Annotated in this window: 156 protein-coding genes, 10 tRNA genes, 1 other RNA gene and 1 pseudogene; 75 read left to right on the forward strand and 93 right to left on the reverse strand. The window is 37.0% G+C overall.

The features are described from left to right. Nucleotides 1-12: 12 nt before the first annotated feature. The 3 genes from yidC to OMO38_RS08735 all read right to left on the reverse strand — a co-directional run bounded on the left by yidC (nt 13) and on the right by OMO38_RS08735 (nt 4,373). Complete coding sequence (gene yidC, locus OMO38_RS08725) at nt 13-1,812, reverse strand: membrane protein insertase YidC (protein WP_264749812.1); 1,800 nt, start codon at nt 1,810-1,812, stop codon at nt 13-15. Between the two features lie 176 nt (nt 1,813-1,988). After that, nucleotides 1,989-3,602, reverse strand: coding sequence for a CTP synthase (locus OMO38_RS08730; protein ID WP_264749813.1), 1,614 nt, complete (start codon nt 3,600-3,602; stop codon nt 1,989-1,991). Between the two features lie 204 nt (nt 3,603-3,806). Then, the gene (locus tag OMO38_RS08735; protein WP_264749814.1) at nt 3,807-4,373 is read right to left on the reverse strand and encodes a YceI family protein; all 567 of its coding nucleotides are present in this window, start codon (nt 4,371-4,373) and stop codon (nt 3,807-3,809) included. A 103-nt stretch (nt 4,374-4,476) separates the two neighbouring features. Between OMO38_RS08735 and radA the strand changes: the two genes are divergently transcribed. The 3 genes from radA (at nt 4,477) to OMO38_RS08750 (ending at nt 8,118) form a co-directional block, all read left to right on the forward strand. Further along, nucleotides 4,477-5,826 (forward strand): DNA repair protein RadA, encoded by a 1,350-nt coding sequence (radA, locus tag OMO38_RS08740; RefSeq protein WP_264749815.1) that lies wholly within the window; start codon nt 4,477-4,479, stop codon nt 5,824-5,826. Between the two features lie 72 nt (nt 5,827-5,898). After that, nucleotides 5,899-7,437 (forward strand): M12 family metallo-peptidase, encoded by a 1,539-nt coding sequence (locus OMO38_RS08745; RefSeq protein WP_264749816.1) that lies wholly within the window; start codon nt 5,899-5,901, stop codon nt 7,435-7,437. Nucleotides 7,438-7,518: 81 nt separating this feature from the next. Then, nucleotides 7,519-8,118: an acyl carrier protein phosphodiesterase gene (locus OMO38_RS08750; RefSeq protein ID WP_264749817.1), complete on the forward strand. Its 600-nt coding sequence runs from the start codon at nt 7,519-7,521 to the stop codon at nt 8,116-8,118. Here OMO38_RS08750 and OMO38_RS08755 read toward each other — a convergent pair. From OMO38_RS08755 to OMO38_RS08765, 3 genes are read right to left on the reverse strand one after another with little or no spacing between them, the layout of a single operon-like run. Beyond that, nucleotides 8,115-8,615, reverse strand: a complete 501-nt coding sequence (locus tag OMO38_RS08755; protein ID WP_264749818.1) for a DUF6702 family protein — start codon at nt 8,613-8,615, stop codon at nt 8,115-8,117. The two genes, OMO38_RS08750 and OMO38_RS08755, sit on opposite strands and share 4 nt — an antisense overlap. Next, the gene (locus tag OMO38_RS08760; RefSeq protein ID WP_264749819.1) at nt 8,612-8,914 is read right to left on the reverse strand and encodes a hypothetical protein; all 303 of its coding nucleotides are present in this window, start codon (nt 8,912-8,914) and stop codon (nt 8,612-8,614) included. Before OMO38_RS08760 ends, OMO38_RS08755 begins: the two co-directional genes overlap by 4 nt. Continuing rightward, nucleotides 8,890-9,141 carry a hypothetical protein gene (locus OMO38_RS08765; RefSeq protein WP_264749820.1) on the reverse strand — a complete coding sequence of 84 codons (252 nt, stop codon included), beginning with the start codon at nt 9,139-9,141 and terminating at the stop codon, nt 8,890-8,892. The genes OMO38_RS08760 and OMO38_RS08765 overlap by 25 nt, the downstream gene beginning before the upstream one ends. Nucleotides 9,142-9,207: 66 nt before the next feature. Between OMO38_RS08765 and OMO38_RS08770 the strand changes: the two genes are divergently transcribed. From OMO38_RS08770 to OMO38_RS08810, 9 genes are all read left to right on the forward strand, one after another. Next, nucleotides 9,208-9,786 carry a HupE/UreJ family protein gene (locus OMO38_RS08770; protein ID WP_264749821.1) on the forward strand — a complete coding sequence of 193 codons (579 nt, stop codon included), beginning with the start codon at nt 9,208-9,210 and terminating at the stop codon, nt 9,784-9,786. Between the two features lie 352 nt (nt 9,787-10,138). Further along, entirely contained in the window at nt 10,139-12,517 is a 2,379-nt protein-coding gene (locus tag OMO38_RS08775; RefSeq protein ID WP_264749822.1) for a M1 family metallopeptidase, read from the forward strand. A gap of 53 nt (nt 12,518-12,570) precedes the next feature. Further along, the gene (locus OMO38_RS08780) at nt 12,571-13,461 is read left to right on the forward strand and encodes a hypothetical protein (protein WP_264749823.1); all 891 of its coding nucleotides are present in this window, start codon (nt 12,571-12,573) and stop codon (nt 13,459-13,461) included. A 145-nt stretch (nt 13,462-13,606) separates the two neighbouring features. Then, nucleotides 13,607-13,885, forward strand: a complete 279-nt coding sequence (locus tag OMO38_RS08785) for a co-chaperone GroES (RefSeq protein WP_034754036.1) — start codon at nt 13,607-13,609, stop codon at nt 13,883-13,885. Between the two features lie 113 nt (nt 13,886-13,998). Then, nucleotides 13,999-15,624 (forward strand): chaperonin GroEL, encoded by a 1,626-nt coding sequence (gene groL / locus OMO38_RS08790; protein ID WP_264749824.1) that lies wholly within the window; start codon nt 13,999-14,001, stop codon nt 15,622-15,624. 229 nt (nt 15,625-15,853) lie between these two features. Beyond that, nucleotides 15,854-18,763 carry an HD domain-containing protein gene (locus OMO38_RS08795; RefSeq protein WP_264749825.1) on the forward strand — a complete coding sequence of 970 codons (2,910 nt, stop codon included), beginning with the start codon at nt 15,854-15,856 and terminating at the stop codon, nt 18,761-18,763. 271 nt (nt 18,764-19,034) lie between these two features. Continuing rightward, complete coding sequence (locus OMO38_RS08800) at nt 19,035-19,808, forward strand: hypothetical protein (RefSeq protein ID WP_264749826.1); 774 nt, start codon at nt 19,035-19,037, stop codon at nt 19,806-19,808. Between the two features lie 221 nt (nt 19,809-20,029). Beyond that, a complete protein-coding gene (locus OMO38_RS08805; RefSeq protein ID WP_264749827.1) occupies nt 20,030-20,959 on the forward strand; it encodes a Kelch repeat-containing protein in 930 nt (309 codons plus the stop codon). Between the two features lie 158 nt (nt 20,960-21,117). Next, nucleotides 21,118-21,432 carry a hypothetical protein gene (locus tag OMO38_RS08810; protein ID WP_264749828.1) on the forward strand — a complete coding sequence of 105 codons (315 nt, stop codon included), beginning with the start codon at nt 21,118-21,120 and terminating at the stop codon, nt 21,430-21,432. A 38-nt stretch (nt 21,433-21,470) separates the two neighbouring features. Here the strand turns inward: OMO38_RS08810 and OMO38_RS08815 are convergent, their stop codons facing one another. Continuing rightward, the gene (locus tag OMO38_RS08815; protein WP_264749829.1) at nt 21,471-22,334 is read right to left on the reverse strand and encodes a winged helix-turn-helix domain-containing protein; all 864 of its coding nucleotides are present in this window, start codon (nt 22,332-22,334) and stop codon (nt 21,471-21,473) included. Nucleotides 22,335-22,559: 225 nt separating this feature from the next. On the opposite strand from OMO38_RS08815, the gene OMO38_RS08820 reads away from it, so the two are divergent. From OMO38_RS08820 to OMO38_RS08855, 9 genes are all read left to right on the forward strand, one after another. After that, complete coding sequence (locus OMO38_RS08820; protein ID WP_264749830.1) at nt 22,560-23,099, forward strand: hypothetical protein; 540 nt, start codon at nt 22,560-22,562, stop codon at nt 23,097-23,099. Between the two features lie 262 nt (nt 23,100-23,361). After that, nucleotides 23,362-24,663 (forward strand): Ig-like domain-containing domain, encoded by a 1,302-nt coding sequence (locus tag OMO38_RS08825; RefSeq protein ID WP_264749831.1) that lies wholly within the window; start codon nt 23,362-23,364, stop codon nt 24,661-24,663. 122 nt (nt 24,664-24,785) lie between these two features. Next, nucleotides 24,786-25,349 carry a hypothetical protein gene (locus OMO38_RS08830; RefSeq protein WP_264749832.1) on the forward strand — a complete coding sequence of 188 codons (564 nt, stop codon included), beginning with the start codon at nt 24,786-24,788 and terminating at the stop codon, nt 25,347-25,349. A gap of 108 nt (nt 25,350-25,457) precedes the next feature. Beyond that, on the forward strand, nt 25,458-27,515 hold the full coding sequence (locus tag OMO38_RS08835; RefSeq protein WP_264749833.1) for a M48 family metallopeptidase: 2,058 nt from the start codon (nt 25,458-25,460) through the stop codon (nt 27,513-27,515). Between the two features lie 202 nt (nt 27,516-27,717). Continuing rightward, a complete protein-coding gene (locus OMO38_RS08840) occupies nt 27,718-28,308 on the forward strand; it encodes a hypothetical protein (protein WP_264749834.1) in 591 nt (196 codons plus the stop codon). Nucleotides 28,309-28,316: 8 nt separating this feature from the next. Continuing rightward, the gene (gene arr, locus OMO38_RS08845; protein ID WP_264749835.1) at nt 28,317-28,733 is read left to right on the forward strand and encodes an NAD(+)--rifampin ADP-ribosyltransferase; all 417 of its coding nucleotides are present in this window, start codon (nt 28,317-28,319) and stop codon (nt 28,731-28,733) included. Between the two features lie 26 nt (nt 28,734-28,759). Continuing rightward, the gene (locus OMO38_RS08850) at nt 28,760-29,200 is read left to right on the forward strand and encodes a DUF1801 domain-containing protein (RefSeq protein WP_264749836.1); all 441 of its coding nucleotides are present in this window, start codon (nt 28,760-28,762) and stop codon (nt 29,198-29,200) included. Between the two features lie 126 nt (nt 29,201-29,326). After that, entirely contained in the window at nt 29,327-29,542 is a 216-nt protein-coding gene (locus OMO38_RS20310; protein ID WP_406567306.1) for a T9SS type A sorting domain-containing protein, read from the forward strand. A gap of 144 nt (nt 29,543-29,686) precedes the next feature. After that, nucleotides 29,687-30,451, forward strand: a complete 765-nt coding sequence (locus OMO38_RS08855) for a DUF3575 domain-containing protein (protein WP_264749837.1) — start codon at nt 29,687-29,689, stop codon at nt 30,449-30,451. 50 nt (nt 30,452-30,501) lie between these two features. On the opposite strand, the gene OMO38_RS08860 is transcribed toward OMO38_RS08855, so the two are convergent. Further along, the gene (locus OMO38_RS08860) at nt 30,502-30,714 is read right to left on the reverse strand and encodes a hypothetical protein (RefSeq protein ID WP_162088367.1); all 213 of its coding nucleotides are present in this window, start codon (nt 30,712-30,714) and stop codon (nt 30,502-30,504) included. A 359-nt stretch (nt 30,715-31,073) separates the two neighbouring features. Here OMO38_RS08860 and OMO38_RS08865 point away from each other — a divergent pair, with 359 nt between their 5' ends. Next, nucleotides 31,074-31,409: an FEKKY domain-containing protein gene (locus OMO38_RS08865; protein ID WP_264749838.1), complete on the forward strand. Its 336-nt coding sequence runs from the start codon at nt 31,074-31,076 to the stop codon at nt 31,407-31,409. On the opposite strand, the gene OMO38_RS08870 is transcribed toward OMO38_RS08865, so the two are convergent. The 4 genes from OMO38_RS08870 to truA all read right to left on the reverse strand — a co-directional run bounded on the left by OMO38_RS08870 (nt 31,404) and on the right by truA (nt 35,739). Further along, nucleotides 31,404-33,155 carry an ABC transporter ATP-binding protein gene (locus OMO38_RS08870; RefSeq protein ID WP_264749839.1) on the reverse strand — a complete coding sequence of 584 codons (1,752 nt, stop codon included), beginning with the start codon at nt 33,153-33,155 and terminating at the stop codon, nt 31,404-31,406. The genes OMO38_RS08865 and OMO38_RS08870 overlap by 6 nt on opposite strands. Before the next feature lie 129 nt (nt 33,156-33,284). Continuing rightward, nucleotides 33,285-34,055: an alpha/beta hydrolase gene (locus OMO38_RS08875; RefSeq protein WP_264749840.1), complete on the reverse strand. Its 771-nt coding sequence runs from the start codon at nt 34,053-34,055 to the stop codon at nt 33,285-33,287. Between the two features lie 228 nt (nt 34,056-34,283). Further along, entirely contained in the window at nt 34,284-34,871 is a 588-nt protein-coding gene (locus OMO38_RS08880; protein ID WP_264749841.1) for a Crp/Fnr family transcriptional regulator, read from the reverse strand. A 133-nt stretch (nt 34,872-35,004) separates the two neighbouring features. Next, the gene (truA, locus tag OMO38_RS08885; protein WP_264749842.1) at nt 35,005-35,739 is read right to left on the reverse strand and encodes a tRNA pseudouridine(38-40) synthase TruA; all 735 of its coding nucleotides are present in this window, start codon (nt 35,737-35,739) and stop codon (nt 35,005-35,007) included. Between the two features lie 201 nt (nt 35,740-35,940). On the opposite strand from truA, the gene lpxK reads away from it, so the two are divergent. The 4 genes from lpxK to OMO38_RS08905 all read left to right on the forward strand — a co-directional run bounded on the left by lpxK (nt 35,941) and on the right by OMO38_RS08905 (nt 40,307). Beyond that, nucleotides 35,941-36,966, forward strand: coding sequence for a tetraacyldisaccharide 4'-kinase (gene lpxK / locus OMO38_RS08890; protein WP_264749843.1), 1,026 nt, complete (start codon nt 35,941-35,943; stop codon nt 36,964-36,966). Nucleotides 36,967-37,101: 135 nt separating this feature from the next. After that, nucleotides 37,102-37,617: a TlpA family protein disulfide reductase gene (locus OMO38_RS08895; protein ID WP_264749844.1), complete on the forward strand. Its 516-nt coding sequence runs from the start codon at nt 37,102-37,104 to the stop codon at nt 37,615-37,617. Between the two features lie 79 nt (nt 37,618-37,696). Then, entirely contained in the window at nt 37,697-38,791 is a 1,095-nt protein-coding gene (gene dinB, locus OMO38_RS08900) for a DNA polymerase IV (RefSeq protein ID WP_264749845.1), read from the forward strand. Nucleotides 38,792-38,846: 55 nt separating this feature from the next. Further along, a complete protein-coding gene (locus OMO38_RS08905; RefSeq protein ID WP_264749846.1) occupies nt 38,847-40,307 on the forward strand; it encodes an alpha-amylase in 1,461 nt (486 codons plus the stop codon). Between the two features lie 98 nt (nt 40,308-40,405). Here the strand turns inward: OMO38_RS08905 and OMO38_RS08910 are convergent, their stop codons facing one another. Next, on the reverse strand, nt 40,406-41,734 hold the full coding sequence (locus OMO38_RS08910) for a carboxylesterase family protein (protein ID WP_264749847.1): 1,329 nt from the start codon (nt 41,732-41,734) through the stop codon (nt 40,406-40,408). Nucleotides 41,735-42,056: 322 nt separating this feature from the next. Here OMO38_RS08910 and OMO38_RS08915 point away from each other — a divergent pair, with 322 nt between their 5' ends. Then, nucleotides 42,057-43,109 carry an NAD(P)-dependent alcohol dehydrogenase gene (locus tag OMO38_RS08915; protein ID WP_264749848.1) on the forward strand — a complete coding sequence of 351 codons (1,053 nt, stop codon included), beginning with the start codon at nt 42,057-42,059 and terminating at the stop codon, nt 43,107-43,109. A 156-nt stretch (nt 43,110-43,265) separates the two neighbouring features. Here the strand turns inward: OMO38_RS08915 and OMO38_RS08920 are convergent, their stop codons facing one another. Beyond that, nucleotides 43,266-43,628 carry a winged helix-turn-helix transcriptional regulator gene (locus OMO38_RS08920; RefSeq protein ID WP_264749849.1) on the reverse strand — a complete coding sequence of 121 codons (363 nt, stop codon included), beginning with the start codon at nt 43,626-43,628 and terminating at the stop codon, nt 43,266-43,268. A 96-nt stretch (nt 43,629-43,724) separates the two neighbouring features. Here OMO38_RS08920 and OMO38_RS08925 point away from each other — a divergent pair, with 96 nt between their 5' ends. Beyond that, nucleotides 43,725-44,609: an NAD(P)H-binding protein gene (locus OMO38_RS08925; RefSeq protein WP_264749850.1), complete on the forward strand. Its 885-nt coding sequence runs from the start codon at nt 43,725-43,727 to the stop codon at nt 44,607-44,609. A 113-nt stretch (nt 44,610-44,722) separates the two neighbouring features. Here the strand turns inward: OMO38_RS08925 and OMO38_RS08930 are convergent, their stop codons facing one another. Then, entirely contained in the window at nt 44,723-45,997 is a 1,275-nt protein-coding gene (locus tag OMO38_RS08930) for an alkaline phosphatase family protein (protein ID WP_264749851.1), read from the reverse strand. 207 nt (nt 45,998-46,204) lie between these two features. Here OMO38_RS08930 and OMO38_RS08935 point away from each other — a divergent pair, with 207 nt between their 5' ends. The 9 genes from OMO38_RS08935 to OMO38_RS08975 all read left to right on the forward strand — a co-directional run bounded on the left by OMO38_RS08935 (nt 46,205) and on the right by OMO38_RS08975 (nt 56,348). After that, nucleotides 46,205-46,828, forward strand: coding sequence for a hypothetical protein (locus tag OMO38_RS08935; protein WP_264749852.1), 624 nt, complete (start codon nt 46,205-46,207; stop codon nt 46,826-46,828). A 92-nt stretch (nt 46,829-46,920) separates the two neighbouring features. After that, a complete protein-coding gene (locus OMO38_RS08940) occupies nt 46,921-47,421 on the forward strand; it encodes a hypothetical protein (protein ID WP_264749853.1) in 501 nt (166 codons plus the stop codon). Nucleotides 47,422-47,931: 510 nt separating this feature from the next. Continuing rightward, nucleotides 47,932-49,371: a hypothetical protein gene (locus OMO38_RS08945; protein WP_264749854.1), complete on the forward strand. Its 1,440-nt coding sequence runs from the start codon at nt 47,932-47,934 to the stop codon at nt 49,369-49,371. 15 nt (nt 49,372-49,386) lie between these two features. Then, nucleotides 49,387-52,314: a hypothetical protein gene (locus OMO38_RS08950; RefSeq protein WP_264749855.1), complete on the forward strand. Its 2,928-nt coding sequence runs from the start codon at nt 49,387-49,389 to the stop codon at nt 52,312-52,314. 72 nt (nt 52,315-52,386) lie between these two features. Continuing rightward, nucleotides 52,387-52,956, forward strand: coding sequence for a hypothetical protein (locus OMO38_RS08955; protein WP_264749856.1), 570 nt, complete (start codon nt 52,387-52,389; stop codon nt 52,954-52,956). 184 nt (nt 52,957-53,140) lie between these two features. Next, nucleotides 53,141-54,592 (forward strand): tetratricopeptide repeat protein, encoded by a 1,452-nt coding sequence (locus OMO38_RS08960; RefSeq protein ID WP_264749857.1) that lies wholly within the window; start codon nt 53,141-53,143, stop codon nt 54,590-54,592. A 234-nt stretch (nt 54,593-54,826) separates the two neighbouring features. After that, nucleotides 54,827-55,597 carry a hypothetical protein gene (locus OMO38_RS08965; RefSeq protein ID WP_264749858.1) on the forward strand — a complete coding sequence of 257 codons (771 nt, stop codon included), beginning with the start codon at nt 54,827-54,829 and terminating at the stop codon, nt 55,595-55,597. A 187-nt stretch (nt 55,598-55,784) separates the two neighbouring features. Then, entirely contained in the window at nt 55,785-56,006 is a 222-nt protein-coding gene (locus OMO38_RS08970; protein ID WP_264749859.1) for a hypothetical protein, read from the forward strand. A 63-nt stretch (nt 56,007-56,069) separates the two neighbouring features. Further along, the gene (locus OMO38_RS08975; protein WP_264749860.1) at nt 56,070-56,348 is read left to right on the forward strand and encodes a hypothetical protein; all 279 of its coding nucleotides are present in this window, start codon (nt 56,070-56,072) and stop codon (nt 56,346-56,348) included. 301 nt (nt 56,349-56,649) lie between these two features. On the opposite strand, the gene OMO38_RS08980 is transcribed toward OMO38_RS08975, so the two are convergent. From OMO38_RS08980 to OMO38_RS09015, 8 genes are all read right to left on the reverse strand, one after another. After that, nucleotides 56,650-56,958 (reverse strand): DUF3467 domain-containing protein, encoded by a 309-nt coding sequence (locus OMO38_RS08980; RefSeq protein WP_073291426.1) that lies wholly within the window; start codon nt 56,956-56,958, stop codon nt 56,650-56,652. Nucleotides 56,959-57,099: 141 nt separating this feature from the next. Continuing rightward, nucleotides 57,100-61,365, reverse strand: a complete 4,266-nt coding sequence (gene rpoC / locus OMO38_RS08985) for a DNA-directed RNA polymerase subunit beta' (RefSeq protein ID WP_264749861.1) — start codon at nt 61,363-61,365, stop codon at nt 57,100-57,102. A gap of 126 nt (nt 61,366-61,491) precedes the next feature. After that, on the reverse strand, nt 61,492-65,313 hold the full coding sequence (rpoB, locus tag OMO38_RS08990) for a DNA-directed RNA polymerase subunit beta (RefSeq protein WP_263003710.1): 3,822 nt from the start codon (nt 65,311-65,313) through the stop codon (nt 61,492-61,494). 412 nt (nt 65,314-65,725) lie between these two features. After that, a complete protein-coding gene (locus OMO38_RS08995) occupies nt 65,726-66,322 on the reverse strand; it encodes a hypothetical protein (protein WP_264749862.1) in 597 nt (198 codons plus the stop codon). An 18-nt stretch (nt 66,323-66,340) separates the two neighbouring features. Next, entirely contained in the window at nt 66,341-68,824 is a 2,484-nt protein-coding gene (locus OMO38_RS09000) for a hypothetical protein (protein WP_264749863.1), read from the reverse strand. A gap of 611 nt (nt 68,825-69,435) precedes the next feature. Continuing rightward, entirely contained in the window at nt 69,436-69,981 is a 546-nt protein-coding gene (locus OMO38_RS09005) for a hypothetical protein (protein ID WP_264749864.1), read from the reverse strand. A gap of 10 nt (nt 69,982-69,991) precedes the next feature. After that, nucleotides 69,992-72,958 carry a beta strand repeat-containing protein gene (locus OMO38_RS09010; RefSeq protein ID WP_264749865.1) on the reverse strand — a complete coding sequence of 989 codons (2,967 nt, stop codon included), beginning with the start codon at nt 72,956-72,958 and terminating at the stop codon, nt 69,992-69,994. A 118-nt stretch (nt 72,959-73,076) separates the two neighbouring features. Beyond that, nucleotides 73,077-73,757 carry a hypothetical protein gene (locus OMO38_RS09015; RefSeq protein ID WP_264749866.1) on the reverse strand — a complete coding sequence of 227 codons (681 nt, stop codon included), beginning with the start codon at nt 73,755-73,757 and terminating at the stop codon, nt 73,077-73,079. 369 nt (nt 73,758-74,126) lie between these two features. Between OMO38_RS09015 and OMO38_RS09020 the strand changes: the two genes are divergently transcribed. Next, the gene (locus OMO38_RS09020) at nt 74,127-74,690 is read left to right on the forward strand and encodes a hypothetical protein (RefSeq protein WP_264749867.1); all 564 of its coding nucleotides are present in this window, start codon (nt 74,127-74,129) and stop codon (nt 74,688-74,690) included. A 177-nt stretch (nt 74,691-74,867) separates the two neighbouring features. On the opposite strand, the gene OMO38_RS09025 is transcribed toward OMO38_RS09020, so the two are convergent. From OMO38_RS09025 to rplK, 18 genes are all read right to left on the reverse strand, one after another. Further along, nucleotides 74,868-75,437 carry a hypothetical protein gene (locus OMO38_RS09025; protein ID WP_056074801.1) on the reverse strand — a complete coding sequence of 190 codons (570 nt, stop codon included), beginning with the start codon at nt 75,435-75,437 and terminating at the stop codon, nt 74,868-74,870. Nucleotides 75,438-75,516: 79 nt separating this feature from the next. Continuing rightward, a complete protein-coding gene (locus OMO38_RS09030) occupies nt 75,517-80,709 on the reverse strand; it encodes a lectin-like domain-containing protein (protein WP_264749868.1) in 5,193 nt (1,730 codons plus the stop codon). Between the two features lie 136 nt (nt 80,710-80,845). After that, entirely contained in the window at nt 80,846-81,523 is a 678-nt protein-coding gene (locus OMO38_RS09035) for a hypothetical protein (RefSeq protein WP_264749869.1), read from the reverse strand. A 244-nt stretch (nt 81,524-81,767) separates the two neighbouring features. Then, entirely contained in the window at nt 81,768-82,301 is a 534-nt protein-coding gene (locus OMO38_RS09040) for a hypothetical protein (protein WP_264749870.1), read from the reverse strand. A 9-nt stretch (nt 82,302-82,310) separates the two neighbouring features. Continuing rightward, nucleotides 82,311-84,692, reverse strand: coding sequence for a thrombospondin type 3 repeat-containing protein (locus OMO38_RS09045; protein ID WP_264749871.1), 2,382 nt, complete (start codon nt 84,690-84,692; stop codon nt 82,311-82,313). 68 nt (nt 84,693-84,760) lie between these two features. Continuing rightward, nucleotides 84,761-85,363 carry a hypothetical protein gene (locus tag OMO38_RS09050; RefSeq protein WP_264749872.1) on the reverse strand — a complete coding sequence of 201 codons (603 nt, stop codon included), beginning with the start codon at nt 85,361-85,363 and terminating at the stop codon, nt 84,761-84,763. Between the two features lie 255 nt (nt 85,364-85,618). Further along, a complete protein-coding gene (locus OMO38_RS09055; protein WP_264749873.1) occupies nt 85,619-86,203 on the reverse strand; it encodes a hypothetical protein in 585 nt (194 codons plus the stop codon). 27 nt (nt 86,204-86,230) lie between these two features. Continuing rightward, nucleotides 86,231-90,355 carry a beta strand repeat-containing protein gene (locus OMO38_RS09060; protein WP_264749874.1) on the reverse strand — a complete coding sequence of 1,375 codons (4,125 nt, stop codon included), beginning with the start codon at nt 90,353-90,355 and terminating at the stop codon, nt 86,231-86,233. 201 nt (nt 90,356-90,556) lie between these two features. Continuing rightward, complete coding sequence (locus OMO38_RS09065) at nt 90,557-91,054, reverse strand: hypothetical protein (RefSeq protein WP_264749875.1); 498 nt, start codon at nt 91,052-91,054, stop codon at nt 90,557-90,559. Between the two features lie 596 nt (nt 91,055-91,650). Beyond that, nucleotides 91,651-92,184, reverse strand: a complete 534-nt coding sequence (locus tag OMO38_RS09070; protein WP_264749876.1) for a hypothetical protein — start codon at nt 92,182-92,184, stop codon at nt 91,651-91,653. 6 nt (nt 92,185-92,190) lie between these two features. After that, the gene (locus tag OMO38_RS09075; protein WP_264749877.1) at nt 92,191-94,167 is read right to left on the reverse strand and encodes a hypothetical protein; all 1,977 of its coding nucleotides are present in this window, start codon (nt 94,165-94,167) and stop codon (nt 92,191-92,193) included. Nucleotides 94,168-94,382: 215 nt separating this feature from the next. Then, nucleotides 94,383-94,922 (reverse strand): hypothetical protein, encoded by a 540-nt coding sequence (locus OMO38_RS09080; RefSeq protein WP_264749878.1) that lies wholly within the window; start codon nt 94,920-94,922, stop codon nt 94,383-94,385. Then, nucleotides 94,906-95,295, reverse strand: coding sequence for a hypothetical protein (locus OMO38_RS09085; RefSeq protein WP_264749879.1), 390 nt, complete (start codon nt 95,293-95,295; stop codon nt 94,906-94,908). Before OMO38_RS09085 ends, OMO38_RS09080 begins: the two co-directional genes overlap by 17 nt. An 80-nt stretch (nt 95,296-95,375) precedes the next feature. Then, nucleotides 95,376-96,035, reverse strand: coding sequence for a hypothetical protein (locus tag OMO38_RS09090; protein WP_264749880.1), 660 nt, complete (start codon nt 96,033-96,035; stop codon nt 95,376-95,378). Nucleotides 96,036-96,448: 413 nt separating this feature from the next. Continuing rightward, entirely contained in the window at nt 96,449-96,817 is a 369-nt protein-coding gene (gene rplL, locus OMO38_RS09095; protein ID WP_264749881.1) for a 50S ribosomal protein L7/L12, read from the reverse strand. A 46-nt stretch (nt 96,818-96,863) separates the two neighbouring features. Beyond that, nucleotides 96,864-97,457, reverse strand: a complete 594-nt coding sequence (gene rplJ / locus OMO38_RS09100) for a 50S ribosomal protein L10 (RefSeq protein ID WP_264749882.1) — start codon at nt 97,455-97,457, stop codon at nt 96,864-96,866. A gap of 17 nt (nt 97,458-97,474) precedes the next feature. Next, complete coding sequence (gene rplA, locus OMO38_RS09105) at nt 97,475-98,167, reverse strand: 50S ribosomal protein L1 (RefSeq protein ID WP_047444874.1); 693 nt, start codon at nt 98,165-98,167, stop codon at nt 97,475-97,477. An 11-nt stretch (nt 98,168-98,178) separates the two neighbouring features. Next, a complete protein-coding gene (rplK, locus tag OMO38_RS09110; protein ID WP_047444876.1) occupies nt 98,179-98,622 on the reverse strand; it encodes a 50S ribosomal protein L11 in 444 nt (147 codons plus the stop codon). 218 nt (nt 98,623-98,840) lie between these two features. Between rplK and OMO38_RS09115 the strand changes: the two genes are divergently transcribed. Then, a complete protein-coding gene (locus tag OMO38_RS09115; RefSeq protein WP_264749883.1) occupies nt 98,841-99,341 on the forward strand; it encodes a hypothetical protein in 501 nt (166 codons plus the stop codon). 4 nt (nt 99,342-99,345) lie between these two features. Then, on the forward strand, nt 99,346-99,921 hold the full coding sequence (locus OMO38_RS09120) for an LVIVD repeat-containing protein (protein WP_264749884.1): 576 nt from the start codon (nt 99,346-99,348) through the stop codon (nt 99,919-99,921). 235 nt (nt 99,922-100,156) lie between these two features. Here the strand turns inward: OMO38_RS09120 and nusG are convergent, their stop codons facing one another. From nusG to tuf, 4 genes are all read right to left on the reverse strand, one after another. Continuing rightward, complete coding sequence (gene nusG, locus OMO38_RS09125; RefSeq protein WP_047444878.1) at nt 100,157-100,699, reverse strand: transcription termination/antitermination protein NusG; 543 nt, start codon at nt 100,697-100,699, stop codon at nt 100,157-100,159. A gap of 17 nt (nt 100,700-100,716) precedes the next feature. Further along, nucleotides 100,717-100,920 (reverse strand): preprotein translocase subunit SecE, encoded by a 204-nt coding sequence (gene secE, locus OMO38_RS09130; RefSeq protein ID WP_052187936.1) that lies wholly within the window; start codon nt 100,918-100,920, stop codon nt 100,717-100,719. Between the two features lie 13 nt (nt 100,921-100,933). After that, a tRNA-Trp gene (locus OMO38_RS09135) sits at nt 100,934-101,004 on the reverse strand. A gap of 52 nt (nt 101,005-101,056) precedes the next feature. Further along, complete coding sequence (tuf, locus tag OMO38_RS09140) at nt 101,057-102,271, reverse strand: elongation factor Tu (RefSeq protein WP_047444879.1); 1,215 nt, start codon at nt 102,269-102,271, stop codon at nt 101,057-101,059. Nucleotides 102,272-102,521: 250 nt separating this feature from the next. Between tuf and OMO38_RS09145 the strand changes: the two genes are divergently transcribed. Beyond that, nucleotides 102,522-104,030, forward strand: a complete 1,509-nt coding sequence (locus OMO38_RS09145) for a DUF4394 domain-containing protein (protein ID WP_264749885.1) — start codon at nt 102,522-102,524, stop codon at nt 104,028-104,030. A 258-nt stretch (nt 104,031-104,288) separates the two neighbouring features. Here the strand turns inward: OMO38_RS09145 and OMO38_RS09150 are convergent, their stop codons facing one another. From OMO38_RS09150 to OMO38_RS09170, 5 genes are all read right to left on the reverse strand, one after another. Continuing rightward, nucleotides 104,289-107,390, reverse strand: a complete 3,102-nt coding sequence (locus tag OMO38_RS09150; RefSeq protein ID WP_264749886.1) for an efflux RND transporter permease subunit — start codon at nt 107,388-107,390, stop codon at nt 104,289-104,291. A 190-nt stretch (nt 107,391-107,580) separates the two neighbouring features. Further along, nucleotides 107,581-108,663 carry an efflux RND transporter periplasmic adaptor subunit gene (locus OMO38_RS09155; protein WP_264749887.1) on the reverse strand — a complete coding sequence of 361 codons (1,083 nt, stop codon included), beginning with the start codon at nt 108,661-108,663 and terminating at the stop codon, nt 107,581-107,583. Nucleotides 108,664-108,768: 105 nt separating this feature from the next. Then, nucleotides 108,769-110,010, reverse strand: coding sequence for a TolC family protein (locus OMO38_RS09160; protein WP_264749888.1), 1,242 nt, complete (start codon nt 110,008-110,010; stop codon nt 108,769-108,771). 358 nt (nt 110,011-110,368) lie between these two features. Beyond that, nucleotides 110,369-111,733, reverse strand: coding sequence for a HAMP domain-containing histidine kinase (locus OMO38_RS09165; RefSeq protein WP_264749889.1), 1,365 nt, complete (start codon nt 111,731-111,733; stop codon nt 110,369-110,371). Next, nucleotides 111,734-112,414, reverse strand: a complete 681-nt coding sequence (locus tag OMO38_RS09170; protein ID WP_264749890.1) for a response regulator transcription factor — start codon at nt 112,412-112,414, stop codon at nt 111,734-111,736. It lies immediately after the preceding gene. Nucleotides 112,415-112,633: 219 nt separating this feature from the next. On the opposite strand from OMO38_RS09170, the gene OMO38_RS09175 reads away from it, so the two are divergent. Next, nucleotides 112,634-112,987, forward strand: a complete 354-nt coding sequence (locus OMO38_RS09175; protein WP_264749891.1) for an ISAon1 family transposase N-terminal region protein — start codon at nt 112,634-112,636, stop codon at nt 112,985-112,987. A gap of 37 nt (nt 112,988-113,024) precedes the next feature. Then, entirely contained in the window at nt 113,025-113,960 is a 936-nt protein-coding gene (locus tag OMO38_RS09180; RefSeq protein ID WP_264749892.1) for an ISAon1 family transposase, read from the forward strand. Between the two features lie 121 nt (nt 113,961-114,081). Here OMO38_RS09180 and OMO38_RS09185 read toward each other — a convergent pair. The 11 genes from OMO38_RS09185 to rpsU form a co-directional block, all read right to left on the reverse strand. Then, a tRNA-Ser gene (locus tag OMO38_RS09185) sits at nt 114,082-114,166 on the reverse strand. Between the two features lie 178 nt (nt 114,167-114,344). After that, nucleotides 114,345-114,416: transfer RNA gene (locus tag OMO38_RS09190), tRNA-Thr, on the reverse strand. Nucleotides 114,417-114,459: 43 nt separating this feature from the next. Continuing rightward, a tRNA-Gly gene (locus OMO38_RS09195) sits at nt 114,460-114,532 on the reverse strand. A gap of 86 nt (nt 114,533-114,618) precedes the next feature. Continuing rightward, a tRNA-Tyr gene (locus OMO38_RS09200) sits at nt 114,619-114,699 on the reverse strand. A 20-nt stretch (nt 114,700-114,719) separates the two neighbouring features. Beyond that, nucleotides 114,720-114,793: transfer RNA gene (locus OMO38_RS09205), tRNA-Thr, on the reverse strand. 91 nt (nt 114,794-114,884) lie between these two features. After that, nucleotides 114,885-114,957, reverse strand: a tRNA-Gly gene (locus tag OMO38_RS09210). A gap of 86 nt (nt 114,958-115,043) precedes the next feature. Beyond that, nucleotides 115,044-115,124, reverse strand: a tRNA-Tyr gene (locus OMO38_RS09215). Between the two features lie 20 nt (nt 115,125-115,144). Continuing rightward, nucleotides 115,145-115,218, reverse strand: a tRNA-Thr gene (locus OMO38_RS09220). Nucleotides 115,219-115,326: 108 nt separating this feature from the next. After that, a complete protein-coding gene (locus OMO38_RS09225) occupies nt 115,327-115,617 on the reverse strand; it encodes an HPF/RaiA family ribosome-associated protein (protein ID WP_047444892.1) in 291 nt (96 codons plus the stop codon). After that, the gene (locus tag OMO38_RS09230; protein ID WP_264749893.1) at nt 115,614-116,501 is read right to left on the reverse strand and encodes a tyrosine-type recombinase/integrase; all 888 of its coding nucleotides are present in this window, start codon (nt 116,499-116,501) and stop codon (nt 115,614-115,616) included. Before OMO38_RS09230 ends, OMO38_RS09225 begins: the two co-directional genes overlap by 4 nt. Before the next feature lie 78 nt (nt 116,502-116,579). After that, nucleotides 116,580-116,777 (reverse strand): 30S ribosomal protein S21, encoded by a 198-nt coding sequence (rpsU, locus tag OMO38_RS09235; protein ID WP_034723363.1) that lies wholly within the window; start codon nt 116,775-116,777, stop codon nt 116,580-116,582. A 159-nt stretch (nt 116,778-116,936) separates the two neighbouring features. On the opposite strand from rpsU, the gene ssrA reads away from it, so the two are divergent. Beyond that, nucleotides 116,937-117,336, forward strand: a transfer-messenger RNA (tmRNA) gene (gene ssrA, locus OMO38_RS09240). Between the two features lie 127 nt (nt 117,337-117,463). Next, nucleotides 117,464-117,634 carry a lmo0937 family membrane protein gene (locus OMO38_RS09245; RefSeq protein WP_050377453.1) on the forward strand — a complete coding sequence of 57 codons (171 nt, stop codon included), beginning with the start codon at nt 117,464-117,466 and terminating at the stop codon, nt 117,632-117,634. Nucleotides 117,635-117,728: 94 nt separating this feature from the next. Here the strand turns inward: OMO38_RS09245 and OMO38_RS09250 are convergent, their stop codons facing one another. Then, complete coding sequence (locus OMO38_RS09250) at nt 117,729-119,465, reverse strand: RagB/SusD family nutrient uptake outer membrane protein (RefSeq protein WP_264749894.1); 1,737 nt, start codon at nt 119,463-119,465, stop codon at nt 117,729-117,731. Nucleotides 119,466-119,489: 24 nt separating this feature from the next. After that, nucleotides 119,490-122,255, reverse strand: coding sequence for a SusC/RagA family TonB-linked outer membrane protein (locus tag OMO38_RS09255; RefSeq protein ID WP_264749895.1), 2,766 nt, complete (start codon nt 122,253-122,255; stop codon nt 119,490-119,492). A gap of 277 nt (nt 122,256-122,532) precedes the next feature. Between OMO38_RS09255 and OMO38_RS09260 the strand changes: the two genes are divergently transcribed. The 7 genes from OMO38_RS09260 (at nt 122,533) to pyk (ending at nt 129,952) form a co-directional block, all read left to right on the forward strand. Beyond that, nucleotides 122,533-123,657: an alkaline phosphatase gene (locus OMO38_RS09260; RefSeq protein ID WP_264749896.1), complete on the forward strand. Its 1,125-nt coding sequence runs from the start codon at nt 122,533-122,535 to the stop codon at nt 123,655-123,657. Between the two features lie 22 nt (nt 123,658-123,679). Further along, entirely contained in the window at nt 123,680-125,461 is a 1,782-nt protein-coding gene (locus OMO38_RS09265) for an alkaline phosphatase (protein ID WP_264749897.1), read from the forward strand. A gap of 311 nt (nt 125,462-125,772) precedes the next feature. Then, complete coding sequence (locus tag OMO38_RS09270; protein WP_002976354.1) at nt 125,773-126,012, forward strand: acyl carrier protein; 240 nt, start codon at nt 125,773-125,775, stop codon at nt 126,010-126,012. 31 nt (nt 126,013-126,043) lie between these two features. After that, nucleotides 126,044-127,288, forward strand: coding sequence for a beta-ketoacyl-ACP synthase II (gene fabF / locus OMO38_RS09275; RefSeq protein WP_264749898.1), 1,245 nt, complete (start codon nt 126,044-126,046; stop codon nt 127,286-127,288). A 10-nt stretch (nt 127,289-127,298) separates the two neighbouring features. Then, nucleotides 127,299-128,063 (forward strand): ribonuclease III, encoded by a 765-nt coding sequence (rnc, locus tag OMO38_RS09280; RefSeq protein ID WP_264749899.1) that lies wholly within the window; start codon nt 127,299-127,301, stop codon nt 128,061-128,063. Continuing rightward, complete coding sequence (locus OMO38_RS09285; protein WP_264749900.1) at nt 128,041-128,514, forward strand: IPExxxVDY family protein; 474 nt, start codon at nt 128,041-128,043, stop codon at nt 128,512-128,514. The genes rnc and OMO38_RS09285 overlap by 23 nt, the downstream gene beginning before the upstream one ends. Next, nucleotides 128,507-129,952, forward strand: a complete 1,446-nt coding sequence (gene pyk, locus OMO38_RS09290; protein WP_264749901.1) for a pyruvate kinase — start codon at nt 128,507-128,509, stop codon at nt 129,950-129,952. Before OMO38_RS09285 ends, pyk begins: the two co-directional genes overlap by 8 nt. A gap of 64 nt (nt 129,953-130,016) precedes the next feature. On the opposite strand, the gene OMO38_RS09295 is transcribed toward pyk, so the two are convergent. From OMO38_RS09295 to hutI, 4 genes are all read right to left on the reverse strand, one after another. After that, nucleotides 130,017-131,309, reverse strand: coding sequence for an aldehyde dehydrogenase family protein (locus OMO38_RS09295; RefSeq protein ID WP_264749902.1), 1,293 nt, complete (start codon nt 131,307-131,309; stop codon nt 130,017-130,019). A gap of 128 nt (nt 131,310-131,437) precedes the next feature. Further along, nucleotides 131,438-132,352 (reverse strand): formimidoylglutamase, encoded by a 915-nt coding sequence (gene hutG, locus OMO38_RS09300; RefSeq protein ID WP_264749903.1) that lies wholly within the window; start codon nt 132,350-132,352, stop codon nt 131,438-131,440. A 15-nt stretch (nt 132,353-132,367) separates the two neighbouring features. Beyond that, nucleotides 132,368-133,468: a DUF695 domain-containing protein gene (locus OMO38_RS09305; RefSeq protein WP_264749904.1), complete on the reverse strand. Its 1,101-nt coding sequence runs from the start codon at nt 133,466-133,468 to the stop codon at nt 132,368-132,370. 1 nt (nt 133,469) lies between these two features. Beyond that, complete coding sequence (gene hutI, locus OMO38_RS09310; RefSeq protein ID WP_264749905.1) at nt 133,470-134,696, reverse strand: imidazolonepropionase; 1,227 nt, start codon at nt 134,694-134,696, stop codon at nt 133,470-133,472. Nucleotides 134,697-134,892: 196 nt separating this feature from the next. Between hutI and ruvB the strand changes: the two genes are divergently transcribed. From ruvB to coaE, 3 genes are all read left to right on the forward strand, one after another. After that, complete coding sequence (gene ruvB, locus OMO38_RS09315) at nt 134,893-135,915, forward strand: Holliday junction branch migration DNA helicase RuvB (protein WP_047444967.1); 1,023 nt, start codon at nt 134,893-134,895, stop codon at nt 135,913-135,915. 64 nt (nt 135,916-135,979) lie between these two features. Continuing rightward, complete coding sequence (locus OMO38_RS09320; RefSeq protein ID WP_264749906.1) at nt 135,980-136,846, forward strand: MBL fold metallo-hydrolase; 867 nt, start codon at nt 135,980-135,982, stop codon at nt 136,844-136,846. Between the two features lie 2 nt (nt 136,847-136,848). Then, complete coding sequence (gene coaE, locus OMO38_RS09325; protein ID WP_264749907.1) at nt 136,849-137,478, forward strand: dephospho-CoA kinase; 630 nt, start codon at nt 136,849-136,851, stop codon at nt 137,476-137,478. 129 nt (nt 137,479-137,607) lie between these two features. Here the strand turns inward: coaE and OMO38_RS09330 are convergent, their stop codons facing one another. From OMO38_RS09330 to OMO38_RS09340, 3 genes are all read right to left on the reverse strand, one after another. Next, complete coding sequence (locus OMO38_RS09330) at nt 137,608-141,249, reverse strand: fibronectin type III domain-containing protein (RefSeq protein ID WP_264749908.1); 3,642 nt, start codon at nt 141,247-141,249, stop codon at nt 137,608-137,610. A 376-nt stretch (nt 141,250-141,625) separates the two neighbouring features. Then, nucleotides 141,626-144,550: a reprolysin-like metallopeptidase gene (locus tag OMO38_RS09335; RefSeq protein ID WP_264749909.1), complete on the reverse strand. Its 2,925-nt coding sequence runs from the start codon at nt 144,548-144,550 to the stop codon at nt 141,626-141,628. 165 nt (nt 144,551-144,715) lie between these two features. After that, nucleotides 144,716-146,758, reverse strand: coding sequence for a M43 family zinc metalloprotease (locus tag OMO38_RS09340; RefSeq protein ID WP_264749910.1), 2,043 nt, complete (start codon nt 146,756-146,758; stop codon nt 144,716-144,718). 89 nt (nt 146,759-146,847) lie between these two features. On the opposite strand from OMO38_RS09340, the gene OMO38_RS09345 reads away from it, so the two are divergent. After that, nucleotides 146,848-147,339, forward strand: a complete 492-nt coding sequence (locus OMO38_RS09345) for a hypothetical protein (protein WP_264749911.1) — start codon at nt 146,848-146,850, stop codon at nt 147,337-147,339. Here the strand turns inward: OMO38_RS09345 and OMO38_RS09350 are convergent. The 10 genes from OMO38_RS09350 to lpxB all read right to left on the reverse strand — a co-directional run bounded on the left by OMO38_RS09350 (nt 147,336) and on the right by lpxB (nt 160,772). Further along, a complete protein-coding gene (locus OMO38_RS09350; protein WP_264749912.1) occupies nt 147,336-147,995 on the reverse strand; it encodes a DUF6048 family protein in 660 nt (219 codons plus the stop codon). The two genes, OMO38_RS09345 and OMO38_RS09350, sit on opposite strands and share 4 nt — an antisense overlap. Continuing rightward, nucleotides 147,961-148,425 carry a DUF6452 family protein gene (locus OMO38_RS09355; protein WP_264749913.1) on the reverse strand — a complete coding sequence of 155 codons (465 nt, stop codon included), beginning with the start codon at nt 148,423-148,425 and terminating at the stop codon, nt 147,961-147,963. The genes OMO38_RS09350 and OMO38_RS09355 overlap by 35 nt, the downstream gene beginning before the upstream one ends. Nucleotides 148,426-148,432: 7 nt before the next feature. Then, nucleotides 148,433-150,892 carry a zinc-dependent metalloprotease gene (locus OMO38_RS09360; protein WP_264749914.1) on the reverse strand — a complete coding sequence of 820 codons (2,460 nt, stop codon included), beginning with the start codon at nt 150,890-150,892 and terminating at the stop codon, nt 148,433-148,435. Nucleotides 150,893-150,932: 40 nt separating this feature from the next. Next, the gene (gene rlmD / locus OMO38_RS09365) at nt 150,933-152,339 is read right to left on the reverse strand and encodes a 23S rRNA (uracil(1939)-C(5))-methyltransferase RlmD (RefSeq protein WP_264749915.1); all 1,407 of its coding nucleotides are present in this window, start codon (nt 152,337-152,339) and stop codon (nt 150,933-150,935) included. 155 nt (nt 152,340-152,494) lie between these two features. After that, nucleotides 152,495-154,027 carry a TlpA family protein disulfide reductase gene (locus OMO38_RS09370; protein ID WP_264749916.1) on the reverse strand — a complete coding sequence of 511 codons (1,533 nt, stop codon included), beginning with the start codon at nt 154,025-154,027 and terminating at the stop codon, nt 152,495-152,497. Between the two features lie 185 nt (nt 154,028-154,212). After that, nucleotides 154,213-154,980, reverse strand: a complete 768-nt coding sequence (locus tag OMO38_RS09375; protein ID WP_264749917.1) for a succinate dehydrogenase/fumarate reductase iron-sulfur subunit — start codon at nt 154,978-154,980, stop codon at nt 154,213-154,215. Between the two features lie 24 nt (nt 154,981-155,004). Further along, nucleotides 155,005-157,017, reverse strand: coding sequence for a fumarate reductase/succinate dehydrogenase flavoprotein subunit (locus OMO38_RS09380; protein ID WP_264749918.1), 2,013 nt, complete (start codon nt 157,015-157,017; stop codon nt 155,005-155,007). A gap of 15 nt (nt 157,018-157,032) precedes the next feature. Further along, nucleotides 157,033-157,695 carry a succinate dehydrogenase cytochrome b subunit gene (locus OMO38_RS09385; protein WP_264749919.1) on the reverse strand — a complete coding sequence of 221 codons (663 nt, stop codon included), beginning with the start codon at nt 157,693-157,695 and terminating at the stop codon, nt 157,033-157,035. A 144-nt stretch (nt 157,696-157,839) separates the two neighbouring features. Beyond that, on the reverse strand, nt 157,840-159,609 hold the full coding sequence (locus OMO38_RS09390; RefSeq protein ID WP_264749920.1) for a ComEC/Rec2 family competence protein: 1,770 nt from the start codon (nt 159,607-159,609) through the stop codon (nt 157,840-157,842). A 56-nt stretch (nt 159,610-159,665) separates the two neighbouring features. Further along, complete coding sequence (gene lpxB, locus OMO38_RS09395; protein WP_264749921.1) at nt 159,666-160,772, reverse strand: lipid-A-disaccharide synthase; 1,107 nt, start codon at nt 160,770-160,772, stop codon at nt 159,666-159,668. Nucleotides 160,773-160,876: 104 nt separating this feature from the next. Here lpxB and OMO38_RS09400 point away from each other — a divergent pair, with 104 nt between their 5' ends. Next, nucleotides 160,877-161,386, forward strand: a complete 510-nt coding sequence (locus OMO38_RS09400; protein ID WP_264749922.1) for a DUF2480 family protein — start codon at nt 160,877-160,879, stop codon at nt 161,384-161,386. Nucleotides 161,387-161,488: 102 nt separating this feature from the next. After that, a complete protein-coding gene (locus OMO38_RS09405) occupies nt 161,489-162,142 on the forward strand; it encodes a DUF937 domain-containing protein (RefSeq protein ID WP_264749923.1) in 654 nt (217 codons plus the stop codon). 56 nt (nt 162,143-162,198) lie between these two features. Here OMO38_RS09405 and OMO38_RS09410 read toward each other — a convergent pair whose 3' ends face one another. Both OMO38_RS09410 and OMO38_RS09415 read right to left on the reverse strand, forming a co-directional pair. Then, nucleotides 162,199-162,312, reverse strand: a complete 114-nt coding sequence (locus tag OMO38_RS09410) for a 30S ribosomal protein THX (RefSeq protein ID WP_264749924.1) — start codon at nt 162,310-162,312, stop codon at nt 162,199-162,201. 87 nt (nt 162,313-162,399) lie between these two features. Continuing rightward, nucleotides 162,400-163,794 (reverse strand): MATE family efflux transporter, encoded by a 1,395-nt coding sequence (locus OMO38_RS09415; RefSeq protein ID WP_264749925.1) that lies wholly within the window; start codon nt 163,792-163,794, stop codon nt 162,400-162,402. Nucleotides 163,795-163,917: 123 nt separating this feature from the next. Here OMO38_RS09415 and OMO38_RS09420 point away from each other — a divergent pair, with 123 nt between their 5' ends. The 9 genes from OMO38_RS09420 (at nt 163,918) to OMO38_RS09455 (ending at nt 170,000) form a co-directional block, all read left to right on the forward strand. After that, complete coding sequence (locus tag OMO38_RS09420; RefSeq protein ID WP_264749926.1) at nt 163,918-164,481, forward strand: DUF2975 domain-containing protein; 564 nt, start codon at nt 163,918-163,920, stop codon at nt 164,479-164,481. Nucleotides 164,482-164,759: 278 nt separating this feature from the next. Next, nucleotides 164,760-165,101 carry a DUF2975 domain-containing protein gene (locus OMO38_RS20315; protein WP_406567307.1) on the forward strand — a complete coding sequence of 114 codons (342 nt, stop codon included), beginning with the start codon at nt 164,760-164,762 and terminating at the stop codon, nt 165,099-165,101. A gap of 3 nt (nt 165,102-165,104) precedes the next feature. Beyond that, on the forward strand, nt 165,105-165,308 hold the full coding sequence (locus tag OMO38_RS09425; RefSeq protein ID WP_264749927.1) for a helix-turn-helix domain-containing protein: 204 nt from the start codon (nt 165,105-165,107) through the stop codon (nt 165,306-165,308). A 15-nt stretch (nt 165,309-165,323) separates the two neighbouring features. Further along, the gene (locus OMO38_RS09430) at nt 165,324-165,749 is read left to right on the forward strand and encodes an ankyrin repeat domain-containing protein (protein WP_264749928.1); all 426 of its coding nucleotides are present in this window, start codon (nt 165,324-165,326) and stop codon (nt 165,747-165,749) included. A gap of 129 nt (nt 165,750-165,878) precedes the next feature. After that, entirely contained in the window at nt 165,879-166,301 is a 423-nt protein-coding gene (locus OMO38_RS09435; protein WP_264749929.1) for an ankyrin repeat domain-containing protein, read from the forward strand. A 167-nt stretch (nt 166,302-166,468) separates the two neighbouring features. Then, on the forward strand, nt 166,469-167,248 hold the full coding sequence (locus OMO38_RS09440; RefSeq protein WP_264749930.1) for a T9SS type A sorting domain-containing protein: 780 nt from the start codon (nt 166,469-166,471) through the stop codon (nt 167,246-167,248). Nucleotides 167,249-167,389: 141 nt separating this feature from the next. Continuing rightward, a complete protein-coding gene (gene aspS, locus OMO38_RS09445) occupies nt 167,390-169,138 on the forward strand; it encodes an aspartate--tRNA ligase (protein ID WP_264749931.1) in 1,749 nt (582 codons plus the stop codon). 287 nt (nt 169,139-169,425) lie between these two features. Continuing rightward, complete coding sequence (locus OMO38_RS09450) at nt 169,426-169,686, forward strand: PIN domain-containing protein (protein WP_264749932.1); 261 nt, start codon at nt 169,426-169,428, stop codon at nt 169,684-169,686. A gap of 5 nt (nt 169,687-169,691) precedes the next feature. Next, nucleotides 169,692-170,000 carry an NYN domain-containing protein gene (locus tag OMO38_RS09455; RefSeq protein WP_264749933.1) on the forward strand — a complete coding sequence of 103 codons (309 nt, stop codon included), beginning with the start codon at nt 169,692-169,694 and terminating at the stop codon, nt 169,998-170,000. Nucleotides 170,001-170,097: 97 nt separating this feature from the next. Here the strand turns inward: OMO38_RS09455 and OMO38_RS09460 are convergent, their stop codons facing one another. Genes OMO38_RS09460 through OMO38_RS09475 form a run of 4 tightly spaced genes read right to left on the reverse strand, consistent with a single transcriptional unit; the run spans nt 170,098 to nt 172,296 of the window. Beyond that, a complete protein-coding gene (locus OMO38_RS09460) occupies nt 170,098-170,331 on the reverse strand; it encodes a hypothetical protein (protein ID WP_264749934.1) in 234 nt (77 codons plus the stop codon). A gap of 18 nt (nt 170,332-170,349) precedes the next feature. Then, nucleotides 170,350-171,189, reverse strand: a complete 840-nt coding sequence (locus OMO38_RS09465) for a WG repeat-containing protein (RefSeq protein ID WP_264749935.1) — start codon at nt 171,187-171,189, stop codon at nt 170,350-170,352. After that, the gene (locus tag OMO38_RS09470) at nt 171,186-171,851 is read right to left on the reverse strand and encodes a hypothetical protein (protein WP_264749936.1); all 666 of its coding nucleotides are present in this window, start codon (nt 171,849-171,851) and stop codon (nt 171,186-171,188) included. The genes OMO38_RS09465 and OMO38_RS09470 overlap by 4 nt, the downstream gene beginning before the upstream one ends. Before the next feature lie 22 nt (nt 171,852-171,873). Next, the gene (locus OMO38_RS09475) at nt 171,874-172,296 is read right to left on the reverse strand and encodes a hypothetical protein (RefSeq protein WP_264749937.1); all 423 of its coding nucleotides are present in this window, start codon (nt 172,294-172,296) and stop codon (nt 171,874-171,876) included. 428 nt (nt 172,297-172,724) lie between these two features. Here OMO38_RS09475 and recQ point away from each other — a divergent pair, with 428 nt between their 5' ends. From recQ to OMO38_RS09505, 6 genes are all read left to right on the forward strand, one after another. After that, a complete protein-coding gene (recQ, locus tag OMO38_RS09480) occupies nt 172,725-174,917 on the forward strand; it encodes a DNA helicase RecQ (protein ID WP_264749938.1) in 2,193 nt (730 codons plus the stop codon). A gap of 88 nt (nt 174,918-175,005) precedes the next feature. Then, nucleotides 175,006-175,506 (forward strand): hypothetical protein, encoded by a 501-nt coding sequence (locus OMO38_RS09485; protein WP_264749939.1) that lies wholly within the window; start codon nt 175,006-175,008, stop codon nt 175,504-175,506. A gap of 117 nt (nt 175,507-175,623) precedes the next feature. Further along, nucleotides 175,624-176,409: a non-homologous end joining protein Ku gene (ku, locus tag OMO38_RS09490; RefSeq protein WP_264749940.1), complete on the forward strand. Its 786-nt coding sequence runs from the start codon at nt 175,624-175,626 to the stop codon at nt 176,407-176,409. A gap of 2 nt (nt 176,410-176,411) precedes the next feature. Next, complete coding sequence (locus OMO38_RS09495; RefSeq protein ID WP_264749941.1) at nt 176,412-177,014, forward strand: DNA polymerase ligase N-terminal domain-containing protein; 603 nt, start codon at nt 176,412-176,414, stop codon at nt 177,012-177,014. 41 nt (nt 177,015-177,055) lie between these two features. Next, entirely contained in the window at nt 177,056-178,981 is a 1,926-nt protein-coding gene (ligD, locus tag OMO38_RS09500) for a DNA ligase D (RefSeq protein ID WP_264749942.1), read from the forward strand. 32 nt (nt 178,982-179,013) lie between these two features. Next, nucleotides 179,014-179,559 (forward strand): hypothetical protein, encoded by a 546-nt coding sequence (locus OMO38_RS09505; RefSeq protein ID WP_264749943.1) that lies wholly within the window; start codon nt 179,014-179,016, stop codon nt 179,557-179,559. On the opposite strand, the gene OMO38_RS09510 is transcribed toward OMO38_RS09505, so the two are convergent. The 4 genes from OMO38_RS09510 to nusB all read right to left on the reverse strand — a co-directional run bounded on the left by OMO38_RS09510 (nt 179,551) and on the right by nusB (nt 182,530). Continuing rightward, a complete protein-coding gene (locus tag OMO38_RS09510; RefSeq protein WP_264749944.1) occupies nt 179,551-180,282 on the reverse strand; it encodes an SDR family NAD(P)-dependent oxidoreductase in 732 nt (243 codons plus the stop codon). The two genes, OMO38_RS09505 and OMO38_RS09510, sit on opposite strands and share 9 nt — an antisense overlap. 442 nt (nt 180,283-180,724) lie before the next feature. Next, a complete protein-coding gene (yajC, locus tag OMO38_RS09515; protein ID WP_264749945.1) occupies nt 180,725-181,084 on the reverse strand; it encodes a preprotein translocase subunit YajC in 360 nt (119 codons plus the stop codon). A 10-nt stretch (nt 181,085-181,094) separates the two neighbouring features. Continuing rightward, the gene (locus tag OMO38_RS09520; protein ID WP_264749946.1) at nt 181,095-181,613 is read right to left on the reverse strand and encodes a DUF1573 domain-containing protein; all 519 of its coding nucleotides are present in this window, start codon (nt 181,611-181,613) and stop codon (nt 181,095-181,097) included. 11 nt (nt 181,614-181,624) lie between these two features. Continuing rightward, nucleotides 181,625-182,530 carry a transcription antitermination factor NusB gene (gene nusB / locus OMO38_RS09525; protein WP_264749947.1) on the reverse strand — a complete coding sequence of 302 codons (906 nt, stop codon included), beginning with the start codon at nt 182,528-182,530 and terminating at the stop codon, nt 181,625-181,627. Between the two features lie 90 nt (nt 182,531-182,620). On the opposite strand from nusB, the gene OMO38_RS09530 reads away from it, so the two are divergent. Further along, on the forward strand, nt 182,621-184,282 hold the full coding sequence (locus OMO38_RS09530; RefSeq protein ID WP_264749948.1) for an ABC transporter ATP-binding protein: 1,662 nt from the start codon (nt 182,621-182,623) through the stop codon (nt 184,280-184,282). Between the two features lie 99 nt (nt 184,283-184,381). Then, nucleotides 184,382-184,717 carry a DUF3276 family protein gene (locus tag OMO38_RS09535; RefSeq protein WP_029295477.1) on the forward strand — a complete coding sequence of 112 codons (336 nt, stop codon included), beginning with the start codon at nt 184,382-184,384 and terminating at the stop codon, nt 184,715-184,717. A 101-nt stretch (nt 184,718-184,818) separates the two neighbouring features. Here the strand turns inward: OMO38_RS09535 and OMO38_RS09540 are convergent. The 3 genes and pseudogenes from OMO38_RS09540 to OMO38_RS09550 all read right to left on the reverse strand — a co-directional run. Then, nucleotides 184,819-184,895, reverse strand: a tRNA-His gene (locus tag OMO38_RS09540). A 37-nt stretch (nt 184,896-184,932) separates the two neighbouring features. Next, entirely contained in the window at nt 184,933-185,652 is a 720-nt protein-coding gene (gene bshB1 / locus OMO38_RS09545; protein ID WP_264749949.1) for a bacillithiol biosynthesis deacetylase BshB1, read from the reverse strand. 159 nt (nt 185,653-185,811) lie between these two features. Then, a pseudogene (locus tag OMO38_RS09550) lies at nt 185,812-186,553 on the reverse strand (tetratricopeptide repeat protein); the annotation flags it as partial.

Below are 186,553 nucleotides of genomic sequence, written 5' to 3' on the forward strand. Positions count from 1 at the left end.
TGATGTTAAGTTTTATTTCTTTTTACCCTTCGGTGGCTCCTGCGCTCTCTGCTGTTCCTGAGCTTTCTCCATCATCTCTCTCATTCTTTTCTGGAACTTCCCTTCTGCTTTTGGCTTCTCTTTGTTGGCCTGAATCTGTGCATGAATTTTCTTTTCATCCAAGATCACATATTTGATGACCAGAATGATCAAAATATTGATCGCATTCGAAACAAAATAATACCAAGATAAACCTGATGCTGAAGTGTTCAGGAAGAACAGGAATGTAATCGGGAAAATATACATTAGCACTTTCATATTCGGCATACCTTCTTGTTGTGGCTGCTGCATATTACCTGAAGTCATTACCGTATATATTAGGATAACAATGGTACATGCAATTGCGAACACACTTAAGTGATCTCCTAAGAATGGAATTTTAAATGGCAATTTAATTAAATCATCATATGCTGTTAAGTCTTTTGCGAACCAGAATCCCTGCCCTCTCAAATCGATAAAATTCGGGAAGAATCTGAACAGTGCATAGAAAATAGGTATCTGAACCAATGCCGGTAAACATCCCGCCATCTGATTGACTCCTGCCTTTCGGTAGATTTCCATTGTTGCCTGCTGCTTTTTCATCGGATCTGCATCCTTGAATTTTGCAGTAGCTTCGTCGATCTCCGGACGAATTACTTTCATCATCGCACTCAGTTTATGCTGCTTGTACATAATTGGCGACAAAATCAATTTTACAATAATCGTCATTAAGAAAATTACCCAACCTGCAGATATCCCCCAACTTGCGATAATACTGTATAGCCACATGAAGAAATAACGGTTCATTGCACCAATAAACGACCATCCTAATGGTAAAATTTCATCAAAGTTTTTATCGTAAGATTTCAGTAATGGTAAATCTAATGGCATGAAGTACCAGGTAAAATCCTGATTCAGTTCACTTCCTGTCATTTGAACAAAACCTTCGTAGTTCAGTTTTTTCAAATATTCTCCCTCTTCAAAAGCTTCCTGATTTCCTTTGCTTTGTGTGAAACCGGTTTTAGCTTCAATAACAGAAGTGAAAAACTGCTGTTTTACGCCGATCCAGTTAAGCGTTTCTTTTTCTTCCTCCATAGTGGTTCTTCCGTCATAATCATAATCTTCATAATTATTAAACGCATAAGAAAACTCTGAGTGAGACTGTTCCTGAGCTCTACCTTTTTCAAGGTTTCTCACACTGTAATCCCAGATAAAATCTGCTTTGGTATCTGATGTTATTTTTGCAAGACCCTGAGTTCTTACTTTAAAATCTACTCTGTATTTATCTAATAAAGTATAAATAAACTGAATAACAGCGCCATTATAATTGGCCGTTAATGTCACTGCATTTCCTGCAACAGTTGGCGAGAAAACTAAATCTTTAGTATTGATCGTTTTCCCTGTTTTATCTTTAAATTGAAAACCGTAGTTTGAATTATTTTTAGTGATCAGGTTAAGCGGAAGATCTGCTGTATCGGTTTTACGATCGTAAGCTTTGTATTCTAAAAGCTCAACTTTTGACACCTGACCTCCTAAACTTGAAAATTCAAGTTTCAATTCTTTATTTGCAAGATTTGCAGTTTGAATTGAATTTGGAGTTACATTGGGATTGATATTAGCTGCCGGAGTTGGTTTTACAGGATTTTTGGCCTGTTCAGTTTTCTGCTGTTGTGCTTTTACGGCTTCTTCTTCCTGCTGCTTATTCTGGAAATAAAACATAAATCCGAAGAGTACCAAACATAAAACTGCAAAACTAATAATCTGGCTTTTATCGAGTCCGTTGTTCTGTTGCATTTTATTTTAATTAAAATTTTCTAAATTTACCTGAGTAACACAATTGTTACTTTTTTCGAGTCGACAAAAATACTGTTTTTTTATCAAAACTCTATACTATAATATGTTACTATATAATAAACTCAGACTGACAAAAATCAACCTGAGTTTATTATAAAAACGTTTATAATTTACAATTACTTTATTTGCTTCTCACAAGCCTTTATGAAAGCTCTGAATAAAGGATGTGGCGTTGCAACCGTACTTTTGTACTCCGGGTGATACTGTACACCTACATAGAATGGGTGATCCGGCATTTCTAAAGCCTCAACCAAACCTGTTTCCGGATTTGTACCTGTTGCCAGGAAACCGTTTTTCTCAAATTCCTGAATGTATTCGCTGTTGAATTCGTAACGGTGACGGTGTCTCTCAGAAATATTTTTACTTCCGTAAATTTCATTAAGTTTCGAACCGTTCTTCAGAGCACATTTCCAAGCTCCAAGACGCATCGTACCACCTTTGTCAACTACATTTTTCTGTTCTTCCATCAGAGAAATTACAGGATGTTCTGTAGAAGTATCAAATTCCATAGAATTAGATTTTGTATAACCCAAGACATTTCTTGCGAACTCTATGGTCATGATCTGCATTCCCAGACAAATTCCCAACATCGGAACTTTATTTTCTCTTGCATACTGAGCAGTAAGAATTTTTCCTTCAATACCTCTGTCGCCAAAACCTGGGGCAACCAGAATACCGCAAACTCCTGCTAAGCTTTCTTTAATATTTTCTTTGGTTAAATCACCACTGTAAACCCATCTGATTTTCACTTCTGTCTCGATATCTGCACCTGCATGCTTGAAAGCTTCTGCTATTGAAATATAAGAATCCTGAAGTGAAATATATTTCCCAACCAAAGCGATCTCAACAGTTCTCTTAGGATTCTGGAATTTCTTAACGAAGGTTTTCCAGTCTTTTAAATCTGCTTCTTTATCACTTTTAAGATCCAGTCCTTTAAGAACTACATCATCAAAGTTTTGTTTCTGAAGATACATCGGCACTTCATAGATCGTTTCCAAATCTTTACATTCGATGACGTTGTCCAAAGAAACGTTACAGAACTGAGCCAGTTTTGCTCTCTGATCTTTTGGAATTTTATGTTCGGTTCTGCAAACTAAAACGTCTGCCATAATTCCGCTTTCCATCAACTGACGGACAGAATGCTGAGAAGGTTTTGTCTTCAGCTCTCCACTTGATGCCAGGTATGGCAGTAAAGTCAGGTGAATCACCATAGAATTTTTCTCACCCAGCTCCCATTTCAACTGACGTACAGTTTCAATGTAAGGTAAAGATTCAATATCTCCTACAGTTCCACCGATCTCTGTAATGATGATATCGTAGTTCTGTTTAGAAAGAATTTTAATTCTGCGTTTAATTTCGTTCGTAATGTGAGGAATTACCTGTACCGTTTTTCCAAGAAAGTCTCCTTTTCTTTCTTTTTCAATAACAGTCTGGTAGATTTTTCCTGTAGTAACGTTGTTGTTTTGAGAAGTCGGAGCATCAAGGTAACGCTCGTAGTGTCCTAAATCCAGATCCGTTTCAGCGCCATCTTCAGTTACATAGCATTCTCCGTGTTCATAAGGGTTCAGCGTTCCCGGGTCGATATTGATGTAAGGATCAAGTTTTTGGATCGTTACATTAAATCCGCGTGATTTTAACAATAGTCCCAGAGAAGCAGAAACGATTCCCTTTCCCAAAGATGAAGTTACACCTCCTGTCACAAAGATGTACTTTGTATTCTTTTTACTCATTAGATTAGGTTTGTGCAAAGTTAGGGGAAAAAGAAAAGCAAAGCAATTTTGTTGTGATTTTAAATTGTAAAATTTCGACATGAAATATAAAATTATCTTGTCAAAAGCCGGTGACTGAGCTTCTTAAAGTAACCACAATATATAAAAAAGGTTTCCCAAAACTGAGAAACCTTCACCTAAACCAAATTATATATATGAAAATTATTATTTCACTAATTCAAAAAACAGAACAACGTCAACATCTTTTGCAACACCTGCTCCAGTCGGATCATATTTAATGTTATAATCTAAACGGTTAACTGTAAATTTTGCCTGCAAACCTGCAACATCTTTACCCTGTTGGTTTTTTGTAACACCACCAAAAGTTACCGGAATGCTTACTTCTTTAGTAACGTCTTTTACAGTCAGTTTACCTTTCAAGGTATAATTATTATTTTTTCCTTTTACCAAAGAAGTACTTTCAAACTTCATCGCTGGGAATTTTTCAGCATCAAAGAAATCTGCACTTTTCAAATGCTTGTCTCTCGGCTCAACTCCTGTATTAATAGATTCCGTTTGAACCGAAAAGTTAAATTGAGCATTGTCTAAAGTTGCTCCCGGAGTAGAAACTTTTCCGTCAAATTTATCAAATCTTCCCTGCACAAAGCTGATTCCCATGTGCTTGATGTTGAAATTCACAGATGAATGCATAGGATCTACCGTCCATGTAGATTGTGCAAAAGTGATCATGCTTATCAAAGCGAATACAAAACCTAGTATTATTTTTTTCATTTTCTTAATTATTTATAGCAGCAAATTTAAATGCAGTTTCATTAATAAGCATTGACCTATGATAAGATATTATTTTTAGGACATATTTTTATAATTTTACAGCATGGCAAAACTGAGAACAGCATATTTCTGTCAAAACTGCGGATCGCAGTATTCACAATGGATGGGACAGTGTAAAAACTGTGGCGAATGGAATACTTTGGTAGAAGAAATTGTAGAAAAAACTCCACAAAAAAGTTTATCTCCTTCAAAAACCAAACAAAGCGTCATCAATATTATTGAAGTTGAAGCAATTGAAGAGCCTCGTATCAAAACTCCTTCCGATGAACTCAACCGAGTTTTGGGAGGCGGAATTGTTTTAGGTTCTGTCACATTAATTGGCGGCGAACCGGGAATCGGTAAGTCTACGCTACTTCTTCAGCTTGCCTTGAAGATGAAGAAAAAGATTTTCTATGTTTCAGGGGAAGAAAGCGCATCTCAGATCAAAATGAGAGCCGACCGATTGGCAGATATTAAAAACCCAAACTGTTTTCTGTACACCGAAACTTCATTAGAAAAAATTCTTCACGAAGCTAAAAAACTGGAACCTGATTTTGTTATTATCGATTCGATTCAGACGTTGCAGTCTCAACTGATTGAAAGTTCGCCCGGAACGGTTTCTCAAATTCGTGAATGCTCTAACGAGATTATCAAATACGCTAAAGAATATAATGTTCCAGTCTTTCTGGTAGGTCACATTACTAAAGACGGACAAATTGCCGGACCAAAAGTTTTGGAACATATGGTCGATGTGGTTCTTAATTTTGATGGCGACAGAAATCATCTTTTCAGATTGCTGAGAGCTAATAAAAACCGTTTTGGATCTACTGCAGAAATTGGGATTTACGAAATGGTTTCGCAAGGTTTAAAGGAAATAAAAAATCCTTCAGAGATTTTAATTACCAAAAAATTTGAAGAGCTTTCCGGAAATTCTGTTGCAGTAACTCTGGAAGGAAACAGACCGATGCTTCTGGAAATTCAGGCGCTGGTAAGTACTGCTGTATACGGAACTCCGCAGAGAAGCTGTACAGGTTTTGATTCTAAAAGACTGAATATGCTGTTGGCTGTTCTTGAAAAAAGAGCTGGTTTTCAACTCGGTGCGAAAGATGTTTTTTTAAATATTACAGGAGGAATTAAAACCGACGACCCGGCATTAGATTTGGCAGTTGTTGCGTCAATTCTTTCTTCCAATGAGGATATTGCCATTTCTGAGCACTACTGTTTTGCCGGAGAAATTGGCCTGAGTGGGGAAATCCGTCCGATTGCGCAGGCAGAACAGCGTATTACAGAGGCTGAAAAATTGGGTTACGAAAAGATTTTTATTTCAAATTTAAATAAACTTCCGAAGAAAAAATTCGGAATTAAAATTGAGGAAGTGAGCAAGGTAGAGGATTTTCACGAGCGTTTATTTTAGTCTTAAAAAAATCTTAAAATTGTAAAGGTTATTCTATATATTTGTTTTTCAATAACTTTTACCATACTGAATATGAAAACTCTAATTACCGGTCTTCTCATTTTTTGTGTTAACTTTTTTTCAGCTCAAAATAGGATTTTCCAAAACCAAATCAGTGAAAACAATCTTAACACCCAGCAGAAAATAAGTGCGGGCCTGGCTTCAACTTATATTTCTACAAAATATGTTCAGCAGTCTTCATTTGATATGAAATCTGACATTGAAGTGGTTTTGCCAACTGATAAGATAATTAAAGCACAATTCACAAGATCATTTTTTTATAGCAATAAAACTGAATCTTCTGTATATTCGGTTCACAACGAGCCCAAATCTGAACTGGTTTTTTCAAAATCAGGAAACATCATTACCGGAATGTACTCTTCAAAATCCGGAGAAAAAGTTATTTTCCATCAGACAGCGGCAAATGTTTTTGCAGTTTCTGTGGTAAGCGATGCAAAACTCATCAGTCAGGATTCTAAAAGTGACTTTATTCTGAATGAATCAGCTATCAATCAAAAGGTTAACACCAATGTCTGTTTAGATACTACGCCTGTTTGTCCTGCAACAACAATTGACGTTCTGGTAGTATATACTTCAGCAGCAAGAACAGCTTGGGGCGGAGTTGCACAGAGTAACTCTTTTATTGCAACAGCAATTACCAATTTCAACACTGCACTGATCAACTCGGGAGTTTCTAATGTAACAATCAATCTAGTCTATGCCGGTGAAATTTTGTATACAGAAACCGGAAACATCAATACCGATCTTGCAAGTTTCAGAAACAACGGTGATGGGATTATGGACGATGTACACACACTTCGTTCAACCTATGGTGCCGATCTGTGTGCGCTGCTTACTTCTACTCCAACCAACACCTGCGGATTGGGGTATCTGAATACCAATCCTTCAAATTATTCTGCGAATTCAGCGTTTACAGTTTCCATCTACAGTTGTGCAGTTTCCAATTATACTTTAGCACACGAAATGGGTCACAATATGGGACTGAACCACGATTGGTTTGTAAGCCAGACTACGACACCCTGCAGCAACCATCATGGATACAGCAATCAGACCGCTGTAAATTTGGGAACTTCAAGTACAAGTTCTCAACGCTGGAGAACCATTATGGCTTATAACGATGAATGTGTGGCTGCGGGAATCAGCTGTTCGAGAATCAACAGATGGGCAAATCCGAACGTTAATTACAACTCAGAACCAACCGGAATTGCGATAGGAAATCCCAACCCGTCCAATGAAGCATTTGGATTTACGCGTTTTGCATGTGTCGTATCTCAATTTATGCCAACTTCAAATCTGGGAACTTTTGAAATTAAAAATAATGAGGTAAAAGATTTTACGGTATATCCCAATCCGGCAAAGGATGAAATTAATATCTGGATCAAAAATGATGAGAAATATATATTCAAAATCACCAATCCTTTAGGTCAAATCGTTCAGACATCTGATAAAAAGACCATCAATCTTCGGGGTCTTCCTACGGGAGAATATTTCCTGAGTGTCTATACTGAGAAAAACACATTGGTAGGAAGTAAAAAGTTTATCGCTAAATAATTTCCCGAAAACAACATACAATTCCTCCGAATAGCTTAAATTTATTCGGAGGTTTTTAATTTTATAGTCTTAATTTGCAATATGAACTTTCTCGCCCACTCTTTTCTCACATTCAATGACGGACAAATTGTCGGGCAGTTTCTCGAAGATTTCATCCGAAACAAAGACCGATATTCTTTTCCACAGGATATTCAGGACGGAATTACCCTGCATCGTGCCATCGACACATTCACCGATTCTCATCCTGCAATTCATGAAGCAAAAAAGGTTTTCAGTCCGTTGGTAAGGCTGTACGCAGGAGCTTTTGTTGATGTTTCTCTGGATTATTTCGTTGCGAATGATTTGCAGTTAAATTCTTTACAGGGCTGGAAAAAACATTCACTAAAAGTGTACAGGGTTCTTCATGAGCACTACGAATATTTGCCCGATAACTTCAGATACATGCTCACCAGAATGGAACAGGATAACTGGCTGTACAACTACCGCCATGATCAGAATATTAAATTCAGCATGAGAAATGTTTTAAATAAAGCAAAATACTTAGATAAAGATATCCCTGTATTTGAGGCGTTTCTGGAGAATAAAGATATCCTACAAAAATGTTATGATGATTTTTTTCCGGATCTTATGGCTCATGCAAAGGCGGAGAATGCTTTGTTGCAACTTCGAAAAAAGTCTTAGAACTGTTGAAATAAATACCGATTCGGATAGGTTAACTTTTCACTTTTTCGGTTTCCATTGACGATGATATGCACTAAATTTATCTGATCATCAAATAAATTATACAGAAAACTCACTGCAGCCTCTACTTTTTTCGGACTGTCTACTTTTTCCGATTCCAGATATACATTGACTGATTCACTGTCTTCTTCATAACCGATATAGTTGACTCTTAAAAACTGATGATCTGATTTAAGCTTAAAATATTCTGAACTATAGTTTTTTAAAGCTTCGTTAATTTGAGCTTTGTATTTTGAATCATTAAAATGAAAGGGCTTTCCATACTTTTTGCTCAAACCGTTTTCTAAATCATCTAAAAAAAATCTTCCTGTAATTTCAAAAGTTTTTGATTTTGAACTGTAATTGATTTCTACCGAACCAACATGGTAAGGATGTATTTCTTTGGTGAAAGAAAAAAAGATCAAGAGAATGGAGAAAAAGAAAAGTATTTTTTTCATTTTAATATATCGAAAATTTTTCGTGGGTCTTGTCGCATATCAAAAAATAAGAGAACAATAATTTTATTTTCACTTTCCTTTTTGAAAAACATTCTGACATGTCTTTTACCTATCAAAGCGGAGCGAATATCTTTAGAGTACTTTTGATACATCTCAAGTTTATTAACACGTAGATTTTCAGAAACTTTCTTTATATCGCGTAAAAAATTGATTATTTCTTTTTTTGTCCAAGTTTTTTCCAAAACCTCAATTTGATCATGCAGCGTCTGCTTTGCTATTTTTGAGAATTCAATCTGCATATTTCACTATCAACGTATTTTAAAAACTCGTCCTCCGAAATCACATCTTTCTCTTCTATTTGTTCTGCATAATCCGCTAATTTATCAACGAACCATTTTGGCGTTCCATCATCATAAAATTCCTGATCATCTTTTAAAGAAACCGATTTTACCCCTTTTATTTTTTCTAAAAGTTGTTTTATAAACGCAAAGTCTTCCGCATTTTCCAATTCTATATTAACAATCATGACATTGAATTTTCTACAAAGTTAAAATAAATTTTGTATCATCGCATTTCAAAAAATAATTGAATAATGCAGGACTTTTTATTATATCTGAAACTTGGTTGGGAACATATTATTTCTTTGGATGCGCTTGATCATCAGCTATTTGTTTTGGCACTGATTGCTATGTATACATTCAAAGAGTGGAAAAAAATCCTGATTCTTGTTACTGCATTTACCATTGGACATTCTGTGACTTTGGCTTTGAGCATACTGGATATTGTAAGACTTCCTTCAGATTGGGTGGAATTTCTGATTCCTCTCACGATTGTTCTGACGGCTCTCGGAAATATTTTAATGAAAAATAAAAAACAGACTCAGGATAAAACCAATTACTATCTGGCTTTATTTTTCGGACTGATTCATGGATTAGGATTTGCCAATACCGCAAGAGTGATGATTGCAAAAAGTCAAAGTATTGCCATTCCGCTTTTGGGTTTTAATATTGGTTTGGAAGTCGGGCAGATTGTCATTGTTCTTGCTATTTTAATTTTGCTTTTTATTCTTTTAAGTATATTTAAAATCAATAAAAAAGACTGGATTCTCTTTGTATCATCGGGAGTATTTGCACTGGCTTTAAAAATGACTTTAGAGAGAATTCCTTTTTAAACTGAAGATTACACAGATTGTTTTTCCAATGTACAATATACTTTTAAAAATAGCAGTAGCACTGGGAAAATAAAAATTATATGAGAGGATATCAGTTAAAATTATAAGAATATTATATAACATGCGAGACTATTCTCCCACATCACAAGAATATTAAAACATCTCATCTCATTATTGCTTTTATCATTTAAAAGCGCAGCCATTCTTCATTTTTTTAAAATATTTCCCTTCTTTATATTTAGTAATAATCAGTCTCATTTCATTATTATTAATAATCATTGCTAAGCTCTGCAACATTTTCAAATTTTCAAATACTTATTATTATATTTGATCATTCTTAAATTTCAATCGTATGCAACTAAAAGTTACGGCACTTTCGGTATTTCTATATATGGGTTTGTCGGCTCAAAATATTCAAAACAATCCTGGCAGCAACCACGGAAACAGATTTGAACAGCTGGGAACTATCCTTCCGACTCCCAATGTTTACAGAACCGCTTCCGGAGCTCCGGGACAGGCCTATTGGCAAAACCGAGCTGATTACGACATTACTGCATATCTTGATGAAGATAAAAGAAACCTGAAAGGTGCAGAAACTGTTACCTACTATAATAATTCTCCTGACGAACTGGATTACATCTGGTTACAGTTGGATGAAAATCAGCAGTCAACCGTTAAAAAGGCTGATTATCAATCTTCTTCTACCCTTCCTAAATTACTGAACGACCAACAGTTGAAGACCTCGGATCTTCCTGCAAAAGATAATGGCTATGGAGTAAATCTTGACAAAGTAACCGATGCTTCAGGAAATCCTCTGAAATATACCGTCAACAAAACGATGATGCGTATTGATTTGCCTAAAGCTTTAAAAAAAGGTGAAAAATTTATTTTTAAAATCGATTGGAATTACAACATCCCGAACCGTATGAAAATGGGCGGCCGTGGTGGCTATGAAAATTTCGCAGAAGATGGAAACGATTTGTACACCATCACCCAATGGTTCCCAAGAATGTGTGTATACAGTGATTTCCACGGCTGGCAGAACCATCAGTTTACAGGAAGAGGTGAATTTGCTTTGGTTTTTGGAAATTATAAAGTTTCGATGAACGTTCCTGCAGATCATGTAATTGGTGGAACCGGGGAATGTAAAAACTACGAGCAGGTTTTAACTCCTGAACAGTTTTCAAGATATAAAAAAGCGCAGACTTCAAACGAGCCTGTAGAAATCGTGACTTTGGATGAAGCTAAAAAGGCAGAGAAAAATCATTCAAAACAAAGAAAAACCTGGATTTTTGAAGCGAAGGATGTTAGAGATTTCGCATGGACGGCTTCAAGAAAGTTCGTTTGGGACGGAATGGGCGTTACGATCCCTGAAAATAACAATAAAGTAATGGCGATGAGTTTCTACCCTAAAGAAGCTTACGGTCTGTACAGAAAATTCTCAACAAAAGCGGTTGCACATACGATAAAAACGTATTCAGAATTTACCATTCCATATCCTTACCCTGTTGCCCAGTCTGTAGAAGCGGCAAACGGCATGGAATATCCAATGATCTGTTTCAACTTCGGAAGAACAGAAAAAGACGGAACTTACTCTGAAGGAACTAAAAACGGAATGATCGGCGTAATTATTCACGAAGTGGGACACAACTTCTTCCCAATGATCATCAATTCAGACGAAAGACAGTGGAGCTGGATGGACGAAGGCTTAAACACATTCACAGAATATTTAACGGAAGAAAAGTGGGACAATAAATTCCCGTCAAAACGTGGTCCGGCTTGGACGATTACTGACTATATGAAGCTCCCGAAAGATCAGCTGGAGCCGATTATGAGTAATTCTGAAAACATCATTCAGTTTGGTCCGAATGCTTATTCCAAACCTGCAACCGGTTTGAATATTCTCCGTGAAACCATTATGGGAAGAGAGCTTTTCGACAAAGCTTTTAAAACTTATTCAAAAAGATGGGCGTTTAAACATCCTGAGCCTGCAGATTTCTTCAGAACTATGGAAGATGCGAGTGGTGAAGATTTAGACTGGTTTTGGAGAGGTTGGTTTTACGGAACCGATCCTGTAGATATTGCTATCGATAAAGTAACCGTAGCCGTTCCGGATTTCAATAGTATGAGAGAAGCTAACGAAACCAAATATAAAGTTGAAAAACCTCTGCAGAATGAGTTTGAAGATATTTCAAAAATCAGAAACAGAGAAGATAAAACCATTGCATTTGAAGTAGAAAAAGATAAAGATCTTCAGGATTTTTACTACCGTTATGACCGTGGTCAGGAAAAAGTAGATGCCAACAAAGAGTACAGTTTCAAAACGGATGGATCTGCTGCTGTAGATAAAAAAGATCAGGACAGACTGAAAAATATCACAGCGTATCAAATCGATTTTGTAAACAAAGGAGGTTTGACCATGCCTATCATTCTGGAGTTTACTTTCGAGGACGGTTCAAAATTAAGAGACAAATCTTCCGCTCAAATCTGGAGACTCAACGAACAGAAAGCTTCGAAAACATTTTATTTCGATAAAAAACTAAAGTCAGTTCAGCTTGATCCGATGAGAGAAACGGCAGACATTGACACTTCAAACAACTTCTGGAGCAATGACGGAAGTTCTCCGGAAACTTCAAAATTCCAGGTCTTTAAGCAAAAGCAGGATGGCGCAGTAAGAGGCGGTGCCAATGGAAGAGTAAACCCAATGCAGGCAGCAGGCAAGAAAAACTAAACAGACCATTTTTGAGAATTCAGACATTTAAAAACAAAAACTAATCACCTTACATGAAAAAACTCACCGTTTTACTGTTGCTTATAGCCTCAGCACAGTGCTATTTTGCCCAATCTCTACAGTTTTATACCGGAAAAAGAGATTTTTTACCGATCGAAATTCTAATGGAGGACGGAACCACCAAAACCGGATTTGCACAAGATTTTATGCTTCCCGATGTTGCAACCTTTACCTACCTCACTAAAAGCTCTGAAAAAAGCGCTAACCTGAGTAGAAAAGAGGTTAAATTTAAATCATCAAAAAGCGATGCAGCGGTGCAGATTATCCCGGTTTCTGATATTAAAAGTTTAGTGTACACCAACGAAGATACACAGGAAAAATTCCAGCTGGACAAACGTATTGTGAAAGAGATTGACAATAATTTAGAACTGGAATCTGAAGGCAGAGTTTTAATGTTGCCGTTAATGGAAAAAGGAGAAATCAATCTTTACGGTTACAGAAGTATGTTTTGCAAAGCTGATTTTGGAGATAATTTCGCATCAGGTTCCAATGGAAATAATGATGACTGCCAACTGCAGCATGTCATGATCTATCTCAGTAAACCGGGTGACACATTTGCCGTTGCACCGGTAGACTACAACAAGCTTACGCCACTGGATTTATTTAATATGAAATCTCTGTACAAGAAATTTTATAAAGCATACGAAATCGTAGGCGCCGACTGCCCCGAGTTTTTGGCAAAGGTAGATGAAGCAAGAAAAAATGAATACTTCTCAAACAAAACCTACAAAGAAAATAAAAAGGCTACCGACGCAGAAAGAAAGGAAGAGATGAAAGGAAAAAAAGGTGCCGCAGCTGCCAAAATAAATATGAGGTACAAAACTGAATTATACACCAATATGTATAAAAAATTACTGAAAGACTACGACAGCTCGTGCAAATAAATTCTGAGTTCACTTACAGCAAGTGAACTTTTTTTCTGCCAAAATTTCACATCTTTAAAAAAAATCTGCCAAAACTCTATTTATAGTCGCGTGGCACAGATTTAGAGATTTTCAACACAGAAATAATTAAAAAATCAAACATATTATGTCAGTAAACTTTAAACCCCTAGCAGACAGAGTGCTTATCGAGCCTATCGCTGCAGAAACTAAAACAGCTTCAGGTATTATTATCCCAGACACCGCAAAAGAAAAACCACAAGAAGGTACAGTAGTAGCAGTAGGTCCTGGTAAAGTAGACGAGCCTACCACTGTAAAAGTAGGTGACAAAGTTCTTTATGGAAAATATTCAGGTTCTGAATTAAAATTAGACGGAAAAGATTTCTTAATTGTAAAGGAGTCTGATCTACTAGGAGTAATCGGGTAAGATTTGTAAAAAGTACGATGTACAAAGTACAAAGTATTTTAGCAATCACTAATCAAATTTAAAAATCAAAAAGTACATTTTACATTGTACATAATACAATAATACATCAAGAAATGGCAAAAGAAATAAAATTCGATATCGAGTCAAGAGACGCTCTAAAAAGAGGAGTTGATGCATTGGCTAATGCAGTAAAAGTAACTTTAGGACCAAAAGGTAGAAACGTAGTAATCGAAAAATCTTTCGGTGCACCACACGTTACTAAAGACGGTGTTTCTGTAGCAAAAGAAATCGAACTTGAAGACAGAGTAGAAAACATGGGAGCGCAAATGGTAAAAGAAGTTGCTTCCAAAACTAATGATATCGCAGGAGACGGTACTACTACCGCTACTGTTCTGGCTCAGGCTATCGTAAGAGAAGGTCTTAAGAACGTAGCTGCCGGTGCTAACCCAATGGACTTGAAAAGAGGTATCGACAAAGCAGTAACTGCTGTTGTGGCTAATCTAAAAGAGCAGTCTAAGCAGGTTGGTGATTCTACAGAAATGGTGAAGCAGGTTGCTTCAGTTTCTGCAAACAACGACGAAACTATCGGATCTCTGATCGCTGAAGCTTTCGGAAAAGTAGGTAAAGAAGGTGTAATCACTGTAGAAGAAGCTAAAGGTATCGATACAACGGTAGATGTTGTAGAAGGTATGCAGTTTGACAGAGGTTACCAGTCTCCATACTTCGTAACGAACCCTGAGAAAATGACGGTTGAATTGGAAAACCCATACATTCTTTTAGTTGAGAAAAAAATCTCTTCAATGAAAGAATTGCTTCCTGTTCTTGAGCCAATCGCACAAAGCGGAAAATCTTTATTGATTATTTCTGAAGAAGTTGAAGGTGAAGCTTTGGCAACTTTAGTAGTAAACAAGTTAAGAGGTTCTCTTAAAATTGCTGCTGTAAAAGCTCCGGGATTTGGTGACAGAAGAAAAGCAATGTTGGAAGATATCGCGATCTTAACTGGTGGTCAGGTTATCTCTGAAGAGCAAGGTTTCACAATGGAAAACGTATCTCTTGATATGTTGGGAACTGCTGAAAAAGTATCTATCGACAAAGACAACACAACGGTTGTAAACGGTGGTGGTGAAGAAAGCAAGATCAAAGGCAGAGTAAGCCAGATCAAAGCTCAGATGGAAACAACTACTTCTGACTACGACAGAGAAAAACTACAGGAGAGATTGGCTAAATTAGCTGGTGGTGTGGCAGTACTATACGTAGGTGCAGCTTCTGAAGTTGAAATGAAAGAGAAAAAAGACAGAGTTGACGATGCATTAAACGCTACGAGAGCAGCGGTTGAAGAAGGTATCGTTGCAGGTGGTGGTGTTGCTTTTGTAAGAGCAATCTCTGCTTTAGCTAACCTTGAAGGAATCAACGCTGACGAAACTACAGGTATCAGAATTGTTAAAAGAGCGATCGAAGAGCCATTGAGACAAATCGTTGCCAATGCAGGAGGTGAAGGTTCTGTAATCGTTGCTAAAGTTGCAGAAGGAACTGCAGATTTCGGTTACAATGCTAAAACTGACGAGTATGTCAACATGCTTGAAGCAGGAATCATCGACCCTACGAAAGTAACAAGAGTTGCCCTTGAAAATGCAGCTTCAGTTTCTGGAATGCTATTAACAACCGAGTGTGTAATCACTGAAATTAAGAGCGCAGAACCTGCTATGCCAATGGGAGGTGGAATGCCAGGAATGATGTAACACGGCGTGTCGCCGAGACAATATTTTTTAAAACCGTTCAGATTTTTCTGAGCGGTTTTTTAATAAAAAAAATATTTATATTTATAAAAACTAATAAAATGTTGACAAGACTTAAACAAACAAAATATACTCTACTTTAACGAATAGAGATGACTCAACGAAAATTATTCCATCTATTGATCGAATTGTAGAATTTGTCTCCCCTTTATTGCAAAAAATTCCTGAGAACATGCCCGAATTTACATTGCATGACCCTAATCACAGTAATAAAATCATTGAGATTATGGATAAAATAATACCTCAAGCTGTAATAGAAAAATTTAATTCAATTGAGTTATCATTGCTAATTCTTTCGGCATACTTACATGATATCGGAATGACTTGTGACAAAGCTACAAAAGAAGATATTATCTCAAATAGTCAAGAATTTGATATTCTTTTCAAATCAAACATAGATAAGTATCAAAAGTTTGAACAATATAAGTCTGAGGAAAACCATCGTGCGGCAACATTCATTGAAGATCAAATTTTTACTGAATATTTACGTCGTAATCACGTAAAAAGATCTGCTAATTTCATAAGTGAAAATTTAGTTGAAGGAAAATATGAGTTAACTTATAATGAAATTCCTTTTTATAAATTACTGATCAAGATTTGCAATGCACATGGGGAACCAGTTAAAAATTTATATAATGATTCTATATTTCCACGAGAAACATTAATCGGAGATAATATTATTAATGTTCAATATTTATCATTAATTCTTCGTTTAGCAGATATTCTTGATTTAGATGCAGAACGGACGCCTAAAGTTATATACGAATTTGTAAATCCAGAAAATCCCGTAAGTATATTAGAATGGAAAAAGCATAGGTCAGTTATAGGATCTAGTATAAATGATAGGAAAATTCTTTTTGAGGCGGAATGTAGCTCCCCTGAAGTTGAAAGAGCATTAAAAGAATTTATTGATTGGATTGAATTGGAGAGAAAAGAAACAATGGAGCTTCTACATACATATTCTAAAGATGAAGCAAAAAAATATTTTCTATCATTAGAAGAACCAGTGACCCAAGACAGAATATATTCGGATGAAAGTTACATTTACAATGATTTAAAATTTAATTTAGATTATCAAAGAATAATGTCTCTCTTAATGGGTCAAAAGCTTTACAAAGATCCTACGACCGCATTAAGAGAATTATTACAAAATTCTATAGATGCGATTAAAGTTCGTCAAAAAATTTACGAAAATAAAACTGAGCAAATATTACCTTTTATAAAAATCCAACTATCTGAAAATAATTTATCTATTGAGGATAATGGTGTAGGAATGAATATCGATATTTTCAAAAATTATTTTCTCCAGATTGGCAAGAGTTATTATTCTAGCCAGAACTTTTATAGTCAGTTTAATGATTTAGATGTAACAAGTGAGTTTGGAATAGGTATATTATCCGCATTTATGATTGCAAATTCCATTATAATCGATAGTAGAAGAGAACCTGATGATCCACTTTCTCCTCATATGCCAATACATTTTGAAATTCCTGCAGCACAAAGTTATTTAATTCAGAGAAAAGGTGATAAGAGAGATGTCGGTACGAGGATACTTTTAAATCTTAAAGAAAATAATCCTTTTAAGAATGCATTACAGCTTATAGATATTATAAAGGCTATAATACCCAATCCTCTCTTTCCAATTGTAATAATTCATGAAAAAGAAGAATATCTTTATGAGAAAAAAAGTGTTCCTGAAATTACTAAGTTAAAGCATACTTCTAATTTTGAAGATTTTCTACGTCAGAATCAAGTATATGAATCTGAATGGATAAACAGCTTTACACATTCAGTATTTTCAATTGATTTTGAAAAAGATTCAGATTATCAACTTCGTGATATCCAAGGTAAACTGTTAATAGTCAATTCTAATCCTATAAACTACTACAGTCGATTTAATGGACAGTTATCACAGAGATCATTTACTATTGGATATCCGGAAACTATTGAAAATAAATTTATCATAAATGCGACAGCTTCAATTCGTACATTATTCCCCAAATGGTTAAGCTACTATTCAACTTTAAACTTAACTAAAAATGCATGTTTATCAATAACTCCTGATAGAACTGATATCACAATCGATGAAAAATTTAAAATCTTAAAGCATAAAATTGAAACAAAAATAATTACCGATATTGAAAATTATTTAAGAAAGTTAAAAGCAATTTTAGATGAAGAAGGATTTAATAAATTTATTGATTTCTTATATGTAGCTGGTTTTTTTGGTTTTGATTTAGATGATAGTAGAAAAAGTATCGATGTTTCGCCTCTCGCAAAAACATTTTTTTTGGAATGGCTAACTATTCCGACATTGGACAATCATGGAGTAATTGTTCGGACGCAATTTAAAAAGTTAATAAATTCTGAAAACATTGCAGTTATAAAGAAAGAAGTTTCACAAAATGATATTAATTCTTTACTTAAATTTAAATCAGATAATAATTTGGAGCTAGTTCTTTTAGATAATTTTGAATTTTCTTCGCATCGTTATGAAGAGTTATTTGTTACATTATTGGGTTCCACAAGACTTTTCATGCAACCAGTTAAGCTACTATTAAGACCTTTAGCATCCATACCAATCTATTTACATAGATATAAATCACAACAAAGAGAAGATACGGATTATCATTTTTTTCATTCTATTTCTAACAGCGATAATATTGACGACACAGGAGAAGTATTTTTTAGTACTCAGAATTTTGAGAATTATCCCCAATTTAATAAGTCTAGCATATTCATCAAATTTCTTTTTACAGATATAAATATCTTATTTGAAAATAAGAAAAATCTCCAGAAAAAATTAGCTAATGGAATACACGATGTAATTATAAACTCACTAAATATTTTCAAGAAATCTGAAAATAATAATGAAGTGATACTAGCACATTCAAAATATTCACACATTGCTCTAGATGGCATATTACATAAGGACCCCAATTTGCTTGATGGTATTAATAAATTTTATCAAAATTTCATTAATGAAGCTAAAAAACTAGGTGTATTAGCCATCGACGAAAAAATTCATAAAATTACTTCAGATAATCTTCCTTGGTTTTGGTCGAATAAAACTAATGATTAGATTAAGTAAGTAGAGCTTCCCCCTCCGCAAAGTCTCCTGACTTTGCGGCAGTGTTAAAAACAAATTCCATTTTATGATAAAACAAATCCCGATGTCGCGGACTTGCAATCCGTGACTTTGCATTAAATACTGATTTGTAATTCGTGCTATCTGAGGTAGACATATCAATTGTTCAGATTTTTCTGGACGGTTATTATAAATAAGGTTTTCCGCAATAAATTTCTATTTTTAAGATTTAATTTTGCTTGTTATTTTTTATTCTTGTTTTAAAATGTCAAAAAAAATAAATTCTTTATTCATTCCTCTTAGAGTAAATTTCAGGAAACATGGATCTGAAATTGCTGAAGATATTTTTTACAGGTTTCACCCAGCAACATTTAATGTGGGTCCCGAAATTTGTGTGTTTTGTAAAGAACAAAAAAATTTAACAAAAGAACATGTTCTTCCAAAATGGCTATTTCAAAATAAAAAAGACATTGGATTCGAAATAAGATCAAATCAGCAATCAATTTCTTATTTAAAAAGCGTTGTTCCAGCATGTAATAATTGTAATAATTCGATCTTAGCAGAAATTGAAAAAAAAGTAATATTTATTTTAAAAAATCTTGAAAAAAATAAATATTATGACGATAATGATTTAGAAAATATTGTGCGGTGGCTTGAAATTTTGGAATATAAACTTCAAGTGTTTTCCAATAGGTTAAAATACATAAAATACGCTAATGAAACTTTCTCTGATTTTGGTATGCTTCCCGTTTCTTGGATGAACCACCTTTGGGAAATGAATCCTTTTAAAGCTTTAAGTAATCTTAAGTTTGTTCAACGGAATATTTCTATTAAAAATAAATCCTCAAATCTAAACTCTTTAGTAATTTTTAAAACGAAAAAACCTCATTTTGAATTTTTCCATCAACCTTCTGAATATATTTTTATTAGTTTTCCGATGTATAATAACGCTATATTTTATTTTTTTCGGAGAAAATTTAAGAATCATAAGGATTCTCACCCGGAAGCGATTGAAATTATGAAAAAAATATTAGACTAAATTCAGATTTCGCAGATTTCCAGTCCGTGACTTTTCCCACGCTGGTGCGAGCGTCTCGCTCGTACCCACAAACATAAAAGCCGCTCCTATCCGAGCAGTTTTCATTTTTCAATATAATCTGCATATTAAAAACAACCCTTTATGCCTGGAATTCCACCCCGATGTCGCGGATTTGTAATCCGTGACTTTTTCCTATCTTTAAAACCAAATCCCACCCCCGATTGAAAACAAGACTATTCCTCCTTTCACTTTTCGGTTTATGTTTAGCCAATGCACAGACCCTAAATTTTAAACATCTCGCGGATATGTCTGGGAGAAGAGGAGCTGTAACCAGTGCCATAGCAGGAGACAATATCTATGTGAGCAATGGGTATAAAGATGTGGATGGCAATGCTACTATTATTGAGAAATACAGTATTAAAAATAACCGTTGGAGTGTCATCAACTCCAGCCTGGTTCCTAAAAGATTTGCCAATTCGGAGACGTACGGTAATAAAATTTATATTTTTAACGGTTGGGGAAACAGTCATCTTGAAATTATAGACCTTGAGACTCATCAAAAAACGAAAGGAGCTGTTAACCATGCCTACACCGGAAATGCAGGTTCTGCCATCTATAACGGAAAAATATACACATTCGGCGGAAGTGGGCTAAACAATGCCGCCACTACTGTATTTTCTGACAGATTCCAATATTATGACATCGCTTCCGATACCTGGCATCCACTCCCGGATATGCCGACAGCCAGAGAAGCAAGGGGCAAAATTGTGAATGATAAGCTTTATGTCATTGGTGGTTTTAACGGTACCTCATCCCGCCTGGTCAATGTGTATGATCTCAAAAAAAACCTTTGGACTGATCAATATACGATGCCTGCTGCGATATCGGGTCATTCATTAGCGGTATCCGGTAATAAGATTTTTATTGCCGGCGGTTATAATAATCAGAATTTCTTGGCTTATTTTGATACAGAAACCAATAAACTACATAGGTTATCATCCAATAATATGATTTCCAGACGGCATGCTGCTGCTGAAATATATAATGATAAATTATACATCATCGGCGGAAGTACAGCATCCTCAACCAAAACAGCTATTAAAAGTATTCAGGTTGCGGATATTAGTGAAGAAGCACTTTCTGCTAAATAAACCCCGATGCTGCAGACTTGTAATCCGTGACTTTAAAGCTGCAAAAGTCTTTTCCTAAATGTCATAAATAGTAAGAAACCAAGAAAAACCTTTTCGATAAGACCTACAATCATTTCAACATAAGTCTCAACTCATTCGTTTAAATTGTCAACTTCTTTGTGAAAGCAAACAAGCATTACGTTGAAGAGCTCAAGTGTTTCAAAGAAGCGTTCAACTACTTCGAAGAGGTTATCAAGCAGTTCGAAGAGCCGATCAACCAGTTCGAAGAGACAATCAACCACTCCGAAGAGACAATCAACCATTCCGAAGAGACAATCAACCACTCCGAAGAGACAATCAACCACTCCGAAGAGACAATCAACCATTCCGAAGAGACAATCAACCACTCCGAAGAGGCAATCAAGTACAATTTATTATATTCCAGTACTTTACAGCCCTTTTTCAAACTTGGTGAATATCCAGAATATTATTGATATTGAAATCTGAAAAAAAATTAAAGCCAAATGTTTTCTTAAGCACCAACTTCCAGCCTGTACCCTTTCCCACGAATCACCACAATCTTAATATTAGGATCGATTTCCAGTTTCTTTCTGAGTTTTGAGATAAACATATCGAGACTTCGTCCTACAATCACACCGTCATCTTCCCATATTTCCTTTTGCAGTCGGCTTCTCTCGATAATTTCGTTGGGAGATGAGGCGAAAATAAGCAACACCCGGCTTTCCGTTGCGGTAAGATCTGTCGTTATGGCGTTGGTTATAAGCTTGCGGTTTTTTGCATCAAACTGAACAGAGCCTAAGGTGAACAGATCAGCAGGCTGTTTTTCAGGTAAAACTTTTGATGACTTTTCAGATTTAGATTTAGCTTTAGATCTGAAAAATATAAAACCTATAAAGGCTAAAAAAGACAGTCCACCCAAAAGATATCCATTCTTTAAAGTGTTTAGTCCTGCAGGCTTGAATTTAATATCAATTACATAACATGCTCTTGGCTGCTGTCTACCCAGACAGGTTACAATATCATCTTTTTTATCCTTAGATACCGAATATCCATACGCAACAGTTGAGTTGCCGCAATTCATAACATTCACAATATAATCATCTGCGAGCGGATCTTTTGCCAGCACACGTTTTGTAAGATTCACCAGTGAGTCTGGCTGAAAACTAAGATCATTCTCAAAGCTGATTTGATATTCATTTTCGGAAATCTTTTTTACAGGCAGCACTCTTGATGTGCGGTCGCCGGATTGCAATAGCAGTTCATGTCCTATCTTACGCAGCAACACTTCCCTTTTTGCATATCTAAAGTCTTCATTTTCCTCTGTACTGAAAGCTGCACAGATGACAAAGAGGAATGAGAGAAATAGTATACCCAAGAGGTATTTTCGTATTCCAGATGGGTGATTTTGACTAAGATGCATAGTGTCAAGTTATTATTTACAAAGTTTACAATTTTATTTACAATTCAAATCCACAAAACCGAAAAATAACAAAGTATTTTCGCTGAGTCATCTTTAACAGAGTAAACATATTCTTTGCCTGTTCCAGCGTTGATTTAGCAAGATGACGATCTGAGTATAATTTTATAAAACCCCAACACTATGAAAAAAGTAATTTTTGCTTTAATGCTGCCATTGATTGTAGTAAGCGGACTTGTATTTGCGAATCGCGAAACCAAGAATGAATCAACTAAAAAACAGTTCCAAAAGCCATTATCTGCCGCTGAAAAGACAGCCGCAATGAAAAAGTGGGAAGCGACTCCTGACGGAATTAAGTTTAAACAGTGGGAAGTGTCTTCCCGAGGTAAAAAAGTGTATGCGGCTGAAGAAAAAATTTGGAAGCACCTTACCGATTACACCAATATGGAAGCTGTGGTCACCTCTCTTTCTCTTCCGCCAGGCTCAAGATTAGGTTTCGGAGTGATGGTGAGAATTAATGATGACGATTATATTGTAACATTTGATGCAACAGAATCTCAGCTTTCGCAATTGCAAAGCCTCAAGATAAATGACAAGATAATGATCAAAAGCCGCTACGTATCGCATGCGCCGAAGTACGCATATCCAATAATTTCCTGCGGATCTTTAGAAAAAGACGACAAAGTTATTTTTAAACGTGTTCCCCGTAAAGGTGGTTGCTGATGGACCGTTCAAACTCATTAATTTTTATTTAGTGCTTCATTTATATCTCTTTTCAAGGATTATTCACTTATTGTTTATGCTTTTAAATAATTTTAGCAGATTGTTTTTCAAACAGTTAAAAGAAATTTAAAGACAAAAAGCTTGGTTGTGCACCTATTTTAGTGAGGCAATGCGTAAATTCGGGTCTTAGTGGTAAGGTTTAAAATACCACCAAAAAATTTATGATAATATTCAAAGACCCTAAATGTTTAACAGAAGCAATATGAAAAAAATAATTTACCTCATCCTGTTTTTTGGATTGACGAATATTATTTTTGCACAGAAAAATGAGCAAGTCTTTGTATCAACTGATATAGAAAATTTTTGGCTCGCTCATGACAAAATTACGACCACACAAGATAGTGTTGAACAATACAGATTTCTAAGAAAACTTTATATTGATAAAGGAACTGATGGGTTAAAAGGTTTAATTGAAACTCGTCATTATTCAGAAAAAGAATTGATGAATTGGATAACACAAAATCCTAAATTCTGGAATTCTATAAGACCCAATACACTGAAAGTAAAAAGCAGTTATCTCAAGATAAAGGCGAATATCCGAAAACTTAAAAAAGCTTATCCCGATCTGAAACCATCAACGATCTACTTTGCAATCGGTGCTTTTAGAACAGGCGGAACTATTCAGGGAAACAAAATTTTAATTGGAAGTGAACTGTCCTTGGCAGATAAAACTACAATAGTAGATGAGCTTCCAAGTTGGCGGCAGCCTTTTTACAAGATGCAAAATCCGTTAGAGGAACTACCTCTTTTGTGTACACACGAGTATGTACATACACAACAAAAAGAGTTAGTCGAAAATTTACTGTCAATATGCTTATATGAAGGAGTTGCCGAATTTATCTCCTGCAAAGTGACGGGTACAAAATCTGCTGTTCCGGCAATACAATTCGGGAAAAACAATCAAAAAATTGTCGTTGAAAAATTTATTTCTGACATGTTCCTAATGACAAATAAATACGACTGGTTGTGGGGAGAAAACAGAAATGAGTTAAAAATCAGAGATCTGGGATATTATATCGGCTATGAAATTTGCGAACGATATTATAACATTTCAAAAGACAAATCAAAAGCGATCAAGGAACTTATCGAACTTGACTATACAAATGAGAAAGAAGTTGAGCGGATTGTTAACGCAACCAAACTTTTCCCGAAATCATTACAAGACTTAAATAGTGATTTTGAGAAACAACGGCCAAATGTAGTTTCAATCTCGCCATTTGAAAACGGCAGTCAGAAAGTAAAGTCAGGAATTATTCAGATTTCAATTCATTTTTCGGAGGAGATGGACACCAATCAAAGAGGATTTGATTATGGCCCATTCGGTGAAAACTATATTTATAAATTCAGGCAGCTGATAGGCTGGAGCAATAACAATAAGACGATCACTATCGAAGTAGAAGTTGTGCCAAATAAACAGTATCAGGTAATGATAACCAATAGATTCCGAAGCAAAAATGGCTTTGCCCTTCAACCTTACTTAATTGATTTCAAAACAGATCAATAGCAATACTATTACACTAGAAAGATCTAGCGATCATTTAAAATCCCTGATGTATAAATAAAATTTTTAACTTTACGTTACAAGGTAAAGACATCAAACACAAATAACTCCCAAATTATAAAAGTATGAGCACCAAATACAGTTTTATTTCGCTGGCGTTGATCGTATGTACTTTCGCAGGTTGCAACAATTCAAACAGCCAAAAGGAAAAAGAATTACAATTGAAGGAAAAAGAACTGATGCTGAAAGAAAAAGAATTGGATCTGAAAAAAGTTGAATCAAACGACAATCATCTTTCAACCATTGACGCTGTAAAAATAGCTCAAGAACAGTTCAGTAACTATTTACCAAACATTCTTAAATCTCATGATGCGATTTTAGATCTGCAGGAACCATATACCGGCGACTTCACCGGTGACGGCATTGAAGACGTAGCCATTTATTTTTCGCTGGCACCAGCGAATGGTGGAAATGCAATTGTGGGCCAGGGCTTGTCACTGTATCAAAATACGGGAAAAACAGTTAAAGTCATTGCCGGCTACGAACCTGATTATCTTTTTGGCTTTGATAAAATAAGCAACGGAAAAATCTATGTGGAAAAACTGGAATATGCCGACACTGACGGCAGATGCTGCCCTTCTATAAAGACCGCACACATACTTACCATATCCGGAGGAAAGGCTTATTAGAATTAATTATAATTCCCGGAATACTTTTCTTTATTTAATTTAAGTCCAACACTCAGGATTTTCTTGCCCGATTACCGTTATGTATGTATTATTGTAAAAAATCTAACCATGCACATTCAGATTTCACAGGATTTTAGAAAAAAGACCAAGGCAGCGGTCTCTTCTATCGTCATCTTTGTTATTGTTTACGTTCTTATATTTCTTTTTACCATCGCATTAGCGTTAGCATGTTTCGGTGGCGGAATCTGGCTTATTGCTGCAAAACCGATGTTTCTTACCTTAATGCTGGGAGCCGGTTTAGCAGGAACAGGTATTTTTGTTTTCTTTTTTGTTATAAAATTTTTATTTAAAAAACACCTCAACGACAGAAGTTATCTTACCGAAATCACAAGAGCAGACGAACCTGAACTTTTTAAAATGATTGATGAAATTGTAAGGGAAGCTGAGACCAATTTCCCGAAAAAAGTTTATTTATCTAATGACGTTAACGCAAGTGTATTTTATGATTCCAGTTTTTGGAGTATGTTTTTTCCCATTCAGAAAAACCTTACGATCGGAGTCGGTCTTATCAACACCACCACGAAGCAGGAACTGAAAGCTATACTGTCTCATGAATTCGGACATTTCTCACAGCGCTCAATGAAGGTTGGCAGCTATGTGTATAATGTCAATCAGATTATTTTTAATTTGGTGAATGACGATGAATCGTATCGTAATTCTGTTGAAAAGTTCGCTAGTTTCAGCGGTTATTTTTCAGTTTTTGCGTCACTTGCGATTTTTATTACTTCAAAGATACAATGGGTTCTTGCCAAGATGTATTCTTATGTCAACATCCGTCATATGGCACTTTCCCGGGAGATGGAATTTCATGCAGATGAAGTTGCAGCCAATATTGCAGGCTCCATTTCTTTGGAAGAATCACTTTTAAGATTGGAACTGGCTAATAATTCTTACAATAATGTTCTCAATTTCTATGAAGCACGAATTTCAAAAAACCAATCGAGCAGAAACATTTACAGAGAACAGTTTTTTGTTATGAATTTCCTTGCTGAACAGAGTGAGCTGGAGACCAAATATAATCTTCCGTATGTAAAACTTGCAGAGTCCGGTTTATTCAACAAATCAAAATTAAATATAGAAAACCAGTGGGCATCGCATCCTTCCACAGAAGACCGCGTGGCAAAACTGAGACAGCTTAATATCATCAAAGACGTTGACAGCCAGCCAGCCAAAAATTTATTTAAAGATTTCGAGAGAACAGAAGAAAAACTGACGGCCAAGCTTTTTGCCAACGTAAAATACGAACACGGAAGAACCGATTTAGAATTTGAAACGTTTAAAACTGAATTTGAAACACAGTATCAGAAAGATTCCTTTGATAAAATCTTCAACAACTATTACGATAACAAAAATCCTGATCCTGAAGCTCAGGAAAATTCCGCTGCAAAAGATATTCTGTTTGAAACGCTGTTTGATAATGAAAAAGTAGAGCTTGTTTACACGCTCATCGCTCTGGAAAGTGACAAAAAAACTATTGAGGCGATCGCCAGTAAAGAATTTGTATTAAAAACATTTGATTACGACGGACGAAAATACAAAGCAGCCGAGGCCAAAAAACTTATTCCTGAAATTGATCAGTCGATCATGGAAATCAAAAACCTGATCGTCAGAAATGATTCGGATATTTACAATTACTTCCTGAAAGTAGCGGAGACCCAAAACAGAAAACAGGAATTTGTGAATCTTTATCAGTCATTTTCAGATTACGATAAGGTGTACGAAGAAAAATATAAGCTGTATATTGACCTTGTGAACTCAACTGCTTTTATGAGTGCGCGAACTCCTTTTGAGCAGATCAGACATAATTTTGTCACGCTGAAATCTTTAGAAGACCAACTTAAACAGGAGATCAGATTTTACCTTCAGAATCCAAGCCTTATTTCTGAATTCAGCGATAAAGATCTGAAAGATCTGAAAGATTATATTGAGAAAGAGCATATCTATTTCCGCAACGAAGAATATTTCGAGGCCAATCTTCAACTGCTGATGAATGCAATAAATACCCTGCCTTATCTTCTTCACAGAAAATATTTTCTGCTAAAAAAAGATGTTCTTTCGCTGATGAAGGATCTGGAAGAGAATCGTGAGAGAGAGATGATTTCTTAAAATTACAGAACCTTGTATGATCTGAATTTTAGATACTGAAATTGCAGGTGAACGATTTTTAAACGATTTTTTTTTACTTAATGGAAATTAATTGAATGTCTCCTTTGCTTCAAGAAACAGTGTATGAGAAACGAATTTGAATGTTTTATATTGACGGTTAACCTTTATTCTTTTTTGTTAATTTTACAGACAAGTAGAAATTATGGGTTATATAGAAACGAAAATTGATGAAGCATTCACTAATACTTTCCTGCTTCCGAGAGAAAAGGCAGTAACAGATTTCTTGGTGGATGTTTTAAATTCGAAATACCAATTCAGAAACGACGATAGAAAGGTAGAGGTTATAAGTATATATTATTATGCTGCCAATCCTTTGGCTTTTATATTTGCGCTGCCAAATTATGAGTATTACGCTCCAGATAAAACTATTCAGATTGCAGAACTTCATCTGAAAGATCATTTGTTGGAAGACTACTCCTCTATTGATGTTGAGAATTTATGTAAAAAGATTCTGAATGAAAACAGCATTGATTATGCAGCCTATCTCGATCAGGAAAATCGTTTAGATTTTGTTAATTATTGGGAAAATCAACGCGGTTTGGAAATTGATTTTCTGAAAAACTGCTGGATCAAGGCAAAAGAAAATACCCGTTCAAAGGTGATAGGATTTTTAGAATCATCAGATAATTCTGCCGGAATACTTGATTTAGATAACGGTTTTGAACTTCCATTTGAAATAGAAATTGACGAATATTTAAAATCCAGAGGTTTTCTTATTGATAAAGAAATTTAAAATGAACAATGATGAACACAACAGCTAAAGAAGCTACAGTTTATTACCACGGTACGAAAGCAGATCTGAAAATCGGCGACCTCATCGAAGTCGGCTACGTTTCAAACTACGGAACAAAAAGAAAATCAAAATATATCTATCTTTCTGAAACTTTGGACGCCGCAACTTGGGGAGCTGAATTGGCTTTCGGAGATGGAAAAGAAAGAATTTACGTTGTGGAACCAACCGGAGCAATTGAAGATGATCCCAACGTCACCGATAAAAAGTTTCCGGGAAACCCAACAAAATCATACCGCTCTCAACATCCTTTTAAAGTCGTTGGAGAACTTACTGACTGGAAAGGACATTCACCGGAACAGCTCAAAATGATGAAAGATCATTTGGAAAAACTGAAGGAACAGGGCATTGAAGCAATTGAGGATTAATTAAAAAAGATTTAAAATTCTAAGTCATGGCTAAACCTAACAAAACCACCGAAACTCAAGTCAGCGTCACAGATTTTATTAATTCTTACGTTGAAAATGAACAGAAAAAAGCAGACAGTTTCGAACTCATTAAGCTGATGAGCGAATGGACAGGATTTGAACCTAAAATGTGGGGACCAACGATCATAGGATTTGGAAGTTACCATTACAAATACGCAAGCGGACATGAAGGAGACATGCCTGTCATCGGTTTTTCTCCCCGCAAAGCAGAGTTTTCGTTATACGTGTATTCGCCAACAGAAGAAAATGAACCTTTACTGGCTGATCTCGGGAAATTTAAAATGGGAAAAGCCTGCATCTATGTAAAAAAGCTGTCAGATATCAACATCGATACTTTGGAAAAACTCTGTAAGACGACTATTGCATACATTAATAAGCATCACGAATGTGCGTGCAGAGAGAAATAGGATGATGTACTATAACTTTCAGCAATGCAGAACACAGAAATTTTCAAGACTCCGTTTGCCGGCGTTTACCCTCACTAAATTTCTAAAGCAGAGTGGAACAATTACGATTTCCGAAGATGCATCCGGATTTATCCTAATCCCGCCACAGATTTTATTGAATTTAATGGAGATTTATCAACTAATTCCGGAGCAAACATTTACAGTTTAGATGGAAAACTCATCAGGAAATCAGATTTAAAATCAGGAAAAATTCATGTTACAGATCTATCTCCCTCAGCTTACTTCATTGAACTATCAGGAAACAAAACATACTCAAATAGCGTAAAATTCATCAAAAAGTAATTATCATTAATTATTTCAAAATATATTCAACCGTTTTAAGTTTTTAGAACGGTTTTTGATTTAACATCACTGTAATCAAATGTTCTCATAAATTTCATCTTATGAAGTATATTTTTTTCTAAATTAACTGTAAAATATAACGCCATGAAAAAACTATTAATTCTAATTCCCTGTTTTCTTATTTCCGGTTTAAACGCACAGGAAATCACTACGTCAGAAGTGAACACTGTTCCTGAAGATAAAATGAACATAATTAAAACCAATATTACAGGCTACGCTTTCCGAAACATCAATCTGTCTTATGAAAGATCTATCAATCGCTGGTTTGCCATTAATGTAGGGTTCGGAACTGTTGCAGAAGGAAAAGTTCCTTTTATGAATGCTTTTTTGAGTGAAGAAGATGAGAAAGACTTTGAGAATCTTAAAATCAAAGCTACGAACTTTACAATTGAGCCACGATTCTATATCGGTCAGGGTTATGGAAAAGGATTTTATTTCTCACCCTATTACCGGTATTCAAAAGTTTCTACCAATACATTTGATTATACATACGATTACAGCGCATTCGGAACTACCATTCCGATTCCTCTTAAAGGTTTAGGCGACGCAAGTGGAAACAGCGGCGGACTAATGGTTGGTGCACAGTTTTTCCTCAATAAACAGCATAGCTTTATCTTAGACTTTTGGATTGCAGGAGCTCATTATGGCTCGGGAAGAGGTGATTTCGATTTATCGAGCAACATTATTCTAACTCCGGAAATGCAGGCTGAGCTTAAAAGAGAAATTGAAAATTTAGATATTCCGTTTGTAGATTACACTGTAGAGACAAACTCCAATGGCGCCAGAATTAAAGTTGATGGGCCGTGGGCAGGTTTTCGAAGCGGATTTTCGTTGGGATATAGATTTTAGTTAATCTCCACAAAAAGAAAACCGTTCACAGTTTGTGAACGGTTTTCTTTTTATTTGTAGGCATCTTTAAATTTCTCAATAAGATGATCGAGCGTATGACGCTGTACATATACTGTCCTTATATCATCATATCGTGGGGATTTGTAAAAGACCTCATGGAAATCCATACTTCCATTTCCTACTTTTACCACTTTCTGAACATCAATGTTTAGTTTCTTTAATTCTTCTTTTAAGACTTGAAATTCGTCTTGGATATTATTCATCTTTATATTTTGGTTTAAGTTAAAAATTAGCAACAATTATCAAAACAACCCCTATTAATTTCAACAGATGGTTAAATTTTTACTAAATTTAGTAATTTCATTTGAATTAACCATAGGGTTTGTAATATTTTTACACTTATTCTAAATAACAAAAACTATACCTAAATATGTAGGTATTAATTAAAAGTGAATCTAATGTGAACGGAATGTTAACAAATGTAGATTTAATAGGGCTTCTATTAAATGATTCAAGATGAATCATTTACGTATTTTAATAAAATTGCAGAGGTATTTAAATAAAATTAAAATTTCGTTTAACCTTAAAATATTTTAATCATCAAATAAAGAAATATACAGATATGAAAAATTTAATGATTATTACGCTTCTACTTTCAGGTTTCTCACTTTTACCGGCACAGAAAAATGAGACCTCAGATATTAAAGTAAAAAGAACCGCGACCCGAACACTTGATGATGAAAGCTCTCCTCATTTCATGCAGTTCGGAATCATGTCAAGAAATCATGACGAATTTAAAAAGAAATACGGAATTGCCGTCATCTACCAAAACTGTGTTATCAGCCAGTTTCTTTCTAAAAAAGCAAAAGAAAACAATCTGCTCATAGCCAAACAACTGACAGAAAAACATGGCGAAGGCTGGAAAAAAGACCTTGGATTTATTCCTTACGGATTATAATTCTTCCTCAACTTCAATCTCATGACGCAGCTGCGCTTTATACAAAGTCGCATAGTAACCATTTTTATCAAGAAGTTCAAGATGTTTTCCTTCTTCGACGATTTTACCATGCTCCATTACAATAATCTTATCAGCTTTTTCGATGGTAGAAAGTCGGTGTGCGATAATAATTGATGTCCTGTTTTTAGTGATTTTTTCGGTGGCTCTCTGAATCAGTTTTTCACTTTCGTGATCAATCGATGAAGTGGCTTCGTCTAAAATTAAGATCTTAGGATCAGACAGATACGCTCTCAGAAATGACAACAACTGCCTCTGACCTAAGGATATAGATGAACCTCTCTCACTCACCACATATTCATAGCCACCGGGAAGACTTTCGATGAAATCATCCACTTCAATTTCTTTGGCGCCGGCCTTTATTTTCTCTAACGTCACACTGTCATCCCCGAAAGCAAGATTCTCAAAAATACTTCCATGAAAAAGGAAAACATCCTGTAAAACAACACCAATATGACTTCTCAGATTATACAGTTCATAGTCCTTCAGTTCGACATCATCAATGAAAATTTCCCCGGAATTGATATCGTAAAGTCTTGTTATCAAACTAATAATGGTAGATTTTCCTGCTCCGGTGGCACCGACAATCGCTACAGTTTCTCCCGGATTAACTATGAAATCAATTCCTTTTAAAACTTCCTGCTTTTCGTCATACGCAAAACGCACATTTTTAAACTCAATCTTACCGTCAAATTGGTCTTTGGCTACTTTCCCGTTATTCGGCATGGCATAATCTTCATCCATAATTCCCAAAACTCTCTCGGCACCCACAATTCCTCTCTGAATATTATTAAACCGGTCAGCAATTTGTCTCAAAGGACGGATCAACATTGAAATAAACTGAATAAACGCAATCACAACCCCCGCGCTGATGGTAATATAACCACCATAGAACAGTACGAAACCAATAAACAGTGAAGAAATCAATTCAACAACAGGGAAAAACAGGGAAAAGATAAAAACAGTTTTCAATAATGCACTTTTCAGGGTGATATTGATGTCATCAAATTTTTGAAATTCCGCTTTCTGTCTGTTAAAAACCTGAATAATAGGCATTCCGGCTAATCTTTCCTGAACAAATGAATTCTGATTGGAAGTCCATGTTCTTTCATCGCCAAAAGCTTTCTTTAATCTTTTCTGAAAGAATCTTGTGATCACGACCATTAAAGGTAGAATTGCAAGAGAGATATAACTCAGGTGTACATCAACCTGAAACATCATAAAGAGAACAAAAATAATCCTCAACACATCCCCAAAAACCATTAGAAAACCGTCTGTATACACCGTTGCGATAGTTTCAACATCTCCCACCGCACGCGTCACCAACTGACCGATCGGAGTTTTATCAAAGAAAGCCGTTCTGAAATAGATGAGTTTGTTGTACAGTCGCTCACGGATATCTCTGATGACATTCTGCGAAATATAATTGGAGAAATAAACCAGAAAGAAGTTTAATACTGTTTCGGCAAAAACCAATCCTACCAGACCATAGATATGCTTCATCATTAAGGCTTTATCTTTCAGCTTTGTGATGTCATTATCTACAATTTGCATCGTAAGATAAGGTCTGTACGTAGAAACGAGAGAAAGTATGATGGAAATAATCAGGGTAAAAATAAACCAGGAACGAAACTTCATACCGATGAAGAAAAGCCTTTTTACAATTGCCCAGGTATCTTGTTTTTTCATTATAGAAATTGACGTAAAGAATTAATTTGAAAAATTCTCTGCAAAAATACGGCTTTAAAATTTTACAGCGTTTAGAACTCCATTAAATAGTCATAGAAAGTTTCTGACTCCCGTTATTTAGAGAATAAATTACTGCAGCTTTTTCAACCAGTCTAAAACGTATCCTGCAACTTCTTCCCAACCCTTTTCACCGGCTATAAAATGACTTCTTCCCTCAAACACTTTAAAATCCACAACACTTTTTTGATCTCTATAAGCATTGGCAATTTTTCTTGAAAATTCGGCCGGGAAAATCTTATCGTTCGAACCTGCGATAAATAATAACGGTTCATGAGGTTTATTTAAATCTAATTTTGCAGAAGATTTGAAAAGTGGATCTCTTGCCAATTTTCTACTTTCAGGAGTGGCAACAGTCTCGTACAATTTATCACTTTCAGCTTTGGTATAATTGTTAAAAAACGCTTTGTGATACCATTCTTTTGTTCCTAAAAATGCAGAGTTTCCCTCGAAGAAATTCACGACAGGCCAAACTACTTTCACAGTGGAAAAAGGAGCCATAACATTTTTTGGAGGTGCACCGTCGATGCTTACTCCGGCAACCGCTTTTCCCATGTCAATCAGTTTCTGAACCATCAATCCACCAAATGAATGTCCGATAATAATGGGTTTTTCGGGAAGAGTGTCGATAAATCTATCCAAATTTTCTACGACGTCATCAAAGCCAACACTTTTCAGTTCAGAAGGAACGTTTCTTTTTAAATCAATTGGATTTCCCTCATGTCCGGGATTTGATGGAGTGTGAACGGTGTAACCTTGAGCTTCAAAATAAGTTTTCCAGTTTTTCCAGCTTGTATTGTTAACGAATAATCCGTGAATCAATACGATAGTTTTTGTTTTCATAATAAATATTGTTTTAAATTATGAGACAAAGTTGCGCAGATTAACTGAGGATAATTTTAACTTTGGTTAAAATCGTAAGACTGATTTAAATTTTATCTGATTAGTGTTCAAATATTATTTTGATGAAAAGTGCGAAGATTATTTTTAAAATTAATGCAAATATTTTTTAGTCCTCACAAGTGTAAACTCAGCAGAGATCACAAACTTAAGCACATAAAAAAATGTAGTTTAATTTCCTGAAATTCTTTTTCTTATTCTGCTCAGAGATGGTCCCTGAATGCCCAAATAAGATGAAATATGATACAACGGAACATTGTTAAAAATATCAGGATGCTGTTTAATTAAATCTAAATATCGCTCTTCTGGAGATTTTAAAATAAAGCCTTCAATTCTGCTCATCGATACATTAAACGCTTCCTGTGCCAGAAGTCTGCCGAATTTTTCCCATTGATGCGATTGTTGATACAAAGAATGTAAATCTGTATATCGAATATAGATTATTGAAGCATCCGTTAAAGCCTGAGTATAATAATCACAAGGAATCTGATTGATAAAACTTTTAAAAGAAACGACAAAACCATGCGCTGAATAAAGAAAAACATTCTTCTCCTCTCCTGTTTTTTCATCAATCGTGTAAGAGCGGAAAACTCCATCTACAATAAACCCGAAATAGGTACAGACTGTAGCTCGTAGATTGAAAAAATCTCCTTTACGGTAATCTTTGGGTAACCAAAAATCTGAAGATAATTTAAAATCTTCTTCGGTGAGACCAGCAAATTGATTGAGTGCAAAAGCCAATTTTTCGATTTCAGTCATGGTTTTTATTTTGAGTTTACATCAAGTTTGTCATTCTGCAAGAATCTAAGCTGATTATTCAAAATTTAAAAATAAACATTATTTAGATTCCTGCGGAAAAAGGCTCGTCTTTGTTAAAATTATGAAATAAATCTTATTCAAAATCATACCCCACATCCACCAGATATAATGCATGCGCCGGCGCGGAAACCCCTGCAGAGTTTCTATTTTTATTTTCTATTACCTCTCGCATATCTTCAGGTTTTATTTTTCCTGAACCAACTTCAATCATAGTTCCTACTATCGCCCTTACCATATTTCTGAGGAAGCGGTTTGCAGAAATTGTGAATTTTAATTCAGTTCCGTTTTGTTCCCATTCTGCTCTGTACATTTTGCAGAGATTGGTTTTGTTGTCGGTGTGCAGTTTCGCAAAACTTGTAAAATCTTCATATTCAAAAAGAATTTTGCAGGCTTCGTTCATTTTTTCGACATCTATATTTCTTCGCCAGAGCTGCCAGGCAGAATCTTGTGTAAATGGGTTCTTCTCTAAAGAAATATAATATTCATACGTCCTGAAAGTCGCATCAAATCTTGCATGAAAATCATCTCTTACGGGAAAAATTCTTTTAATGGAAATATCCGCCGGTAGAAAACTGTTCATTTTGTGATTTAACTGATTGCTTAAAACCTGCTCAGTTTCAAAATGCGCAAACATTTTTTTAGCGTGCACTCCCGTATCAGTTCTCCCCGCTCCAGTTGTTTTGATGGGTTCACGCAGAATGGTAGAAAGTGCTTTTTCCAGCTCTTCCTGCACAGAAACGTCATTGGGCTGAATCTGATAGCCAAAATAATTTTTACCGTTGTATGAAAATTCTATAAAATATCTCAATTCAAAATAGATGTTAGATTGTAGATTTATTTCAGAGTGTCGGTCATTTTAAATTTCTCTACGACTGTCAACTCTAAAACAATACTGCAAAAATAATTTAATTTAACAATAATAGAAAACTGATTAATTTTTAAATAAATGTTGATAAATCATAGGTACAACCTGTAAAAATCGTCTATAAATTCTTATTTTTGCCTGCGTATGAAAAGATGGTATCTCTATCCTTTTTCTTTAGGTTATCACATGGTTACGGGCATCCGAAACAATATGTATGATCTGGGGATGTTTAAATCTACGAAATTCAAAACTCCGATTATCAACGTCGGCAATCTTTCTGTGGGCGGAAGCGGAAAATCACCTATGGTAATGTATCTCGCCACATTTTTATCAAAATACTACAGAACCGGCGTCTTGTCGCGTGGTTATGGAAGATTGACAAAAGGTTATGATGTGACGAACTACGACAGTAATTACAAAACTGTTGGTGACGAAGCAATGCAGTTATTTGAGCGTTTCAAAAACCGTTTTGTTATAGCAGTTTCAGAAGAAAGAGTTCCAGGAGCAAAGAAAGTGATCGATGATATGGATCTTGATGTTTTGATTTTGGATGATGCAATGCAGCATAGAGCCATCAAAGCAGGATTCAATATTTTAATGACCGATTTTAACGATCCATACTTTAAAGATCATCTTTTACCGGCCGGAGATTTAAGAGAATCCAGAGCGGGAGCAAATCGTGCAGACATTATTATGGTCAGCAAATGTCCCGATGAACTTACGGAGGAAACCAAGCAGTATTATATCTCAAGGATAAAACCGTCATATAAGCAGAAAGTATTTTTCTCATCGATTGGTTATGATGAAAACGTTTATGCAAGAGACAAAGTACTTCCTGATAACAACCTGAATTATTACGATATTCTTCTCATCACGGGAATTGCCAATCCAAAACCTTTACAGGATCATTTGGCTAAATTTTCTCAGAAAGTGACGCATCTGAAATTCAGAGACCATCACAATTTCTCGGATGACGATATCAAAAAGATTTTCGCAGAATACAAAAAGCTTGGCGAATACAAACTGATTCTAACGACAGAAAAAGATTATGTTCGTCTGAAAACCTTTGATTATCTGCGTGATCTGGTCTACTACTGGCCAATTAATGTGATTATCGACAGAAAAGAGGAATTTAATCAGATGATTTTAGACTATACCAATAAAAAATAGATACAGAAATCCGCGGCAGATGTTGCGGATTTTTCTTTTGGAATATAGAAACTTTCAATCTCTTAAATTTTTATTAATACTGATAATTTCAGAGTGAATTTACGTTCCATTGTTTAGTTTTGTAAAAAAAATAGAATGAAGCAGTTGTTGACTTTTTTGATGTTGAGTATTTTTACTTTAGGATGTTCTCAGAAAACACCTGACGTGTTGAAAACTGAGTTTTCAAAAGAAGCACTTAATCAAAAATTACAAAATGAAGAGGGAAAAGACGTTACCGTTCAGGAAATTCTGAATCAGCACAAAGGAAAAGTGGTAGTCATAGATTTTTGGGCGGGATGGTGCAGAGATTGTTTAAAAGCATTTCCAAAAGCGATTGAGCTGGAAAAGAATAATCCAAATGTAGATTTTGTATTCTTCTCTCTTGACCGTTCAAAAGAAGGTTTCGACAGAAGTCTTGAGAAATTCAGTATGAAAGAAAAAGAAAACTATTGGTTTTCCACAGGCTGGAAGAATGACTTTAACAATTACATCGAACTCAACTGGATCCCAAGATATATGATCATAGATCAGAAATCAAAAATCGCAAAATACTATGCAATCACTCCTGAAGATCCGGAAATTCAGACTACGATTGATCAGCTTTTGAAGTAGGTCGCCGAAAAATGTAGTTTCGAATCTCATCCCTGATTTAATTTTAAAACAGAAATAACAGAATCCATATCTTTGTGATATGGATTCTTCTTTTCCGGTTCGCAAAATAATTCATGTTGATATGGATGCATTTTATGCTTCCGTGGAGCAGCATGACAATCCTGATTTAAAAGGAAAAGCGATTGCCGTTGGTGGTGGTCACCGTGGCGTTGTTTCGGCAGCAAGTTATGAAGCAAGAAAATTCGGAGTCCGATCTGCAATGCCGAGTAAAACTGCCAAAGAAAAGTGTCCGCATCTCATTTTTGTCCCTCCCCGATTTGCCCGTTACAAAGAAATTTCAAGAAAAATCAGAGAAATATTTTACGAGTACACAGATTTGGTTGAGCCACTTTCATTAGATGAAGCTTATCTTGATGTTACCGAAAACAAAAAAGGCATAGAATCTGCCAATCAGATTGCCAAAGAAATCCGCCAGAAAATATTTGAACAGACAGGATTAACGGCATCTGCAGGAATTGCAATCAATAAATTTTTGGCTAAAGTCGCTTCAGATATCAATAAACCCAACGGCCAGAAAACCATTCATCCTGATAAAATGGAAGCATTTTTAGAAGAGCTTCCTGTGGAAAAATTCTACGGTGTCGGAAAAGTCACCGCCAATAAAATGTTTACTTTCGGTATTTTTAAAGGGAAAGATTTAAAAAAGAGAACACTGGAAGACCTTACACGACTTTTCGGAAAATCCGGTGGATATTATTACAATGTCGTTCGCGGAATTCACAACTCTGAGGTCAAACCTCATCGTATTCAGAAAAGCGTTGCTGTAGAAAGAACGTTTTTTGAAGATCTTTCCGATGAACAGCAGATTGATGAAAAACTTACAAGTCTCAGTGAAGAACTTCATCAGCGTCTCCAGAAAAACAATATTATGGGACGTTCTTTAACTTTGAAAATCAAGTATAAAGACTTTTCATTATTTACCCGAAGCATTACCAAAGAAGAATATTTTAATTCGCCGGAGCAGTATTTTAACACTTCAAAAAAGCTGTGGGAACTCCGTCCCTATGATAAAGCGGTACGATTATTGGGTCTCTCGTTATCTCATCTCAATACGGAAGAAAAAAAGCAAATTTCTGTTCAGCTTAAAATTCCGTTTGAAGAATTCGAAAATTAGACAATAATTTTCATTAACTTGATAATACCAAATAACATAAAATATGAACCAGACAATGATTCAATTTTTCCACTGGTACACGGACGGAGACGGAGTGCTATGGAAACATGCCGAAAAAGAGGCAAAAAATTTATCAGAATTAGGAATCACATCAGTTTGGTTTCCGCCTGCATACAAAGGAACAAACGGAGGATTTTCTGTAGGATATGACGCCTATGATCTTTACGACTTAGGAGAGTTTGACCAAAAAAACAGTACACCTACAAAATACGGAACTAAACAGGATTATATTAATTCTATTCAGGCTTTAAAAAAAGAAAACATACAGGTCATCGTCGATATTGTTTTAGGACATAAAGCGGGTGGTGACGAGCTTGAAACTTTTAAAGCTGCAAAAGTAGATGAAAATAACCGAGAAAAAATTATTTCAGAGTTTTCAGATATTCAGTCCTACACCAAATTTACTTTCCCGGGAAGAGGAAAAAAATATTCAGATTTTGAATGGAATTTCACATGCTTCAGCGGTGTAGACTATGCTGAAGGAAAAGACTCTCACATCTATAAAATTCAGTCTGAGTATGGAAATGACTGGGAAGAAATGATTGACGACGAAAAAGGAAATTACGATTATCTGATGTTTAATGACATTGAGCACAGAAATCCCCACGTACGTGAAGAATTAAACAACTGGGCAAAATGGTACTTTGACGAAACAGATTTTGACGGGGTTCGACTGGATGCGTTAAAACATATCTCTTTCGACTTTTATAAAGAATGGCTGACGATGCTGCGCTCCAATTCAGGTAAAAACATTTTTGCAGTTGGTGAATACTGGGCTCCGGGCCAGCTGAATTTACTTCAGAAATACATTGAAGCTACAGAAGGCTGCATGAGTCTTTTTGACAGTTCACTTCATAATAATTTTCACACGGCATCCAATGAAGGAGGTGAGTATGATTTAAGAAGAATATTTGATCATACCCTGACTGATGTAGACCCGCTCCATTCCGTAAGTATCGTGGACAATCATGATACACAGCCGTTACAGGATTTGGAAGCACCTGTTGAAACATGGTTTAAACCTTTAGCGTATGCTTTGATTTTGCTTAGAGAAAAAGGTTATCCATGTGTTTTCTATCCGGATTTGTATGGAGCTACTTACAAAGACAATGACAAAGAAGGAAATGAGCAGGAAATATTTTTAGACAAAGTAGATGGAATCGAAGGGCTTTTAAAAGCAAGAAAAGAAAATGCCTATGGAGTTCAGAGAGATTATTTTGAAGACGCAAACTGTCTTGGCTGGATCCGTGAAGGTGATGACGAACACCAGGGTTGTGCTGTAGTATTAAGTAATAAAGATGCTTATGAAAAACCTATGGAAATGGGTGAAAGATATATAGGCAAAACGTTCTACGATCTTTTAGGAAGATCTGAAGAAAAAATAGAAATCAGAGAAGACGGCTGGGCAGATTTTCCGGTACCTGCAGGAAATGTAAGTGTCTGGATTCCGGAATAGATTTTTAATACAAATGACACAAACTTAACTACGAATTTTCACTGATTTTGTCTGGGATATTGGTAATCAAGTTTGTGTCATTTATCTATTTACCTAAACTAAATCTTTCGGAGATCTAAAATATCCGGTCTCTCAGAATGATCAGAAATTTTACCGCTTTGGGCAAAATCTGTCCAGATCTTTCTTAATTTTTTACCGTTTTCGTCAATATATTTCCAAGGAATATTGTTTAAAATTCCCGCATTTTTCCATGCAGATTCGTTTCCGAAAATGAATGGCAGATCGATCGCGTGAGCTCCCATAAAATAATTTTCTGTAAGCCGTGGATGAATTCTGAATAAATATACATTTCCACCAGCTTCCGCATAATTTTCAGCAAAATCTTTGGCAGGCTTTCCGTAAATAATTTCTGTCGTTGAACGCACCGCTTTATCAACTAAACGCTTCGGTAAATATGTATTCATCATTTCAGAAGTTCGGAGATAAAAAGCAGTTTCCTCATCATTCATCCCGATGAGAACATCAATCTTTCCTGCATTTTCTCTCCATTTTCCTTCCACTTCATTTTCATTACATAAAGGCGGAAGACCATATTGGGTACCGAATGGCATTGCTGCTTTTAAACCATATTTTATAAAAGACGGCGGATCCTTCTTATAGGTTTCAATAATTTCAAATGTATCAGTCTCACCGTTGAAATGACCTGTATTTTTCAAAAATTCAGCAGACATTTTCTGACGGTTCTGCCGTAATCCTAAAGGTGCGCTGTGAATAATAACCCGCTTAAATAAATTCTCAACTCCCTCAGAAATCATCAGATGAGCAATCGCATCTCCTCCGGACGACTGCCCAAACAATGTGATATTTTCAGCATCACCACCGAAATCTGAGATATAATTTTTAATCCATTTTAAAGCTTCAATTATATCAAACAGGCCAAGATTGGCAGGTCGCTCCTGTGTCCCTCCCAAAAATCCGAAAATTCCCAGACGGTAGGAAACGGTGACGATAATGACATTCTGCTCTTTCACCCAATCTGTGGGATCTGCAGTAGATAAATCTCCACATCCAATTTCATAAGAACCTCCGTGAATCCAGACGATGACCGGAATCTTTTCATTTTCACTAAATTTTTCAGGTCGGTAAACAGAAAGATATTGCACAGATTCCTCAACTTCAAAATCATCGAGATTGGTTTTGCCAATCATCTTTTCTAAAAGCGGACTGATATTCTGAGGGCACACCGGAGTTTTCTCAGAAAAGATAATTTCAGCAGCGGAAGGCTGTACCGGAATTGGTTTTTTAAATCTCTCAGATGAGGCATAGCGGATGCTTTTTGCTTTGATAATTCCGTTTTCTTTCAGAGCTAAAATCTTCCCGAAAGAAGTGTTAAAAATATGCGTTCCTGTACTTTCCTGAAATTTCATGTTTCAAAAATAAATTTGAGTTTTAAATTGATCTTTCACCTTTACACTGCCTCTTCGTTTTTCGGAATAGATTCAGGATAATACAAGCTGACCATCTGTTTGACTAATTCAAATAAAATTAATATTGTTTTAATTAATAAACAAAGTATTTGTGAAATTTTTCTTCTCCATTATACAGACAGCTGTAATTAACTTTTACTTTATCCACGCAAAAAAGGAAACATCTGTAAAACTGGTATATGTTTCTGTAATTTGTATAAGTGATATTTCTCAAAAAGTCCCGATTTTTGCATAGAACAGAATAATTTTAAACAATAAAAAAATGAACACATACTCAGTAAAAGCTTACGGTACGGAATCTAAGGAAGCCGACTTAAAAGAAATGAATATTGAAAGAAGAGAAGCAACACCTAAAGACGTAGAAATAGAAATCCTGTTTTGTGGAGTTTGTCACTCAGATCTTCACACTGCCAGAAACGATTGGGGCGGAACAAAATACCCAGCGGTTCCCGGACATGAGATTGTTGGGAGAATTACGAAAATCGGAAGCGAAGTTTCAAAATTTAAAGTTGGTGATTTAGCAGGAGTTGGCTGTATCGTAGATTCTTGCGGAACTTGTGAAAGCTGTAAACAAGACCTTGAACAATACTGTCAGACAGGATTTGTAGGAACTTACAACGGTAAGGATGAGCATTTGGGAGGTCACACTTTTGGTGGATATTCTCAGAAAGTCGTTGTAGACGCTGATCACGTGCTAAAAATTCCTGAAAACCTAGATTTGGCAGCCGTTGCACCCCTTCTTTGCGCGGGTATCACTACATGGTCACCATTAAGACACTGGAACGTTGGTCCTAATTCTAAAGTTGCAGTTGTTGGTTTAGGTGGTTTGGGACATATGGCGATTAAGCTTGCCAAAGGTCTTGGTGCCGAAGTGACTTTATTCTCAAGAACGCCTGGTAAAACTGAAGATGCAAAACAGCTGGGTGCAGATCACGTAGTTATTTCTACAGATGACTCACAGATGAAATCTGTTGCAGGAAAATTCGATGTCATTATTGATACAGTGCCTTATGATCATGATATCAATCCTTACATTTCAACATTAAATATTAACGGAACTCATGTTTTGGTTGGCTATTTAGGTGGTCTTGAGGATATCATCAATACCGTTCCTATGATTATGGGAAGAAAATCGGTGGCAGGATCTGTAATTGGTGGGATTGCTGAAACTCAGGAAATGCTTGATTTCTGTGGAGAACACAACATTGTTTCTGAAATCGAAATAATCAAAATGCAGGAGATTAACGAGGCTTACGAAAGAATGCTGAAAAGCGACGTGAGATATCGTTTTGTAATCGATATGCAGTCTCTGTAATTTTCAATTTCTTATTTAAAAATTAAGACTCTTCATTTTTTGGAGAGTCTTTTTTCTTGAAAATTTAATAAGTGTACAGATTTTTTCTGGATTAAAATTGCATTTAAATTCCGCGCTATCTTCGGTGAGAAAAGACTAAGCTGATTATCTTTAAAATCACTGACACTTCTGTTCCATATCCTGATATGCCCATTCTGCCATCGCATCAATAACCGGTGCAAGTTTATTGCCAGCGTCACTCAGTTTGTAGGTTACATGTGGAGGAACAACCGGTTTGGCAGTTCTGATAATCAAACCATCACTTTCTAACTGTTTTAAATGCTGAATCAGCATTTTCTCTGTGACGGTAGGGATTGCTCTTTTCAGTTCGCTGTATCGCTTTTCTCCTGTAGACAGCTGAAACAGAATAATAGGCTTCCAGAAACCTGCTATTTTTTCCATGACATACATCACCGGACACTGATCCAGCAGATGTTTTCTATTTTCCTGAATGGTTGAATTTTCTTTGATTGCCGTCATAGCGATACATACTTTAGGGTAAGTACTTGTATAAAAGTAAGTACAAATATACCTTTGTTCTCAGAAATTACAACATAAAAAAATAAATATTTACTTATGAAAATTATCATCACAGGTTCTCTTGGGAACGTCGCAAAACCATTAGCCCAACAACTGACCGCAGAAGGCCACGACATTACCGTGATCAGCAGCAACAACAATAAAATATCAGACATTGAATCTTTAGGAGCAAAAGCAGCCATCGGTTCAGTCACAGATTTAGAGTTTTTGAAAGCAACTTTTACCGGAGCTGATTCAGTTTTCCTGATGACTCCTCCTATGATCGATGCTACAGATATTATCGAAAAGACAGTGAATGTCGGCAAAAAATACGCAGAAGCCATGGCTGAAACCGGAGTCAGACGTTTGGTCATGCTCAGCAGTGTGGGTGCAGATTCTCCTGTAGACAATGGGCCCATTGCAGGTCTGCACCAAATCGAAAATTTATACCGTGACCTTGAAAATGTATCTTCTACTTTTCTTAGAGCCGGGAATTTTTATATCAACTTCTTCAATGATATTCCACTGATAAAAAATGCTGGAATTATTGGTGCCAATTATTCTGCGGAGGTTAAAGTTCCTTTGGTTCATCCTAAAGATATTGCAGAAGCTGCGGCTGAAGAATTGGTAAAGGTTACGTCTGCCCAAACAATCCGTTATGTGGTAAGTGACAACCGTGAAGCCGGCGATTTTGCGAAAGTATTTGGCTCAGCAATCGGAAAACCAGATGTACCGTGGGTTGAATTCAGTGATGAGCAGACTTTTCAAGGAATGTCCCAAGCCGGACTTCCTGAAGAAATGGCGAAACTGTATGAAGAGATGGGAAGAGGAATCAGGAATGGAGTTATACAGAAAGATTTTATCGAACATGGTTCACCGATTGGTGGTGAAACGAAATTAGAGGATTTTGCACACGAATTTGCTGAGCGATTTAATTCTTAAATGTTTGAAAACAGTTTCGGCGGGCCTTTGGCCCGCCGAAACTGTTTTTTTTGATGTAATAACTTTAATAGGATTTCATCCTAACCTTTGTTAGATCGTCCCGTTGGGACTTATTATTTCTTTAAAGTTTCTTTTAAAACTTTCAGTTTTCCGTCGATCTTATTTTCAGGTTTTAAACCTAAAATTTCAGCAGCCAACGGATAAACATTGACATTGGAAAATTCATCAATAATCAGATTATTTTTAAATGCAGAACCCCACGCAAAAAATGTGGCTTTCATTTCGGGAACCAGTTTAGGATCATAACCGTGTTTTCCTGACGAAGTCTTTTGATTTTTTTCTAAAAATACTTTCGGAGCTTTTGGAATGAGAAGAATTTGACCAATCCTGTGGTAGCGGTCATCTCTCGTTGCAAAGTGTAAATATTTCGGAAGCTTTTTATCTAAATATACTTCATAGTCATCGGTTTTACTGGCCTTCAGTTCTTTGAAAACCGATTTCACCTCATCCTGATTTTTAACGTAAACCCTCAACAAAGTCTGGGAATTGTAAAAATCAAATCTCGTTTTATCTAAAAGCACTGCAGGGATTTCCAGAGGATTTCCGCCATCTACCTGAATCATTCCGTGATCGGAAACGAAAATAAAATTGACATTTTTTAAACCTAATTGATTCACCTTTTCAACTAAATTACCAATTGCTGCATCCACTAACTGAACTGCTGTCTCCGTTTCCTTAGCTTCGGGCCCAAAATGATGTCCTGCCCCATCCACTTCGGGAAAATACATGGAAACAAAATGCGGTCTTTGATTTTCAGGCAATTTCAGCCAGTTGATGACCTTATCTACTTTTTCTGAAGGGGTAAACTTTTCATGGTAAGGATAATAATAAGTTGGTCTTTTTCCTCCCGCCTCACTGCCAGAACCAACCCACTGCATGGAAGCACTGATCATTCCCTGCTTTTCAGCCAATGCCCACAGTGGAACTCCGCCGTACCAGCTTCCGTCTTCCACGATATCTTTTTTATTCATGGCGTAGTTCTTTTTCAGTTGATAATCGTAAAAGAAATTATCTACCAAACCGTGATGGGCAGGATACAGTCCGGTAATCAAACTCCAGTGATTGGGAAAAGTAATACTGGGATAACTTGGGATCATCGCCTTGGCCTGAACACCCTGAACTGAATATTTCAGAAGATTCACTGCGTTATATTTTTTAGCATAATCATATCTGAAACCATCGGTCGAAATCATAATGACATAAGGTTTCGACTTCGCTTCTTCGCTGTTGATTCTGTTTGAAACTACAACCTGTGCCGTATCAATTTTATTTTGGGAAAATGAAAAAGTAAAGGTGAGCAAAAATAGAATTGCAAAATATATCCTCATGAGAACAAAAAATTTTCTGCAAAAATAATGGTTTCATTTTAACTGAACGTGACGTAAGCATCAAGTTTAGTGAAATTTATACCATAATTTTAAATTTCTGATTTTCAATTCATTAAAACCGATAGGTAGGTAATGGGTATGCTGAAAATCTTCTACTTATGTTAATCTCAGTTTCTTTGCCCCTACAAAAACACACCAGAAAAAACAATGAATTTCGGAAACACAAATGATGGCAAAAACCAGCAGAGACTTTTTTTTAAAGTCATTGTTGGTTTTGTTTTATTCTGGGTTCAAAGTTTTCATGGACAGCTTACAGTTTCTGGCGGTGCCGCCGTTTATTCAGAAAAAGAAAATATTTCAGAGCAGTCTGATAAAAGTTTTAAAGTTGAAGAACATCATGCAAAAATTTATATCTCATCTGATATTAAAATTCTTACTGCAGATACAGAAGCAAATTTTGAAATTATAAAAATCAGCGATACTAAAAAGCACCATGCTTCCAAAAGCAAAGCCGCTAAATATGCAAAACACAAAATCGTAGAAGCTAAACCTGCAGAACACGACAAGGCTCAGCGTCTTCCGGTAAAGGAAGAAACATTTGGTTCAGGATCAGAATCTGATTTTGTATTTTCTATTCAGCAAAATCACAGCACTGCGGTAGTTCACACACAGAATCAGGCTCTCAAACATTCTCTTAAAGCTGGTTTTTCCTATTTTCACGCTTCTGTTTTAAATGCTGTTAAAACAAAAACCCCAACCTATCCTGCGCATTTCAACGACAGGACATATTCTGAGTCTTATTCGGTAAGACCTCCTCCTGCATTTTCTTAGATCTTATATTTTAATATCAATCCTGCTGGAAACTTTCAGCGGAGGATAGACTGAATGCACCCAACTTTTTATCACCTAAAAAACAAATAAATATGCCTTTCACAAATTTTGAAAGCCGCCACTTTACTGCGGCAGAACAGGATGCTATTAACGCAGCAATGCTGGCTGTAGAAACTGCTCTATCACCAAAACTCGCTAACCTCAGCCCCGAAGAGCGCAGTCAGTATGGAATAATCAATGAGCAGAATAAGCTTTTGGTCAATAAAGTAAAAGACTACAGAAGCACCCAGCCCAATCTGAGCAGCCCTGATGTTGACTGGGAAGAGTTCAACAACGACTACAACAGCCGAGCGCTTATCGAGAGTCTTATACAGCGTCTGGAAAGTCTTACTGACGGTTTGAAAAGTTCTAAAATTCTGCATGACAGAGACAATTACAAAGCTTCGCTCGATGATTACGACTTTTCAAAATACAAGGCAGGAACCAATGCACCGGGATTTCAGACCAAGGTAAACGAAATGAAACAGTTTTTTAACCGCACGGGCACAGGCAAGTCTTCATCAGAAACAGAAAAAACAGATCCTGCTAAATAATTGAGGCTCAAGCGTGAGAACTTGGCAGGTAAGCATTCAAATTTGAGATTAGATTGTCTAAATTTTAAGTTACTTCATTAAAAATTGACTAAGCGAACCTCAAAAATGAGGGTACACCTGCCCAAATTTGAGGCCTACCTGTTCAAATTTGAGGTTATCATCCTCAAATTTAGAGTCCGACGGCTCATTGTTGAATACCTGATGCTCAAATTTAAGTCTTAAAGCTTCAAACATAAACTTGAAATCTTTAAAAATGAACGAAGGTACGTGCAAAATAGGAGTACTGATGTACAAACGATGTGCATGAAAGCTCAAAATTGAAGCTTTGAACTTTAAAAATGCATGACTTCAGTAATTGTTCTAAACGTATAATAACAACTAACTAATATTTAAATACATGAAAAAATTTAAACCCACTCTTGTGCGAGCCGGCTTAGCTGAATTCAAAGCCGGAGGCCAGCTTATCACTTTAAAATGCAGTACGTTATCTAACTAATCAAAACTAATTCAATGAAAAAAAATATAAAAAATAGCATAAATCATATTTTTGGATTTGCATTGCTGCTATTGTTTGGAACGATGGAACTTTCGGCGCAAAGAAGGAATCTGGAAATGGCTGCAGGTGCTGGGAATCCAACTGACAATGGCCCGGTAACTGTACCAACAGGCACTCTTTCAAGCAGGGTAATTACACTACAGGAGAATACGGATAATGCCGTTGCAGGAACTGCGTTTGCAGCTTATACCCCAGGTTTAACTGCAACTATATCCTTAAGAAACCAGTATGCAAACATAGGAACAGGAAGTACGACCTACCCTCCAATGCTATTTGGAGGATCAATGCTTGGTAATGAAAGTACACCTGTTGGAGCTGCAATATTTCCGACAATGAATCAAATTTTTTCAGCGCCAGTAAATACTAATTATACCAACACTTCTACTGCAACAAGTGGAACTGGAATTGAAGTGTCAGCAAACAAAGCACTGAATATTACAATTTATCCATATCCCTTATACGATAACAGTCTGAGTTTTAGCGGAAGACATTATATGGGTGATATTACCATTGCCTTTAACCGCCCTGTAAATAACCCTATTGTACATTTTGTAGATTTAGGAGCTTTTAGGACTACAACTTATAGATCGAGTTTTTCTACGGAATATGATTTTGATTTAGCAGGTTCTACACCAAGTACCGGTATTACCATGTCTAAACGCTCCGGAACGAACTATTTTTCGGTTACTAGCAATCAAATTAATCACAGCAACATTATAGATCCTAATGCAGGAACAAATGGTTCTGTACAGTTTACCGGTAATAATATTACAGTGATTAAGCTAAAGATACATCTCAGAGGTTCTTCCGATCCCGGAGGTTCTAACACTGGAAGTAACAGCTACAAGATTTGGTATAATAATGCTTCACCAGGTGGAAGATTTTACTTTGGTGAAACAGTGCATATTGGCGTTTCGCTATCTGAAATTAAGCCAAGCGGTACCATCTACAGAGATAATGATGGAAGCACTACCATAGACGGCGGAGGAACAGGCGGAGGAACTTGGAATACAGCCAATACGCTTTATGTTAACGCGATTTCAACTACAGGCAATGTACTTGCTACTGCAGCAGTAGATGCATCAGGTATTTTCACTTTTGATCCGGGAGGAAATTTAATTGCAGGTAATGTTGTGAAATTTCAATTGAGCAAAAATCAGGGAATCGTAGGGCAACCTGCACCAGCAAAAGAACTTCCACCCGGCTGGACAACGGTTGGAGAAAGCACTGTTGGCGGTACCAGCGATAGTACGCCAGATGGGGAATTCACAGTGACTTTGGGTTCTGCTGATATCAGTAATGATTCTACATATCGCTTTGGAATTGTTGCCACTGCCATATGCAACGCCGGAACCACCCAAGTTCCTTTGAACGGCAGTACTTTATCTAACTAATTAAAAACTAATTCAATGAAAAAATATATACATAAACCATCTATCTTGAGGCGAACCCGTCTTTGGATGATGACATTTTTACTTCTTGTGGTGAGTAATCTTGCTTCTGCGCAGGCGCTACAGGTTCTAAATATTCCGGATGGCAACAGGTCAAATGGAACTTCGGGTACCAAAGGTTACAACCTTGCAGGAAATACTTCTGGACAGGCTAACATGATAAGTGCGAGAGCAAAACTCACGAATTTGGCCAATTTTGGTCCATCTGGTACAGTGAACCGACAATTGGTGATAACGGATGCTTATGGAACAGTCGGTTCTCTCCCAAATGTTGCTACACTTAATGCTTATGATATCATTTATATCGGATCATATTATCGAAATTCAAGCTCAGCTGCTATTAGTCCTACTGAAGTCACCACTTTGCTCAATTGGAGTTTGCAACCTGGTAAAGTGTTGATGGTTCAAGAACAAGCAACTTTTAACTCTTACAATCATGCAAATCCAATTTCTACGGAAATGGGCTACGGCATAACAAGTAATTTATCTTATCCTGTCACTTCATCGCTTATTGCTGACAATGAACAAAATACCAAATTATTTTCAGGTATTTTTGGAAGTGTGACAGGAACTATTTCTCAAAGTGGAGATGCACAAGGTTATTTTAGTAGTGGTTGTGACGGTATTCCTATCGCTGGAAACGGTGGAGGTTTTGCAACCATGGTACTCAATCAGAAATATAGAGATATTTTGGTAGCCGATACTGGTTATTTTGCGTGTTTACTTGATGGCAGTACTTACATGAGTTCAGGTTCAGGTATTAGCACCAATGCAGATAAAGTTTGGGCAAATCTATGGGCTTGGGCTGTAAATGAAGTTGTAAACCAAGTTGCACCAAGCGCATTTATTACCAAAGCTGGAGAAGCCTATTCTGATAATTTGCCAATCTGTGCAGGAAGCAGCATTACCGTAAAATTAAGAAATAACAATGCCGCCATTAGAAATTGGGAGACAAGCACAAACAACGGAGCTTCTTGGACAAGTATCGCAAGTACTGCAAACAGCATTACTTATGCTAATCCTGTTGCCAATCAGCAGTTTCGTGCGGTGGTAGGAAATCCGGGGTGTACAGTATCTTCTTCTGCGGTAGTGGTTACTGTTTTTAATGCTTCTGCACCTACTGTGACGAATAGTTTAGCCAATGTTTGTCCTGCCACCACAGTCAATCTTGATTCTGCACACACCGGAACAAAACCTGCGGGAACCAATTTGGTTTGGTTTACGAATAATACCCATTCAGGAACAGCACTTACCGCAGCACAAGTTGCCAATGCTGGTGCAGGAACCTATTATGCTTTTTATCAAAGTACAAGTAACACCAATTGTTACAGCTCTGCTTCCAATGCGGTGACGGTGACGATTGATTCTTGTGTTGTTTGTAATGCGGGAAATAGTGCACCAGAATTTAACAATTATGTTGCAACGGACTATTATTACATCAAAAATAGCAGTGCTTATGGTATTTTGTGTGGCGGAGGTGCTACAGCAGACTTGACGGTTTTAGTTCCCTGGCCTGCTGCTCCAAGCGGAACTGTCTTAACATGGCATACAGGAACACCGGCAACTGACAGTAATAAGTTGACACCGGCTCAAGCTGCAGCACTTACAGGTGCAACCAGAAAAATTTATGCTGCATTTTGGGACAGTGCCAATGGTTGTTATTCTCCGACCAAATTAATTACAGTATATGCACCAATTTGTGCGACAGATGATGATTTTACTGCTACACCTATTATTTCTGGAGTGGGCGGCACATTGCCATCTCTCTTTGCAAATGATACGTTCAAAGGAATCACTTTATCTACATTACCACCAAACTCTGTTCATTGGATCGGCGAATTGTGGACGCATCCTGTTGCTCAGGTTGATTTGGTAAATGCGGCGACTTATGGTGCACTCACCATTTCTGCTTCTCTTGCGCCTGGTCCTTATGAATATATGTATAGCATTAATGATAATAGCCCAGATGCAACTCCTTTATTGAGTAAAAGTACTGCATACGTAAAATTCAAAGTAATCTGTAAAGCAGGTGAAACGGCACCAAGTGTCAATTCTTCACTTTCGAATATTTGTCCTGCCACAACGGCCAATCTCGATTCGGCACACACAGGAACAAAACCTGCAGGAACAGATTTGTTGTGGTTTACGAATAATACACATTCAGGAACAGCACTTACTGCATCGCAGGTTTCCAATGCAGGAGCCGGAACGTATTATGCGTTTTATTATTCGAGTGTAGGAAATTGTTACAGTCCTGCATCCAATCCAGTAACGGTAACAATCAATACCTGTTCGACACCTACCTGTACCAGTTCAGGAAATAATTTTGTCAACCTAAATTCGCTTTACACGGGAACTCATCCCGATGCAAATACAGTAATCGAATGGTGGACAACGCCGACAAGAGCAGCAGGGACTAAAGTGACAGACCCAACTCATGTAACGGTTTCAGGAACGTATTACGCATTTTTCTATGATACTGTCAACGACTGCTGGAATACGAATAATTCTACATCAGCAGTTACGGTAAACATTTTACCATCATGTGCTTGTTACGAAGATCCAGCTTTGGTTGCAGGACAAACTTATCCTGTAAAACATGGGATCACACTTCTTGGCAGATCAGGAAAAGTCAGTACAGGAACAGCCAACACAGAAAGTGATTGGCCGATGGTAAGAAATTCTGCCTACACTGCCTTGGAAAGCAAAACCAAAGGATTCGTAATTACGAGAAACAGCAGTCCTGAAACCACTATTGCAATTCCAGTTGTCGGAATGATGGTTTTCGATACCGATGAAAATGCGGGTGCAGGATGTATGAAAATCTATACCGGATCCGGAACCGGGGAAGGCTGGAAGTGTTTTACGACACAAACCTGTCCTTAATAAAAATCAGTTAAAGTTAAATCTAACCTTCAGGACATAAAAAATCCTGAGGGTTATCAAAAGAAAAATATTATGAACAAAATTGTAATTATATTGACTTTTTTTCTCTCTGCTTCTGCCATTTCGCAGGTAAGAATCGGGGCGACCAATTCTGTAACAGATGTTTCCAGCACTTCCGTTTTATTGGAATTTGGGACAGACGGCGATAAAGGAATTATTCTTCCTTACGTAGAAACTGTACCAACAGGAGCAAACAATGCAAAAGGCGGCACCATCATTTTTGATGTTTCTGCAAATACAGAATACAAAGTGAAAATTAAAAACGAAAATGCAGGCTGGACAGATCTTAGCCGTATTTCCGGCTATTCACAAGCTGTTGAAAGCGTAGTAAAAACACCTCAGGCCTTACCACTTGCAGACCAAACCAATGGAAAAGCGATTATAGGAGATTCCAACTCTACAACAGATGGCGTTTTGGTTCTTGACTCTCCTGATAAAGCAATGGTTTTACCAATCGTATCAAGTTACACAGCCATCATAAATCCTTCCCCGGGAATGATGGCGTTTTTGCAGGGACCAAACGCCGCCAGTCACCGATTGATTGTTTTCAACGGTACAAAATGGACATTCTGGAAACCTTAGAAAAATAAATAATTATTCTAAAGCGGATAGGTTGTAAATCTATCCGCTTTTTTGTTATACAAAATTTTTCCTGATTTAATATATTTGTGATGTGTTATTACATGACATCATTTTAAATAAACTAAACCTATCCAACTGAATGATTCTGAAAAAATATTTTCCCATAAAAATATTATTACTCTGCATGTTTCTGCTATGCATTTCGTGCAGTGATCCTCAGAAAGAGAGTGACAAAAAAATAGATTCGCTGATTCAAAAAGCACACAATGGTATGGTCACTTTAGAATATTTAAAGACGATAAAATACGCTAAAGAAGCAGAATCTTTTGCCTTAAAAACAAATAACAAAAAAAAACTGCCTTACATTTATTTAGAATTGGCTCATGGTTTTTCCTCTCTGGAGTTTCAAAAAGAGAGCATTACTTATCTCAACAAAATAATGACGTTTGATTTCGATAAAAAACCAAAAGAATTCAAAGCCAGAGTGAACCATATTTACTCCTGGAATTATATGGAACTTGGTCTAGGTAAACAGGCGTTGGAATATAACAGAAAAAATGTTCTTTTACTTAAAAACAGTAAAGATTCGGTAGAACTAAAACATTTGGCCCAAACCTATGAGGACATAGCATTTCACTATTATGCGGAAGAAATTACGGATTCTTCTTTCCACTATTTTAATAAACAGAAAAATATTCTCAGGAAATTTCCGGAAAAAGAAACGTTCTTAAGCAATGCCACCATTTACAGTATTAAAGGATATCTCTTTTTAGAACAGAAGAAACAGAAAGATTCTGCCAGGTTATATTTCCAAAAGGCTCTTGCACTAAGAAAAAAATACAATGACAATTATCTGGACCGTGAATATTTAGGTTTGGGTGAATGTAGTTTTTTGGAAGGTGACTATAATAAAGCATTAGAATATTATTTGAAAGCCGAAAAAAACATACAAGAAAAGAATGCTGAATTTAATAAAAACAATGACATTAACCAAGTATTGGCAAAGGTATATGAAGCACTGAACGATACAGAAAAGCAAACCTATTACTTAAAAAAAAATAAGCAGTTTAACGACAGCTTAAAAGTTGCCCACAAACAAAATACAGATGAAGCAGTAAGCTTAATGATGAACAAAAAAACGGAAGAAAACACTTCCGTTAAGAAGAATTATACAGCCTTATTAATTGTAATATTGATTGCCCTTTCAGTAACAGGAATTTTTATCTACAGATATCTTAAAAAAAGAAAAATAGATTCTGACAAAACAGAAGAACTCCTCGTAGAAAAAGAAATTCTGCTTTCTCAGAAAGAAGAAGAAACACAGGATCTCAGACAAAAAGTAAACGAATCTTTCGAAGAAGTAGTACAGTTGGCGAAAGACAACCACCCGGAATTCCTGACCCGTTTCAATGAAGTCTATCCTGAATTCAGTAAAAAATTATTGCTTATTAATCCTTCTTTAGTGGCGAGTGAACTGAAATTCTGCGCTATGATATTCCTAAATTTTGTGACCAAAGATATCGCCGAATATACTTTCACGTCACCGAAAACAGTTCAAAACCGAAAAAACAGTCTCCGTAAAAAACTGAATATTTCTTCTGATGAAGATCTCTATGTTTGGTTTAAAAATATTTAGTTCACTTTCGAATATTTTATTTCCTTAAACAAAGCGACACATTTTTTCGCAGCCTTTTATCAATCCGAGAGAAAATAACAATTTCTTGGAAGAAAAAGCGCGGAAGTACGTCATCACGTAACAACGGTGGCCTATCTTTTTTTAGTTTAGCAAAAATTAAAATACTTTTTACCTGGACGCGGTTTGTCTGGGTTGGGGAGTAGATTTGTGGAAAAAATAAAAAACTTAAATAACATGAAAAAGTACAAAGAAAAATCACTATTAATAATTGAACACGTAAATAATGAAATCGGTGTAGATGTATCAAAATATCAGAATAATGAAATTTTAGGAAAAATTTCCGACATTATTATGATTCAAAATTATTCAATAAAATCAATTTACAAACCTCTTACAGTTTGTTTCTTAATATATGTTACTGGATTTTTTATTTTCAGCTTTGGAAAAATAGGGATCTTTGTTTACTCAATTTTTGGGTTATTACTTTGCTTAATAAATGGTACAGTTTTCGGAGTTATTGGTTTGTTGTCGAATTTAAAAAACGATTTAAAACTCATCTTAAATTCTGCTGTGGAACTTACAAGAAACATCTGTTTAGATTTTAATCAACTGGGTACAAATCTTCAAACTTGTAAAAACCCCACAGGATTGATTTTAGAGGGAGTTGTTGCCGCAGTCATAATTCCAACTTTATCAAACAAATTTGAAAAAGTACCCTTCTCAGGAGTAGTACTAATGAGTGGAAGTGATAAAGTACTTTCGCTTGCGATAAATGAGTATAAGAAGCGCGAAGATAAAACTGGTATTCAAAAATTTGTTGGAAATAATTCTGAAAAAATGCTTTCTTTAGCAGAAAAAATGGACGCGTACATCCGTGATTACTCAAATAAAACTGATAAAATTATAAATCAAAGTTTTGGAACAATACTTCTTCCATTGAAGATTATGTTTGCTCTAGCAATTTTTTCAACATTTCTATTTTTATTAGGTTTTATAATATTTTAAAATTAATGTCGCTAATCTCTATACCGTTATAGCAAAAAAAATAATCCTGTAAACTTGGCAAAAGAATGTTTGTAGAAGTTTTTATTAACAATCCTAACCGAAGACCGAAACAGAAAGAATAATATTTTAAACCTCACAGGTTTTAAAAACCTGTGAGGTTTCTTTCTTTAAAACAAAAACAAAAAATATGTCCCACCTCACTTTCTACCCTTGGATTGGTAAAAACTACAGTCAGTCACGCTACGGAAAACTTTTAATCATCGGAGATTCTCATTATTTTAACAATGGGCTTCCGAATTATTTGGCAAGTTTTACAAAAGCTCAGATTACTGAATTGGATGATATTGCGGGAAGTTTTCATAAAACAATTCTGAAGATTTTCGGTTATGAAAAACATGCAGAATTTTAGGAAAATGTGGCTTTTGCCAATGCTGTTCGGAGTGCATTTACAAGTTCAAATCAAATTCCGACGGTGGCAGAAAAACATAAGGCTGAACTGGCTTTCAGAGAATATTTAAATCTATTAAAACCTGAAAAAGTGATTGTTTTTTCGAGTCGATTGTGGGAGCATTTTTTTAATAAAGTCGGTTGGGGAAATCATTTGGGAAAAATCAATAACCGATGGAATATTCGGGATTTAGATTATAATGGAGGAAGCTGTAAAGCAATTGGATTGCATCATCCCTCAACAAGAGGTTTCAATGTTCCTGAATTTCAAAATATTATTTCCAAATTTCTCAGTGATTATTAAAATGGAAAAATTGCAACAATAAAGGCGATGCTCCTACGGAGCTTCTTATGTCTGCTTTATAATTTTGTACAAAGGCTTGGCTTTTACAGAGCCATTGAGCAAAAAATGCCACGAATGCACGAATTTTATTTTTGCTTTGTGGTTTGATTCTAAAACTAAAAAAAGGGACTGGAAAGATGATAATAACTGTTTTAATTCGTTTTACTGCTGAATTAAAATCATTCGTTCATTCATCGTATACCAAAAAACAAAAAAATGCCCCAACTTTCGCTGGGGCATTCTTATATATTTTGAGAAAATCTTACGCTTGTACGTTGTTTCCACCTAATACGAAAGGCTCAACTTCTTTGATTTCTCCAAACTGCTGCTCGTAGTTTGTGATGTTTTGCTGAAGAGCTGTAAGAACTCTCTTAGCGTGAAGTGGAGCAAGAATTACTCTTGAACGCACGTTCGCCTGCTGTACACCTGGCATAAGCTGGATGAAATCTACTACAAACTCTGAAGGAGAGTGGTTTACTAAAGCAAGGTTACAATATACCCCTGAAGCTACCATTTCGTTCAATTGAATGTTGATGTTGTTTGGATCTTGGTTTTGATTTTGGTTGTCCATTATTTTGTTTAAGTTTTATGTTTAAAAAATTCAAGGCTCAAAAATATAAAAAACTTTCAACCTTAAATATTAAATTTTAATTTATTTTGAGATACGTGATCGGGATACGGTATTGGTACCCCGAAACACGATACTCATATATTAATTTAAGTCTTCGAATTCTTTCTTAGAACCTACAATTACATTTTGGTATTCTTTAAGTCCTGTACCTGCAGGAATTCTGTGTCCTACAATTACATTTTCTTTAAGACCGTTTAAGCTATCAACTTTACCAGCTACCGCTGCTTCATTTAGAACTTTAGTTGTTTCCTGGAATGATGCTGCAGACATGAAAGATTTCGTCTGTAGAGCTGCTCTTGTAATCCCTTGCAATACTGGTGTAGCCGTTGCAGGAAGTGCATCTCTCACTTCAACTAATTTCTGATCTTCACGCTTCAGTTTAGAGTTTTCGTCTCTCAGTTCTCTTGCAGTAATCATCTGACCTGGTTTGAATTCTTTAGAATCACCAGCTTCAGTAACTACTTTAAGACCAAATACTCTGTTATTTTCTTCCAAGAAATCCATCTTGTGCTCTAAAGCTGCCTCAAGGAACTGAGTATCACCTCCATCAACGATAGATACTTTCGTCATCATCTGTCTTACGATAATTTCGAAGTGCTTATCATCAATTTTCACACCTTGCAGACGGTAAACTTCCTGAATTTCATTTACTAAATATTCCTGTACCGCAGTTGGTCCTTTGATTTTCAGGATATCGTCCGGAGTAACTGAACCGTCAGAAAGTGGCGAACCAGCTCTTACGAAGTCATTCTCCTGTACCAGGATCTGGTTTGATAATTTAACTAAATAAATTTTTCTTTCACCAGTTTTAGCCTCAACGATCAATTCACGGTTACCTCTTTTGATTTTACCGTAAGAAACTACCCCATCGATTTCTGTAACAACCGCCGGGTTTGAAGGGTTTCTTGCTTCAAATAATTCGGTAACTCTCGGAAGACCTCCAGTAATATCCCCTGACTTAGCAGATTTTCTTGGAATCTTAATCAAGACTTTACCAGCCTTAATTTTTTCACCGTCGTTAACCATTAAGTGGGCTCCTACCGGTAAGTTGTAACCTTTCTGTTCAACACCTTTAGAATCTACTACCTTCAATGTAGGTACAGCTTTCTTATTTCTGGATTCAGAGATTACTTTCTCCTCAAATCCTGTCTGTTCGTCAATTTCCAACTGGAATGAAATACCCTGGATAATATCTTCATACTCAACCTTACCGGCGTTTTCTGCAATAATTACCGCGTTATACGGATCCCACTTAGCAATGATATCACCTTTTTTCACTTTATCACCAGATTTAACCAGCAATTGAGATCCATAAGGTACGTTAGCAATCATCAATGGAGTTCTGGATTCGTTATCAGCAACCAATCTAAATTCTGTTGTACGAGATACTACCACTTCCGCAGTATTACCGTTTTCGTCTTCAGAAGTAATTGTTCTTACCTCATCCAATTCTACGATACCGTCTCTTCTTGCAGCAATTGAAGGATTTTCTGATACGTTGGTAGATACACCCCCTTGGTGGAAAGTTCTCAACGTAAGCTGAGTTCCCGGTTCACCAATAGACTGTGCAGCAATTACACCTACTGCTTCACCCATATGGATTTTCTTACCGGTTGCCAGGTTTCTACCATAACATTTAGCACAGATTCCTTTTTTGGTTTCACAAGTAAGTGGTGAACGTACTTCTAAAGATTCAAGACCCATTTCTTCAACTCTCTTAGCCAAAGCCTCATCAATAATCTGATCAGCGATAGCAACCAATTCGTCGGTTTCAGGATCATAAATATTATGCAGAGAAACTCTACCTAAGATTCTTTCAGAAATTCTTTCAACGATCTCGTCATTTTTCTTAAGTGCAGTAACTTCTGTACCTCTTAAAGTTCCACAATCTGCTTCTGTTACGATAACATCCTGTGCAACGTCTACCAATCTTCTAGTCAAGTAACCTGCATCGGCAGTCTTAAGAGCGGTATCCGCAAGACCCTTACGAGCACCGTGAGTAGAGATAAAGTATTCTAAGATCGAAAGACCTTCCTTAAAGTTTGCAAGAATCGGGTTTTCAATAATTTCCGCACCGGTAGAACCAGCTTTTTGCGGTTTTGCCATCAAACCTCTCATCCCAGATAACTGACGGATCTGTTCCTTAGAACCCCTCGCACCAGAATCAAGCATCATGTATACAGAATTGAATCCACCTTGGTCAACTTTCATTCTGCTCATGATCATTTCAGTTAATCCGGCGTTGGTGTTTGTCCAAACGTCAATTACCTGATTATATCTTTCTGTATCTGTAATAAGACCCATGTTATAGTTGGCTCTAATTTCGTCAACAGTTTCAATAGATGTAGCAATCATTTTCTTTTTCTCAACAGGTACAACGATGTCACCTAGTGAGAACGAAAGACCTCCTTTAAATGCGTTTGCATATCCTAAGTCTTTCATTGCATCCAAGAACTTCACAGTTGTCGGGAAATCTGTATCAGCAAGTACTTTACCAATAACATTTCTCAATGATTTCTTAGTAAGAAGTTCATTAATATATCCTGACTGTTTAGGTACGATCTGGTTGAATAAGATTCTACCAACAGAAGTTTCAATCAGTTTAGTAGTGATTTCACCTTCTTCTTTTACCGGTAGTCTACATCTTACTTTAGCGTTCAATGAAACTCTACCTTCAGCATAAGCGATTTCCGCTTCTTCCGGAGAATAGAATGCAAGACCTTCTCCCAATACTTTTCTCTCATCTGTAGAGCTTAATTCTTTGGTCATGAAATATAGACCAAGAACCATGTCCTGAGATGGTACTGTAATTGGAGACCCGTTTGCAGGGTTCAAGATATTCTGAGAACCTAACATCAATAACTGAGCTTCCAAAATTGCCTCAGGGCCTAACGGTAAGTGTACCGCCATCTGGTCACCATCAAAATCGGCGTTGAATGCTGTTGTTACCAATGGGTGTAGCTGGATTGCCTTACCTTCGATCATCTTAGGTTGGAAAGCCTGAATACCCAGTCTGTGCAAAGTAGGTGCTCTGTTCAGTAAAACAGGGTGACCTTTCATTACACCTTCTAAGATATCATATACTACAGGTTCTTTTCTGTCGATAATTCTTTTGGCAGATTTTACTGTTTTTACAATTCCTCTTTCGATCAGTTTTCTGATGATAAACGGTTTGTAAAGCTCAGCAGCCATATCTTTAGGAATACCACATTCGTGAAGCTGTAAGTTTGGACCTACAACAATTACTGAACGCGCAGAGTAATCTACCCTTTTCCCTAGTAAGTTCTGACGGAAACGACCCTGCTTACCTTTCAATGAATCTGAAAGTGATTTCAATGGTCTGTTTGATTCAGATTTTACTGCAGAAGATTTTCTTGTATTATCAAATAATGAATCTACAGATTCCTGAAGCATACGCTTCTCGTTTCTCAAGATTACTTCCGGAGCTTTGATCTCCAATAATCTCTTCAAACGGTTGTTTCTGATAATTACTCTTCTGTAAAGATCATTTAAATCAGAAGTTGCGAAACGTCCTCCATCCAATGGAACCAATGGTCTCAATTCTGGTGGTATTACAGGAAGCACACGCATAATCATCCACTCCGGTCTATTGATCATTCTTGTATTGGCACCTCTCAATGCTTCTACAACGTTCAATCTTTTAAGAGCTTCAGTTCTTCTTTGTTTAGAACCTTCGTTGTGAGCTTTGTGTCTCAAATCGAAAGACAAAGCATCAAGATCAATTCTCTTCAACAATTCCTCAACAGCTTCAGCACCCATTTTGGCGATGAATTTGTTCGGATCTGCGTCATCAAGATATTGATTTTCTACAGGAAGAGTTTCCATGATGTCAAGGTATTCTTCTTCTGTAAGGAATTCTTTATCATCAAAATCAGAACCATCCAATTTCTTAGCGATACCCTGCTGAATAACAACATATCTCTCGTAATAGATGATCATATCTAATTTCTTAGAAGGAATACCCAAAAGGTAACCGATTTTGTTCGGTAAAGAACGGAAATACCAAATGTGCGCGATAGGAACAACCAGACCGATGTGTCCGATTCTTTCTCTACGTACTTTTTTCTCCGTAACCTCTACACCACAACGGTCACAAACGATCCCTTTGTAACGAATTCTCTTGTATTTACCACAAGCACATTCGTAATCTTTGATAGGACCGAAGATTTTTTCACAGAACAAACCGTCTCTTTCAGGTTTGTGCGTTCTGTAGTTAATGGTTTCCGGTTTTAGAACCTCCCCTCTTGAGTCCTGTAAAATGGACTCAGGAGAAGCTAAACCGATGGTTATTTTATTAAATCTACTTGATTTATTTTTATTTGACATTTTTTTTGAATTTGAGATTTGAGATTTGAGATTTGAGATTTGAGAGTCTCTACAATTTATTTTGAACTTTATTTAAACCCTGCGGACAGAATTTCAAATTTCAAATAAATTAATTTCAAATCGAATTTATTCCTCAAGTCTTACGTCTAATCCAAGACCCTGTAACTCGTGAAGTAATACGTTGAAAGATTCCGGAATACCTGGTTCAGGCATTGCTTCACCTTTCGCAATCGCTTCATAAGTTTTTGCTCTACCAATCACGTCATCCGACTTCACAGTCAAGATTTCTCTCAGGATATTTGATGCTCCAAATGCTTCAAGAGCCCAAACCTCCATCTCTCCGAATCTCTGTCCACCAAACTGAGCTTTACCACCTAACGGCTGCTGAGTAATCAATGAATAAGGTCCGATAGAACGTGCGTGCATCTTGTCATCTACCATGTGCCCAAGTTTCAACATATAGATAATACCTACTGTTGCAGCCTGCGTAAATCTTTCTCCGGTACCACCATCATAAAGGTGAGTGTGACCGAATTTAGGAACTCCTGCTTTCTCAGTGTACTCTGTAATCTGATCAAGAGTTGCCCCATCAAAGATTGGCGTAGCGAACGTCATACCCAATTTCTGACCAGCCCATCCAAGAACTGTTTCATAAATCTGTCCGATGTTCATACGTGAAGGTACCCCTAGTGGATTCAATACGATATCTACCGGTGTTCCGTCTTCCAAGAATGGCATATCTTCCTCACGAACGATTCTCGAAACGATACCTTTGTTACCGTGACGACCCGCCATTTTATCTCCAACGTTAAGTTTACGTTTTTTAGCGATATAAACTTTAGCCAACTTCATGATACCTGCAGGAAGCTCATCTCCGATAGAAATTGCGAATTTCTCACGGTTTTTAACTCCTTGAATATCGTTGAATTTGATTTTGTAGTTGTGAATCAACTGTTTGATCAATTCATTCTTATCGTTATCAACAGTCCAGTCTGCACCGCTTACGTTTACGTAATCTTCTACTGAAGTCAATAATTTGTGAGTGAATTTCATTCCTTTACCGATAATTTCCTCATCTAAGTCATTGGTAACTCCCTGAGAAGTTTTACCGCTAACCAGTGTGTTCAATTTTTCGATTAAAGTATTTCTCAACTCATCAAACTTAGCCTTGTAAGTGTTTTCAATCTCTTCAAGTTTAAGTTTTTCTTCAGTTCTTTTCTTCTTGTCTTTAATGTTTCTAGAGAACAATTTCTTGTTGATTACAACACCTCTTAATGAAGAATCTGCTTTCAATGAAGCATCTTTCACATCACCGGCTTTGTCACCAAAGATTGCTCTTAGAAGTTTCTCTTCAGGAGTCGGGTCAGATTCACCTTTTGGTGTAATCTTACCAATCATGATATCACCAGGCTTCACTTCAGCACCGATTCTGATCATTCCGTTCTCATCAAGATCTTTTGTAGCTTCTTCAGACACGTTAGGGATATCTGCTGTCAATTCTTCCATACCTAATTTGGTATCACGAACTTCAAGAGAATACTCATCTACGTGGATTGAAGTAAACCAGTCTTCACGTACAACTTTTTCGTTGATTACAATTGCATCCTCAAAGTTGTATCCTTTCCAAGGCATGAAGGCTACTACCAAGTTTCTACCAAGAGCCAATTCTCCGTTTTCGGTTGCGTAACCGTCGCAAAGAACCTGTCCTTTTTCTACCGTCTCACCTACTCTTACGTTTGGTCTTAGGGTAATAGTAGTACTCTGGTTAGTTTTTCTGAACTTAGTCAGTTTATATGTTTTAGTAGCAGATTCGAATGATACTAAATCTTCGTCATCGCTTCTTTCATATTTAATCGTAATCTGATCAGCATCTACATACTCTACAGTACCTCTTCCTTCAGCATTGATCAAAATTCTGGAATCTTTTGCAACCTGCTGTTCCAGACCTGTACCTACGATTGGAGCCTGTGGCTTCAACAAAGGAACTGCCTGACGCATCATGTTTGATCCCATCAATGCACGGTTCGCATCATCATGCTCCAAGAATGGAATTAATGAAGCTGAAATACCAGAGATCTGGTTTGGTGCAACGTCGATCAAATTAACCTGAGAAGGCTCAACTACAGGGTAATCACCATCTAATCTGGCAATAATTCTGTCTGTTAAGAATCCTCCGTTATCATCTAACTCAACGTTTGCCTGTGCAATTACTTTATCTTCTTCGTCTTCTGCATTCAGATAAATAGGGTCAGCATGTAGATCTACAGTACTTCCTTCTACTTTTCTATATGGAGTTTCGATGAAACCTAAAGTATTGATTTTAGCATAAATACCTAGAGATGAAATCAAACCAATGTTTGGTCCCTCAGGAGTTTCGATAGGACAGATACGGCCATAGTGAGTATGGTGAACGTCACGTACCTCGAAACCTGCTCTTTCTCTTGATAAACCACCAGGTCCCAGGGCAGAAAGTCTACGCTTGTGCGTGATTTCTGATAGTGGGTTGGTTTGGTCCATGAACTGAGAAAGCTGGTTGGTACCAAAGAATGAGTTAATAACTGATGTTAAAGTCTTCGCATTAACAAGATCAAGTGGAGTAAAGATTTCGTTATCTCTAACGTTCATTCTTTCTTTGATTGTTCTTGCAATTCTAGAAAGACCTACACCGAACTGTCCCGCTAGCTGCTCACCAACAGTTTTAATTCTTCTGTTTGATAAGTGGTCAATATCATCAACCTCAGCCTTAGAATTTACCAATTCAATTAAGTGTCTTACAATCGCAATGATATCTTCTTTTGTAAGAACCTCAGTAGTAGTTGGGATATTAAGACCTAACTTTTTGTTTAGTCTGTATCGTCCTACTTCACCAAGAGAATATCTTTGCTCAGAGAAGAATAATTTTTCAATAATTCCTCTTGCAGTTTCCTCATCTGGTGGATCTGCATTTCTTAACTGACGGTAAATATATTCTACCGCTTCTTTTTCAGAGTTGGTAGGGTCTTTTTGTAAAGTATTCTGGATGATAGAGAATTCGTTTGAATTTTCTTTGTGAATCAGGATAGATTTCACACCAGCATCCAAAATAAGATCTAAATGTTCTTTTTCAAGAATTGTTTCTCTGTCTAGGATAATTTCGTTTCTTTCGATAGAAACAACCTCTCCAGTGTCTTCGTCAACGAAATCTTCGAACCAAGTGTTCAATACTCTCGCAGCCAAAGTTCTACCTTCTACTTTTTTAAGGGCAGCTTTAGAAACTTTCACTTCTTCAGCAAGGTCAAAGATCTGAAGAATATCTTTATCAGATTCGAAACCGATTGCTCTTAACAATGTAGTTAAAGGTAATTTTTTCTTACGGTCGATATACGCGTACATTACGCTGTTGATATCTGTAGTAAATTCCATCCAAGATCCTTTAAAAGGAATAATTCTTGAATAGTACAATTTTGTTCCGTTAGCGTGGTAAGTCTGTCCGAAGAATACACCCGGAGATCTGTGTAACTGAGTTACGATTACACGCTCTGCTCCATTAATGATAAATGAACCAGAAGGAGTCATATAAGGAACCGGACCTAAATAAACATCCTGCACAACCGTCTGAAAATCTTCATGTTCAGGATCTGTACAGTACAATTTAAGTCTGGCTTTTAGAGGAACTGAATACGTTAAACCTCTTTCCACACACTCATCGATTGAGTAACGTGGTGAATCTACCAAATAATCTAAGAATTCCAAAACGAATTGGTTTCTAGAATCGGTAATTGGAAAGTTTTCCTGGAAGGTTTTGTGCAAACCTTCTTTCCTTCTGTCTTCCGGAAGTGTATCCAGCTGGAAAAAATCTTTAAATGACTCTAATTGGATGTCTAAGAAATCCGGAGTAATGATTTTTCCTTTCGCTGTAGAGAAATTAATTCTCTCATTTCCTTTAGTAACTGCTGTTGTTTTACTCATAAAACTTTTAAGAAAGGGTTAAAAAATATTTTGATTTATACAAAAAATATCAGAAAAAGACTTGAAGATAAAAGAGGCAAGATAAAAGACATTTGATGTTTGGCGCTATCAGAAGTGGTCTTTAATCTTAATTCTATATTTTAAGTTCTAATTCTAACTGCAACGCTGGTATATCTTTTCACAGCGTAATGCAAAATATTTTTAAATTTTATTTTAGACGAAAAAAACTACAATAACCAGTCAGCAAAAGATCTCTTTCAAAATTATGAAAGAGTTTATTTACAATGTTTTACTGATGTATGTGTATTAATTAGCGCCAAAAGAACTGCAAATATACAACAAATATTTCATTACCACAAAAAATAACCACCTCGTTTTGAAGTGGTTATTGTATATGATCTTTTGATTTAAACTACTGCTTAGCCCAGAAAGTCCATTCTCTACCATTGAATACCGCCAGTTGATTGGCGTTAGCACCGGCTCCATTGGAGGTTCCCGTTACATAAACCATCATTCCCGCACTGGGGTTGACGATATCCGCAACCGAACTGACTCTCGGCAAAACCATTGCTTTATTGGTATCAGCTAAAACCAAGACACCACGCGTTGCATCAGTCGCAGGAGTTCCCCCAATAAGAACCCTGGAAGCAGGATTTTCAGCAATCGCATCAGGCTGACTTGCCGAAACCGGTGTTTGAGCACCGACTGACAAGTCTTCCCAAACCGTAGTACCACCAACAATTCTTCTATACTTCACTTTCTGATCGTTTGAGTCAAAAATTAAAGTTCCTAAAGCAGGCGCAGGCACCGTTGCAGGACTTCCTACCACAGCAGACGCAGAACTTACCCAAGGCAAAACCAAACCTCTGTTACCACCCGTCGCATTTCCAAGTTCTAAAGACACAGATGTATTGACGGGCGCACTTGCGTTTTCAGTTTTACCAATGGTTACCTGACTCTTCATCACCCCAGAAATAATGATTGCAAAAATTGCTATATATTTTTTCATTTTTAAATATTTATTTAATTAAAACTGATCACAAGTCTGTCTTGTAAAACATGACCAGACAGTACCATCGAAAATTTTCAGACAATTGGCATCCGTATCGTAAACCATCATACCTTTCACGGCAACAATTCCGTTAATCTGTACGGTATTTAATCTGTTGACTACAAAACCATTTGTTTTCGCATCCAAAACAGTATAGGCTCCGGTAATTTTCATTGGCCAGTTTCCATTACTAACCCCTGCTCTGCTTAAAGCTGTGATACCATGATTGGTAGGAATACCGCCAGTCCCAGGCGAATTTGCCGGACGGTAACATCTACACTCTAAATCCTGCTGCAGTCTGTTAAGCGCTGTCCCAACGCCCTGACCAACATCCGAAGTACCATCCGTATTATCTACCGCTCCTGCGGAACCCGTGTTGTTTCCAGCTGAATTATTAACGACCAAGGGAACACCCTGGCCGGCAGTTGCCGTACTAACAACCGCTGCCTGATTCGCAGCAATGGCCGTTCCATTACCTAAAACTCTGATCGCACCCGGCGCAACAGCCGATGTCATAGGATTAACCATAAAATAAGTTACATTTTCGGAACCTTCGATTGCATCCGGACAGCCATCACCATCGGAGTCTGTATCAAACTGATTGATTATTCCATCCAAATCTAAGTCGTAGCGGTCATCCACTCCATCAAAATTCACATCAACAAAACCTGGAGCCTGAGGATCGATATAATTTGGAACACTGTCTACATCGTGATCTCCCAAAGGATCAGGAAGACTTCCGTTTTCTGCAGTATCCAGAATACCATCATTATCGTCATCCAAATCTAAATTGTTCGAAATTCCATCGCCGTCATTATCGCAGGAAGGCAAACTTAATGTACGGTCTGGAGATACAGCCTGAGCGCCATAAAACCATGTATTGATAATTCTCCCATTTCCGTAATCATCATTTAAAACTGCTGTATTACTCCCCTGATTTGCCGTAAGCGGAGCAGGAGTAGCCAAACCAGGAGTAGAACCATCATAAGCATGAGTAGGACCTACCTGTCCTGATCTCAAATTGGGAGTTCTTACACCCCCGGTGGTAATATTGGTATTATTATTAACAGTACCACCAGTCATTGCCGTTCCAAACGGAACAATTGCAGTATCATCCCAAAACATCGGCCTGTTATTAGCCGCAACAGAACCGAAATCAGGGAAAATAGAAGTAGCAAAAAGACCGTTTGTATTTAATTCAGCATCTGTTAAAGGGAGATTTATCCTTCCCTGTAGTAATAACACAGAAACAGTGACAGAAATAGTTAATGGCGCCTGATTTCCCAAATTATTTTCACCATTCCAAAGCATAACATTATTTCCTGCAGGAACATCAAATACCTGCAACACTCTGTCAACCGACCCAGGACCAGACTGATAACCAGGGACACCATCAAGATCGAGCGTAATCGCAACATCACCCGCTTTATCTATATAGTAAGGAATAAAATAAGCACCGGGACATCCATAAATAGCTCCAGTGATTGCAGGATTTCCTATAACTCCATTGGGAAAAGCAACAGAGTCCGGATTTGTTAAGAATACCGGATAACCTGTAGGAATAGTAGGATATGTAACGGTATCTGTACCTGTCAGCGTTCCATTCCTTGATTTACTGTCATCAGCAAAATTACCCGTAGTTCCTACCCCAAGATAATTCATAATCATTTGGAATCCCAATGGCTTAAAGCCAGAAGAAAAATCTACCCTCGCCTTAAAGTGATCACCCGTATAAACAAAAAATTTACCTTTAAAAGAAGAACTGATCACATTAGGAAAATCAGTACTCGTTAAATTGGTTGTGATAAAACTCCAGTTTCTTGACCATAAACGACCATCAATAACACTATTTCCCGCAGCGACTGATATATCAAAAAAAGGAAACGTCACCTGCCCTGCCGCACCTGCAGTAACAGCAGTTGCACCACCATCCGCACTTCTGTATAGCTCGATCGTATAATCTCCATTTGCGGGAGCAGTAAAAGAGAATGGAACATACCCAGACGGGTTGGCCCCTCCGATATTAGGTCCATTATATGCGGCGGCATATGATGGGATAAAACCTGCCGATCCCACTGCCATAGGAATCAATCGAGGAGTACTTATTATGACGCCAGCAGAATTCAAAACTCTAACATAAGCATTGTTCACTAAATCTGTGGTGGTGTTACCAAATGTTCGAGCCATAAAACCAGCATAGATTCTTTCTGTTGCAGAATTATTGATCGTAACTTTCATTTTACTGTTAGCCGCAGAACCTGGATAAGACCCAAAACCAGTAGCAGGATTAACAAAATATGCAGTTCCATCTGCGTCTGCCGCTCCCAAACCATTACCTGGCGAAACCTGCTTGGTTCCATCTGCCAGTAAAGACTGGAAAGAGAACAATAAAAGAACAATCAGGAAACGACCGCTCCTGCAGATATTAAATTTAATAACATTAAAAAATATTGTATTCATAATATAGGATTGATGATAACTGTAATATCTGTAATTAAACAAAAGCATGCTCTACAGAGCAACAGCCTTTAGTTTTCATAATTTAGTTGATTTTATCTGATACGAAACTTAAACATTACAATCTCAATGAGAGTAACGCTTATGAGAAAAGATCTTACTTAACTTATAAATTGATAATGAATTTAAAATTTCAACAGTCATATTGAATTTAAATAAATCTTTTCGCAATAATAATAATTTACGGCGCGTAATTAATCAATAATACAACGTAATGTATATTATTTTTTTAGACAATTCAATATTTTAACTTTTAGTTATTAACAATCTGGCGTTTTTCAGAAAGAAAAGACAATCCTTTATCTTGAAACCATTATTATTTGAACATGAAATCACAATCCAGATTCAAATACGCAAAAGACATAAATTAATGTAAAAGAATTCTCTGTCAGATATCCACATGCAAGAACTACACTTTAACATAAAAATAAACACCCTTCACCTCCACTTATTTTTTGCGTAAACACAGTCTACAAAACGTAATAATCTTAGGAGATTAAATAAAAATAACCACTTCTATTGAAGTGGTTATTATATTAAAAAAATATTATCATTTAAGGCTTAGTCCAGAAAGACCATTCTCTGCCGTTGTAAAGTGCCAACTGATTGGTTGTGGTATCATACACCATCATTCCTGCACTAGGATTTACAATATCTGCATGAGAACTCACCCTTGGAAGAACCATTGCTTTATTAGTGTCACCTAAAACCAAAATTCCTGAAGTTGTATCTGTAAGAGCATTTCCTCCAATTAAAGTTTTAGCAGTTGATACCTCTCCATTAGTATCTGCAACGCTTGGCGTTATGGGCGTCAATGCACCTGCAGATAAATCAACCCACGCCGTTGCATTTCTATATTTTACTTTCTGAACAGTAGTTCCTGCATCAAAAATAAGGGTTCCCGCCGCTGGTGTTGTAACACTTGCTTCAGAAGTCACCCAAGGCAAAACAATTCCCTTTACCCCTCCTGTTGGATTTCCTAACTCTAAAGAAACACTGGCATTAGCAGGAGCACTCGAAGTTACCGTTTTACCGATTGTTACCTGCCCGAAGAATATCCCTGAAACCAATATTAAGACTGGAATTATATATTTTTTCATATTCTTTTTTTTATTGATTAATATTATCACAAGTCTGCTTCGTATAGCAATACCATCCTGTACCGTCATAAATTTTGAGACAGTTATTCGTAGTGTCATACACCATCATTCCCACAACATAATTAGCTGCAGTAATTCCTGTAGGTACACTTGGCGAACCTGTAAAAGGAAGCCTGTTGATGACAAAACCTTTAGTTTTAGCATCCAAAGCAGTATACGCTCCGTTGATTTTCATTGGCCAGTTTCCATTATCGCTACCCGCTCTGCCTAAAGCTGTAATTCCGTGATTTGTTGGAAGTGTAGTCCCTACAGTGGTTGCTGGACGGAAACATCTGTCGCATTCAACATCTCTTGCAGCATTATTTTGCGAAGTCCCAATTCCTTGTCCAATATCTGCCGTACCATCTGTATTATCTGCCAAACCAACAAGATTAGACGGGTTAGTCGTTGCATTAAGATTATTTCCTGCATTATTAACCAATTGAGGAACACCATTTGCCAGAGCTGAAGTACTGATTACCTGAGCCGGAGTACCCGTTGTCACCCCGTCATATACCATTTTGATCTGACCACGGTACGCATAATTTGCATTCCCGACAGGTAAAGTTAAAGAGTGAATTTGATTAAAACGCACTGCTTCTGTTCCTTCAATTGCATCAGCACAACCGTCATTATCAGAGTCTGTATCTAAATAATTAGGTATGCCGTCACCATCAGAATCACATGAGATACCTAAGATCGAAACATCATCCACACTCCAGTCATCACTTCCTGAAAACATCTTAAATTCCAACAATGCAGTATTAGGTCCTGTATATGGAATATTAATTGTAAAAGGTGCTGATTGTCTAAAGCCATTTACATTCTCTGTACCAAAAATTGTAAAATTCCCGGAAGCTCCGTTTGAATAAGCAATGGTTACATTACTAGCATTTCTCAGCGTTGAATTACTTAACGTAGCATATATAACTCCATTTAATATAATTTGCAAACTTGCAGTATTTCCCGCAGCCTGACTTGCATCCTGCGCACCAATTCTCACACTTAAGGAAACTACATTTCCAGGTACCGTATTCAGATTAGTAATTGATTGAGAAAGTGAGCTCCCTCCTGTCGCTGTCAAGTTTTCATTCACATTATAAGGATAACCAAGTAAAGCACTATAAGTCCATCCTGTTCCAAGTGTCCAATTAGACGCATCCGTAGCAAAAGATCCATTGGTTACCAAATTTGCTATAGGACACTCTACAGCATCTAAAATTCCGTCATTATCCGAATCAAGATCCAGAGAATTTTCAATCCCGTCACCATCGGTATCACAAATATTCAGAGGAACGAGAACTACATTATCAATTGCTAAATCATTCCCGCTTCCGCCTGTAGGCTGAAGATTTACTATTTGTATTGAAACTGTAGAGGTAGTTGCCACAAAACCTAATGACAACCTTCTCCATATATCGTCATTAGCCATTCCTATAGAATTCGAATTTGCCGAAGCCAATAGATTTCCGTTTCCATCTCTGATCGAAAGCTGAAGCCTAGGCACATCCGCTGCTGCATTAGCCAGCCCTGCCATATCAATTCTGAATCGATATTTAGTACCTGGAACAACAGTTAAATTATCAACTGCATAAATAGGAAGATTGACACTCGCAGGCGAATTGATATTGATGAAAAGATATCTACCTGCTGTAGTACCAGGAGACGCAGCAGTTCCTGCAGTATTTGCTGCATCACGTTCACCGTTAAGATCTGTTCTTGAATATGTATTTGTAGTACCCGTGCCCTGAGCTCCAGAAGTAGTCACCGAGTAACTTCCGTCTGGCGGAGCTACAGCCACATAAGTGTGATTGATCACACTTGCATTGGTTCCTGTGGTTGCCCCGGTTCCAAAATTTTCGTTATACACAGCTGTTCCTTCTGTTTCACAAGAGTTTTCAACAGCATCAGGAATGCCATCGTTATCATCATCTAAATCTAAATAATCTGGCGTACCATCACCATCAGTATCACGATATACGACAACATATATATTTGCCGGTTGTGAAGTTGCAGGTGCACTTACCCCATTTATCGTGAAATTATCCTGTACGGTATAAGGTATTGTAGCTATTCCAAAGAAAGAAGGTACAGGAGTAAATGTTACGACACCGGAAGCATTCACACTCCAGGAACCCTGTGCATTGGTAAAAGTAGTTTGAATACCCGCAACAGAAGGATTTAAATCCACCGAAGCCACATCAAGAGCACCTCCTCCTAAATCAGAATCATTTGTTACTACATTTCCACTCACCGCTACATTCTGCGCTGTCTGTGTATTATCATTAATCGCAACAGGAACTGTATTCATCGAAGCGTTCCCCGTCACTGATATCTGAATCGTTCTGATACCTGAATAGATAGGAGCCGTAGGTGTTCCGGCTGTTGCGTTATTACCAGGTCTTAGCAGTAATGTATGCGATGCAGCCGTCGCGGTAAATCTTATCCTTGAAACCGAAAACCCATTGGTTGTAATTCCCGTCACAGGTATGGTCTGCCCTGCAATTTCGGCAATATATTGTGTAATATATGTTCCTGCATACTGAACTCCACCAGCACCATTGTTTCTGGTCACCGCGGTAGCAGAAAAGACTACAATTTCATAGGTTCTACCTATCGTAAGCGCTCCTACTGTCGTTGTCACAGATTCTTCAGTACCAGCACCTCCTAAATCTCTTAAAGAAATCCATGTTGTATGAGTATTGGGCGGATTAGGTATAGTAAAATTGGTAGTTCCACCTGGAGCAGAGGTCCAGTTTGCCCCTCCACCACCAGCAGTTCCCGATACTGCTGCCGCTACCGTACCATTAGAAATATCAGGAGTACCTGCACCAATAGTCCAGCCAGTGGGAGCACAACTCCAGCATGGATTAGCAGTTCCATTGGTTGCCGCAATAGTTTGTGAAAAATAAAGATTTGAAAAAAATACAAAGCACAAGCATAACAGTTTAAATGCATTATTACTTTTATTTGAATATAAGTTTGTTATCATAAAAATTGTATTAGAGAGTCTTTCTTAGACGAATAGACTTAATTAAAATTTTAAAAATTAAATTTTAAACTAATACCGGTGGCGGCCTCACAGAAAAGACCTCAGAGAAACAAAAATCTAAAGATTTGTTATTGTAATACCTGTATTTTTGAGAATGTAAATAATCTAATGCCCGCGTAATGACCTCAACCTCAGAGGAAGCATAGAATTTAGAAGTATCGTGGCCATTATGAGTAGGACTCACACAGTCTTTGGAAACTTTATTTGAAGAAAAAAACTGGTTCTGAGATGGAAAACCTTTGAAATCAAAACCTTGAAATGCTTCCCTGTTTTGCTCGGAGCGGTCTATTTCCTTTTTAATCTTTTTAAAAGACTCTTTTCTCCTGCTTAATTCTGCGATTTTCAGCTGACTTTCAAGATCTTTTCCTACCGTCTTCTTAGCAACTGCACTTAGAGACTGCTCACGGTTTTTATTTTTTACCAACGAAATCTCAGAATTCTTTAAAACTACCTGTTTTGTGAGAACCTGCTCATTAAAAGTTTCATCTGCAGAAAAAAGTTTAACACCTTCTTTAAGAACAATTGATGTGGGCGAGATGTTTTGCGAAGGATCAGTTTGCTGAGCCTGAATCTCCGTAACGAAAGAAAAATAAAAATTTAATATACAGATAAAGAAAAACTTCAAACTTCTGGAAAAGTTCAAATTATTCGCAACCGTATTAAAAGAAAATAAAGTTTTCTTCAAGTATATTAATTTACGTCTGCAAAAGTACGGAATAATATGAGTCAACGCATATTATATAAACATTAAGACACAAAAGGAATGCAACAGGTTTAATACTCCACCCCTATTTTAAATTTTTAGGTTTAAAACATTAACCAAAACAAGCTAAGAACATGGATAATTTAAATTAATTTAATGAGAAATTTTTAAAGTTTTGTATTTGTTACTGAAAATTTAATTCAAATGAATCTGCTTTAAAAAATGCAAATCCTGTACTTTATTAGTAAAATCTATTTAACATAATATCAAATCGATAAAGATTAACTTAATTGTTTGCTATATTGATAAAAAATATTATTTTAGTCTACACTAACTAAAAAAATATAAATTATGGCACAGAGTAAAAACAACATCGTAACACATGGACTTAGCGGCAAAGTAGGCGACCTTTTGGTATTCAGCCAAAGAAATGGCAAGACTGTAGTTTCACAAGCACCAAGAGAACGTACCAGTGAAGCAACCGCAAACCAAAAAGCACATCAACTTAAATTTCAGAAAGCAGTTTTATATGCAAAATCAGTTTTAGCTGATCCAGAAAAGAAACTCCAGTATGAAGCTTTATCTAATAAGTCAGAGGGCAGAACGACCTTTAATGTCGCAGTAGCAGACCTGCTCAACGCACCTGATATCGAAAAGGTAGACCTATCTTCTTATACCGGAAATCCAGGTGACGTGATCAGAATCACTGTGAGTGATGATTTTGGAGTAGCATCGGTATCCGTAAAAATAGAAAATTCGGATGGCACTCTTGTAGAAGAGGGAGCCGCAGTTCAAGACGGTGCAGAATGGCTTTATACAGCAACGATGCAGAATTCAGATCTCATTGGTGATAAAATTACAGTTACTGCAACCGACAGTCCTGCCAATATGACAGAGAAGTTTGAAATCCTGTAAAATCAAATATAAATTTTGAGTATAGGAACAGTACCTACAGTATATCGATGAAATGAAAACTGAGTGTGTCAAAATGACAATAAAGACACATATTCAGCCGCTACACTTAAATATTTAAACAAGAAAAACCCACTTCCTAAATATCAGAAGTGGGTTTTGTTTTTAGTAAATACTAACTTAAGGTTTCCAGAACGTCCATTTCTGTCCGTTGAAAACTACCAGTCGGTGTCCTGCCGAAGTTGCTCCCGCCAGGAAAGCCATCATCCCCGGTGAAGGATTTTTAATATTGGCCAAACTTGTCACAATCGGTAAAACCATAGCCTTTGAAGGTGACTCCAAAACTAAAACGCCGTCTGTAGTTGAAGTTTCGCTGCCGATAATTGCTTTCGCTGCAGCCTGATCTGCCAAAGGTAGAGCCTGTGGCGGTTTTACAACAGCTTCTACGGCCGTTGAATATCCCGACTGTACGCTGAGGTCTTTCCAGCCCGCGTTTTCATTTTTCACCTTTACTTTGTATTCTGCATTCGCAGAGACATCGAAAATAATTGTTCCACCCTGAGAAGCAGCTACCGCTGTAGGAACGGTTTCTACGTAAGGCAGAATAATTCCTTTATCATTATCTGTCCCGAATTCCAGTAAAACGGAAGTGTTGGTCACGTTCCCCACGCTCGTGGTACCTCCTATTTTCACCTGCGAATAAGCGAACGCAGAAAGAAAAACGGATAATATAATTGCTGTTTTGTGCATGATATTTTCTTTTTTAATTAAAACCTTCAGGAGTTCTAAAACCCTGAAGGTTTAGTTTTACATTAATTCAATAAATCAGTTACGGACAACCCTGAGTGCTGAAACATTTCCAGCCTTCACCTGCTGCAGGTCCTGTATAGATTTTCAGACATCCTGCCCCTGCATTTTCATCCGTATCAAACACCATCATTCCCACAACCGGAATTGCGATGGTCGTTTCAGGACTGCTGTTTCTGGTCACTACAAAACCTTTGGTTTTAGATTCCAGTGCGGTATAGGCAGAGTTTCTGAGCATTGGCCAGTTTCCGTTGTTAGACCCTGCTCTTCCAAGCAAGGTAACGCCATGTCTCACCGGATAAGTTGCTCCGGCTACCAATGCAGGATCTTCATAACATACCGTAGCTGCTGTATCCAGGAATGTAAGATAAAGCGTTGCCGTATCACAGGCCTGTGGAGTTACGTTATCACAAACTGTGTAAGGCAAGACTACAGTTCCCACGAAAGTGGCGTTCGGCGTAAAGGTATAGCTTCCGTTAGCGCTGAAAACAAGCGTGCCATTAGGCACCGTTACATTGGTAGTTCCCGTAGCGTTGATAGCGACTCCGTTTACCGTAGTTACTGTTTGTGTATTTCCTTCAGGATCACTGTCGTTAGCCAGTACCCCATTCGCTGCAGTGATTGTAATTGCGGCACCTTTTGGAACTGCCTTCGCGTCATCATTTGCAAACGTATTGTTTCCTGAATTCGGTACTACTTTTATAGACAATGATGCAGTATCACATAATGCCGGCGTACCATTGTCGCATGCAGTATACGTTACAGGATTTACTGTTCCAGTAAAAGTTGGAGCAGGACTGAATGTATAGGTTCCGTTAGCATTTAAAGTTAAAGTACCGGCATTCGCCACTGTATTTCCATTGATATCCAAACCACTTACCTGCGTTGGAGTGCCCAATGCAACTGAAGCAGTAGTGACAACAAGAGGGTTCGCATCCGGATCACTGTCATTCAGCAATACATTTGAACTCAGATCGCTACCTGATTCCGCAGTACCGGTATCGTTCTGTGCAATCGGCTTATTATTTCCAGGTGCTAAAACAACTGCACCAACCTCTATAGAAAGCGTTGCCGAAGCGGTACTTCCACTGGTATTGGAGATGGTATAAGTTACAGGCACAGTTCCGGTATAATTAGCTGCCGGAATAAAAGTATATGTACCATTGCTGTTCAGTGTAACAGTACCTGCCACAACTCCTGCAGCATCATAAACAGTTGTACTCGTTCCTAAAGTTAAAGGAGTGGCTACACCAGCACTGTTAAGATAAGTTGCTGATGTTACCGTAACTGCCGTTCCATCCAATGCTTTGTCATTGGTAAGCACACTGCCTGAAGAACTTACACCTACCGGCGTCTGATTAATATCATTCTGAGCTTCAACAAAACATGAGTTAATACTGGCGTTCTGAGAAGTCCCCACGGGCTGCCCCACTGTATTCACAGTAGCAGTTCCTGTATCTGCAGAACCTCCTGAATTAACCAGTCTCGGAACCCCAAGATCCGTTGCAAGAGATCCAACCCCATTGTTTGGAGCAACAAGACCAATATTTATACTTCCGTTAGGATTTAATTGTGATCTGGTAACATTTTCTGCACCTTCAATAGCATCCGGACAACCGTCATTATCTGAATCTAAATCTAATCTGTTCGGAATTCCGTCACCATCTGCATCGCACTCCAGATACATCAAAACAGCATAAGCCGGATCAGCAGTTGCGGTCGTGGTAGAAAAACCAAAAGTTTTCGGACCAAAATTCATATTTGCAAATCTCCAGTTACCGTTTTCAATCGTTGTCAAATTAGTATCAAGGTCTGTGAGTGTTTTTTGAGTTGGCGAGTCGCTAACAGCCCACTGATTGGCTACCGCAGCCTGATTAACAAGTCCCGGAAATGTTATTGGTATTACCGCCGCAGAATCATAGATATGAATCGTTTTGCTGTCATTGCCATAATACTGAACATCTTGTGCCATCAGAACAAACGCACTCATTGTTCCGGTTACCCTCCATACAGATGGTTGTTGCCCTTGTTTCGTCCACCATGCATTGGCTGTAGGATTTACAGAAGCGTTTGTAATAGAAACAACAACTGCTCCTGAATTAGCAGGATATCCAAATTTAGCACTTAAATCTGCAGTTACATTTTGATTTTTTGCATTTAATGCCAATCCAAAATCAGACGGTAAAATATCTTTAGCAGTTCCTGCAGTAAGAGCATTCCCCAAATCGGTAATCGTATTGCTGCATTCTACAGTATCTAAAATACCGTCATTATCATCATCTAAATCCTGCCAATCCGGAATTGTATCTCCGTCAGTATCTAAACAGTCATTCTGAGAAAAAGACTGAGACTGACCAACACCTTGACCCGCTCCCACTAAATTCGGTATCCCTGTAGTCGTATTTACTGCAGTTCCAAAATTGGTATTTGGCGTTTGTGCTGCTATTGGTCCCGAAGCCGGGGTACTTGGGTTAAAATCTCCTGCTCCTTCTCTTGAATCAGGGCAGCCATCGTTATCAGAATCTAAGTCTAAGTGATTCGGAATACCGTCTCCATCTGCATCTGCCTCGATCGGAAGTGAGCACAAATTAGCAAAACGTATCCTTTGATCATTAACAAACCCACCCGTTGAAGCTGTATATCCAAAAAACACCTTACTGGCACCACCAAAATAACTGGTAATTGGATTCGTTGTCGGGAAAGTATAAGTTCCGGCATTTATTCCTCCTACTGTATATGATAGTGTTTTAGTCTGAAAATTCCAGTTGATAACCACTGCTTTCCATGTACCGTCTTCAAGCTCACCAAGATCTGCTGCTGCAGTCAATAATCCTGCACCTGACTGATTGCTCGATACCCAAATCTGACCATGGTCATTTGCAATATCACCTACATTATCAGGTGAATTGTTGTAGGTATCTATTTCAAGAACAATTCCGTTCGCAATACCTCGTGCTCCCATTCCCACACCATTAATTCCTACAGCATTTACACCTAGCGGAGAATTATGAAAGACAGCAGCAATACCATCTGCTCCATTAGCATTGATATTTCCTAAATTAGTTTCATAGTTTAAGGTAAAGCTTTTAGAAAAATCAACTTTCTCGTAAGACCACATTTGCCCAGCCTGACTTGCAATTGCTGCAGTTAACTGCACCTCAGTATTACCTATTGCAACTGCATTTCCATTAAGTTCAAAGATAGTACTCACGGTAGCGCCTGCGCCCAAACCATTTTCTACACAGTCTGTGATACCATCATTATCATCATCCAAATCCTGCCAATCCGGAATTGTATCTCCATCAGAATCTAAACAGTCGTTTCTGGATGAATCCTGCGACTGACCAACTGCCTGACCTGCACCTACTAAAGTTGGTATTCCTGTAGTCGTATTTACCGCAGTTCCAAAATTAGTATTTGGAGTTTGTGATGCTATTGATCCCGAAGCCGATGTAGTTGGACTAAAGTTTCCCGCACCTTCTGTCGAATCGGGACAGCCATCACCATCGGAATCTAAATCCAAATTATTAGGAATTCCGTCACCATCTGTATCGATGCCACAATTAAACCCTACCGTTGGTGCTTCCGAAAGGTCACCCCAAGTGTAGCCATTAGTAAGAGTAGAAACCGTTCCTAAATTAGCACCTGTAGAAGGATTTACACGAACGAGGTTTCCATTACTACTACTTCCTATTAAATCTCCATTTGCCGCAAAAAACAGTTGGGAACCTGAAATTGGCGAGTTAGTATTAACTACAGTCCACGCAGAGGCTGGTGCTGTTGTGCTGAGATTCAAAGTACTTAAATCTATTCTGTGTAAATTACCATTAGAGGTAATGTATGCCATCCCTGAATGACTGATTGCCATATCACCTAAATCAGGTCCCGCAGAAGGAGGATTAGCCACTTTGGTCAGAGTACTTGCAATTCCTGCCGAATTAAATGTTACCCTCCATAATCCCTCAGTCGTTGTACCTGTGTCATCATAGATATAATAATCATTATTATACATGCCTGCACCTCCTGACGAATCCCCTAAACTCGATAAAAATCCAGAGCCGATATTAACCACCGTATTAGTCGAGAATTGATAAGCAAATAAACTTCCCTGGCCACCACTATTAGCAAACAATAACCTGTTTCTTGAAGCATCACTTGCCAGATGATTAGCATCAGCACCTGCAATAATATTGGTAGCAAGAGTAGTAGGAGTATATGTTGTATCTGTAAAACCGATAAGATTTGCTGTAGTACCAACAGTTCTTAATCCAAATCCTGAATAATTATAAATTGCACCTCCGCCACATTCTGCGGAATCCAAAATTCCATCATTATCATCATCCAAGTCCAAATAATCAGGAACAGTATCACCATCAGAATCTAGAAGAATAGTAATCGTCGCAACAGCAACTGTACAGTTAGCCGATTGTCCTAATTGACATATTTGGTATGGAATGCTGTAAACTCCTGGAAGAACTGTATTACTTATTGTGATTACCCCTGCTGCACTAAAGGCAAAACCTGCAGGTAAAGTTCCTACAGGAGAAACAGTCACATTTGAAGTTGTTGCCTGAGCACCATTATAAATATCATTTGACAGTACAGAAGAAGTCGTTGACGTAAGACCTCCCGTTACTGAATAAGAATCGTTATTCGCGACTATACAAGGAACTTCAAATCTGGCAAACGTAATCGCACCCGTATTATTCGTATCATAATAATCAAATTCAATTTTCGAAACTTTTTTACCGGAAAAATTAAAGCTTACTGAGCCATTTCTAGAGTTATCATCGCTAGCTTGATTATCATCGTCGTAAAACTCCTGAAGACTTGCATTATATTCTACTACCGTAGAACCGCCAGCCATAAAAGTAAAATTTGAATTCTGCACTAGAGGAATTGACAAACCATTTTCATCAAAAACTCTGATACGAACGTAATCATTATTATCAATGTCATTAACAATAAATTTTAGACCTCCCGCCGGAGCCGTAAAAGTGATGGCACATCTTATACTGGTTGCATAAGTTGTTGCACTGTTGTTGGGATGACTAATGTAAATACCATACTCACTGCTATTATGATCATTACCAATTCTATTTGCGTTTGATTGACCAGCATTAGCCAGAAATGAAAATCCCATCACGGAACCGTTCAAAGACACGTTTCCTGAGTTAAAAACTGTAGTTGCAGTTTGGTTATTATATGTTGACAAAGCAGGACTAGTACCAACAACACACTGAGCATAAACCACATAAGAAAACATTAAAACTGCTAAAAAATGCAGTTTCTTAAAAAGTTTTTTTTAAAATCATTTTGTAAAAATTAAAGTTTAAATTTTAGTTAAAAAATCAAACTTTAATAGGCGGTGGCCTTACAGAAAAGACCTTAGAATAACAATAATCAAAAGATTTATTGTTGTAGGCGTAGTATTTTTGAGCATGTAAATAATCTAAAGCCCGAAGTACAAAATTCCGATATTGTTCCTGAACAATTTTATGCTGGTCATCATGTGAAGACCTCTCATTTACATAATGCTTAACAATATTTTGAGTCTTCGAAAAACCACCTGACGACGGATGGTTTTTAATATGATTTCCGAACTGATCTTTCATTGCTTCACGGGAAGCAATCTGTTTCTGAATCTTTTTTATAAGATCAGCCTTCCTCTTAACCTCAGCATCTTTGATGCGAGAAGCAAGGTCAGCATGATTAAGTTTAGAAATTCGCTTGTGAACAATTACCAGATAATTTCGTCCGGATGATTTCTTATCTGAAACAGAAGAATTTTTGACAGTGATCTTGCCCTGTCTTATCTGCTTATTAAAACTTTCATCCGCAGAGAATATTGCTGAACCGCCGGAAACCGAAATTACAGCCGAAGAACCACCTTTTTCATTTTGTGCATATAAAAACTGCACCTGAAAAAACAAAAAGAGAAAAGTGAAAACACGCAGAGAAAAGCCAGATCTCCCCATGAAATCTACCATTTTTACACCGTGTAGAATTGAGAGAATAGAACTTTTCAATAGCATTTGTTTTCATTGTAAATATATACTTATTTTCAATTATAAAATATGCTTTCAATCACAATTTAGTGAAAATTACAAGAAACATTGATGAATAAAGGCTTTACAATTGATAATATTTAATTTATAAATAAATATTTTTGAAAATTATTTATTTAATTATAATACAGACAACTGAAACATATTAGCCATAAAAAAACCATTTCAGATGAAATGGTTTAACAGATTAATGATATTAACGCTCTTATGGCCTCCAGTACGACCACACGCTGCCGTTGAAAACAGCCAACAGTTTTGTTGCCGTATCGTAAACCATCATCCCGGGAGATGGATTTATAATGTTGAGATGCGGGCTCGCAACTTTAGGTAGAACCATCGCTTTGTTGGTGTCTTCAAGAACCAAAATCCCCGGTGTCGAGGTTGGTGTTCCGATCGCAACTTTTGCCCCTTCATTTTCGGTTGCAGAATTCTGAATGGTTACGCCGTCAATGTTTGTAACAGGATCTACGGTTGTTCCATTGGTGTTCACCGAAAGATCTTTCCAGCCGGTTTCATATTTCACTTTTACCTTTTTATCGTTGAGTGCATACACCATCGTTCCGTTAACCGCCGTGGTCATTGTTGCAGGATCGGTTACCCACGGCAACAAAATCCCCTTATTTTCTAATCCAAACTCCAGCGACACTGAACTGTTAGTGACTGATGTTTTTCCTATTGCAATCTGTGCAGATACAGCGAATGAGCACAATAGAAAACTGATTACTATAGTATTTTTCATATTTTATTTTTAATTAATTTCTGTACAGGTTTGAGTATTAAAACACTTCCAACCTGCAACAGTACCAGTTGTATTGATCTGAAGACAGTCGACACTGGTGTTATAAACCATCATTCCCTCTACCAGATTGGCAGGCGGAATTGCGGCTATCTGATCAGCTGTCAATCGGTTAGGTACGAATCCTTTTGTTTTAGATTCCAAAGCTATCCAGGCACCTTTTCGCACCATCGGCCAATTTCCATTGGTAGTACCTGCTCTGTTTAAAGATGTAATTCCATGGGATGTATTTAAAATTGCGCCCCCAGAAGTTACTGCCGGATTATAGCAGATACAGGCGTTCACTGCAAAATTCTGAGATGAACCAATTCCTTGCCCCACGTCGATTGTTCCATCCGTGTTATCGGCAGCTCCAGCATTTCCCGAAGTATTATTGATTGCGTTATTTACCAGTTCCGGAACACCATTCGCTGCGGGAATCTTACTGACTATCTGATTGGGAGTTCCCAGTGCCGTTCCATTTGCCAAAACTTTGATCTGACCTCTAAAGTTGTAATTGGGATCTGAAGCAGGAAGATTCAGCGCATGAACCTGATCGTACTTTACAGTTTCTGAACCTTCAATAGCATCCGGACAGCCATCACCATCTGAGTCTGTGTCATATTGATTGGAGATCCCATCATTATCCGGATCACAGAAACCATTTTTTACACCTCTGCCATTACCCGTAATGTATGTCGTTCCCACAACATTCTGACTGAGAACCACTGCATTTGACCCATTCCGATTCCAGGTAATGTTGTTGAAAGTATTTCCATTAAAAAGCTGCAACGGGAATAATGGTCCGCCAGCAGTTTTACTTCCCTGCATGCTGACGCTTCCATTTTTATGAATAATAATTCTTATCAGAGGATTGGCTGCATTTCCTGTCATACTGTAAATCTGCGGAACCGTGCCACCTCCGTAGCGTGCACCGTCCAGAAAGCGAATATTGTCATTCTGATCTTGCTGAAACTGAATTTCGCTTGTGGCAAGATTCACTCCGTTAATATTTAAATTAAAAGAATTATCGAGCGTGAAAACGTCGAAAATAAAGCCGAGATCTGCTGAAGGCGCTGCAAAAGAAACCGTGTTTCCATTGGCAGCATTAAAGTTGGTGTTTACTACCAAATCCGGACATTCGAAAATATCTAAGATTCCGTCATTATCAGAATCCAGGTCTACACTGTCTAAGATTCCGTCACCGTCTGTATCCGCGTCAATAAAAGCAGTGTAGCTACAGGTCGTTGTACTTCCGTTAAGGTCTACTGTTAATGTTCTGTTTCCTTTAACACCATTACCGGTAAAGTTAATTGGGATATCTATAAACGTAGTGGAAGCATTAATGGTTGCCGAATGTGAGACCGGTGTAAAATCTGTTCCGCTCACGTTGACGGTATAGGTTCCCGGTGCATAAATATTAGAAATTGGAATTCTCAAGATTCTGTTTGATGAGGTTCCGAGCACAAAATTGCCAGTCCCCAACAAATTTATTGTACCACAGGTAAATTTAAAAGGTTCAAAATATTCTACCGCAGCCATATCTAAATTGGCAAAGCCCGGACTGTTGTAAGTGGCCACCAAAGAGACAATACCATCAGACATATTAAATTTCCGTATCTGAATGACAGAAGGACTCTGTACAACCGTTGCAAGATATACCACTCCATTCAGGTAAGCCATTCCCTGTACAGATTCTAGATTGGCAGGAGTCCCCAGACCGGTAAGTGTAAAAACCTTGGTTGCAGTGAATGAGCTACCGTTGGTAATTTTGATTTTATACAAAAACCGATTGGTTCCCCTGGTAATAAATGTATAGATCTGATTTTCGTAATCAAAGAATGCATCCGTTCCGAAAGTCGTTCCATTTGTCCAGTCGGCATCACCAGTCACAGCACCCAACATTTGAGGATTCGGATTTACTCTGTATAAATTCTTTACATCGCGCTGAAAACCATACGTAATCCCGAAAAATGGCCCGGGCACGTTATTTGTCGCCAAACCTCCAAGCGCTGCGGGCAACAGAGCATTGGTAACCACCGTATCATTCCGGTAGAGTTGAGAATTGTTTTCGGTATGAGAATGAAAGAAAGCAAGTTGGCTTGGTTTTCCGCCGGTAGAATTATATCCGATCGCAAGATTACTCATCCGGTTAGCATTAGCGCTTGCATTAGGCGTTGAAAGTGGCGACGGCAAACTGACTGCTGTAGTCGCCGATGCCGGAGGCGTTGTGATATCATAAATTCTACCGTTGGCCTGCAGTGAAAGATAAATTTTCCCGGTCGTCTGTGAAAGCACTGGGATTGTAGTGATCATGATAAAGACAAAAGCCCATATCAGTTGATGTTTTTTCATAAAATAGCGTATTGATGCACATCTAAAAAAAATTAGATGTACAGATTAAAAAATGAAATAAAATAGTACTACGCTATTATTGGTGGAGGTCTCACGGAGAAGACATTAGAAAAACAATCATCAAAAGATTTATTGTTATAATAAAAGAATTTTTGGGTGTGAAGATGTGATAAAGCTTTTTTTATGAAAACCGGCTCACAAAAACAGACATTTTTACAAACTTCCTGATTGCAGGGTCGTTGACTCACATAATCTTTAGAAATTTTTTGTGAACCCAGAAAATCATCAGAAGAAACCGGACGGTGAAATTCTGTTTTAACTAAATTCTTTTCAACTTCAGGACTCTCCTGCTTCTGTTTGATTTCTTCAGATACAATCTTTGCTTCCTCTTCTTCAATGTGCTGTAGCTCCTTAGAAAAATTCAGCTGTAAAGAATCTGTTTTCTGTTTTTTGAGAAGAGCGGAGCTCTGAACACTGATGGTAGATTTCTCACTAACAATCTCTGTGGCAACAATCTCTCTAACCTGAGTATTTTTATTAAAGTTTTCGTCAGCAGAAAAAATCTGAAGACTTTTGTCCACGTACATGATCGCAGTATCAGAATTTTCTCCTGTGCTTGTTTCCTGCGCCGATAAAAATTGAAATTGAAATACGAGAAGAATTAATCCCAAAAAGCGAAACAAAAATTTAGAATTTTTGCTGTATATCAAGTCTTTGTAACTCCCGCATCTATGTAACCAAACCCTTTCCAAAACACCTCTTGAACGGCAAAATTAAAAAAACTATATAATTTAGGCTAAAAGGAAGCTGTTAAGAAATCTGATAAATGACAAATATCACGAAACGTATTTTTTAAGGTAAAATTAATTTTAAATAAAAAAAGGGAGCGCTAAATTCAATTCAGCGCTCCCAATTTAAATACTAACTTAAGGTTTCCAGAAAGACCAGACTTTACCATTATAGATGGCCAGCTGATGGCTCACGGTGTCATACACCATTGTTCCCGGTTCAGGATTGATGATATTAAGATGTGGACTTTCCACCTTGGGCAGGATCATCGCCTTATCTGCATCTTCCAACACAAGAATTCCCGGAACAGTACTGAGCGTGCCTATAATTGTTCTGGCTGTAGGCGTATCGTCAAAAGGATCCTGCAAAACAGTATTGGCAACACCTTGAGTAGTGTTTATGGGCGAAGGCGCTGTTTCATTTTTAGACAGAGGCACCCAGTTAGTCGCGCTATTTTTATACTTGATGACATGATCTGTAGTATCATAAATGATCGTCCCCTCTACAGCTGTTGCTTTGTCCATCGCAGAAGTTGTCCATGGTAAAACCAGACCTTTTCCCTGACCAGAAACATAATCACCAAATTCCAGTGAGATAGACGGATTTACTGTATTGGGAGCTGCCGGTGAAGGCAATGTGCTCAAGTTTGCTTTTCCGATAGCCACCTGTGCTGTAGCCAGTGAAGCCATCGAAAGAAATATTATATTTAAAATATTTTTCATTGTGTATCTTTTAATGTTAAAACGCGGTTAGTCCGGACAGGCCTGAGTTTTAAAGCAACTCCAGATCGTACCGTTATAAATTTTCAGACATTGCGCATCTTTGTCATAGACCATCATTCCTTCTACAAGATTTGCTGTAGGAATTGCCGCAATTTCTGATGCCGTGAGTCTGTTGACAACCAGTCCTTTTGTTTTTGATTCTAAAACTGTCCATGCGCTCTGTCTTGCTACAGGCCATTCTGAAGAAGTCGATCCCGCTCTGTTAAGCGCAGTGATACCATGCTTCACAGGATTCGACACTCCTGCATTCTGAATACCCGGTTTATAACAGTAACACCCTCCATTAATTGCTGCATTCTGAGAATCTCCAAAAGTCTGTCCTGTTCCTGCCAAAATAGGTACTCCCATTGTTGTAGCGGTGTTTCCTACATTATTTCCAAGGTTCTGATTCGGACTCTGAGCTGCTAAAACTCCTAATCCAGGCTGTAAATCTGCTGCTGTAAATGCACCTCCACCTTCTACAGCATCTGTACATCCATCATTATCAGAATCAAGATCCAAGTGATTTGGATAGGCGTCGCCATCAGTATTTGCATTACAGTTTTTATTATACACTCCGAAAATAAATCCGTGAGGATCATTACCACCTGTAAGATTCATCGTAAATGACGCGACAGATTTTGGTATAGAATAAAACGTATAACCCTGAGTGGTATTGGTATTTGTTCTTACGACCGTTCCAGTCTGACCTGGCGTTACAGATGGCACACCATCCAGAAGTGAATATACTCCGGTGTTAAAAACATCAGAATTGCTCAGTACAGTTATTGGCACACTAAAGGTATTGGTAATGACCGCCCCTTCATTTCCCAGCCCTGCAATACCGATAATGTACTGATAGTCATTATCCGCAGTGCTGATAGAATTTGCAGAAGCTCCGAAATCTATTGATACATTTCTTGCGATACCGGCAACTGTATTTCCATAATCGATAACATCCAGATAAGTTGTCGGGAATGGCGCAGATTGTGTACCGTTGACTGTAATTGTAGTTGTACCAACACCTGGTGTGTAATAACCCCATCCGTTTCCTCCTGAATTATAAGTTACTTTGACACCTCCTAAAGGCAATGCTGTTCCGGGAGGAACCAATGAAAATACGGTTGAACCTGTATTTTTAAGTTCGGTGATTTTCGCATTATCAACGATTGTTCCCATAGTTACGGTAGGCAGACATCCTTCTTCAGTATCCAAAATACCATCGTTGTCATCATCAAGATCAAGGTAATCTGCAACTCCGTCAAGATCAGTATCCAGACATGAATTTTTGCTGATATCCTGAGAAACTCCAATGCCCTGTCCGACATCATTCCCAATATCAAATGAGCCCGAATTAACGATATTCGGCACTCCGTTATTGGAAGTCACCGTGCCAAGTCCTCCATTAGCTGCATAATTTATACTTCCGTTTGGATTAAGATGTGAAGCGTTTACATTTTCATCTCCTTCAACAGCATCAAAACAGCCATCATTATCAGAATCCAGGTCTAAAGAGTTTTCTATTCCGTCACCATCTGCATCACAAATGTTTATCGGTGTCAAAACGAAATTATCTATTCCTACATCATTACCTGCAGTACCAAGTGGCTGAAGATTGATGATTTCCAATGTCACATTGGATGTTCCAGCAATAAAATCCATTTTAAATCTTCTCCAGATATCGTCATTCGCCATGCCGATATTATTGGAATCTGTGAAAGCCAGTATATTACCAGAAGTATCTTTTACGGCAATTCTTAAATTTGGTATCTGAGCAGCTCCCTCTGCCAAACCTGCCATATCGAGTCTGAATCTGTATTTCTTCCCAGGAATCACAGTAATACCTTCAACCTTGTACAGAGTTTTGTTGAGATAGTTGGCAGCAACATTGATGATCAGAAATTTACCATCTGTACTTCCGTCAGCAATACTGAAAATTCCTGCGTCTTTATTCCCGGTTGCATTGGTCTGTGTGTAGTATAGACTTTGAGATAAAGATCTAGAAACCGTGTAAGATCCATCATTCGGATTTACTGCAGCAAAAGTATGTCCAACAACTCTTGTATCCTGAGTAGTAGATGTTCCTGTTCCGAAATTATTACTGTACACAGGCGTACCTTCAGTTTCGCAGACATTTTCAACTGTATCTAAAATTCCATCATTATCATCATCAAGATCTAAGGAGTCAGGAATTCCGTCATTATCAGAATCCAAATCAGCGAGCACCGGAATGGTACAAGTGGTTACTAATACAGCACGCGGCGAACTTACGGTAACCAAACGATTTCCAGCAGCACCCGTTCCGTCGTACACAAATGGAATATCAACATAAGTTGCTCCCTGAGGAATGAATGCTACGTAAGGCGATGGTGATGTGGTAATACCAGATCCTGTAAGCGTAAATTCTGCAAGACCATTTACAGCTCCTGTAATCGACACACGCAAGACAGAGTTTTGTACAGTTCCGTTAGGAACTAAAGGAGCACCCTGAATACCGCTTCCGTCCGCACCACAGTTAAGAGTAAATGATGCTGGTACATTGGTTACCGTAGCACATGAAGCAAGATCTCCAAAATTCCGAGGATTACTCGCGGTCCCTGCAATATTTCCCACAAAGGATGACGCACCAGTCATTGCATCTAATTTCCAAATATCTGTTCCATCGCCATTAATTCTACTATAATAAAAAAAGTCTCCCAGGTACGCCAAGCCGTTACCATTCGCTGAGCTTAAATTTGGAACAGTTCCGCTTATTTTAGTAACTGCTGTTGCCATTCTTGTAACAGGATTAATTCTATATAACCATATATTTGCATTGGTAACCGCGGTTATTACATATAGATTTCCTCCGTTATCAACGGCAATATCATTTAAAACATTACCATTAGCCCAATTTGAATCACCAGTGACACCATTGACAGTACCTAAAGTTGTAGCATCGTTACCAGGACCAGTTTGACCGAGCCATCGCGTTAAAGTCTTATTGTTAATACCATAAACATAGCCTGTGGCTGGATCTGTCCCTATACCAATTGGCGACCCCCAGCTTCGTCCAGTATTCGACATTATAGTTGTCGCAGAAGTAGCAATACCACGAAAAATGTTCCCAGTTGCATCGTTGGGAGATACGACGAATTGATTTTGTGCCAAATTAGTTGATGCTGGTCCATAAGCAAGATTACTTGAATTACTTGGCGTACCTGTTGCTACGGAAGTAGTAGAAAGCGTTGTAAGATCAATTCTATATGTAATCCCAGATGCCGATGTCAAACCGAACAATTCATTACAGCTAGGGGCAGCTGTCGGTGTAAATACCTGACAGGATGCTAAATCCAGATCGTCTGCATTGGTGAAGGGACCAAGCAAAGTATTTAAATTATAAGAAGTTTTTACCGAACTCACTCCTGTGTTTGGATTGATTTCATATACGCGGGCATTAAAAGAACTCACCAACAATACATTGCTTACAAAGCCCTCAACTGCGTATATATTTCCGTTAAAGAATGATAATCCCTGAAAGTTTGAAGGTAGACTTCCACTCAACTGAATAAACTGTGTGGCAGCTAAAGTCGCGATATCAATCCTGTAAACATATCTCGATGCGCCGGATGTTACGATAACGTTTAATCTCCCGTTAGAATCGAAAAACGCATCACTGGAGACAGAACCTGAAGCCCAGACAGCGTCTCCGGTTATTGCACCAAGATCTGCCGCCGGTGCCGGACTTGCCTGAATAAGTCGTTTGTTAGCAGAGATTCCATACACATATCCTAAAGTAGTACCAGCAGTCGGATTAGCTGTTAAACCTCCCAAACCAGTCGGAATGTTTGTGCCAATTGTTGAATTGGACTTGTACACAGGTGAATTAGCAGATGTATTCGAGGAAGTAAATACAGTCTCAGAAGTATTTGCCGGATTAGCACCCACCGCAAGATTACTTCGTGCAGCAGTAGAAAGTGTAGTAACAGCACTTGGCAATGTGCCATTCAGTGCAGAAATATTGTAAACATTGCCGTTTTGAGCATTCAAAATATACAATGAGTTACAATCCTGTGCTTTAATGTTTAATAAAAACAGGAAAACACAGAAATATAATAGTTTAGATATTTTCATTTGTTAGATTCTTATGATTGTACTAGTTTCCATTTTTAAAAAATGAAAACACTTTTGAATCCTGACATCAAAATTCAGATCAAAAAAAATACTTAAACATCTATGTGGTTTGCCCAGCAAGGACATAGAGAATTTATTCTAATGCTGAAACAACAGTAAAATACAGAAAGTCAAATTTTGATCGATGAAAGGATATTAAATCTAAATAAATGGTGGAGGCCTGACAGAATAAACCCTTGAAAAGCAATTTTTCAAAGCCCTGCTGCTGTAGAATACAAATAATCTACAGTGCAAATCGTTCAGCGCGCATTTGGTCAGAAATTCTTTCTGTAAAAATGCCGCTTTAGATATCTTGAAATTTGAAGTATTGATATTGAACCAATCCCTACCTGCACAACTAGTAAAGAAATATCGATTTGTAAACGGCTTGTTTTTTAATATTTCATTTCGTTGAACTTCCGGTTTTGGAGTCTGGTGAGTAATGATCTTTTTTAAATTTCGGGATGATACAGTATCCTCTACCTTCACCATTCGGATAACCTTATCAGATGTCACTGAGTGTTTATTGTGTAAGGTTATTGCTTTTTTACCATTAATGTAGGAGATCTTTATATCCCGAAGCTCTACTTTATCACTCAGAAGCTTTTGATTAAATGTTTCATCTGAAGAATAGATTTCCGCACCAACTTTAAGGATCATTTTTGACTGCGTACTATCCGATTGTAGATGTTGCTCGGCGAAAACCGTTGTAGAAAAAATGATGACCAGTACAAACGAAGTAAATCTTTGCAATAAAGAAAGATTTATATTTGATCTGCAAAAAAAGTTAGGAATAATAGACCTAATCATCACCTGTTTTTTCTTGGCACAAAAGTACAAAAAATTATGATTAGAACAATAATAAATAAGAGTTAAGTTATTGATTACGTTAATCTTACAGTATTATGTGATGAATAAAAAATCAAAATAATCAGCAATTATCTAAACAATTATTAATGATAAATATATTTATGAAATATAATTCACAATTATATGTGCTAATTAATGAAAATATTGCTTCACTTTGAAACATTACAACTGCAAACGATCATATTGTCAATGCATTATGTAAAAATATTAGCAAACCCTTTCTGGAAAGGCGTTTCGATTATATGGAAGAAGTGACGGAGTACATAAAAAAATTTTAGTACTTATTTTTATTATAATTAATTTCTTAAAATCAAAAGTCAATATTCTCGGCGAAAAAAAGGGAGCAATAAATATAATTTATCGCTCCATGTATTTGAATATTGTTTTTAAGGTCTCCAATATGACCAGACTGTTCCGTTAAAAACGGCGAGCAGTTTTTTCGTGGTATCATACACCATCATTCCTGCGGCAGGATTCATAATATTCTGATGGGGATCTGCAACTTTCGGTAAAACCATAGCTTTGTCTGTATCTTCCAAAACCAAAATCCCGGGTGTCGACGTTAATGTTCCTATGGCCACTTTTGCATCTGTACTTTCTGTAGCAGAATTCTGAATTACAAATCCGTCAACTGAAGTCACCGGATCGACCGTAGTACCGTTGGTATTAACAGAAAGGTCTTTCCAACCCGTTGCGTATTTTACTTTTACTTTTTTATCGCTGTGATCGTAGATCATTGTTCCATTCACAACTCCTGCGACATCAGCGGTATTGTTTACCCAAGGTAAAACAATCCCTCTGTTCTGCGAGCCAAATTCTAATGAGACAGAATTATTGGTCACTGTTTCTTTGCCGATGGCTACCTGTCCGAATCCTAAAAGTGATGTACAGAGAAAGCCGATCAATAGTATATTTTTCATAAAGATTTAATTTAGAGTGGTACAAGTTTGTTCTGTAAAACATTTCCAGCCAGCTGCTGTACCTGTTGTATTAATTTGAAGACAGTCTAAAGTAACATTATACACCATCATTCCTTCCACCAAATTGGACGCTGGGATAGCCTGAATCTGAGGAGTTGTCAATCTGTTAGGCACAAATCCCTTAGTTTTGGACTCCAGCGCCGTCCACGCACCTTTTCTCACCATTGGCCAGTTGCCATTAGCTTCACCAGCTCTCTTTAAAGAAGTTATACCGTGGGAAGTATCTAATCTTGGTAATCCGGAAGTATTCGCAGGATTATAGCACACACACTGATTAACTGTACTATCCTGACTTGATCCTTTCGCCTGACCGATATCTGATGTTGGCGGAACATCGGTATTGTCTGCAGTTCCAAGCTGACCTGAAGTATTTTGAGCAGCCGGATTTACCAACTCAGGAACTCCGTTTGCGTTTGGTAATTTACTTATAATTTCTGCTGGAGTACCTGCTGTCACACCGTTTGCTTTCACTTTAATCTGACCTCTATACATGTAATTGGGATCTGTAACTGGTAAATTTAACGCATGTACCTGATCATATTTAATAAATTCAGAACCTTCAATAGCATCCGGACAGCCATCGCCATCAGAGTCTACATCAAGATAATTAGGCAGTGCATTACCACCTGAATTAGCATTACAGTTCATATTGTACACTCCGAAAATAAAACCGTGAGGATCGTTTCCACCCGTCAGATTCATCGTAAATGAAGCAACTGATTTCGGTATAAAATAAAATGTGTATCCCTGAGATGCATTATTCACTCCGGTATTTGTGGAAACTACAGTTCCTGTCTGTCCTGGAGTTGTTGATACAATTCCATCCAGGAATGAATATTTGGCTCCACCGAAGACGTCTGAATTACTGACTACCGTCAGCGGAGTACTAAATGTATTAGAAGTCACCTGATTCTCTCCGCCTAAGCCTGCTATACCGATGATATACTGATAATCATTATTTGAAGTACTTATTGAATTGGCAGAAACACCAAAGTCTACGGTAACATTTCTCGGTATCGTTCCAACAATATCCAGATAAGTAGTTGGAAAAGGGGCAGACTGCGCACCGTTAACAGTAACGGTAGTTGTAGCACTGGATCCACCAGGACTGAACTGAGCCCATCCGTTTCCTCCAGAATTTCTTGTAATTCTCACACCGCCGTTTGGCAATGTTGCTCCCGGAGGCGCCAGTGGAAATATTGCAGTACTGTTAGTCTGCAGATTTGCCAGCGCTGCTGCACCACCTGCCGTTACGATCTGTCCCATGGTCACCGTTGGTGAACAACCTTCTTCAGTATCCAAAATACCGTCATTGTCGTCATCCAAATCAAGATAATTGGGTACTCCATCAAAATCAGAATCAAGACAGTCACTTTTACTGATATCCTGAGAAACTCCGATCCCCTGGCCAATATCATTCCCAATATCAAAAGCTCCGGAATTAACTATATTAGGAACGCCATTATTATTAACGGCAGTTCCAACACCTCCATTTGCTGAATAATTGATACTCCCATTTGAATTCAGATGTGAGGTATTTACATTTTCATCTCCTTCAATTGCATCAAAACATCCATCGTTATCCGAATCATAATCTAAGGAATTTTCTATTCCGTCACCATCAGAATCACAGATATTTAAAGGCACCAAAATAATATTGTCTAAACCTAAATCATTTCCGGCATTCCCCAGTGGCTGAAGGTTAATAATTTCTAAATTTACCGTAGAATTTGTCGCTACAAAGGTCATAGACAGTCTTCTCCACAGGTCATCATTTGCCATTCCGATATTATTAGAATCTGCAAAAGCCAGGGTCTGTCCTGAAGCATCTTTGATGGCGATTCTCAGGTTAGGAACCTGCGCAGCATTTTCAGCCAGTCCGGCCATGTCTATTCTGAATCTATATTTTTTCCCTGTTGTCACAGCAATATTGTTTGCTCTGTACAGAGTCTGATTTGCATAATTTGCCGCAACATTAATAATCAGAAATCTACCGTCGGTACTTCCTTCACCAATGATTGGGTTTCCCGCATCTTTATTTCCATTAATATTGGTTTGGGTATAGTAGACGGTTTGAGATAAAGATCTTGATATGGTGTAATTGCCATCTGATGGATTTACCGCAACATAATTATGCCCTACAACATGAGTCGCGTCACTGCTGTAGCTGTACCCGTACCAAATGTATCACTGTAAGCATAGGGTGTTCCTTCAGTTTCACAAAAATTTTCAGCCGTATCTAAAATCCCATCGTTATCATCATCCAGATCAGCATAATCAGGAATTCCGTCACCGTCGGTATCTACTGCAACCGAATTTGTAGGGCATACGAAGGTAAAATCCGTAGCTGTAGGCGTTGCAGTCAACCTCGTTACTTTAATATCATCGATGTAATAGTCATTTCCAGAACCACCCGGAAAAACATTCTGCAGTGACAATTTAGCAACGGTATTGAAACATGTTCCTGCAGGGGCTCTGAAGTTTAGTTTATATTCCTGCCAGTTTGCAGATTGTGAACCAATGGACCCCGTTGACACACCACCCAGTTCAACACCTGAAACGGGATCTTTAATTGATAATCGGGTCTGCGTTGTAGGATTAACAACGTACATCCAAAACGATACTTCATAATATCCGTTTGCGGTAAAGCTGAAATTCCTCTCATAGAAGGCTGGCATTTACTGCTAAAACTGCTCCGTTAACGTCGCCAGCAGTGTGATCTTCAGCATATCTGTTCGCACCTTCAAAAGGTGTCGTCGTCGGAGTGGCAAATGTCCAGAAATAATATCCCGGAAGAACTCCTGAGTAAATAAATTCGGGAGCTACAACGGCGTAGTAAGAGTTATTGATATTGGTCACATCGTAGCTTGTAGAATTTGCTTTTGATGTTCCGTAGGTAAAAGAATTTGCAGGCACATAGGGTGAAGTCTTTCTACCATAATCATTGGCTGCAGTGGGCGTCGCGCTGGTTCCGAAATCATCCAGAAATACAGTTTGAGCATAGTTGATGCTAAACAGTAAAATAATTACTGTCTGTAAAAGTTTTTTCATTGTAAAAGTTTAAATTTTAAAAAATTACTTTTCAGAGAAAGCAATAGGCTGATTTCTAATTATCAGCATCAGTGATCAATTTAAACTGTGGGAGGAGGCCTGACCGAATGTACTGTTGAGAAACAGTCATTTAAAGTAACGCTGTTATAATATACATACGAATTACAATGTAGATCATTGAGTACTTTCCTGATTTCTGAACTACTTCCTGAAGTCGAAATCTTTAAAGTTTTAAACTCAAAAGAATTGAGATTTATACAATCCCTACCTATACATCTGCTTGCTGTGTAATTATTCGGAGAAGAACCATTTTCAAAGCTGTAATTTTCTGAGAGAACTGCCTTATTAGGAATTCTTTTGTGAATCTCCGGCAATTGTGGAGATGTTTCCTGAAGTTCTTTATTTTCGGACTTAATAATTTTACTAGCAATCTTCGAACTTGCAATCGATTGCACAATGATGAGACTTGAAGACTCGCTTTTGTTAACAGACAAGATTGAAGCATTCTCTAAAACAATTTTGTCACTAAGAATCTGATCATTAAATATCACATCTTCTGAGTAGATCTCTGCACCATCTCTGAGTACGATTCTCGATTTTACGCTGTCAGACTCATTCCCATTCTGTGCAAGCGTAAACTGACCAATTAAAACAAAGAACATACATAGAATCAACCTTCCCAATAGCGGTTGCCATTGCTTACTGTAAAGCGGAAAGTCTGATTTTATAGATGGATGCATCACTGTTTTTAGGAGGTGCAAAAGTACGACTTATTATGATTGGAATCACAAATAAAACGTCTAATTAACTGATATTTAAAGTCATCTAAAAAGTAACGTGCGAAAATTTCCACCGTAACACCTTTTGTAAGTTAAAAATATTCATTAATTATTTCATTTTAAAAACCATGATTCTTTTGAAATGTCAATGAGAAGAAAATAATGCTTCACCCAGAAACATTGATATAATTAATCTTTGATTAATTGGTGTGTAATATTTGATTCAAAATCAATATTTTAAATGTCGCTGTGTCTCTAATTCCATTTAAAAATTCATTAGAAACAACAATACTAATAACTACTATTAGTAAACAACGAAACATAAAAAAAGCGGTAAACAAAGTTTACCGCTTCTTATATTTAAAAATTGAAAATTATTTCAATTCTACTTCAGCACCAGCTTCTTCTAATTGCTTCTTAAGAGCTTCAGCTTCGTCTTTAGAGATACCAGTTTTGATAGCAGCAGGAGCTCCATCTACGATATCTTTAGCTTCTTTAAGACCAGCACCAGTTAAATCTTTTACCAATTTAACGATAGCCAATTTAGAAGCTCCAGCAGCTTTAAGAATTACGTCGAATTCTGTTTTTTCTTCAGCAGCTTCACCTGCACCACCTGCAGACATAACTACAGCAGCAGCAGCTGGCTCGATTCCGTACTCATCCTTAAGGATAGTAGCTAATTCATTTACGTCTTTTACTGTTAAGTTTACTAGCGTTTCAGCTAAATTTTTTAAATCTGACATTGTTGTAATGTTTTTGTTGATTATTTATTTAATTTTTTGAGAGTAATTATTCAGCAGCTGGAGTTTCCTCAGTGCTATCTGCAGCAGGAGCTTCTGGAGCTTCAGCAGCAGGAGTTTCTTCTACTGCAGGAGCTGCTTCTTCAGCTGTAGCTTCTGTAGTTTCAGATTTGTTTTGAAGAGCAGAAACAACTCTTTGAATTGGAGACTGAAGTAATCCGATGATTTCACCGATCATTTCTTCTCTAGACTTAATGCTTACTAATGCATCAAGGTTGTTGTCACCAACATAGAAAGTTTCCTGTACGAAAGCTGATTTTAAAGCCGGCTTCTCTTCTTTCTTTCTAAAGTCTTTGATTAATTTTGCTGGAGCGTTAGCTGTATCAGCAATCATTAATGCAGAGTTTCCTTTGAAAGTTTCGAACATTTCAGAGAAATCAATCCCGTCAATCTGTTCCATTGCTTTTTGCAAAAGGGTGTTTTTCACCACTTTCACTTTAATATTTTGCTTGAAAGCCTGTCTTCTGAAGTCAGAAGATTTAGCAGCGTTCAAACCGTCTAGATCTGCTACATAAACTACTTTAGCATCCTGAAGCAAGTCTTTGATCTCTTGTATTGCTACAACTTTTTGGTCTTTTGTCATTGTCTTAAGGATTATAATTAGTTAACAGATTTACTATCAATTGCAATACCTGGGCTCATTGTAGAAGACAAATAAATGCTCTTCACATAAGTACCTTTAGCAGCAGTTGGTTTCATTTTGATCAAAGTAGAGATTAATTCCTGAGCATTCTCCTTGATTTTAGCAGCATCGAAAGATACTTTACCAATACCAGCGTGGATAATACCGTATTTATCAACTTTGAAGTCAATTTTACCAGCTTTTACTTCAGTTACTGCTTTACCAATTTCCATAGTTACAGTACCTGATTTAGGGTTAGGCATCAAACCTCTTGGTCCTAATACTCTACCCAAAGGTCCTAATTTACCCATAACAGCTGGCATAGTAACGATAACGTCAACATCCGTCCAACCATCTTTTATTTTCTGTAAATATTCGTCAAGACCTACATAATCAGCACCAGCTGCTTTAGCTTCAGCTTCTTTATCTGGAGTTACTAAAGCCAAAACTTTAACATCCTTACCAGTACCGTGAGGAAGAGATACTACACCTCTTACCATTTGGTTTGCTTTTCTTGGGTCTACACCTAATCTTACAGCGATATCTACAGAAGCATCAAACTTTGCAGTGTTTACTTCTTTTACAAGAGCAGCACCTTCTTCAAGGTTATAAATTCTTCCTTTTTCTACTTTGCTTAAAGCTTCCTTTTGCTTTTTAGTTAATTTTGCCATTTCTCTTAGTTTTAAGCGTTAGTTGGTTTAGTTCCTGTTACTCTTAATCCCATAGATCTAGCAGTACCTGCAACCATAGAAAGAGCTGAGTCCAAAGTAAAACAGTTAAGGTCTGTCATTTTATCTTCAGCGATTTTTTGAACTTGCGCCCAAGATACAGCACCTACTTTGTTTCTGTTTGGTTCTCCGGATCCTCCTTTGATTTTAGCTGCATCCATTAACTGAATTGCTGCAGGTGGAGTTTTAATAACGAATTCAAAAGATTTGTCTTCGTACACTGTAATTACTACAGGTAAAACTTGACCTGGCTTATCCTGAGTTCTTCCGTTAAATTGTTTACAAAACTCCATGATGTTCACACCTGCAGAACCTAATGCAGGACCTACTGGTGGAGATGGGTTTGCTGCTCCTCCTTTTACTTGGAGCTTAACCATTTTAAAGACTTTTTTAGCCATTGTTTGTTTTTTAAAAATTGAATAATTAATGAGTTTGGAAGCATTTATTATTCAGCAGGTTACCGCACTCACATAAAGTAAACCTACTTTTCGGACTGCAAAATTATGAAATATATTTTAATTAGCAAACACTTAACTCATTAAATTTCAGAATTAAATTGTAAAATTTAATATCCATCTATAAATTAATTGATTAATTTTAAAAAAAACAATTTACTATGAAACACGTCAAATCTACACTGGTATTGCTTTCCTGTATATCACTTACCTCATGCTGGCCCTGGAACGGAGGTGATGACCCGCCACTGGAACCTCAAACTGCATATCAACCGGTGACTGCCACCCGTGCAGAACTGAACAACATCAGTCTCCAGGTTCCGAAAACAACAGTGAAGAACGAAAAAATTTATGTGAAAGGGCAATTCATATTTGTCAATGACAGACGAGACGGATTTCATATTATCAACAATGCTGACCCCGCAAACCCTCAAAAAGTAAAATATCTGAAAGCTTTAGGTTCCAGCGACGTTGCAGTAAGAAATGACATTCTATACATTAATCAGGCAAGAGATTTAGTTGCTCTAAAGATTAATACGGCAACAAATGAAGTACAGGTTTTAAAAAGGATAGAAAATGTTTTCCCGGCACTGAAATCACCAGACGGTTTTGAGGCTCCTGCAGACAATGACAAAATAGTAATCGACTGGAAACAAAAATAAAAGCATGAAAAAATATATTACTCTTTTATGTCTTGCGATTCTAATGGGCTGCAGTGACAGCAGTGATGCAACCGAATCTCTGTCTAACGACGGAAAAGAAGGCTCTACGGCAACCTTTATTCTGAAAAATAATTATATGTATGTGGTTGATCAGGCAAACTTAAATGTATTCAGCTTGATAGATCCAGCGAATCCTGTGAAAGTGAAAACGGTAGATGTTGGCTTTAATATTGAAACCATGTTTTCAATGGACAATTACCTATTTATCGGTTCGCGAAACGGAATGTTTATCTACAGTATTGCACAAAATCCGGAAACTCCAGCGTTTGTTTCCAAAGCATTACATTTTACTGCATGTGATCCTGTAGTTGCCAATTCTACTCATGCTTACGTTACATTACATTCTAACACAACCTGCAATGCCGCAGACAACAATAAGCTATTAATCTATAATATTGCAAACATCCAAAATCCTTTGCTGGTATCGGAACGGAATCTTTTAGAACCGAAAGGACTTGCTCTAAGTGGAAATTATCTGTTTATCTGTGATCGAGATGACATTGTAATCTTCAATATTTAAAATCCGCAGAATATAACGGTAGCTAAAACGATTGCCAATCTTCCCGCAAGAGATTTGATTATTGATGGCAATCATTTGTATGCTTTTACCACTTCTACCGTACATCAGTTTACTATTGACCCGTCTAATATTCAGAATATCACTCCGGTCAGTACGCTTCCACTTTAGATTTCAATATAAAACAGAAAAAATACCGCTCATTTCTGAACGGTATTTTTTTTATATCTGAAAAGTATTAAACTTTTTCTACCTGCATAAAGCTCAGTTCCATTGGAGTTTTTCTTCCGAAGATCAAAACAGAAACTTCTACTTTCTTCTTGTCTTCCAAGATTTTCTCTACTGTACCGTTGAAACCGTTGAAAGGCCCATCGATTACTTTTACGTTTTCACCAACGATGAATGGAATTTCTGCATCAGAAGCGAACTCTGAAAGTTCATCCATTCTTCCTAACATTCTGTTAACCTCAGATTTTCTCATCGGTACAGGATCTCCACCTTTAGTTAAACTCAAGAAAGAAATCACACCAGGAATGTTTTTGATAACGTGAGGAATCTCTCCCATCAACTCTGCTTCTACCATAAGATAACCAGGATAGTATGGTCTTTCTTTTGGTACTTTCTTCCCATTTCTAAGCTGAATAACCTTTTCCATAGGAATAACTACCTGAGTAACATACTGCTCAAACCCTAACCGTTTGATCTCTGTCTCAATATAGTTTTTCACTTTATTTTCCTGTCCGCTGATTGCTTTCAGCACATACCATTTCAATTCGCTCATTATGGGAAAATACTTTATTAGTTGAAGGTATTAATTAGAATTCCGATGATGTTGCTGATTGATTTTGAGAACAATTCATCAACGCCGAAGGTAAATAATGCCAAAATAACAGTTGCTACAGTAACTACAATAGTAGAAGACTGTAAGTCAGACCACTTTGGCCACTCTACTTTGTGTCTAAATTCGTGATAAGAACCTTTTAAAAATTCTACTAAGCTCATTATTTTCTTTTTGCACGGGCACAAGGATTCGAACCCTGATCAACGGTGTTGGAGACCGGTATCCTACCATTGGACGATGCCCGTAGATTAAAAGTTCCGTAAGTTTCCTTACGGAACTTTAATTATTTTAAGATGATTAGTCTAAGATTTCAGTAACCTGACCTGAACCAACTGTTCTACCTCCTTCTCTGATCGCAAATCTAAGACCTACGTTAAGAGCGATTGGCTGTAACAATTCTACAGTGATCTCTAAGTTATCACCAGGCATTACCATTTCTACACCTTCTGGTAAGAAGATTTCACCTGTAACGTCAGTAGTTCTTACGTAGAACTGAGGACGGTATTTGTTGTGGAATGGAGTGTGACGTCCACCTTCTTCCTTAGAAAGGATATAAACTGAAGCTTTGAATTTCTTGTGAGGCTTCACAGAATCTTTCTTAGCGATAACCATACCTCTTTTGATGTCAGTTTTTTCAATACCTCTCAACAATAGACCTACGTTATCTCCAGCTTCTCCTCTATCTAGGATTTTTCTGAACATCTCAACTCCTGTAATAGTAGAAGTTAATTTTTCTTCACCCATACCGATGATATCTACAGGATCTCCTGTGTTGATAATACCAGCCTCGATTCTACCAGTTGCAACAGTACCTCTACCTGTAATAGAGAATACGTCTTCGATTGGCATCAAGAAAGGCTTATCAGTATCTCTTGGTGGTTGCTCGATCCATTCGTCAACAGCATCCATTAATTGCTCAACAGATTTGAACCATTGGTCATCAGTTTTAGCACCTCCTTCAGCAGTAGCAGCTGTAAGAGCACCTAAAGCAGAACCTTGAATTACTGGAGAGTTATCTCCGTCAAATTCGTAAGTAGACAATAAGTCTCTCAATTCCATTTCAACAAGCTCTAATAACTCAGCATCGTCAACCATGTCAACTTTGTTCATGAAAACAACGATTCTAGGTACGTTTACCTGACGACATAGAAGGATGTGCTCTCTGGTTTGAGGCATTGGTCCGTCTGTAGCAGCACATACAACGATAGCACCGTCCATCTGAGCAGCACCAGTTACCATGTTCTTAACGTAATCCGCGTGACCTGGACAGTCAACGTGAGCGTAATGTCTTTTTTCAGTTTCGTATTCGATGTGAGCAGTATTGATAGTAATACCTCTTTCTTTTTCTTCTGGAGCAGAGTCAATAGAAGAGAAATCTTTTTTCTCAGCAAGACCTTTACTAGCCAATACAGCAGAAATTGCTGCAGTAAGTGTAGTTTTACCATGGTCAACGTGACCAATAGTACCAATGTTCAAGTGTGGTTTGTTACGATTAAACGTTTCCTTTGCCATGATTTAAATTATTTATTTTATTGTTTTATTCAAATTTTCGGTGTGCAAATATAATGAATTTTTAAATACTAAAATCTTTTTGTTAAAAAAAAAGTTTAATATTCAAATCCAAAAACTGCAAACCTCCTTTTTTTGTATATTGGAACTGCAAATTTATAACAAAAAAATGAATTAAAAAAAACAGTTTGTAAATCCATTTTTATTTTTCTCTCGTATATTTAACTGCAACTATTAATTAAAATAAATTTTTATGAAAAAACTATTCAATTTTTGTCTGGCTACATTAGCTTTTATCACGGTATTCTCTTGCGATGATGATGAAAATACAAGTATGCCCGAAATACCTACAGTAGGTCCCGATGTAATGGTTTATGGATTGAGTGCCAATAATGATCTTCTGGCTTTCAATGCAAAAAACAGCAATGTTATGACTTCCACCAAGCCTATTACAGGGCTTCCTAATGGAGAAAAATTATTAAGTATTGATTTCAGACCGGCTACAGGTGAGCTTTATGCTGTATCAAATGCAAGCAAGTTTTATATCATCAATACTTCTACAGCTACTTCAAGAGCTGTAAGCACAACAGCATTTACACCTGCTATCTCAGGAACAATCGCTTCTATCGATTTTAACCCGACGGTGGACAGAATAAGACTGGTAACCAACACAGGTCAGAATCTTCGTCTTAATCCTGAAAACGGAGTAACGGCTGCTACCGATACAAGTATTGCTACAACAGCAGCTATCGCAGGTATCGCTTATACAAACAGTAAATCTGGCGCGGCAACAACTACTTTATATGATCTTGATCTAACTTCAGGAAAACTTTTCAAACAGGATCCACCGAATAACGGAACTTTGGTTGAAGTTGGAAGTTTAGGATTTACATTCACAGGTCAGGCGGCTTTTGATATCAATCCTGAAAATACAGCAGCATTAATGGCTGTAACAAGCGGAGCTCAAAACGCATTATATAATGTAGATCTTGCTACGGGAAAAGCTTCAAGCATCGGAACTCTTCCACTGAAAATAATTGACATCGCAATTCCTACAAACCCTGTAGCGTATGCAATCGATAACGCTAACGCATTACAGATCTTTGACCCAAATAATCCTGCAACTCCCGTTACAAAAGCTCTTACAGGGTTACAGAGTGGAGAAAATATTTTAGGTATTGATTTCAGACCGTTAAACGGACAGTTGTATGCCTTAGGAAACTCAAGCAGAATTTATACGGTTAACTTAGGTACAGGAGCACTTACCCAGGTAGGTACAGGTACACTTACCACTCCACTTGCAGGAACTGAGTTTGGATTTGATTTTAATCCTACTGTTGACAAAATCAGAGTAGTGAGCAACACAGGTCAAAACCTAAGACTCGATCCGGTTACAGGAGCCGTTACAGCAGTTGACACTGGACTTACTCCTACGCCGGTTGCTGTAGGTGCCGCAGCTTATACTAATAATTTTGCAGGAACAGCGACTACAGAACTTTTTGTTATCGATCATAACACAGATAAATTATATCTTCAAAATCCACCAAACGGAGGTGTTTTGGTAGAAAGAGGAGCACTAGGAATCAATATTTCCGGAGCTAATGGATTCGATATCGGAAGCACAAGCCAAAAAGCTTATTTACTGGCAACAGTAGGTGCTGAAACAAAAATTTTCACTGTCAATATTGCTAACGGAGCTACAGCTTCATTAGGAGCATATCCGAACCCGGTTAGAGGATTTACCGTAGGTTTAGGATTCTAAAAAAGAAACAGACTTGATTTTATAAGAAGCCCGAGGTAGATTTTTCTATCCCGGGCTTCTGTTTATATAAAAATAAATGAAAGAATGACCTCGTTTGAAATTAATTACATTTCTTACGTGACTGCCTCTAATAAATGGTTGAGCATTTCAACAGAATGGCTTATTTCAAATTTCAACCTGACTTGTTTGATTCTAAATTAATTCCTTTAAACTGAACTTTTAATTATGATAAATAAAAGAACACAATCATTTTCAATCTTAAAAACCTTCATCGGTCTTTTTAGTTTTATTAAATATCCAAAAGATAATTGGGAAGATTAGTAAGGTTAGAACAGTTGCTGTAATCAGACCTCCGATGATGACAATTGCTAATGGTTTTTGAGATTCCGAACCAATTCCTGTAGAAAGAGCTGCAGGAAGTAAACCGATTGATGCCATCAGTGCAGTCATAATCACCGGCCGTGTTCTGGATTTCACACCACTGAAAATCGCGTCATCTATCTTTAATCCGTTTTTAACATTCTGATGGAATTCCGTGATAAGAATTACACCGTTTTGGATACAGATTCCCAGGAGTGCGATCATACCTACTCCCGCAGAGATCCCAAAATTCATATTCGTGATATGCAATGCGATGATTCCGCCGATTAAAGCAAAAGGAACGTTTGCCAGTACCAAAAGTGAATCTTTCATATTACCGAAAAGAATAAACAGGAGGAAGAAAATCCCCAAAATACTGATGGGTACTACTTCTGTCAGTCTTTTGGTAGCTCTCTGTTGGTTCTCGAACTGCCCGGTCCAGCCTACAGAATATCCTTCAGGAATTTTCATTTTTGCCACTTCTTTCTGTGCATCGCCGATTGTTCCTCCCAAATCACGGTCACGAATCGAAAATTTAATTCCAATATACCTTTTGATATCATCTCTGTAAATAAATGCGGCACCGTTGTCTTTTTCGATGGTACTGATCTCTTTTAAAGGAATTTTAGCACCGTCCTGCGTAGGAACCATCAGCGAAGCTATATCTTTTTCGTCTTTTCTGTACTCCTCAGAATAACGGAGTCTGATTGGAAATTTTCTTTCGCTGTCAAACATTTCTGAAGCTGTTTTTCCACCAAAAGCCATTTCCAAAACTGATTGTGCATCATCGGGCATCACGCCGTAAGCTGCCATCTTATTTCGGTCTAATACAACGCTTACTTCTGGCTGACCGATATTTTTAATAATTCCGGCGTCTTTTACTCCGTCTACATCTTTGATCGATTTTAAAACCTCATCGGCCAGTCTGTCGAGTGTCTGTAAATTATCGCCATAAATTTTAATTCCGTTTTCAGCTTTAAAACCAGCTACCGCTTCTGCCACATTATCTGAGATCGGCTGAGAATAATTAAAGGTAATCCCCTGATAATTCCTTAGTTTTTTATCGATTTCTTCTACCAGTTCTTCATAACTGATTTTTCGTTTCCACTCATCTTTTGGCTGAAGATTCACCGCAAACTGTACAAATCCGAAACCGTTTGGGTCTGTTCCGTCATTGCTTCGTCCGGTCTGCGCGAGAACATCGGTCACTTCAGGGACGCTCATAATATCTTTTTTCAAAATATCGGCAGTCTTCAACGACTCTTTTAGAGATGAGCTCATCGGCATTTCTGCAGTGATCCACAGTGAACCTTCATTTAATTGAGGTAAAAATTCTGTTCCTAAAAATTTTCCTGAGAATAAAGTGACCGCCATGAAAGATAAAGCAACAATCAAACTGAGTTTTTTATGTTTAAATGTAAAACTGAAACCTTTCAGCACTATTCTGTCCCAGAAATTCACAAACGGATTGTTTTTCTCTCGTACATTCTTATTTAAAAGCATGTGGGTAAGCACAGGAACCAATGTCAATGTAAAAATCAATGCACCAATTAATGCAAAACCCAGCGTGAATGCCAATGGTGAAAACATTTTCCCTTCCACTTTCTGAAATGAGAAGATTGGAATTAATGACGTAATGATTATTAATTTTGAAAAGAAAATTGCTTTCCCTAAACCTGTTCCGGTCTGTTTAATCCAGCCGGCTTTAGCCATTTTATTGAATTTATCCGGACCGTATTTCTTGGCTTTATGATCGAGCATTACAAAGATTCCTTCGACCATGACGACGGCACCATCGATGATAATTCCAAAATCTACAGCTCCCAGTGACAGTAAATTCGCACTCATGCCCGCCATTTTTAAACATAAAAACGCAAACAGTAAGGACAGAGGAATGACGATGGAAACAATCAACGTGGTGCGCCAGTCTGCCATGAAAATTAAAACGATAACCGTCACCAGAATAATTCCCTCCAATAAATTATGCATTACGGTTTCTGTAGTGAAATCCATCAGATTATCACGGTCGTAAAATGTGACCATTTTTACATCTTTCGGAAGAATTTTTTCATTCAGCTCATTAATTTTAGCTTTTACATCAACCAAAACCTCACGCGGATTTTCACCTTTTCGCATCACCACGATTCCTTCTACAGTATCGTCCTGTTTATTTAAACCGGCCTGCCCTACTCTCGGCAGCGAACTCTCATGCACTTCTGCCACATTTTTAACCAAAACCGGATTTCCGCTCTCGTTTTGAATGGTAATATTCCCGATATCTTCATTAGACTGTACCAAACCAATTCCCCGGACAACATAGGCTTGTCCGTTCTTTTCAATAACATCTCCACCTACATTCAGATTGCTTTTCGTGACCGCTTCAAAAACCTGCAGAGGCGTCAGATTGTATTTATCCAAAGCTCTCGGATCAATGCTCAGCTCAAAAACTTTATCCTGACCACCGAAGACGTTGATATCAGCCACTCCCGGAACGCCTCTCAGAGCGCGGTCGATCACCCAGTTTTGCAAAGTCAGCAGTTCTCTGGAGTCTTTGGTTTTACTTTCCAGTGTATATCTGAAGATTTCTCCCGTCGGCCCGTAAGGCGGCTGCACCTCGGGGTCAACCTCATCAGGAAGACTCACATTTCGCAGCTGATTGTTGACCTGATTTCGGGCAAACATATCGTCTACTCCATCATCGAAAAGAATTTTAACAATAGAAAGCCCGAACATCGTCGTACTTCTTACGCTTGTTTTCTTCTGAACCGGACTCATCGCCAGCTCAATGGGCGTCGTGACAAAACGTTCCACTTCTTCTGCACTACGGCCATTCCACTGGGTGATAATCACGATTTGGGTATTAGTGACATCTGGGAAAGCCTCAATAGGCATATTTTTGAAACTGATAAAGCCCGCAACCGCCAAAACCGCTACCCAAATAAAGGTGAATGCTTTATTTTTGAGTGAAAACGAAATGATATTTTTAATGAATTTATTCATGCTGAATAGATGTTAGATGATAGATTTCAGACAGTACGCTGATACCTAAATATTTAATTTAAAAACTTTAACTAAGAAACTCGTTGAAATAATTTTAAACACATAAGTCACATTAGAGATTTATACTTTATTTGCTTAAAAGAGCACATTAGATAGAAAATCAAAGATTTTCATTAGGTTCATTTAAATCTTAGTTTTTTAGTGAACGGTAAATCAGCAACTGATTATTGGTAATTACATTTTCTCCCTCCGTAAGACCTTCTGAAAGATATGTCACGTCGCCCAGCTGTTTCAGAACTTTAATTTCTTTGACTTTCACATCGGTTCTTGATTTAAAAACAACCACAAAACTTCTGTCATCGTCAAAAATTACCGCCTTTGATGGAACAGAAAGCGCTGAGGCATTCTCGGATTTCGAAACCCTTATGGTCGCTTTACTTTCAGGAATCAGCAAACCGTTGGCATTATCCAAAACCACCCTCGCCTGCATCGCATTGGTCTGCGGATCGATGATTTTAAAGATTTTATCAATTTTTCCGTCAAAAACTTTATCAGGATAAGATAATGTGGAGACTTGTGCCGTCATGCCTAGACTGATTTTATCAATATCAGATTCATTGACGTTCATGATGGCCCACACGTTGGTGGTATTGGCTACATCAAAAATATTTTCGCTTCGGTCGCTTCTCAGCTGCATGTCTTTGTTGATGTCTTTGTGAACAATGTATCCGTTAATTGGAGCCAAAACACTGTAAAGATTTCCCTTTTTCACATTATACACCGTACTAACTGCGGAAGTTCTCTGCATCTGATCCTGTGCTTTCTGCACCTGACTTTTCGCTTCCAAAACTTCTCTTTCCGTCGTCAGTTTCCCTTCATACATTTCTTTGGCAACGCGTAGATTATTTTGAGCAACCAGTAAATCTGTTTTAGCATCACTCACATCCTTTTGAACATCGGCTAACTCTGTACTTCTGATTGTTGCGAGAACCTGACCTTTCTTCACGTAATCTCCCAGCTCAACATTTACACTCATTACATTTCCGCCAACCAAAGGATAAACGTCGATGTAAGAGTTTCTGTCTGCAGATATTTTTCCGTAAAAACTGTACGTATCTTCTATGTTTTTAAATTCAACTTTAGCGGTGGTGATCGATTCGAGCATGGTATTACTCAGCTCAAAACCTTTGGGTGCAGTTTCTTTTGGTGCTTCCTGTTTAGAACAAGACCATAAAAGTAAGGTGGAAAATATTGGTATAATTATTTTTTTCATTTAGATTATTATTTTAAACGCAAAGGGCGCAAAGATTTTTTAAACAACATGCTATTTTTAAGTTCGCAAAGGCGTTTCACTTAGCAGAGACAATAAAGGTTTATATTAATAGAAGATTTTTGTTTGTACCAATTGATTGAGCTGTTCTGCAGACTGTATTAGTTCGTTTTTCATATCATAAATCTGAAGAGAAGTTTGGCGGTAACTTTCCATGAAATCTGTAAAATCGATCAGAGTCACGTTTCCGTTTCTGAAGTTTTTCAGAATTCCATTGTAGACCAGATCTAAATTATCGAGGTCTGTAGATTTAATTTCGAGTAACTGTCCGTACTGATTTTTCCACATCTGAAAAGCCGACTGTACTTTCGTTTCGAGATTCAGTTTTTGAAATTCTGCATTTCTCTGATTTTGTTCAATAGCATAATTAGCTTTCTGCACATTTCCTTTATTCACCTTCCATAGCGGAATAGGAATTCCTACTTTCAAATTGATTTCGTTTCTGAATGTTCCAGAATTTTGGTCGTACTCCGCTCCCACATTCAAATCGGGAACATTGAGAGATTTCTGCCACTGTGCATAAAGCTTAGAATTATCAATCAGTTTTAAATTAAATAAATAATCTGCGTTGTTTTCGATGGCTTTTCTTTTTAAATCAGATTCATCGCCGAAAGGCTGTGCAGCAAGAATCTCTCTGGCTTCTTCATCTGAAATCTGAGGTTCTATATTTTCTCTAATTCCGGTAAGAACTTTTAAATTTTGTTCGAATTCAAGAATGTCTTTAGTGATTCCCAGTTTGTCATTATTCAGCTGAATGACGATGCTCTGTAATCTCACTTCGTCTTTCAACGAAACATTTCCTTTTGCAGACTGTACTTTATACGCCTTTAAGAGGTCATTCATATATCCCAGTTGCTTATTGGTATTTTCGAGCTTCAGTTTTTCATAATAAAGATTGTAGTAATTGGTATGAAGCTGTGTGCGTAGTTCTACAAGCAACTGCGTAAACTGGAGCTGCGCCAAATCTTTATTGGATTTTGCAAAAGCAACTTCATTTTTCTTTTTGCCACCCATGTAAATCAGCTGTGTCACCTCAAGACCTTTGGCTTTACCGGCATCCAAAACTTTTCTGTCTTCGGGGTTATAGGCGTTGATGTACCCACTTATCTGCGGAAGTTCCCAGATTTTAGCCTGCAGAATATCCGCATCAGCCATGTTGATGTTGTACTGTTCGGCAAGAAGCTGAAGATTATTTTGCTGAAAGGCATTTTCGCAATCCAAAAGCGACATTTGCTGCTGCGCTGTCATTATCGAAGATATAACAACGAACAGTCCTGCAATTTTGTTCATTCTCTCAATTTTGATAGCAAAAGTGCGGTTGCTCGATTAAAACGACCTTAAAGTAGGCTTAAAAAAAAATTAAATTTGATTTTGAAGTATTTTTTGAATCATTACGAGATAAACTTTCAGATTTTTTCAAAAGCTGGATACATAACAATACTTTGAAAAGAAATTTCTTCACCAACCCTAAAGGATGGATAATTAATTATTACTTCAAAAATGTTTAGAGAAAATTTTAAACGCAAAGTGAGACACAGATTTTTTTTAAATCTATTGTAAATATAAAGATACACAAAGCCGTTTCACTTAGCTAGATAACACAATTTTGGTTGGAAGAACTTATTGTTCTTATTTTAATATTTAAAACCTATTTATTAAAAGTAACCGTAAACTTATTGGTATTTTCCGTGGGCGAATGGTATTTAATTTTCGCGTTATGGTATTCCAGGATTCTTTTGGCAATTCGGAGGCCGAGACCGGATCCGGTGATGTTTTGAGAATTATTTCCACGCATGAAGGCATCAAACAGTTTGGGTTGTTCTTCCAGTGAAATCGTGTTTCCCGCAGAAATTACATCTACGCTAAGTTGAGATTCGGTTTCTGTAATCAAAACTTTAGCTTCAGAATCATCTGAGTACACTGCTGCATTTTTAAATAAATTAATAAAAACAATATTGAGCAGGGACTGAACTCCTTTGATGGTTAAAAATGCCTGATCGGAAGTGCTTTCAGAAATCAGAAAATCCATGGTGAGATTGGGGAAGCTGTTTTGAACACGCTCGAAAGATTCAAAAATAACCTCATCAATTCTAACTTCCTCGTAAATAGTCTGGATATTTTCTTTATCGAATTTTGTAAGCAGCAAAAGAGAGTTCGTCAAGTCTGAAAGTTGATACACGTCTTTCAACATCTGTCTCAAGGCAGAAAGTGTTTCGGTAGAATGCTGTTCAAGTTTGATTAAATTTTCCAGCTGAAAAGCCATTCTGGTAATCGGAGTTCTGATCTCGTGGGACGCACTTGCGGTAAAATCTTTTTGTGACTGAAAAACATCGTTCAGACGGACAATCATCGTATTGAATGACTGCGCCAAAATACTGATCTCATCATTCGACTGCTCAACTTGAATCTGCGTCGTGAGTTTATGTGCCGTTACCTCAGAAATTTCTTTGTTGAGATCTTCCAGCGGCTGAAGGAATTTCCCCATAAAGTAGTAACTGAAAAAACCAATCAGGAGTGTGCAGGTAATAAAAGCGGTAATTAAAAGATATTTAAGATAATCCAGTTTCGACTGTCCGTTCGTATCATAAGCGCTGGTAAGAATGTAATAATTTTCACCATTAATATTTTTTAGAGCAGCATAAACTTCAGGATATGTATTTTCTTGGTGAACTGCTTTTTTCTGATCAACATCCTTCAGAAGCGCTTTGTCCCAAGTAACTTTTCTGTCTTTGATGGTACTGTAGATGAGTTCTTTTTTAGCATTAAAAATTAAAATTGTTTCATTCAGTAAAACATTGTCAGAGTTTTCATTGAAAAAAATCGGTGCTTCGTTTTCAAAGTTTTTAGACTTAGAAATAAAGTTGGTGGTAAAATCTAACCTACGGACGAATCTTTCTTTAAATTCCTCTTTCCTGAAATCATTAAAAGAAACATAAATAATAATGAGGACAATACCGAAAAGTAATGAAAATGAAATGCTGAGCGTAAGTGCAATTTTCCTCTTTAATGACATCTATAAAGGATTTAAATAATATCCGAAACCGGAACGGGTATGAATCAGCTTCACCTTAAAATCTTTATCTAATTTCTTTCTTAAAAAATTAATATAGACCTCAACAGTATTGGTATTGGTGTTGAAATTATGTTCCCAGACATTCTCTGTAATCTGTTGTTTCGAAACCGTTCTGCCCTGCGCTTCTGCGAGATAAACCAGCAGCTGAAATTCTTTTAAAGTCAAAGCGATTTCGTTTCCAGCCCTGAAAACTTTCTGTTCGGTTTTGTTAATGATTAAATCATCAACTCTAATGATATCCTGGTCTGCAGTATCTATTGGTACTTTTCTTCTTAACAGTGAATTCATCCGCAACAGTAATTCTTCAAACTGAAAAGGTTTAACCAAATAATCGTCAGCCAATCTCGTGAAAGCATCTTTCTTATCCGAAAGATCACCGTAGGCGGAAATGATAATAATCGGTGTGTTTTTATCGAAAGAACGGATCGTTTGGCAAACATCCAGGCCATTGATTTTTGGTACATTGATATCTAAAAGATAGAGATCATAAGAATTGTTCTTTATCTGGCGGAGAAAGGTTTCTCCGTCATAAATTCTGTCGGTCACAAAATAGTTTGACTCTAAAAACTTGCTCAATTCTGCCGAGAGAATGAGGTCGTCTTCCAGTAGAAGAATATTCATCAAGGATATATTTACTACGAATTTAACGAAAAAAACAATGAGGTGGAGACTTGGTTGGATGTAGAACAGTGCGTAACAAATAAAATGTTAAGAAAAGATTCGGCTTCAAGCTCGTGATCTGCGTGTTTTAATATTTCAATTATGAATAATTAAAATATTATTAAACTTGTATCAAGATTAAAACTTGGGGAGAAAAATAAAAAGTGATAATTTTGTAGGATGTCGAATGCATCTGAACTACTCAAATTATTGTTACCTGAGTATTTAATCGAATATTTCGAGATTTTGAAATTTGAGGAAGAAAACAATATTCTTCATCTTTATTTTGAAGAAAAAAATACACTTCCCAAAGAATTTTCTTCACTTGTGGTGCAATCGAAAGGATTTTTGCCTGAAATTACCGTAGATGACTTTCCTTTGCGCGGAAAATCTGTAAAACTGCACATCAAACGCAGAAGATGGACTGAAGTGAAATCCGGAAATATTATCCAGAGAGATTGGAATCTCATTGCCAAAGGAACCCACATGACACAGGATTTTGCGGAGTTCTTAAAAAAAATCAGCCGATACTAAAGCCCTTCCCTGCAAAACCATTGGTGAGCTATACGGGGTGAATGGCAAAAAATTTCAGAGACAATACAAAAAAAGCATCAGCGATTTTAAAAATTGGGAACAAAAATCACATGCCGAAGAATGGATTTTGTATTCCGAAAACCTTTCAAACCGACTTTCGCTGGATGAAGTCGCCCTTTCTGATGGTGAATTATACACCGTACTCACTTCCAAAAAAGCAAAAGGCAGAAAAGGAAGTATTGTTGCCATCATTAAAGGAACAAAGAGCGAAAAGGTAATTGAAAATCTCTTTAAAATCGACAGGAAATTAAGATTAAATGTCAAAGAAATCACGCTAGATATGGCGGGTTCCATGAAATTAATTGCCAAGAGATGCTTTCCAAATGCAACACAAGTGGTCGATAGATTCCATGTTCAGAAACTCGCCACAGAAGCATTGCAGGAGATCAGAATACAGCACCGTTGGGAAGCTATTGAATTAGAAAATAATTTGCTGGCAGAAGCTAAATTAAAGAAACAAAAAAACGAAATTGAAATTTTCGAAAACGGCGACACAAGAAAACAACTTTTAGCAAGAAGTCGATATTTGCTTTATAAATGCAGGGAAAAATGGACTTCAAACCAAAAACAGAGAGCCGAAATCTTATTTTCTCACTATCCAGATTTAGAAAAAGCTTATCATTTAGCAGATGGATTGAGGAAAATTTACAATCAAAAAATCCCAAAACCGGTAGCCATGCTCAAATTGGCGCATTGGTTCAAGGAGGTGGAAGAATCAGGCTTCAAATCGTTTTCTGTGCTCTCGAAAACAATTGTGAATCATTACAACGATATTCTCAATTATTTTGAACGAAGAAGTACAAATGCTTCAGCAGAATCATTCAATGCGAAAATTAAAAACTTCAGATTACAGCTTCGGGGCGTTCGCGACAGAACATTCTACCTCTTCAGATTATCAAAACTTTTTGCTTAGTCCCCAAGTTTTGAGACTGATCCTTAAACTTTTTGAGATCGCCAAATTCCTTGAAAATATCTAAAAACAAAAAAGCCTCAGATATTTCTATCTAAGGCTTTCAGTTTGGTTTCCCGTTTTGCGGAGAGAGAGGGATTCGAACCCCCGGACCTGTTACAGTCAATAGTTTTCAAGACTATCGCAATCGACCACTCTGCCATCTCTCCAATAACTCCGATTGTATCGTTGTTTTTGGTGGTGCAAATATAATACGTTTTTTTGAATCTCCAAAATTTATTTTTCAAAATTTATAAGAAAAATTTTTTCTAAGTTTTTCAAAGCTTCGAAATTCAAGATATCAATTTTTAGGCAAAAAAAATCCCGAATAAATCGGGATGAAATCTGAGCCAACTACGGGACTTGAACCCGTGACCTCTTCCTTACCAAGGAAGCACTCTACCGCTGAGCTAAGTCGGCATTAAAAGAAAAAAATCACGCTTTAAAAGAGTGATTTTTTTTGAGCGGAAGACGAGGGTCGAACTCGCGACATTCAGCTTGGAAGGCTGACGCTCTACCAACTGAGCTACTTCCGCAATTTTGTTTCCAAAACTATTGGTAAACGCTGCGCAAACTTAGGGAAACCCTTTATAATTTGCAAGTTTATTTCTAATATAAAATGTGGGGAGAGCAGGATTCGAACCTGCGAAGCCGAAGCAACTGAGTTACAGTCAGTCCCATTTAGCCACTCTGGAATCTCCCCAGATATTTTATATTAAATTGAGCCTCCAGAGGGACTCGAACCCACGACCTGCTGATTACAAATCAGCTGCTCTAGCCAACTGAGCTATGGAGGCAATTTAATAAAAACTGAAGGCTATCAGAGAAATTCTACTCTGTGCTGCATCAGCAGTTAAAAAAAATCACGCCTAATGCGGTGTGAAATTGAGCGGAAGACGAGGGTCGAACTCGCGACATTCAGCTTGGAAGGCTGACGCTCTACCAACTGAGCTACTTCCGCAATTTTGTTTCCAAAATCATTGGTAACGGTCTGCAAATCTAGAAAAATTCTTTTAAACCTGCAAGACTTTTTTTTAATATAAAATGTGGGGAGAGCAGGATTCGAACCTGCGAAGCCGAAGCAACTGAGTTACAGTCAGTCCCATTTAGCCACTCTGGAATCTCCCCAGATATTTTATATTAAATTGAGCCTCCAGAGGGACTCGAACCCACGACCTGCTGATTACAAATCAGCTGCTCTAGCCAGCTGAGCTACGGAGGCAAAATTAAAAAAGATTTCAAAAAACGCTTGTTCCTTTTTGCGAGTGCAAATATAGAACAGATTTTTTGAAATCTCAAACTTTTTTAGAAACTTTTTTTAATTTATTTTCTATGCTAATTCTTTTTTCTTGATTAACAGTTTCTTAGCCGCGTCTACGCATTGGTCTAAACTTTCTTCAAAACTCGTACTTGTCTTTTTCACGACAATATCATCACCCGGAACAACCAAAATAAGCTCGGTAGTCTTATTGGCTTTGTCTGAATTGTTTTCTACTTTTAAGAACACTTTGCATTCCTGTAGCTTGTCGTAAAACGTATTAAGCTTGCTTACTTTTTTGTCAACGTGTGACTCTAGCGGTTCGTGTGGAGTTAAGCCGATTGCTTGTACTGAAATCTTCATAATTCTTCTTTTTTAACAGCTCGTGGATGAGCTTGATTAAACACTTTTTTCAACTGTTCTATATTGGCATTCGTGTACACCTGAGTGCTTGCAAGACTGGAATGCCCTAATATTTCTTTTACTTTAGATATCTCTGCCCCATTATCCAAAACATGTGTAGCAAAGCTATGTCTTAGGATATGTGGACTTGTTTTCTGCTTCGAAGTAACAAGACTAAGGTACTTATTAACGACTACATAAACAAACTTTTCCGTCAGTTTTTTTCCCTTTTTGTTGACAAAGAAATATTGTTTAAAATCTTCGTGGGGTTTTCTGATTTCCAAATAGCTTGTGAGGAGTCTTGCCAAGTCGGGAGAAATAGGAACATAGCGTTCTTTATTTCCTTTACCCAAAACCTTAAGCTGTTCGCCTTCTAAGTTTACACTTTCAAATATTAAGCCACAAAGCTCAGATTTTCTGATTCCGGTTTGATATAAGACTTCAACAATGCACTTCTCTAAAATATCATTAACGTTAACAAGAATCTTGTCCTGAAGCACCTCCATTTCCTCCATAGACATGGGAATTTGCTTCTCTGCGTAAAATTTAAGAGAAGTAACGGTTTCAACCGGAGAAACCTCAATTTCGCCCAGTCGTAAAAGGAATAGATAAAAACTTCGGAGAGACGACAGTTTGCGGTTGATACTTCTCTTCAAAATATCATTCTCACTCAGTTCAACGATAAAATTTCTGATTACTTTTTTATCGGCCTTGACAATATTCTCGGAACCTTCAGTTTTAAGATAAAAGGAATAAAAATCTTCAAGATCTTTACGGTAACTTGTGATCGTATGAGGCGAATACCTCTTTTCGAGCTGTAGATAGTCTAAAAACTTCTTTCGCATAATGTATATATAAAACAAAAATCACTCCTCAAATATAACTATTTAAGAAGTGATTTAGTATGTGTTTAAGAAAATTTCTTAAGCTTGTTCTTCCTTGCTTAATCCTCTTTGCTTATAAGCTGCTTTCAGCCTAGATTGTCTAAGAGTTACAGAAGGCTTAATAAAAGCTTGTCTAGATCTTAATTGACGAACTGTACCAGTTTTATCAAATTTTCTCTTGTATTTTTTTAGTGCTCTATCGATGGATTCACCATCCTTTACAGGTATTATTAACATAATTTACATCTCATTTTGGATTGCAAAAATATAACTTTTTTCTTGATTAGCAAATTATTTCCAGGTAAAATTGATAATAATTCTAAAATTTCTACAAACCAATTTTGAATATAAATTGAATTTAAACAAAATATCGTATCTTTGCGGTTACTAATTCATGGGGTTGACTGGTTTCGACAGCAAGATCAGTGGGTAAGTAAGCATGCAGAGAACCGTAGCGCGATCTCTTTAATCCCTTGCTACAAACTTTTAACTGGCAACGAAGAGTTCGCTCTTGCAGCTTAATCCGAATAAAGTAAGATTTCAAGCGCTTTCCCGAAGATAGTAAGGAAGCAAGATGTCTCACAAATGCTCTGTTCTGCGGCGTTTGATTCTGAGATATAGTAATGCAGAAATAAGGTTTCGGATGCTTTGGCCGAAACTCGAAAATTTCAGAAGCTAAGGTTTAAGTTGGGTGTTTGCTCTCTGCTTAAGCACAAAAATCAATAGTAAAATAAGCATGTAGAAATCTTATGTATTGCTTGTTTGGACGAGGGTTCGAATCCCTCCAACTCCACTTTCAAGGCTAAAAAGAACTCAAGTTTGAGTTCTTTTTTTTATTAATAAATACCACAAACTTTGCATCAATTTAAAAAAGGCACAATATATGCTAATACTAAAATATAACACCCAAAAAAATTATTATTATGAGAAGTTTATTATGGTTAGTAGCAGTCATTTGTATTATCGTATGGCTTTTAGGTATGCTTAACGTAGTACCGGGAATCGGAACCAGTTCTTTAGTACACGTATTGTTGGTAATTGCAGTTATTGTAGTACTTTACAATATTATTAGCGGAAGAAAACCACTAGATTAAAAAATCTAAACTAAAACTATTTAAAGAAAAAAATACCAACAGAATCTGTTGGTATTTTCTTTTGAAAGTATAAGTAAAAAATTAAAAATTTATTTTAGTAGCCTTCATTCTGCGTCAGGTAACCGGGCACACTTGAGGCCCCATCCATCGCGGACTGAGGAATTGGAAATAATCTTTTTCTCGGATCAGCATTTGTTTTTGATGTGTAAACATCCTCATAATGCCCGAATCTGATCATATCTGTTCTTCTGGAATATTCCCAGTAAAATTCAAAACCTCTTTCACGGTAAAGCAAATCAAGATTAATTGAAGGTAAAGATGGCGGAGTTACAGCCGGGCGTGCAGTTCGCGAAGCCCTTACCAGATTCACATCCAGTAAAGCTGCTGCCGCATTCCCTTTTCTTAACTGAGCTTCTGCTCTCATTAAATAAATATCTGCCAAACGCAACAATACAATATCCGCATTTCCTCTGTTTCTTCCTGTATCTGAAGTTCTGCTGTACTGGTATTTTGAGACTCTGTAACCGTCAGTATAATCTTTATTGTTAGGATTTTCCAAGTCAATATCCAAGGTGTGATTTACATAATTTACAAATCCGTTTCTCTGCTCAATAATAGGATAGATTTTATATTGGCCATTTGATGTTTGAAAAGGCTGACCGTTTGATGCATTTCTCAAACCCCACTGCACTCCTCTCTGAATTCCTCTGTTAATCTCATACGTAGAACCATTTACAAGGAAAAAATGATTAGCATCATTTGCAGGAGTGACACCCGTCAGATTCTGTAAATTTTGTGGAACCGTAAAGTTTTCTTTATAGAATCTTGCATCTGCCAATGCAGGATCTGTGCTTCCGTAAGCCTGAACCCAGGTATTATAAAAATCAGACGTAATGGCTGGACCGTCTGTTCCGTTTGCTTTCGGGAAAGCAGCCAAAGGATACTGACTTCCTGATAATGACCAGTACCCTAATCTGTTGTGTGAAGTTGTAAGATCCTGACGCTGATCAATAGCAAAAATCAACTCCTTGTTTGAGTGGTTATTATCATCAAAAATCGCAAAATATTCCGGAGACAGAATGTATAAGCCAGAATTGATTACTTTATTAGAATACTCAATCACCTTATCCATATCGGTTGCCGAGAAAGTAGGTGTTCCGTAAGGATTTCTGTAAACACCCGCATTAAGATACAACTGTGCTAAAAATCCGTTTACTGAAGCCTGAGACATTCTTCCAGGACCTTTTGTATTGCCAAGACTGTTAACAACGTCCAGAAACTCAGTTTCGATATAGGTAATCGCCTCCTGTCTTCTTAAAATCTGAGAGTCCTGACCAGTTACATCTTTTTTAAATGCAATCCCCCAGTAATCCAGCATCAACATATTGTAGTAAGCTCTCAAAGCTCTCATTTCCACAAGTGCTTTAGCCGCATTAGGATCCGTAGCAGCAAGAGGCTGTAGTTTTTCGATCGCCGTTACTGTTCTTGAAATCATTAAGGTAAATGCAGACCATGTCTGTTGCACTACAACGTTGGTAGTCGTCGTTGTATGCTGGTGAAGCTCAATATACTTCCCACCGTCATACCAATCATTCCCGCTACCTCTCGGAGGAAGAATCCCCTGATCTGTGCTGATTAACTGTAGACCGTAATTTTTTGTATGAGTAAAAGCATCAGGAAGCGGTCCGTAAGCCGGAGCAACTACAGATTCCACTACATTGCTTGCCTGCACTTCCAGCGATTCATCAATAATCTGTTCAGATAAATCTGTACATCCTACAGCAACAAGAGCGCTTAAACTCAGTATAGAGATTAAAAATTTATTTTTCATTTTTTTCTTTTTTTAAATAATTAATTAAAATGCTACGTTTACACCAAATACAAAGCTTCTCGCTTTAGGATACGTACTGTAATCAATACCGAATGACTGAATTCCTCCCTGTGAAAGACCTGTATTAATTTCAGGATCAAAGCCTGAATATTTAGTTATCACAAATAAATTCTGAGCGGTGACAGAAAATCTGATGTTTCTTACGTGATCACCAATTCCTAAGATGGCAGGATTTAAATTATACCCCAAAGTCGCATTGTTTAATCTGAAATAATCTCCTTTTTCTAAATATCTCGTAGAAATTACATTGGTATTGTTTACGCTCTCATTAGGAAACTGAGTGGCAACATCGGTTGTGTTCTGTGATATCCCCAATCTGCCTCTTGTAAATAATGTGGAAGCGGTGTTATTGTAAATCATATTCCCTGAAACTCCATTAAAATTCAACCCTAAATCAAAATTTTTGTAAGCTGCTTTTAAATATAAGTTATAGGTAAAGTCAGGTAGAGCACTTCCTGCTGCTACTCTATCGTTATCAGTAATTATTCCGTCGCCGTCTACATCTCTGAAGACATTGGTTCCGTTTTCACTGAGACCTATAAATTCTCTTACGTAAAAAGTTCCTATTGGCTGACCGTTGATATAACCGTTGATCACAGCATTGGTAGTTCCCGGACCCTGAGCCTCGCCTGTTGTAAGAACTTTGTATGGAGAATCTTTCACTTCGTTTTTAATAATCGATGCATTTCCACCGATGCTGTAAGTAAAATCTTTATTTCTGTCACTGCTGTAGTCTAATGCAAACTCCCATCCCGTATTGTTGATCGAAATGTTTGGAATGTTTTTCCACATTTTTTCAGCAGGTTCGATGGGATCCGTCGGGTTAATTTCCAAAAGAATATTGTCTGAAACTTTTTTGAAGAAATCTACCGTACCGGTCAATCTGTTGTTCAGAAATCCGAAATCGACTCCGATATTGGTCTGAGTGGTCACTTCCCACTGAAGATCAGGATTATTTGCTCTCACCAAATAAACTCCGACAGGATAATTTCCACTGTCATTTAAAGGATAAGTAGCCTGCCCGGAACCTGTAGAATCGGCCTTATAACTTCGCTTGGTTATTTTACTTGGAATTTCCTGATTCCCGGTTTTACCCCAGCTCGCTCTCAGTTTTAAATTACTAACTGCATCTACATTGCTTAGGAAATCTTCTTTAATAACATTCCAACCTGCAGCTACCGACGGGAAATATCCATAGCGATTGTTTTCCCCGAACTTTGAAGAACCATCTGCTCTCAACGTAGCTGTAAGAAGGTATTTGTCATTAAAATCATAATTTACTCTACCAAACCAAGATTGCAACTCATTTCTATTGGCAATAATTGATGTCGTAGAATTCGTTAAGCTTGCTGCAGGAATCTGATATTGTGGCTCGATCCCGTTGATTGGGAAATTCTGATAATACCAACCTCTTGTTGTCAGCTTTAATTTCTGATAAGAGTGACCGGCCATTACATTAAAATCATGATTTTTGATTTTAAATTTATACGTTAAAGTGTTTTCTATCAACGTATTGTTATTGGAGTAATAACTTAAATCTAAAGTACCAATTTCCAAAGGAACAGCATGCGGAATATTCTGAATCACACGGTCTGCCGAAGAATAATCAACACCCAGATTCATTTTATAGGTCAAGCCCCTTATAATTTCTACCGAAGGCGATACGTTTGCTAAAATTCTGTTGTTGTTTGTAAAATCTTTGTAAATCTCACGGCGTATAAGTGGATTAAATGCGCCATTGTTAAACACAGCAGTTGGCGCACCGTTAGTATACGCCGGATATGTTGGGTTCCAGGTTAGCATTTCAGAAACCACACTTGTTGCGTTGGGTCTGTTATTTTCAGTTTTGGTTCCGTTTAGGTTAAAATCGATATTTACTCTTCCGTCGAATGCCTTTTGCGACATATTAATACGACCTGTATACCTTTTCAATGAGCTGTTATATAAGATACCTTCCTGATCTTCGTATCCCAAAGCAGCGTAGTAATTTGAAGTATCAGTTGCTCCGGCCGCTGAGAAATTCACATTTTTAGAAACAGCAGTTCTTGTTAATTCATCCTGCCAATCGGTACTTCCGCCCATATCATCCAGTTTCCCACCGATTGCAGTAACCTGCTGTCTGAATTCATCTGCAGTGAAAACATCCATTTTATTGGCAAGGTTAGAAATCGTAAGGTTCGACGAAAGATTCATCTGCGTTCTTCCTTTTTTACCTTTTTTGGTAGTGATCACAATCACCCCGTTCGCTCCTCTTGCACCGTAGATGGCCGCTGCTGAAGCATCTTTTAAAACATCCAAAGATGCAATATCATCAGGATTAATGAAATTCATCGGGTTATTTGCTACTCCAGTGTTGCTGTTATCGATTACAAAACCGTCAATAACATATAAAGGTGTCGTTCCTGAACGTAAACTTCCTACCCCACGGATAACAATATTCTGATTGGCTCCCGGTTCGCCGCTTACGCTGGCAACATTCACACCGGCGACTTTACCCTGAAGAAGCTGACCTACGTTGGCAACAAGACCTTTATTAAAATCTTCACTCTTTACAGATCCGATTGCACCGGTAATATCAGATTTTTTCTGCGAGCCGTAACCCACCATTACTACTTCATCAATATCTTTCACCTTAGTCTCATCCTTTACAGTATCCGAGATTGTATTCTGCGCAAATGTAAAACTCACACAACCCATCAGAACTGTCGGTACCAAATAAATACGTTTCATTCTTTTTTTGTGCAAAATTAGGTTTGCGAAACGGCAGATTATGTTAAGTAAGCTTTAATAAATGAATATTAAAAAGTTAATACAATGTGAATTTTGTTGCCGAAAATTAAATTTATATAAACATTTAAGAAGCCGTAATTCCTAAAAAACTTTTAATCAGCAAACTACCCGTTAATATTGAGATGTCAGTTTTCAACTCTACTTTTTGAGACGTGATTTGTAGCTAATTTTGCCAACTGATTTCACTTTAATTCATATTATAAAAAATTCAATCATTATGAAATTTACTTACATTATTACTAAAATTAATAAACTAATATTCCTCTCTTTGCTTCTTTTCACAGCAATAATTAAATCTCAAACACAAAAACCGATTAATATTATTTTTATGATTGGAGACGGAATGGGCGTTTCTCAAGTCACTTCCGCTTTTTATTTTGGAGACTCTGAACCCAACTTTCAGAAATTTAAAGTTGTCGGACTTTCTGAGACTTCTTCAACAAGCGACTGGGTTACCGATTCAGCTGCAGGAGCGACCGCACTGTCAACAGGCGAAAAAACCTACAAGCGGGCGATTGGTGTTGATCAAGATTCCATTGCACTGCCAACTATTTTAGAACAGCTTCAGAAAAAAAATTATCAAACCGGATTGGTTAGTCTTACCAGCATCACGCATGCAACACCGGCTTCATATTATGCGCATGTGAAAGACAGAGACCTTCATGAAGATATCGCATTAGATTTAGTCAAAGCAAACGTCAATTTCCTTGCAGGCGGAGGACTGAAGTTTTTCAATAAAAGAAAAGATTGTAAAAATCTTTTAAATGAATTTAAAAAACTCAACTATAATATAGATACTCTCAAACTTTCAAAACCCATTCAGAATAAAAACAACTTTTATTTGTTGGCTCAGGACGAACTTCCCAACAAAGTTCAGGGAAGAGGAGATTTTCTTCCGGAAGCTACCCAGACAGCGTTAGATTATTTATCAAACAACAAAAAACCATTTTTCCTGATGGTCGAAGGTTCGTTTATCGATTGGGGCGGACATGCTAAGGATGGCGAAATGATGGTAAAAGAAGTACTTGATTTTGATAAAACCATCGGTGTGGTTATGAAATTTATTAAAGAAAATCCAAACACACTTCTGGTGGTCACCGCAGATCACGAAACCGGAGGAGCCAGCATCGGAAAATTTATGGAAAAAGATCCTGCAGGAAAAGAAAAAAACATCAAAAACAAAGTACAGATCAACTTCATAGACAATCAGCATACGGCGGCTTTGGTTCCTGTTTTTGCAATGGGGAAAAATCAGGAGCTCTTCTCGGGAGTTTACCCTAACAATACAATCTATCACAAACTCGTGGAAGCGTTGAAAAAATCAGGCGTTCAGCTTAAATAATCTCATTTAAACTTTATAAACAATGATTTCATTTAAATATAAAATAAGAATCTTACTCATTCTTTTAATCGGATTGAAAATTTCAGCGCAAAATCCGAAAGCACATTCACACAATGATTACGAACATAAAATTCCTTTCTGGTACGCGTTGGGAGCGGGAGCACAATCGATAGAAGCAGACGTTTTCCTTGAAAACAATGAGTTGTTTGTCGCACATAATCAAAGAGACATTTCGAAAGCAAGAACTTTTGAAAATCTGTACCTGAAGTCAATAGAGCAGGTGACTGAACTTAATTTAACTCCAGAAAAACCCATTCAGATTTTAATTGATATAAAAACAGATGCAAAATCAACGCTTCAGAAAATTGTTTCTGAAATTAAAAAGCATCCAAAAATCATCAGTCAGAAGACATTCAGCTTTGTGATTTCCGGCAATCAACCGAAGCCTGAAGAATTTACTTCCTATCCGGATTTTATTAAGTTTGATTATCAACATTTAATAAATCTGACTCCACAGCAATGGGAGAAAGTTGCGTTAGTCAGCTTAAACTTCAGGCATTACTCAAGCTGGAACGGAAAAGGCGGATTAACTGAAGAAGATCTTCCTAAGGTCAACAATATTATTAAGGAAGCTAAAAAATTCCATAAACCCATTAGATTTTGGGCAATTCCGGATTCCAAAACTTCATGGGAATTTTTTGCCAATGCCGGTGTCGATTACATTAACACCGACAAACCTAAAGAATGCGTTGAATATATTTCAACTTTAAAATCAAGAACTTACAAGAACGAACTATTTTCCGAAGTTTATACTCCCAAATTTCTTTATGAAAACAAAAACATTCCCGTAAAGAATGTAATCTTACTGATCGGCGACGGAAACGGATTATCTCAAATCTCTTCATCCGTTTTAGCAAATAAAGGACAGCTCACGTTGACCCAACTTAAAAATATCGGTTTAATTAAAACATCTTCCACCGATAATTTTTCGACAGATTCCGCAGCCGGCGCTTCAGCGTTTGGAACAGGAAAGAAAACAAAAAACAGATTTATTGGAGTAGATACCGAAGGCAAACCAATCGAAAATCTTACTGAAATTTTATCTAAAAAAGGGTTCAACACAGGAATTATCACAACAGATGAAATCGTTGGCGCCACACCATCCGCATTCTACGCACATCAAAAAGACCGTGGAATGGAAAAGGAAATAGCAGACGATTTAGCTAAAAGTAAACTTACATTTTTTGCTGCAGGAGGGAAATCAAAAGTTCCGGATTTACCACAGTTTACCCTCGCTCAAAAACCCGAAGAAATCAGCACGAGCCGGGCAGAACGTCTGGCTTATTATATTTCAGACAAAGGAGTACCTTCTTACCTGAAAGGCCGTGGAAACCTGCTTTCCGACCTAGTTGAAAACGGATTACAGTTTTTAAACTCAAGAAAGAAACCTTTTTTTATGATGATTGAAGCTGCACAGATTGACAGTGGAGGCCACAGCAATAACACCGGCACTATTGTAACCGAAGGAATTGATTTTGACAGAGCCATTACCAAAGCGGTACAGTTTGCAGACCAGAATCCGGGCACACTTATTGTGATCACTGCAGATCATGAAACTGGTGGATTCAGTATTCCTCACGGAGATTTAAAGACAAATACAGTTGAAGGAGATTTTACCACAGATGATCATTCTGCAACCTTAATCCCTGTATTTTCTTACGGACCGAAATCGGAAAACTTCACCGGTGTTTATGAAAACAATGAGATTTTTCATAAAATTTTAAGCACTTTAAAAATTAAATAAAAACTTTCATTCAAAATCTTCATTTAAAAAAAGGCAAAATATTAATTCAAACGATTAATAAGACTTTAAAAATGTGGTTTTCCATCTAATTTTAATAAAAATTTAAACTAAAAAGTTTTGAGAATTAAAAAATTAAAAACTCAAAACAGACAATCAGAATTAAATTAAAATATAAACACCTGAAAACTAAAATACTAAAGTTTAATACAATAAAATAAGCGGTATTGGTCGACAAAAAAGACTAAAAAAATGTTTTATCGTAAAGAATTTTATATATTTGCACAATCTAACAATTAAAAAAATAATTTACTATGTCAGACATTGCATCAAGAGTAAAAGCTATCATCGCTGATAAGCTTGACGTTGAAGAAACAGAGGTAACTCCAGAGGCTAGCTTCACAAATGATTTAGGAGCTGACTCACTTGATACCGTTGAGTTAATCATGGAATTTGAAAAAGAATTTAACATTCAGATCCCTGATGACCAAGCAGAAAAAATTACTACAGTAGGGCACGCTATCGCTTATATTGAAGAAGTAGTAAATAAATAATATTCTTCAACAAAGAAAATTTACAAAGTTTATGGAATTAAAAAGAGTAGTTGTAACCGGTTTTGGCGCCTTAACACCCATCGGTAATAATGCGAATGAATACTGGGAAAGCCTTATCAAAGGTGAGAGCGGAGCCGCTCCGACTACTCTTTTTGATGCCACAAACTTTAAAACTAGATTTGCGTGCGAAGTGAAAAACTTCGATCCACTGGATCATTTCGATAAGAAAGATGCCAAAAAAATGGATCGTAACACTCAACTTGGTATGGTAGCTGCCCGTGAGGCAGTTGCTCATTCAAGGATTATGGAAGACAATGTAGACAAACACAGAGTCGGAGTAATATGGGGTTCTGGAATTGGTGGTTTAGAAACTTTCGAAACTGAGGTTTTGGGGTGGGCAAACAGTGATATTCCTAGATTCAACCCGTTTTTTATTCCTAAAATGATTGCGGACATTACACCGGGACATATTTCAATAGAATATGGTTTCCACGGTCCCAATTATACTACTGTTTCTGCTTGTGCTTCATCTGCAAATGCATTGATTGATTCTAAAATGCTGATCCAGCTTGGAAAGGCAGACGTTATTGTTTGCGGAGGCTCTGAAGCTGCCGTTACAGCAAGTGGCGTTGGTGGTTTCAATGCGATGATGGCACTTTCTACAAGAAATGAAGATCCGAAAACAGCTTCAAGACCTTTTGACAAAGACAGAGATGGATTTGTATTGGGTGAAGGTGCAGGTGCAATCATTCTTGAAGAATACGAACACGCTGTAAAGCGTGGTGCAACAATATATGCAGAATTATTGGGTGGCGGTATGAGTGCAGATGCACATCACATGACGGCACCACATCCTGAAGGTTTAGGAGCTTATTTAGTAATGAAAAACTGTCTGGAAGACGCAGGATTAACTGCTGATGAAGTAGACCACATCAACATGCATGGTACCTCTACTCCATTAGGAGATCTCGCAGAATCTAGTGCAATTTCAAAATTATTTGGTGAGCACGCCTATAACATTCAGATTAATTCTACAAAATCAATGACAGGTCACCTACTGGGTGCTGCCGGAGTTATTGAAGCTATTGCTGCTTTGGGAGCTATTATTCATGGTATTGTTCCTCCTACGATCAATCACTTTACGGATGATGAAAAAATCGACAGCCGATTAGATTTCACATTCAATGAAGCGGTGAAGAAAGATGTGAAAGTGGCGATGAGCAACACTTTTGGGTTTGGTGGGCACAACGCTTGCGTTCTATTCAAGAAAATCTAATTATTACTGAATGGAGTTACAGAAATACTTTTCTAAATTCCTTCTCAAACAAAGAAAAAAAGTATTAACGGAAAGAGATTATTTCCTGAGCATTGAGCTTAATAAAATTTTAGGTACTCCTGTTCAGAATATTAACTTTTACCGCGAAGCTTTTTCTATTAAAAGTTCTTCAAAAAATCAGGACAGTAACTACGAAAGACTAGAGTTCTTGGGAGATTCTGTTTTGGGTACAATTGTTTCATGCCATTTGTTCAGCACTTACCCCAAAGGTAACGAAGGATATATGACGCAGATGAAATCTAAAATTGTCAATCGGAAGAATCTTAATAAATTAGGAGAAGATTTAAAACTTACCGATCTTTTACAAAAAAACAACAATTCTGCTGCTTTAGGAGAGAATATTTCAGGTAATCTCTTTGAAGCTTTGGTAGGAGCTGTTTATCTTGATTTTCAATATGATACCTGCAAAAGAATTGTATTGGAAAGACTTCTTACGCCGTCAGAAATCAATAAGCTTGAGAATAAAATTGTAAGTTACAAAGGTCTATTACTTGAGTGGAGCCAAAAGAAAAAGCTCAACATTAAGTACGAAACCTGCGAAGAAATTCAGGTGAACAAAAGCATCGTATTCCGTTGCCATGTGTGGTTGGCTGATGAAAAAATTGCCAACGCTACTGAAACTTCAAAAAAGAAAGCTGAAGAAAAAGCGGCTCAGAGGGCATTTTATATTTTAAATAAAAAAGAAAATATACTTGGAAATCCAAAAACTGTATGATCTTGACGATGTAGAATTTGAGGATGTTACCATAGGCTTGGTGAGATTAGCTAAAAATATACCCGATCATGAGTTTTTTTTTAAAATAAATCAAGGGAACGACCTGAAATTTTCCAGAATTAAAGATCTTGTTTTTCACGGAGTTTACTACGATTATTATTTTCCAAGATTTGAGGCATACCACAAGTTTACAAAGACTTGCTTCACATTTATCTCAAACAAATCTTCAGATAGTAAACAAAAAAAGTTACAAACTGAACTCTTCACAGAAGAAGAAAACATTAAATTTTTATTAAATAATCAGACAGAAGTAGAATATATTCTGCACAGTCCGGAACAATTCACTGATTTTTCCGTAATTTTGCTGCCTGAAAATCTTGTGTTTCCAATTCAAGATTACAATTTGAGTTCTGAAGAAGAACTTTATCAAATAATACAGTATTATGAATAAGTATTTAAAGAAGACAAAAATTATCGCAACGCTTGGGCCTGCTTCCTCTTCAAAGGAAGTAATGTTAGGATTGATGAAAGCTGGTGTTGACGTATTTAGAATAAATTTTTCGCACGCAGATTACGACTTAGTTCGTACCAATATTGAAACCATCAGAGAACTTAATAAAGAATACGGATATTCTGTTGGTATTCTTGCCGATTTACAGGGTCCTAAACTTAGGGTAGGTGTTGTAAAAGAAGGTTCTTATCTAAATCCTGGCGATGTCTTGACATTTACCAATGAAAAGATTGAAGGAGATTCTACTAAAGTATACATGACTTACCAGCAGTTCCCACAGGATGTAAATGTTGGAGAGAGAATCCTGATTGATGATGGAAAATTGGTTCTAGAAGTTCTTGAAACCAATAAGATTGATACGGTAAGAGCAAAAACGATTCAGGGTGGACCGCTGAGCTCTAAAAAAGGAGTAAACCTTCCCAATACGAACGTTTCCCTTCCTGCATTGACTGAAAAAGATATCCTGGATGCCAATTTCATGCTGGACATGGAAGTTGACTGGATTGCACTTTCTTTCGTACGTCACGCTCAGGATATTATCGATTTGAAAGAATTGATGTCTAAGCATCCAAACGGTAAATTCAAAACACCGATTATCGCTAAAATTGAAAAGCCTGAAGGTGTAAAAAATATTGATCAGATCTTACTGGAGTGCGACGGATTAATGGTGGCACGTGGAGATCTTGGTGTAGAAGTTCCGATGGAAGAAGTTCCTGCTATTCAGAAAACTTTGGTTGAGAAAGCAAGATTTTATTCTAAGCCGGTAATTATTGCTACTCAGATGATGGAAACGATGATCAACAGTTTAACACCAACGAGAGCTGAAGTAAATGACGTTGCCAACTCTGTATTGGATGGTGCTGACGCTGTAATGCTTTCTGGTGAAACTTCTGTAGGTAGATACCCAATTCAGGTGGTTGAAAATATGGCGAAAATTGTTCAGAATATTGAGCAGACTAATTTTTATCAGCATAAAAACGAGCCGATTGAGAAAGACTTCAACTGTATCGATGAAAGATTTATCACGAATAGAGTTTGTCTTGCAGCCGTAAGAATTGCAAAGAGCACTAATGTTTCTGCTATCGTTACTTTAACGAATTCAGGATATACTGCTTTCCAGATTTCGGCTCACAGACCAAATTCGCATATCATTGTTTACAGTGCCAACAAACGTGTGATTACGATGCTTAATTTACTTTGGGGAGTTCGCGCTTATCATTATGACATGCACAAATCTACTGACGAAACGATTATTCAGGTAAACATGTTGACGCACAACCACGGCTTTATCGAGAGCGGAGATTTCGTCATCAATATCAATGCAACTCCATCTTATGAAGGCGGAAAAACAAATACTTTAAGATTAACAACGGTTTAATCGTACCAAATAAATAAAAAAAACTCTCGAGAATCTCGAGAGTTTTTTCGTTATATATACTTTTCTATTTGCCCAATATGGTCTTTGCGGTCACAAACTCTTTTAAAGCCAGTAATGAAAGCTCTGTTCCATATCCCGATGACTTGGTACCACCGAACGGGAAACGTGGGTCAGAACTCGTCATTCTATTGATATTCACCGTTCCGGATTCTAAGCCGTCAATGTAAAACTGCTGACGTTCTGTATTTTTAGTCCAAACTGAATTTGACAGACCGAAAGGAATATCATTTGCCATTTCCAAAGCCTGAACATCGTTTTCAGCAATCATCACCATTCCCAATGGACCGAAAAGTTCTTCCTGCAGAATAGGATTTCCTTCTTTTACACTGATTAGTCCCGGATTAAATTCTGTATCTGAAATTCTTTCCAGAGGTATAAGTGCCTCCGCGCCGTTGTCTATAGCCTTTTGATATTGCTTTTCCAAATCATCTGCCAAGTCGGCTCTTGCCATTCCGCCGATTTTCGTATCCTTTTTCATTGGATCAGCAGGAACATATTTTTTATACTCTTCGATAAATTTTGGTAAGAAATCGAATTCTATATCTTTTTGAATAATAAACCTTTTTGCGGCCACACAGGTCTGTCCACAGTTTTGAAGTCTTGCCAAAGCACCTACTTTCGCTGCTTCATCTAAATCTGCATCATCCAGAACTATAAAAGCATCACTTCCACCCAACTCAAGCAATGACTTCTTGATTTTCTGTCCGGCAATTGATGCTACTTCGGCTCCGGCTTTTTCGCTTCCGGTGAGACTCACGCCTTTTACAGTGGGATGTTCAAGAATTTCTTTAACCTCTTTATGACCAACTTCTAAATTCTGAAAAACACCTCCAGGAAAACCAGCCTCCAAAAATATTTTTTCTATAGCATTCCCGCTGCCGAAACAGATGGAAGCATGTTTTAAAACCACCGTATTTCCACTTAAAATTGCAGGCGTAGCAAATCTCAAAACTTGCCAAAAAGGGAAATTCCAGGGCATCACCCCTAAAATCACTCCTTTCGGAACATAATGAATTTCAGAAATTGCGTACTCAGATTCAATTTTTTCCGGTTGTAAAACATTGTCCGCCTCCGCATAATAATTCATCATCAAAGCACATTTCTCTACTTCTGAAATCGACTGAGAGATCGGCTTATTCATCTCTTTGGTGATGATGGTACCGAATTCTTCGGCCTTTGCTTTAAATAGTTCTGCAGCTTTTGAAATCAGTTTCTGTCTGTCTGCAAAAGGTACATTTTTCCATTCACTAAAAGCATTATCTGCTTTAATGAGTTTGGTTTCGATTGATTGTTCCATGTTGTAATTTCATTTAAAAAATTCAAAAATGAATTTTCTGCTTTTGGATAAAGCATGAGTAAGGCAACAAAACATGTTCCTTAGTTATTTCTAAAAAAATGATAATCTCTATCGTTTTAATCTGTCATTTAGATCATCAGCCATTCGTTCACCAGGCTGGCCGCTAACCGTGCTGTTCTCTCCTGAATATCAAACTCGGGGTTAACTTCAGCCACATCTAAAGCCACCAGCTTTTCACTCTTTAAAATATGTTTATAAAAATGCATAAAAGCTGCATCAGTAAACAAACCGTTGTACGCGGCAGCCGAAACACCGGGAGCTATTGAAGTATTGAAAACATCCATACAAACAGTTAAATAAAGAACGTCAACTGATTCTATAAGCTCAGTAATACGTTCGTATACAGATGGTAGATTTTCGAAGAAAAGTTCATCCGCAAGAATGTATTTCATCCCAAACTGATGTGCAGTATCAAACAATTTTAAAGTATTTGAGTTTCGCTGAATCCCGATATGCAGCGTGTGATTGTTTTCTTCCTGAGCGATCTGCCAAAAACCGGTTCCAGAACTGGCTCCTATTCCTTCTTCGGGTCTTCGGTTATCAAAATGCGCATCGATATTGATGATTCCGATTTTTCTATCTGGAAAAGCATTTCTGATTCCTGAGTAGTGGGCAAATGTCACTTCATGACCGCCTCCCAATACCACAGACTTCGCTCCTTTCGCCAAAACCTGTGCAACATTTTCTGCAAGCGTGTTTTGAGCTTTTTCCAAATCTCCATCTTCACAGGTAATATTTCCAAAATCAAGCATTGAAAAATCGGGCAGAATCACAGGGAAGTTGGACATATTTTTTCTGATCATGTCAGGAGCATATTTAGCGCCTACTCGACCTTTATTTCTTTTAACGCCTTCATCTACAGCAAAACCATGTAAAACGAAATCATTAGTTATAATAAGATCATGATTTTCTGCTTCCTGCACACGCTGAAAAAGTCTGTGAAACAATGGTTCTTCTCCGTCTAATCTTCCTTGCCAGATCATAATTTTTATATATTTTTAGTTGATGTTATAGCGTTCAAAACTCTGCCAGTATTTGTCTTTATAAATTTCAAGTGACATTTTATACTTGGGGTTGTCTTTTATTATTTTTTGAAGGATTTTTGATACAGATCTGAAATCTTTACTTGCAAAATAAATTTCTCTCACTCCATCAGCACTTTCTCTTCCGATGTAGAGATTTCCATTATCATTTTTAAGATTCTGAAATGCAGTTTCCTCTATCAAATTTAGATTTTCGTAGTCTTCATTTACAGGAAGGCCATTATTTCCGTCACCATTATACTGAATTTTCAGAACAGAAATCCATGGATAAGATGCTTTAGCCTCATATTTTAAAGAAGTCGTATTCATTGTAGCAATCAGTGGCATTCCGTTATTCAAAACTGCTTCAAGCACAGTATACGCGTCTTCTTCACTAAAGTCCTTTACATCTTTATACTTTTCAGTAAACTCCCTTTCTCTCCACTGCAGGTAATCTTTAAGTTTAGTAATCGGGATAAGATCACTTTTTATTTCATCTTTTCCTATAACGCTGAACGTATCGATCTGGGTTGCAAAATTCAATTCACCTAAAAAATTGTCCAGAAAAATACAAACTCCTGTTATAACAGAATTTTTATTATCAGCAGTTAAATGATCATACACAAATGTAATATCGATCTCGTCAGGGTAACCATCTATTTCATTCGCATAGAAATGAATATTTTCTGTAGTGAATTCGTGCCCATCCATACTGATGCCACTGTCCAAACTCATTTCAGGTTTTAGCGCGGTAAACTTCCAGTTCTTTACATTCGGGGCTGTGGCAACGATTTCTTCAGCAAAAACTATATTTTTAATTTCTCCTTCTGCTGTGATAATTAATTCTACCGTTTCATCATCAGTCATTCCTGCCAGAAAGTAAAAACCTTCATTGATTTTGCGAAGCTGAGAAGACATCAAATCAAAAAAATCGGTTTCAATGTGAGCACGGTTCTTGACAATCTGATGAAACTCTTTTTCCTTCGTCAAAAACCAATTCCAGAAATCCTGATAAGTATGAATTTCGACATCACCTTTCTCTTCTTTCTTTCCGAAAACTTTATCTAATAGTCCCATATTATTTCACTTTTACGCCATCAATAAAAACAGTTTCGGCTTTCAGGCTTCCCTGATTGTATAAAATATTTTGGAAATTATCTGTTCTGTAGGTCACAAAATCTGCTTTCCAATCTTTTTCCAGTCGTCCTCTGTCTTCTAAGCCAAGTGCAAAAGCTGAACGGAATGTCAGTCCTGCTAAAACTTCAGCAGTCGTTAGTTTTTCATACGTTGCTAAAATTGATGCCTGCGTGATTAAATTTCCCATAGGCGCAGAACCAGGATTCCAATCACTTGCTATTGCCAAAATTGCGCCAGCATCCAATAATTTTCGTGCCGGACTAAACTTTTCGCCCAATCCTAAACTTGCGCCAGGCAAAGCAGTTGCCACAGTATTTGACTGTGCCAGAAACTCAATATCTTCATCAACTGTAGCTTCTAAATGATCTGCAGATTGTGCACCGACTTCAACGGCAATTCTTGAACTGCCCGGAGTAAACTGATCTGCATGAACGGTTATATGAAAACCTAAATCTTTAGTTTTAAGCAAGAACTCTTTGCTTTCATCAGGTTGAAATGCAGATTTTTCAATGAAAATATCTACCCGATCTGCTAGATTTTCTTCTTTTACTTTCGGTAAAATTTCGTTTAAAATATAGTTTAAATACTCCACGTTAGTGCCTTCAAAATCTCTTGGCTTCAGATGTGCAGACAGACAGGTTGGAACTAACGTCGCCCGAGTCTGAGCCTGAGCTGTTTTAATAATTCGGAGCATTTTCAGTTCGTTTTCCAGATCTAAACCGTAGCCGCTTTTTACTTCAATAGTTGTAATTCCTAAATCAAGTAAAATATTGATTCTTTCCAGTAAAGTTTTTAAAAGTTCATCTTCTGAAGCGTTTCTGGTATGTTGTACAGAGCTCCAGATTCCCCCGCCGCTTTCTGCAATTTCAAGATAGGTTTTACCTGCATTTCGCATTGCAAAGTCGTTGGCCCGGTTTCCTCCGAAACAGATATGAGTGTGTGAATCTACAAAAGCGGGAAGAACGATTTGTTCTCCTTCAACAGTTTCAATTTCTATATTCTGATTTTCTGATTTTAGATTTTCGAAGTTTCCTACTTTCTGAATTTTGTCACCATTAACTAAAATTCCGCCATCTGATATCACTTCAAGTTGTTCGTCTGAAAGTTTTCCTCTTAGGGGAAGATGAGCAAGTGTAATTATCTGTTTGAAAGGTCCAATTAATTTCATTGAATTAAGGTTAAGATTGAGCTCGGGGACAAATCCCCAAAGCTGAAATTTTCTCTCTCAAAATTACTTAAAATATATCAATTTGCTAAATGATGTATCTTCAGACTTGTAACCATAAAATCAACCTGAAATTTTCCGCAATCTCATCTCAGCCTAAACCTAAATTTGTTATCTTTGAGGTAAATGAAATGAATTAATGCCAGATTTTTTACATCCTGATAAGGAAAATTATTCCGATGACGAACTCGTACAGGAAGAAAAAATACGTCCGCAGAGTTTTAAAGATTTTGCCGGACAAAGAAAAACACTAGAAAATCTTGAAGTTTTTGTCGCTGCCGCAAAGAATCGTGGTGGTGCGCTGGATCATGTGCTGTTGCACGGTCCGCCAGGTCTAGGCAAAACAACTTTATCCAATATTATTGCCAATGAATTGGGAGTAAACTGTAAAATTACTTCAGGGCCTGTTTTGGATAAACCCGGAAGTCTTGCAGGACTGCTGACCAATTTAGAGGAAAATGATGTCCTGTTTATTGATGAAATTCACCGACTGTCACCCATTGTGGAGGAATATCTTTATTCTGCAATGGAAGATTATAAGATTGACATTATGTTGGAAACCGGTCCGAATGCGAGAAGTGTTCAGATCAGTTTAAATCCTTTTACATTGGTTGGTGCCACTACCCGAAGTGGAATGTTGACGAAACCGATGCTTGCGCGATTTGGAATTCAGAGCAGACTGGAATATTATTCTATTGAATTACTTTCCACTATTATTATCAGAAGTGCCCGAGTATTGGGAGTAACCATTTATGAAGATGCTGCGATTGAGATCGCAAGAAGAAGTCGTGGAACACCGAGAATTGCCAATGCGCTGTTGAGAAGAGTGCGTGATTTTGCAGAAATAAAAGGGAACGGAGAAATTGAAATCAACATTACGACTTACGCTTTGAATTCTTTGAATGTTGATGAATTTGGTTTAGATGAAATGGATAATAAGATCATGCGCGTGATGATCGAAAACTTTAAGGGGAAACCTGTAGGAATTTCTGCTCTGGCAACATCTATCGCTGAAAATCCTGAAACTTTGGAAGAAGTATATGAACCATTTCTTATTCAGGAAGGTTTTATTATCAGAACGCCGAGAGGAAGAGAAGTAACGGAAAAAGCATACCGACATCTGAATATTGCGATACCCAGAAATCCTGGAGAACTTTTTTAAGTTTATGCTTAACTTTTTGACGTGTACTCCATAATAATTTAGAATACTAAAAAACAAATATTATATGAAACTATATCCTATCCAATGCGGAAAATTCAAGCTCGACGGCGGAGCCATGTTTGGCGTCGTCCCGAAAAGTCTGTGGGAAAAAACCAATCCTGCAGACGAAAGAAATTTAATTGAATTAGGAACCCGCTCTCTACTGATTGAAGACGGCAAAAAATTAATTCTTGTAGACTGTGGTCTCGGAAATAAGCAGGACGACAAATTCTTCGGTCACTACTCTCTTTGGGGTGACGACAGTTTAGATAAAAATTTGAAAAAATATGGTTTTGTGAAAGAGGACATTACCGATGTTTTCCTGACGCATCTTCATTTCGACCATTGCGGTGGTGCCATCGAATGGAATGATGACAAAACAGGTTACAGACCAGCTTTTAAAAATGCACAGTTCTGGACCAACGAAAATCACTGGAAATGGGCAACAGAACCAAACGCTAGAGAGAAGGCGAGTTTCCTGAAAGAGAATATTCTGCCTATACAGGAAAGCGGCCAGTTGGGCTTCCTTCAGCTTCCTGCCAATGGAAATTACGGCTTTGCTCCTGACCTAAAAATGGACGTCATCTTCGTTGACGGTCACACCGAAAAACAAATGCTTCCGGTAATTCAATACCAGGAAAAAACGATTGTTTTTGCAGCAGACTTAATTCCAACAGCTGGACACATTCCTCAAGTTTATGTCATGGGTTATGACACCAGACCTTTACTGACCATCGAAGAAAAAGCTAAATTCTTGAAGCAATGTGTGGATAATGATTATTTACTGTTCTTCGAGCATGATGCACATCATGAACTGGCCAGCCTCAAAATGACAGAAAAAGGTGTACGATTAGATGAATCATTTAGTTTTAATGAAGTTTTCGGTTATTAATTATGGAAGAATTACAGACAGAAACTCAAAAAGCAGACCCTGATCCTGCCTCGAAAATAATCGGTTTAACGGGAGGAATCGGCTCCGGTAAAACAACGGTGGCCAAATTTATAGAAGACTGCGGTTTTCCGGTTTATTATTCTGATAACAGGGCTAAAACCATTGTGAATGACAATGAAGATGTAATGCGTAAAATCAAAGAACTTTTGGGTTCTGAGTCTTACGATGACAGTGGTATGTACAACAGAAAATTTGTTGCAGGAAAGGTTTTTAATGATGACGCATTACTGCAACAGCTGAATGGAATTATTCATCCTGCAGTACGTCTAGATTTTGAAGAATGGGTCGCCAAACAGACCAAATATTTAGTTTTTAAAGAAACTGCCTTACTGTTTGAATTAAAACTGCACCTTCAATGTTATAAATCACTTTTGGTAACAGCTGAAGATAATATAAGACTGAAAAGAGTAATGGACCGGGACGGAAAAACGTACCGCGAAGTTGAAACAGTTATGAGCAATCAACTGCCAGAAAAGGACAAAATAAAACAGGCAGACTACATTATTTATAACAATACCAATCTGGATGATCTGCAAGAACAGACTGAAAAAATAATTTTTGAGATTGAGTAAATCTTACAAGTCCGAATAAAAAAACTCGCTGATTATTGATCAGCGAGTTTTTTGTTTTTAGTTTCTATTAAATAATTTAAAAAAAATAAGCTCTCATTTCTGAGAGCTTATTCTATTATTTAGAAGTTATTATTCTTTAATGAATTTCTTCTGAACAGTTCCATTAACATCTTCTATGTCGATAACATATAATCCGTTAATTAATCTGCTAACGTCGATCTTATTATTTAAAATCAATCCGTTTGATACCAACTGTCCTGCAGCACTGTAAATTTTATAATTCGCTTTTTTGCTGATATTTTTTACATTTAAAACTGTGCTTACCGGATTCGGATAAATTAAGATATCCGTTTGGTTTAATGCATTCGCAACAGGCAGTTTAGAAATTCTTACTGTATAGTCTTCCACTTCACCATTTGCAAAGTTTGTACAGTTTACAGGAATTCCGTCTTTCTGCATTGCCACTCTCATTACAACATATTTGTAATCTGTCATACTTACGAAAGCGTCTGCCGGAACAATAAATGTTGCGCTTGCTGTAGGGTTAGTGTTTGGTCCATCAGCAAGGATTCTTTCGTTAATATCGAAATATCCGTTTCTGTTGAAGTCAATCCAAACTGCAACACCTGCAGCCGCTCCGTTAGTTAACGTTTTATCGATTATAATCTGGTTACCTGCTGATCCCTGAATCATTTCAATATGATTTTTAGCGATGCCAGTAAAGTCAGAATAATTTGATGCAGGAGTTGTATTGATCATTTCAGGTTTACCTGTTGGCTTAGCTGTAACTTTCGAAATATACTCTGTTGCAGAATTAGCTGCTGACATCGGACAGTAAACTACTGTAGGAGTCGTGAAATAGTAAGGAGGTGTAAAGTTACCCGGCGTACCCGAACAAACATTTGCCACCTGCATTTCATATTTAGTCAATTCTAATAATCCTGTAATTGTATAAGTATTTGTATTAACCGTTACAGTTGTCCAGCTAGGAATACCAACCTTTCTGTATCTCAAAATATAACTTCCTGTTGCTCCTGTACCTGTAAATGCAGTCCAAGTAACCTCAGCAGTTGTAGTATTCAGTTGAGTGATCGTTAATCCCGGAGGCGGAATTGAACAAACTCTGACTGTAGTAAATACCTGTGGATTAGACCAAGGATTTCCTACACTTGCTCCAATACAGATTGATCTTACCTGAACTTCATACGTTTTGAAAGACTGCAAACCTTGAATTAAGTAACTGTTCAAAGGAGGTTGAGGTGTAGTTCCACCTGTAGTCTGAGGTGTAATCCATCCCGGAGTTCCCACTTCTCTCCATCTGATTTCATAATTAGCACTTGCTACCAAAGGATTCCATGTAGCTAAAGCCGATGTTGGGGTTAGATTACTTATTACTACGTTTGGAGGAGTGGGGTCACAAGTCGTAGAGAAAGGAATTGCCGGAGCTGCTCCTTCACTGGTATTACAAACAGAAACCACTTTAACTTCGTAGGCCGTAGCAGGCTGCAGACCAGTAATATTATAAGTAGTTGTGGGCGCATTGATCAGAGGAGAAGAATTCGTCCAAGGCGTTGTTCCTGCTACTCTCCAATACACTCTGTATACAAGATTATCCGGCGAAGCAGTCCAGTTTACATTTGCAGAATTCTGAGTAACGGCTGTTACTGTAACATTGGTAGGTGCTACTGTAGAACATGGTTTGATTACAAATGTAAAATCTACATAGTTACCCCATGGCGCACCTCCGCAAGGCGTAAGCGTTCCACTAAATGAGGTTGCAAATCTTGCTCTGTAAGAACCCGGAGGACGGCCTACAGAACTTATTGTTGTACTGCCGCTGGCAACATAGTTATTTGAGAAATAAACCTGTTCTCCAGCCGGACCTGCCGCTGGGTTAAAGACCATATCATTATTCCAGTCTACCCACAGATAATAGTAGCTGCTGGTACTGTTACCCGTCATTGTAACGTTAACTGAATTTCCTGGCAATACAGAGAAACTCTGTGCAGAATTGTTTACATAAGCACTATAAGAAGTTGCTGTGTAAGCAATGTTTGTAAAGCCAGTGGTTGTGGTAATATTATTAAGATAGTAGGTGTTGGAAGATCCTCCTCCAGTAGGTACACAATAGTTTGTATAGATCTGAAGAGGTCCCGTCCAGTCACCAATACTTGTCGGACTACATTTCGCTCTGATCCAGATATAATATGTTGTACTTGGAGTAAGACCTGTGATCAGTTGGCTAGGCCCTGCAACTCCCGAATATTGAGGTGTAACTGTTGGAGCCGGTGTTGCCGGGTTTGTTGTATAATAGATATCATATCCATTGGCAGGAGCAGGCGATGATACCGTCCACTGTACTGTGGAACTTGTTGTTGTTGTAGAAGTCACAGCAAATCCCTGAGGATCAAGACATGAAGGCGCAACTCTCAATCTAAAGTCATCAAGACCCAAGTACCATGGGGCGAACGTTGAAGATGCGTTTACACCAAAATTATAGTTTGCCGTAGCAGTTGGGGTAAAATAAACTTTATACTGAACATAATTGGCAGTACCCTGAGTGGCAGTGATAAAGGTTCCAAGGTTAGTAGCACCAGTGCTGGACTGTGAAGTATTCACCAAAACATTACCTGTATACCCTACATAAGAACTTGTTGTACCGTTAGTATTATAGTAGAATGAAAACTCATATGTTACACCAGCTGTTAAAGCAAAACCAGGCGTCCAAAGCTGACTAGCATTTGTGTTACCATATTGGATTCTAACATAGTTTGGCTGAGACCTTGCCATGTTATAGGTAGTATTCGCAGTATTTGCAGTCGTCCAGGCATTTGTACCGGTTACATTTTTCCAACATGGAGGAAGAACAGCAGCTCCCAGCGTGGTCATTGCATCAAAATTTTCAGTCCATGGAAGCACTGTTACAGGAACACACAAAGTCTGGAATGCAGGCATTGGCGTCCAACTGCTTTGATCAGTGGAAGAACATTTCGCTCTCACCCATACATAATATGTTGTAATTGGTATCAACCCTGAAATTGCAGCTGTAGTAGTGTTACTCTGTACAGAGTTAGTAGCGTTTAATACTGTTGAACCAGTAGGTGCTACACCCGTAGTGTTGTAATACACATCATATCCGTTAGCCGGTGCAGGCGTAGGTGCTGTCCATGAAATGTTGGCTGTCGTTGCAGCAACATTCACCAAGGTAAGATTAAAAGGAGCTAAACAGCTAGGTGCTGCCCCCTGAGTCATTACAACATTATCAAAGTAATAGTAACTGTCATTAGTACCTGAAGCAACATAAAATCTAACATATAGATTACCCGCTAAGGGATTAAATGTTACTGTTTTATTTGCACATGTATTAGCTGTAACGTGATTTGTTGAATTAATAGTTGATGCAGTTATCCACGGGCCGGCGGCGTTATTTGAATATTGCACATCAATGCTGCCAATTGTAGCAGCTGGAGTGGCAACGGTTCCGGCAGACCAGTCGGTGATTTTGTAATCAAACGACATAGTTACAAGTCCCTGGTTATTGCCCGGTATATTGGGAGATACAAAATCTCCGGTATTTCCGCTGTATCTGTTTCCCCGAATTGTCCCACCAGTAGTGCCGCAGATCTGACCTGCAGTAGCATTTCTGGAGAAGATGGATCCAGGTGAAGTCCAGTTATTTAATCCCGTGGCAGTCCAATCCTGTGTATAGTTGACCTGTGCCATGAGAAATGCGCCATAAAGAAAATGACACAATAGTAAAAGTTTCTTCATAAATTAATTATTTAAATGAAATTGATAAAAAAAATATTTTTTAATCTGCTTGTTCTATTTTCTGAACCGCTGATAGCTATTGTTTTTAGGAAAAGCACAGTTTCTTCAGAGAATGTGGGGTTTGTAAATCGTACAGATATTTTTTTAAGATGAAAATTCATTTCACTTAAATACTGTAGACTAGAAAAAAAAGTAAACGTTTTACTCATAGGCGTCATTTATTTTAGATTAACTACAAATCTAAACATTTTTTATTATTTGATAATATAATTACTCATTTTTTTTATCGTAACGTCATCAAAACTATATATATGATTACAGAATAAAAAAAATCCTCAGGAAAACCTGAGGATTTATTAGCCATTAAAGCATTTTATTATTTCTTAATGAATTTGGAATTGAAACTCTCTCTTCCTTTATCATCTATTGATATTACATATGCACCTTTTACTAAAGATGTCACATTAATTTTACCGTCATTGATAGTTCCGTTACTTACCAGTTGACCTGCAGCGCTATAAATTTTATAGGTTGCCTTGTCTGAGACTTTAGTCACATTTAAAACATCACTTACAGGGTTAGGATAGATTTGAATTCCGCTGTTTTTTATACCCGGTGATTCACTTGTACTTAAAGCAGCGTTCACGATAACATTATAATCTTCAAATTCACCGTAGAAGCCTGTATACAATCCGCAAGAACCGCTAATAAATTGATTTGCAGTCGCTGTGTAAAGCATTCCAACTCTCATTCTTAATCCTAATCCTAAAACAGCAGTGGTAGGCACTGTAAATGTAGCTGTTGCCGGATTTACAGCAGAAGTCGTTGATGTCATTACTCTTTCAGAATCTTCAAAAACGCCATTTCTGTTATAATCAATCCAAGCAGATGTTGCGGCAGAATATGGACCGGGACCAATCAACCAAGCTCTTGTCACATTAAGTGTATAAGGACTTCCAGCTGTAAGATTTACCTGCAGTGACGGATTGGCTACAAAACTAGTATAAGCACTTGCGCCAGACGCACTGTTAATGTTAGCAATAGTCACATTAGAGATATAATCGTCCGTAGCAATTCCTGATGCCACAGTACAGTACGCTGGCAATACAGAAGTTGTAAAATTAGTGGATGCTGAATAGCTTCCGGTAGTCCCTGAACAAATCGCAGCAACCTGCACTTCATACGCAGTATTATCTGCTAAATTTGGAAGAGACACCGTATTTGTATTCACGGCTACAGTTAACCAAGCAGTGTCTGTTATTTTTTTGTATCTAACAATATACGTTGCCCCTACAACAGGCGTCCATGTAACATTTGCCGAGCTCGTAGTAATACCACTTGCTACAACACCTAATGGAGCCGTACCATTACAAGGACTAAACTGAGTCACGATTATGGATCCTACCGCATAGAAAACATTACCTATTGATGAAACTCTAAGCTTGATAGTCTGACCATTCATGCTTGCAGGGAAAGTGAAACTCTCTGTTCCATCATTAGGAGTCGAAGCTACTAAAACAGTCCAGGTTGTTCCATTATCTATGGTATAATCAATCTTAACATTAGCAACACTATAAGGAGCCGCTGTTGTACCAGCAACATCCCATTCGATAGGGAATGCAACCCCAACATTAGCGTAAGTCGTATTAACTTTGAATGGCCCATCGTTTCCTACTACGATGGTTTGCTCTGCAAATTGAGATTGCTGTTGAGTTGCAACAGGATTGTTATCTCGTACGGTTACCGCAAATTTTGTTGTTCTGGCTACTTTAGAAACAGATTCCCAACCATTATTAGCGTTATCTAAAACTCCACTGAGAACTGATTCTAATTTCGGAAAATATCTTGTGGGACTAGTCGTAGGAACAAATGATCTGAATGAAGCACCTGTGCTAGTAGATCCTATATTATTTCTGTTAATTGTTACTGATGCATTATCAACCTGTTCCCACATATAAGTAATAGGGTCATTTTCAGGATCTGTTGCAGATGCCGTTAAAACAAAAGCAGTTCCCTTCGGAATATTATATGTAGGAAGTGCTGCTATAACCGGTGGATTATTTGCAATAGAAGTCTCTGTATCACAACTTTTAATATTTAAATTAGTTTGTATTTGTAGAATACTTACTTTATGAAAGAATGCGTCCGAATTAGGCTGTACGTCAGTATTGGTTCCAGTAATCCCAGCATACCCCATAATTGTTGAACCAGATCCCGGTTCCACATTTGTTGAAGATCCTTCGAGTGCATGTGAAAAGGTATGATTTCCACCTAACTGATGGCCCATCTCATGTGCAACAAAGTCCACATCGAAAGTATCACCAATCGGACTGGTGCTTTGGGTGAATCCTGATCCTTTAGCTGTTGCAGTTGGCGTTGTAGGTGCAATACATACACAACCGATACAACCGGCATTTCCATTGTTACCGGCAGCATTAAATACGTGACCTATATCATAATTATCATTCCCCACTACAGACGTAAGTGTTTGCTGTAACTGCACATTCAGGTTTCCTGTGTAAGGATCTGTAGTTGCGTCAGTGTAAATAATTGCAGGATAGTTTTGAATATTAAGATGTAGCGCTAAATCTTTTTCGAATATTCCATTCACTCTTGTCATGGTATTATTCATTGCAGTAAGTGCTCCCGCTACCGTTCCACCATGAAATGCAGTATACTCACCGGTGACGGAAAGAGCAAGTCTCATCGTTCTGTATTTTTTATCAGAACTTTTAGAAAAATCAGTAGGTTGATTTGTAAATACTTTCCCTGCCTTGTGTAAATCATCAAGCTGTTTTACAGTAGTTGGACTTTCAAGTGTGCTGCACACAAATGCTTTACCATCTTTTGTTGATTTATTATGGACTCCGTAAATCGTTTTATCAGCATTTTGTGCATCAATAAATTCATACGAACCATTACTGATAACCATTGAACTGAAATCCTTTGGTGAGATTGAGAATCTTAAATATTTCTCAGGATTGTCTACCCCAACACCGACATATGATCCTAATTGGTACTGATCAGCAAGTTCTTTTACCATCACAGGAAAACTGTAAACTGCAAATTTTTCCAACTTTCCTTTCAAGTTTGGCAAAGAGATATAAACCGGTTTCGCATTGAACCCTGATTCCTGTGCGTTTGCCAACTGTGATCTCAATTGGTTGATATCAAGCTTAAAATGTTGCGGGACTGATGATGGCTCAATCCTAGCACCTCTATTAATTGTAGTAGGAGTCCACTGTGCTAAAGCAGTTCCTCCAATTACACTACAAAATAAAGCAGTAATGAGTTTCTTCATAAATTGAATTATTTTTAATTCTCAAATATAAAGATTATAATATACTTTTTTAATCTATATTAATAAAAATATGCTATAATAACAAAAAAAATATTGAGTTTACATATAAATAACAAAAAAACCCTAAGATATACTTAGGGTTTTTACCATTTTCTACTGAAAGAATTATTTTTTAATAAACTTAATACTTTCGGAGATATTTTTATCTTGGATAGTAATGATATAAGTTCCTTTAACCAATTCAGCTACTCTCACCTGGTTACCATTGATTGTACCAGATTTTACCAATTGGCCAACTGCATTATGAATTTCAAATTTAGCTTTATCTGAAACTTTAGTAATGTTTAAAACATCAGTTGCTGGATTTGGATAAATACCAAAGCTTTTTGTTTTTACAACATCTTCTGTACTCAAAAACTGTGTCGTGAAGGTCTTAGATCCATAACCTAAAATATCTGATTCTCCATGATAAATTACTTGACCTGTGCTTGACGCTAAATCAACATATCCACCGTCTGTACTGTCTAAACCATCCCCATAAGAATCAGTGATTGTAAATGTATAGCAATCATTAGGAAGAACCCAATTTTCAGAAATCACAGGAGGGAGTGCTACTGTAGCATCTTGATAAGGTCCACCAGCTTTAACGATTTGACCAGAACCATTCTTTAATGACCAGATAATCTCTGAACCATAACCATCTAATTGCAAGTTAAAAGCAATTGTGTTTGTAGCATAATATGTTGCTGCCGGAGGCAATATATAGGTACCTGTTGCAGAATTATTGCTTGCACGTTGATCTGTTCCTCCATTAGCAGAAGTTACATTTGCAGTTATTGCTGCAGAATTTGCAGTATTATTTGGTACAGGCACAGTAATTACTGCATATTTATTTTGAGCTAAACTTCCAGTCCATGCGTAAGTTTGTGCACCAGAAGTACCAATTGTGTACGATATATTTGCCGATGTTAGGTTCGCTGTTCCTCTGTTATATAGTAAAAACTTTACTACATTTGAACAATTACCTGAAGTACAACCCCTTTCAACTTTTACTTCAGCATCATTAGCAAACAAAGGAATTGCAATATCGGCTACAGAGGTTTTAAGATCCATTCTTCTAGGAGAATTATTCATCACTGTAGTGATTCTACTTTTCTGATCAATGGTGTAAATATTCATACAGGCATCAGGTGTATAATCCATATAATTTTGAACCATTTCAAAAAGCCCTTGAGTACAGCTAGCTACATTCGGGTTACATGCGTAATTTGCATCGTGAGCAGGAGGTGTATCATTACAATAATCCGTCTCACAGATAGTAAGGGTCGGATTACCATTCGCATCATAACCATCTCCCCAAATGTGTCTAAGACCTAAAAAGTGTCCAACTTCATGAGTCATTGTTCTACCCTTATTGTAAGGAGCAGCTAAGAAAAATGAATTATTTGTATCATAATCTTTACTTCCAAAAGTAGAAAAATTTGCAACAACACCATCTGTACTTGCTAAACCACCTACTGGATTTAAGCCTGGCAATGTAGTGTCTGGAAATTGAGCATATCCAAGTAAAGATCCGTCACTGAAGTATACACTCCACATATTCATGTATCTAGTAGGATCCCAGATAGTTTGAGGTTTTACGGTATTATTAATCTGAGCAGTAGTCCATCTATCCAAACAAAGATTTACTCTGTCGATACCATCAGTAGGATTACCATTTGGATCTACTTTTGCGAGTGCAAACTGAATCATTGTGTCTGCCCCTAGCACATTAGAATTAAATCCTGGTGTACCTGCTAAACGACGGAAGTCATTATTCATAACAGTGATCTGAGACTGTACTTGTGCGTCAGAAATATTCGGTGCTGACCCAACATTCTGTCCACTATGAATAACATGAACTACCACGGGAATTGTAACAATTCCCCCATTTTGAGATTTGTTCTGCTTTGCTTCCTCAATGAGAGGCTTTATCCATGCTTCAAACTCAGCAGTAGTTGCTCGACCTGGAAAGTTTCTTTGTAGATAATTTTCATATTCAGTAAATGAGCATCTTTCAAAGCCATTTGATTTTGAAAGATCTTTCTTTGGCTTGTCTGTTTTTTGATTTTCCTTTGCTCCACTTGTGGTAGTGGTTTGCGCATTTGCTAAACCGGCAAAAGAAAATAAAGCCAAACACAGAATTTTCACGATTGTAAAATTTCGCATTTTAAATTATTTTAATTGTTTTGTACAAATATATTAGTTTCTGGCATAATTTTTATCTTTCTTTGATAAATATATTTAACTTTATACTGATGAAAATTATTATATCACTAATTTCACTTAGTTTATCATGCATTACAATTGGTTGTAATACACAGAAAAACAGTGCTACATCTAATGAAATAGTGCAGTCTAAACCTACCAACAGTAGAATAGAAAAAGTTTCCTATGTTGAATACACAAGAGGAACAAGAAGAGTATTCACTTTTACTGAAAATACAAAAACAGTTGCCGTTAATGATCAGAATGTAACAAATGATATAAATACATCATCAGAATGGACTGCTCTGAAAGAACAAGTTCTGAAACTTGATCTTCCAAAAATTAATACGTACAAAGCTCCAACCTCAGACCGCTTTTCTGATGCTGCTTATGCAGCCACCATTAATATTTCGTATGACGGAAAACAATTCAGTTCTTCCGACTTTGATTCCGGTTTTCCGCCCAAGGAATTAGAGCAGTTATATAATGAATTAACAAAACAAACTCGACTTGTTAAAAAAGGCACCAAAGGAAATCGTTAAAACTTATACGCAATATTCCAGGCAAAACCCATATTAAACTTTGATGAGCTTCTACCAAAGCCCGGAACGATCATCGGAACGACTTCATCCTGTTTTGATGTGACCATTAAATATTTTGGCTGCATATTGACGTCGATGAAAAAATTGGATTCAAAAAGCTGAACCCTGCCACCAATTGCTCCTTCCAGCCAGAATGATGACTGTGATGATGAAGGCATTGAAATTGACGAACTGCTTCCCCCAAAACCACGAATTGGAATTGAAAAGTATTCCTGGGTGTAAAATGATCCGCCAACTTTTGCTCCACCGTAAAAACCGTTGAATTCATTTTCAGGATCTTTAGCAAGCATATAAAAGCCGCCTATCTTAATGAATGGTCCATTGGCTGTAGCGTCGTATCCGTTTTTCTGATAAATGTTCTTTTCAAATCCGGCTTCTACGACTCCATGGATATTTCCTTTTATTTTTGATGAGATAAAACCCTGGAAAAGCTGTCTGTCTGAAAAGAATGACACACCCGTATTCAAAACATCTACCCCAACCATAAAGTTGGGCTCATATTTCCATTTTTCCTTTTCTTCTACTTTTTTATCCTGTGCAGAAACCAGCAGTCCGAGCAGACTAAAAAACGAGGTAAAGATTAGTTTTTTCTTCATTTTCAATAAAGTTTTGTCCGGTTTCTAATTTAATGACAGGGTTTGATTTTAGTAATTGTCCGCTTACATTTTCGTAATTCAATTTGGCTCCACAACCTGGTGAAACATAAATTGATTTTGTAGAATAGCTTATCCGCACTCTTGAAGAGTCTCCTTTTCTGGTTCTTTTAACAAATAAATCGGTGTATGGAGATTCATCTACACGAAGTGGAATGAAGATAGAATCTACATTTCTGCTCCAGCCAAGATCTACGGTTCTTACACCGTAATCTACATAGACTTTAAGGGAATCTAACTTTGTGATTTTATCTCCGTTTTTAAATGTGACCTTCAGTCTCGGCGTTCCTTCTCCACTTTCGCAGATATCGTCGTCTCCGCCACATGAAATCATCATAACAGATAAAATAAAGAATGACAGTAATCTTTTCATTTTTAAATTATTTTGGATCTAGAGCCTTTTCTATACGGAAAACCAAATCTTCATAGTGATACTTATTCACCAAATCTGAAGTTGATTTTGCGGCAAGTTCTTTTTTTATGGTATTTAAATTTCCTCTTACCAAAGCAGAAATATCTGATTTGTCTGATCTATTATCAACGAGTTTTATAAGTGAATCAATATAATTACGCTGCAGATTTCTTCTGTAAATATCAGCATTTTCTTTTTTTAGTATCGACGTATTCAAATCCGAAAGCAGTTCAATCACCGAATATGTATTGGGTTCTACCGATTCCATCTGATACATATTCTGAAGAACCATCGGACTTAAAATTCTTCCCAAAACACTGTTCTGAAGTTCCTCAATGGTTTTCACAGGTGTCTTTCCTGTTTTCTCAAAAATATCTTTTTTAATCAGCCACTGTGGTGTTGTGAAAATATTTTCGTCTAAAAATCTCATCGCTTCTTTCTGATCTTTTTTGGCAACAACCTCGTAAACTGAACCAGACTGTTCTGCAGTTTTGGGAGTTTCCATCTGTCCGCCGATATATTTCGAAACGTGACCTAAATATCTTCTGAACTGAGTCGTCACCTGATCGTACATCATATCCAGATTTGCATAATCTTCATTTGGTGTGGCAGTCCATTTTTCCAGATTATCAATAATTCTCTGTAAGTTTTTCAAACCATAAGTACTGGCAATCATTGCATTGTCACCTACCTGCTCACTTTGTGATCGTGGATCTAAAGGATTACTCTCATTACCAAACCAAAGTCTTTCATTTTTAAGATTTTTGATTACCCATTTATTCAGATATTCTTTTTCTGCATCAGGAGTTTTAAACTGATTAAATCTTTTGTAACCCCACTCAATTGCCCAATTGTCATAATCACCAATTCGTGGAAAAATTCCGGCATCACCGATATTATCTTCCGGCTGTGCTACATAATTAAATCTAGCATAATCCATAATTGACGGCGTATGACCATTGATCTCAAGCCATTTTTTATCTCTCAGTTTTTCAACAGGGACAGTGGAACTTGATCCATAGTTATGCCTTAAACCTAATGTATGACCAACTTCGTGTGAAGAAACAAAACGAATCAGCTCACCCATCAATTTATCTTCAAATTCAATTTTTCTAGCTCTCGGATCATTTGGCGAAGCCTGGACAAAATACCAGTTTCTCAGCAACATCATGACATTATGATACCAGTTGATGTGACTTTCAAGAATTTCTCCGGTTCGAGGATCTGCAATGGAAGGTCCTGAAGCATTAGGAACATCCGACGGTTTATAAACGATTGCTGAAAATCTTGCATCTTCAAGACTCCATTCTGTATCGATTTTAGGATCGGGTACTTTTGCTAAAATGGCATTTTTAAAACCGGCTTTCTCAAAAGCTTTCTGCCAATCATTCACACCCTGTATAAGATAAGGAACCCATTTCTTCGGAGTTGCCGGATCAATATAAAATACAATTGGTTTTGCAGGCTCCACCAGTTCGCCTCGGTTATATTTTTCTACGTCCTGAGGTTTCGGCTCAAGACGCCATCTTTTAACTAAAGAAATCTTTTTTACTCCCTGTGGATCAAGATCGAAGTCTGTATATCCAACGGTAAAATATCCAACCCGCGGATCAAAATACCTTGACTGCATTTTGTTTTCCGGCAGAAGTACAAATGACGAATTGATTTCGACAGTGTAATTTCCACTGACCTTAGGAGCCAGTTTTGTCATTTCAGGAGTTAGGCGACCTAGTGTTCTGGCGAAAGTTTTTGTGGTATTTATTTCAACGTTAGTCGGGAAAGATTTCACAAAATTAATAAATGACATGTCTTTTTGAAAAGCTCCAACCCTATAGCCTTCTTTTGAACGCACAGAAAATGAAGTCAGCTCATTGTCGGAATTCAAAATATCGGTTACCTCAATAACAGAAGAATTTTTATTAACTCCAAAAGCTTTTATATCAAAAGATTTAATAATTGCCTGTACATTATTTCTCGTTACCGAGTTGTACATTTCTGACGTAGAATCTTTAGCATAATCTACATGAGAAATTGAACGCAGAAGTATCTTATCGTTAGGACCTTTTTCAAAAGCAATAACCTCCTGACCAATTTGGTCTCCCGCATAACCGGAAGTTCCGGAACGCATTCCCGCAGCGGCTTTTGTTAATCTTGTCACCAACAGAAATTCCTTTTTCAGCATCGAGTCCGGAATTTCAAAATAGTATTTTTCTTCTACTTTATGAACTGTAAAAACACCCTGATCAGAAACTGCTTTTGCCGTGATAACATCTTTAAAAGGCTTAATCAGACTTTTCTTTTTATCTTCTTTTTTCGCTTTCACGGTATCACTTTTTACTGCAGTGGAATCTTTTTCCTGTGCAGAAAGGTTGTGTTGGCTGAAAATCAAGGCTGCAAATAAGAAAAATGCTTTACAGGGTTTTGTCATGTTCAATAATCTTATGATTGATCTATTCAAATTTAAATAATTATTTCTTCACCAATAGCGCGATATTCTCCACGTGATGGGTCTGCGGAAACATGTCTACCGGTAATATTTTCACCAAAGTATAATGGTCTTTCATTAAAGCCAAATCTCTCGCCTGGGTAGCCGAATTACAGCTCACATAAACCACTTTTTCCGGGGCAAGCTTCAGAATTTGCTCAACCACTTTCTGATGCATTCCATCTCTTGGCGGATCGGTGATCAACACATCTGCTTTCGGATGATTTTCTAAAAACTCATCATTGAAGACATTTTTCATATCTCCACAGTAGAATGTTGTGTTGGTTAAACCATTTAATTCAGCATGTTCTATGGCTGCATCGATTGCCTCCTGAACCGATTCGATTCCAATTACATGTTTTGCATTTCGTGCAACGTATTGAGCAATTGTTCCGGTTCCTGTATATAAATCGTAAACTACTTCGTCACCTTTTAAATCGGCAAATTCAAGAGTTTTTCTGTATAATTCTAAAGCCTGCTTGTAATTGGTTTGGAAGAAAGATTTCGGACCAATCTTAAATTTAAGACCATCCATTTCTTCCATTAAAAATCCTTCTCCGAAATAGGTATTTACATTTAAATCATAAATAGAATCATTCTGCTTAGGATTAATTGCGTACACCAGCGTTTTGATCTGTGGGAACTGCTCTAACAGATAATCGAAAAGTTTTGTACGGTTCGCTTTTTCCTCTCTGTACAGCTGAAACAAAACCATCCACTCTCCGGCAGAATTCTGTCTCATCATCAAAGTTCTCAGAAAACCTTTTTGCTCTCTCACGTCGAAAAAGTCTAAACCATTTTCAATTCCAAAATTCCTTACTGCCAAACGGATGGCGTTTGAAGGATCTTCCTGCAGCCAACATTCTTTAAGATCAAGAATCTTGCTCCACATTCCGGGAATATGAAAACCAAGTGCATCTCTGCTGCCATAGTTTTCTTCAGAACTGATTTCGTACTGCGTCAGCCATCTTGCGTTAGAGAAAGAGAATTCCATCTTATTTCTGTAGAAATACTGTTCTTCTGCACCTAAAATCGGAACGTTTTCGAAATCATCAATTCCACCGATTCTTTTGATATTATTGTAAACTTCTTCCTGTTTGAAATCGAGCTGTTTTTCATAGCTCATATTCTGCCACTTGCATCCTCCACAGGTTCCAAAATGAATACATTTCGGCTCAACTCTGAATGGTGATTTCTCAACAATTTCTTTTACATCAGCTTCAAAATATTTTGATTTTGATTTTTTCACTCTTGCATTCACTACATCTCCAGGAATTGCTCCGGAAACCAAAACCGTTTTTCCTTCTTCAGTTTTTCCGATGGCAACACCTTTTGCGCCTGCAGCAAATAATTTTATATTTTCAAGAATGACATCTTTCTTCTTTCTCATAACAATTTCTATCGGTACGGATCTACTTTCTACTTTACATCCGTAAATTTTCTAATTTTTCTATATTTTGATTCACCTTCCGGTTTCACTTTGCAAAAATACAATAAAAAAAAACCTTATCCGAAGACAAGGTTTTTTCTATTGTGTAAGTTTTATTATTTTGTCTGAGGAGCTTCCTGAACCGAAGGAGCCGGCTGTGCAGAAGGATCCATCATCTGTGGCATCATCTGCTGTTGCGGAGCAACTTTTGGTGCAGCAAGTCCGGTTTGCTTGTCTAAAATAGTGATCAAATCCTGATCTCCTAAGTTGACAAACGATCTGCTTACAATTTTACCGTTTTTATCTACTACGATGAAGTTTGGCAATTTAAATCCGTAAACTCCGTATTTTTTAGCAATGTCAGAATTAAGACCACCTTCAGCATACACGTTCGTTCCCTGAATTCCTTTCATCATTGCGTTACTTGTTTTTGTAAACTGATCTTTTGTATCATCAAGGTTTACGAAAACGAAGTTCATTTTAGATTTATAAAAATTCACAACTTCTTTCAAAACAGGAACTGTACCTTCTGCAATGTAAGGATTCCATGATGCATAGAAAACCAATACGTAAGGCTTTCCTTTGTTATCGCTTAGCTTATAAGCTGAACCGTCTGCTTTCACCAATGAAGCTTCTGGAGCATCATCACCGATTTTGAATCCGTTGATTGTAAACTGCATTTTTTTGATGTCAGCTTTAATACCAGCGTCTTTAATATCTTCTTCGATAATTTTTTTGATTTTATCTGTGGTCTTCGCCGGAGTCTGTGGATGAATATCCGACTGAGCCATCACAAATGCCAACAAATAATCTTTGGTTATCTGAGAAACTTCTTTTTGAGATTTTAAAAAGTCATTAAATAATTCTGAAGTAGTGATATCTGCTTTCCCTTTGCTTTTTGCTTCAGCAAATTTTTGGAATTCAGGACTCATTTTTGTTAAAAGATACTGTCTGTAGAAAGGGCTTGTTTTCACCATTTCGTCATTGTTTTCTTTTAATTTATTTTCGTAATCTGTAAATACTTTTCCTAATTTAAATGAAGGATTTCCAGAGATCTGCTTTTTAGTCATTTCATAATTAACCAAAAGGTTAAGAATCGCAGTTTTAGCATCTGCTCTCTTCCACTCTACCACTTCTTTTCCAGGATTGTATTTTTTTACATTCTCGTCAATATTTTTGTTGATATCAGCTTCGATCTTCTGCATACCTTTGATATACTTCGCTTCGTCTCCAGCCATTAATTCCTGAATATTCAATCCCTGACCGTAAGTGGAAAGAAATTTCTGACTAGCCTGGAAGAAATCGTTATCATTTTTGGCATCACCGGTTACTACATATTCATTCGGAAATGTTGCTGCACTACCTGAGATATTTACAGTCTGTCCACCTTTAAGGAAAATTAAATTCTGCTTTCCTGCATAGTTAATCACATACATTCCGTTTTTCGGAGCTTCAAAAGTTCCGGCGAAATTTCCGTCTTTATCTAAGCCCATATTAATAAGTGGCAAAGTAGCAACTCCTGAGGCTTCTACAAATTCCACTCTCTCTAAAGGAGAACTCCCTGCAATTTTCCCCTTAACTTCTACTTTTTTTGAACAAGACACTGCAAATATTGCAATGACAAATAACAAAAGATATTTTTTAATCATTATTGTGATATTATTTTTTTTGAATGCTTGAATTTGCGATTTCATTTTTAAATTTAAATAATGCAACAAAAATAAGTTTTTCAACAAACTTACTGCTACCTTAGAATTGATTTTATGAAAGATTTAACTAAAAATTTCGCCTCCAATAAAGAAGACGAAATTTTCAATATATTTTATAAAACAGATTATCCTCTGTCTGCCATTGCAACCATATACTCTCTGTTCATTCTGGCAATATTCTCAAGAGAAATTCCTTTAGGACATTCCACTTCACATGCTCCGGTATTTGAACAGTTTCCGAATCCTTCTTCATCCATCGCTTTCACCATATTCAGAACTCTCCTCTTAGCTTCTACTCTACCTTGAGGCAATAATGCGTACTGAGAAACTTTAGCTCCCACGAACAACATTGCTGAACCGTTTTTACAAGAAGCTACACAAGCTCCACAACCGATACACGCAGCTGCATCCATTGCTTTGTCTGCATCTTCTTTAGGAACCGGAATTGCGTTGGCATCCAAAGTATTTCCTGAAGTGTTTACCGAAATAAATCCACCTGCAGCCATCACTCTGTCGAATGCGCTTCTGTCTACCATCAAATCTTTGATCACAGGGAACGCAGCACTTCTCCAAGGTTCGATCACGATGGTTTCGCCGTCTTTGAACATTCTCATGTGAAGCTGACACGTCGTAATTCCTGTATCAGGACCGTGAGCTCTACCGTTGATGTATAGAGAACACATTCCGCAGATTCCTTCACGACAGTCGTGGTCAAAAGCAATTGGTTCTTTTCCTTCGTTGATTAACTGTTCGTTCAAGATGTCTAACATTTCTAAGAATGAAGAATCTGTAGAAACATCTGATATTTTATAGGTCTCAAACTGACCTTTAGTTTTTGTATTTTTCTGTCTCCAAATTTTCAGCGTAAGATGAAGGCCTTTTTTTGCACTCATAATTATTTATTTATAGATTGGAGATTATTTATAACTTCTTGCTTTAACTTCAATGTTTTCATAGATAAGATCTTCCTTGTGCAGAACCTCATTTTTGATATCATCTCCCTGATATTCCCAAGCTCCTACATATTTGAAATTAACATCATCTCTTTCTGCTTCACCTTCCGGAGTTGCGTGATCTTCTCTGAAATGCCCACCACAAGACTCGTTTCTGTGTAATGCATCGATAGCCATAAGCTGTCCTAATTCAATGAAATCTGCTACTCTGAACGCTTTTTCAAGCTCTGTATTCATCCCTTCAGTTTCACCCATTACTTTTACGTTTTGCCAGAAATCTTTTTTCACCTGATCGATTTCTATAATCGCTTCTCTCAAACCTTCAGGAGTCCTTCCCATCCCTACTTTATTCCACATAATGTGTCCTAATTGTTTGTGGAAATGATCTACTGAATGTGTTCCTTTATTATTTACAAAGAAATTTACTTTGTCCTTAATCTCTTTTTCAGCCTGCTCAAACTCGGCAGAATCCGTAGGAATAGTTCCTGTTCTAATGTCTGCTGAAAGATAATCTGCAATCGTGTAAGGAAGAACGAAATATCCGTCTGCCAAACCTTGCATCAAAGCTGAAGCTCCCAATCTGTTGGCTCCGTGGTCTGAGAAATTAGCTTCACCAACAACGAAACATCCAGGGATTGTAGACTGTAAGTTGTAATCAACCCAAACACCACCCATTGTGTAGTGAACGGCAGGATAAATCTTCATTGGAGTTTTGTAAGGATCATCCGCAGTAATTTTTTCATACATTACGAATAAGTTACCGTACTTCTCTTCAATCCAGGCTTTACCTAAATCATAGATCTGCTGATCTGTAGGATTGTGAATATGCTTTTCGATAGCAGCTTCTTTACCTTTTTTGATGATTTCTGTAGAGAAATCTAGGTAAACACCTTCTTTAGTATCATTATTTTCGATTCCGAAACCGGCATCACATCTTTCTTTACCAGCTCTGGACGCAACGTCACGGGGAACAAGGTTACCGAATGCAGGATATCTTCTTTCCAAATAATAATCTCTGTCTTCTTCTTTAATATTTTCAGGTCTCAGTTTACCTTCTCTGATGGCAACTGAATCTTCAATTTTCTTAGGAACCCAGATTCTTCCGGAGTTTCTTAATGATTCAGACATCAAAGTCAGTTTAGACTGCTGTGTTCCGTGAACCGGAATACAGGTTGGGTGAATCTGAACATAACAAGGATTTGCGAAATACGCTCCTTTTTTATGAATCTTCCAAGCTGCAGAAACGTTTGAACCCATTGCGTTAGTAGAAAGGAAATAAACATTTCCATAACCTCCTGAAGCAATTACCACTGCGTGAGCTGAGTGTCTTTCGATCTCACCTGTTACTAAATTTCTAGCGATAATTCCTCTTGCTTTTCCATCCACGATTACCAGTTCAAGCATTTCGTGACGGTTGTACATTTTCACTCTTCCTTTTCCGATCTGACGGCTTAATGAAGAATATGCACCTAATAATAACTGCTGACCAGTCTGTCCTTTTGCGTAGAAAGTTCTCTTAACCTGAACCCCACCAAATGAACGGTTATCTAACTGTCCGCCGTAATCTCTACCAAATGGAACTCCCTGAGAAACACATTGGTCAATAATATTGGCAGAAACTTCAGCTAATCTGTAAACGTTTGCCTCTCTTGCTCTGTAGTCACCACCTTTAATAGTATCGTAGAACAATCTGTAGGTAGAGTCACCATCACCCTGATAATTTTTAGCAGCGTTGATACCACCCTGAGCCGCAATAGAGTGCGCTCTTCTAGGTGAATCCTGATAACAGAATGCCTTTACATTATATCCCTGCTCAGCCAGAGTAGCTGCTGCAGAACCTCCTGCCAAACCTGTACCTACAACAATAATATCAATCTTATCTCTGTTGTTTGGTGCAACAAGGTTCATATGGTCTTTATGATTTTTCCATTTATCCTTAAGTGGACCTGCTGGAATTTTTGAATCTAATTTACTCATATTAGTATATGGATATTATTGAGTTACGTAATGAAAAATTGCAATAAAAATAAAACCAAGCGGAATAAGGATTGAATACCAATTTCCGAAAGCCTTAATTACCGGTGTATATTTTGGATGTCTTGCTCCGATTGACTGGAAAGAAGACTGAAATCCGTGTGCTAAGTGTAAACCAAGCAATCCGAAAGCGACTACATAAAGAACTACTCTCCAAAGATCGTGGAATTTGTGATGAAGCTCTTCCCAATATCTTGTTTCATTCGGAACATTAGCTTCAATATATTTGAAGTTCATTTCCGGAAACCAGAAATCATAAAAATGCAAAGCAAGGAAAGCCAAAATCACAGCACCAGAAATAATCATATTTCTAGACATCCATGTAGAGTTAGCAGAACCTTTGTTGTCGGCATATTTTATAGGACGCGCCTTATTGTTTCTTATTTCTAAGATGAATCCCATTACAAAATGGAATATTACCGCAAACATCAAAATAGGTTGCATCAGGAACTGAACTGCCGGATTGTAACCCATAAAATGAGAAGCTGAGTTGAAAACATCTTCACTGAAAACAGATGTCATGTTGGTGGATAAATGCATCAACAAAAAGATCAGCAAAAACATTGCTGAAAGTGCCATCGCATATTTCCTTCCTATCGAAGAACTTGTTAAACCTGCCATATTGAGTTTAAATTTGATTTTCCACAAAATTAAGGAATGTTAAGAAAACTAAAAAGTGAGAAATCTCACTATTATACAGTTTGTAATCTTTCTAAATAACAATGAAAAACATCATTATTGCAGGAAAATTCAAAAAAACTATGATTATTTTAAATTATAAATTTTACCATTAAAAACTACGTCTCGCGAATCCGAGGGAAGCTCATTAAATTTTACATTACCGATCCGTCGGGATGAAACATATGGGTTGATAATATTTTGTTGAATTTTATCTCTATCACCTAAATTTTCAATCCAGAAACACGCAACATTTCCTTTCTTAACCGAAACCACATGCCCCTTATTATACTGATGAACTAAAATTTCCTCTTTCTGATTTTCATAAATTGTAAAGGCGATTCTTAGAATAAAGAAACACAGTATCGCCAAACAAAACTGCATCACTCGTTTAAAATTAAATTTAACAATTACAAATCTTAAGAGATAAACTATTATAAACAGCATCGCAACCTCAATTAAACTCATTGAAATATTCTGAAAAAACAGCGATTCAAAATCTGCAAACCAATGAATGACATTTAAAAGTAAATCAATAATAAAATCGTAAATTGTACTAATTATTTTAAAACCAAATCCAAAAGCCATCAGACCCGTCATCAAAAACGAAAACACAATAATCACTTCTGAAAAAGGAACAATAAAAAAATTGGCAACAATTGATATGAATGAAAACTGGTGAAAATAATATAAAACCAAAGGCAAAGTCGCCAATTGCGCAGAAATGGAAATAGAAACTGTGTTGAACAGAATCTTCTTCACATAATGATCCTGCCTCGGAAAATGTTTTAAAATCGGTTGGTTCAGCCAGTAAATTCCCAAAACTGCCAGAAAGCTCAGCTGAAATCCTATATCAAAAAACTGATGAGTATCCATTACTAAAATAATAAAAGCAGACAGCGCTAAAGAATGCAGCAAATCTGGCTTCCGCTGAAGCAATACATAAATAAAATATACGGTAAGCATAATACAAGACCGAACTACCGAGCTTCCAAAGCCGATAAATAAAGCAAAAACCCAAATGAAAGCCAGGCTTATTATAATCACTGACTTTCGAAATCTTAACGGTAAAATTTTTATTAAAAGAAAATAGATCATTCCGAAAATAACAACCACGTGAGTTCCAGAGATCGCGAGAAAATGTACCAATCCTGAACGGTTGAAGTCCTGCAGAGTCTGAGAATCAATTTCAGTACGGTCAGCCAGAATAATTCCTTTCAGAAACTCCTGACTTCTCGGGGACATTTCAGAATGATTAATTTTCTGTAAAACTTCAAGTCTTTTCTGACGGATTTTTTCAGCTACCGACAAATCATTTCTTGCTGCCGAGCTTAGTTCACCGTTGATATAACATTGGTAGAAGATGTTTTTCCGGTGAAGATACTTTGCATAATCAAACTGAAAATCATACTGAGGAGATTGCGGCTGACTTACATAGGATTTGGCCTTATAATAGTGCTTAAAATCAAGCTCTTTACTATCTTTTGGAATGAGAATGATTGAATTGAAATTTTCTTTTCCAATCTGAACAATGGCTTCATACTTTTTATTCTTTTCTGTTGAATTTAATTTTTTAGAAATCTTAAAAACAATATTTTCATTCGGTTTAAATGCCACTTGAGGAACAGTCTGAAAATTTAAAAAATGCAGACAGATTCCCAATCCAAAAAAGAATATTCCGAATACAATTGAGTTGAATTTCGAGATTAAAAATGATTTAAATCCGGTAGAAGCTACAATTAAAAGACAGATGACTGCAATGGTAAAAATTGAATTCTGATTAAGAAAAAAGATATCCTGAAATAGAATTCCAAGAATAAAGCAGCAGACTAATATTAGCAATGGCTGTCGGTTCAATTTTCATCATTTTGTAGAACTAAAGTACTAAAAAAATGAAAATCATTTTGAAAAGTTTACTTATTTTTCAGAATAATATCTGCAGCATTGTCGCTTGCACCTTTTCCGCCGAGCTTAGTTCGCAAAACCGCATATTCTTCAAGCATCACATTTCTTTTTGCTCCTTCAACGATGGACTTCAGCTGCTCAACCAAATTTTTGGTATTCAATTCACTTTGAATCAACTCCTTAACTACTTCTTTATCCATAATTAAATTGACAAGAGAAATATATTTGATATGCTTAACCAATCTTTTAGCAATGGCATAAGAAATTTTACTTCCACGGTAACAAACGACTTCCGGAACATTTAATAATGCTGTTTCAAGCGTCGCAGTTCCTGAAGTTACCAGCGCAGCCTTTGAACACCTCAACAAGTCATACGTTCTGTTGGAAACAAAATGTACGTTTTCATCCACATATTTTTGATAAAAATCTTTCTCAAGACTTGGAGCTCCAGCGATAACAAATTGATAGTCTTTAAAGTAAGGTCTTACAGAAAGCATAATCTCCAGCATCTTCTCCACTTCCTGTTTTCTGGAACCGGGAAGTAAAGCGATAATTTCTTTTTCGTTTAAGCTATTTTCTTTTTTAAAAACCTCAACATCAATATCTTGCAGGGTCGAAATCGCATCAAGTAAAGGATGCCCAACAAAGTGAGATTTTACCTGATGTTTTTTATAAAAGTCTTCTTCAAAAGGAAGAATGACCATCATTTCATCTACATACTTTTTAATAATCTCTACTCTACCTTCTTTCCAGGCCCAAAGTTGAGGAGAAATATAGTAAACCACTTTGATCCCTAGTTCTTTGGCGAATTTTGCAATTCTTAGATTAAAACCGGGATAATCAACTAAAATTAAAACATCAGGTCTGTTGTTTTTAATATCCGTTTTGCAGAATTTAATATTATTTAAAATCGTTTTTAAGTTCAGCGCCACCTCAAGAAACCCCATAAACGCTAAATCACGGTAATGCTTCACCAGAGTTCCGCCTTGTTTTTCCATTAAATCGCCGCCCCAAAATCTGAATTCGGCGCTGGGATCTTTCTGCTTTAAAGATTTCATTAAATTACTTCCGTGCAAATCTCCGGAAGCTTCACCTGCAATGATATAATATTTCATAAATGATGAGTAATGAGCATTGATTGATTTTCTGAATACCAAATATCAAACCTCAGATTTCAAATTAGAAATGAGTAAATTTGCTTCAAAGATAATGATAAAAAATGTCAGAAGAATTTGAAATAAAAAATAAAGTTGCCTCTAGTGGACTGGTGAATTTTGACCTTACAGATTTGGTTCCAAGAGGCATTAGAACGGGAATTGATCTTAAAGATTTCCTTTACATGGAAATGATTTTAAAGGAAAAAGATTTTCGCGAAAAAGTAGCATCCATCAATCCCGACGATTATAAAGATCAGTACGTTTACATCTACAATTCTGCAGATGCTATTGTTCCGCTTTGGGCATATTTCTTAATCACAGCCAGAATAACCGACGTTACAAAAAAAGTTATTTTCGGAAGTAAAGAAGATTTGGAAATCATTCTGATGCACAATGCAATTCAAACTTATGATTTTGATGAACTGAAAGATAAGAGAGTCTTGGTAAAAGGTTGCTCCGACAAAGAAATTCCTGAAAACGCCTACATCGAGCTTGTAGAACAATTGAAGCCAGTTGTAAAGTCACTGATGTTTGGGGAAGCCTGTTCTAATGTTCCGATTTTTAAAAATTAATTATCGCGGAACTAGCGTAAATTTAAAAATTTAAATTTTTTAATTCGGGAATTTTAATAACTTTGATATTCTAACAATTTTAAAATTTAAACACAAAAACAAATGAATTTAATCGACCTTTTGACAGGAAGCACAGGAAATCAGGTTGCCGAGCAGGCTGAAAACAAATTCGGAATCAGCAAAAATCAGATTATAGCGCTTTTGGCAGTGGCTACACCGCTGGTAATTTCTTATCTGAGAAATAAATCTCAGGACGCAAAGGAAGCAGAAGCTTTGAACAATGCTTTAGATAAAGACCACGACGGAAGTATTTTAGACGATACGTCACAGCTTGACAACAGACAGGACGAAGGTGGATCTATTTTATCTCACGTTTTCGGAAATCAAAAAAATACCGTAGAAAACCAACTGTCTCAGAATACAGGAATTTCAATTGACAAAATCGGACCTATTCTAGCGATGCTTGCTCCTGTAATTATGGGCTACATCGGTAAAGAAAAACAGCAGAATAATGTTGGAGCAGGAGGAATTGGTGACCTTTTAGGAGGAATTTTAGGAGGCGCTCAGAATCAGGCTCAGCAGCAGCAATCCAGTCCATTAAATGACATTTTAGGAAGTGTTTTAGGTGGCGGACAGTCTCAGTCTTCAGGTAATCCACTGAACGATATCTTAGGAAGCGTACTTGGTGGAGGTCAGCAGCAAAAGCAGCAGCAAGGCGGATTGGGAGATCTTCTTGGAGGACTTTTTGGAAAGTAAATTCTCTTTAAAATATAAAAAAATGACCGAAGATTGATCTTTGGTCATTTTTCTTTTTAGTCTTTTGCTTTCTCAGCAGGATTAGGTTTCGAAGCTTTTCTCGGTCTTTTCTTTCCGTGGCTTCCTAGAATGATTTTACCTTTTCTCGACTTTCTGTCTCCTTTTCCCATAACTATAAATTTTGATTGACTACGAAGTTAAATATTAATACTCAGAAGTCAAAAGATTACAGCGTTAAATATTTTATAATAAATAAGTTACACCTTCACATTTTTCCATTTTCCTCTTTTAAATAAAACAAAAGCTACAATGGTAATCAATGTTTCTGCAGCCGGAATTGAAATGAAAACACCTTTCGGTCCCATGTCAAGATACTTTGAAAGTACATATGCCAATGGAATTTGAAACATCCAGAATCCGAAAAAATTAAGCCACGTTGGTGTCCAGGTGTCGCCAGCTCCGTTGAAAGCATTGATGGTAACCATTCCAATTCCGTAAAATACAAATCCTACACTCATAATGTGGAGAGCATTCTTAGCGAAACCTTTTATCTCAGCCTGCTCAGTAAAGAAACTGACAAGAAAATCTCCCAAGAGAAAAAATATGAGACTAACGGTCAGCATAAAGATGACATTATACTTTACAGTTTTCATGACCGACTGTTCAGCACGCAACATTTCACCGGCACCCATATTCTGCCCGACTAAAGTGGAGGCCGCATTACTGAGTCCCCACGCAGGAAGCATAAAGAACATCATTAACCGAAGCGCAGTCTGATAACCTGCCGAAGCGTCTTCACCACCCGTTGTTGCGACCAGCTGTGCAAGGAAAATCCAGCTGCATGATGCAATGACGAACTGAAATATACCGGGCATGGCAATCTTTACAATGGATGTTATTAATTTCAGATCAGGTTTAAAATAAGTTATTTTTATTCTCACCAAAGAATCAGCAATGAAGATATGGTACAGCTGATAAAGAACTCCGGTACTTCTTCCGATGGTGGTTGCAATGGCAGCTCCGGTTAAACCCATAGCTGGAATCGGCCCAAGACCTCGGATCAGAATTGGACAGAGAATAATGTTGGCAATATTGGCAATCCATAAACTTTTCATGGCGATGGCGGCATTTCCTGCACCTCTGAAGATTCCGTTAATCAGGAAGAGCAACATAATAATCACACTGCTTCCCATCATAATTCTCGTAAAATCTTTTCCGTAAGCGGCAGCATCAGGTTTTGAACCCATCAAAATTAAAATATCTTCTGCATAGATTACTCCCAATAAGCTTAACACAAAAGTGATGACGAAGGAAACAGAGATAACCTGTGCGGCACTCCTGGAAGCCTGTTCCGGATTTTTCTCACCAATTCTTCTTGCTACAACCGCCGTCGCCGCCATACTCATTCCGATGGCAATTGAGTAGATAATCGTCAGTACAGATTCTGTAAGGCCGACAGTCTGAATGGCGAAACCGCTTTCTCTCAAATGACCTACAAAGTAGAGATCAACCAAAGCAAAAACAGATTCCATTGCCATTTCCAACATCATCGGAATCGCCAACAGCAACACTGCGCTTCTTATACTTATTTTAGTATAATCAGTCTCCTCTTCGCTGAATGCCTTTTTAAGAAAATTAAAATATTTTTTCATTCTTAATTAATGAGGGATAAAAATACGATTTCAGAAAATCAATCCTAAAAAAAATAATTTTTATAATTTTTTATCGTAAAACAATAATTAATTATATATTTGCAATAATAAAATATTAAAATAATGAAACTTTTAGGAAAAAACTCTTTACTTTATTGGCTGAAATATCCTTTCGGTATCTACGCCGTCGGATTTACGCTGATGTCCATCTGGATTTTAGGCTTAATGTCAGTTTACGCATTCACCAATTCAACCAATCAGTTTACGTCTATTGATCACTGGAAAACTGAAAACCACAATCAACAGACTAATTCTGAAATTGTACAGTTTCATTATCCCTTTACGAAAATGGTCCTGGCGACGGAAAATTCTGTAGAAGGTATTTCTCTGGCGTTTTTAGGTTTAGCTTCTCTCAGTTTTATTTTAATTATTGTTTTCAAAATTTTAAATGAACTTTCAAAAGACAATTTTTTCACTGAAAACGCCGTGAAGAATTTCAAAATTTTAGGTTTCGGCCTTATTGCTTTTGGAACCATCCATTTAGCCATCGATCTGTTCACCTCCTCGCAGAGATTTGATTTAACACCGCCACTTATCTTCATCATCACAGGACTGATTTTTATTTTCCTGAAGGAAATCTTTGCAAAAGGAAAAAAAATTCAGGAAGAAAATGATTTAACGATATAATTAATTAAACAAATTTTAAAAATATAAAAATGAAACTATTAGGGCAAAAATCAGTATCCACAGTTATCAGTTATCTATTCATGGTATTATTTGTTATTTTCCTTTTTCATTCTGTTTACCAGCTATTGGGGTTTGGAATAGGATATTATAACTGGACAACCTCACATCATCTTTTTTCGGAAACTTTTTATGTAAATGATGAAATTGATTATGCATCATATGAAAAAGGAAAATATCTTTTTTTCAGATTTAAATATCCCTTTTCAGAACAACAGATGATGACCGGATTTTTTACATTAAATACATTTATCTTTCACACCTTTCAAAGCATTTTTTTCAGCCTATTCTTCTTTTATGGGTATAAAACTTTTGACGATTTAACAGAAACACAATTGTTCACCAAGAAAATTATTAAGCATCTGAAAACTTTTTCTATTATTAATTTACTGTATGCTCCTCTTTATTTTTTAATATGGTATTTTGTGTTTCGCTCATCACTTGAGGGAGGTATGCTCATGACATCTTTTACATTCTTATTCTTGGGAATCATCTTACACTTCATTACTGTATTCTTCAAAAAAGGACTTCATCTTCAGTCTGAAAATGACCTAACAATATAAATTATGCCAATAATAATTAACGTAGACGTCATGTTGGCGAAAAGAAAAATGCAGTCTCAGGAACTTGCAGAGAAAATAGGAATCACGCAGGCGAATCTTTCCATTTTAAAAACCGGAAAAGCAAAAGCTGTGAAACTTTCTACTCTGGAAGCAATATGCAAGGCACTTGAGTGTCAACCTGGAGACATTTTAGAATTTAAACCTTAGATAAAATCAATATTAATGAAAAAATTATTTTTAACAGCTTCAATTCTTGCCTTCAGTTTTTTCTCAGCGCAGGAATTGACTTCAGAACACAAACAAATGTTGAAATACGATGACATTTCAAATTTTTCAGCGTTGGTGAACAAAGAAAATATTAACCAATGTTTTCAGAATGAAAACACTTCCTATTCACTGTTAGCACTGTCGATTAAACTAAACAGTAAAAAAGTTTTTCAAAAACTCACAGAAGAAAAAGCCGATCTGGAAAAAGTCTGTGACGGCAAAACACCACTGATGTTTGCTGCAAAATATGGCAACTTTGATTTTGCTAAAAAGCTGCTTGAGAAAGGAGCCAAAAAAGAAACGAAGACAGACAGAGGTTACAGCGCAATAGATTATGCCAAAAAATATGAAAAAACGGATATCATTAAGCTTTTAGAATAAGAACGATTTCAGATTTTCAAGTCTGCTAATAAAATTACCGTTCTATTTATTAATTCAGAAAAGGATTGATCCTAAGCCAAATATATCAAAAAAAATATTTAGATTTGTATGTTAATAAGAAAATTAAATATGAAAAAGATTATATCAGCTACATTCTTTATTGCTATCTCTTTTCTCGCAAACGGTTTATTTGCACAGGAAATGCCTGCAAGTCAACTTAGGAGCTTTCAGACAGATCAGTTAAAAGCATTCAATAAAAATGATTACAATAAATGTTTCAACATTAAAGAAGCTTCTTATGATCTCCTTTCTCTCAGTATTAGACACGAAAGAAAAAACAATTTTGCTTCTTTAATTAATGCTACAACAGACATCAACAGAACCTGTGGTTACGAAACACCTTTGATGACCGCTGCCCGATTCGGAAGAGTGGAGATGGCAAAAACATTGATAAAAAAAGGTGCAGACAAATCTTTAAAAAACTCTAGTGGCGATACAGCTAAAGAGATTGCCCTGAAAAGCAATCATCCGGAATTGGCTCAGATTTTATAATTAATACTTTTTTAATATATCAAAAAACTTCCTTTTCGGAAGTTTTTTTTGTTTCAACAATCACTTAATCCACTGCAAACCTGACAACTATCAGTGAATAAACTCAATTTATTTAGAATAATTAAAAATAAAGACTTAGATTTGTAATACAATCTAAATAATTTAAAATGAAAAAAATTCTATCTTTTGTTTCACTGGTAAGTTTATTATCAATGACATCTGCGCAGCTCGCATCAATCAATGAAAACTTTGATTCGTTTACTGTATCCACTCCTTCTTTTCCACAAAACGGATGGACGATGCAGGTTCCCTCAAATCCCGATTACATGGTGACGATCAGCGAAGACGGAGCCAACAAATATGTTCAGGGTTATGCTTTCTTCAGTGCAAATACCGCATTCTACTTAATCTCACCACAAATAGTAGCACCAAACGGAACAAAAACACTGAGCTTTGATGCCTCTAAAGTCACACAGTCAGCATTTACAGGAACTATTGAAGCAGGTTTGGTCAGCAGCCCGACAGATATGGCATCGTTTACGTCATTAGGAACTGCGGTTACTTTACAGACCACGACACCTCTCACCATTAGCTATAACGTTCCAGCTTCCACCAAGCAGTATATTGCTTTTAAATTTGTAGGCCTTGTGAATCACGCATCAACCCGATTAGACAATATTGCTTACGGTATAGGAAATCTTTCTGTTACTGATCATAGTAAAGATAATAACCAACTGAAGTTTACAGCGGATGATCACCATTTAATTTTTATTGGGAAATCTAATGTGAAAGAAGTAAAAATCTACAGTGCTACAGGAAGCCTTGTGAATGCTGGTAAAGTTGAAAATAATCTCGTTGATATTTCAAAACTATTGTCAGGAGTATATATCTTCCAAACAGTTAACAATGACGGATCAGTATTAAAATCTAAGTTTATTAAAAAATAAATGACATAAATAAGATGATTAACTTCTTTAGCTCGGCGCTGAAGAAGTTTTTTTTATATAACCCTTCAAAAATATTATCTTTGCAAACGAAAAAAATTGAGTTCAAATCCTTGAACCATAAACTTTAAACTTTAAACAATAATGTTTCGATCGCACACAAACGGAGAATTATCTCTGAAAAATCTTAATGAAGAAGTTACACTTTCAGGATGGGTACAGACCATTCGGGATAAAGGATTTATGATTTGGATAGATCTTCGGGATCGTTACGGAATTACGCAGTTGGTTTTTGACCAGGACCGTTCTTCAGCAGAACTGATGGAAAACGCAAAAAAGCTGGGCCGTGAATTTGTGATTCAGGTGAGCGGAAAAGTCATTGAAAGAGTCAGCAAAAACCCAAATATTCCAACAGGAGAAATTGAAATTTTAGTTGAAAAACTAACCGTTCTTAATGAATCTCAGCTTCCACCTTTCACGATTGAAGATGAAACGGATGGTGGTGAAGAATTGAGAATGAAATACCGTTACCTCGACATCAGAAGAGCTCCGGTGAGAGACAAACTGATTTTCCGTCATAAAATGGCGCAGAAAGTGAGAAATTATCTTTCAGACGAAGGATTTATCGAGGTTGAAACGCCTGTTTTAATTAAATCTACTCCAGAAGGCGCGAGAGATTTTGTTGTTCCAAGCAGAATGAATCCGGGACAGTTTTACGCATTGCCACAATCGCCACAAACTTTCAAGCAATTGTTGATGGTTGGCGGAATGGACAGATACTTCCAGATTGTGAAATGTTTCCGTGATGAAGATTTAAGAGCCGACAGACAGCCGGAATTCACCCAAATCGATTGTGAAATGGCATTTGTAGAGCAGGAAGATATTATGAATGTTTTTGAAGGAATGACGAAAGTTCTTTTGAAAGACATCACCGGAAACGAATTCGGAGATTTCCCAAGAATGACCTTCGCCGATGCGATGCAAAAATACGGAAACGACAAACCGGACATCCGTTTCGGAATGGAATTTCACGAACTGAATGACCTAACAAAAGGAAAAGATTTCAAAATATTCGACGAGGCAGAACTGGTGGTCGGAATCAATGTTGAAGGCATTGCAGATTACACCAGAAAACAAATTGACGAATTGGTAGATTGGGTAAAACGCCCTCAAATCGGCGCAACAGGATTGGTTTGGATTAAATTCCAAAAAGATGGCGTTGTAACTTCGTCTGTAAACAAATTCTATTCAGAAGAAGATTTGAAAAAAATCACAGAAGAATTCGGAGCAAAAGCTGGAGATTTAATTTTCGTAATGTCCGGAAATGCAGATAAAGTGAGAACGCAACTTTCTGCTCTGAGAATGGAACTCGGAAACCGTCTTGGCTTGAGAAAAGGAAACGAATTTGCACCACTTTGGGTTGTAGATTTCCCATTGTTGGAATTTGATGAAGAAAGTGGACGTTACCACGCAATGCACCACCCTTTCACGTCTCCGAAAACCGAAGATTTCCACCTTTTGGAAACCGACCCAGGAAAAGCGAGAGCCAACGCTTATGATTTGGTTTTGAACGGAAATGAGATTGGTGGCGGTTCTATCAGAATCTTTGATAAAGATTTACAATCAAGAATGTTTGACCTTTTAGGATTCTCAAAAGAAGAAGCAGACGCGCAGTTCGGATTCCTGATGAACGCCTTTAAATATGGTGCTCCACCTCACGGTGGCTTGGCGTTCGGATTTGACCGTTTGGTTGCAATTCTTGACGGAAATGAAGTGATTAGAGATTACATTGCTTTCCCGAAAAATAATTCTGGGCGTGATGTGATGATTGATGCGCCGGCAAAAATTGCTGATGAGCAGTTGGATGAGTTGGCATTGAAAATAAATTTATAACTATTTTTAATCCTTCAAGGTTTTGAAAACCTTGAAGGATTTTTTTTAATAAATTTATAAATTAGAAGCGAGAATTTTTTTTCTCGCTTTTTTTTTAAACAAAGAATTTAAACAAAAAAGAAACGCTCTCCAAAAAGGAAAGCGTCGGACAAGAGATGCTATCTCTCGTGATGTTCTTATTGCAAAATAAGGAATAAATTCTTACACTTGCAAATACACAAACAATTAAGACGAAAAAAGAAAGAGTGGTTGTTTACATTGATGGCTTCAATTTATATTTCGGTTTAATGGAAGCTGGCTTTGATTATTTAAGATGGTTAGACGTAAAATTACTTTCAAAAATTATCATCAATTCAAACCAAGAATTAATTGAGGTTAAATATTTCACAAGCCGTGTAAATGGAAATCCAGATAAACAAAAACGTCAATCAACTTACATTGAAGCATTAGAAACTAAAGGAATTGAGATAGTTTATGGACAATACAATTCTAACACAGAAGAATGCAAAAGATGCGGAAATGTTTGGGCAAATCCTAAAAAAAAATGACGGATGTGAATATTGCAACCTCATTATTCAATGACGCCTTCAACGATAGATTTGATATGGCAATACTCATTTCTGGCGATAGCGATTTAGTTCCTCCTTTAAAAATAATAAATTCTCAATTTAAAAATAAACGTGTATTTATTGCATTTCCTCCCAAAAGAAACAGCGTTGCTTTGAAAAACCAATCAAAAGGAAGTATGGTTTTGGGTCGAAAAACATTAAAAGATTCGCAATTAGAAGAAAAGCTCATCAATAAATTCGGTTATGAAATTTCCAAACCCAAAGAATGGAATAATGATGATAAATCGATTTAGATGAATAAATTAGAAACTGGATTTTTTTTCTCGCTTTTTTTATTCAAAATTGATATTCAACAAATTAACTGTTGGTTCTAGGTTCGGTTCTTCATTATTAAAAGCAAAAGTGCCTAAAGTTTTTTTTGTATTTACTTTCTATACCCAAAATGTCGGCAATCAGATTTCGGTCTCGCTTAAAATTTTTTCCACTGAATTTAAGTTCAAATCCTTTTTCTTCGAACTTTGTTTCAAGAAAACCTTTGGTTTCTGCGTAGGTAATTCCCTTGGGTTTGCTTGTCAATAATTCTGCGATATACAATAAACGTTGAATTTGTTTGAGTTTTGCCATTTTTGTTTTTGATAGTGGTTATTTCGTTAGTAAAATATTCTTCAGATAATTAGTTTTTTGATCATCATCAACTTCTGTTGGCGCATAATTTTTTTCTTTTGACATAATATCAAATAAATAATTTTCATTTCTATGATAATCGAAAGCAAGAACTTTATTGTTACCAAAAAATCCTGTTGTTATAAAACTTTCATAATCCATTAAAAGATTTTCATTGTCATCAATCAAACCGAACTTAATCAAATTACCGTTATTGAAAGTCAGCAAATCTCTATCTAAATCGTAATTTTCAATTTCCTCATCAACTTCTTTACCGACATAATAAATATTTTCGGCAATACAAATTGCAAAATCGTATTTAAAGTCTATAACTATTTCATTATTTAAATTGAGAATTCCCCATTTTCCATTTTTCTTCGCTCCGAATTGTTGATAATTAATAATTGTTACAGAATCATAATCCAAAGAAATTACGTCTTGATTTTTTCTGTTAATATATCCGTATTTTTCATTTTTGCAAACCTGTGAAAGATTATATTTTTCTAAAAATATGGAAGCATAAGAATATTCAAACGGAATTATAATTTCATTTTTCCAATTGATAAATCCCCAAAAATTATCATTATTACATGCTAAAATTAGTTCATCATCAAAATCAGTCAGATTGGAATATTTTAAGGGAATAATAATTTCTCCGTTTCTATCTATTGCACCACAATAACCATCAATTCTGATAATTCCAAAACCTAATTCATTAAAAAAGGTAACTTGCTCCCATTCTGTGGGTTCTTTTCCGTTGTTTTCTTCTCTGTAAAAAGTGAAATATTCTTCTACATCTTTGGGTTGATGGTTTTTCATTTTAAGTATTTTATAATTTCTTCTCCTACTTTATTTCTAATTTTTTCAGTATTGTATCCTCGTGCAGAAAAATGTGGTATTGCACAAACATTTCTCTTATTTAATAAACCTATTTTGGTGTAATCTCCTATCTGTTGAATATTATCTATTCCAATTTTCTTCAATAAAGTGGTGTTTGAAGAAAATATAAGAATGTTTTTAGGTTGTAAAATTTCAATTAATTCTAATGTTTTTCCGATGCAGTATTCCTCAATTTCAATATTTAGATTTTTTAAATCTTCTGATGATTGAGTGTTAAAGTATATCATATTTGTCATAACCGAATTTTGTAACTTAGAGAAAAGTAAATCTGTAAAAAATATCTCTCTAAATTTACGTCTTACTTGCGTCATCCCATCAGTCCATCCATTCGCTTCTTCAACTAACAAATTTTGAGAATAATACAAACTATCGGGCTTTCTCCTATCTATATTATTTTCTATAAGATAGTTACTATATTTTCCAGAATTCCCAGGATTGATACCGATTATCAGTATTTCAGGATTTAGTACTATTGGAGTTTGTAAAGCGTAAAAATCGAGGTCCGTCTTTAACGCAAACTTGTGACATTCATTTGCAACTTCTTCTAACCATTTATCTTTTTTTAATTCAAAATCATTCATTCTATTTTATTTTTTAAATTATTTACTCTAAGTATATTTTCGTTGTATCACTACCCTCTGTATTAACTAAAACCAACTCAATATCCGATACGTTCAATATAAGATAAATCAAAACATCATTTTGCTGGTTTTTCGTTGTGATTTTCTTGCCATTTTCATCGATAGAATAAGAGTAACTATTGGTATCTACGATGCAATTATTATTTATAACAGCGCTATAATTTTCATATAATTTCTGGTCGGAACTAAAAACAAAACTACCAAGATTTTCCCAAGGTGCCAAAACAGGAACACTTATCCCATTGCTTTCTTTTTTTACAATAATCCGAGTTCCTATAATTTTTTGACTGATGGTATTTTGTTGAGTGTTATCTTCATTACGATCTTCTCCACAAGACAAAAGTACTAATGAAGTAATTGCTCTTAAAAGTAAATTTCTTTTCATTATTAATTACATTTTTTCGATTATGAAATGAGAATTATTGCATCTGGTTTCGCTTACTTCAATATTGTATTTAGTGTGAAATGCACTAATGATTTCTTTTGGTCTGGGTTCTCCGCTTCTATCCGAAATTGTGATTTCGACACTCATTCCTTTTACTACTTTTCCACTGTCTTTTTTTGCGGTTACTTTCCAAAGCTTTGCAATTTTTTGATTTTTTTTTAAATTATTACTTCTAAATTTTCTGAAACGAGTTGGATTATAATCATTCTATATCCTCAATATTTACTTTTTCAAATCGTTCATAATTGCAAATATAAAATCTAAGAGAGACAAATACGTCTTCCTTTTTCTTCAAGTTGAAAAATTTCCCAATACGATTAAAAGCCAATCAAAATTCCTTATTTTTACTCAAACACAAATCCAAAACCATGAACTCTCACCTGCAAATCTTACAGCAATATTTCGGCTACGACAATTTCCGCCTCGAGCAGGCGAACGCAGTTGAAAATGTAATTTCTAAAAAAGACACCTTTGTTTTAATGCCGACCGGCGGTGGAAAATCGCTTTGTTATCAGGTTCCGGCGTTAGTCTTGGAAGGCACTGCTATCGTGATTTCTCCCTTGATTGCATTGATGAAAGACCAGGTTGATGCGTTGCGCGTAAACGGAATTTCTGCTTCGTACATCAATTCTTCGATGAGTTCTTTTGAGCAAAATGAAACTTTAACCCAATTAAAAAACGGTCAGCTCAAACTTTTATATGTTGCGCCAGAAAAATTAAGTGCAGATAATGGAGCATTTTTAAAATTGTTGAACGACGTCAACATTTCCCTGTTTGCGGTAGATGAAGCGCATTGTGTTTCGCATTGGGGTCACGATTTCCGTCCGGATTATTTGTATTTAAATGGTTTAAAAAATCAATTCCCAGACATTCCAATCATCGCTTTGACGGCAAGCGCAGACGAGATTACGAGGAAAGACATCATCAAACAACTGAATCTTCAGAATCCTTTGGTTTTAGTTTCTTCGTTCAACAGAGCCAACATCAAATATTTTGTTCAGCCGAAAAAATCTGTGCTCCAAAATATCATTCAGTACCTCAATGAACATCCTGACGATTCGGGAATTATCTACTGCTTATCGAGGAAAGGAACTGAAGAAATGTCGAATAATCTGAGAGAAAACGGTATCAACTCGGCTTTTTATCATGCAGGAATTTCTTCTGCGGAAAGGGCAAAAGTTCAGGAAGATTTTTTAAAGGATAAAACTCGTGTAATGGTTGCGACGATTGCCTTTGGAATGGGAATCGACAAGAGCAATGTCCGTTTTGTGATGCACGCAGATTTGCCTAAAAATATCGAAAGCTATTATCAGGAAACGGGAAGAGCCGGACGGGATGGTTTGCCGAGTGAAGCGATCTTGTTTTATTCGAATGCGGATGTGATCAAACTGAAACGGTTTGCAATGATAGAAGGCAATGAGGAGCAATCCGAACTGATGCTTCGAAAACTGAAACAGATGTCCGATTTTGCCGAAATGCAAAAATGCAGACGACAGTATTTAATGGAATATTTCGGCGAAAAGCACGAAGGCAACTGCAACTCCTGCGATTATTGCCTCAGTGATTTTGAAACCTTTGATGCAACGGTTGATGCTCAGAAATTATTGAGTGCTGTTTACAGATTGAAAGAACGTTACGGAAAAACACTGATTATTGACTTTCTGCAGGGTTCCCAAAGTGTGAAAATCACAGATTACATGCGCAGTTTACCGACCTACGGCGTTGGAAATAATCAGGATAAAAATTACTGGCAAAACTTAATAACTCAGTTGCTCATCAAAGGTATTTTAGCTGAATCGAATGAGGAATTTTCTGTTTTAAAACTGAATGACGAAAGCAAATCAGTTGCATTTAAAGATAAAAAAGTAATCTTCGAGAAAGTAAAAGAAAGAGCAAAAGCTGTGACCGTTGCAGAAATAGAAACTGACTATTCCTCTCCCGATATCGATGCAAATGAAGAACTTTTTGCAGAACTGAAAACTTTAAGAAGGGAAATTGCCGAGCGTGAAAATGTTCCGCCTTACGTCATTTTTTCCGATGCAACCTTAATGGAATTATCAGCTTATCTTCCCAATTCAAAAGAGGAATTGAGTCAGATAAGTGGTTTCGGAGCTTTTAAAATAGAGAAGTACGGAGAAATATTTCTTCCGGCAATCCTCGAATTTTGCAGGAAGAATAGTGTAAAAAGTAAAATTTCCGGAAAAAAACCTAAAAAAGTAAGGGAACCAAAGAAAGCAGCTAAAAGTACATCAGGAACTTTCGCCACCACTTTTGAACTGTACAAACAAAATCACAGCGTTGAGGAGATTGCCAGGTTAAGAAGTCTTTCGACAACTACAATTCAAAATCACCTATCAAGATTCGTTGAATCCGGAGAAATCGAAGCCAGTACTTTAATGAACATTGACAAAATTGCACCGATTATTGAAATCGCAAAAAGCCAGACCATTCAATCTCTGAAAGTCATTAAAGAACAATTAGGCGATGATTTTTCTTACTTTGAAATTCATGTTGCGATTGCATATCATAAATGGCTGCAGAAAAGTAACATAATTTTCTGATGAATCAGATCATTTCAAATATAACTTAAAAACTTGATGAAGCGGAGTACATCCTACTTTCAAAATAACCAAATTAGAACATAAAAATATGAATCCCGCAATTCTAACATACAATACACCAACTTCCGGGGAAATTACGAAAACGATTTATGAGTATGAATTTAAAAGGCTTTGGAAAAAAAATCTGGATGGAAATATTGCAAATCTATTTTTTGGAATTTTCTGCCTGTTAATCGTAGTACTTACTCTTATATTTGAACCGGATTTATTTACAGGCTTTTTTGCAGGAATGGGACTGATCGCATTTTCAACCTATTTTTCCCGCTATCTTTCATACAGAACATCCAAAAAAAAATTAAAGGAGATAATTGAGAAGGACATTTCGGATCTGAAATTAAATTCTAACGATGTAATTTGGGAATTTACTCCTGATCATTTTAAATTTAAAAACTATAAATCTGAGTATAAATGTATCTGGAGTGAAATCACCTATTGTGTTGTAGATGATCAATTTCTCTACATTACAGCATCTTTCACGACTCAATTTCATTTTAGACAAAGCCAACGTAGACGAAGAAAACCTAAATAAAACCATTCAGTATCTGGAAGAGAAAGCTCAATTTAAAGAAATTTGATAAACTTCCTCTTTAAAACACACTAAATCTCACGGCACAATCATTGTAAGTTTTACAGAAAAATAAAGACAATGAAAGCAATTTGGAACGGTGCCATTGGTTTTGGCTTAGTCAATATCCCTGTGAAGATTTATTCTGCGACAGAAACCAGTAAACTGGATCTCGATATGCTGGATAAATCTGATTTTTCTAATATTAAATTTAAGAGAGTAAACGAAAAAACGGGCAAGGAAGTCAAATGGGCAAACATTGTAAAAGGTTTTCTGATCGACGATAAATATGTTGTTCTGGAAGATGAAGATTACGAAGCTGCAAGTCCCGAAAAGACAAAAATTCTGGGCATCGAACACTTTGTGAAAGAAGCGGAAGTTGATTCTGTTTATTTTGAAACTCCCTATTTTCTGGAACCTCAGAAGAATGGTGAAAATGCATACAGACTTTTAATCAAAGCCTTGCAGCAGACTAAAATGGTAGGTATCGGAACTTTTGTTTTGCGTGATACTGAGGCGATTGGGATGATCCGTCCTTATAATGATGACGTTTTGGTTTTAAATCGATTGAGATTTGATCAGGAAATCCGTGATTATAAACAGTTGAAAATTCCTGCTAAAAAAGCACCGAAACCTGCAGAGCTGAAGATGGCAAAAAATCTGATAGAGCAACTCTCCGAACCTTTTGATCCTACTTTTTATAAAAATACCTATTCCGAATCGTTACTTAAAATCATTAAGAAAAAAGCCAAAGGTAAATCTGTAAAAGTGAAAAAATCTGAACCCGCAAAACAGGGTAAAGTAATTGATTTAATGGCACAACTGAAAGCCAGTTTACAAACTCCAAAATCTAAAAACGCTTCCTGATCATGGCTCTTAAAGATTACAACGATAAACGAAAGTTCGATAAAACTACCGAACCCAAAGGAAAAACAAAAAAAAGTGATGACAAACTCGTTTTTGTAATTCAGAGACATGCAGCTTCACGATTGCATTACGACTTCCGTCTGGAAATGGAAGGTGTTCTGAAAAGCTGGGCCGTTCCGAAAGGGCCTTCATTAAATCCCGAAGACAAACGTCTGGCGATGATGGTGGAAGATCACCCGTACGATTATAAAGATTTTGAGGGTAACATTCCCGAAGGAAATTATGGCGCCGGACAGGTGGAAATCTGGGACAGCGGGACATACGAACCTCTGGATGATACCAGCAAACTTTCTGATGAAAAAGAACTTTTAAAAGAGCTGAAAAGCGGTTCGCTAAAATTCATTTTACATGGCAAAAAACTGAAAGGAGAATTTGCTTTGGTCAAAATGAAAAATGCCGAAAACAATTCATGGCTTCTAATTAAACATAAAGATAAATTTGCAGAAGATGAATATGATGCTGAGGAAAATGTTTCGCCGAAATCATTAGTTTCAAAATTTATCGAGGAAAAAAAAAGCCTAAAAAGCAGCAAAAAGAAGTCATAACTTCAAAGACCAAACCTAAATTTCAACGTTTCAATTCTTTGGTGGATGAGAAGAAATTAGAAAAATTCATCAAACCAATGCTCGCAAAATCTTCTGAAGATGCGTTCGATGACGAAGACTGGATTTTTGAGATTAAATGGGACGGTTTCCGTGCTGTTGCAGATCTCAGCAAAAAACAGCCGTTATTTTATTCCAGAAACGGAATTTCATTTTTATCTAAATTCAATTCCATTACCGAAGATTTTAGTCAGCAGAAACACCACATGATTTTGGATGGTGAAATTGTTGCTTACGACGAAAACGGAAAACCAAGCTTTCAGCTATTGCAGCAGATTGGCGACAATCCCGATTTGGCTTTGACGTATCAGGTTTTTGACCTCTTGTGGCTGAATGGTCATTCTACCGAAGAACTTCCCTTACTTCAGCGAAAAGAGCTTTTAAAAGATGCTTTAACTGAAACTGATCTGATCAAATTCTGCGACCACGTTCCTGAAAAAGGAATCGAGTTTTTTAATCAGATGAAAAAAATGCAGCTGGAAGGCATGATTGCCAAGAAAGCCGACAGTATTTACTCTGAAAGTTCCCGAAGCACCGACTGGCTCAAAATAAAATTCTCCAATACCGAAGAGGCAATTATCTGCGGTTTCACAGAACCAAAAGGCTCCCGACAGGGTTTTGGCGCTTTGATTTTAGGAAAGTACATCGACGGTAAACTGACCTATTCAGGACATACAGGGACAGGTTTTAATAATGAATTACTGAACCAAATTCATGAGCGGCTGAAAAAACTGGTGGTAAAATCGTCACCCTTTGAAACCGTTCCCAAAACCAATATGCCTGTGACATGGACGAAACCTGAATTGGTCTGTGAAATTAAATTCTCAGAAATCACCAAAGACGGAATGTTCAGACATCCTGTATTTGTGGCGATCCGTGAAGATAAAGAGGCAAAAGAAATCAGCAGTTCAGTTAAGAAACCCGTTCAGAAAACTTCAAAATCCAAAACTATGACGACTAAAAAATCTACCGAAAACACAGAAGATGCCAGCGAAAAAGACAGTGAAATTACGCTGAACCGTCACAAAATAAAACTGACCAATCAGGATAAAATCTATTTTCCAAAAGACAAAATCAGCAAAGGTGATGTGGTGGATTATTATCAGTCAGTAGCAGATTACATTTTACCACATCTGAAAAACCGACCGCTTTCCCTCAACCGTTTTCCAAGTGGAATTGATCACTCAGGATTTTACCAGAAAGATGCAGGTGATTCTTTTCCGGACTGGATTAAAACGACCAAAGTACATTCCGAATCTACCGATAAATACATTGATTACGCCATCTGCAACGACAAAGCAACTTTAGCTTATCTTAACAATTTGGGTTGTATCGATTTCAATCCTTGGAATTCTTCCCTCCCTGATCTGGATCATCCTGATTATTTGGTTTTGGATCTTGATCCGTCAAAGAAAAATACTTTTGATCATGTGATTGAAACGGCGCAGCAGGTGAAAGAAGTTTTAGATTTAATTAAGATAAAAGGCTACTGCAAAACTTCCGGAAGTACAGGAATTCACATCTACATTCCGATGGGCGACAGTTACGATTACGATCAGGTGAAGGATTTTGCGTTAATCCTGATGCAGCAAGTCCACGAAAAGCTTCCGAAAATCACAACGCTGGAACGCAGCCTGCAAAAGAGAGATGATAAAAAAATCTACCTGGACTACCTTCAAAACAGACAGGGACAAACTCTAGCCAGCGTCTACAGCCTAAGACCGAAAGAAGGCGCAGCCGTTTCAATGCCGGTTGAGTGGGATGAACTGAAAAAAGGTTTGAAACCAACGGATTTCAACATTGAAAATGCTTTGGAAAGAATTAAGGCAAAAGGAGATTTATTTAAGCCTGTATTGGGGAAGGGAATTGATATGATGAAGGTGCTGGAATTGTTGCAGAATGCTGTGTAATTGTATATTTTTGATGATCAAAAATGGTAACCATGACCGAAGATATTATAATAAATCTCAAATTTAATGAAAGCATTGAAAGAGATAATCAAAATTTTTATTTTAAATATGTCTGGAAAAAAGCTTTCAGGGTATGGTCAAAAATCATGATCTTAACTTCAGTATTTTTATTTCTTGGTTTTTATCCCATCGAAAATTTTGACACTAATTTACTGTATTACATCATAAAATATACCGGAATTTTCCTTTGTGGCTATTGCTTTATTTTGATCAACCAATATTTTGTCTCAAAAAAGAAGTTTAAAATAGAAGTAGACCAAATCATTAGTGAATACAAAAATAGCGACGAATCATCTTCTATACGATTAAGCAATAAGGAGATTGAATTCAAAAATCCATTCAATAAAATTAGTTCAATTTGGGAAAAAACATCATTTTTATTGCACGATAATTATTTATTAATAAATCCTATATCTAATCTACACTTCATCATTAATAAAAGCGAAGTGCATGATAATGAGTTTGAAACAATTTATAAAATGCTTCAAAAATATTCAAAAGTAAAAATCTTAAGGTAACTTTGCCACCAAACCTTCCGGCAACATTTTTAAAATAATATAAATCATTTTCCACTTAAAATTAGGAACGATGGTGAAGGAATTTCCGGCATCAACGATATGTCTTGCCACATAATCCGGTTCCATCAGAAGATTTTTATTGAGCTCCAAACCCGCGTTGATCTTTGTATTGATGTATCCGCTAACCAAAACGTTCACTGTAATATTTCGTTGAGCCAATTCCTGTCTTAAACCTGCAAGATAGGTTGTAAACGCAGCTTTTGTACTTCCGTAAACAAAATTACTCTTCCTTCCACAAACACCCGAAAGTGAAGACAGCCCAATGATTCTTTCTAAATTTTTATTAGACAAATCCATCGCCACAATATTTAAAATCGAAACACCGCCCATGTAATTGACCTGCATCATTTGCTGAGTTCCTTTAAAGTCTTTTAAAGCATCAACGTTTTCTACCAAAAATCCTGCGGCGTAAACGACCATATGAGGTTTGACCAAAAGTTCATCATAAAATTTTTGATGGGAATCAAAATCCGCTGCGTCAAAATATAAAACCGAAACTTTATCTGACAAATTATTGTCGGCAACAAAATCTTTCAGAGAATCTGTACTTCTAGACGCAGCAATGATTGCAAAACCTTTTTCAACATATTGCAAAATACACTGCTTTGCCACATCGGAATTGGCACCGAGAATAAGAACGTTTTTGGCTGTTTTTTGATTCATGAGGCAAAGATATTTTTTAAAATATCGTTTTACAAATCGCTATCTGCATTAAACACAAATTTCAAGGACGACTTCATAAAATGATTCTTCGATTCTCTGATTTGCATTAACATTTTTAATGAAACTCAAGTTATTTAAAACGGTTAAAATATCTAAAAACCATCAATACTCAATTAGAAACTGATAGGAAATCTTCCGAAAAACCCATTTTCGCTGTACAAAGCTTAAAAGCTGAATTCCGAAGCATTGGTGCTGCGTTCCGAAGCATTAAATCCGCATTCCGAAGCATTGGCGCGTCATTCCGAAGCCTTCGGGAGGGCATCTTTTTGCCTTCGGAATCAGGATTCTTGCCAGATGACCACTTTGCCCTTACTTAAATCCACAAAAAAACGGCTGGATAAAAATTTACCCACCCGTTTTATCATTATTGTAAAACTGAAAATTACTTCTTTTCAGTTTCGATAACTTCTTTTTTGTCAGCTGTTGCTGTAGCTTTATCTCCGAACCTTGCTGCTGTAAATTCTCTTGAGATGGCAGCTTTTTCAAACTTCAGTTTACCTGAAAGGGTTTCAATAACAACTCCGTCATCGTGAATCTGAGCAATTCTCCCGTGAAGACCGGAAGTAAGCACTACTCTGCTTCCTACTTTCAGTTCTTCCTGGAATTTTTTCTCCTGTTTCTGTTTTTTCATCTGAGGTCTGATCATCAGGAAATAAAACCCAACAAACATCACCCCCATCATGATGAGCATCATTGGAGAAGATCCTCCTGCAGGTGCTGCCTGTAAAAATATTGTTAACATAGTTGTTTAATTAAGGTTGAATGTTCGCATTGAACGTTAATTTGATCGGAGCTTTTTCTACGTTTGCATATACATCTGCAAATTTCTGAACAGCACCGTCAAAGCTCGAAGAGTCAAAGCTTAGAGTGATTTTTCCTTTTTTACCCGGCAAAATTGGCTCTTTTGTAAATTCAGGAGCAGTACATCCACATCCAGGCTTTACTTCAGAAATAACTAATGGACTGGTTCCTGTATTTGTTATTTCGTAGATGTGATTTACTTTATCACCTTTTTTAATATTTCCAAAATCGAAATTACTTTCTGATAGTGCTACTGTTGTTAAAGGCTGATTTGATGCAGCAGGCGCAACAGTTTCTCCTGTTGCAGGTGCAGGCGTCACAGCAGATAAAGAATCAGCAGGAGCAGCTGTACTCAAAGAATCCGGAGCAATAGTTTCTGAATTTTGAAGTTCTTTGTTTTCTTCTTTTTTACAAGAAACCAAACCAAAGCCTATAATAGACAAAGCGATAATTGATAACGACTTTTTCATTTTTATTATATTTATATTCTGTTTAAATCTTTACAATATTTATCTAAAATTCCATTGATGAATATATTAGAACGGTCGGTTGCAAAAACTTTTGCGATCTCAATATATTCATTGATAATAACTCGTGAAGGTGTTAGGGGGAAATTATCCAGTTCAGCAATAGCCGTTGTCAGGATAACTTTATCCATCAACGCAACTCTTTCCAAATCCCAGTTTTCCAATCTTTCAGACAGTTTTTTCTCATTGGCTTCCCAGTTATTCAGAGTATCTCTCAACAATTTACCGGCGAAACTTTTATCTTCTTCATCTTTAATCATTTTGATGAGAGTTCTGCTGTCTTCATTTTCTTTGATAAAACCGATAGTCTTCTGAACCATTGAATTTGCAATGTGAATATCATCTGTCCATGTTAACTCTCTGTCACCTACATAATCATGAAAATCCTCATTTTCGGCAACATATCTCAGGAATAATTTACCTATAAATTTCTGATCATCGTCAAAAGAATAACCGTCTTCCTTCATGAAATCCTGGTAACGCTTTCCAGAGGTCATTCTTTGAAATGTTCTTACCAAAAAATCATCATGCAAATCCCATTTCAGATCTGCGTGCTGTCCGGAAAAGAAAAGTCTTTCAGGGTTTTCTTCTAATTTGATTAATACTTGATTATTAATAAATTTCTGGTTTGGGTTAATCTCAGAATCAGTTTTAATATACTTATTCTTACCAATTTCCATTTGGTTTTCGGCTAAATTTTTCAGCGATACCAAAAAGTTGATTTCAAGAATATAGAGATTATAGATTTTCTCTATTCCATAGAACATGTTTTTCTCTAAAACATCAAATTTAACTGGATTTTGGTAGTAAGAGTACACACTTTCTACTACTTTTTCACGGATTTGTCTTCTTCCTAACATTCAAAGAGCTTTTTATGGGTGCAAAGATACAAAATTTAAAATTTATCAAATTCGTAGTCTGACTCTATTTTTGTAAATTTGCAAAAGTTTATGAAAGCTTTAAAAACTCTGAACCCTTACTTTTGGAAGCACAAAATATTATTGTTTTGGGGGTTACTCTTCATCATTGCCAGCAATTTTTTCAACATATATAAAGTACAGTTTGTAGGAAAGTCTGTAGACGAACTCACCAAAAACGGCAGTCTTGGTTTCAATAAGCAAGTTCTTATCTACGTAGCTATTATTGTCGGCTGCTCCCTTCTGACCGGATTTTTCACCTTTATGATGAGACAGACGATCATTGTAGCATCCAGACGAATCGAGTACGAACTGAAAAATAAAATCTACAGACATTATCAGGACCTTTCGCTGACAGACTATAAAACAACGACGACCGGTGATTTAATGAACCGTTTGAGCGAAGACGTGGTTGCAGTTAGAATGTATCTGGGCCCAGGTGTCATGTACGTGGTAAATTTGTTGATACTTCTTACCATAACATGTATCTACATGTTGAAAACTGATGTTTCGATGACGGTGTGGACATTATTCCCACTCCCTATTCTTTCATATATTATTTTTAAAGTAAGCTCGATTATCAATAAAAAATCGAAGATTATGCAGAAAAGCCAGTCTGCAATTTCAACATTTGTTCAGGACAGCTTTTCAGGTATTCGTGTTGTTAAATTTTTCGCTAAAGAAAATTATATTAAAAAGAATTACAGCTCGAAGGTTACCGATTACCAAGACAAAGCTTTAGATTTAGCGAAAACGGAAGCATATTTCTTTACCATTATTCTTTTTGTAATTGGATTATTAAACGTTGCGATCATTCTTATCGGCGGACAAAAATATATTGCAGGTGAATTGAGCGTAGGTAAGATTGCAGATTTCTTTATGTACATCAATATATTAATCTGGCCTTTCTCAATGGTGGGATGGGTAACTTCAGTCAACCAGAGAGCTGAAGCGTCTATGCAGCGAATCAATGAGTTTTTAGATAAAAAATCAGAAGTCGTTAATAAAAACTTTGAAAAATACCCAATTAAAGGTAATATTGAATTCAGAAATGTATCGTATGTTTATCCGAATACAGGCATTAAAGCATTAGATAATTTAAGTTTTAAGATCAATGCAGGTCAGTCGCTAGCGATTATGGGCAAAACCGGAAGCGGAAAATCAACGGTTGCGCTGCTCCTTTGCAGATTAATTGATCCTACCGAAGGTGAAATTCTGATTGATGGAAAAAATCTTAAGGATCATAATCTTGATAATTACAGAGATTTCATAGGATATATTCCTCAGGAAAGTTATCTTTTTTCAGATTCCATAGAGCATAATATCGGTTTCTCAATCGACCATCCTTCACAAGAAAAAGTGGTGGAATATTCTAAAATTGCAGACGTTCACAAGAACATTATTGATTTCAAAGAAGGTTACAAAACGATGGTCGGAGAGCGCGGAGTGATGCTTTCGGGAGGTCAGAAGCAGAGAATCTGCATCGCAAGGGCGCTAATCAAGGATCCGAACATCATCATTTTCGACGATTCGCTCTCTGCTCTGGATACAGAAACCGAGCAGAATATCCTGGAAAATATAGATACTAAAATTCAGAACGCCACTTCCATAATTATCACTCACAGAGAGTCTAGCGCTCAGCGTGCAGATAAAATTATTAATCTTACTGAAATTACCAATTCTGTAACCGCATAGCCTATTTGTTCACAAATGTTAAATAAATCATAAAAAAAATTTTGTGATTAAAAGAAATATTTTATATTTGTTCTTAACAAGATTAAAAAATATCTAATAATGAGTGAATACAAGGAACGCCATGAGAATGAAATTTTCACGAAGGTGTTAAAAGCAGGAAGAAGAACGTATTTCTTTGATGTGCGCGAGACGAAAGCAGGAGATTATTATCTTACAATTACCGAAAGCAAAAAGAATTTCGGGGAGAATGGAGAGGCAACATTCGAAAAGCATAAAATTTACCTTTACAAGGAAGATTTTAAAAGCTTCCAGGAAATGTTCAATGAATCAACAGATTTCATCATTAATGAAAAAGGTGAAGATGTAATATCTGAAAAGCATGATAAAGATTTCAAAAGCAGAACTTACACGATCGATTCTGACGACGAAGTTTAAAATACAATACCCAAACCAAGTATATAAAAGCACAAGCATCTTTTCAGATGCTTTTTTTGGGCATAAAAAAAACACACTTTCTAAAGAAAATGTGTTTGATGTGGGGTGAATGAGGGGTCTCGAACCCCCGACCTCCGGAACCACAATCCGGCGCTCTAACCAACTGAGCTACAATCACCGTTTTTGGTGGTGCAAATATAGGATATATTTTTTAATTACAAAACAATTCCATCAAAATTTTTCATGGCAATCAGCTTCTCAGTCGTAAATCCCTCAGCATAAGTAACTCCCGATAACCTTCCGAGATCCTGTGCTCGATAAGTCAGGCTTTCATAAAAGTCCTTTGAAGTAATCGGAGTTTCAGGTTCTGTAGACTTTGGATCGTAAAACTGTGTTTTAAAAGCCATGCAGGCTTCCAACTTCTTATCTAGATGTTCAGATATATCGATTACAAATTCCGGCTTTATATCTTTCCACTGAATGTAGTGAAAAATTTGCTTTGGTCTCCATACTTCCTGAAACTCTCCATCAAGCGAAGTTTGGATCTTTCTTAAACCTGCTAAAAAGCATGCATCCGACACCAATTTAGCAGCTTTCGCATGATCCGGATGTCTGTCATCGATGGCATTCGCTAAAACGATTTCTGGACGGTATTTACGGATCATTTTTACAATCCTTAACTGGTACTCTTCGGAATTAACGAGGAATCCATCTTTCATTGCTAAATTCTCTCTGGCAGCAACTCCTAAGATCTTTGCAGATTGTGCAGCTTCTTCAAGTCTGATTTCATCAGTTCCGCGCGTCCCAAGCTCACCTTTGGTAAGATCAATAATAGCACAGGTTTTTCCTTCTGAAACTAATTTTGCAATGGTTCCGCCACAACCCAATTCTACGTCGTCCGGATGTGCACCAAATGCAAGTATATCTGTTTTCATTTTTATAATTAATTTTTATCTGTCACGAAAACGCTGACCAGTTTTATATTGTCAAATTTAAAACTTGGCGTTTTTATGTTTTCAAATATAAGGCTTAAAATAAAAACTCCCCAAACGTTATGATTGGGAAGTTTTAATATGTTTAATTTAAAAATTAAATTACTTATTGATTTCTGTGTTTAGTTTTACAGCATCCTGGTAAGTAGGATCTAACTGTAGAGATTTAGCAACATAATCTTTTGCCTTTGCAGCATCAGAATCTTTAGATAAGTATGCTACAGCAAAGTATGCATATGCTAAAGTCTGCTTGTTTGCTTCCACTTCTGCAGGTTTTACAGTAGCGATATACTTCTCGTAAGCAATCTTTGCAGCGTCATTATTGGTAGCCTGCTGATAAGCATAACCTAAACTATAGTAAGCAGGAGCCCAATCTGGTAAAATTGCACTCATTTTCTGCCACGTTAAGATTGCCCCGTTCCAGTTTTTAACATCCTGGTAAGCTGTAGCCAATTTGTACAAAGCATCAGAATCCTGAGCATTTGCTGCTACCTGTTTTTTCAGAGCTTCGATTTGAGGATTGGTCGGTCCTGCATCAACAGAAGACTGAGAAGCTCCTCCTCCACTGATCTTTGCCAATTCCATATCCCATTTCATTGTTTCATCTTTGGCAGCCTTAGCAATCGCAATTTTTTGCTGAGCCTCAGTAGTCAAAGCAGTTTTCTTAGCAGCATCTGTTTCAGTTTTAGCTAAACCAGCTGCAATAAGACCTTGTAAACCTTGATCCGCAGGCTGTACTCTTGATTTCTCAGCTTGAGAAACGAAAGTATCCATATTTTGTTTTGCTTCAGGATATTGTCCGTCTGCATAATTTACATAAGCTCTCAATTTGAATTTAATAGGA

Source organism: Chryseobacterium kimseyorum (assembly GCF_025971945.1).
Classification (GTDB): Bacteria; Bacteroidota; Bacteroidia; order Flavobacteriales; family Weeksellaceae; genus Chryseobacterium; species Chryseobacterium kimseyorum.

What these genes read in the sequence shown, in the direction of transcription:
- OMO38_RS09165 (WP_264749889.1), bottom strand. Translation starts at nt 111,733, where the DNA reads ATGTCATTAAAGAGGAAAATTGCACTTACGCTCAGCATTTCATTTTCA.
- OMO38_RS08920 (WP_264749849.1), bottom strand. Translation starts at nt 43,628, where the DNA reads ATGACGGCAATCAAAGAAAATTCAACCATTCAGGAAAATAGAAAACAT.
- rplL (WP_264749881.1), bottom strand. Translation starts at nt 96,817, where the DNA reads ATGTCAGATTTAAAAAATTTAGCTGAAACGCTAGTAAACTTAACAGTA.
- coaE (WP_264749907.1), top strand. Translation starts at nt 136,849, where the DNA reads ATGGAAGAATTACAGACAGAAACTCAAAAAGCAGACCCTGATCCTGCC.
- OMO38_RS09270 (WP_002976354.1), top strand. Translation starts at nt 125,773, where the DNA reads ATGTCAGACATTGCATCAAGAGTAAAAGCTATCATCGCTGATAAGCTT.
- OMO38_RS09520 (WP_264749946.1), bottom strand. Translation starts at nt 181,613, where the DNA reads ATGAAAAAGTCGTTATCAATTATCGCTTTGTCTATTATAGGCTTTGGT.
- OMO38_RS09530 (WP_264749948.1), top strand. Translation starts at nt 182,621, where the DNA reads ATGAAAGCTTTAAAAACTCTGAACCCTTACTTTTGGAAGCACAAAATA.
- OMO38_RS09465 (WP_264749935.1), bottom strand. Translation starts at nt 171,189, where the DNA reads ATGAAAAACCATCAACCCAAAGATGTAGAAGAATATTTCACTTTTTAC.
- OMO38_RS08965 (WP_264749858.1), top strand. Translation starts at nt 54,827, where the DNA reads ATGAAAAAGTACAAAGAAAAATCACTATTAATAATTGAACACGTAAAT.
- OMO38_RS09025 (WP_056074801.1), bottom strand. Translation starts at nt 75,437, where the DNA reads ATGCACAAAACAGCAATTATATTATCCGTTTTTCTTTCTGCGTTCGCT.
- rpoC (WP_264749861.1), bottom strand. Translation starts at nt 61,365, where the DNA reads ATGTCAAATAAAAATAAATCAAGTAGATTTAATAAAATAACCATCGGT.
- OMO38_RS09260 (WP_264749896.1), top strand. Translation starts at nt 122,533, where the DNA reads ATGAAATTTACTTACATTATTACTAAAATTAATAAACTAATATTCCTC.
- OMO38_RS09045 (WP_264749871.1), bottom strand. Translation starts at nt 84,692, where the DNA reads ATGAAAAAACATCAACTGATATGGGCTTTTGTCTTTATCATGATCACT.
- OMO38_RS08840 (WP_264749834.1), top strand. Translation starts at nt 27,718, where the DNA reads ATGGGTTATATAGAAACGAAAATTGATGAAGCATTCACTAATACTTTC.
- OMO38_RS08925 (WP_264749850.1), top strand. Translation starts at nt 43,725, where the DNA reads ATGAAAATTATCATCACAGGTTCTCTTGGGAACGTCGCAAAACCATTA.
- OMO38_RS08935 (WP_264749852.1), top strand. Translation starts at nt 46,205, where the DNA reads ATGAATTTCGGAAACACAAATGATGGCAAAAACCAGCAGAGACTTTTT.
- OMO38_RS09375 (WP_264749917.1), bottom strand. Translation starts at nt 154,980, where the DNA reads ATGAGTGCAAAAAAAGGCCTTCATCTTACGCTGAAAATTTGGAGACAG.
- OMO38_RS08895 (WP_264749844.1), top strand. Translation starts at nt 37,102, where the DNA reads ATGAAGCAGTTGTTGACTTTTTTGATGTTGAGTATTTTTACTTTAGGA.
- OMO38_RS08910 (WP_264749847.1), bottom strand. Translation starts at nt 41,734, where the DNA reads ATGAAATTTCAGGAAAGTACAGGAACGCATATTTTTAACACTTCTTTC.
- OMO38_RS08855 (WP_264749837.1), top strand. Translation starts at nt 29,687, where the DNA reads ATGAAAAAACTATTAATTCTAATTCCCTGTTTTCTTATTTCCGGTTTA.
- OMO38_RS09080 (WP_264749878.1), bottom strand. Translation starts at nt 94,922, where the DNA reads ATGCCAGCCTTCTATGAGAGGAATTTCAGCTTTACCGCAAACGGATAT.
- OMO38_RS08860 (WP_162088367.1), bottom strand. Translation starts at nt 30,714, where the DNA reads ATGAATAATATCCAAGACGAATTTCAAGTCTTAAAAGAAGAATTAAAG.
- OMO38_RS09405 (WP_264749923.1), top strand. Translation starts at nt 161,489, where the DNA reads ATGAATTTAATCGACCTTTTGACAGGAAGCACAGGAAATCAGGTTGCC.
- fabF (WP_264749898.1), top strand. Translation starts at nt 126,044, where the DNA reads ATGGAATTAAAAAGAGTAGTTGTAACCGGTTTTGGCGCCTTAACACCC.
- OMO38_RS09430 (WP_264749928.1), top strand. Translation starts at nt 165,324, where the DNA reads ATGAAAAAATTATTTTTAACAGCTTCAATTCTTGCCTTCAGTTTTTTC.
- OMO38_RS09320 (WP_264749906.1), top strand. Translation starts at nt 135,980, where the DNA reads ATGAAACTATATCCTATCCAATGCGGAAAATTCAAGCTCGACGGCGGA.
- OMO38_RS09160 (WP_264749888.1), bottom strand. Translation starts at nt 110,010, where the DNA reads ATGAACAAAATTGCAGGACTGTTCGTTGTTATATCTTCGATAATGACA.
- OMO38_RS09485 (WP_264749939.1), top strand. Translation starts at nt 175,006, where the DNA reads ATGAATCCCGCAATTCTAACATACAATACACCAACTTCCGGGGAAATT.
- OMO38_RS08730 (WP_264749813.1), bottom strand. Translation starts at nt 3,602, where the DNA reads ATGAGTAAAAAGAATACAAAGTACATCTTTGTGACAGGAGGTGTAACT.
- OMO38_RS09435 (WP_264749929.1), top strand. Translation starts at nt 165,879, where the DNA reads ATGAAAAAGATTATATCAGCTACATTCTTTATTGCTATCTCTTTTCTC.
- OMO38_RS08835 (WP_264749833.1), top strand. Translation starts at nt 25,458, where the DNA reads ATGCACATTCAGATTTCACAGGATTTTAGAAAAAAGACCAAGGCAGCG.
- OMO38_RS09345 (WP_264749911.1), top strand. Translation starts at nt 146,848, where the DNA reads ATGAAAATTATTATATCACTAATTTCACTTAGTTTATCATGCATTACA.
- tuf (WP_047444879.1), bottom strand. Translation starts at nt 102,271, where the DNA reads ATGGCAAAGGAAACGTTTAATCGTAACAAACCACACTTGAACATTGGT.
- OMO38_RS09005 (WP_264749864.1), bottom strand. Translation starts at nt 69,981, where the DNA reads ATGAAAAAATATATAATTCCAGTCTTAATATTGGTTTCAGGGATATTC.
- OMO38_RS08755 (WP_264749818.1), bottom strand. Translation starts at nt 8,615, where the DNA reads ATGAAAAAAATACTTTTCTTTTTCTCCATTCTCTTGATCTTTTTTTCT.
- OMO38_RS09385 (WP_264749919.1), bottom strand. Translation starts at nt 157,695, where the DNA reads ATGGCAGGTTTAACAAGTTCTTCGATAGGAAGGAAATATGCGATGGCA.
- dinB (WP_264749845.1), top strand. Translation starts at nt 37,697, where the DNA reads ATGGATTCTTCTTTTCCGGTTCGCAAAATAATTCATGTTGATATGGAT.
- OMO38_RS08960 (WP_264749857.1), top strand. Translation starts at nt 53,141, where the DNA reads ATGTTTCTGCTATGCATTTCGTGCAGTGATCCTCAGAAAGAGAGTGAC.
- OMO38_RS08820 (WP_264749830.1), top strand. Translation starts at nt 22,560, where the DNA reads ATGAAAAAAGTAATTTTTGCTTTAATGCTGCCATTGATTGTAGTAAGC.
- OMO38_RS09020 (WP_264749867.1), top strand. Translation starts at nt 74,127, where the DNA reads ATGGCACAGAGTAAAAACAACATCGTAACACATGGACTTAGCGGCAAA.
- OMO38_RS08955 (WP_264749856.1), top strand. Translation starts at nt 52,387, where the DNA reads ATGAACAAAATTGTAATTATATTGACTTTTTTTCTCTCTGCTTCTGCC.
- OMO38_RS09120 (WP_264749884.1), top strand. Translation starts at nt 99,346, where the DNA reads ATGAAAAAATATATTACTCTTTTATGTCTTGCGATTCTAATGGGCTGC.
- OMO38_RS09330 (WP_264749908.1), bottom strand. Translation starts at nt 141,249, where the DNA reads ATGAAGAAACTTTTACTATTGTGTCATTTTCTTTATGGCGCATTTCTC.
- OMO38_RS09420 (WP_264749926.1), top strand. Translation starts at nt 163,918, where the DNA reads ATGAAACTTTTAGGAAAAAACTCTTTACTTTATTGGCTGAAATATCCT.
- OMO38_RS08950 (WP_264749855.1), top strand. Translation starts at nt 49,387, where the DNA reads ATGAAAAAATATATACATAAACCATCTATCTTGAGGCGAACCCGTCTT.
- OMO38_RS09475 (WP_264749937.1), bottom strand. Translation starts at nt 172,296, where the DNA reads ATGAAAAGAAATTTACTTTTAAGAGCAATTACTTCATTAGTACTTTTG.
- OMO38_RS09450 (WP_264749932.1), top strand. Translation starts at nt 169,426, where the DNA reads ATGGAAGCTGGCTTTGATTATTTAAGATGGTTAGACGTAAAATTACTT.
- OMO38_RS09150 (WP_264749886.1), bottom strand. Translation starts at nt 107,390, where the DNA reads ATGAATAAATTCATTAAAAATATCATTTCGTTTTCACTCAAAAATAAA.
- OMO38_RS09535 (WP_029295477.1), top strand. Translation starts at nt 184,382, where the DNA reads ATGAGTGAATACAAGGAACGCCATGAGAATGAAATTTTCACGAAGGTG.
- OMO38_RS08795 (WP_264749825.1), top strand. Translation starts at nt 15,854, where the DNA reads ATGCCCGAATTTACATTGCATGACCCTAATCACAGTAATAAAATCATT.
- OMO38_RS09470 (WP_264749936.1), bottom strand. Translation starts at nt 171,851, where the DNA reads ATGAATGATTTTGAATTAAAAAAAGATAAATGGTTAGAAGAAGTTGCA.
- yajC (WP_264749945.1), bottom strand. Translation starts at nt 181,084, where the DNA reads ATGTTAACAATATTTTTACAGGCAGCACCTGCAGGAGGATCTTCTCCA.
- OMO38_RS09265 (WP_264749897.1), top strand. Translation starts at nt 123,680, where the DNA reads ATGATTTCATTTAAATATAAAATAAGAATCTTACTCATTCTTTTAATC.
- OMO38_RS08735 (WP_264749814.1), bottom strand. Translation starts at nt 4,373, where the DNA reads ATGAAAAAAATAATACTAGGTTTTGTATTCGCTTTGATAAGCATGATC.
- OMO38_RS09090 (WP_264749880.1), bottom strand. Translation starts at nt 96,035, where the DNA reads ATGCATCCATCTATAAAATCAGACTTTCCGCTTTACAGTAAGCAATGG.
- OMO38_RS09340 (WP_264749910.1), bottom strand. Translation starts at nt 146,758, where the DNA reads ATGCGAAATTTTACAATCGTGAAAATTCTGTGTTTGGCTTTATTTTCT.
- OMO38_RS08905 (WP_264749846.1), top strand. Translation starts at nt 38,847, where the DNA reads ATGATTCAATTTTTCCACTGGTACACGGACGGAGACGGAGTGCTATGG.
- nusG (WP_047444878.1), bottom strand. Translation starts at nt 100,699, where the DNA reads ATGAGCGAATTGAAATGGTATGTGCTGAAAGCAATCAGCGGACAGGAA.
- OMO38_RS08800 (WP_264749826.1), top strand. Translation starts at nt 19,035, where the DNA reads ATGTCAAAAAAAATAAATTCTTTATTCATTCCTCTTAGAGTAAATTTC.
- OMO38_RS08945 (WP_264749854.1), top strand. Translation starts at nt 47,932, where the DNA reads ATGAAAAAAAATATAAAAAATAGCATAAATCATATTTTTGGATTTGCA.
- OMO38_RS08865 (WP_264749838.1), top strand. Translation starts at nt 31,074, where the DNA reads ATGAAAAATTTAATGATTATTACGCTTCTACTTTCAGGTTTCTCACTT.
- OMO38_RS09505 (WP_264749943.1), top strand. Translation starts at nt 179,014, where the DNA reads ATGACCGAAGATATTATAATAAATCTCAAATTTAATGAAAGCATTGAA.
- OMO38_RS09245 (WP_050377453.1), top strand. Translation starts at nt 117,464, where the DNA reads ATGAGAAGTTTATTATGGTTAGTAGCAGTCATTTGTATTATCGTATGG.
- arr (WP_264749835.1), top strand. Translation starts at nt 28,317, where the DNA reads ATGATGAACACAACAGCTAAAGAAGCTACAGTTTATTACCACGGTACG.
- OMO38_RS08870 (WP_264749839.1), bottom strand. Translation starts at nt 33,155, where the DNA reads ATGAAAAAACAAGATACCTGGGCAATTGTAAAAAGGCTTTTCTTCATC.
- OMO38_RS09250 (WP_264749894.1), bottom strand. Translation starts at nt 119,465, where the DNA reads ATGAAAAATAAATTTTTAATCTCTATACTGAGTTTAAGCGCTCTTGTT.
- OMO38_RS09440 (WP_264749930.1), top strand. Translation starts at nt 166,469, where the DNA reads ATGAAAAAAATTCTATCTTTTGTTTCACTGGTAAGTTTATTATCAATG.
- OMO38_RS09040 (WP_264749870.1), bottom strand. Translation starts at nt 82,301, where the DNA reads ATGAAAAATACTATAGTAATCAGTTTTCTATTGTGCTCATTCGCTGTA.
- OMO38_RS08770 (WP_264749821.1), top strand. Translation starts at nt 9,208, where the DNA reads ATGCAGGACTTTTTATTATATCTGAAACTTGGTTGGGAACATATTATT.
- nusB (WP_264749947.1), bottom strand. Translation starts at nt 182,530, where the DNA reads ATGTTAGGAAGAAGACAAATCCGTGAAAAAGTAGTAGAAAGTGTGTAC.
- OMO38_RS09065 (WP_264749875.1), bottom strand. Translation starts at nt 91,054, where the DNA reads ATGATCCTTAAAGTTGGTGCGGAAATCTATTCTTCAGATGAAACATTT.
- OMO38_RS09425 (WP_264749927.1), top strand. Translation starts at nt 165,105, where the DNA reads ATGCCAATAATAATTAACGTAGACGTCATGTTGGCGAAAAGAAAAATG.
- OMO38_RS09175 (WP_264749891.1), top strand. Translation starts at nt 112,634, where the DNA reads ATGTCGAATGCATCTGAACTACTCAAATTATTGTTACCTGAGTATTTA.
- OMO38_RS08880 (WP_264749841.1), bottom strand. Translation starts at nt 34,871, where the DNA reads ATGACTGAAATCGAAAAATTGGCTTTTGCACTCAATCAATTTGCTGGT.
- bshB1 (WP_264749949.1), bottom strand. Translation starts at nt 185,652, where the DNA reads ATGAAAACAGATATACTTGCATTTGGTGCACATCCGGACGACGTAGAA.
- OMO38_RS09170 (WP_264749890.1), bottom strand. Translation starts at nt 112,414, where the DNA reads ATGAATATTCTTCTACTGGAAGACGACCTCATTCTCTCGGCAGAATTG.
- OMO38_RS09305 (WP_264749904.1), bottom strand. Translation starts at nt 133,468, where the DNA reads ATGGGACTATTAGATAAAGTTTTCGGAAAGAAAGAAGAGAAAGGTGAT.
- OMO38_RS09060 (WP_264749874.1), bottom strand. Translation starts at nt 90,355, where the DNA reads ATGAAAATATCTAAACTATTATATTTCTGTGTTTTCCTGTTTTTATTA.
- rpoB (WP_263003710.1), bottom strand. Translation starts at nt 65,313, where the DNA reads ATGAGTAAAACAACAGCAGTTACTAAAGGAAATGAGAGAATTAATTTC.
- rnc (WP_264749899.1), top strand. Translation starts at nt 127,299, where the DNA reads ATGGAGTTACAGAAATACTTTTCTAAATTCCTTCTCAAACAAAGAAAA.
- OMO38_RS08765 (WP_264749820.1), bottom strand. Translation starts at nt 9,141, where the DNA reads ATGATTGTTAATATAGAATTGGAAAATGCGGAAGACTTTGCGTTTATA.
- OMO38_RS09070 (WP_264749876.1), bottom strand. Translation starts at nt 92,184, where the DNA reads ATGAAAAATATACTATTGATCGGCTTTCTCTGTACATCACTTTTAGGA.
- OMO38_RS09460 (WP_264749934.1), bottom strand. Translation starts at nt 170,331, where the DNA reads ATGGCAAAACTCAAACAAATTCAACGTTTATTGTATATCGCAGAATTA.
- OMO38_RS09360 (WP_264749914.1), bottom strand. Translation starts at nt 150,892, where the DNA reads ATGACAAAACCCTGTAAAGCATTTTTCTTATTTGCAGCCTTGATTTTC.
- lpxB (WP_264749921.1), bottom strand. Translation starts at nt 160,772, where the DNA reads ATGAAATATTATATCATTGCAGGTGAAGCTTCCGGAGATTTGCACGGA.
- OMO38_RS08875 (WP_264749840.1), bottom strand. Translation starts at nt 34,055, where the DNA reads ATGAAAACAAAAACTATCGTATTGATTCACGGATTATTCGTTAACAAT.
- OMO38_RS08825 (WP_264749831.1), top strand. Translation starts at nt 23,362, where the DNA reads ATGAAAAAAATAATTTACCTCATCCTGTTTTTTGGATTGACGAATATT.
- OMO38_RS09055 (WP_264749873.1), bottom strand. Translation starts at nt 86,203, where the DNA reads ATGAAAAATATTTTAAATATAATATTTCTTTCGATGGCTTCACTGGCT.
- OMO38_RS08915 (WP_264749848.1), top strand. Translation starts at nt 42,057, where the DNA reads ATGAACACATACTCAGTAAAAGCTTACGGTACGGAATCTAAGGAAGCC.
- secE (WP_052187936.1), bottom strand. Translation starts at nt 100,920, where the DNA reads ATGAGCTTAGTAGAATTTTTAAAAGGTTCTTATCACGAATTTAGACAC.
- OMO38_RS08785 (WP_034754036.1), top strand. Translation starts at nt 13,607, where the DNA reads ATGTCAGTAAACTTTAAACCCCTAGCAGACAGAGTGCTTATCGAGCCT.
- recQ (WP_264749938.1), top strand. Translation starts at nt 172,725, where the DNA reads ATGAACTCTCACCTGCAAATCTTACAGCAATATTTCGGCTACGACAAT.
- OMO38_RS09350 (WP_264749912.1), bottom strand. Translation starts at nt 147,995, where the DNA reads ATGAAGAAAAAACTAATCTTTACCTCGTTTTTTAGTCTGCTCGGACTG.
- OMO38_RS09335 (WP_264749909.1), bottom strand. Translation starts at nt 144,550, where the DNA reads ATGAAGAAACTCATTACTGCTTTATTTTGTAGTGTAATTGGAGGAACT.
- OMO38_RS08775 (WP_264749822.1), top strand. Translation starts at nt 10,139, where the DNA reads ATGCAACTAAAAGTTACGGCACTTTCGGTATTTCTATATATGGGTTTG.
- groL (WP_264749824.1), top strand. Translation starts at nt 13,999, where the DNA reads ATGGCAAAAGAAATAAAATTCGATATCGAGTCAAGAGACGCTCTAAAA.
- rplJ (WP_264749882.1), bottom strand. Translation starts at nt 97,457, where the DNA reads ATGACAAAAGACCAAAAAGTTGTAGCAATACAAGAGATCAAAGACTTG.
- OMO38_RS09225 (WP_047444892.1), bottom strand. Translation starts at nt 115,617, where the DNA reads ATGAAGATTTCAGTACAAGCAATCGGCTTAACTCCACACGAACCGCTA.
- OMO38_RS08940 (WP_264749853.1), top strand. Translation starts at nt 46,921, where the DNA reads ATGCCTTTCACAAATTTTGAAAGCCGCCACTTTACTGCGGCAGAACAG.
- OMO38_RS09370 (WP_264749916.1), bottom strand. Translation starts at nt 154,027, where the DNA reads ATGATTAAAAAATATCTTTTGTTATTTGTCATTGCAATATTTGCAGTG.
- ruvB (WP_047444967.1), top strand. Translation starts at nt 134,893, where the DNA reads ATGCCAGATTTTTTACATCCTGATAAGGAAAATTATTCCGATGACGAA.
- OMO38_RS08780 (WP_264749823.1), top strand. Translation starts at nt 12,571, where the DNA reads ATGAAAAAACTCACCGTTTTACTGTTGCTTATAGCCTCAGCACAGTGC.
- OMO38_RS09295 (WP_264749902.1), bottom strand. Translation starts at nt 131,309, where the DNA reads ATGGAACAATCAATCGAAACCAAACTCATTAAAGCAGATAATGCTTTT.
- OMO38_RS09510 (WP_264749944.1), bottom strand. Translation starts at nt 180,282, where the DNA reads ATGAATCAAAAAACAGCCAAAAACGTTCTTATTCTCGGTGCCAATTCC.
- radA (WP_264749815.1), top strand. Translation starts at nt 4,477, where the DNA reads ATGGCAAAACTGAGAACAGCATATTTCTGTCAAAACTGCGGATCGCAG.
- OMO38_RS08850 (WP_264749836.1), top strand. Translation starts at nt 28,760, where the DNA reads ATGGCTAAACCTAACAAAACCACCGAAACTCAAGTCAGCGTCACAGAT.
- OMO38_RS09415 (WP_264749925.1), bottom strand. Translation starts at nt 163,794, where the DNA reads ATGAAAAAATATTTTAATTTTCTTAAAAAGGCATTCAGCGAAGAGGAG.
- OMO38_RS09000 (WP_264749863.1), bottom strand. Translation starts at nt 68,824, where the DNA reads ATGAATACAATATTTTTTAATGTTATTAAATTTAATATCTGCAGGAGC.
- OMO38_RS09410 (WP_264749924.1), bottom strand. Translation starts at nt 162,312, where the DNA reads ATGGGAAAAGGAGACAGAAAGTCGAGAAAAGGTAAAATCATTCTAGGA.
- OMO38_RS08980 (WP_073291426.1), bottom strand. Translation starts at nt 56,958, where the DNA reads ATGGACAACCAAAATCAAAACCAAGATCCAAACAACATCAACATTCAA.
- hutG (WP_264749903.1), bottom strand. Translation starts at nt 132,352, where the DNA reads ATGATCTGGCAAGGAAGATTAGACGGAGAAGAACCATTGTTTCACAGA.
- OMO38_RS08830 (WP_264749832.1), top strand. Translation starts at nt 24,786, where the DNA reads ATGAGCACCAAATACAGTTTTATTTCGCTGGCGTTGATCGTATGTACT.
- aspS (WP_264749931.1), top strand. Translation starts at nt 167,390, where the DNA reads ATGTTTCGATCGCACACAAACGGAGAATTATCTCTGAAAAATCTTAAT.
- OMO38_RS08930 (WP_264749851.1), bottom strand. Translation starts at nt 45,997, where the DNA reads ATGAGGATATATTTTGCAATTCTATTTTTGCTCACCTTTACTTTTTCA.
- OMO38_RS09355 (WP_264749913.1), bottom strand. Translation starts at nt 148,425, where the DNA reads ATGAAAAGATTACTGTCATTCTTTATTTTATCTGTTATGATGATTTCA.
- OMO38_RS08970 (WP_264749859.1), top strand. Translation starts at nt 55,785, where the DNA reads ATGTCCCACCTCACTTTCTACCCTTGGATTGGTAAAAACTACAGTCAG.
- OMO38_RS09495 (WP_264749941.1), top strand. Translation starts at nt 176,412, where the DNA reads ATGGCTCTTAAAGATTACAACGATAAACGAAAGTTCGATAAAACTACC.
- rlmD (WP_264749915.1), bottom strand. Translation starts at nt 152,339, where the DNA reads ATGAGAAAGAAGAAAGATGTCATTCTTGAAAATATAAAATTATTTGCT.
- OMO38_RS08995 (WP_264749862.1), bottom strand. Translation starts at nt 66,322, where the DNA reads ATGAAAAAATATATAGCAATTTTTGCAATCATTATTTCTGGGGTGATG.
- OMO38_RS09380 (WP_264749918.1), bottom strand. Translation starts at nt 157,017, where the DNA reads ATGAGTAAATTAGATTCAAAAATTCCAGCAGGTCCACTTAAGGATAAA.
- OMO38_RS09230 (WP_264749893.1), bottom strand. Translation starts at nt 116,501, where the DNA reads ATGCGAAAGAAGTTTTTAGACTATCTACAGCTCGAAAAGAGGTATTCG.
- rplA (WP_047444874.1), bottom strand. Translation starts at nt 98,167, where the DNA reads ATGGCAAAATTAACTAAAAAGCAAAAGGAAGCTTTAAGCAAAGTAGAA.
- yidC (WP_264749812.1), bottom strand. Translation starts at nt 1,812, where the DNA reads ATGCAACAGAACAACGGACTCGATAAAAGCCAGATTATTAGTTTTGCA.
- OMO38_RS09085 (WP_264749879.1), bottom strand. Translation starts at nt 95,295, where the DNA reads ATGAAAAAACTTTTACAGACAGTAATTATTTTACTGTTTAGCATCAAC.
- OMO38_RS09145 (WP_264749885.1), top strand. Translation starts at nt 102,522, where the DNA reads ATGAAAAAACTATTCAATTTTTGTCTGGCTACATTAGCTTTTATCACG.
- OMO38_RS09155 (WP_264749887.1), bottom strand. Translation starts at nt 108,663, where the DNA reads ATGAAAAAAATAATTATACCAATATTTTCCACCTTACTTTTATGGTCT.
- rplK (WP_047444876.1), bottom strand. Translation starts at nt 98,622, where the DNA reads ATGGCTAAAAAAGTCTTTAAAATGGTTAAGCTCCAAGTAAAAGGAGGA.
- OMO38_RS08745 (WP_264749816.1), top strand. Translation starts at nt 5,899, where the DNA reads ATGAAAACTCTAATTACCGGTCTTCTCATTTTTTGTGTTAACTTTTTT.
- OMO38_RS09255 (WP_264749895.1), bottom strand. Translation starts at nt 122,255, where the DNA reads ATGAAACGTATTTATTTGGTACCGACAGTTCTGATGGGTTGTGTGAGT.
- OMO38_RS20315 (WP_406567307.1), top strand. Translation starts at nt 164,760, where the DNA reads ATGACCGGATTTTTTACATTAAATACATTTATCTTTCACACCTTTCAA.
- ku (WP_264749940.1), top strand. Translation starts at nt 175,624, where the DNA reads ATGAAAGCAATTTGGAACGGTGCCATTGGTTTTGGCTTAGTCAATATC.
- OMO38_RS09115 (WP_264749883.1), top strand. Translation starts at nt 98,841, where the DNA reads ATGAAACACGTCAAATCTACACTGGTATTGCTTTCCTGTATATCACTT.
- OMO38_RS08750 (WP_264749817.1), top strand. Translation starts at nt 7,519, where the DNA reads ATGAACTTTCTCGCCCACTCTTTTCTCACATTCAATGACGGACAAATT.
- rpsU (WP_034723363.1), bottom strand. Translation starts at nt 116,777, where the DNA reads ATGTTAATAATACCTGTAAAGGATGGTGAATCCATCGATAGAGCACTA.
- lpxK (WP_264749843.1), top strand. Translation starts at nt 35,941, where the DNA reads ATGAAAAGATGGTATCTCTATCCTTTTTCTTTAGGTTATCACATGGTT.
- OMO38_RS08760 (WP_264749819.1), bottom strand. Translation starts at nt 8,914, where the DNA reads ATGCAGATTGAATTCTCAAAAATAGCAAAGCAGACGCTGCATGATCAA.
- OMO38_RS09400 (WP_264749922.1), top strand. Translation starts at nt 160,877, where the DNA reads ATGTCAGAAGAATTTGAAATAAAAAATAAAGTTGCCTCTAGTGGACTG.
- pyk (WP_264749901.1), top strand. Translation starts at nt 128,507, where the DNA reads ATGAATAAGTATTTAAAGAAGACAAAAATTATCGCAACGCTTGGGCCT.
- hutI (WP_264749905.1), bottom strand. Translation starts at nt 134,696, where the DNA reads ATGAAATTAATTGGACCTTTCAAACAGATAATTACACTTGCTCATCTT.